Source organism: Roseivivax marinus (assembly GCF_900109705.1).
GTDB lineage: Bacteria > Pseudomonadota > Alphaproteobacteria > Rhodobacterales > Rhodobacteraceae > Roseivivax > Roseivivax marinus.
In genome coordinates this window covers 1-226,518 of record NZ_FOAI01000005.1, presented here as the reverse complement: position 1 = coordinate 226,518, position 226,518 = coordinate 1, and the positions used below count along the sequence as shown (strand labels likewise).

At 68.4% G+C, this 226,518-nt stretch carries 209 protein-coding genes and 2 pseudogenes (1 of these 211 only partly in view); 109 read left to right on the top strand and 102 right to left on the bottom strand.

Annotated features, from left to right (window positions below; all coding sequences use genetic code 11):
* The 4 genes from BMX29_RS08565 to BMX29_RS08550 all read left to right on the top strand — a co-directional run.
* A protein-coding gene (locus tag BMX29_RS08565; RefSeq protein WP_092812003.1) for an MmcQ/YjbR family DNA-binding protein crosses the window boundary here: on the top strand, positions 1–164 show its final stretch. Its footprint begins 202 nt before the window's first position; 164 of the gene's 366 nt are visible here — the last part of the coding sequence; its start codon lies off the left edge, out of view; the stop codon is at positions 162–164.
* Between the two features lie 53 nt (positions 165–217).
* Positions 218–1,402, top strand: a complete 1,185-nt coding sequence (locus BMX29_RS08560; protein WP_092811919.1) for a pyridoxal phosphate-dependent aminotransferase — start codon at positions 218–220, stop codon at positions 1,400–1,402.
* A gap of 261 nt (positions 1,403–1,663) precedes the next feature.
* Positions 1,664–1,837: a YqaE/Pmp3 family membrane protein gene (locus BMX29_RS08555; protein WP_043841533.1), complete on the top strand. Its 174-nt coding sequence runs from the start codon at positions 1,664–1,666 to the stop codon at positions 1,835–1,837.
* Positions 1,837–2,241, top strand: a complete 405-nt coding sequence (locus BMX29_RS08550) for a DUF4112 domain-containing protein (RefSeq protein WP_043841534.1) — start codon at positions 1,837–1,839, stop codon at positions 2,239–2,241. Before BMX29_RS08555 ends, BMX29_RS08550 begins: the two co-directional genes overlap by 1 nt.
* A 78-nt stretch (positions 2,242–2,319) precedes the next feature.
* On the opposite strand, the gene ndk is transcribed toward BMX29_RS08550, so the two are convergent.
* Entirely contained in the window at positions 2,320–2,742 is a 423-nt protein-coding gene (gene ndk, locus BMX29_RS08545; RefSeq protein WP_092811917.1) for a nucleoside-diphosphate kinase, read from the bottom strand.
* Between the two features lie 173 nt (positions 2,743–2,915).
* Here ndk and BMX29_RS08540 point away from each other — a divergent pair, with 173 nt between their 5' ends.
* From BMX29_RS08540 to BMX29_RS08530, 3 genes are all read left to right on the top strand, one after another.
* Positions 2,916–4,361 carry an alanine/glycine:cation symporter family protein gene (locus tag BMX29_RS08540; protein WP_092811915.1) on the top strand — a complete coding sequence of 482 codons (1,446 nt, stop codon included), beginning with the start codon at positions 2,916–2,918 and terminating at the stop codon, positions 4,359–4,361.
* A gap of 74 nt (positions 4,362–4,435) precedes the next feature.
* Entirely contained in the window at positions 4,436–5,083 is a 648-nt protein-coding gene (locus BMX29_RS08535) for a YceI family protein (protein WP_175471161.1), read from the top strand.
* Positions 5,084–5,158: 75 nt separating this feature from the next.
* A complete protein-coding gene (locus tag BMX29_RS08530; protein ID WP_092811911.1) occupies positions 5,159–7,039 on the top strand; it encodes an ABC-F family ATP-binding cassette domain-containing protein in 1,881 nt (626 codons plus the stop codon).
* Between the two features lie 90 nt (positions 7,040–7,129).
* On the opposite strand, the gene BMX29_RS08525 is transcribed toward BMX29_RS08530, so the two are convergent.
* The 5 genes from BMX29_RS08525 to purC form a co-directional block, all read right to left on the bottom strand.
* A complete protein-coding gene (locus BMX29_RS08525) occupies positions 7,130–8,464 on the bottom strand; it encodes a sigma-54-dependent transcriptional regulator (protein WP_092812001.1) in 1,335 nt (444 codons plus the stop codon).
* A gap of 8 nt (positions 8,465–8,472) precedes the next feature.
* Positions 8,473–10,236 carry a sensor histidine kinase gene (locus BMX29_RS08520; RefSeq protein WP_092811909.1) on the bottom strand — a complete coding sequence of 588 codons (1,764 nt, stop codon included), beginning with the start codon at positions 10,234–10,236 and terminating at the stop codon, positions 8,473–8,475.
* A 36-nt stretch (positions 10,237–10,272) separates the two neighbouring features.
* Positions 10,273–10,941: a phosphoribosylformylglycinamidine synthase subunit PurQ gene (purQ, locus tag BMX29_RS08515; protein ID WP_092811907.1), complete on the bottom strand. Its 669-nt coding sequence runs from the start codon at positions 10,939–10,941 to the stop codon at positions 10,273–10,275.
* Between the two features lie 94 nt (positions 10,942–11,035).
* Positions 11,036–11,266, bottom strand: coding sequence for a phosphoribosylformylglycinamidine synthase subunit PurS (purS, locus tag BMX29_RS08510; RefSeq protein WP_043841542.1), 231 nt, complete (start codon positions 11,264–11,266; stop codon positions 11,036–11,038).
* A 121-nt stretch (positions 11,267–11,387) separates the two neighbouring features.
* Positions 11,388–12,149: a phosphoribosylaminoimidazolesuccinocarboxamide synthase gene (purC, locus tag BMX29_RS08505; protein ID WP_043841543.1), complete on the bottom strand. Its 762-nt coding sequence runs from the start codon at positions 12,147–12,149 to the stop codon at positions 11,388–11,390.
* Between the two features lie 161 nt (positions 12,150–12,310).
* Here purC and BMX29_RS08500 point away from each other — a divergent pair, with 161 nt between their 5' ends.
* Positions 12,311–12,625: a DUF1476 domain-containing protein gene (locus BMX29_RS08500; RefSeq protein WP_043841544.1), complete on the top strand. Its 315-nt coding sequence runs from the start codon at positions 12,311–12,313 to the stop codon at positions 12,623–12,625.
* A gap of 139 nt (positions 12,626–12,764) precedes the next feature.
* On the opposite strand, the gene BMX29_RS08495 is transcribed toward BMX29_RS08500, so the two are convergent.
* Entirely contained in the window at positions 12,765–15,200 is a 2,436-nt protein-coding gene (locus BMX29_RS08495; RefSeq protein ID WP_092811905.1) for a calcium-binding protein, read from the bottom strand.
* 159 nt (positions 15,201–15,359) lie between these two features.
* Positions 15,360–16,445 carry a PA0069 family radical SAM protein gene (locus BMX29_RS08490; protein WP_092811903.1) on the bottom strand — a complete coding sequence of 362 codons (1,086 nt, stop codon included), beginning with the start codon at positions 16,443–16,445 and terminating at the stop codon, positions 15,360–15,362.
* Between the two features lie 194 nt (positions 16,446–16,639).
* On the opposite strand from BMX29_RS08490, the gene BMX29_RS19200 reads away from it, so the two are divergent.
* Positions 16,640–16,813: a hypothetical protein gene (locus tag BMX29_RS19200; protein WP_164490712.1), complete on the top strand. Its 174-nt coding sequence runs from the start codon at positions 16,640–16,642 to the stop codon at positions 16,811–16,813.
* Between the two features lie 54 nt (positions 16,814–16,867).
* On the opposite strand, the gene BMX29_RS08485 is transcribed toward BMX29_RS19200, so the two are convergent.
* Positions 16,868–18,955, bottom strand: a complete 2,088-nt coding sequence (locus BMX29_RS08485) for a divergent polysaccharide deacetylase family protein (protein WP_092811901.1) — start codon at positions 18,953–18,955, stop codon at positions 16,868–16,870.
* Positions 18,956–19,137: 182 nt separating this feature from the next.
* Here BMX29_RS08485 and BMX29_RS08480 point away from each other — a divergent pair, with 182 nt between their 5' ends.
* Genes BMX29_RS08480 through BMX29_RS08455 form a run of 6 tightly spaced genes read left to right on the top strand, consistent with a single transcriptional unit; the run spans position 19,138 to position 23,820 of the window.
* Entirely contained in the window at positions 19,138–19,719 is a 582-nt protein-coding gene (locus BMX29_RS08480) for an anthranilate synthase component II (RefSeq protein WP_092811899.1), read from the top strand.
* The gene (gene trpD / locus BMX29_RS08475) at positions 19,716–20,729 is read left to right on the top strand and encodes an anthranilate phosphoribosyltransferase (protein WP_092811897.1); all 1,014 of its coding nucleotides are present in this window, start codon (positions 19,716–19,718) and stop codon (positions 20,727–20,729) included. The genes BMX29_RS08480 and trpD overlap by 4 nt, the downstream gene beginning before the upstream one ends.
* Positions 20,726–21,376, top strand: a complete 651-nt coding sequence (locus tag BMX29_RS08470; RefSeq protein WP_092811895.1) for a uracil-DNA glycosylase — start codon at positions 20,726–20,728, stop codon at positions 21,374–21,376. The genes trpD and BMX29_RS08470 overlap by 4 nt, the downstream gene beginning before the upstream one ends.
* Positions 21,373–22,176: an indole-3-glycerol phosphate synthase TrpC gene (trpC, locus tag BMX29_RS08465; RefSeq protein WP_043841555.1), complete on the top strand. Its 804-nt coding sequence runs from the start codon at positions 21,373–21,375 to the stop codon at positions 22,174–22,176. The genes BMX29_RS08470 and trpC overlap by 4 nt, the downstream gene beginning before the upstream one ends.
* Positions 22,177–22,180: 4 nt before the next feature.
* Complete coding sequence (gene moaC, locus BMX29_RS08460) at positions 22,181–22,657, top strand: cyclic pyranopterin monophosphate synthase MoaC (protein WP_092811893.1); 477 nt, start codon at positions 22,181–22,183, stop codon at positions 22,655–22,657.
* The gene (locus BMX29_RS08455) at positions 22,654–23,820 is read left to right on the top strand and encodes a molybdopterin molybdotransferase MoeA (RefSeq protein ID WP_092811891.1); all 1,167 of its coding nucleotides are present in this window, start codon (positions 22,654–22,656) and stop codon (positions 23,818–23,820) included. Before moaC ends, BMX29_RS08455 begins: the two co-directional genes overlap by 4 nt.
* A gap of 26 nt (positions 23,821–23,846) precedes the next feature.
* Here the strand turns inward: BMX29_RS08455 and BMX29_RS08450 are convergent, their stop codons facing one another.
* The 3 genes from BMX29_RS08450 to guaB form a co-directional block, all read right to left on the bottom strand.
* Positions 23,847–26,159: a hybrid sensor histidine kinase/response regulator gene (locus BMX29_RS08450; RefSeq protein WP_244889192.1), complete on the bottom strand. Its 2,313-nt coding sequence runs from the start codon at positions 26,157–26,159 to the stop codon at positions 23,847–23,849.
* An 84-nt stretch (positions 26,160–26,243) separates the two neighbouring features.
* Positions 26,244–27,413: an RsmB/NOP family class I SAM-dependent RNA methyltransferase gene (locus BMX29_RS08445; protein WP_092811889.1), complete on the bottom strand. Its 1,170-nt coding sequence runs from the start codon at positions 27,411–27,413 to the stop codon at positions 26,244–26,246.
* A 12-nt stretch (positions 27,414–27,425) separates the two neighbouring features.
* Positions 27,426–28,874, bottom strand: a complete 1,449-nt coding sequence (gene guaB, locus BMX29_RS08440) for an IMP dehydrogenase (protein ID WP_043841561.1) — start codon at positions 28,872–28,874, stop codon at positions 27,426–27,428.
* A gap of 163 nt (positions 28,875–29,037) precedes the next feature.
* Here guaB and BMX29_RS08435 point away from each other — a divergent pair, with 163 nt between their 5' ends.
* On the top strand, positions 29,038–30,828 hold the full coding sequence (locus BMX29_RS08435) for a hypothetical protein (RefSeq protein ID WP_092811887.1): 1,791 nt from the start codon (positions 29,038–29,040) through the stop codon (positions 30,826–30,828).
* A gap of 453 nt (positions 30,829–31,281) precedes the next feature.
* Entirely contained in the window at positions 31,282–32,442 is a 1,161-nt protein-coding gene (locus BMX29_RS08430) for a CaiB/BaiF CoA transferase family protein (protein WP_092811885.1), read from the top strand.
* Positions 32,443–32,530: 88 nt separating this feature from the next.
* Here BMX29_RS08430 and BMX29_RS08425 read toward each other — a convergent pair whose 3' ends face one another.
* Positions 32,531–33,511: a serine hydrolase domain-containing protein gene (locus tag BMX29_RS08425; protein WP_092811883.1), complete on the bottom strand. Its 981-nt coding sequence runs from the start codon at positions 33,509–33,511 to the stop codon at positions 32,531–32,533.
* A 410-nt stretch (positions 33,512–33,921) separates the two neighbouring features.
* Here BMX29_RS08425 and BMX29_RS08420 point away from each other — a divergent pair, with 410 nt between their 5' ends.
* The 3 genes from BMX29_RS08420 to BMX29_RS08410 all read left to right on the top strand — a co-directional run bounded on the left by BMX29_RS08420 (position 33,922) and on the right by BMX29_RS08410 (position 37,471).
* Positions 33,922–35,676 (top strand): acetolactate synthase 3 large subunit, encoded by a 1,755-nt coding sequence (locus BMX29_RS08420; RefSeq protein WP_043841568.1) that lies wholly within the window; start codon positions 33,922–33,924, stop codon positions 35,674–35,676.
* A gap of 141 nt (positions 35,677–35,817) precedes the next feature.
* On the top strand, positions 35,818–36,378 hold the full coding sequence (gene ilvN / locus BMX29_RS08415; protein ID WP_043841570.1) for an acetolactate synthase small subunit: 561 nt from the start codon (positions 35,818–35,820) through the stop codon (positions 36,376–36,378).
* A 307-nt stretch (positions 36,379–36,685) separates the two neighbouring features.
* Positions 36,686–37,471: a helix-turn-helix domain-containing protein gene (locus BMX29_RS08410; RefSeq protein ID WP_043841572.1), complete on the top strand. Its 786-nt coding sequence runs from the start codon at positions 36,686–36,688 to the stop codon at positions 37,469–37,471.
* Positions 37,472–37,542: 71 nt separating this feature from the next.
* Here the strand turns inward: BMX29_RS08410 and prfB are convergent, their stop codons facing one another.
* The 5 genes from prfB to BMX29_RS08390 all read right to left on the bottom strand — a co-directional run bounded on the left by prfB (position 37,543) and on the right by BMX29_RS08390 (position 44,194).
* Complete coding sequence (gene prfB, locus BMX29_RS08405; RefSeq protein WP_043841573.1) at positions 37,543–38,667, bottom strand: peptide chain release factor 2; 1,125 nt, start codon at positions 38,665–38,667, stop codon at positions 37,543–37,545.
* 169 nt (positions 38,668–38,836) lie between these two features.
* Positions 38,837–41,389 (bottom strand): penicillin-binding protein 1A, encoded by a 2,553-nt coding sequence (locus BMX29_RS08400; RefSeq protein ID WP_092811881.1) that lies wholly within the window; start codon positions 41,387–41,389, stop codon positions 38,837–38,839.
* 129 nt (positions 41,390–41,518) lie between these two features.
* Positions 41,519–42,739, bottom strand: a complete 1,221-nt coding sequence (locus BMX29_RS08395; protein WP_092811879.1) for an N-acetylmuramoyl-L-alanine amidase — start codon at positions 42,737–42,739, stop codon at positions 41,519–41,521.
* Positions 42,740–42,798: 59 nt separating this feature from the next.
* A complete protein-coding gene (locus BMX29_RS19195; RefSeq protein ID WP_175471160.1) occupies positions 42,799–42,942 on the bottom strand; it encodes a hypothetical protein in 144 nt (47 codons plus the stop codon).
* Positions 42,943–43,048: 106 nt separating this feature from the next.
* The gene (locus tag BMX29_RS08390; RefSeq protein WP_092811877.1) at positions 43,049–44,194 is read right to left on the bottom strand and encodes an aminotransferase class I/II-fold pyridoxal phosphate-dependent enzyme; all 1,146 of its coding nucleotides are present in this window, start codon (positions 44,192–44,194) and stop codon (positions 43,049–43,051) included.
* A gap of 150 nt (positions 44,195–44,344) precedes the next feature.
* On the opposite strand from BMX29_RS08390, the gene BMX29_RS08385 reads away from it, so the two are divergent.
* Both BMX29_RS08385 and BMX29_RS08380 read left to right on the top strand, forming a co-directional pair.
* Positions 44,345–45,106 (top strand): DsbA family protein, encoded by a 762-nt coding sequence (locus BMX29_RS08385; protein ID WP_092811875.1) that lies wholly within the window; start codon positions 44,345–44,347, stop codon positions 45,104–45,106.
* Positions 45,103–45,648: a hypothetical protein gene (locus BMX29_RS08380; RefSeq protein ID WP_051487319.1), complete on the top strand. Its 546-nt coding sequence runs from the start codon at positions 45,103–45,105 to the stop codon at positions 45,646–45,648. The genes BMX29_RS08385 and BMX29_RS08380 overlap by 4 nt, the downstream gene beginning before the upstream one ends.
* Before the next feature lie 160 nt (positions 45,649–45,808).
* Here BMX29_RS08380 and ispG read toward each other — a convergent pair whose 3' ends face one another.
* From ispG to hemA, 3 genes are all read right to left on the bottom strand, one after another.
* Positions 45,809–46,942 carry a flavodoxin-dependent (E)-4-hydroxy-3-methylbut-2-enyl-diphosphate synthase gene (gene ispG / locus BMX29_RS08375; RefSeq protein ID WP_092811873.1) on the bottom strand — a complete coding sequence of 378 codons (1,134 nt, stop codon included), beginning with the start codon at positions 46,940–46,942 and terminating at the stop codon, positions 45,809–45,811.
* 104 nt (positions 46,943–47,046) lie between these two features.
* Entirely contained in the window at positions 47,047–48,747 is a 1,701-nt protein-coding gene (locus BMX29_RS08370) for a helix-turn-helix domain-containing protein (protein WP_092811871.1), read from the bottom strand.
* Between the two features lie 139 nt (positions 48,748–48,886).
* Positions 48,887–50,110 carry a 5-aminolevulinate synthase gene (gene hemA / locus BMX29_RS08365; RefSeq protein ID WP_092811869.1) on the bottom strand — a complete coding sequence of 408 codons (1,224 nt, stop codon included), beginning with the start codon at positions 50,108–50,110 and terminating at the stop codon, positions 48,887–48,889.
* A gap of 392 nt (positions 50,111–50,502) precedes the next feature.
* On the opposite strand from hemA, the gene BMX29_RS08360 reads away from it, so the two are divergent.
* The 3 genes from BMX29_RS08360 (at position 50,503) to BMX29_RS08350 (ending at position 52,984) form a co-directional block, all read left to right on the top strand.
* The gene (locus tag BMX29_RS08360) at positions 50,503–50,832 is read left to right on the top strand and encodes a hypothetical protein (protein ID WP_092811867.1); all 330 of its coding nucleotides are present in this window, start codon (positions 50,503–50,505) and stop codon (positions 50,830–50,832) included.
* An 81-nt stretch (positions 50,833–50,913) separates the two neighbouring features.
* Positions 50,914–52,290 carry a M20/M25/M40 family metallo-hydrolase gene (locus tag BMX29_RS08355; RefSeq protein ID WP_092811997.1) on the top strand — a complete coding sequence of 459 codons (1,377 nt, stop codon included), beginning with the start codon at positions 50,914–50,916 and terminating at the stop codon, positions 52,288–52,290.
* 175 nt (positions 52,291–52,465) lie between these two features.
* A complete protein-coding gene (locus BMX29_RS08350) occupies positions 52,466–52,984 on the top strand; it encodes a hypothetical protein (RefSeq protein WP_092811865.1) in 519 nt (172 codons plus the stop codon).
* 12 nt (positions 52,985–52,996) lie between these two features.
* Here BMX29_RS08350 and BMX29_RS08345 read toward each other — a convergent pair whose 3' ends face one another.
* The 3 genes from BMX29_RS08345 to choW form a co-directional block, all read right to left on the bottom strand.
* Complete coding sequence (locus tag BMX29_RS08345) at positions 52,997–53,869, bottom strand: glycosyltransferase family 2 protein (RefSeq protein ID WP_092811863.1); 873 nt, start codon at positions 53,867–53,869, stop codon at positions 52,997–52,999.
* Between the two features lie 69 nt (positions 53,870–53,938).
* Entirely contained in the window at positions 53,939–54,979 is a 1,041-nt protein-coding gene (gene choV / locus BMX29_RS08340) for a choline ABC transporter ATP-binding protein (protein ID WP_092811861.1), read from the bottom strand.
* Positions 54,976–55,812: a choline ABC transporter permease subunit gene (choW, locus tag BMX29_RS08335; protein ID WP_043841913.1), complete on the bottom strand. Its 837-nt coding sequence runs from the start codon at positions 55,810–55,812 to the stop codon at positions 54,976–54,978. Before choW ends, choV begins: the two co-directional genes overlap by 4 nt.
* A 154-nt stretch (positions 55,813–55,966) precedes the next feature.
* On the opposite strand from choW, the gene betI reads away from it, so the two are divergent.
* Positions 55,967–56,554, top strand: a complete 588-nt coding sequence (gene betI, locus BMX29_RS08330; RefSeq protein WP_092811859.1) for a choline-binding transcriptional repressor BetI — start codon at positions 55,967–55,969, stop codon at positions 56,552–56,554.
* On the opposite strand, the gene BMX29_RS19585 is transcribed toward betI, so the two are convergent.
* From BMX29_RS19585 to BMX29_RS08315, 3 genes are all read right to left on the bottom strand, one after another.
* Entirely contained in the window at positions 56,542–57,195 is a 654-nt protein-coding gene (locus tag BMX29_RS19585; protein ID WP_244889191.1) for a hypothetical protein, read from the bottom strand. The genes betI and BMX29_RS19585 overlap by 13 nt on opposite strands.
* Entirely contained in the window at positions 57,192–57,944 is a 753-nt protein-coding gene (locus BMX29_RS08320) for an RlmE family RNA methyltransferase (RefSeq protein WP_092811857.1), read from the bottom strand. Before BMX29_RS08320 ends, BMX29_RS19585 begins: the two co-directional genes overlap by 4 nt.
* A gap of 73 nt (positions 57,945–58,017) precedes the next feature.
* A complete protein-coding gene (locus tag BMX29_RS08315) occupies positions 58,018–58,797 on the bottom strand; it encodes a 3-hydroxybutyrate dehydrogenase (RefSeq protein ID WP_092811855.1) in 780 nt (259 codons plus the stop codon).
* A 488-nt stretch (positions 58,798–59,285) separates the two neighbouring features.
* On the opposite strand from BMX29_RS08315, the gene BMX29_RS08310 reads away from it, so the two are divergent.
* Complete coding sequence (locus tag BMX29_RS08310) at positions 59,286–61,010, top strand: extracellular solute-binding protein (protein ID WP_092811993.1); 1,725 nt, start codon at positions 59,286–59,288, stop codon at positions 61,008–61,010.
* Positions 61,011–61,271: 261 nt separating this feature from the next.
* Here the strand turns inward: BMX29_RS08310 and BMX29_RS08305 are convergent, their stop codons facing one another.
* A complete protein-coding gene (locus BMX29_RS08305) occupies positions 61,272–61,895 on the bottom strand; it encodes a helix-turn-helix domain-containing protein (protein WP_043841598.1) in 624 nt (207 codons plus the stop codon).
* Between the two features lie 65 nt (positions 61,896–61,960).
* Between BMX29_RS08305 and BMX29_RS08300 the strand changes: the two genes are divergently transcribed.
* The 11 genes from BMX29_RS08300 to BMX29_RS18790 all read left to right on the top strand — a co-directional run bounded on the left by BMX29_RS08300 (position 61,961) and on the right by BMX29_RS18790 (position 73,215).
* Positions 61,961–63,511, top strand: coding sequence for a class I adenylate-forming enzyme family protein (locus BMX29_RS08300; protein WP_092811853.1), 1,551 nt, complete (start codon positions 61,961–61,963; stop codon positions 63,509–63,511).
* Positions 63,512–63,539: 28 nt separating this feature from the next.
* Positions 63,540–64,187, top strand: coding sequence for a DsbA family oxidoreductase (locus BMX29_RS08295; protein ID WP_043841601.1), 648 nt, complete (start codon positions 63,540–63,542; stop codon positions 64,185–64,187).
* A 144-nt stretch (positions 64,188–64,331) separates the two neighbouring features.
* Positions 64,332–65,549: a multidrug effflux MFS transporter gene (locus tag BMX29_RS08290; protein ID WP_092811851.1), complete on the top strand. Its 1,218-nt coding sequence runs from the start codon at positions 64,332–64,334 to the stop codon at positions 65,547–65,549.
* 172 nt (positions 65,550–65,721) lie between these two features.
* Positions 65,722–66,936, top strand: a complete 1,215-nt coding sequence (locus BMX29_RS08285; RefSeq protein WP_043841605.1) for an NADP-dependent isocitrate dehydrogenase — start codon at positions 65,722–65,724, stop codon at positions 66,934–66,936.
* A 208-nt stretch (positions 66,937–67,144) separates the two neighbouring features.
* A complete protein-coding gene (locus tag BMX29_RS08280; RefSeq protein ID WP_043841607.1) occupies positions 67,145–67,765 on the top strand; it encodes a YitT family protein in 621 nt (206 codons plus the stop codon).
* Positions 67,766–67,851: 86 nt separating this feature from the next.
* Positions 67,852–69,198: an NADP-specific glutamate dehydrogenase gene (gene gdhA / locus BMX29_RS08275; protein ID WP_092811849.1), complete on the top strand. Its 1,347-nt coding sequence runs from the start codon at positions 67,852–67,854 to the stop codon at positions 69,196–69,198.
* A 98-nt stretch (positions 69,199–69,296) separates the two neighbouring features.
* Positions 69,297–70,196 (top strand): 2-dehydro-3-deoxygalactonokinase, encoded by a 900-nt coding sequence (locus BMX29_RS08270; RefSeq protein WP_043841611.1) that lies wholly within the window; start codon positions 69,297–69,299, stop codon positions 70,194–70,196.
* Between the two features lie 19 nt (positions 70,197–70,215).
* Entirely contained in the window at positions 70,216–71,196 is a 981-nt protein-coding gene (locus tag BMX29_RS08265; RefSeq protein ID WP_092811847.1) for an aldose epimerase family protein, read from the top strand.
* 86 nt (positions 71,197–71,282) lie between these two features.
* Positions 71,283–71,426, top strand: coding sequence for a hypothetical protein (locus BMX29_RS19190; RefSeq protein ID WP_175471159.1), 144 nt, complete (start codon positions 71,283–71,285; stop codon positions 71,424–71,426).
* A 110-nt stretch (positions 71,427–71,536) separates the two neighbouring features.
* Positions 71,537–72,538, top strand: coding sequence for a type I glyceraldehyde-3-phosphate dehydrogenase (gene gap, locus BMX29_RS08260; RefSeq protein WP_043841616.1), 1,002 nt, complete (start codon positions 71,537–71,539; stop codon positions 72,536–72,538).
* A 524-nt stretch (positions 72,539–73,062) separates the two neighbouring features.
* Complete coding sequence (locus BMX29_RS18790) at positions 73,063–73,215, top strand: glyceraldehyde-3-phosphate dehydrogenase (RefSeq protein ID WP_112324728.1); 153 nt, start codon at positions 73,063–73,065, stop codon at positions 73,213–73,215.
* Here BMX29_RS18790 and coaD read toward each other — a convergent pair.
* The 3 genes from coaD to BMX29_RS08245 form a co-directional block, all read right to left on the bottom strand.
* Positions 73,200–73,703: a pantetheine-phosphate adenylyltransferase gene (gene coaD / locus BMX29_RS08255; RefSeq protein ID WP_092811845.1), complete on the bottom strand. Its 504-nt coding sequence runs from the start codon at positions 73,701–73,703 to the stop codon at positions 73,200–73,202. The genes BMX29_RS18790 and coaD overlap by 16 nt on opposite strands.
* A 92-nt stretch (positions 73,704–73,795) precedes the next feature.
* A complete protein-coding gene (locus tag BMX29_RS08250) occupies positions 73,796–74,233 on the bottom strand; it encodes a CBS domain-containing protein (protein ID WP_043841621.1) in 438 nt (145 codons plus the stop codon).
* 63 nt (positions 74,234–74,296) lie between these two features.
* Complete coding sequence (locus BMX29_RS08245) at positions 74,297–75,187, bottom strand: LysR family transcriptional regulator (RefSeq protein WP_240093739.1); 891 nt, start codon at positions 75,185–75,187, stop codon at positions 74,297–74,299.
* A gap of 102 nt (positions 75,188–75,289) precedes the next feature.
* On the opposite strand from BMX29_RS08245, the gene BMX29_RS08240 reads away from it, so the two are divergent.
* Positions 75,290–76,789, top strand: a complete 1,500-nt coding sequence (locus BMX29_RS08240; protein WP_092811843.1) for a CoA-acylating methylmalonate-semialdehyde dehydrogenase — start codon at positions 75,290–75,292, stop codon at positions 76,787–76,789.
* Positions 76,790–76,879: 90 nt separating this feature from the next.
* On the opposite strand, the gene BMX29_RS08235 is transcribed toward BMX29_RS08240, so the two are convergent.
* Positions 76,880–77,380 carry a hypothetical protein gene (locus BMX29_RS08235; protein ID WP_092811841.1) on the bottom strand — a complete coding sequence of 167 codons (501 nt, stop codon included), beginning with the start codon at positions 77,378–77,380 and terminating at the stop codon, positions 76,880–76,882.
* 149 nt (positions 77,381–77,529) lie between these two features.
* Positions 77,530–78,231: an HdeA/HdeB family chaperone gene (locus BMX29_RS08230; RefSeq protein WP_092811839.1), complete on the bottom strand. Its 702-nt coding sequence runs from the start codon at positions 78,229–78,231 to the stop codon at positions 77,530–77,532.
* A 213-nt stretch (positions 78,232–78,444) separates the two neighbouring features.
* Here BMX29_RS08230 and BMX29_RS08225 point away from each other — a divergent pair, with 213 nt between their 5' ends.
* From BMX29_RS08225 to BMX29_RS08205, 5 genes are all read left to right on the top strand, one after another.
* Positions 78,445–79,590, top strand: coding sequence for an acyl-CoA dehydrogenase family protein (locus tag BMX29_RS08225; protein ID WP_092811991.1), 1,146 nt, complete (start codon positions 78,445–78,447; stop codon positions 79,588–79,590).
* Positions 79,587–80,642: an enoyl-CoA hydratase/isomerase family protein gene (locus BMX29_RS08220; RefSeq protein WP_092811837.1), complete on the top strand. Its 1,056-nt coding sequence runs from the start codon at positions 79,587–79,589 to the stop codon at positions 80,640–80,642. Before BMX29_RS08225 ends, BMX29_RS08220 begins: the two co-directional genes overlap by 4 nt.
* Entirely contained in the window at positions 80,639–81,511 is an 873-nt protein-coding gene (mmsB, locus tag BMX29_RS08215; protein WP_043841629.1) for a 3-hydroxyisobutyrate dehydrogenase, read from the top strand. The genes BMX29_RS08220 and mmsB overlap by 4 nt, the downstream gene beginning before the upstream one ends.
* Positions 81,512–81,744: 233 nt before the next feature.
* Positions 81,745–82,203 (top strand): c-type cytochrome, encoded by a 459-nt coding sequence (locus tag BMX29_RS08210; protein WP_043841630.1) that lies wholly within the window; start codon positions 81,745–81,747, stop codon positions 82,201–82,203.
* Entirely contained in the window at positions 82,200–83,090 is an 891-nt protein-coding gene (locus tag BMX29_RS08205) for a c-type cytochrome (RefSeq protein WP_092811835.1), read from the top strand. The genes BMX29_RS08210 and BMX29_RS08205 overlap by 4 nt, the downstream gene beginning before the upstream one ends.
* Before the next feature lie 20 nt (positions 83,091–83,110).
* Here the strand turns inward: BMX29_RS08205 and lipA are convergent, their stop codons facing one another.
* The 4 genes from lipA to BMX29_RS19795 all read right to left on the bottom strand — a co-directional run bounded on the left by lipA (position 83,111) and on the right by BMX29_RS19795 (position 86,378).
* Positions 83,111–84,073 carry a lipoyl synthase gene (gene lipA, locus BMX29_RS08200; RefSeq protein ID WP_092811833.1) on the bottom strand — a complete coding sequence of 321 codons (963 nt, stop codon included), beginning with the start codon at positions 84,071–84,073 and terminating at the stop codon, positions 83,111–83,113.
* A 182-nt stretch (positions 84,074–84,255) separates the two neighbouring features.
* Complete coding sequence (locus tag BMX29_RS08195) at positions 84,256–85,188, bottom strand: hydrogen peroxide-inducible genes activator (RefSeq protein WP_092811831.1); 933 nt, start codon at positions 85,186–85,188, stop codon at positions 84,256–84,258.
* A 66-nt stretch (positions 85,189–85,254) separates the two neighbouring features.
* Positions 85,255–85,923 (bottom strand): DUF6456 domain-containing protein, encoded by a 669-nt coding sequence (locus BMX29_RS19800; protein ID WP_342342382.1) that lies wholly within the window; start codon positions 85,921–85,923, stop codon positions 85,255–85,257.
* The gene (locus tag BMX29_RS19795; protein WP_342342381.1) at positions 85,920–86,378 is read right to left on the bottom strand and encodes a helix-turn-helix domain-containing protein; all 459 of its coding nucleotides are present in this window, start codon (positions 86,376–86,378) and stop codon (positions 85,920–85,922) included. The genes BMX29_RS19800 and BMX29_RS19795 overlap by 4 nt, the downstream gene beginning before the upstream one ends.
* Before the next feature lie 223 nt (positions 86,379–86,601).
* Between BMX29_RS19795 and BMX29_RS08185 the strand changes: the two genes are divergently transcribed.
* From BMX29_RS08185 to BMX29_RS08160, 6 genes are all read left to right on the top strand, one after another.
* Positions 86,602–86,904, top strand: coding sequence for a DUF6477 family protein (locus tag BMX29_RS08185; protein ID WP_092811829.1), 303 nt, complete (start codon positions 86,602–86,604; stop codon positions 86,902–86,904).
* A 90-nt stretch (positions 86,905–86,994) separates the two neighbouring features.
* Positions 86,995–88,563 (top strand): glutamine-hydrolyzing GMP synthase, encoded by a 1,569-nt coding sequence (gene guaA / locus BMX29_RS08180; protein WP_092811827.1) that lies wholly within the window; start codon positions 86,995–86,997, stop codon positions 88,561–88,563.
* 238 nt (positions 88,564–88,801) lie between these two features.
* A complete protein-coding gene (locus tag BMX29_RS08175) occupies positions 88,802–89,686 on the top strand; it encodes a DMT family transporter (RefSeq protein WP_092811989.1) in 885 nt (294 codons plus the stop codon).
* Positions 89,687–89,807: 121 nt separating this feature from the next.
* Complete coding sequence (locus tag BMX29_RS08170) at positions 89,808–91,109, top strand: outer membrane protein transport protein (protein ID WP_175471158.1); 1,302 nt, start codon at positions 89,808–89,810, stop codon at positions 91,107–91,109.
* Positions 91,110–91,219: 110 nt separating this feature from the next.
* Positions 91,220–92,137 (top strand): DMT family transporter, encoded by a 918-nt coding sequence (locus tag BMX29_RS08165; RefSeq protein ID WP_092811823.1) that lies wholly within the window; start codon positions 91,220–91,222, stop codon positions 92,135–92,137.
* Between the two features lie 53 nt (positions 92,138–92,190).
* Positions 92,191–93,051, top strand: a complete 861-nt coding sequence (locus tag BMX29_RS08160; protein WP_092811821.1) for an ATPase — start codon at positions 92,191–92,193, stop codon at positions 93,049–93,051.
* On the opposite strand, the gene BMX29_RS08155 is transcribed toward BMX29_RS08160, so the two are convergent.
* Entirely contained in the window at positions 93,048–93,629 is a 582-nt protein-coding gene (locus tag BMX29_RS08155; protein ID WP_092811819.1) for a hypothetical protein, read from the bottom strand. The two genes, BMX29_RS08160 and BMX29_RS08155, sit on opposite strands and share 4 nt — an antisense overlap.
* A 172-nt stretch (positions 93,630–93,801) precedes the next feature.
* Here BMX29_RS08155 and BMX29_RS08150 point away from each other — a divergent pair, with 172 nt between their 5' ends.
* From BMX29_RS08150 to BMX29_RS08135, 4 genes are all read left to right on the top strand, one after another.
* Complete coding sequence (locus tag BMX29_RS08150) at positions 93,802–94,728, top strand: homoserine O-succinyltransferase (RefSeq protein ID WP_092811817.1); 927 nt, start codon at positions 93,802–93,804, stop codon at positions 94,726–94,728.
* A gap of 14 nt (positions 94,729–94,742) precedes the next feature.
* Positions 94,743–95,717, top strand: a complete 975-nt coding sequence (locus BMX29_RS08145; RefSeq protein ID WP_043841649.1) for an alpha/beta fold hydrolase — start codon at positions 94,743–94,745, stop codon at positions 95,715–95,717.
* 106 nt (positions 95,718–95,823) lie between these two features.
* Positions 95,824–96,441 (top strand): TetR/AcrR family transcriptional regulator, encoded by a 618-nt coding sequence (locus BMX29_RS08140; protein ID WP_043841651.1) that lies wholly within the window; start codon positions 95,824–95,826, stop codon positions 96,439–96,441.
* Positions 96,442–96,444: 3 nt separating this feature from the next.
* Positions 96,445–97,572 carry a glycosyltransferase family 4 protein gene (locus BMX29_RS08135; protein WP_092811815.1) on the top strand — a complete coding sequence of 376 codons (1,128 nt, stop codon included), beginning with the start codon at positions 96,445–96,447 and terminating at the stop codon, positions 97,570–97,572.
* Positions 97,573–97,774: 202 nt separating this feature from the next.
* Here the strand turns inward: BMX29_RS08135 and rpsI are convergent, their stop codons facing one another.
* The 3 genes from rpsI to BMX29_RS08120 all read right to left on the bottom strand — a co-directional run bounded on the left by rpsI (position 97,775) and on the right by BMX29_RS08120 (position 100,319).
* The gene (rpsI, locus tag BMX29_RS08130) at positions 97,775–98,266 is read right to left on the bottom strand and encodes a 30S ribosomal protein S9 (RefSeq protein WP_043841655.1); all 492 of its coding nucleotides are present in this window, start codon (positions 98,264–98,266) and stop codon (positions 97,775–97,777) included.
* Positions 98,267–98,269: 3 nt separating this feature from the next.
* A complete protein-coding gene (gene rplM, locus BMX29_RS08125; protein WP_043841657.1) occupies positions 98,270–98,734 on the bottom strand; it encodes a 50S ribosomal protein L13 in 465 nt (154 codons plus the stop codon).
* Between the two features lie 184 nt (positions 98,735–98,918).
* Complete coding sequence (locus BMX29_RS08120; protein WP_092811813.1) at positions 98,919–100,319, bottom strand: aminotransferase-like domain-containing protein; 1,401 nt, start codon at positions 100,317–100,319, stop codon at positions 98,919–98,921.
* Positions 100,320–100,415: 96 nt separating this feature from the next.
* Between BMX29_RS08120 and BMX29_RS08115 the strand changes: the two genes are divergently transcribed.
* Entirely contained in the window at positions 100,416–100,643 is a 228-nt protein-coding gene (locus tag BMX29_RS08115) for a DUF1127 domain-containing protein (RefSeq protein ID WP_043841661.1), read from the top strand.
* 517 nt (positions 100,644–101,160) lie between these two features.
* On the top strand, positions 101,161–103,320 hold the full coding sequence (gene purL, locus BMX29_RS08110) for a phosphoribosylformylglycinamidine synthase subunit PurL (protein WP_092811811.1): 2,160 nt from the start codon (positions 101,161–101,163) through the stop codon (positions 103,318–103,320).
* 182 nt (positions 103,321–103,502) lie between these two features.
* On the opposite strand, the gene BMX29_RS08105 is transcribed toward purL, so the two are convergent.
* The 6 genes from BMX29_RS08105 to BMX29_RS08080 all read right to left on the bottom strand — a co-directional run bounded on the left by BMX29_RS08105 (position 103,503) and on the right by BMX29_RS08080 (position 109,930).
* Entirely contained in the window at positions 103,503–104,030 is a 528-nt protein-coding gene (locus BMX29_RS08105; protein ID WP_092811809.1) for a helix-turn-helix transcriptional regulator, read from the bottom strand.
* Between the two features lies 1 nt (position 104,031).
* Complete coding sequence (locus BMX29_RS08100) at positions 104,032–104,676, bottom strand: cytochrome b/b6 domain-containing protein (RefSeq protein WP_092811807.1); 645 nt, start codon at positions 104,674–104,676, stop codon at positions 104,032–104,034.
* 3 nt (positions 104,677–104,679) lie between these two features.
* On the bottom strand, positions 104,680–104,940 hold the full coding sequence (locus BMX29_RS08095; RefSeq protein WP_092811805.1) for a PepSY domain-containing protein: 261 nt from the start codon (positions 104,938–104,940) through the stop codon (positions 104,680–104,682).
* Between the two features lie 382 nt (positions 104,941–105,322).
* Positions 105,323–107,446: an OmpA family protein gene (locus tag BMX29_RS08090; RefSeq protein ID WP_092811803.1), complete on the bottom strand. Its 2,124-nt coding sequence runs from the start codon at positions 107,444–107,446 to the stop codon at positions 105,323–105,325.
* A 111-nt stretch (positions 107,447–107,557) separates the two neighbouring features.
* A complete protein-coding gene (locus BMX29_RS08085) occupies positions 107,558–108,814 on the bottom strand; it encodes a vWA domain-containing protein (protein ID WP_092811801.1) in 1,257 nt (418 codons plus the stop codon).
* Between the two features lie 213 nt (positions 108,815–109,027).
* Positions 109,028–109,930, bottom strand: a complete 903-nt coding sequence (locus BMX29_RS08080; protein WP_425314274.1) for an AAA family ATPase — start codon at positions 109,928–109,930, stop codon at positions 109,028–109,030.
* A 232-nt stretch (positions 109,931–110,162) separates the two neighbouring features.
* Between BMX29_RS08080 and BMX29_RS08075 the strand changes: the two genes are divergently transcribed.
* The 15 genes from BMX29_RS08075 to BMX29_RS08005 all read left to right on the top strand — a co-directional run bounded on the left by BMX29_RS08075 (position 110,163) and on the right by BMX29_RS08005 (position 125,909).
* A complete protein-coding gene (locus tag BMX29_RS08075) occupies positions 110,163–111,182 on the top strand; it encodes a glycosyltransferase family 2 protein (RefSeq protein ID WP_092811800.1) in 1,020 nt (339 codons plus the stop codon).
* Positions 111,179–111,790, top strand: a complete 612-nt coding sequence (locus tag BMX29_RS08070) for a sulfotransferase (protein WP_092811798.1) — start codon at positions 111,179–111,181, stop codon at positions 111,788–111,790. The genes BMX29_RS08075 and BMX29_RS08070 overlap by 4 nt, the downstream gene beginning before the upstream one ends.
* Positions 111,790–114,108 (top strand): glycosyltransferase family 2 protein, encoded by a 2,319-nt coding sequence (locus tag BMX29_RS08065; RefSeq protein ID WP_092811985.1) that lies wholly within the window; start codon positions 111,790–111,792, stop codon positions 114,106–114,108. The genes BMX29_RS08070 and BMX29_RS08065 overlap by 1 nt, the downstream gene beginning before the upstream one ends.
* Position 114,109: 1 nt before the next feature.
* A complete protein-coding gene (locus tag BMX29_RS08060; protein WP_092811796.1) occupies positions 114,110–114,835 on the top strand; it encodes an FkbM family methyltransferase in 726 nt (241 codons plus the stop codon).
* Positions 114,836–114,839: 4 nt separating this feature from the next.
* Entirely contained in the window at positions 114,840–115,901 is a 1,062-nt protein-coding gene (locus BMX29_RS08055; protein ID WP_092811794.1) for a glycosyltransferase family 2 protein, read from the top strand.
* Between the two features lie 96 nt (positions 115,902–115,997).
* A complete protein-coding gene (locus BMX29_RS08050) occupies positions 115,998–116,966 on the top strand; it encodes a phosphoadenosine phosphosulfate reductase (RefSeq protein ID WP_092811792.1) in 969 nt (322 codons plus the stop codon).
* A gap of 63 nt (positions 116,967–117,029) precedes the next feature.
* Positions 117,030–118,070: a dihydroorotase gene (gene pyrC, locus BMX29_RS08045; RefSeq protein ID WP_092811790.1), complete on the top strand. Its 1,041-nt coding sequence runs from the start codon at positions 117,030–117,032 to the stop codon at positions 118,068–118,070.
* Between the two features lie 31 nt (positions 118,071–118,101).
* Positions 118,102–118,785, top strand: a complete 684-nt coding sequence (locus tag BMX29_RS08040; protein WP_092811788.1) for an orotate phosphoribosyltransferase — start codon at positions 118,102–118,104, stop codon at positions 118,783–118,785.
* 201 nt (positions 118,786–118,986) lie between these two features.
* A complete protein-coding gene (locus BMX29_RS08035; RefSeq protein ID WP_043841680.1) occupies positions 118,987–120,510 on the top strand; it encodes a replicative DNA helicase in 1,524 nt (507 codons plus the stop codon).
* Between the two features lie 472 nt (positions 120,511–120,982).
* Complete coding sequence (alr, locus tag BMX29_RS08030; RefSeq protein ID WP_043841681.1) at positions 120,983–122,020, top strand: alanine racemase; 1,038 nt, start codon at positions 120,983–120,985, stop codon at positions 122,018–122,020.
* Positions 122,021–122,030: 10 nt separating this feature from the next.
* The gene (locus tag BMX29_RS08025; protein WP_092811786.1) at positions 122,031–122,423 is read left to right on the top strand and encodes a hypothetical protein; all 393 of its coding nucleotides are present in this window, start codon (positions 122,031–122,033) and stop codon (positions 122,421–122,423) included.
* Positions 122,420–122,869 carry a paraquat-inducible protein A gene (locus BMX29_RS08020; protein ID WP_092811784.1) on the top strand — a complete coding sequence of 150 codons (450 nt, stop codon included), beginning with the start codon at positions 122,420–122,422 and terminating at the stop codon, positions 122,867–122,869. Before BMX29_RS08025 ends, BMX29_RS08020 begins: the two co-directional genes overlap by 4 nt.
* A 170-nt stretch (positions 122,870–123,039) precedes the next feature.
* On the top strand, positions 123,040–123,897 hold the full coding sequence (locus BMX29_RS08015) for a Dor-1 like family protein (protein WP_092811782.1): 858 nt from the start codon (positions 123,040–123,042) through the stop codon (positions 123,895–123,897).
* A gap of 40 nt (positions 123,898–123,937) precedes the next feature.
* A complete protein-coding gene (radA, locus tag BMX29_RS08010) occupies positions 123,938–125,302 on the top strand; it encodes a DNA repair protein RadA (RefSeq protein ID WP_092811780.1) in 1,365 nt (454 codons plus the stop codon).
* A gap of 34 nt (positions 125,303–125,336) precedes the next feature.
* A complete protein-coding gene (locus BMX29_RS08005; RefSeq protein WP_043841686.1) occupies positions 125,337–125,909 on the top strand; it encodes a CvpA family protein in 573 nt (190 codons plus the stop codon).
* A gap of 212 nt (positions 125,910–126,121) precedes the next feature.
* Here BMX29_RS08005 and BMX29_RS08000 read toward each other — a convergent pair whose 3' ends face one another.
* From BMX29_RS08000 to BMX29_RS07990, 3 genes are read right to left on the bottom strand one after another with little or no spacing between them, the layout of a single operon-like run.
* Positions 126,122–126,217, bottom strand: coding sequence for a DUF2474 family protein (locus tag BMX29_RS08000; protein ID WP_081749603.1), 96 nt, complete (start codon positions 126,215–126,217; stop codon positions 126,122–126,124).
* A complete protein-coding gene (gene cydB / locus BMX29_RS07995) occupies positions 126,217–127,245 on the bottom strand; it encodes a cytochrome d ubiquinol oxidase subunit II (RefSeq protein WP_043841687.1) in 1,029 nt (342 codons plus the stop codon). The genes BMX29_RS08000 and cydB overlap by 1 nt, the downstream gene beginning before the upstream one ends.
* A 13-nt stretch (positions 127,246–127,258) precedes the next feature.
* Entirely contained in the window at positions 127,259–128,683 is a 1,425-nt protein-coding gene (locus BMX29_RS07990; protein WP_043841688.1) for a cytochrome ubiquinol oxidase subunit I, read from the bottom strand.
* A gap of 214 nt (positions 128,684–128,897) precedes the next feature.
* Here BMX29_RS07990 and purF point away from each other — a divergent pair, with 214 nt between their 5' ends.
* From purF to BMX29_RS07955, 7 genes are all read left to right on the top strand, one after another.
* Positions 128,898–130,385 carry an amidophosphoribosyltransferase gene (purF, locus tag BMX29_RS07985; protein WP_092811983.1) on the top strand — a complete coding sequence of 496 codons (1,488 nt, stop codon included), beginning with the start codon at positions 128,898–128,900 and terminating at the stop codon, positions 130,383–130,385.
* Positions 130,382–130,930, top strand: a complete 549-nt coding sequence (locus tag BMX29_RS07980; RefSeq protein ID WP_175471157.1) for a DUF2199 domain-containing protein — start codon at positions 130,382–130,384, stop codon at positions 130,928–130,930. Before purF ends, BMX29_RS07980 begins: the two co-directional genes overlap by 4 nt.
* 116 nt (positions 130,931–131,046) lie before the next feature.
* On the top strand, positions 131,047–131,319 hold the full coding sequence (locus tag BMX29_RS07975) for a pilus assembly protein PilP (RefSeq protein WP_092811776.1): 273 nt from the start codon (positions 131,047–131,049) through the stop codon (positions 131,317–131,319).
* 43 nt (positions 131,320–131,362) lie between these two features.
* The gene (locus tag BMX29_RS07970) at positions 131,363–132,007 is read left to right on the top strand and encodes an SDR family NAD(P)-dependent oxidoreductase (protein WP_092811774.1); all 645 of its coding nucleotides are present in this window, start codon (positions 131,363–131,365) and stop codon (positions 132,005–132,007) included.
* Positions 132,008–132,190: 183 nt separating this feature from the next.
* The gene (surE, locus tag BMX29_RS07965; RefSeq protein WP_092811772.1) at positions 132,191–132,985 is read left to right on the top strand and encodes a 5'/3'-nucleotidase SurE; all 795 of its coding nucleotides are present in this window, start codon (positions 132,191–132,193) and stop codon (positions 132,983–132,985) included.
* Positions 132,982–133,626: a protein-L-isoaspartate(D-aspartate) O-methyltransferase gene (locus BMX29_RS07960; RefSeq protein ID WP_043841693.1), complete on the top strand. Its 645-nt coding sequence runs from the start codon at positions 132,982–132,984 to the stop codon at positions 133,624–133,626. Before surE ends, BMX29_RS07960 begins: the two co-directional genes overlap by 4 nt.
* A gap of 166 nt (positions 133,627–133,792) precedes the next feature.
* Positions 133,793–135,040 carry a LysM peptidoglycan-binding domain-containing M23 family metallopeptidase gene (locus BMX29_RS07955; RefSeq protein ID WP_043841929.1) on the top strand — a complete coding sequence of 416 codons (1,248 nt, stop codon included), beginning with the start codon at positions 133,793–133,795 and terminating at the stop codon, positions 135,038–135,040.
* A 193-nt stretch (positions 135,041–135,233) separates the two neighbouring features.
* On the opposite strand, the gene BMX29_RS07950 is transcribed toward BMX29_RS07955, so the two are convergent.
* From BMX29_RS07950 to BMX29_RS07935, 4 genes are read right to left on the bottom strand one after another with little or no spacing between them, the layout of a single operon-like run.
* A complete protein-coding gene (locus BMX29_RS07950) occupies positions 135,234–136,073 on the bottom strand; it encodes an ATP-binding protein (RefSeq protein ID WP_043841694.1) in 840 nt (279 codons plus the stop codon).
* The gene (tatC, locus tag BMX29_RS07945) at positions 136,070–136,951 is read right to left on the bottom strand and encodes a twin-arginine translocase subunit TatC (protein WP_043841695.1); all 882 of its coding nucleotides are present in this window, start codon (positions 136,949–136,951) and stop codon (positions 136,070–136,072) included. Before tatC ends, BMX29_RS07950 begins: the two co-directional genes overlap by 4 nt.
* Positions 136,948–137,445, bottom strand: a complete 498-nt coding sequence (tatB, locus tag BMX29_RS07940; RefSeq protein ID WP_043841697.1) for a Sec-independent protein translocase protein TatB — start codon at positions 137,443–137,445, stop codon at positions 136,948–136,950. The genes tatC and tatB overlap by 4 nt, the downstream gene beginning before the upstream one ends.
* On the bottom strand, positions 137,446–137,664 hold the full coding sequence (locus BMX29_RS07935; protein WP_043841699.1) for a twin-arginine translocase TatA/TatE family subunit: 219 nt from the start codon (positions 137,662–137,664) through the stop codon (positions 137,446–137,448).
* Between the two features lie 222 nt (positions 137,665–137,886).
* On the opposite strand from BMX29_RS07935, the gene BMX29_RS07930 reads away from it, so the two are divergent.
* Entirely contained in the window at positions 137,887–138,555 is a 669-nt protein-coding gene (locus BMX29_RS07930) for a helix-turn-helix transcriptional regulator (protein ID WP_092811770.1), read from the top strand.
* A 203-nt stretch (positions 138,556–138,758) separates the two neighbouring features.
* Here BMX29_RS07930 and BMX29_RS07925 read toward each other — a convergent pair whose 3' ends face one another.
* The 5 genes from BMX29_RS07925 to BMX29_RS07905 all read right to left on the bottom strand — a co-directional run bounded on the left by BMX29_RS07925 (position 138,759) and on the right by BMX29_RS07905 (position 143,817).
* A complete protein-coding gene (locus BMX29_RS07925; RefSeq protein ID WP_043841702.1) occupies positions 138,759–139,856 on the bottom strand; it encodes an ABC transporter ATP-binding protein in 1,098 nt (365 codons plus the stop codon).
* A gap of 78 nt (positions 139,857–139,934) precedes the next feature.
* Positions 139,935–140,807, bottom strand: a complete 873-nt coding sequence (locus tag BMX29_RS07920; RefSeq protein ID WP_092811768.1) for a DMT family transporter — start codon at positions 140,805–140,807, stop codon at positions 139,935–139,937.
* Positions 140,808–140,890: 83 nt separating this feature from the next.
* Complete coding sequence (locus tag BMX29_RS07915; RefSeq protein ID WP_043841704.1) at positions 140,891–141,451, bottom strand: RSP_2648 family PIN domain-containing protein; 561 nt, start codon at positions 141,449–141,451, stop codon at positions 140,891–140,893.
* Positions 141,448–142,707: an RSP_2647 family RNA methyltransferase gene (locus BMX29_RS07910; RefSeq protein ID WP_244889189.1), complete on the bottom strand. Its 1,260-nt coding sequence runs from the start codon at positions 142,705–142,707 to the stop codon at positions 141,448–141,450. The genes BMX29_RS07915 and BMX29_RS07910 overlap by 4 nt, the downstream gene beginning before the upstream one ends.
* 477 nt (positions 142,708–143,184) lie before the next feature.
* On the bottom strand, positions 143,185–143,817 hold the full coding sequence (locus BMX29_RS07905; RefSeq protein ID WP_092811766.1) for a DUF6778 family protein: 633 nt from the start codon (positions 143,815–143,817) through the stop codon (positions 143,185–143,187).
* 509 nt (positions 143,818–144,326) lie between these two features.
* Between BMX29_RS07905 and edd the strand changes: the two genes are divergently transcribed.
* Both edd and eda read left to right on the top strand, forming a co-directional pair.
* A complete protein-coding gene (gene edd / locus BMX29_RS07900; protein WP_092811764.1) occupies positions 144,327–146,132 on the top strand; it encodes a phosphogluconate dehydratase in 1,806 nt (601 codons plus the stop codon).
* A 50-nt stretch (positions 146,133–146,182) separates the two neighbouring features.
* Positions 146,183–146,830, top strand: coding sequence for a bifunctional 4-hydroxy-2-oxoglutarate aldolase/2-dehydro-3-deoxy-phosphogluconate aldolase (eda, locus tag BMX29_RS07895; RefSeq protein WP_092811762.1), 648 nt, complete (start codon positions 146,183–146,185; stop codon positions 146,828–146,830).
* Positions 146,831–146,896: 66 nt separating this feature from the next.
* Here eda and BMX29_RS07890 read toward each other — a convergent pair whose 3' ends face one another.
* Positions 146,897–149,695, bottom strand: a complete 2,799-nt coding sequence (locus BMX29_RS07890) for a bifunctional [glutamate--ammonia ligase]-adenylyl-L-tyrosine phosphorylase/[glutamate--ammonia-ligase] adenylyltransferase (protein WP_092811760.1) — start codon at positions 149,693–149,695, stop codon at positions 146,897–146,899.
* A gap of 239 nt (positions 149,696–149,934) precedes the next feature.
* Here BMX29_RS07890 and BMX29_RS07885 point away from each other — a divergent pair, with 239 nt between their 5' ends.
* Positions 149,935–151,254: an MFS transporter gene (locus BMX29_RS07885; RefSeq protein ID WP_092811758.1), complete on the top strand. Its 1,320-nt coding sequence runs from the start codon at positions 149,935–149,937 to the stop codon at positions 151,252–151,254.
* Positions 151,255–151,288: 34 nt separating this feature from the next.
* Here BMX29_RS07885 and BMX29_RS07880 read toward each other — a convergent pair whose 3' ends face one another.
* The 6 genes from BMX29_RS07880 to BMX29_RS07855 form a co-directional block, all read right to left on the bottom strand.
* Positions 151,289–152,842: a BCCT family transporter gene (locus BMX29_RS07880; protein WP_092811979.1), complete on the bottom strand. Its 1,554-nt coding sequence runs from the start codon at positions 152,840–152,842 to the stop codon at positions 151,289–151,291.
* Between the two features lie 533 nt (positions 152,843–153,375).
* Positions 153,376–154,422 (bottom strand): glycosyltransferase family 4 protein, encoded by a 1,047-nt coding sequence (locus BMX29_RS07875; protein WP_092811756.1) that lies wholly within the window; start codon positions 154,420–154,422, stop codon positions 153,376–153,378.
* Positions 154,419–155,999 (bottom strand): ABC transporter permease, encoded by a 1,581-nt coding sequence (locus BMX29_RS07870; protein ID WP_092811754.1) that lies wholly within the window; start codon positions 155,997–155,999, stop codon positions 154,419–154,421. The genes BMX29_RS07875 and BMX29_RS07870 overlap by 4 nt, the downstream gene beginning before the upstream one ends.
* Before the next feature lie 82 nt (positions 156,000–156,081).
* Entirely contained in the window at positions 156,082–156,885 is an 804-nt protein-coding gene (locus tag BMX29_RS07865) for an ABC transporter ATP-binding protein (RefSeq protein WP_092811752.1), read from the bottom strand.
* Complete coding sequence (locus tag BMX29_RS07860; protein WP_092811750.1) at positions 156,875–157,867, bottom strand: ABC transporter substrate-binding protein; 993 nt, start codon at positions 157,865–157,867, stop codon at positions 156,875–156,877. The genes BMX29_RS07865 and BMX29_RS07860 overlap by 11 nt, the downstream gene beginning before the upstream one ends.
* 86 nt (positions 157,868–157,953) lie before the next feature.
* Positions 157,954–158,508: a cytochrome b gene (locus tag BMX29_RS07855; RefSeq protein WP_240093691.1), complete on the bottom strand. Its 555-nt coding sequence runs from the start codon at positions 158,506–158,508 to the stop codon at positions 157,954–157,956.
* Between the two features lie 114 nt (positions 158,509–158,622).
* Here BMX29_RS07855 and BMX29_RS07850 point away from each other — a divergent pair, with 114 nt between their 5' ends.
* Positions 158,623–159,384: a CDP-alcohol phosphatidyltransferase family protein gene (locus tag BMX29_RS07850; RefSeq protein WP_092811746.1), complete on the top strand. Its 762-nt coding sequence runs from the start codon at positions 158,623–158,625 to the stop codon at positions 159,382–159,384.
* Positions 159,360–161,018 (top strand): alkaline phosphatase family protein, encoded by a 1,659-nt coding sequence (locus tag BMX29_RS07845; RefSeq protein WP_244889188.1) that lies wholly within the window; start codon positions 159,360–159,362, stop codon positions 161,016–161,018. The genes BMX29_RS07850 and BMX29_RS07845 overlap by 25 nt, the downstream gene beginning before the upstream one ends.
* A 125-nt stretch (positions 161,019–161,143) precedes the next feature.
* Here the strand turns inward: BMX29_RS07845 and BMX29_RS07840 are convergent, their stop codons facing one another.
* The 5 genes from BMX29_RS07840 to BMX29_RS07820 all read right to left on the bottom strand — a co-directional run bounded on the left by BMX29_RS07840 (position 161,144) and on the right by BMX29_RS07820 (position 167,768).
* On the bottom strand, positions 161,144–161,875 hold the full coding sequence (locus tag BMX29_RS07840) for an endonuclease/exonuclease/phosphatase family protein (protein ID WP_092811742.1): 732 nt from the start codon (positions 161,873–161,875) through the stop codon (positions 161,144–161,146).
* A gap of 328 nt (positions 161,876–162,203) precedes the next feature.
* Complete coding sequence (locus BMX29_RS07835) at positions 162,204–163,208, bottom strand: alginate lyase family protein (RefSeq protein WP_092811740.1); 1,005 nt, start codon at positions 163,206–163,208, stop codon at positions 162,204–162,206.
* A complete protein-coding gene (locus BMX29_RS07830; protein WP_139196960.1) occupies positions 163,205–165,934 on the bottom strand; it encodes an SEL1-like repeat protein in 2,730 nt (909 codons plus the stop codon). The genes BMX29_RS07835 and BMX29_RS07830 overlap by 4 nt, the downstream gene beginning before the upstream one ends.
* 38 nt (positions 165,935–165,972) lie before the next feature.
* A complete protein-coding gene (locus tag BMX29_RS07825) occupies positions 165,973–166,593 on the bottom strand; it encodes an alginate O-acetyltransferase AlgF (protein ID WP_175471156.1) in 621 nt (206 codons plus the stop codon).
* A 527-nt stretch (positions 166,594–167,120) separates the two neighbouring features.
* The gene (locus BMX29_RS07820; RefSeq protein ID WP_092811734.1) at positions 167,121–167,768 is read right to left on the bottom strand and encodes a TetR/AcrR family transcriptional regulator; all 648 of its coding nucleotides are present in this window, start codon (positions 167,766–167,768) and stop codon (positions 167,121–167,123) included.
* Positions 167,769–167,886: 118 nt separating this feature from the next.
* On the opposite strand from BMX29_RS07820, the gene BMX29_RS07815 reads away from it, so the two are divergent.
* The 10 genes and pseudogenes from BMX29_RS07815 (at position 167,887) to BMX29_RS07765 (ending at position 177,836) form a co-directional block, all read left to right on the top strand.
* The gene (locus BMX29_RS07815) at positions 167,887–168,765 is read left to right on the top strand and encodes a shikimate dehydrogenase (RefSeq protein ID WP_244889187.1); all 879 of its coding nucleotides are present in this window, start codon (positions 167,887–167,889) and stop codon (positions 168,763–168,765) included.
* Between the two features lie 23 nt (positions 168,766–168,788).
* Entirely contained in the window at positions 168,789–169,799 is a 1,011-nt protein-coding gene (locus BMX29_RS07810) for a DctP family TRAP transporter solute-binding subunit (protein WP_092811730.1), read from the top strand.
* Positions 169,800–169,923: 124 nt separating this feature from the next.
* Positions 169,924–170,448: a TRAP transporter small permease gene (locus tag BMX29_RS07800; protein ID WP_043841738.1), complete on the top strand. Its 525-nt coding sequence runs from the start codon at positions 169,924–169,926 to the stop codon at positions 170,446–170,448.
* Entirely contained in the window at positions 170,445–171,719 is a 1,275-nt protein-coding gene (locus tag BMX29_RS07795; protein ID WP_043841740.1) for a TRAP transporter large permease, read from the top strand. The genes BMX29_RS07800 and BMX29_RS07795 overlap by 4 nt, the downstream gene beginning before the upstream one ends.
* A gap of 1 nt (position 171,720) precedes the next feature.
* Positions 171,721–173,598, top strand: coding sequence for a bifunctional sugar phosphate isomerase/epimerase/4-hydroxyphenylpyruvate dioxygenase family protein (locus BMX29_RS07790; RefSeq protein WP_092811728.1), 1,878 nt, complete (start codon positions 171,721–171,723; stop codon positions 173,596–173,598).
* 247 nt (positions 173,599–173,845) lie between these two features.
* Positions 173,846–174,094 (top strand): annotated as a pseudogene (locus BMX29_RS19875) (glycosyltransferase); the annotation flags it as partial.
* Positions 174,095–174,266: 172 nt separating this feature from the next.
* Positions 174,267–174,608 carry a hypothetical protein gene (locus BMX29_RS07780; protein ID WP_092811726.1) on the top strand — a complete coding sequence of 114 codons (342 nt, stop codon included), beginning with the start codon at positions 174,267–174,269 and terminating at the stop codon, positions 174,606–174,608.
* The gene (locus BMX29_RS07775; RefSeq protein ID WP_092811723.1) at positions 174,598–175,329 is read left to right on the top strand and encodes a class I SAM-dependent methyltransferase; all 732 of its coding nucleotides are present in this window, start codon (positions 174,598–174,600) and stop codon (positions 175,327–175,329) included. The genes BMX29_RS07780 and BMX29_RS07775 overlap by 11 nt, the downstream gene beginning before the upstream one ends.
* Positions 175,326–176,246 (top strand): hypothetical protein, encoded by a 921-nt coding sequence (locus BMX29_RS07770; RefSeq protein WP_092811721.1) that lies wholly within the window; start codon positions 175,326–175,328, stop codon positions 176,244–176,246. The genes BMX29_RS07775 and BMX29_RS07770 overlap by 4 nt, the downstream gene beginning before the upstream one ends.
* A 3-nt stretch (positions 176,247–176,249) precedes the next feature.
* Entirely contained in the window at positions 176,250–177,836 is a 1,587-nt protein-coding gene (locus BMX29_RS07765) for a glycosyltransferase family protein (protein ID WP_092811719.1), read from the top strand.
* Between the two features lie 48 nt (positions 177,837–177,884).
* Here the strand turns inward: BMX29_RS07765 and BMX29_RS07760 are convergent, their stop codons facing one another.
* Entirely contained in the window at positions 177,885–178,631 is a 747-nt protein-coding gene (locus tag BMX29_RS07760) for a phytanoyl-CoA dioxygenase family protein (protein WP_092811717.1), read from the bottom strand.
* A gap of 41 nt (positions 178,632–178,672) precedes the next feature.
* Between BMX29_RS07760 and BMX29_RS07755 the strand changes: the two genes are divergently transcribed.
* A complete protein-coding gene (locus BMX29_RS07755) occupies positions 178,673–179,443 on the top strand; it encodes a protein kinase family protein (RefSeq protein WP_092811715.1) in 771 nt (256 codons plus the stop codon).
* Here BMX29_RS07755 and BMX29_RS07750 read toward each other — a convergent pair.
* The 8 genes from BMX29_RS07750 to dctP form a co-directional block, all read right to left on the bottom strand.
* Complete coding sequence (locus BMX29_RS07750) at positions 179,437–179,718, bottom strand: hypothetical protein (protein WP_092811713.1); 282 nt, start codon at positions 179,716–179,718, stop codon at positions 179,437–179,439. The genes BMX29_RS07755 and BMX29_RS07750 overlap by 7 nt on opposite strands.
* Positions 179,715–180,662 (bottom strand): prenyltransferase/squalene oxidase repeat-containing protein, encoded by a 948-nt coding sequence (locus BMX29_RS07745; protein WP_092811711.1) that lies wholly within the window; start codon positions 180,660–180,662, stop codon positions 179,715–179,717. Before BMX29_RS07745 ends, BMX29_RS07750 begins: the two co-directional genes overlap by 4 nt.
* Positions 180,659–181,678: a hypothetical protein gene (locus BMX29_RS07740; protein ID WP_092811709.1), complete on the bottom strand. Its 1,020-nt coding sequence runs from the start codon at positions 181,676–181,678 to the stop codon at positions 180,659–180,661. The genes BMX29_RS07745 and BMX29_RS07740 overlap by 4 nt, the downstream gene beginning before the upstream one ends.
* Before the next feature lie 54 nt (positions 181,679–181,732).
* A complete protein-coding gene (locus BMX29_RS19185) occupies positions 181,733–182,395 on the bottom strand; it encodes a hypothetical protein (protein ID WP_175471155.1) in 663 nt (220 codons plus the stop codon).
* A 51-nt stretch (positions 182,396–182,446) separates the two neighbouring features.
* Positions 182,447–183,262, bottom strand: a complete 816-nt coding sequence (locus BMX29_RS07730) for a hypothetical protein (RefSeq protein ID WP_092811707.1) — start codon at positions 183,260–183,262, stop codon at positions 182,447–182,449.
* Positions 183,263–183,464: 202 nt separating this feature from the next.
* Positions 183,465–184,820 carry a TRAP transporter large permease gene (locus tag BMX29_RS07725; protein ID WP_043841755.1) on the bottom strand — a complete coding sequence of 452 codons (1,356 nt, stop codon included), beginning with the start codon at positions 184,818–184,820 and terminating at the stop codon, positions 183,465–183,467.
* Complete coding sequence (locus BMX29_RS07720) at positions 184,820–186,187, bottom strand: TRAP transporter small permease subunit (RefSeq protein WP_092811705.1); 1,368 nt, start codon at positions 186,185–186,187, stop codon at positions 184,820–184,822. Before BMX29_RS07720 ends, BMX29_RS07725 begins: the two co-directional genes overlap by 1 nt.
* Positions 186,188–186,270: 83 nt before the next feature.
* Entirely contained in the window at positions 186,271–187,257 is a 987-nt protein-coding gene (gene dctP / locus BMX29_RS07715; RefSeq protein ID WP_244889184.1) for a TRAP transporter substrate-binding protein DctP, read from the bottom strand.
* An 81-nt stretch (positions 187,258–187,338) separates the two neighbouring features.
* Between dctP and BMX29_RS07710 the strand changes: the two genes are divergently transcribed.
* Both BMX29_RS07710 and BMX29_RS07705 read left to right on the top strand, forming a co-directional pair.
* Positions 187,339–190,680, top strand: a complete 3,342-nt coding sequence (locus BMX29_RS07710) for a M10 family metallopeptidase C-terminal domain-containing protein (protein WP_092811703.1) — start codon at positions 187,339–187,341, stop codon at positions 190,678–190,680.
* An 86-nt stretch (positions 190,681–190,766) separates the two neighbouring features.
* Positions 190,767–191,132, top strand: a complete 366-nt coding sequence (locus tag BMX29_RS07705) for a hypothetical protein (protein WP_092811701.1) — start codon at positions 190,767–190,769, stop codon at positions 191,130–191,132.
* Between the two features lie 157 nt (positions 191,133–191,289).
* Here the strand turns inward: BMX29_RS07705 and BMX29_RS07700 are convergent, their stop codons facing one another.
* Both BMX29_RS07700 and BMX29_RS07695 read right to left on the bottom strand, forming a co-directional pair.
* Positions 191,290–191,757 carry a hypothetical protein gene (locus BMX29_RS07700; RefSeq protein ID WP_092811699.1) on the bottom strand — a complete coding sequence of 156 codons (468 nt, stop codon included), beginning with the start codon at positions 191,755–191,757 and terminating at the stop codon, positions 191,290–191,292.
* A 432-nt stretch (positions 191,758–192,189) separates the two neighbouring features.
* Entirely contained in the window at positions 192,190–192,447 is a 258-nt protein-coding gene (locus BMX29_RS07695; protein ID WP_244889183.1) for a hypothetical protein, read from the bottom strand.
* 767 nt (positions 192,448–193,214) lie between these two features.
* On the opposite strand from BMX29_RS07695, the gene BMX29_RS07690 reads away from it, so the two are divergent.
* Positions 193,215–194,822: an AfsR/SARP family transcriptional regulator gene (locus BMX29_RS07690; RefSeq protein WP_092811695.1), complete on the top strand. Its 1,608-nt coding sequence runs from the start codon at positions 193,215–193,217 to the stop codon at positions 194,820–194,822.
* Positions 194,823–194,884: 62 nt separating this feature from the next.
* On the opposite strand, the gene BMX29_RS07685 is transcribed toward BMX29_RS07690, so the two are convergent.
* Positions 194,885–195,796: a LysR substrate-binding domain-containing protein gene (locus BMX29_RS07685; RefSeq protein ID WP_092811693.1), complete on the bottom strand. Its 912-nt coding sequence runs from the start codon at positions 195,794–195,796 to the stop codon at positions 194,885–194,887.
* A gap of 112 nt (positions 195,797–195,908) precedes the next feature.
* Between BMX29_RS07685 and BMX29_RS07680 the strand changes: the two genes are divergently transcribed.
* Positions 195,909–196,445 (top strand): DUF6647 family protein, encoded by a 537-nt coding sequence (locus BMX29_RS07680; protein ID WP_092811691.1) that lies wholly within the window; start codon positions 195,909–195,911, stop codon positions 196,443–196,445.
* A gap of 37 nt (positions 196,446–196,482) precedes the next feature.
* Here the strand turns inward: BMX29_RS07680 and BMX29_RS07675 are convergent, their stop codons facing one another.
* The 7 genes from BMX29_RS07675 to BMX29_RS07645 form a co-directional block, all read right to left on the bottom strand.
* A complete protein-coding gene (locus BMX29_RS07675) occupies positions 196,483–198,528 on the bottom strand; it encodes an ATP-dependent helicase (protein ID WP_092811689.1) in 2,046 nt (681 codons plus the stop codon).
* A gap of 242 nt (positions 198,529–198,770) precedes the next feature.
* The gene (locus BMX29_RS07670; RefSeq protein WP_092811687.1) at positions 198,771–199,826 is read right to left on the bottom strand and encodes a Hint domain-containing protein; all 1,056 of its coding nucleotides are present in this window, start codon (positions 199,824–199,826) and stop codon (positions 198,771–198,773) included.
* Between the two features lie 329 nt (positions 199,827–200,155).
* On the bottom strand, positions 200,156–200,551 hold the full coding sequence (locus tag BMX29_RS07665) for a (R)-mandelonitrile lyase (protein ID WP_092811685.1): 396 nt from the start codon (positions 200,549–200,551) through the stop codon (positions 200,156–200,158).
* A gap of 28 nt (positions 200,552–200,579) precedes the next feature.
* Positions 200,580–201,215, bottom strand: a complete 636-nt coding sequence (locus tag BMX29_RS07660) for an NADPH-dependent F420 reductase (protein ID WP_092811683.1) — start codon at positions 201,213–201,215, stop codon at positions 200,580–200,582.
* A gap of 56 nt (positions 201,216–201,271) precedes the next feature.
* Entirely contained in the window at positions 201,272–202,039 is a 768-nt protein-coding gene (locus BMX29_RS07655) for a carboxymuconolactone decarboxylase family protein (RefSeq protein WP_092811681.1), read from the bottom strand.
* Positions 202,040–202,149: 110 nt separating this feature from the next.
* Positions 202,150–203,109, bottom strand: a complete 960-nt coding sequence (locus BMX29_RS07650; RefSeq protein ID WP_244889182.1) for a LysR family transcriptional regulator — start codon at positions 203,107–203,109, stop codon at positions 202,150–202,152.
* A gap of 26 nt (positions 203,110–203,135) precedes the next feature.
* On the bottom strand, positions 203,136–203,594 hold the full coding sequence (locus BMX29_RS07645) for a (R)-mandelonitrile lyase (protein WP_043841780.1): 459 nt from the start codon (positions 203,592–203,594) through the stop codon (positions 203,136–203,138).
* A gap of 353 nt (positions 203,595–203,947) precedes the next feature.
* On the opposite strand from BMX29_RS07645, the gene BMX29_RS07640 reads away from it, so the two are divergent.
* A complete protein-coding gene (locus tag BMX29_RS07640) occupies positions 203,948–204,301 on the top strand; it encodes a cyclophilin-like fold protein (RefSeq protein WP_092811679.1) in 354 nt (117 codons plus the stop codon).
* A gap of 396 nt (positions 204,302–204,697) precedes the next feature.
* Here BMX29_RS07640 and murB read toward each other — a convergent pair whose 3' ends face one another.
* Genes murB through BMX29_RS07625 form a run of 3 tightly spaced genes read right to left on the bottom strand, consistent with a single transcriptional unit; the run spans position 204,698 to position 206,819 of the window.
* A complete protein-coding gene (murB, locus tag BMX29_RS07635) occupies positions 204,698–205,675 on the bottom strand; it encodes a UDP-N-acetylmuramate dehydrogenase (protein WP_175471154.1) in 978 nt (325 codons plus the stop codon).
* 20 nt (positions 205,676–205,695) lie between these two features.
* The gene (locus BMX29_RS07630; RefSeq protein WP_092811675.1) at positions 205,696–206,157 is read right to left on the bottom strand and encodes a group III truncated hemoglobin; all 462 of its coding nucleotides are present in this window, start codon (positions 206,155–206,157) and stop codon (positions 205,696–205,698) included.
* The gene (locus BMX29_RS07625) at positions 206,157–206,819 is read right to left on the bottom strand and encodes a helix-turn-helix transcriptional regulator (protein WP_092811673.1); all 663 of its coding nucleotides are present in this window, start codon (positions 206,817–206,819) and stop codon (positions 206,157–206,159) included. The genes BMX29_RS07630 and BMX29_RS07625 overlap by 1 nt, the downstream gene beginning before the upstream one ends.
* 89 nt (positions 206,820–206,908) lie before the next feature.
* Between BMX29_RS07625 and BMX29_RS07620 the strand changes: the two genes are divergently transcribed.
* From BMX29_RS07620 to BMX29_RS07600, 5 genes are all read left to right on the top strand, one after another.
* Positions 206,909–207,511, top strand: a complete 603-nt coding sequence (locus BMX29_RS07620) for a superoxide dismutase (RefSeq protein ID WP_092811671.1) — start codon at positions 206,909–206,911, stop codon at positions 207,509–207,511.
* A 62-nt stretch (positions 207,512–207,573) separates the two neighbouring features.
* Complete coding sequence (gene fdxA / locus BMX29_RS07615) at positions 207,574–207,918, top strand: ferredoxin FdxA (RefSeq protein ID WP_092811669.1); 345 nt, start codon at positions 207,574–207,576, stop codon at positions 207,916–207,918.
* On the top strand, positions 207,915–208,421 hold the full coding sequence (locus tag BMX29_RS07610; RefSeq protein WP_092811667.1) for a flavin reductase family protein: 507 nt from the start codon (positions 207,915–207,917) through the stop codon (positions 208,419–208,421). The genes fdxA and BMX29_RS07610 overlap by 4 nt, the downstream gene beginning before the upstream one ends.
* Positions 208,422–208,461: 40 nt before the next feature.
* Positions 208,462–208,821, top strand: coding sequence for a DoxX family protein (locus BMX29_RS07605; RefSeq protein WP_092811665.1), 360 nt, complete (start codon positions 208,462–208,464; stop codon positions 208,819–208,821).
* 449 nt (positions 208,822–209,270) lie between these two features.
* The gene (locus tag BMX29_RS07600; protein ID WP_092811663.1) at positions 209,271–210,083 is read left to right on the top strand and encodes a GH25 family lysozyme; all 813 of its coding nucleotides are present in this window, start codon (positions 209,271–209,273) and stop codon (positions 210,081–210,083) included.
* A gap of 94 nt (positions 210,084–210,177) precedes the next feature.
* Here BMX29_RS07600 and BMX29_RS07595 read toward each other — a convergent pair whose 3' ends face one another.
* From BMX29_RS07595 to BMX29_RS07580, 4 genes are read right to left on the bottom strand one after another with little or no spacing between them, the layout of a single operon-like run.
* On the bottom strand, positions 210,178–210,960 hold the full coding sequence (locus BMX29_RS07595) for a heme ABC transporter ATP-binding protein (protein WP_092811661.1): 783 nt from the start codon (positions 210,958–210,960) through the stop codon (positions 210,178–210,180).
* A complete protein-coding gene (locus BMX29_RS07590; protein ID WP_092811659.1) occupies positions 210,960–212,027 on the bottom strand; it encodes a FecCD family ABC transporter permease in 1,068 nt (355 codons plus the stop codon). Before BMX29_RS07590 ends, BMX29_RS07595 begins: the two co-directional genes overlap by 1 nt.
* Positions 212,028–212,029: 2 nt before the next feature.
* The gene (locus tag BMX29_RS07585) at positions 212,030–212,917 is read right to left on the bottom strand and encodes a heme/hemin ABC transporter substrate-binding protein (protein WP_244889180.1); all 888 of its coding nucleotides are present in this window, start codon (positions 212,915–212,917) and stop codon (positions 212,030–212,032) included.
* 35 nt (positions 212,918–212,952) lie between these two features.
* Positions 212,953–214,005 (bottom strand): hemin-degrading factor, encoded by a 1,053-nt coding sequence (locus BMX29_RS07580; protein WP_092811657.1) that lies wholly within the window; start codon positions 214,003–214,005, stop codon positions 212,953–212,955.
* A 186-nt stretch (positions 214,006–214,191) separates the two neighbouring features.
* Between BMX29_RS07580 and BMX29_RS07575 the strand changes: the two genes are divergently transcribed.
* The 3 genes from BMX29_RS07575 to BMX29_RS07565 all read left to right on the top strand — a co-directional run bounded on the left by BMX29_RS07575 (position 214,192) and on the right by BMX29_RS07565 (position 219,426).
* Positions 214,192–216,237 (top strand): TonB-dependent receptor domain-containing protein, encoded by a 2,046-nt coding sequence (locus BMX29_RS07575; protein ID WP_092811655.1) that lies wholly within the window; start codon positions 214,192–214,194, stop codon positions 216,235–216,237.
* Between the two features lie 429 nt (positions 216,238–216,666).
* Positions 216,667–217,119 carry a (2Fe-2S)-binding protein gene (locus BMX29_RS07570; protein ID WP_092811653.1) on the top strand — a complete coding sequence of 151 codons (453 nt, stop codon included), beginning with the start codon at positions 216,667–216,669 and terminating at the stop codon, positions 217,117–217,119.
* 3 nt (positions 217,120–217,122) lie between these two features.
* Positions 217,123–219,426, top strand: coding sequence for a xanthine dehydrogenase family protein molybdopterin-binding subunit (locus BMX29_RS07565; RefSeq protein WP_092811651.1), 2,304 nt, complete (start codon positions 217,123–217,125; stop codon positions 219,424–219,426).
* Positions 219,427–219,793: 367 nt separating this feature from the next.
* Here BMX29_RS07565 and BMX29_RS07560 read toward each other — a convergent pair whose 3' ends face one another.
* From BMX29_RS07560 to BMX29_RS07550, 3 genes are read right to left on the bottom strand one after another with little or no spacing between them, the layout of a single operon-like run.
* Positions 219,794–220,411, bottom strand: coding sequence for a class I SAM-dependent methyltransferase (locus BMX29_RS07560; RefSeq protein ID WP_092811649.1), 618 nt, complete (start codon positions 220,409–220,411; stop codon positions 219,794–219,796).
* A gap of 1 nt (position 220,412) precedes the next feature.
* Positions 220,413–221,171, bottom strand: coding sequence for a CDP-diacylglycerol--serine O-phosphatidyltransferase (gene pssA, locus BMX29_RS07555; protein WP_043841806.1), 759 nt, complete (start codon positions 221,169–221,171; stop codon positions 220,413–220,415).
* Positions 221,168–221,854 carry a phosphatidylserine decarboxylase gene (locus BMX29_RS07550; protein WP_092811647.1) on the bottom strand — a complete coding sequence of 229 codons (687 nt, stop codon included), beginning with the start codon at positions 221,852–221,854 and terminating at the stop codon, positions 221,168–221,170. The genes pssA and BMX29_RS07550 overlap by 4 nt, the downstream gene beginning before the upstream one ends.
* Positions 221,855–222,184: 330 nt before the next feature.
* On the opposite strand from BMX29_RS07550, the gene BMX29_RS07545 reads away from it, so the two are divergent.
* Positions 222,185–223,381 (top strand): IS256 family transposase, encoded by a 1,197-nt coding sequence (locus tag BMX29_RS07545; protein WP_092811645.1) that lies wholly within the window; start codon positions 222,185–222,187, stop codon positions 223,379–223,381.
* Positions 223,382–223,444: 63 nt separating this feature from the next.
* Here BMX29_RS07545 and BMX29_RS07540 read toward each other — a convergent pair.
* Both BMX29_RS07540 and BMX29_RS07535 read right to left on the bottom strand, forming a co-directional pair.
* A pseudogene (locus BMX29_RS07540) lies at positions 223,445–223,687 on the bottom strand (transposase); the annotation flags it as partial.
* 125 nt (positions 223,688–223,812) lie between these two features.
* A complete protein-coding gene (locus BMX29_RS07535; protein WP_175471153.1) occupies positions 223,813–226,185 on the bottom strand; it encodes a calcium-binding protein in 2,373 nt (790 codons plus the stop codon).
* Positions 226,186–226,518: the final 333 nt, after the last annotated feature.

Genomic DNA, 226,518 nt, shown 5'->3' with positions numbered 1-226,518 from the left:
CGCCCTACTTCCACCGCTCCTGGGTACGGGTGCCGTGGGGCGTGGCGGACCGCGCGGAACTCGAGGACCGGATCTTCACATCCTACGGGCTCGTGCGCGGCGGATTGACCCGACGTGTGCAGGCGGGGCTGCCGCCGCTGCCCAACCCGTCCGCCGGGGCTTGAACCCCGACCCCGCTCCGGGTCACATCGCGCCCGACGCCACGCCGCGAGGTCCCATGCCCCACCTTTCCACCCGTATCACCGGCCTCAACGACGGCGGCTCGGACGGTTGGGACGTGTTCTACCGCGCCCGCGCTCTGGTGGCGGCGGGACACGATATCACCGAACTCACCATAGGCGAGCATGACCGCCGCACGGATCCGGCGATCCTCCACGACATGCACGCCTCGGCCCTTGGCGGACACACCGGCTATGCCGCGGTCCCGGGCACCGAGGGCCTGCGCGACGCGGTTGCCGCGCGTGTGGCCGAGCGCACGGGTGTCGCGACGACGCGGGACAACGTGCTCATCACGCCGGGCGGACAGGCCGCCTTGTTCGCCGCGCACATGGCGGCGCTCGATGGCGGCCAGACGGGCCTCTACATCGATCCGTGTTACGCCACCTACCCTGGCACGATCCGGGCGGCGGGCGGCCGCGCGGTCGCCGTGGCAACGACGCCCGACACGGGGTTCCTGCCGCATCCGCGCGCGCTTGCCGGACCGGCGCGTGGTGCGCGGTCGCTTCTTGTGAACACCCCCAACAATCCCGCGGGCCGCGTCTATCCGCGCCACACACTCGACGGCATCGCGGCCGTGGCCGAGGCGCACGACCTGTGGGTGATCTCGGACGAAGTCTACGACACGCAGGTCTGGGACGGCGCGCATCTGAGTCCGCGCGCCCTGCCCCGGATGGCTGCGCGCACTCTGGTCGCCGGGTCCCTGTCCAAGAGCCACGCCATGACCGGCAGCCGCATCGGCTGGCTCGTCGGCCCCGAGGACGCCATCGCCCGCGCCGCCGAACTGGCGACGGTGACCACCTACGGTGTGCCCGGCTTCATCCAGGATGCGGCGCAAGCGGCAATCGCGCGGGGAACGGAGCCCGAGGTCGACGTCGCCGCGCCGTTCCGCCGCCGCCGCGATCTGCTGATGCGGGTGGTCGCGGCCGAGGGCGAAGAGGCGGTGCGCGCCTTGCCCGCCGAGGGAACCATGTACGTGCTGCTCGACATCCGTGCGACGGGCATGACGGGGGCGGCCTTCGCAGACGCGCTCCTCGACGCGGAAGGCATCGCGGTCATGCCGGGCGAAAGCTTCGGCCAGGCGGCAGCGGGCCATGTCCGCGTGGCGCTGACAGTGGACGACGCGCGGCTCGAGCGGGCGCTGAGAACCCTGGCACGGTTCGCCCGGGCGCGCGTCCCGGCCTGAGGCACGCAACGGCGCGGCGCCCTGGCACGGGGCGTGTGCCGCTTGCGACCGCTCGGCCGAGAGGGACCACCGGTATTGCCCGACGACCCTCGTACGCGGTGACCGGGCATTCCCCGGAGCCTCCACCGCCACGAAGCCGGGCCCGTCCATGACACTCACACACCCCGTGTCGGGAGGCCGCGAGTCTGCGGAACCCGCTGCGCGAGCGCGGCGTTCGCTTATGAACCCGCACACCTTCTCTCCGACCGGAGGAATCGCCTCATGGACCTTATCCGCATCATCATCGCCATCCTGCTGCCGCCGCTCGGCGTGTTCCTGCAGGTCGGCCTCGGCAAGCACTTCTGGATCAATATCCTGCTGACAATCCTTGGCTACATCCCGGGCATCGTGCACGCGATCTGGGTCATCGCCCGCACCGGTCCGCGCACCGCGTGATGCCCCGCGACACCCAATCCTTCGCGATCGAGGACATGGCCGAAGTCGAGCGCGTCGAGCGTCTGGCCGCGAGCCTGGACAGCGCCTTCACGATCCCGGGCACCAGCATCCGCTTTGGCTGGGACGGCATTCTGAGCATCGTGCCCGGTGTCGGCGACACGCTGGCTCTGTTGCCCGCCGCCTACATCTTCCGCTCGGCCTGGAAGATGGGCGCGCCGAAGCATGTCATCGGGCAGATGGCGGTGAACTCGGGCATCGACTACGTGATTGGCTCGATCCCCGTGATCGGCACGGTGTTCGACGTGGGCTACAAGTCCAACCGCAAGAACGCGGCGCTGATCCGGCAATTCGTCGAGAAGAAGCACGGCGGCGCACTGGCGCCCGAACGCGCGGCGCACGTCTGATCCGGCGCGCATCGCCGGAAACGAAAAACGGGAGCCCGCCGGGCTCCCGTTTCGCATATCAGGGGTCAGGAGGTCGGCTCAGCCGACGATCTCGAGGCCCGAGAAGTAGAACGCGATCTCTTCGGCCGCGGTCTCGGGGGCATCCGAGCCGTGGACCGAGTTCTCGCCGACGGATTCGGCGAACTCGGCGCGGATGGTGCCTTCGGCGGCGTCCGCGGGGTTCGTCGCGCCCATCACTTCGCGGTTCTTCGCGATCGCGTCCTCGCCCTCGAGAACCTGCACCACGACCGGTGCCGATGCCATGAACTCGCACAGTTCGTCGTAGAAGGGACGCTCGGCGTGGACCTTGTAGAACTCGCCCGCTTGCGCCTTGGTCAGCTGGATGCGCTTCTGCGCGACGATGCGAAGGCCCGCTTCCTCGAACTTGGCGTTGATCTTGCCGGTGAGGTTGCGCTTGGTCGCGTCGGGCTTGATGATCGAAAGGGTGCGTTCGGTTGCCATTTCAGATGCCTCTTGATGGCCGGACCTTGGCCCGGCGGAATTGATCCGCGCCCGCCTAGCACGCGCCCCCGTCCTTGAAAACCTGATTTGCGCGTCGCCTGCGGCTGGACGTCGCAGCACACGCGCTACGTGTCCGAGACATTGGTTAATTTCAAGAAGAAGGAGGGACGGGGATGAATGCGGTTGTCGACTTTCTGAATACCGTTCTGTGGGGCTACGTCCTCGTCTGGGGCCTTCTGGCCACGGGCATCTACCTCACCGTCAGGCTGGGCGGGCTTCAGTTCCGCCACTTCACCGAGTTCTTCCGGGTCATCGCGTCCTCGCGCGCGACGTCCGGTGACGGCATCACGCCCCTTCAGGCGCTGACGATCAGCCTTGCGAGCCGCGTGGGCACCGGCAACCTCGCCGGCGTCGCGGTGGCGATCTACCTCGGCGGCCCGGGCGCGATCTTCTGGATGTGGATGGTGGCGCTCGTGGGCATGGTCACGGCTTACGCGGAGTCGACGCTGGCGCAGCTCTACAAGGTGCGCAACCACGACGGCCGCTATCGCGGCGGGCCGGCCTACTACATGTGGCACGGGCTCAAGGCCAAATGGCTGGGTTACGTTTTCTGTTTCTTCTTCCTGTGCTCGTTCGGCCTGATCTTCGTCGCGGTGCAGTCGAATTCCATCGCCGACGCGGTCGAGGGCGCGATGGGCATCCCCAAGCTCGGCACTGGCCTCGTCATCGCGGCGCTGGTGGCGCTGGTGATCTTCGGGGGCATCCCGTCGATCGCACGGGTGGCCGAGAAGGTCGTGCCGTTCATGGCGGGCATCTACCTGCTGGTGGCACTGGTGATCATCGCAATCAACATCACCGAGGTTCCCGGCGCGCTGGCGATGATCGTCAAGGCGGCGTTCGGCTTCGACCAGGCGGTGGGCGGCTTCACCGGCGGCCTGACGGCGGCGCTGTTGAACGGGGTCAAGCGGGGCCTCTTCTCGAACGAGGCCGGCATGGGTTCGGCGCCGCACATCGCGGCCGTGGCCGTGCCCGAGCCGCACCACCCGTCCTCGCAGGGTCTGGTGCAGGGTCTGGGCGTGTTCATCGACACGATCCTGATCTGCACCGCGACGGCGCTGATGATCCTTCTGTCGGGCGTGGTCGATTATGGCCCCGACGGCGTGACCGGCATGGAGCTGACGCAGAACGCGCTGGCCGAGCATATTGGCGTGGCCGGACCTCTCTTCATCGCGGTGGCGATCCTGTTCTTCGCCTACACCTCGATCATCGGCAACTACGCCTATTCCGAGAACGTGCTCGAGTTCCTCGGCCTCGCCGGAAAAACGCCCCTGACCATCTTCAAGTGCATGCAGCTGGCGATGGTGATCTGGGGCGCGGTGCAGCCGGTGACGCGGGTGTTCAACTTCGCGGACGCCAGCATGGCGACGATGGCGACGATCAACCTCGTGGCGCTGCTGCTGCTCTCGGGCACCGTCATGCGGCTGACCAAGGACTACTTCGCGCAGCGCAAGGCAGGCCAGGAGCCGCTGTTCCGCATCTCGCAGCACGAAGGGCTGGACCGGGGCATCGACGCCTCGATCTGGAATCGCGACGTCGAGGCGGAACACCGCCAGACCTGATCGCGAAAGATTGCCAAGAACCGGGGGGCGGATACGCTTCGCCCCTCGGTTTTCCTTTGTCCGGAGACAGGATGATGCGTGATTTCGGTTGGGGCGCGGGCGCGGCCCTCGTGGTTGCCATGTTCGCAGGGGGCGCAGAAGCGCAAGACGCCTCGGTTCCTCCCGGGCAGCTCCCCAGCACGACCTACCGGATCGATCCGGCGCACACTTCGGTTTTGTTTCGCGTAGATCACATGGGATTCTCGGCCTACACAGCCGGTTTCGACCAGGTCACGGGCACCTTGAAGCTGGACCCGTCCGATCCCGCCTCCGCCGATCTGGAGGTGAGCATCGCCACCGCCTCTCTCGACCTGCCGAGCCCGCCTGAAGGGTTCCGCGAGGAGATACTCGGGCCCGACTGGCTCGACGCCGCGTCCCACCCCGAGATCGTCTTCACCTCCGAAAGCGTCACCCAGACCGGAGAGCGCACTGCCGAGATCGCCGGCACGCTCACCCTGCGCGGCGTGGCCGCGCCGGTCACCCTGGAAGCCACGTTCAACGGAGGCTGGGCGGACGTCGAGTGGGAACCGGGCGCCCGCATCGGGTTCTCGGCCACGGGGCAGCTGGACCGGTCCGATTTCGGCATCTCGACGGGCATTCCCGCGCCTGGTTCGACGCTGGGTGTGGGCGACACCGTGAGCGTCGTGATCGAAACGGAGCTTACCTCGGCGGGACCGGAATAGGCGCTCACGCAGGCGGCACCCACGGGCCGCGCGGGGGCCCTTCCCGCCCCCGCGACCCTCTGCTAGAGCGCGCCCATGCTTCAGATCGCCGACATCTCCTATTCCGTCGAAGGCCGCCCGTTGTTCGAGGGCGCGACCGCCACGATTCCCGACGGCCACAAGGTCGGCCTCGTCGGCGCGAACGGCACGGGCAAGACCACGCTCTTCCGCCTGATCCGGGGCGAGCTGACCCTCGACGGCGGCGAAATCGCCCTGCCCTCGCGCGCCCGCGTCGGCGGCGTCGCGCAGGAGGTGCCGTCGTCCGAGACCAGCCTGATCGACACCGTGCTCGCCGCCGATACCGAACGCGCGTCGCTGATGGCCGAGGCCGAGACCGCGACCGACGCCACCCGCATCGCGGACGTGCAGACCCGGCTCGCCGACATCGACGCCTGGTCGGCCGAGGGCCGCGCCGCGTCGATCCTCAAGGGCCTGGGCTTTGACGACGCCCAGCAGAAGATGCCCTGCTCGGCCTTCTCGGGTGGCTGGCGGATGCGCGTGGCGCTCGCGGGCGTGCTGTTCGCCCAACCCGACCTGCTGCTTCTCGACGAGCCGACCAACTACCTCGACCTCGAGGGCGCGCTCTGGCTGGAAAGCTACCTCGCGCGGTATCCGCACACGGTCATCGTCATCTCGCACGATCGCGGGCTGCTCAATCGTGCAGTTGGCGGCATCCTGCACCTCTCCGAGAAAAAGCTGACCTACTGGCAGGGGTCCTACGACCAGTTCGCCCGCCAGCGCGCCGAGCAGCGCGCGCTTCTGAGCTCGATGGCCAAGAAGCAGGAGGCCCGCAAGGCCCACCTGCAAAGCTTCGTCGATCGCTTCAAGGCCAAGGCGTCGAAGGCCAAACAGGCCCAGTCGCGGGTCAAGATGATCGAGAAGATGGAAACGATCACCCTGCCCGAGGACGCCGAGAAGCGCGTCTTCACCTTCCCCCAGCCCGACGAACTGTCGCCGCCCATTGTCAACATCGAGGGCGGCAGCACTGGCTACGGTGACACGACCGTTCTGTCGCGGCTGAACCTGCGGATCGACCAGGACGACCGGATTGCGCTTCTGGGCAAGAACGGCCAGGGCAAGTCGACGCTGGCCAAGCTTCTGTCCGAACGGCTGCCTCTGTTCGACGGTCGCTCGACACGGGCCTCGAAGCTGCGGGTCGGCTACTTCGCCCAGCACCAGGTGGACGAGCTTCGGGTCGAGGAGACGCCGCTTCAGCACATCCAGCGCGAACGGCCCGGCGTGGCGCCGCCCCAGCTGCGCGCCAAGCTGGCTGGCTTCGGTCTTGGTGCCGCGCAGGCCGAAACCGAGGTCGGGCGCCTGTCGGGCGGACAGAAGGCACGCCTCTCGCTGCTGCTCGCAACGCTCGACGCGCCGCACATGCTCATTCTCGACGAGCCGACCAACCACCTCGACATCGAGAGCCGCGAGGCCCTGATGGAGGCGCTCAACGCCTACGAGGGTGCGGTCATCCTCGTGAGCCACGACATGCACCTGCTGTCGATGGTGGCCGACCGGCTGTGGCTGGTGAAGGACGGCACCGTGCGCCCCTACGAGGAGGACCTCGACGCCTACCGCAAGATGCTGCTGACCGTCGAAAAGCCCGCGCCCGAGAAGGCCCGCGCCGAGAAGGCGAAGGCGGAAGCCGCGACCGCCGCCAAGGCCAAGCGCCCGTCGCGCGACGCGATCCTCGCCCTGCGCTCGGACGTCCGGAAGTGCGAGGCCCGCGTCGACAAGCTCAACGACATGCGCGACAAGCTCGCCGCCAAGCTCGCCGATCCCGCGCTCTACGACGACGGTCGCGTGGGCGAACTCGAGACGTGGAATAAGAAATACGCCGAAGTCATGGACGGTCTGAGCCGGGCCGAGGCGCTCTGGATGGCCGCACTCGAGAAGCTGGAGGCGGCCGAGACGGCGTGACGCCCCCGCCGGCATGACAATGAAAAACCCCCGGTCGCGCGCGGCGACCGGGGGTTTTTCGTCTCGTGGGTCCGAAGGCCGCGCCGCGCCTCAGAGGTAGTCCGCGCGCTGAAGCCCATACTTCGCCATCTTCTCGTTCAGCGTCCGGCGCGGCAGGCAAAGCTCATCCATCACCGCGGCGATCGATCCCTTGTGGCGGCGCATGGTGTTGTCGATCAGCATCCGTTCGAACGCTTCGACATATTCCTTGAGCGGCTTGCCTTCGGTGGTCATCACCGGCTGCATCTCTTCGTGATCGTTCATCAGAAGCGATGCGATGGTGCCGGTGCCGCGGCGGGATTGGAGCGTCGCGCGCTCGGCGAGGTTGATGAGCTGGCGGACGTTGCCGGGCCACGGCGCCTGCAACAGCTGCGCGGCCTCCTGCGCCGAGACCTCGGGCGCCTCGCAGCCGTATTCGTCGGCGTAGCCTTCCGAGAAGCGGGTGAAGAGCGTCAGGATATCCTCGCCCCGCTGGCGAAGGGGCGGCACGGTGATCCGCAGCGCCGCGAGGCGATAGAACAGGTCCGAGCGCAACGCCGTTTCACAGGTGCGGCCCTCGTCCTGAAGATTGCAGATGGCGACGATGCGCGTTTCGGGCGGATTGCCTTGATCGTTGATGATCGACAGCAGCCGCGCCTGCGCCTGGTCCGACAGCGACTCGATATCCTCGAGCACCAGCGTGCCGCCGCGCGCCTCCTCCATCGCCGGAAGCTGCGCGTCGCCCTCGTCCATCGGACCGAAGAGACGCTTCTGTAGCGTGGTCTCGTCCAGGGCGGCACAGGGCAGAAGCAGGAACTTCTTGCCCGCCCGGCTGCCGACGGCGTGAAGCGCGTGCGCAACCAGGGTCTTGCCGGTGCCTGTCTCGCCCTCGATCAGAACGTGGCCGTCGGCCTGCCCGAGATCGAGAATGTCCTCGCGCAGGCGCTCCATCGCGGGCGACGAGCCGATCAGCTTTTCCATAAGCTGGGTGCCGTCCGACAGTTCGCGCCGCAGCTGGCGGTTGTCGAGCGTCAGGCGCCGCGCGGCGGTGGCGCGCTTGGCAAGCTCGGACATGCGATCCGGGTTGAACGGCTTCTCCAGGAAGTCGAACGCGCCGATACGCATGGCTTCGACCGCCATCGGCACGTCGCCGTGGCCGGTGATCATGATGACCGGCAGCGCGCTGTCCACGCCCATGAGTTTCTTAAGGAAGGCGATTCCGTCCATCCCCGGCATCTTGATGTCGGAGATCACGATCCCCGGGTAATCTGGGCCGACCGTCGCCAGCGCCTCTTCGGCACTACCGAAGCTTTCGGTGTCGTAGCCCGACAGGGCCAGCCACTGGCTGATCGACTGGCGCATGTCTTTTTCGTCGTCGACGATCGCAATCTTCATTGCCTTGGCCATCTCGCGTTTCACTCCGCGGCTTGTTGGTCTTCCTTGAGGATCGGCAGCTGCATCTCGAAAACCGCCCCACCCCCTTCGGCGTTCCGTGCGGTGAGACGTCCGCCCAGATCCGCGACGATCCCGGACGAGATCGCGAGGCCGAGGCCGGTGCCGTCACCGGGTTGCTTGGTCGTGTAGAACGGCTCGAACAGGGCGTCGAGGTCCTCGATCCCGTGGCCGTTGTCGCGCACGCTGAGGGTCGCGGTCTCGCCGCTGGCGAGCAGAACCTCGATTTCTGGGTTCCGGACCCCCTTGGTGGCGTCGAGCGCGTTGCGCAGAAGGTTCACCAGCACCTGCTCGATCCGCACGCGGTCGCCCAGGACGCGCACCGGATGGTCGGGCAGGATGCGGCTGATGCGGACCTTCCGGCTTTTCAGCTGGGGCTCCATCATCGACAGCGCCGAGGCCAGCGCCTCTCCCATGTCCACCGGCACCAGCGTGTCATCGCCCTTGCGGGCATAGGACTTCAGCTGCTTGGTGATAGCGCCCATCCGCTCGATCAGGTCGTCGATGCGGTGGAAGGCGGTCTGCGCTTCCTCGGGGCGGTTCCGGCGCAGCAGGAGGCGCGCGCCGGCGAGGTAGGTCTTCATCGCGGCCAGCGGCTGGTTCAGCTCGTGGCTGACCGCCGCGGACATCTCGCCCAGTGCGGCGAGCTTGGAGGACTGCTCGAGCGTCTGCTCCGCCACCGCGAGGTTTTCCTGCACCCGCTCCCGCTCGGCGATCTCGCGCTGAAGGCGATTGTTCAGACGGCGCAGCTCGGCGCTCTCGCGCTGGAAAAGCGCCATGCGGATCGCTGTCTTGCGGCTCATGGCGTAGAACGCGAGCGCGGCCAGCAGCGCGAAGACCATGATCTCGAGCGCCAGCACCGCGTTCACCCGCTCGCGCACGCTGGCATAGGTGGTGAACGACGAGATCGACCAGCCGCGGAACGGGATCCGTCCGTCGATCCGCATCACCGCCTCGCCACGCACGTAGGCGTCGGCCGAAACCGAGGTCCAGTCGGCCGTGGCCTGGATCGCGCGCTCGATGGCGCTGTTGGGCGGCTCGCGGGTCAGCGCCTCCTGCACCGGCAGGCCGCGCCAGCGCGGTTCGGTAGCGAGGATGATCTGCCCCTCGCTGTCGGTGACCAGCACCGCGTCCGAGATGCCGGCCCACGCCCGCTCGAACTTGCCGAGGTCGAGCTCGACCACGATCACGCCCAGCGTGGTGCCGCCGGTCTCGACCTTGCGGGAATAGTAGAAGCTGAAGTCACCGGTCTCGTTGCGCACGGCGGTGAACACCGTCGCGTTCGAGCGCATGGCGTCGACGAAATAGGATTCCTGCCGGTGCGCCTCGCCCAGCCGGGCGCGGTCCGTGGCCGCCACGGTGCGGCCGTCTCGGTCCAGAAGCCGCAGCGAGGCCCCGCCGATCTGGTCGGCGTAAAAGATCAGGCGCTGCGAGGACTGCACGTATTCCTCGGCGCTGAGCGCCGAGATCAGCGTCTGGTCTAGCGCCATGAGCTGCGGCACCAGCTGGTAGCGCCGGATCTCGGACAACAGGTTGCCGGAGTAGAGCACCAGCCGCAGTTCGGCGCGGTTGCGCGTGGTCTCGGTAAACCGCGCGGTCAGCAGCTGGTTGGTCACCCAGATCGTTGCCACGGCGGCCACGAACAGGGCCAGCAACGCCGTGCGCACCCGCCAGCTCAGCGGCCCCGGACGATCGGCGTCGTCTGGCGGTGTGGGCGTTTCGGACATTGCGGGACTCTATGGCGTGGCGGCAGGCCGCTCAAGTCACGCGGATTCCAGCGCGTCCGCGAGGTGGGCGAAAAGCCGCCGCCCGTCTGTCCCGCCATGCGCGGCGTCGGCCGCCCGTTCGGGGTGCGGCATCATGCCGAGCACCCGGCGGTTCTCGGACAGGACACCGGCGATGTCGTGCACCGAGCCGTTCGGGTTGTCGGCATAGGTGAAGGCGATGCGGTCCTCGTCGGCGAGCCGCGACAGCGTATCGGGATCGGCGATGTAGTTGCCGTCGTGGTGCGCGATCGGAATGTTGATCGTGTCGCCCGCGGCGTAGCCGGTGGTGTAGACGCTCTCGGCGGTGGCGACCCGAAGCGGCACCGTGCGGCAGATGTACTTGAGCCCCGCGTTGCGCAGCAGCGCGCCGGGCAGCATCCCGGTCTCTGTAAGGATCTGGAAGCCGTTGCAGATGCCGATGACGTAGCCGCCGCGTTGCGCGTGGTCATGCACCGCGCGGATCACCGGCGAGGTCGCGGCGATGGCGCCGCAACGCAGGTAGTCGCCGTAGGAGAAACCGCCCGGCACGCCCACGAGGTCGGTGCCCTCGGGCAGGCTCGTGTCCTTGTGCCAGACCATCTCGGTCTCGATGCCGGCCGCGCGGAGCGCCACGGCGAGGTCGCGGTCGCAGTTCGACCCCGGAAAGACGATGACGGCAGCCTTCATGACGGTCTCCTGTCGCGGTTCCGCCGGGACGCGACCCGGCCTCGGGATGGCGCGCCGACCGCAGGTCCCGGGCGGGACGCGCGGACGGCGTGCGTCACACGATCTCGATGCGGTAGCTCTCGATCACGGTATTGGCGAGCAGGCGTTCGCACATCTCGCCGATGCGGTCCTCGGTCGTGCCGTCGGCCAGCTCGAGCTCGATTACCTTTCCCTGGCGAACCCCCTCGACACCGTCGAACCCCATCGCGCCAAGGGCGTGGCGGACCGCCTCGCCCTGCGGATCGAGCACGCCGTCCTTCAGCATCACGTGCACCCGTGCCTTCATCGGCCCCGTCTCCTGTCCGTCTCGGTCGCGGGCGTGCGGCCCCGGCTCACTGCCGCTTCGGGCCGCGCACCCTGTCTCTGTATGTGCACAGGTCCCGGACGTTGCCGTCCGTCTTGCGCTTTCAATTGATGAGCGTCGGCTTCGTCACCGGCTGCGAGTTCTTGGGCATGACACCCAGGCGACGCGCAACCTCGGTATAGGCGTCGGCAAGATTGCCCAGATCGCGGCGGAAGACGTCCTTGTCGAGCTTTTGCCCGGTCTCGGCATCCCACAGGCGGCAGCTGTCGGGCGAGATCTCGTCCGCCACGATCAGGCGCTGGTAGTCGCCGTCATAGACGCGGCCGACCTCGATCTTGAAATCCACGAGCTTGATACCGACCGCGATCATCACGCCGGACAGGAAGTCGTTGACCCGCAGCGCGAGGCTGAGGATGTCGTCCATGTCCTGCTGGCTGGCCCAGCCGAAGGCGGCAATATGCTCTTCGGTGACCATGGGGTCGTTCAGCTTGTCGTCCTTGTAGTAGTACTCGACGATCGGGCGCGGCAGCGCGGCGCCTTCCTCGAGGCCAAGCCGCTGCGCGAGCGAGCCGGCGGCGACGTTGCGCACCACGATCTCGAGCGGGATGATCTCGCACGAGCGGACGAGCTGCTCGCGCATGTTCAGCCGGCGGATGAAGTGCGTGGGCACCCCGATGTTGTTCAGGCCGGTCATGAAGAACTCGGACAGGCGGTTGTTCAGCACCCCCTTGCCGTCCACAACGTCCTTCTTCTGGGCGTTGAAGGCGGTGGCATCGTCCTTGAAGTACTGCACCAGCGTGCCGGGTTCCGGTCCTTCGTACAGGATCTTCGCCTTGCCTTCGTAGATCTTCTTGCGACGCGCCATGGCGGCCCTTTCGGATTGAGGTGGATGGAAGCGGCCCTCCGCCCGCGTGTCGTTTAGTCCAACCACGGTTCCCCCGCAAGCGCGGGTGCCGCGCAGGTTGCGCGGTGCCGTTCCGCGCGGCATAGCTTGGCACGTGGATCACCAGTGCCGGGAGCAGGACCATGAGCACCTTTGACGATCGCGAAAGCGCCTTCGAGAACAAGTTCGCCCATGACGAGGAAATGAAATTCCGCGCCGAGGCGCGCCGCAACAAGCTGCTGGGCCTCTGGGCGGCCGGGAAGATGGGCCTGTCGGGCGACGAGGCCGAAGCCTACGCCAAGGAGGTCGTGAAGGCGGATTTCGAGGAGGCCGGCCACGAGGACGTGGTGCGCAAGGTCGCGGGCGATCTCGGGGACAAGTCGAGCCCCGACGAAATCCGCGCGCAAATGGCCGAGTGCCTGCTCGATGCCAAGAAGCAGCTCGCCGAAGAGCACTGAGCGGACGCTCCCGGCAGACCGGGCGCAACAGAGCGAGACAAGAAAAAAGGCCCGGCGCGCGATGCGAGCCGGGCCTTTCCTGTTCTGGTGCAGCCGGGTTCGGGGCACCCGCGAGGGGCGCCCCGAACCGCGCAAGACCTCAGAGGAACGCGAAGTCGTCTTGGTCGATGGTCGTCGCGTCCACGCCCTCGAGCACGATGGTGTGGTCCATCACCTCGACGGTCGCCTGCATCATGTCGTCCGACGAGGTGTCGGTGACCGTGACGTCCGAGAACTGCGCGCCGACCATGAAGAGGGTGTCGCCATCCTCGAAGTCCATGATCGTGTCGGTCTCGCCTGCGGTGAGGTCGTTGAAGACGAAGGTGTCGTCACCATCGTTGCCCCACAGCTTGTCGTCGCCGCCACCGCCGTTGATGCGGTCGTCGCCGGCCTGACCATGGATTTCGTCCATGCCCGCGCCGCCTGCGGCGAAGTCGTCACCCTGGCCGGCAAAGATGGTGTCCATGCCGCCACCGCCGCCGATGGAGTCGTCGCCGAAACCACCCACGATGGAGTCGTCACCGGCACCGCCGCCGAGCGAATCGTCACCCTGAGCGCCGATCACGGTGTCGTCGCCGTCGGCGCCGCCCATGGTGTCCGCACCGTCCATCTCGACGGAGTCGTCGTCACCATCGTCGTCGTCATCGCCTTCCGCGGGCGCGGCAGTGCCAACCAGGCGGTCGTTGCCGTCGCCGCCCGACACGACGTCGGCGCCGAGACCGCCATAGACGACATCGTCGTCCATGCCGCCGCCGATCGAGTCGTCGCCTTCACCACCGTAGATGGTGTCCATGCCCTGGCCACCGCCAAGCATGTCGTCACCGCCGAGGCCCGCGACCTCGTCGTTGCCGCTGCCACCCGCGATGTTGTCGGAGCCACTTCCGCCGGTCAGCATGTCGTCGCCGGCGTTGCCGAGGATCGAGTCGGTGCCGCCACCGCCGACGATGTCGTCGTTACCTTCGCCGCCGGACAGGAAGTCGTTGCCCGAATCGCCGCGCAGGATGTCGTCGCCGGCTTCACCGTAGACGATGTCGGTTGCGGACCCGGTGTGGGTGTTCTCGAACCCTTCGTCGCCGTCGGCCCAGGACCCGGTATGGATCTCGTCATTGCCGGCACCGCCGTAGATGGTGTCGCCACCGTCGGCGTTGGCATCGAAGGCGCTGCCGTTGGCCGCCGACACGCGGCTGTCGTCGTCGCCGGTGATGATGTCGTCACCTGCGCTGCCGGTGATCATGTCGTCACCAGCACCGCCGGCATAGGCGTTGTCGTACTGGTCGATCGGCAGGGCACCCGAGGCACCGGCATCCGCGCCGTTGAAGGCGTTGTCGGTGTCGCTGGCATCGCTGATCGTGTCATTGCCCGAGTCGCCGTCGAGGACGTCGCTGCCCATGTCGCCGATCAGGATGTCGTTGCCCTCGTTGCCCGACGCGGTGTCGGCCGAGTTACCGGTGTGGGTGTTGTCGAAGCCGTCGTCGCCGTCGGCCCACGACCCCACGTGGATCTCGTCGTTGCCTGCACCGCCACGGATCATGTCGGAGCCATCGGCGTCGGCATCGAACCCGATGTCGGCAGCGGCCGAAACGCGGCTGTCGTCGTCGCCGGTGATGATGTCGTCACCCACGCCGCCGTTGATCTCGTCGTCACCCGACCCGCCTGCATAGGCGTTATCGTAGTCACCGATCTCGAGGCTGCCGGCCGCGACGTCGTCGGCATCGTTCTCGGCGTTGGCATCATCCCCACCGGAGATGGTGTCGTTGCCCTCTTGGCCGGCAAGCGTGTCGGAGCCTTCCGCGCCGGTCAGCATGTCGTCCGCGCCGAAGCCCACAAGGACATCGCCGTCCGCGTCCGCGGTGGCATCGATGCCGGCCACGTCACGCTGCTGTCCCAGGATCTCGGCGGCACGCATGCTGTCGGTCTGGGTCAGTTCGCCGGCCGCGACGGGCAAGATGGCCGTGAAGCCGTTCTCGCCGCCATCGACTTCGCCGTCGGTGCCTTCACCCGCGAGGTCGGGCACGTTCTGGCCATGCAGGACGATCTCGCGCAGGTCGAGCGGCGTGATGTCGTCGCCCTCGTAGTCGGTGTCCGTGACCGGGCTGAAGAAGTTCGAGTCGTCGTTGAGATCGAACGAGTAGGTGTAGACGAACGAGCCGTCGGCGCGGGCGGTCGGCGCCTCGCCTTCGGCGTCGGTCAGCGGAAGAAGCACGTCGCCGTAGCTCGACACGCCTTCAAGGACCTCGACGTAGCCGTCGTTGTCACTGTCGTTGCTGATGTCGGGCGTGGTCGAGTCGACGGGGTTGCCGTCGTCGTCAAACAGACCGTGAATGTGCTGAGGAACCGGCTGGTTGGGCTCCATGCCCTCGACGGCGATGGAGACGGTCACCTGCTGGCTGCCGTCGTCGCCTTCCGGGCTGAGCGTGACCAGCGCAGTGCCGGTGACGCCCGAGTTGTTGAGCGATGCGAAGTCGACGGAATAGATCGCTTCGGCGCTGTCGATGCTTGTCGCGACGTCGCCGTAGGATTGTGCGGTTGCAGCCATGAAACCTCCAAGGGTTCTTGTGAATGGTACCGCACCCACGCCCGGGACCGCGTTTGGGTTTCGCAAAAAGTCAAAAGATTGTTGCAACGCCGCCGACGCTTTCGGGTCGATTGTTTCAATATTGTTTGCGTGCCAATCTCGTTGATTCGCATTCCGCCTTTAAAACAGGCTCATCTGGTCACCACTGCGCAGTGGCGGTGCAAACAGGTCCATCCGAAGCTGCGGGGTCTTGCGATCGAGGCCGAGGCGACGCGCAGCCACCGCGAATCGACGCCCGATGATCTCGGCATAGGGTCCCTCGCCGCGCATCCGTCGATGCCACGCGCTGTCGTATTCCTTGCCCCCGTGCATTTCTCTCAGGCGGTTCATCACCCGTTCCGCACGGTCGGGGTAATGCGCCTCGAGCCAATCCTGCCACAGCGGAGAGACCTCGCGCGGCAATCGCAGCATGATCCAGCTCGCCGCATCCGCGCCGGCTTCGGCGCCCGCCTCCAGGATCGCTTCCATCTCGGGGTCGGTGAGCGCGGGCACCACCGGAGACACCATCAGCCGCACCGGAATGCCGGCATCGGTCAGTCGCCGGATCGCCGCAAGGCGCCGGGCGGGCGCCGGGGCACGCGGCTCCATCCGCCGCGCCAGAACCGGGTCGAGCGTGGTGATCGAAATCCCGACCCGCGCAAGACCCTCGGCCGCCATCGACGAGAGGATGTCCTCATCACGCTCGACCATCGCGCCCTTCGTCACGATGCCGACGGGGTGGCGGAAGTCGCGCAGCACACCGAGGATCGCACGCATGATGCCACGTTCGCGCTCCACGGGCTGGTAAGGATCGGTGTTGGTGCCGATGGCTACCGGTGCCGGACGGTAGCCCTTGGCGCGCAGCTCCCGATCCAGAACCGCAGGCGCCTCCGGCCGCGCGATCAGTTTGGTCTCGAAGTCGAGCCCGGGCGACAGGTTGAGGTAGGCATGGCTGGGCCGGGCGAAGCAGTAGATGCAGCCATGCTCGCACCCCCGGTAGGGATTGATCGTGCGGTCGAACGGAATGTCCGGAGAGCGCACGTAGTTCAGAACGCTGCGCGGCCGTTCCTCGCTGACCTGCGTGCGCAGGACCCTCACCTCCTCGGGGATGTCCCAGCCGTCATGGTCGGCGGCACGGGAATGCCGCTCGAACCTGCCGGTGTCACACGATCCCGCACCGCGCCCGCGGGCGGTATCTGAGGCGATCGGGTTGAGGTGGCGCGACATGGCCAAATAATGGAACGTTTGAAGAACATTCGCAACGGCCCGGCGCGGCAATCATTGAGTCATTGATCTCGTCGCTCGCACGGTTGCGTGATCCGGGCCGCGGAGTGCCGCGACACGAGGACCTATCTCGCCACTCGGGGCTTTCCCTACGGGTTGGAGACGCCCATATTGCTTCGTGGGGAAAGGAGACGTTGATGCCCGTGACATTTTTCGCCCTGCTCGTCCTCTTCGTGATCGCCGCAGCCGCGGTGACCGTCTGGGCGTTCAGCGCACTCGGCGCAGCCACGATGCTGCCGGTCCTGATCGTAGCGGCCCTCGCGCTGCGTTGGGGCCTCGGCCACGTCGCCTACGACGACACGCACATCTGAGACCGGCACTGACCGGTATCGCGGTCCCTGACCAGGGACCGCATTCGCACACAGCTAGTCCGTCGCAGCAGCATCCGGGTCATCGAGATCGCCTCGAAGCACCTGCGATGCCGGCACCAGGGCCACCTGCCCCGCGCGGTCCTGAAGGCTCCACAGCAGCAGCGCCGATACCGTATCCGCCCTGAGGCGGCCAAGCATGATCACGGCCCCCTCCTGCCGGGCGCGGAACGCCGCCTGATCGAGGAAGCGGCGCTGCACCCGGGGATCCTGCCCGTCGCCGTCGAAGTCCCGGAACACGGTGGCCGACGGCACCCCCGCCCGCTCCGCCAGCTGCTGCCCGGTGTTCAGCCCGTTGGACTGGACCAGAAGACCGTGGCCGGTATCGCCCAGCACCGAGGCGAGCTGATCCGACACCGCGCGCGAGCCCTGCAAACCGCCCCCCGGCGCCTCGAGCACGCCAACCGCCTCCGGCACCCCGGTGAGCGCGGCTTCCAGCGCCACCTCCACGTCCTGCGGCCCCGCACCCTGGGGCACCGCCGCAAGCGTCATGACCTCGAAGCCTTGGTCGCGGTAGCCACGCATCCGCGCCTCGGCGTCCGGAAGCCCCGGATCGACCGCGAAGGTCACCGGGAACGGGAAGGCGTCGAGCGCGTCCGGCCCGAGCGGGCCGGTGCCGTCGTCGATCAGGACGATGGACATGGCCGGCTGCCCCTCGGTCGGCACGCGCGGCGCGGCGTAGCGCTGGACCGGGGCGGTGTCCTCGGCGGCCTCGTCTGCCTCGTCGGCTTCGGGAGCGGCATCGTCGCCGGGACGATTGACAGGCACCGCGTTGTTGCGATCGATGATCGAGCCCGCCATCTCGCCGATCGCGGGGCCATCGCCGGAAGGAGCGTCCTCGCCCTCGGCCGGCATGTCACCTGCCTGTGCCACGTTGCTGTTGGGTCCGGTCGTCTCGCCGGGCAAGCGCTCCTCGGTCGGGTCGATCCCGGGCTCCTCGGACGGTTCGTCGCGCGCCACGTCGGCGTCGGCATCCGTCACATCGGACCCGTCGCTCCCGGTCGTGGCCTCGGCCATCTCGGCGGGCTCGGGCGCGGTTTCCGGGTCGGCCATGTCGATGTCCGCGGCGGAGTCCGCTTCTTCGTCGTTCACGCCTTCGGCCTCGGAAGGCATGTCGACGTCAGCCTCTTCCACAGCCTGTGCGTTGCCGGTTTCCCCGGTTTCCGGGTCGTCGGCATCTTGTTCGTCGGACACGGGCGACCTCTCGGCCACGGCGGCCGCCGTCGTGCCGTCCGCAGGGTCTTCGCCTGCCCCTGCATCCGACACCAGCCCGCTCTCGTCTTCGGGGAAGGTGGGCGCGGGAGGCTGGCCGGGGTCGGTTTGCACGTCCGGCCCGCTCTCGGGTGCAGGCATGGAGGGGCCGTCCGCCACGGGGGCGGTCATCACCGGCGCGTCGGTGGACACGGCGACACGGGCGCCGCTGCCGCTTTCGCGCGGCGCATCGAGTGCGGAATCCGGCGCCCCGGCTTGGGGCCGGTCGAGCGGTGCGGTATCGCCTCCGGCCACGTCGTCGGCACGCGCATCGTCCGGCGCATCGAGGCTCGGCCCGTCGGTCCGCGCGACCTCGGTCTCTTCGCCCGGACGGCGCGCGGGTCCGACCTCGCGCTCTTCGACGGTGGGGATCGTATCATCCGCGGCGGTGTCGGACGCAACATCCGCCGTCTCGGCCTCTGCCAGATCGTCGCTTGCAGGCTCGGCCTCCGCCTCGGCCTCCTCGGTCACCACGACAGGCTCGGAGGTCGGTGCGGTCGCGGCATCGGGCGCCGCGCGATCCTCGGGCATGGTCACCGCACCATCCCCGGAAGCCCCCTCGATCTCGGGGGCCTCGCCACCGCCTTCCAGAGCGGCGACGTCATCCTCCGACTCCGTGTCAGGTTTCTCGGTATCGGGAGCCATCGGCGCCGCCTCGCCCGGGCTTTCGACGACCTCGGCCTCATCCAGGGCGGCGGCATCCACGGCGGCCCCGTCCTCGAGCCCCGGCGCGTCCGTCCCTTCGGGAAACCCGATCGCCAGCGAGAGCCCACCGGCGGCCACCGTCGACACGACAAGGCCCAAAGCGGCCCCCGACACAAACCCCCGCGCCATGCTGCGTTCCTTTCCCTGCTCCGCCCGCGTCGCGGCGCACCCTCCGGACCTCGTGACCTTGGGCCGGATCGGCGCGCGGGGGCCGGCCCTTGACGTGCCTCGACCCCTCGCCGCATGTATAGCGCGACCCGCGCGGCGCCGACCAGCCCCCGCCGCAACGCAGACCCGGACACCGAGGGCCCATGCTGCTTCTCATCGATAATTACGACAGTTTCACCTACAACCTCGTCCACTACCTGGGCGAGCTCGGCGCCGATGTGCGCGTGGTGCGCAACGACGCCGTGGGCGTGGACGAAGCTATGGCGATGGCCCCCGCAGGCATCGTGCTTTCGCCCGGCCCCTGCGATCCCGACCGCGCCGGCATCTGCCTCGACCTGACGCGCGCCGCCGCCGAGGCCGGCACGCCGCTTCTGGGCGTATGCCTCGGGCACCAGACGATCGGGCAGGCCTTCGGCGGCCGGGTGGTGCGCCATTCCGAGATCGTGCACGGCAAGATGGGCCACGTCCTCCACAAGGGCGGCGGTGTCTTCGCCGGTCTGCCCTCGCCGCTGTCGGCCACCCGCTACCACAGCCTCGTGGTGGAACGAGCCAGCCTGCCCGACGCGCTCGAGGTCACGGCCGAGCTGGAAGACGGCACGATCATGGGCCTCTCGCACCGGAGCCTTCCGATCCACGGGGTGCAGTTCCACCCCGAGTCCATCGCGTCCGAGCACGGCCATGCCATGCTGCGCACGTTCCTCGACCAGGTTCCGGTGCCGGCATGAGCGACGCGCTGAAACCGCTGATCGACGCCGCCGCCGACCGCCCGCTGACCCGCGACGAGGCCACCCGCGCCTTCTCCCTGCTGTTCGATGGGGAGGCCACGCCGAGCCAGATCGGCGGACTGCTGATGGCGTTGCGCACCCGCGGCGAGACGGTTGAGGAATACGCCGCCGCTGCGGCCGTCATGCGCGCCAAGTGCCACAAGGTGACCGCCCCCGAGGGGGCGATGGACATCGTCGGCACCGGCGGCGACGGCAAGGGCACGCTCAATATCTCGACGGCGACCGCCTTCGTGGTCGCGGGTGCGGGCGTTCCGGTAGCCAAGCACGGCAACCGCAACCTGTCGTCCAAGTCCGGCAGTGCGGACGCGCTGGGACAGATGGGCGTGAACGTGATGCTGCCCGCCAACCGCGTGGCATCCGTGCTCGAGGAGGCCGGCATCTGCTTCATGATGGCGCCGATGCACCACCCTGCCATGGCTCATGTCGGCCCGACCCGGATGGAGCTTGGCACCCGGACGATCTTCAACATCCTCGGGCCGCTCACCAATCCCGCCGGCGTCAAGCGCCAGCTGACGGGCGCCTTCTCGCAGAAGCTCATCCGCCCCATGGCCGAAACCCTGCGCACGCTCGGGTCCGAACGCGCATGGCTCGTGCACGGCGGCGACGGCACCGACGAGCTGTCGATCTGCGGCATCAGCTGGGTCGCGGCGCTCGATGCCGGTGAGGTCACCGAGTTCGAGCTGCACCCCGAAGAGGCCGGCCTGCCCGAGCATCCCTTCGAGTCGATCATCGGCGGCACGCCCCAGGAGAATGGCCGCGCCTTCCGCGCGCTGCTCGACGGCGCGCCCTCGGCCTACCGTGACGCGGTTCTGTTGAACTCCGCCGCGGCGCTCCGGGTCGCCGGACGCGCGGACGACCTGCGCACCGGTGCCGCGATGGCCGCCGAGAGCATCGACTCCGGCGCCGCCAAGGCCCGCGTGGAGGCGTTGGCGCGGCTGTCCTCCTCGTGAGCCTCGCCGTTCCGCCCGCCTGGTCCCACCTGCCGTTCTTCACCGACCATCTGCCCCGGATCGAGACCGCGCTGGCCGCCGAGACGCGCCCCGTTCTGCCGCCGCCCGAAGTGACCTTCGCGGCGCTCGACGCGGTGCCGCCCGCGGATGTGCGTGTGGTGATCCTGGGCCAGGATCCCTATCCGACCGCCGGCCATGCCAACGGCCTGGCCTTCTCGGTCGCGCCGGACGTGCGCCCCCTCCCCCGATCCTTGTCAAACATTTACAAGGAGTTGGATGCCGATCTTGGAGTTCGACCCGAGAATGGCGACCTTTCGGGCTGGGCCGCGCAGGGCGTGCTGCTTCTGAACACCGCCCTGACCGTGCCCCAAGGCGCCGCCGGCGGTCATGCCAGGCTCGGCTGGCGCCACCTGGCCGAAGACGTGCTTCGGGAATTATCCCAGTCCCCCCGGGCGTTTGTCCTGTGGGGCGGCCATGCGCAGGGCTTCCGCCCCTTCATATCCGGGGACGCCCACCTTATCCTCTCATCACCACACCCTTCGCCGCTCTCCGCGCGGCGGGGCTTTTTCGGCTCCCGCCCCTTTTCGCGCGTGAACGACTGGCTTACAGCCGGCGGCGGACGCGAAATCAATTGGATGAGGACATGACAGAGACCATTTTGGACAAGATCAAGGCCTACAAACTCACCGAGATCGCCTCCGACAAGGCGACCATGCCCGTGAACCTGATCGAGCCGGCAGCCAAGAACGCCGACCCGGTCCGCCCCTTCACCGAAAGCCTCCGCCGCGCGCAGGCCAACGGCTACGGGCTGATCGCGGAGATCAAGAAGGCCTCTCCGTCCAAGGGTCTCATCCGCGAGCACTTCGACCCCGCGGGGCTCGCCAAGGATTACGAGCGCGGCGGCGCCACCTGCCTGTCCGTGCTGACCGACATGCCCTCGTTCAAGGGCGCCAAGCCCTATCTGAACCAGGCACGCAACGCGACGATGCTTCCGGCGCTGCGCAAGGACTTCATCTTCGATCCCTACCAGATCGTCGAGGCACGCTCGCTGCATGCCGACGCAATCCTGCTGATCATGGCGGTGCTCGACGACGGCCAGGCGGCCGAGCTCGAGGCCTGCGCGATGGACTGGGGAATGGACGTGCTGGTCGAGGTTCACAACCGCGAGGAACTGGACCGCGCGCTCAAGCTGCAGTCCAAACTCATCGGCATCAACAACCGCGACCTGCACACCTTCGAGACCTCTCTGGACACCACGCGCGAGCTGGCTCCGCACGTGCCCGAGGGGCACCTCATCGTGTCCGAGTCCGGCCTGCACGCTCCCGAGGACCTCAAGGCGATGGCCGAGGCCGGCGCGCGCAGCTTCCTCATCGGTGAGGCGCTCATGCGCGAAGAGAATGTGGAGGCCGCAACGGCCCGCATCCTCGCCGACCCGGTTCCGGCCTGATCCGATGGCGGGCCTGACCCATTTCGACGATGAGGGCCGCGCCCACATGGTCGATGTCTCCGAGAAGGCGTCGACCGCCCGCGTGGCCGTGGCGGCGGGCTGGGTCCGCATGGCGCCCGAGACACTGGCGACCATCCTCGAGGGCCGCGCGAAGAAGGGCGACGTCATCGGTGTCGCCCGGCTCGCGGGGATCATGGGGGCCAAGCGCACCTCGGACCTGATCCCGCTCTGCCATCCTCTTCCGGTGACGAAGGTCGCCGTGGATCTCGTGCCCGACGACACGCTTCCCGGCCTGCGGATCGAGGCCACCGTCAAGACCGCCGGCCAGACCGGCGTCGAGATGGAAGCCCTGACCGCGGTGTCGACCGCCGCCCTCACGGTTTACGACATGGCCAAGGCCATCGACCGCGCGATGGAAATCGGCGGCATCCACCTGCGTCTGAAAGATGGCGGAAAATCAGGGCGGTACGAGGCGGAATGATCCCGGTTTCAGAGGCGCTCGACGCGCTGTTCGCGCTGGCTCGCGATCCCGGCACCGAAGATGTGCCGCTGGTCCGGGCCGCCGGGCGCGTGTTGCGCGCCGACGCAGTCTCGGCCCGGGCCCAACCGCCCTTTGCGGCCTCCGCGATGGACGGCTACGCGGTCATCGACGCGCGGCCCGGAGACCGCATGAAGGTCGTGGGAGAAAGCGCTGCCGGACATGGATTTTCCGGCACGATCGCGCCCGGCGAGGCCGTCCGCATCTTCACCGGCGCACCGCTGCCGGACGGTGCCACCCGCGTCGTGATCCAGGAGGACGTCGACCGCGACGGTGACTCGATCGTCATTCGCGAAGTCGAAGGCGCGGCAAACGTCCGGCCCGCGGGCGCCGATTTCCCCGCCGGTCATACCCTTTGCGCACCGCGCCTGCTCAATCCACGCGACGTGGCCCTTCTGGCCGCGATGAACATCGGCTCCGTGCGCGTCACCCGCCGACCGGAGATCGCCCTGATCGCCACCGGGGACGAACTCGTGGCACCGGGCGGCGATCCCGGCCCGGACCAGATCGTCGCGTCGAACACGTACGCCCTGCACGCCATGCTCGAGGCCGCCGGCGCGCGGCCGCGAATGCTGCCTATCGCGCGGGACACGATGGGGTCGCTCGAGACCGCCTTCGCCCTGGCCACCGATTGCGATCTCGTCATCACCGTCGGCGGCGCGTCGGTGGGCGATCATGACCTGGTCGCCCGGGCAGCCCAGGCCCTTGGCCTGGAGCGCGCCTTCTACAAGGTCGCCATGCGGCCGGGCAAACCGCTGATGGCAGGCCGGCTCGGCGAGGCGGCCCTGGTGGGCCTTCCGGGCAATCCCGTTTCCGCCATCGTCTGCGGCCACGTGTTCGTCCTGCCGCTGGTGGGGGCAATGCTCGGCCTTCCGGCACGCCCAGCGGACCGGATTGGCGCCCGTCTGGCCGCGCCGCTGCCCGAGAACGGCCCGCGCGAGCACTACATGCGCGGACACCGCGACGAGAGCGGCGGCGTGACCGTCTACGACCGACAGGACAGTTCGCTTCTGAGCGTGCTGAACTCCGCCGATTGCCTGGTGGTCCGCTCGCCCCGCGATCCGGCCCGTGCCGCCGGCGAAACCGTCGAGATCATACCAATCTGACAAGCGCCGAAGCGACGGTCGCCGTATCAACCCGCCTCGGTAACTTGTGGCGGCATCGTCTCGTCGAGGCGGGTCTGCACGGTCTCGGCCAGCACGGCGAGAGAGAACGGCTTTTGCAGAAAGACCGCATTTTCCATCTCTTCGACGCTCGCCTCCAGCGCGTCCGCGGCATAGCCCGACACGAACACAACGCCCACGTCGCGCCCTGCCTCCCGCGCCCGGCGCACCCACGCCGGACCGTCGAGACCGGGCATGATCATATCCGAAACGATCAGGTCCACCGAAAGCGCCGGATCCTCGAGGAGCGACAGCGCCTCTTCCCCGTTCTCGGCCTCGATCACGGTGAACCCCTTGTGACGCAAGCCGCGCGAGGCGAAGGCACGAACCGGGGCCTCGTCCTCCACCAGCAGGATGACCGCGTCGGTATGCGCACGCGGCACGCTCGGTCGTGAAGCGGCCGGAGGCTGGACCGGGGTCGCAGCGGGGCGCGCGTGGGCCGGGAAGATCAGTTTGAATTCCGTGCCGACGCCCGGGTCGCTGTCGAGGAAGATGAAGCCGCCGGACTGCTTGATAATGCCGTAGACCGTCGAAAGGCCGAGGCCCGTTCCCTCGCCGTTGCGCTTGGTGGTGTAGAACGGCTCGAACACGCTTCGGACCTTGTCCTGCGGGATGCCACAGCCGGTGTCCGAGACCTTGACCACCACATACTCGCCGGGTTCGACCACGGCGCGGTCGCGTTTCATGGGCGCGCGCAACGTGAGACGCTCTGTTTCGATCAGGATGCGGCCACCCTCGGTCATGGCGTCGCGCGCGTTCACCACGAGGTTCATCATCACCTGTTCGAGTTGGCGGCGGTCCCCGCGGATCGCCGGCAGGGACGGCTCGTGCCGCAGCTCGAGCGATACACGCTCGCCCACCAGACGGTTCAGCAGATGCGTCAGATCGGCAAGTGTCTCGCGCAGGTCCAGAAGCTCCGCCTTCATCGTCTGCTTGCGCGAGAAGGCCAGCAACTGTCCGACCAGCGACGCCGCACGGTTGGCGTTCTGGTTGATCTGAACGAGGTCGTCGTAATCCTGGTCGTCCTTGTCGTGCCGCAGCAAGATCAGGTCACAATGACCTGAAATTGCAGTCAAAAGGTTATTGAAGTCGTGGGCGATCCCGCCCGCGAGCTGACCGATGGCCTGCATCTTCTGGCTCTGGACGAATTGCGCTTCGAGGGTCTTGAGCTCGGTCGCGTCGGTCATCACGGCGATGAGGTCCGCGCCGCCCACGCGGGTCAGCGCGACCTGCACGAAGGTTTCTTCCGGCGCACGACTGAGGCGTAGAAACTCCGGCCGGTTGAGGCCCCGCCCCTTGGAGGCGTCCGCCAGCCAGTCCGAAATCGGCCGTCCCAAGCCCTCGAGATACTGGCCGAGCCGCGCGCCCGGTCCATCTTCGAGGCCGAGAAGCTCGCGGGCCTCGGCATTGGCCGCGGTCACCACGCCGTTCGGCTCCACCTTGGCGAGCGCGATCGGCAGACTTTCGAGCAGCCGATCGGCGAGCGCCCCCAACTCCGTCGCGGGCAGGAGAGCCACTTCGCTGCGTCCCGGCCCGGCCGGGTAGCGGCGGATCTCGAACCGGCGGCGGCCGTCGCAGGCGGTGAGTTCGTAAACACCACCATTGCGCGGATCGGGGCCGCCGGTGAGCTCGGTCAGGTCACGCACTCGCCGCCCGAGCAGACGACGCGCCGCGCCGTTCATGGCCAGAACCGCCCCGTTGCGCCCGACGCTGAGGGTCGGAACGCCGGTTTCATCCTCGGGCGCGGCGGTGAAGTCGTCCACGCGCCAGTAGATGAGGTCACGAGCGACCAACCGTCCCGACACCCGCACGGCCCCATCGCCCACGACCACGTCCTCGCTCGCCGCGCCTTCGAGGTCGATATGCCGGGCCAGTCGTTCGAGCAGTCCCGCAGGATGGGCAAGGCGGTCGCGCAAAACGTCCGGAAGGGCCATTCCCGGCACGACATCGAGCCTCTCGACCGCCGCGCGGTTCGCGAAACGAAGCGTCAGGTCCGACGCGGTCAACACGCACGGGGTCGCGTCGTCGCCGATCACCCGCTCGATCGTCGCGATCGAGGGCGCCGACGCCCGTCGTCGCGCCAGCGCGAAGGCCGCGAGACCGAGCGCCACGCTGGCCAGCGCCGCGCCCGCCGCCACCAGGATGGCGCTGAACGCGGTATGCTCCAGCGAGCGGGCGAACACGAGGAGCCCGCCGCCGAGGATCAGTGCGACACCATACGGCGTAAGCCCGCGCGGCGCGGCGCGGTCCGTTCGACTATCGATGGTGCCGAGTTCGCCCACCCGTTTCGCCCCGCCGCCCGTGGTCTCGCCACGATTGCGCGCACCACCCTAAGAAATCGTTAAAATCTAACGCCTTCAGGTTGTTTAGGTCGTGGCTTTTCGCCGGGTCAAGTGCGCGGTGAAGAAACCGTCGCCGTCGACATCGGGATCGAAGGCGCGACGCAGGACCGTGTGCCAGCCGGTATGTCGCGCGAGAAAGGCGTCGATGCGGGCGTCGTTCTCCTCGGCGAGGATCGAGCAGGTGGCATAGACCAGCGTGCCCGCGGGTGCGGTCAGCTCTGCCGCCCGGTCGAGAATGTCGTCCTGTATCGAATTGAGTTCGCTCAGCCTTTCCGGGGTCAGCCACCACTTTGCCTCGGGCGACCGGCGCCAGGCCCCGCTGCCCGAGCACGGCGCATCGGTCAACACCGCGTCGTAGAGGCTGTCAGGGTGGTCCACGCGCTCGACCCGCGCGCCGGCGCGCGTGGCACGGTCCGGTAGGTCGCGCATCCGGCGCGGGTCGGCGTCATGTGCCACGACCGGGCCGCCGCCCATCCGCGCTGCCAGTGCCAACGTCTTGCCACCGCCGCCGGCACAGTAATCGAGAACCCGCGCCTCGGGCGTCAGCGGCACCAGAGCGGCAACCGCTTGGCTTGCGGCGTCCTGCAATTCCACGAGACCGTCGCGATAGGCCGCTCCCTGCGCAATCCGGCGGGCGCCCTCGGTCACGGTCAGCGCGGTATTGCAGAGCGGGTTCGGGCGCGCACAGATCCCGTCCGCTTCCAGCGTGCGGAGGGCCGACGGGACATCGGACTTGAGCGTGTTCACCCGCAGCGTGACGGGCGCGCGCTCGCGCAGCGCCATTGCGAGGCGCGCCGCCGCCTCCACCCCGTGCGCCCTCTCGAGCCGATCGGCGATCCAGTCGGGCACATCCCAAGCGGTGCCGCCTTCGGGCGGGCTGCCCCCGGCGCGTTCGGCCTCGGTCAGGGACGCCGGCGCGTGCCCCGTTCCGGTGAAGATCTCCTCGGGATCGGCCCCGTCGAGGCGCAGCAGCCCCAGCATCACCCGGCGCCCATCGGTCCCGCCACCCGCGCACGCGGCGGACCTCCAACGGCGCAGCGCGTCGAAGACGTGGTCGCGTACCGCGGCGCGGTCCTTGGACCCCGCGAACCGCGCGCCGCGGGCCCATCGGGTCAAGGCCTGTTCGGCGGCCATGCCATCGGAGACGGCGTCGAGGAGCTCGGCCGCGGTGGCGATGCGGGCGGCGGGGGTCATGCGTTCCCCCGCTCAGCCGATCCGGTAATTCGGCGACTCCCGCGTGATCGCGACGTCGTGGACGTGGCTTTCACGCAGGCCGGCATTTGTGATCCGCACGAAGGTGCACCCCTTGCGCATGTCAGCCACCGTGGCGTTCCCGGTATAGCCCATCGCCGCGCGCAGGCCGCCCACCAGCTGATGGATCACCGCGCCCGCGGAGCCCTTGTAGGGCACCTGCCCCTCGATTCCCTCGGGGACGAGCTTGTCGGTGGCGGCGTCCTTCTGGAAGTAGCGGTCGGCCGAGCCGCGCGCCATGGCGCCCATGCTGCCCATGCCGCGGTAGGCCTTGAACGACCGGCCCTGGTAGAGGATCACCTCGCCCGGGCTCTCGTCGGTGCCGGCGATCATCGAGCCCACCATGGCGCAGGACGCGCCCGCGGCGATCGCCTTGGCGAAATCGCCCGAGAACTTGATGCCGCCGTCCGCGATGATCGGCACGTCGCCCGCGGCGGCCGAGCATTCGATGATCGCGGTCAGCTGCGGCATACCCACGCCCGCGACCATGCGGGTGGTGCAGATCGAGCCCGGCCCGATGCCCACCTTCACCGCGTCGGCGCCCGAGTCGATGAGCGCGCGGGTTGCGTCGGCGGTGGCGACGTTGCCGGCGATCACCTGGACCTCGTTCGACAGCTCCTTGGCGCGGCGCACGGCCTCGAGCACCCCGGCGGAGTGGCCGTGCGCGGTGTCCACCACCACGATGTCGACGCCCGCGTCGATCAGCGCCTCGGTCCGCTCGAAACCAGCGTCCCCCACGCCGGTCGCGGCGGCGACGCGCAGGCGGCCGAGGTCGTCCTTGCAGGCGGTCGGATTCACGACCGACTTCTCGGTATCCTTCAGGGTCAGCAGACCCGTGAGCTTGCCGCCCGCGTCGGTCACCAGCAGCTTCTCGATCCGGCGGGCCTTCATCATGTCGATGGCCTCTTCGCGGTCGGCAGGCTCCTGCAGGATGGCCAGCCGCTCGGAGGTCATCATCACCTTGACCGGCGTGTCGTCGCGCTCGGCGAAGCGCATGTCGCGGTTGGTGACGATCCCGACCACCCGGCGATCGGCGTCGACGACGGGGAAGCCGGTGAAGCCGTAGCGCTCGGTCAGGGCCTTGGCGTCGGCGAGGGTCTGATCCGGGGTCAGCGTGACCGGATTGTAGACGATGCCGCTCTCGAACCGCTTGACCCTGCGCACCTCGCGCGCCTGCTGCTCGACATCCAAGTTCTTGTGGATGACGCCTATACCGCCGGCCTGCGCCATGGTGATGGCCATCCGGCTTTCGGTGACGGTATCCATCGCGGACGACAACAGCGGGATGTTCATCGCGATGGACCGGGTGACCTGCGTGCGGGTGTCCGCCGTCGAGGGCAGCACGCTGGACGCGGCGGGAACGAGCAGGACGTCGTCGAAGGTCAGTGCCTCGCGAATCTCCATGGGACGGGCCTTTCGGATGGGTTCGGTTGGCACGTCCCTATTGCATGGCCCAACGTCAACGAAAACCCCCGAAATGCAGGCGCGGCGGACGTTCCGCGCGGCGCGGTCATAGGCTATGCTGCATGGCAAAAGAGCAGCCGCGGCCCGCAGGAGGTCCGCCCCCATGTCGACGACCCGTGCCTTCGCGCGCCTCGCCGCGCTGCTGGCGGTGCTCTGCGCCGTCCTCTTCGCGCTGCGCATATGGCCGGCGTGGACCGTGGTGCCGGCGGTGCTGGTCGCCGCGGCCCTCCCCGCGCTCCCGCTCTCGGTCTTCGGCAACCTCGCACAGACCCGGCGACTGGAGATATACGAGGACGGCAGCCCGCTGAAGGCGTGGCTCGCGGGGCCGCTGGTGCGCGCCTGTGTCGCGGCGGCGGCCGCACTCACGATGACCGTCCTGGCGGTGCCGCAGCTTCTGGCGGGAACGCCCGAGGCATGGATCGTGCTGGTCGCGTCCGCCGCGACGGTTCCTTTTCTGGCGCCGGCCATCCGGCGCGGCGTGGCCGGTCACGTGACCGAGGCGTTCCGCGCCGCGCAACCGGTGCGGCTCGCCTGGCGCGCGGTGGTGCCGCTCCTCGGGCTGGCGGCGGTCGCGCTGGCATTGCTGGTCCCCGCGGGCGAGGTCGCGGTGCCCGCCCCCGCCCGCAGCGCGCTGGTTACCGAGTGGATCCACGCCGCTGCCTTCCTCGATCGCCTGCAAGCCGAGGCGCTCGGCGCCCTCAACGGCCATGCGGCGTGGCAGGCGGTCGTGGCGCTGGTGCTCGGACCCGGCGCGGTGGCGGTCTACGGGGCGAGCCTCGGCGCGCTGGCGGCTTTGACGGGGTCCGAGCGTGCCCGTGCGCTCGGACCCGCGAGCCTCGTGTCGCCGCCGCCCCGCCCCTCGACACTGGTGATCGGATGGACGGCGGCGATCGTCACCGCTGGCGCGGTCTTCGGCGCCTTGCCATGGGTCGCGACCACCGAGGCGCGTATCGCGGCAACCCCGCCCTCGATGCGGCTGTCGGCGCGCATCGCGGCGCTGGAGGTCGTGGTCGCAGAACGCATCGGCCCTGCCCTCTATGCGCCCGGCACGGTGGAGCTGTTGCGCGCGGAGGCGCGCGCCGCCGCGGCCGAACTGACCGAGATGCGCCGGGCCGGGCTGATCGACGCCGTGGACCGCGCGGCGGAGGGCATGACCGGCAACGTGGACGCCTTCCTCGACGACTATTACTCCCTGCCCGGAGAGTACCGGCGCCTGTTCCTGATGCTTTCGGGCGACATGACCGAGACGCTGGCGGCCGATCTCGCCTCCACGCTGGTCGAGGGCAACCCGGCCGAAGATCTGCGCACCCGCCTCGCCGCCGTCACGCAGGCGGGACCGGAGGACCTGCGCGCGGCCTTGGGCCAACGGATGGATGACACGCTCGCGACCCGGCGCGTCACGCCGCCCGAGGGCGCCACGCTGGAGGTCGCGGCCACCTGCCCCGCCGCTCCCTGCCTCGACCTCGCCCGGCTCGCGGCGTCCGAGCGCAGCGCGTTGACGGGCCGCCTGACCGCCGCGGGCGGGGCCGGCGCGGTGGGCATGGCCGGCGGCGCGGTGGCCGCGCTGGTGGTCAAGAAGGTCGCAGCGAAGGGCACGCTCAAGCTCGCGACCAAGGCGATGACCAAGGCCGTCGGCTCGAAGATGGCGGCGAGCGGTGTCGGCGTCGCGGTGGGCGGGACGCTCGGCAGCGTGGTGCCTGTGCTCGGCACGGCGATCGGGGCGACGGTTGGTGGCGCGCTCGGCGGCTTGGCGGTCGGGGTCGGTGTCGATGCGGTCCTGATCGAGCTGGAAGAGGCGCTGTCGCGCGACACCTTCCATGCCGAGATCGTTGGCGGGATCGAGGACTGGCGCCGCGAGACGCGCGCGCTGCTGGAGCCCGCGCCGGTCGAGTGATCGCGGCGGAGGTTGGTCACGGTTGGCACCCGACGCCGGCGGCCCGCTTAAGGAAAGACGCTATCGCAGAGACGCAGGCGCTTGACCGGGCGGGCGCGGGGTTCCACGCGCCACCGATCCGCCAAGGGTGTAACTTGATCGCTTATGCCGCACGCCACCGACGACCCCGAACCGCCGGACTACCACCAGACAGCACGGGGCAACCTTTCGCCTTTCCAATGAGACCCGGCGCGCCTGTCCATCCACGCGCATCGAACCTCCCGAGCACGTGGCGCACGGTCAACGAACCGCAAGCGCGTGGCGCCCCCTGCTCTCCGTAAACGCGCCCTGCCCGACAGTGCGTCCGGGCCACGGTCCGCGGCTGCGCGCCGCGACGCGGCGATTGCAACTTGCACCGGCCCGGCAACCTTTGCTCATCATCGGGCCGACTGCAGTACAACCGGAAGACTTCCCATGCCGATGCCCCTTGCCGATCTCGTGGTGCTGGATCTGACCCACGTCCTCGCCGGCCCCTTCGCCTCGATGACGTTCTCGGACATGGGCGCGAAGGTCATAAAGGTCGAGCGCCCCGGCAGCGGCGACGACACCCGCGCCTTTCCGCCCTTCAAGGATGGCAAAAGCGCCTACTTCGCCGCGATCAACCACGGCAAGTCCTCCATCGCGCTGGACCTCAAGGCCGATGGCGACCGCGCGGTGTTCGAGCGGCTGCTGTCGCGCGCGGACGTGCTGCTCGAGAATTACCGCCCCGGCGTCATGGATCGTCTGGGCTACGGCTGGGACTCGCTGCACGCCGAACATCCGCACCTGATCTACGGCTCGGTCTCGGGCTTCGGGCACACCGGACCGGACGCGAAGCGCCCCGCCTACGACATGGTCGTGCAGGCGCGCGGCGGCGTGATGTCGATCACCGGCGAGGACGGGCGCGAGCCGGTGCGCGTCGGCGCGTCCATCGGTGACATCGTGGCGGGCATGTACCTCGCCCAGGGCGTTCTTGCCGCGCTCTTCGATCGGACGCGGACCGAGCGCGGGCGGCGTATCGACGTCTCGATGCTCGACAGCCAGCTCGCCATCCTCGAACACGCCGTGGCGATCACCTCGGTCACCGGAAAGGCGCCCGGCCCCACCGGTGCGCGTCACCCGTCCATCGCGCCGTTCGAGACGTTCCACGCCTCTGACGGTCTTTTCGTGATCGCTGCCGGGAACGACGCGCTGTTCGAGAAGCTCTGCGTGGCACTGAACCTGCCGCTGGCGGACGATCCGCGCTTTGCCACGAATCCCGCCCGCTGCGAGAACGTGCGCCTGCTCAAGCGGCTGATCGAGGCGGTGACGCTCGACCACACCCGCGCCCACTGGATCGCGCGGCTGACCGCGGCCGGCATTCCCACGGGACCGATCCAGTCCGTCGACGAGGTGATGAAGGACCCGCAGATCCTGTCACGGAACATGGTGGTGGACGTGCTCGACCGGAACGGGCGGCAGGCCTACAAGGCGGCCGGCAACCCGATCAAGATGTCGGATGCCGAGGATCGCACCTCGCGCGCGCCGGCGCCGGATCTCGATGGCAACCGCGGCGAGATCCTGCGCTGGCTCGACGGCGCCTGCGGCGGGCGGTGAGAACTCCGGCCGCCAGAACTCTGGATGCACGTTGGCGGTAGGCGCCATGCGCCGTTGCCTCGAACGTCCGCGAAAAACCGCGCGCCCGTTACACCGAGCGCAACACCGTGCCCATCAGGTCTTTCAGGTCGCCGAAGTAGCCGCCCGAGCGCGCCGGCAGCGTCGGGTCCGAGGTGATCGCGATCACGGTCCCGGCTTCGGGCGCCACGGCAAGGATTTGCCCGCCATAGCCGCGTCCGTAGCGCACCGGCGTTCCGGCGATCGAAGTAATGAACCAGCCGTAACCGTAGCCATCGCCCGAGAACGGCGAGCGGGCGCGAGGCTCCCAGGACCGGGCGAGCCAGTCCTCGGGAATGACCTGCGTGCCCTCCCACGACCCGCCGTCGAGAACGCACTGGCCGATCCGTGACAGCCCGCGCGGGCTGACGCCCATGTCGTTGCCGCCGAGGTAATTGCCCTGCGGATCCGCGACCCACGGGGCGAAATCCACGCCAAGCGGTGCGCCCAGCCAGCCGCGGGCCAGCGCCAGAAGGCTGCGGTCCGCGGCGTTCGACAGCGCCACGCCCAGAAGGTGCCAGCCCCCGGTGGAATAGATGAACCGGCCCCCGGGCTCGGACGTGCGCTCCTGCTCCAAGACGTAACCGACCCAATCGCCGCTCGAGACCCAGGCGCCGTAATTGCCGCCCGAAACGCTCGCGAGGCCCGCCCGCATGGACAGCAGGTCGCCCACGGTGATGTCGTCGCGGGTGTCGCCGAAGGGTCCACGTCCGAGAAGCGGCACCACCGGCTGGTCCACGCCGTCCAGCACGCCGCGTTCGATGGCGATTCCGGTCAGCAATGCGACAAGCGTTTTCGACACCGACTTCACGTTGGCAATCCCGTCGAGGCCAGCGCCGCCATAGCGCTCGGCCACCACCTCTTCGCCGCCCTGGCGGACCACGAGGGCGTGCAGTTGGTCGAGCTCCGACGCGGCGTCTGGCGCATCCTGAGCGTGCAGGACCGGGGGCGTGGCGAGGACGGCGAGGCTTCCCGCCCCGGCCGCGGACAGAAGGTGGCGTCGAGTGATCATGGCGCTCTCCGTGGTGTCTGGGCCGACCTGAGGTGGGGCCCGTCGCCCCAGGGACGAGGCCGGACGCCTTCATTTTCCCGCGAGCACGCGTGCCCTGACGCCATAGCAGCAGCTCAAATTACCGAAAATGTCTGGAACACGTCCCCGACGGCAACAAACGGAAAGAAAATACGCCCCCGGCGGCAGATTTTGCGGCGATGCGCGGTTGACGCGGCCGTCGCTGCGCCGTAGACGTCCCGAGCGTACCGAAAGGACCCGGCGACATGACGATCCTGATCGTAGACCTCGTAGGAACAAGGCGCATGGGCCGGTAACCCCGGACACCCTGACAGGACCCCATGCGCCCCCGATGAACCCTCGGGGGCTTTTTTGTGCGCGAACGCTGGACGCCTGAATGTGGAGCGGAAGAGATGACCAAGGCGATGACCGGAGCGAAGATGGTGGTGCAGGCCCTGAAGGATCAGGGCGTGGAGGTGGTCTTCGGCTACCCCGGCGGTGCCGTTCTTCCGATCTATGACGAACTGTTCCAGCAGAACGACATCCGCCATGTCCTCGTCCGGCACGAGCAGGCCGCGACCCACGCGGCTGAAGGCTATGCCCGCTCGACCGGCAAGCCCGGCGTCGTGCTGGTGACCTCCGGGCCCGGTGCCACGAACGCCGTCACCGGCATCACCGACGCGCTGATGGATTCGATCCCGATGGTCGTCCTCTCGGGCCAGGTGCCGACCTTCCTGATCGGCTCGGACGGCTTCCAGGAGGCGGACACCGTCGGCATCACGCGCCCCTGTACCAAGCACAACTGGCTGGTGAAGGACACCGACCGCCTGTCGGCCACGATCCACGAGGCGTTCCACGTGGCGACCTCGGGCCGTCCGGGTCCGGTTCTGGTCGATATTCCCAAGGACGTGCAGTTCGCCAGCGCCGAGTATCAGCCCAAGTCGAAGGCCAAGACCGACCGTTACCAGCCCAGGATCAAGGGCGACATGGAGATGATCACCCGCCTTGTCGAGGCGCTGGAGACCGCCGAGCGGCCGATCCTCTACACCGGCGGCGGCGTCATCAATTCGGGCCCTGCGGCCAGCCAGCTCCTGCGCGAGCTGGTGGACGCGACGGGCGTGCCGATCACCTCCACGCTGATGGGCCTCGGCGCGTATCCTGCCTCGGGGCGCAACTGGCTCGGAATGCTGGGGATGCACGGTCTCTACGAGGCCAACCTGGCGATGCACGGCTGCGACCTGATGATCAACGTGGGTGCGCGCTTCGACGACCGGATCACCGGCCGCATCGATGCGTTCAGCCCCCGGTCGCGCAAGGCGCATATCGACATCGACCCCTCGTCGATCAACAAGGTGATCGCGACCGACTTCCCGATCCTCGGCGACGTGGGCCACGTGCTCGAGGACGTGTTGCGGCTTTGGAAGGCGCGCGGGCGCAAGGTGAACCGCGAGGCGATCCAGCGCTGGTGGGCGCAGATCGAGGACTGGAAGAAGACCGACTGCCTGCGCTTCGAGCCGGCCAAGGAGGTCATCCGTCCGCAGCACGCCGTCGCGCGTCTCGAGGCGCTGACAAAGGGGCGCGATCGCTACATCACCACCGAAGTCGGCCAGCACCAGATGTGGGCGGCGCAGTATCTCGGCTTCGAGGATCCCAACCGCTGGATGACCAGCGGCGGCCTCGGCACGATGGGCTACGGCTTCCCGGCCTCCATCGGCGTGCAGGTCGCCCATCCGGACGCGCTGGTCATCAACGTCGCGGGCGAAGCGTCGTGGCTGATGAACATGCAGGAGATGGGCACCGCGATCCAGTATCGCCTGCCGGTCAAGCAGTTCATCCTGAACAACGAACGTCTTGGCATGGTCCGCCAGTGGCAGGAGCTGCTGCACGGCGAGCGCTATTCCCAGAGCTGGTCCGAAGCCCTGCCCGACTTCGTGAAGCTTGCGGAGGCGTTCGGCGCCAAGGGCATCCAGTGCTCCGACCCCGCCGACCTCGACGATGCCATCCAGGAGATGCTCGATTACGACGGCCCGGTGATCTTCGACTGCCTTGTCGAGAAGCACGAGAACTGCTTCCCGATGATCCCGTCGGGCGAGCCGCACAACAAGATGCTGCTTGGACAGGCCTCCACCAAGGACGCCATCAAGTCCGGCGGCGCGGTGCTGGTTTAAGGCGCACGGCACGGACGCAGGCACCGGCGCCTCCGCCTCGAGCAAGAGTGCGGAGGACCGGGCGCCCGGCCCGCGCCGACGACACTTTCGGATGGGCGGGGCGCCGACCCGCCTCCCCCTCAAAGATCCACAGGACGGACCATGAGCGCACTCAACATCAAGAAAGGCTCGACCAAGCACTCGGCCTACAACCTCCGCTCGACCTTCTCGGAGCATATCGAGACCCACACCCTCGCGGTGCTGGTGGACAACGAGGCGGGCGTGCTGGCACGCGTGATCGGTCTGTTCTCGGGGCGTGGTTACAACATCGAGAGCCTGACCGTGGCCGAGGTCGATCATCAGGGTCACAAGAGCCGCATCACCATCGTGACCACCGGCACGCCGCAGGTGATCGAGCAGATCAAGGCACAGCTCGGCCGCATGGTGCCGGTGCACGACGTCCACGACCTGACCGTCGAAGGCAGCTCGGTCGAACGTGAGCTGGCTCTCCTGCGGGTCGAGGGCACCGGCGACAAGCGCGTCGAGGCGCTGCGGCTGGCCGACATCTTCCGCGCGCAGGCGGTGGACTCGACGCTCGAAAGCTTCGTTTTCCAGATCACCGGCACTCCGGAAAAGATCGACGCCTTCGCCGATCTCATGCGGCCGCTTGGCCTTGCGGAGGTTGCACGCACGGGCGTGGCGGCGCTCGCCCGCGGGGCCTGATCGACACTCCGCGTGAATTTACCGTGATTCGTATCACGTGAAGAAATCGGGGCCGGCACGTCGCTTAGACCTTGGCCGGCCCGGTCTTTCCGTCCCCGCCACGCTGCGGCGCGGCAAACTTTCCTATAATTATCATTATGATACGGCCCACCTATCCGTTCGCGCCACGGGCTCGGCTTGCCTTCCACGGGGGCGAACGCATTAAGATCGCTCATGTATGCCGTTGCACTTGCCGGAACGCGAACGCGCTCTCGACAGGCATCGGCGGAGGCAGGCAACAAGATTCAACCTGAGAGCGAGGCCCCTCATGATCGCCACGGACGTGGAGCCCACCCCGGCAGAATTGCGAAAGCGGCTGGGACATAACCTTCAGGCCCTGTCACGCTCGGCTCCCTCGATCTCGGCTCTGTGCCGCGAGCTCGGAATAAACCGCACCCAGTTCAACCGCTACCGGGCCGGCGAAAGCTTTCCCCGCCCGGACGTGCTCTGGCGCATCTGCCGCTACTTCAACGTCGACGCGCGCATCCTCCTCGAGCCGGTGGAGCGGATCTCGCGCGGGGTCGGCCCGCTGTCGCATCCCGACCTGGCGGAGTATCTGCCGGATACGCGCGGGCGGATGGCTTCGCTGGACCTGCCCGAAGGCATCTGGCGGTTCGTGCGGCCGAGCCTCGCGACGCCGGGCCGCTATCTTGTCGGGCTGTTCCGGGTCTATGTCTCGGACGATTGCCACCTGCTGACCGGATACGAGACGCGCGCGGCGATGCGGGTGATGAACCAGGCGCCCACTGGCCAGGCCCGTCGCTTCCGCGGCACCTTCGTGCCGCTGATCAACGGCTTCGCCACCATCACCGCGCGGCATGGGGGTGCTGCACTTTGTTACAGCGCGATGACCGAGGCGCGCGCCGACCGTAGCCTTTGGATCGGCGAAGCGCGCTGGCCCGACATCCCCGCCGAAAGCGGGCTGCGCGCGGTGCCGCAGGTCTACGAAGTGCTGCCGTCCGACACCGGTGCGATCCTTGACGCGGCGCGGGCATGCGGCCTGCGCTCGGCCGAAAGCCTGCCCGACCACCTGCGCGACGCCCTCCGCGTCTGATCCATACCGCCGGACCAAAAAGCGGGCCGCGATCGCGGCCCGCTTTTTGGTCCGACCGGCCGGCGTGGGGTTCAGTCCTCGCCCTGCGCGTCGGCGCGGCTCTTGCCCGAAACCTTAAGCGCCAGCGTCGCGGCCATGAAGCCGTCGAGGTCGCCGTCGAGCACGCCGGATGTGTCCGCGGTCTCGTGCTGGGTCCGAAGATCCTTCACCATCTGGTAGGGCTGCAGGACATAGGACCGGATCTGGTTGCCCCAGCCCGCGTCGCCCTTGGCCTCGTGCAGCGCGTTCACCTCGGCGTTCCGGCGGTCCAGCTCCATCTGGTAAAGCCGCGACTTCAGCGCTTTCATGGCGATGTCGCGGTTCTGGTGCTGCGATTTCTCGGACGACGTCACGACGATGCCCGTGGGCGCGTGGGTGATCCGCACCGCCGAGTCGGTGGTGTTCACGTGCTGACCGCCCGCACCCGACGACCGGAACGTGTCCACGCGGATGTCGGCAGGGTTCACCTCGATCTCGATGTTGTCGTCGATTACCGGATAGGCGCCGACCGCGGCGAAGGACGTCTCGCGCGTGCCCTTGCCGAAGGGCGAGATACGCACCAGACGGTGGGTTCCGCTCTCGGACTTGAGCCAGCCATAGGCGTTGGTGCCCTTGATCTGATAGGTTGCGGACTTGATGCCCGCTTCGGCGCCCGGCTGCTCTTCCTGCAACTCGACCTCGAAACCGCGCTTCTCGGCCCAGCGGACATACATCCGGGCGAGCATCTGCGCCCAGTCGCAGGCCTCGGTGCCACCGGCGCCGGCCTTGATCTCGAGAAAGCTGTCGTTGCCGTCGGTCTCACCGTCGAGAAGCGCCTCGAGCTCCTTCTTCTCGGCGGTTTCGGCCAGGCGCTTGAGCGCGGTTTCGGCGTCCGAGACGACCTCGGTGTCGTCCTCCATCTCGCCCAGCTCGATCAGCTCGACCTGATCCGACAATTCCTGCTTGATCGATCGATAGGTCTCCATCTGGTCGACCAGCGCCTGGCGCTCGCGCATGAGCTTCTGCGCGGCGGCGGGGTCGTTCCAGAGGTTCGGGTCCTCGGTGCGCGCGTTGAACTCTTCCAGCCGGTGCTCGGCGGTTTCCCAGTTCAGACGCTGGCCCAGAAGCTCCAGCGACTTCTCGATCCGCGCAACGTTGTGTTCGGCCTCGGCCCGCATTCTGTCTTCCCGTTCCGTCGATGGACTGGCGCGCGTGATAGCCCAGCCGGGCCGACGCGGCAAGCCGGGCGCCACAGGCCGCGCGGGTGAGCCGGCGGCGCGATGTCGCGCCCCGCCCGTCCGTGCGTCGCGGCCCGACCGGGATCGCCCCGGCGCGGGCCGCGCGATGTCAGTAGAGACCGCCCGAGGACATGGTTCCGAAGCTGGCCTTCGGTCCGACCACCGCCTTGCGACCCGTCGAGGTCGTGACCTGCTTGGCGCGGCCGTCCGGCTGGATCACGTCGAAGCCCGAGCCCATGGCCCAGCCACCGTCCATCTGGATGCCGAAGATCGGCTCCTCGCCGGCGCGGAAGCACTCCGACACCACGTTCCCGCCCGAGGCGCCCGAACCGAGGCGCGACCCCGAGAAGCGGTCGATGTTAATGAACTGGCACTCTTCCGGAACCTTGAACTCGCCGCCGCCGTACTTGGCCACCGCCTTGGTCATGAACGACTGGAACACCGGGCCGCACATGGACGAGCCGTAGGCGCCCCGGCCCAGCGTGCGCGGCTGGTCGTAGCCTATGTAGCAGCCCGCCACGATGTTCGAGGTGAAGCCGATGAACCACACGTCCTTGGCGTCGTTGGTGGTGCCGGTCTTGCCCGCGGTCGGCACGCCGAGGTTCACGGCGCCCGCGGCGGTGCCGCGCTCGACCACGCCACGCATCATCGAGGTCAGCTGGTAGGCGGTTACGGGGTCCATGATACGCTCGCGGTTGGACACGATGCGGGGCCCGAGACCGGTGACGAGGTTCGGGTCGTCGCAGTTCACGCAGTCGCGCTTGTCGTGGCGATAGACCGTGTTGCCGTAGCGGTCCTGAATGCGGTCCACGAGCGTCGGCTCCACCCGTTCGCCGCCGTTGGCGAACATCGCGTAGGCGGCCACCATCTTGTAGAGCGTCGTCTCCTCCGACCCCAACGCGTTGGCGAGGTGCAGGCCCATGTCGTCGTAGACGCCGAACCGCTCGGCGTAACGCGCGACGGTGGACATGCCGATCTCCTGCGCGAGGCGGATCGTCATCAGGTTGCGCGATTGCTCGATGCCCGTGCGCAGCGGCGTGGGACCGTAATACTTGTTCGACGAGTTCTTCGGCCGCCACACGCCCTGCGGCGTGTTGATCTCGATCGGAGCGTCCACCACGATCGTCGCCGGAGAGTATCCGGAGTCGAGCGCGGAGGCGTAGACGAACGGCTTGAACGACGAGCCCGGCTGGCGCTGCGCCTGCGTCGCCCGGTTGAAGACCGAATGCTGGTAGGAAAAGCCGCCCTGCATCGCGATCACGCGGCCGGTGTTCACGTCCATCGCCATGAATGCGCCCTCGACCACCGGCACCTGCCGCAGGGTCCAGCGGATGAAGCTGCCGTCGCTGTCCGACGTCATCTTGCGCACGAGCACAACGTCGCCCACGTCGAGCAGGTCGCCCGCAACCGACGCGCGGCTTTCGAGCCGTTCGGTCTCGCGGTTCCACTTGCGGGCCCACTGCACGTCGGCGGCGGGGATCCAGTGGCCGTCCTCGTCCTCCTCGACGCCTTCGATGCCGATGCGCGCGTCGCTCGAGCCGACCTCGAGCACCACGGCGGGGTGCCAGGGGTTCTCGAGGTCCACGTCGCGGGCCACCTGCACGTCGCGTAGCGCAGCGCGCCACTCGGCCTCGGTGCCCAGATTCTCCTCGGGGATGCGTTCGCCGGTGCCGCGCCAGACACCGCGCGAGCGGTCGTAATCCTCGAGCGCACGGCGCAGGGCATTGGCGCCCTCGACCTGCATTTCGGGATCGAGCGTCGCGCGCACCGAGAAACCGCCCGAGAAGAATTCACCCTCGCCGAAATCCTCGGAGAGCTGGCGCCGGATCTCGTCGGTGAAGTAATCGCGCGGCGGCAGGCTGGCCTGGAACGGCTCGATGTCGCCGTTCTGCACGGTCACGAGGTCCGCGTTCAGCGCCTCCTGCATCGCTTCCTGCGTGATGTAGCCGTTCTCGAACATCTCGCGCAGCACGTAGTTGCGGCGCGCCATCACCCGGTCGCGGTTGCGCACAGGGTGGTAGTCGGACGGCGCCTTGGGCAGCGAGGCGAGGAAGGCGGCCTCCTGGACCTCGAGCTCGGACAGCGACTTGTTGAAGTAGGTCTGCGCCGCGGCGGTGACGCCGTACGAATTCTGCCCGAGGAAAATCTCGTTCAGATAGAGTTCGAGGATCTTGTCCTTCGACAGCGTCTCTTCGAGGCGGGTGGCGAGGATGATCTCCTTCACCTTGCGCTCGGCCCGGCGGTCACCGCTCAGCAGGAAGTTCTTCATCACCTGCTGGGTGATCGTCGAGGCGCCGCGCACGTCTTGCCCGCGCGAGCGTACCGCGTCGACCGCCGCGGCGGCGATGCCGCGCGCGTCGTAGCCCTGGTGCTGGTAGAAGTTCTTGTCCTCGGCCGAGATGAACGCCTGCTTCACCATGTCGGGGATCTCGTTCGCGGGCGTATACAGACGCCGCTCCTGCGCGAACTCGTCGATGATCTTGCCCTCGACCGAGTAGATCCGCGAGATCGTCGGCGGCGTGTACTGCGCGAGGCTCTCGTGGCTCGGCAGGTCCTGGCCGTAGACCCAGAAGATCGCGCCGATGGACAGGGCCGTCATGCCCACGCCGAGCGTGATCATCGAAAAGATGCCGCCGAAGAAGGACATGATGAAACGCAGCATGGCGTCTGTCTCCCATGGATGAAGTCAAGGCGCGATAAACGTCTCACCGCGTCGCGTCAAAACACGTCTTCGTCCGCATCGGGCCCCGGCGGGGCCCGCGCAGTGCGTCGGCAGCTTCTTGCCGGCGCCTCAGCGCCGGCGAAGTTCGGCCAGCGCGGCGTCGTCTGCGGCCCAGGCCCGCAAACCGTCACGGATGCCTGCGGCCATCCCGGCCCGCCATTCGGGGTCGAGCATGTTGGCCAGTTCCGCATCGGTGGACAGGAACCCGACCTCGATCAACGCCGAGGGAATGTCCGCCGCCTTGAGCACCGAGAACCCCGCCTGCCGGATCGGGTGCTTGTGCACGTTCACCGATGCGCCCTTGATACCGCTCACAAGCGCCTCGGCCAAGGCCCGGCTGCGCGGCTGGGTGTCGAGCCGCGCAAGGTCCATGAGCACGTCCGCCACGTGATCGTCGGCCTCGGACAGATCCACGCCTGTCAGGATCTCGCCCCTCTCGTGGCGTTCGACCAGCGCGCGCGTGGCCGCGTCCTGCGCGTCGCGGGCCAGCATGTAGACGGTTGCGCCGCGGGCGACGCCCTCCTCGATCGCATCCGCGTGGAGCGACAGGAACACGTCCGCCCCGGCGCGGTGGGCCGCCGCCACCCGTGCCTCGAGCGAGACGAAGGCGTCCGCCTCGCGGGTCATCACGACGTCGAAGCCGCCCGAGCGCAACAGCATCTCCTTCAGCTCGCGCGCGAAGGTCAGCATGAGCTGCGCCTCGGTGGCGCCGCCATGTTCGGCACCCGGATCGACGCCGCCGTGACCGGGATCGAGCACCACCTTCAGGATACCGTCCGGGCCGGGCGCGGGCGCCGTCCGCGCGGGGGCCGGCAGGTCCCAGCGCGCGTCTCGTGGCGGGCCGGAGAGGTCCGCGAAAGTCTCGTCGTCGGTGGGTTCCAGCGCCACGGTCAGCGTGCCCGCGCTTGCCGCGTCGAGCCGCAAATCCGCGCGAGTCACCTCCATCGGCCCCGACAGGTCCGCCGTCAGCCGCGACCAGCCCGGCCTGTAGGGGCCGACACGGATCGCTTGCACCCGCTCGCCGCGCAGCAAGGTCGAAGGATCGACACCGGCCCAGTCCACCTCGCGGAAGTCGAGCACCAGCCGCGCCGGGTCGTCGAGCGTGAAAACACGCCACGGCACACCCTGGCTCAGCGCCAGCCGCAGTTCGGTGCCGCCGCCGGGGCGCAGGTCGCGGGCATAGCTCCGGCTCGCGTCGAGACGTGCCAGGCCGCCAAGCTCCTGCGCCGCGACCGGCGCAGCCGTCAGCGTCGCGGCGAGGATCGCCGCCAGTCGTAGAATGTGCCGCATGGCCTGCCCTGCCCGAGCCTCTGGTCTTTTCGCCAGCCTACACGAGACGCGGGACGGGATCACCCTCCGGAAGGGCCGGACTTTCCCAGAATCGCCGCGCCGCGCACCGGCGGGAGGTCCTCGGGGGCTGCGGCAGGGGATGCCGCCCACATGGTCGTGGCCAACGCGGCGACAAGCGCCACGGTAATGATGATGTTGGACATGATGCTCTGCCTCGGGGTCTTCTTTTGATTGCCCCAAAGGTACACCGAGTCGGCCTTCCTCGCAGCGATCACGATTTCGCGTCGGCGAAACCCCGCGCGCCTCCGATCAGCCGCGGTCCGCCATGAAGCGGGCGAGCCGCTCCAGCCCCTCCTCGATGTCGGCGGTCGCGCGGGCGTAGGAAAAACGCAGCGTGCCGCCGCCCCGCTCGGGGTCGAAGTCGAGCCCCGGCGTCACCGCGACACCGGCTCGATCGAGAATCTCGGCCGCGAAGGCGCGGCTGTCATCGGTCAGGTGCGACACATCCGCATAGACGTAGAATGCCCCGTCCGGCGGCGCGAGCCGGTCGAAGCCGGCCTTCGGCAACCCGTCGAGCATCAGTTGGCGATTGCGGGCATATACCGCGCGGTTGGCCTCCAGTTCGTCGGTGGCGTCTAAAGCCGCGAGCGCGGCCACCTGTGCCGCGTGCGGCGCGCAGATGAAGAGGTTCTGCGCCAGTCGCTCCACCTGCCGAAGGTTCGCCTCGGGCACCACCATCCAGCCCACGCGCCAGCCGGTCATCGAGAAATACTTGGAGAACGAGTTGATGACGCAGACGTCGTCCGACACTTCCAGGGCCGAGACGGCGCGGTTGGCATAGTGCAGTCCGTGATAGATCTCGTCGGACACGAAGGTCGCGCCCCGGCCCTGCGCCGCGCCGATCAGGTCCGAGAGCGCCGGTTTGCCAAGCATGGTCCCGGTGGGGTTCGCGGGCGACGCGATCATCAGGCCGTCGTAATCCACGCCCTCGAGGTCGCCGGGCACCAACTGGTAACGGTTCGCCTCCGATGCCTCGATCTCCACCGCCTTGAGGTCCAGCGCGCGCAGGATCTGGCGATAGGACGGGTAGCCCGGCCGCCCGAGCGCGACCGTGTCGCCCCCGTCGAAGAAGGCCGAGAAGGCCAGGATGAAAGCCCCCGACGAGCCCGGCGTCACCACCACGCGCGCCGGGTCGAGGTCGACGCCGTACCACTCGCCATACAGCCGGGCGATCCGCTTGCGCAGCGCCGGCAGACCGAGCGCCACGGTGTATCCCAGCGCGTCGTCCTCCAGCGCGGCGGCCAGCGCGTCGCGCGCGGCAGCGGGCGCGGGCGTACCGGGCTGACCCACCTCCATGTGGACGATCGACCGCCCCGCCGCTTCCGCGGCGGAGGCCGCCTGCATCACATCCATCACAATGAAGGGATCGACATCACCCCGGCTTGAGTTCCGCATCTTCGCCTCTCTATGCTCGCGGCGGCGAAGGTGATCTCCGCGGCGGGCAAGGTCAATGACCACCGTCCCGAGGCCCCGGCGAGGGCCCCCGTGGGCCGATCTGTCCTTGCGCCCGCACCATGCGGACCAGACCGACCCAAGGAGTTTTCCATGATCCGACGCACCTCCGCCCTGGCCGGCGCGGCCCTCGGGCTCTCGCTCGTGGCCCAGCAGGCCCTCGCCTTCGACATCACCGACATGAGCGATGCCGAGCGCGAGGCCTTCCGCTCGGAGGTGCGCGCCTACCTGATGGAGAACCCCGAGGTCATCCTCGAGGCCGTCGATGCGCTCGAGCAGCGCCAGATGGCGCAGCAGGCCGAGGCCGACAACGATCTCGTGGCGAACAACGCCGAAGCGATCTTCGAGGACGGCTATTCCTGGGTCGGCGGCAACCCCGACGGCGACATCACCGTGGTCGAGTTCATGGACTACCGCTGCGGCTATTGCCGCCGGGCCAAGGAAGAGGTCGAGGAGCTGGTCGAGAGCGACGGCAACATCCGGTTCGTCCTGAAGGAGTTCCCGATCCTCGGCGAGGCCTCGACGCTGGCCTCGCGCTTCGCCATCGCCACGCGCCGCGTCGCGGGTGACGAAGCCTACAAGTCGGTGCACGACGCGCTCATGACCCTGAGCGGCGATCCGACCGAGCCGGTGCTGACGCGCATGGCGAACACCCTCGGGCTCAACGCGGACGCGATCATGACCGAGATGAACAGCCCCGACATCGACGAGGAGATCGCCGAGGTCCGTGCGCTGGCGCAGACGCTGCAGATCAATGGCACGCCCACCTTCGTCATGGGCGACGAACTGGTGCGCGGCTACGTGACCCTCGACCAGATGCGCCAGATCGTCGCCGACGAACGCGAGGCCGGATGATCCGCGCCGCACTGGCGGCGAGCATCCTCGGACTGACCCCTGCCGCAGCCGCCGCGGCAGATGGTCCCGTGCCCGACACGCTCGAGGCGCGGGCCGCCATGGGCGAGGAACTGCGCGAGCTGTTCCGCATCGAGCCGGACCTCGTGGCGCCGGCGGTCGGTCCCGCCCCGGCCCTGCTGAACGAGATCGCCCAGGGGCTTTACGCCGAGGAGGCCGCGAACGACCTGGACCGCATCGCCGCCGAGTCGGAATCGCTGTTCTCGACCGACTGGCCCGCGCTGGGACGGGAGGACGCAGTACCCGAGATCGTGCTGTTCGTCGAAGCGGACTGCGACACCTGCGCCGCCGCGCGCGCTGATTTGGACGCGCTGGCCGGGAAGATGGGCGTGCGCGCCAACCTGATCGACGTGTCAGACGACGCCGAAGCCCGCGCCATGCTGGAACGGCTGACCTTCGACATGATGCCGGCCTATGTCACCCGCTCCAAGCTGATCCGGGGACATATGCCGTCGATGGTGTTGGAAAGCTACTTGAACGAGTGAGTGAAGGCCGCCCGTCCAGGCGGCCTTTCACCTTCCGGGCAATGCCTCTGCGAAAAATGCGTCTGCCTCGGCAAACGGCCGGGGACTTGGGTTTACGGACGTTCGATGGCGAAGAGAGGCGCGCCCCCTGCATCGGCCTCCGGCCACCCAGCCCGACGGATCACTCCGCAGCTTCGCCCGCCACCTTTTCCTCGGCCTCGATCTGCTCGGCCCGCTTTTCGACCTGCTCGACGATGTGGTCAATCATCTCGTCGTTCGACATCGAATGCGACTTCTTGCCCGCAAGGTAGACCATGCCGCGACCCGCGCCTCCGCCGGTGAAGCCCACGTCGGTCATCAGCGCCTCGCCCGGTCCGTTCACCACGCAACCGATGATCGACAGCGACATCGGCGTCTTGATGTGCTCCAGCCGCTCTTCCAGCTTTTCGACCGTCCCAATCACGTCGAAACCCTGCCGCGCGCAGGACGGGCACGAGATGATGTTCACGCCGCGGTGGCGCAGGCCGAGCGACTTGAGGATCTCGTAACCGACCTTCACTTCCTCGACCGGATCCGCCGAGAGCGAGACGCGCAGCGTGTCCCCGATGCCCATCCACAAGAGGTTGCCGAGACCGATGGCCGATTTGATCGTCCCGGAGGTTAGGCCGCCCGCCTCGGTGATGCCGAGGTGGATCGGCGCGTCGGTGGCGTCCGCGATCCCCTGGTAGGCCGCAGCCGACAGGAACACGTCGGACGCCTTCACCGAGATCTTGAACTCGTGGAAATCGTTGTCCTGAAGAATGCGGATGTGCTCGAGCCCCGACTCGACCATCGCCTCGGGGCACGGCTCGCCGTACTTCTCCAGCAAATGCCGCTCGAGCGAGCCGGCGTTGACCCCGATCCGCATGGAGCAGCCGTGGTCGCGCGCCGCCGCGATGACCTCGCGCACGCGGTCCTCGGACCCGATGTTGCCCGGGTTGATCCGAAGGCAGGCGGCACCGGCCTCGGCCGCCTCGATCCCGCGCCGGTAATGGAAGTGGATGTCCGCGACGATCGGGACCGGGCTCTCGCGCACGATCTCCTTCAACGCCTTCGAAGATGCCTCGTCGGGGACCGACACGCGCACGATGTCCGCGCCGGCCTCGGCCGCGCGCTGAACCTGGTCGACGGTGGCGGCGACGTCGGTGGTGGCGGTGTTCGTCATGGTCTGCACCGAAATCGGCGCATCGCCCCCCACGGGCACGTTGCCGACCATGATCTGGCGCGACGTGCGGCGATAGATGTTCTTCCAGGGGCGGACGTGGTTGAGGCTCATAGGGCCCTCCGTCGAGCGGTGGGCCGGCACGCGCAGGCGCGCCCGGCCGGTTCCTTGAGGCTCTAGCTAGACGAGGGGGCGCGCCGCTTCAACCGCGGCGGCGCTCACTCCTGCGCGGGCTGGTCGCTGCCGCCGGGCGTTTCCGACTGAAGGTTCAGCTCGGCCACGACACGGGCCAGCGCGTCGTTCGACCCGGGATCCGCAGGGGACATCTCGCCCGTCACGCGCTGCGCCGAGAGGGCGAGGTTGTCGGCGATGGAGCCGGTACCGCCATAGGGGCCGTAAGTGCGCCCGCCGACCGCGAAGAACACCGCGCCGGCGTTGCCGGTCCGGATCGTCGGCGGCTCGGCCGTGGGCGGGACGGTGTAGCTGTCGCCGGCCTGCATCACCTGCTCGTAGAGACGGCCGCCATTGGCGTTGCGGACCAGCACCCAGGTCTCGGCGGTGGCGAGGATGGTCACGCCGGGCGCACTGTCCTCGAGCACCTGCACGGCGGGGCCCCGCGGCTGATCGGGATCGTCGGCATCGACCACCTGCTGCGGCTGCGGCTGCCGCGCGCGATCGAGGTTCAGGTCGGCCATGACCCGGGCGAGGTCGGAGTCCGCGCCGGGCGTCGCCGGCTCGAACCGCTCGGTCACCGCGTCGGGCGTCAGCGCCACGTCAGAGGTCACGGCACCGCGCGGGCCGACGGGTCCGTAGGTCGCTCCGGCGGCGGCAAGATAGACCGCGCTCGATTCGCCCACGCGGAGCGTCGGGTTCTCGATCTCTGCGGGCGGCGCGTAGGTGTCGCCCGCGTTGAGGATACGCTCGAACACGGTCGCGCCCGAACCGTCGGTCACGCGCACCCAGGCCGGGCGCACGGCGATCATGGTCACGCCGTCGCGCGGGCCGGTGACGGGGCCGCGGGGATCCTCGCCGGTGCCCAGCACCTCGGACAGCGTCTGTTCGATCGCCGAGGCCGCGGCGTTGGCGGTCTGCACGTTCGGCAGGCGCGCCGCGCCCCGTCCGGCGAAGGCGCCGACCCGGCTGGGATCGAGCGTCGAGATCGGGGCGTCACGCGCCACGAGAACCGGCACGTCCAGCGCCTGCGGCCGATAGAGCCGGTCCAGCGCCTCGTTCGACGGCGGGCTGAAGACGCCGGCCGAGGCCACGTCCTCGTCCGAGCCGGGCTCGGACGTCGTGGGGCGCGCGGCGGCGACGGGATCGAGATCGGACAGAACCACGGGCGTCTGGTCCACGGGCGTGACCTGCACGCGCTGCACCTCCTGCAGAACGGTCCAGCCGCCGAAGCCGATGCCGCCGATCAGCGCGATCAGCACGAACATGGAGCCCACGGCGCCGGGTTCGATCCGGCCGAGGATGCTGTCATTTGCGGGCGCAAAAGGAAGCGTCGGCTGCTTGAACGGATCGCGCGCGCCACCGTTCGGGGCGGTCGCCGCCTTCGGTTCGCGCGGACGGCGGACCACGGACGCTTCCTCGGACATGCCGTGCGCGACAGAAAAGCCGCTCTCGGTGCAAAATGCCTGGAAGGTCTGGTCGGGGTCCATGCCCAGATAGCGGGCATAGGATCGTACGTACCCGGCGATGAATCCGGGCGTGTCGAATGCCGACGGATCGCAATTCTCGATTGCGGCGATGTAGTTCGCCTTGATCCTCAATTCGCGCTGCACGTCGAGAAGCGACTTCCCCATCGTCGCGCGTTCGCCGCGCATCACGTCGCCAAGACGCAATGCGAAGTCGTCGAAACCCCGCGGGGTCTCGCCGACCTCGTCCTGATGCTGCGGCCGAGTGTTCCGCACTCTCATAGCGGCTGCCCCGATCTCACCGTGCTGTGTCCCGTGCCTGTCCCAGGCGCGACTTCGAACTCCATTCCCCGAGTCGAGTCACGCTCTTATTGACATCACGTTAGCACAGGAAAATCCGTGTGGGCACCACTTTGCGCGATCAAGCGCTGAGTTCGGCACGATTCAGCGCACAATGGGACCACAGTTCATCCATCCCATGAACCAGCCGATCCATCTCGTCGGGCCCGTGGACCGGCGACGGCGTGAAGCGCAGGCGCTCGGTGCCGCGTGGCACCGTGGGGAAGTTGATCGGCTGCACGTAGATGCCATAGCCGTCCAGAAGCATGTCCGACAACGCCTTGGTATGAACCGGATCGCCGACGATCACCGGCACGATGTGGCTGCCGTGATCGATGAGCGGCAGGCCCATTCCCTTGAGACGGGTCTTCAGAATCTTTGCCCGCTCCTGATGCTTGTCGCGCAGTTCCTGATCTCGCTTGAGGTGCGCGACCGAGGCCGCGGCGCCGGCCGCCACGGCCGGCGGCAGCGACGTGGTGAAGATGAACCCCGGCGCGTAGGAGCGTACTGCGTCACACATTTTCTCGGACGCGGCGATGTAGCCGCCCATCACTCCGTAGGCCTTGGCGAGCGTCCCGTTGATGATGTCGAGCCGGTGCATCAGGCGGTCGCGCTCGGCCACGCCCGCGCCGCGGGGGCCGTACATGCCGACGGCGTGCACCTCGTCGATGTAGGTCAGCGCACCGAACTCGTCGGCGAGGTCGCAGATCGCCTCGATCGGGCCGAAATCGCCGTCCATCGAGTAGATCGATTCAAACGCGATCAGCTTCGGCGCGTCGGGATCGTCGGCCTCGAGCAGCTCGCGCAGGTGGGCCACGTCGTTGTGCCGGAAGATCCGCTTGGCACCTCCGTTTCGGCGCACGCCCTCGATCATCGATGCGTGGTTCAGCGCGTCGGAATAGATGATGAGCCCGGGAAAGAGCTTGGGGAGCGTCGACAGCGTGGCGTCGTTGGCGATGTAGGCCGAGGTGAAGACCAGCGCCGCTTCCTTACGGTGCAGATCGGCCAGCTCGGCCTCGAGCCGCTTGTGGTAAACCGTGGTGCCGGAGATGTTGCGCGTCCCCCCCGAGCCTGCGCCGGTGGCGTCCACCGCCTCGTGCATGGCGGCGAGGACGGCCGGGTGCTGGCCCATGCCGAGGTAATCGTTGCCGCACCACACGGTGATCGGCATCTCGGTTCCGTCAGGTTTGGTCCAGGTGGCGTGGGGGAACTGACCGCGGCGCCGCTCGATGTCGATGAAGGTTCGATAGCGGCCTTCTTCGTGAAGTCGGTCGATCGCCTGATCCAGTTGCGCGCTGTAGTCCACGCCACTTCTCCTTCTTGTCGTCACGCGGCCGCGTGGCCCGCGCAAGCCCCGAGGGGCCATTTTCCGCGTCCTGACTGCATATAGAGCACGGCCTATCCAAACAACCGCCTACCCCATGACCATTAGTCGCAACTTTGACCTAGGTCATGCTTGGCGTGACGCCGATCGGAAACTCGGACGCCTCAAAACATGTGAATATAACCATGCTTTGCGCCGGAACGCCAACCCCGCGTTTCGCCGGCACCGCTGACATATTCCGGGAAGGCGGGTTTTCCGGACTTTGCCGGAGTCGCGATCCGCGGAATGATCCTGGAAGACCATTACTTTACGCATTTCCAAGATCCCTGCCCTTTTCCCTCGCCGTCCCGGCGACCTTCGAGACATCCCGTGCCATGCAGATTGCGCTCTCCCCCGCCCAGGCCGTCCTGCTGACGCTGACCGTGGCTGTGGGCTACGCGGTCGCCACCATCGGAATGAAGCTGGTTTCCGACCATGTTGCGGGTCCCGGCGCCGCGGTCCTGGCGGTGGGTCTCGTCGCGGTCGTCGTGGGCGAAATTGTCCTGATGCGGACGACTCCCCTATCGGTGCTTTACGTAACCATCATCGGGGTCGAGACCGTCCTGGTTCTGGCCTACGCGATCTGGATCGGCGAAGGCTTCTCGATGCGGCAGGCAATGGGCGGGCTCATGGTTCTCGCCGGGCTGGCGATCGTCAGCCACTGAGCGGGGCTCGGGCTGGACACCGGGGGCCGCGCTGATACCGTCGCGCCCGACTTCCCCCTTTGCCCCGAAAAGGAGATGCCCTTGTCGATCGATGCCGTCCTCGCCCGCCTCGACGCCGATCTGCCCGCCGCGACCGAGCGGTTGTTCGAGCTGCTGCGCATCCCGTCGATCTCCACCGATCCGGCCTATGCCCCGGATTGCCGCAAGGCCGCCGAGTGGCTCGTCGCCGACCTGAAGAGCATGGGCGTCGACGCCGGCCTGCGCGAGACGCCGGGCCACCCGATGGTGGTGGGTCACGTCGACGGCGACGGCCCGCATGTCTTGTTCTACGGACACTACGACGTGCAGCCGGTCGACCCGCTGGAGCTCTGGGACCGCGGGCCGTTCGACCCCGAGCTGCAGGACACCGAAAAAGGCAAGGTGATCCGCGCACGCGGCGCCTCGGATGACAAGGGCCAGCTGATGACCTTCGTGGAGGCCTGCCGCGCCTACCATGCCGAGACCGGGCGAATGCCCTGCCGCATCACCTTCTTCTTCGAGGGCGAGGAGGAATCCGGCTCGCCTTCGCTGGTGCCCTTCCTTGAGGAGAAGGCCGAGGAACTGCGCGCCGACGTGGCCCTGATCTGCGACACGGGCCTGTTCGACAGTCGCGCGCCCGCGATCGTCACCATGCTGCGGGGCCTTCTGGGCGAACAGATCACCGTAAAGGGCCCGTCGAAGGACCTGCATTCGGGGATGTACGGCGGCCCGTCGCGCAACCCGATCCGGGTGCTGACGAAAATTCTGGGCAACCTGCATGACGATCAGGGCCGCGTCACGGTGCCCGGCTTCTACGACGGCGTGCCCGAGCTCGACCCCGAGATGAAGGCGCAATGGGACGCGCTCGGCTTCGATCACTCGGCTTTCCTGGGAGATGTCGGCCTGTCCGAGCCCGCGGGCGAGCGCGACCGCACCGCTCTCGAGATGATCTGGTCGCGGCCCACGGGCGAAATCAACGGCATCTGGGGCGGCTATACCGGTGCGGGCTTCAAGACCGTGTTGCCGGCCGAGGCCCACGCCAAGGTCAGCTTCCGCCTTGTCGGCGACCAGGATCCGCACGCCATCCGCGAAAGCTTCCGCGCCTGGGTGCAGGAACAGCTGCCGCCCGACTGCACCGCAGAGTTCCACGGCCACGGCAATTCGCAAGCCTCGGTCATGGCGACCTCGCATCCCGCGTTCGAGCAGGCGCGCACGGCCCTGTCCGAGGAGTGGCCGGAGCCTGCCGCCTACGTGGGCTCGGGCGGATCGATCCCGGTCGCGGGACACTTCAAGAAGATCCTCGGGACCGACGCCATGCTGATCGGCTTCGCCAAGGACGACGATGCGCTGCATTCGCCGAACGAGAAATACGACCTCGAGAGCTTTCACCGCGGGGCGCGCAGCTGGGCGCGCATCCTCGACGCCTTCGACTGGTCCTGACGGCTCCGGCAGTGACGCCCCGCGCCGGCATGGCACGCGGGGCGTCACGCCCCGGTCGCGCGACGAGCCGCGCGACATGCCGATGGATCGCAGGCGATACACTTTTCAGGAGACGCCCGAGACCGGCCCGCATGTCTCCCAGATTGTGCCACAATCGCTAAGGAATACTTAACGAATGCGGTACACGATCCGAAAACAGACTCAGACAGACTTCGAGGACCGGGTCCGCCGGCTCGATCCCGATTTCGCGCGCCACGGACACCGTCCGGCTGGCGCCGGAACGAAAGCCAGGCCCAGCCCGGTCGTCGGAAGCCTTCTCGGCTTCGGCTGGGTCTACGTCGCCGCCTCCGTGGCGCGAAACCGCGAGTACCTGCAGGACAGCCTCGGACAAGGCAGCCTGTCGGCGCAAAGCCAGACGCTGGTGATGGCCGGCCTCGCGGCGATGCTGGTGCTGTCGGCGCTGGCGATTCTCGTGCATCTCGGCCGCGTCCTTCTGCGCGGTCGCGGCCGGCGCGGCAATTCCGGCGCAATTCTCACCGGCGCCGCGGCGGCTCTGACGCTGGCCTACACGCCGCCCTCGGTCATGGAAGTCGGACTCGGCCTGCTCGATCCCCACGCCTCCGCGCTGTTGCAGACCGCCAGCGCGACCGTGGGCGTCGACTTCGATAACGTCGCCTTCGTCTCGTCGCGCTGACGGCTCCGGACGTCAGACCAGCCCCACGAACCGCTCCGGCAACACATATTGCAGCGCGTAGTCGGGCCGCGCGAACTGCCAAAGGCCATGCTCACGCGGCACCCACGTCTCGTGCATCTTGCGCCGCACCCAGTTGAGGCGGAAGCCCTCGCGCATCTCCATGTCTTTGAAGGCCTCGAAGACCGCGCGGTCCTCGCCACGGGCCTCTGCGAACCAGTGCCGCCCGATCTGCACGTCCTGCACCGCGGCCCCCGTCGCCTCGGAGGTGGCATTCCGACGGTCCATCGTCGCGGCGTAGTTGGCGAAGTCGCAGAACTTCAGGTGAAGAAGGTAGAGCGCATCGGGCGTGTTCAGTTGCGGATGCGTGGTGAAGTGCCCGCCCCGCGCGATCTTGGCCCCGAGCCCCAGAACGCAGGGTTTCGAGTAGTGCGGCGCAAGGCGCACGTGCCGACGCGGGCCGAGGATCGTGTTGTCGATCGGTTCGGGCTCGCGGTCGGTCCGGTGCACCACTTCGAGGCCGAGCGGCGTGTAGACCGTCCGCCGCTTCAGCCCGGCGAGGTAGTCCAGAAGGCCGAGCCCGGTCTCGGGATCGACGACCACCAACTCGTCAACATCGCCCACTACAACGAAGTCGTAGTAGCCCGAAAGCCCGTCCACGAGGCCGTTCAGCAGCCGCCAGCGCTTGCCGTCGAAGTTGCGGTGCGCGTCGCCCGGGATGCCGACGACGTTCGCCCCTTCGGCCATGCGGGCGACGTCGTCGCCCCGCCCGTGATTGATGACGTAGCAGTTCTCAAGTCCGAAGGCCGCGCCGTAATGGCGCAGCCACGCTGCCAGGAAGAAGGGATCGTCGCGCACCATGGTGACGGCGGCGGCCACGGTCTGCATCGTGTTTCAGGTCCCTGCCCGTTTAGGTTTCGCAGGGACCCTAACCCGATGGGCGCGCGACGAGAATCCCTATTCGCGCGCCGCCTGCGGATCGGCGAGCCGACGTACCAGCCCCCCCGCGGTGATGCGCCCGATCAGGGTGCCACCGCGGTCCTCGACGCCAAGGTCCGACGCCCCGCCACCAAGGCGCGACATCACCTCCGAGACCGGCATGTCGGCGGGCACCCGGCCCTCGGGCGCCGGACCCTCCGCCGCGCCCATCACGTCGCGCGCGGTCAGCACGCCGAGCGGGTTCATGTGCGCTACGAACTCTGCCACGTAATCGTCTGATGGAGATGAATAAATCTCGGATGGACGTCCGCACTGGACAATTCGGCCGCCCTCCATGATGGCGATGCGGTTGCCGATCTTGAACGCCTCGTCGAGGTCATGGCTCACGAAGATGATGGTCTTCTTCATCTCGCGCTGGAGTTCGAGAAGCTCGTCCTGAAGTTTGGTGCGGATCAACGGATCCAGCGCCGAGAACGGCTCGTCCATGAGCAGGATGGGCGCATCGGTGGCGAACGCGCGCGCGAGACCCACGCGCTGCTGCATCCCGCCCGAAAGCTCTCCGACCTTGCGGTCGCCCCAGCCGTCGAGCCCCACGAGACCCAGCTGGCGGTCCACGCGCTCGGTGCGCTCGGCCTTGGCCATGCCGCCGAGTTCGAGCCCCAGCCCGACATTCTCGCGCACGGTGCGCCACGGCAGCAGACCGAACTGCTGGAATACCATGGCCACGCGATTCAGGCGCACCCAGCGCAGGTCTTCGTCCGAGGCGTGGGTGACATCCATCATCTCGGAGCCGGTGTTCACCTCGACCTTGCCGCGCACCACCGGGTTCAGCCCGTTGACCGCGCGCAGAAGCGTCGACTTGCCCGACCCCGAGAGGCCCATGAGAACGAGGATCTCGCCCTCTTCCACGTCGATCGAGCAATTGTGGACGCCCAGGACCTGGCCGGTCTTCTCCTGCACGGCGGGCCGGTCCTCGCCGCGATCCATGAGCGGCAGCGCGGATTTCGGTTCATCTCCGAAGACGATGGAAACGTTGTCGATCTTGACGGCGGTGCTCATTTCTTGGCTCCCACGTTCAGGATGCGATCCAGCATGATGGCGACGACCACGATGACGATCCCGCTCTCGAAGCCGAGCGCGGTGTTCACCTGGTTCAGAGCACGAACGACCGGCACGCCGAGGCCATCGGCACCGACGAGCGCCGCGATCACCACCATCGACAGCGACAGCATGATGGTCTGGTTGAGCCCGGCCATGATCTGGGGGAACGCGCTCGGGAGTTCGACCTTCCACAACACCTGCCGGCCGGTTGCGCCAAAGGCGCGCGCGGCCTCGAGCAGCGGCTGCGGGGTGGAGGACACGCCGAGATAGGTCAGGCGGATTGGCGCGGGCACGACGAAGATCACCGTGGCGATCAGACCCGGCACCATGCCGATGCCGAAGAACACGATCGCCGGGATCAGGTAGACGAAGGTCGGCAGCGTCTGCATCAGGTCGAGGACCGGCCGGATCGCGGTGTAGAGCTTGGGCCGGTGCGCCGCGGCGATGCCGATCGGCACGCCGATGCCCATGCACACGACGCAGGCCGACAGGACGAGCGTCAGGCTCTCCAGCGTCTCTTCCCAGTAGTCCTGGTTGATGATGAACAGGAAGCCGAGCGCGGTGAACAGCGCGACCTTCCAGCTGCGCTGCAGCGCGTAGGCGATGGCCACGAAGACGGCGATGACGATGAACGGGTGCGGCGTCTCCATCAGCCACAGCACGCTGTCGATCAGCCACTCCATCGCGGCGGCGAGCAGGTCGAGCGCCCAGCCGCCATAGGTGCGGATGCCGTCGAAGATGGTTTCGGCCACCTCGCCCACGGGAATCTTGTACTCTGTCAGCACGTCCAGCACGGGATGCGTCCCCCTTTCCGATGCTATATCACGCCGGAAGGCCGCACCCCGGCGGGGGCGACCCAGATCCGGTCATTATTGATTGACCAGTCAATTAAACATCGAATAGGCTGCGACAAGCAACCCGGAAGTTACCAAGGTTCGCAAGGACATGGGAAAAGAAGTGCAGCGCCGGCGCGACCTGATCGCCGCCACCATCCGCGAGATCGGAGAGACCGGCACCCTGAGCGTGACGGTGGGCAAGATCGCCAAGCGGGCGGGCGTGTCGCCGGGCCTCGCCTTCCACTACTTCGGCGACAAGGAGGCGCTGTTCCTCGCCGCCATGCGCGCGATCCTGCGCGACTACGGCGACGAGGTGCGCGCGGCGTTGGCTGGCGCCGACACCCCGGCCGAACGACTCGAGGCGATCATCGGCGCGAGCTTTGCCGAAAGCCACTTCCGCGACGGCGCGGTGGCAGCGTGGCTGAACTTTTACGTGCTGGCCCAGACCTCGGACGAGGCGGCACGGCTGCTGGCGCTCTATCACCGGCGCTTGCACTCGAACCTCGTGCACGATCTGCGGCCGCTTCTGGGGAACGAGGCGCCGTGCGCGGCGCGGCGGATGGCGGCGCTGATCGATGGGATCTACCTGCGCTTCGCCCTGACCCGCGATGCAGTGGACGCGGCCCCTGCCGCGGAAGAGGTGCGCGCCGCGCTGGCGACCGAGCGCGCGGCCGCCGAGGCCGCTCAGAGCGCGTAACCGTACCAGTCGAGGATCGAGAGCGCGGCGTCGAGACGCTCGCCCGGTGCGCCGGTGCGGTCGATCACGAAGACCCACGCGCCGTCCGGATCGCCCATTGCCGCCGTGCGCGCATCGGCGTCGAGCCAGTGCACCCAGAGCGCCCGCCCACCGGCGCGGAATCGGCCCGGCGCCTCTTCGGTCAGCGGATAGGACTGCCCTGCCACGGTCAGGCTGTCGGGCGAGAAGCTCACGCGCGCGCCCGGCGGCACACCCCGTCCCTGCACCACCTGCCACTCTCCGGCGAGGCGCGCGGCGGTGACGTCAACCTGCGCGCCGACGGGTGCCGATGCGTCGCGCAGATCGGTCGCAGCGGCCGGTGCTTCCTCCCTGGCGCCACAAGCGGCCAGGGACGCGCACAGGATTGCCGCAAGCGCGCCGCGGGACCGAACCGAGATGGCCGGAATGCACTGCCAGCCTGCGCGGGTTCCACCAGCCACCGAAGGCCCCGACATGGACACGTCCGACCAGACCGCCCTGCGCCGCGCGAAGCTCTTCGCGCTTGCCACGCAGGCCATGCGGCAGCCCGAAAGGCCACGCGCCAAGCCGCTCACGCCCGCCGTCGCGCAGGCCTTCGTGGCGCGCGGCTTGGCGTCGTTCACGCCTCCTCCTCCGCGTCCGGATCGTTCGCGGCGCGCCCCCTGAAGCCGGTCGCCACCACGAACTTCTCCGACGAATCGGCGCGCGAGGCCGGCGGCTTCACGTTGGCGACCGTGTCGAAGCGCTGCTTGAGCAGGGTCTGGAGCGACCCCTCGGCCCCGCCGGCCAGAACCTTGGCGACGAAGGTGCCGCCGTCCTCCAGCACGTCGAAGGCGAACTCCGCCGCCGCTTCGCACAGCGCGACGATCCGAAGGTGGTCGGTCTGCTTGTGCCCCGAGGACGAGGCCGCCATGTCCGACATCACCACGTCGGCCTTGCCGCCCAGCCATTCCTTGACCTGCGCGTCGGCCTCGTCGGCGAGGAAGTCGAGCTGGTGGATCTCGGCGCCGGCGATCGGCTCCACCTCCTGCAGGTCGACGCCGAGGACGCGGCCCTCGAGCTTGCCCGACTTCTCGCCGAGCGCGTTGGTCCGCTTGACGGCGACCTGGCACCATCCGCCCGGGGCACAGCCGAGGTCCACCACCCGTGCACCGGGCACGAGGAAGCGGTACTTGTCGTCGAGTTCGAGGATCTTGAACGCCGCACGCCCGCGGTACCCCTCCGTCTGCGCGCGCTTGACGTAGGGGTCGTTGAGCTGGCGCTGCAACCAGCGTGTCGAGGACAGCCGCCGCCCCCGCGCCGTCTTGACCTTGACCTTGAGGTCGCGCTGTCCGCGCCCCGAGGTTTTGCCCCCGCCCGGCTTCTTCGCCATCGCGGCACCTCCATCGCCCGTTTGCAGAGGGGCGGACGACCGCCCGCCCCTTTGTTTCGGGCATAGGCCGCGCTCAGAGCGCCGTCCACCCGCCGTCGACGCTGATCGTCGTGCCGGTGATCTGCGCCGCGGCGTCCGAGCACAGGAACACCGCCGTGCCGCCGAGTTGCTCGACGGTGGCGAACTCCTTCGAGGGTTGGCGGTCGAGGATGACCTTCTCGATCGCCTCCTCCTCGGTCATGTTGTATTCCTTCGCGGTGTCGGGAATCTGCGACTCGACCAGTGGCGTCTTCACGTAGCCCGGACAGATCGCGTTCGCGGTGATCGGCTCCTTCGCGGTTTCCAGCGCCACCGTCTTGGTCATGCCGACGAGCCCGTGCTTGGCCGAAATGTAGGCCACCTTGTAGGGCGATGCGGTCAGGCCGTGCGCCGAAGCGATGTTGACCACCCGGCCCCAGCCCGCCTTGCGCATGAGCGGCAGCGCCTCGGCGGTGGTGTGGAACGCGGCCGACAGCATGATCGCGATGATCGCGTCCCACTTCTCGGTCGGGAACTCCTGGATCGGTGCGACGTGCTGGATGCCGGCGTTGTTCACGAGAATGTCGCAGACGCCCACCGAGGTCACCAGGTTGCGCGCCTCGTCGGGCTTGGAGAGATCGGCCTTCACGTACCGCGCGGTCACGCCGTGCTCCTTGCCGAGGTCCGCGGCCAGCTTGTGGTCCTCTTCGCGGTCGGTGAACGAGTTCAGCACCACGTCCGCGCCCGCGCGCGCCAGCTCATGCGCCACGCCGAGGCCGATTCCCGAATTCGAACCGGTGACGATAGCGGTCTTGCCCTTGAGCGATTGGGTCATCCCGAAGATCTCCTGAAAATGTGATCGCGGCCGACCATGCGGTCGCTGCACCTGCAAAACAAGCGGCGACAGGGGATTGGTTCCGTCGCGGCTCCGAGCCGACGCGCACACGCCCCGTGCAACCGCGCCTACCCGATTCCCCCCGGTTGCGACCGGGCGCGGTCTGCGCCATGACACGGGCACCGTCGCTTCGAGACAAAAAAAACGCCGGCACAAGGCCGGCGTTCAGTTATTGAGGCAGGTTTCATACAGGCAAGAAACCTATCGAGCAGTGCTTCTTACATAGACCCTCTACCTCAGGAAGCCAAGCTAAAAGTTTGATTGCCAAGAAAAGGCGGCGTAGAAAATCCGACACAAATCAGGGCCAGAGGGGGATTGTCGCCGTGACGCGCACCCAGATTTTCCGCACGATCGCGATCCTCGGAGCGGCCCTCGGGCTGGGCTTCGGACCCCATGAGGCGCGGGCCGAGCCCCGGCACGGCATTGCCATGTATGGCGAACCGGCCCTGCCCCCCGACTTCGAGGCCCTGCCCTACGCCAATCCTGAGGCCCCCAAGGGCGGACGCATCGTCGTGGGCGAGGTCGGCAGTTTCGACAGCCTGAACCCGCACGTGCTGAAAGGGTCGGTACCCTGGCAGCTGCGCTTTCTCACCTATGAAAGCCTGATGGGCCGCTCGTACGACGAGCCCTTCACCCTTTACGGCCTTCTCGCCGAATCGATCGAGGTGGCCGACGACCGCTCGTGGACCGAATTCACACTGCGCGAGGAGGCCGCGTTTTCCGACGGCACGCCGGTGACGATCGAGGACGTGATGTGGTCCTACGAGACGCTCGGCACGCAGGGACACCCGCGCTACCTCGGCACCTGGAGCCAGGTAGAGAGCATGGAGCAGACCGGCCCGCGCTCGGTGCGCTTCACCTTCAACACCGAGAACCGCGAGCTGGCACTGCTGATCGGGCTGCGGCCGATCCTGAAAAAGGCCCAATGGGACGACAAGGACATCACCCAGTCGGGCCTCGACACGATCCCCATCGCCACCGCGCCCTACACCGTGACCGATTTCGAGGCGGGCCGATTCGTCGAGCTCACCCGCAACCCCGATTACTGGGGCCGCGACCTGCCGTTCATGCAGGGCCAGGCCAATCTCGACACCATCCGGATGGAGTTCTACGCCGACGCACAGGTGCTCTTCGAGGCGTTCAAGGCCGGGCAGATCAACTCGATCCGCGAGACCAACGCCGAAACCTGGGAGACGCAGTACGACTTCCCCGCCGTGCGCTCGGGCGAGGTGGTGAAGTCCGAGATCCCCCACAAGCGCCCCACCGGAATCACCGGCTTCGTGATGAACACGCGCAATCCGCTGTTCTCGGACTGGCGCGTGCGCGAGGCGATGATCCAGGCCTTCAACTTCGAGTTCATCAACGAGACCATGACCGGCGGCCGCCAGCCGCGGATCACCTCCTACTTCTCGAACTCGCAGCTCGGCATGACGCATGACCCCGCCGAGGGCCGGGTCGCGCAACTGCTGCAGCCCTATGCCGACAACCTGCCGCCGGGCACGCTCGAGGGTTATACGCTGCCCGAGGGCGACGGCTCGGCCCGGAACCGCCAGGGCCTGCGCGCGGCCATGCGCCTGATGGAAGAGGCCGGCTACACGATCGAGCAGGGCCGCATGCTCGACCCGCAGGGCCACCCGGTATCGTTCGAGATCCTGCTGCCCACCTCCACCCCCGAGGCCGACGTCGGCACCATCGTCGACCTCTACCTGCCCGCGCTCGAGCGCATGGGAATCGAAGTCGACGTCAGCCGCGTCGACCGCGCGCAGTTCAACCGCCGCACCGAGGCGTTCGACTTCGACATGACCTTCTACACCCGCGGCCTGTCGCTCAGCCCCGGAAACGAGCAGAAGCTCTACTGGGGCGCGGCCGCCGCGGACACGCCCGGCTCGATGAATTGGATGGGCGTGCAAAGCCCGGCGGTGGATGCGATGATCGACACGATCCTCACCTCCGAGAGCCGCGAGGATTTCACCGCAGCGACCCGCGCTCTCGACCGCGTGCTGACCGCGGGGCGCTACGTGATCCCGATCTACCAATGGCGCGAAAGCCGCATCGCCCATGTGAAGGAGCTGCACTTCCCCGACCGCATCCCGATCTACGGCGACTTCATCAACTTCCACCCCGACGTCTGGTGGTGGGAGGACGACGGCTGAACTGGCCCCGGGGCCGGCTCCAGTCGTGGCGATGCTCGCCACCGACGCCCCAGGCAGCCCGGCTCGGCCCCTTCCCGGGCACGATTGCCGCGGGGCGAATTGCGTCGCAGGCGCAGGAGGGCCAGCGCCCCTTGCGGCGACATGCCCCGCCCGCCAGCACGTGGCCCCGTCATTCTTCTCGTCGAAAGTACTCCGGGGTGAATTGGCCGCGGCACCCGCGGCCAAGAGGGGCAGAGCACCGTTTCCCGGTCACGGCCCGGTTCAGACCAGCGAGGTCACCCAAAGGATCGTTGCGTCATCCTCGCTGACCGACACCACGTTGTGTCCCATCGTCGCGTCGTAATAGGCGCTGTCGCCGCGGCGCATCTCGATCGGCTCGTAGAACTCGGTGTAAAGCCGCACCGCGCCGGTCAAGACGTACAGGAACTCCTCGCCGTCGTGGCGCACCCAGCCGTCGAACTCGTCCATCGACCGGGCCCGGACACGGGCGCGGTAGGGCAGCATCTGCTTCTTGGTGAGCGTCTCGGCCAGCAGCGTGTGCTCGTAGGTGGCGGTGGCCTGCGCCACGCCCGCGCCCTCCTTGGTCACCGACAGCCGGCCGTTCACCTTGTCCCGCGTCGGCGGGGTAAAGAGCTGCGGCACCGAGATCTCCAACCCCGTGGCAAGCTTGCGGAGCGCGTCGTAGGTCGGCGACATCTGCCCGTTCTCGATCTTCGACAGGGTCGAGCGCGCAAGCCCCGCCTGCCGCGCGGCCTGCTCCAGCGTCCAGTCGCGCGCCTTGCGGAGCTCGCGCACGCGGGCGCCGAGATCGAGGGGCGCGCCGTCCTCTTCGAGGCCGCCTTCGCGGGCGATGCGGATCAGGCTTCTGGGGTCGCGGTCGGGCATGGATCGCTCTTAGGCGGCGCTTGTGGCGCTTGCAAGACGCGGCGCAGCGCGGCTAGGTCGGGGCCATGCAAGCGATCTTCGATGGCGGACCGCCGCCGCCCGTGCCCACGCCCTTCAACCTCACCGCCCACGTGCTGGAGGCCGGCACCGCCGACCCCGACAAGGTCGCGCTGGCGATCGTGGCCCCGACCGGCGCCGAGCGCTGGAGCTACGGGCGCCTGCGCGCCGCGGTGCTCGGTATCGCGCACGGTCTTCGCGCGCAGGGCCTCGGCCCCGGCGAGCGCGTGCTCATGCGCCTCGGCAACGACGTGGCGTTCCCGCTCGCCTATCTCGGCGCGATCGCCGCCGACCTCGTGCCTGTCCCGACCTCGGCGCAGCTGACCGAGCGTGAGGTTGCCAAGATCGCCGATCACCTCGCCCCGTCGGCGGTCCTGCGCGACCCCAGGGTCGCCTGCCCCGACCTGGCCTGCCCGGTCTACGACACTTCGGACATGGTCGCGTGGCGCGACGGGCCGCAGGGCGGCATCGTGATGGGCGATCCGAACCGGCTTGCCTACATCGTGATGACCTCCGGCACCTCCGGTTCTCCGCGCGCGGTCGCCCATGCCCACCGCGCGGTCTGGGCGCGGCGGATGATGGTCGAGGGCTGGTACGGCCTGCGACCGAGCGACCGGCTGGCCCACGCGGGCGCGTTCAACTGGACGTTCACGCTTGGCACCGGCCTGCTGGATCCGTGGGCCGCGGGCGCCACCGCGATCATTCCCGCCGATGGCGTTGCTCCGGCCCAGCTGCCGCTTCTTCTCAAGCGCCATGAGGCGACGCTTTTTGCTGCTGCTCCGGGCGTTTACCGGCAGATGCTCAAGCACGCGCCGTTCGATCTTCCGAAGCTGCGGCATGGGCTCTCGGCGGGCGAAAAAATGCCCGAAGCGCTGCGCGATGCGTGGCGCGCGGCCACCGGCACCGAGGTCTACGAGGCCTACGGGATGTCGGAATGCTCGACCTTCATCTCTGCCGCGCCCGACCGCCCCGCCGCGCCGGGCACGCTCGGGCGACCGCAGGACGGGCGGCGCGTCGCGATCCTCGGCCCCGAGGGACCGGAGCCCCTCGATACGCCCGGAGAGATCGCCGTGGACCGCACCGACCCGGGCCTGATGCTGGGTTATGTCGATGCGCCCGAAGCCACCGCCGAGAAGATGAACGGCTCGTGGTTCCTGACCGGCGACCGGGGCCAGATGGCCGCCGACGGCACGATCACCTACCTCGGGCGCATGGACGACCTGATGAACGCGGGCGGCCTGAGGGTGTCGCCGCTCGAGATCGAGGAGGCGTTGCTGGCCCATCCCGGCATCGACGAGGTCGGCGCGGCGGAGGTCGAGGTGAAGGACGGCGTGCGCGTCATCGGTGCGTTCTGGACCGGCCCCGAGCCGCTGGACGACGCCGCGCTCCACGCCTTCGCATCCGAACGCCTCGCGCGCTACAAGTGCCCGCGAGTCTGGGTGCGCTGCGATGCCCTGCCCAAAAGCACGAACGGCAAGCTTCAGCGCCGGGCTCTCCCTGCGCTCCGCGACCCGATACATTCCACGGGCGAGAGGGGTGCACCCGCGCGCCCGGTCTGATAGAGCCGGGCAAACCGGAAACCAGAAAGTGCCCGACCTCGTGAAGCTCGACATCCTCTCCGACCCGATCTGCCCGTGGTGCTACATCGGCAAGGCCCATCTCGACCGCGCGCTGGAACAAGCGCCGGACCACCCGTTCGAGATCTCCTGGCATCCGTTCATGCTCAACCCGGACATGCCACCCGAGGGCATGGATCGCCGCGCGTATCTCGAGGCCAAGTTCGGCGGCAAGGAGGCCGCGCTCGCCGCCTATCGCGAGGTGGTGGAGCAGGCCGAGGCCGCGGGGCTGTCGCTGGAACTGGACAAGATCGAGCGCACACCCTCCACCCTCGACGCGCATCGGCTGATCCACTGGGCCGGCATCGAAGGGCGTCAGGCGGCGGCGGTCTCGTCGATCTTCCGCGCCTATTTCCGCGAAGGCCGCGACATCGGCGACCGGGAGGTTCTGGCGGACATCTCCGACGGCATCGGGCTGGACGCCTCTCTCGTGCTGCGGCTCTTCGAGGCGGATGCCGACATCGAGGAGATCCGGAACCGCGATGCCGCCGCGCGCGAGATGGGCGTGACAGGCGCGCCGACCTTCATCGTCGGCGGAAAGCACGCGGTGCCGGGCGCGCAGCCGCCCGAGCTCTGGGCCAAGGTGATCGCCGAGATCAGGGACGGCGCGATCGAGTGAGCCCGCGCTGCGCGTCTTCCCCGGCGCGCATGTTCCGAGCGGATCGGCCCGCGCTCCTGTGCGCCAGCGCACTGGATACCGACTGGTTTCCTTAAGGGCGCGGTGCTACCTGAACCGGGCATTCGTCCGTCCGAGAGAAGTCTCATGTCCGCCCTCCCCATCCGCCGCGCCGAGTTCATCGCCCTGATCGCGATGATGTTCGCGACCATCGCGTTCTCGATCGACTCGATGCTGCCCGCCCTGCCCGAGATCGCCGACGCGCTGACCCCCGACAACGTCAACGCGGCGCAGCTGATCCTGACCGTCTTCGTTCTGGGGATGGGCATCGGCACCTTCTTCACCGGCCCACTGTCGGACAGCTTCGGACGCAAGCGCATCGTGATCGCGGGCGCGGTGCTTTACTGCGTCGCGTCGCTCATCGCCGCGCGGGCGCAGACGCTCGAGGTCTTGCTGGCCGCGCGACTGGTGCAGGGCCTCGGCGCGGCCGGTCCACGCGTGGTGGCGCTGGCGATCATCCGCGACCTCGTGGCGGGACGCGAGATGGCGCGGATCATGTCCTTCGTCATGATCGTCTTCACGCTGGTGCCGGCGCTGGCGCCGAGCCTCGGCGCGGTCATCATCTCGTTCGCCGGCTGGCGCGGCGTCTTCGGCAGCTTCGTCGTGTTCTCGATAATCTCTGCGGTGTGGCTGATGATCCGCCTGCCCGAAACTCATCCCCCCGAGCAGCGGCGCCCGTTCCGGGCGGCCGCGCTGGTCTCGGCCACGCAAGAGATGTTCTCGCACCCGGTGGTGCGGATCTCGATCGTGGTGCAGGTCCTGACCTTTGGGATGATGTTCTCGATGCTGTCGTCGGTGCAGCAGGTCTACGACGTGACCTTCGGACGCGGCGACCAGTTCCCGCTCTGGTTTGGCGGCGTGGCGCTGGCGGCGGGCACGGCGAGCCTGCTCAACGCGTCCATCGTGGTGCGCGTGGGGATGCGGCGGATCGTGACCTCGATCCTCGTGGTGCAGGCGGCGACGTCGACCACGCTGGTGATCCTGAGCCTCGCGTCGATCCCGGATCAGGCCTACTTTGCGGCCTTCGTGTTCTGGCAGGCGACGGTGTTCTTCATGGCCGGCCTCTGCATCGGCAACCTCAACGCCATCGCGATGGAGCCGCTCGGCCACATCGCGGGTCTCGCGGCCAGCCTGATCGGCGCCTGCGCGACCGTGGGCGCGGTGATCCTTGCGATCCCTGTGGGCCTCATGTTCGACGGCACCCCGCTGCCGCTGTCGGTGGCCATGGCGATCGAGGCGACGCTCGCCGTCACGCTGATGCTGCACCTGCGCCGGGTCGAGGCCGCGCTCCCCGCCGCGGCCTGAGCGGTTCGCGCGCGCACCCTGCCCACGCCTTGGGCAGGCCGGCGCACGCGGCCGACGCGGAGGGCAGATTGACGCGGAAAATCGGTATACTGTCGCATACACATATTTCTTTAACGTCCCCCATGCGATAGAGCGGCGGCGAGCTCACCCGGTCCGCGAAGGAGCCCCGCGCATGTCCAAGATCAAGGTCGAGAACCCCATCGTCGAGATGGACGGCGACGAGATGACCCGCATCATGTGGGATTTCATCAAGACCAAGCTGATCCTGCCCTATCTCGACATCGACCTGCTCTACTACGATCTCGGGATCGAGGAGCGGGACCGCACCGAAGACCAGGTCACCGTCGAGGCGGCGGAAAAGACGCGCGACGTCGGATGCGCGGTCAAATGCGCGACCATCACGCCCGACGAGGCGCGGGTCGAGGAATTCGGCCTCAAGAAGATGTGGCGCTCGCCCAACGGCACGATCCGCAACATCCTTGGCGGCGTGGTTTTCCGCCAGCCGATCATCTGCCGCAACGTGCCGCGGCTCGTGCCCGGATGGACGCGCCCCATCGTCATCGGGCGCCACGCCTTCGGTGACCAGTATCGCGCGACGGACTTCCGCTTTCCCGGCAAGGGCAAGCTGACCATGAAGTTCGTGGGCGACGACGGCGAGGTCATCGAACGCGAGGTCTATGACGCTCCGTCCGCCGGCGTGTTCATGGGGATGTACAACCTCGACGACTCGATCCGCGACTTCGCGCGCGCCTCGTTCAACTACGGGCTGGATCTCGGGTGGCCGGTCTACCTGTCGACCAAGAACACCATCCTCAAGGCCTATGACGGCCGCTTCATGGACATCTTCCAGGAGGTCTACGACGCCGAGTTCCGACAGCGGTTCGAGGCAAAGGGCATCGGCTACCAGCACCGCCTGATCGACGACATGGTGGCCTGCGCGATGAAGTGGAACGGGGGCTTCGTCTGGGCGACGAAGAACTACGATGGCGACGTGCAGTCCGACACCGTGGCGCAGGGCTTCGGCTCGCTCGGGCTCATGGCCTCGCAGCTTATGACCCCGGACGGCCGCATCGTGGAGGCCGAGGCCGCCCACGGCACCGTCACCCGCCACTACCGCCAGCACCAGCGCGGAGAGGCCACGTCGACCAACTCGGTCGCCTCGATCTTCGCCTGGGCCGGTGGGCTGAAGCATCGTGCCAAGCTCGACGACAACGCCGCGCTGCGCGGTTTCGCCGAGACGCTGGAGAAGGTCGTGGTCGATACCGTCGAGGCAGGTCACATGACCAAGGACCTCGCGCTGCTCGTCGGCCCCGAACAGGGCTGGCTGACCACCACAGGTTTCCTCGACAAGGTGGACGAGAACCTCGACCGCGCGCTCGGCGCCTGAGGCGGCGATCGCGGTTCCGATGTATCGGGGACCGGGCCACGGATTGCGCCGAAGCTGGCACCCCGGGGACGGCCATGACCAGGGCGGCGCTCGCGTTCCGCCGCCCTCCGCCCAGCAAAGCGGCAGCCCGGCGTGCCGTCGCGCCCGTGGCGCAAGGTCACCGACCGCGATGCCTTGAACCCCGGCGCGCCCGCGTCATTCTTGCCGCATGATCCTGCTCGACACGCCGCCGCCCGACCGTCACACCCTGTCCGAGGACATCCAGGGCATGATGATCGGCTGCACGCTCGTCGCGCTCTCGATCCAGTTCCTACGCGCCTCCGACCTCATCACGGGGCAGATCGCGGGTCTCGCGCTGGTGGTCTCCTATCCCACGAACATCACGTTCGGCGTCGCGTTCTTCGTTCTCAACCTGCCATTCTACTGGCTGGCGATCCGGCAGATGGGCTGGCGCTTCACGGTCAAGAACTTCGTCGCTGTCACGTCGATGTCGGCCATGGCGGACCTCATGCCACTGGTGCTGAGGGTCGAGCCTCTGCACCCGGCCGTGGGGGCCGCGCTGTTCGGGCTTTGCGCCGGGATGGGGCTTCTGGGTCTCTTCCGCCACGGCGCGACGCTGGGCGGCGTGGGGATCGTGGCACTCTGGCTTCAGGACACGCGCGGGATCAGGGCGGGCAACACGCAGCTCGCCTTCGACCTCTGCGTCTTCGCCATCGCGCTCTTCCTCTTCCCTTGGGAGATCGTGGCCTGGTCGCTGTTCGGCGCGGTCATCCTGAACATCATCATCACGATAAACCACCGCAACGACCGATACATCGCCCGATCGTGACCGGACCCGGGCCCCGCCTCGCGCGTTGGCCCGTCGACGGCCGCGCCCCTCCCCGCGCGGCCATCCGGACACGAAAGGAAACGATGATGGACCGACGCGACGCCCTCGTCGAAAAGTTCATGCAGAACGTACGCGACCGCAATGCCGGGCAGGACGAGTTCCTGCAGGCCGTCGAGGAGGTCGCTGCCGACGTCCTCACGGTCGAGAAGGCCCATTCCGGCTATGCCGATGCCCGCGTGCTCGAACGTCTGACCGAGCCCGACCGCCTGATCCAGTTCCGCGTCGTATGGGAGGACGATGACGGGGCCGTGCAGATCAACCGCGGCTGGCGCGTACAGATGTCGAACGCGATCGGTCCCTACAAGGGCGGCCTGCGCTTTCACCCCACGGTCACGCCGTCGGTGCTCAAGTTCCTGGCCTTCGAGCAGATCTTCAAGAACGCCCTGACCGGCCTTCCGCTGGGCGGCGCCAAGGGCGGCTCGGACTTCGATCCCTCGGGTCGATCGGAGGCCGAGGTCATGCGGTTCTGCCAGGCCTTCATGGCCGAGCTCGCCCCGCATATCGGCCCCGACGTGGACGTGCCCGCGGGCGACATCAACGTCGGCACGCGCGAGATCGGCTGGCTCTTCGGGGCCTACAAGCGGCAGAAGGGCCTGTTTCACGGCGCGCTGACCGGCAAGGGCCCGGCCTTCGGCGGCTCGATCCTGCGGACCGAGGCCACGGGCTACGGCCTCGTCTACTTCGTCGACTGCATGTTGAACGCCGCCGGCGAGAGCATCGAGGGCAAGCGCATCGTGATCTCGGGCAAGGGCAACGTGTCGACCCATGCCGCCGAAAAGGCCATAGACCAGGGCGGTATCGTGGTCACGCTGTCGGACACGTCCGGAACGCTGTATGCCCCGGACGGCTTCAGCCGCGCCGCCGTGGCGTGGGTCGAAGAGCGCAAGGCCGTGGGCGAGGACATCGCCAGCCCGCCCTCGGAGTTCGGCCTCGAGTGGAAGGACGGGGCGCTGCCCTGGGGCACCGAGGCCGACATCGCCCTGCCCTGCGCCACCCAGAACGAAATGGACGCCGACGCCGCCAAGGCCGTAGCCGACAGCGGCGTGACGCTTCTGGCCGAGGGCGCGAACATGCCGCTGACCTCGGATGCCATCGCCGAGCTCGACCGCGCGGGCGTCGTTCAGGCCCCGGGCAAGGCCGCCAACGCCGGCGGCGTCGCGGTCTCGGGTCTCGAAATGAGCCAGAACGCGCAGGGGCGTTTCATGACCGCCGAGCAGGTGGACGAGGCGCTGCGCAACATCATGCGCGACATCCACGACACCGTGGCCGAAGAGGCCGACACCGATGGCACGTCGCCGGACTATCGGCGGGGCGCGAACGTCGCGGGCTATCGCCACGTTGCAAGGGCGGTCTGCTCCTACGGTATCGTCTGATTGCTTTCATCCCGGCGGCGGGCGCGATAGGCCTGACGAAGCCGGCACGCGCGACTCGACCAAGCGCGGCCGCCGCCACATCGGAAGAAGGGGCCGACATGGACTGGATTGCAGCGGATTGGGGAACCACGCATCTGCAACTCTGGGAAATGGAGGCTGACGGCACCGTTCTGAACACCATGCTCAGCGATCAGGGCATGGGCGTGCTGCTTCCCGAGGATTACGAGCCGACCCTGCTTGGCCTTCTGCGCAACCGCCTCCCCACGGACCGCACGACGCCGGTGATCGCCTGCGGCATGGTGGGCGCCCGGCAGGGCTGGATCGAGGCGCCCTACGCCCCCGTTCCCGCCGCTCCGCCCTCTGCTGCCATCGCCGTGCGCCCCAAGCTGCGCGATCCGCGCCTCGCCGTCCACGTCCTTCCAGGCATGAGTCAGGCCTCGCCCGCCGACGTCATGCGTGGCGAAGAGGTCCGGATCTCGGGCGTGCTGGCCGAAGAGCCGGATTTCGACGGAATCGTCTGCCTGCCCGGGCTGCACACGATCTGGGCCCAGATCAGCGCGGGCGAAGTTGTGAGCTTCCGAACCTTCATGACGGCCGAGCTGGTCAAGCTGTTGTCCACCCAATCCGTCCTGCGTCTGAGCGTCGGGCAAGAGGGCTGGGACGAGGCGGAGTTCCAGGCCGGGCTGGACCGCGGGCTGTCGACGCCGGCGGCGCTGGCATCCGATGCGTTCCGCCTGCGTGCCGAGGCGCTGCTGGACGACCTGCCGTCGGAAGCCGCGCGCGCACGGCTCTGGGGCCTGCTCATCGGCGTCGAACTGGCCGCCGCCAAGCCCTACTGGCTGGGTCAGGCCGTGCGCATCGTCGGCGTCGAGGACCCGGTGAAGCTCTACTCGGCGGCGCTGGCGAAACAGGGCGTGCAGGCCACGTCGCGCGACTGGGAGGCGATGACGCTGGCCGGTCTCGGTGCGGCGCGGCGCACGCTGTTGGAACGGGCCTGACCGGCCCCGGAGAAGAGTCATGATCGACGCGGGCGAGACCCCGGACGGACGGATCATCAAGGCGGTCACGCTGGACAACGGCACCCTCCGCGCGAGCGTGGTGACCTTCGGCGCCTCGGTTCGCGACCTCCGCCTCGCCGGGGTCGACCGGCCGCTGATCCTCGGCCTCGACGACCCGCAGGCCTACCCCGAGGGCTTTCCCTATCTCGGCGCCATCGTCGGCCGCGTGGCCAACCGCATTGCCCACGGGCAGGCGGAGATCGCCGGAGAGATGCACCGATTCGACCGGAACGAGGGCGGCAAGCGCACTCTGCACGGCGGAGCCGACGGGTCAGGCCGTCGGCTGTGGACCCTGGTCGAGGCGGGCCCCGCCCATGTCATCCTCGCCGACCGCCTGGCCGACGGGCACATGGGCTTTCCCGGCGCGCTCGACGTGCAGGTCCGCTACGCGCTGGTGGACGCCGCACTGGAGGTGGAGATCACCGCCACCACCGACGCGCCAACGCTCTGCAGCTTCGCACCGCACATGTTCTTCAACCTCTCCGGCGCGGCGACGACGGACGATCACCTGCTCTTCGTGGATGCCGACCGCTACCAGGCGGTGGACGAAGGCCAGATCCCGGACCGCCCGCCGCAGGACGTGTCCGGCACCCCCTTCGACCTGCGCGGCGGGGCGATGCCGCCCGAAGGGATCGACCACAATTTCTGCCTCTCCGAAGAGCGACGCGGTGCCCCCCACCCCGCCGCGATCCTGCGCGCGGGCGACGTCGAGATGCGTCTCGAGACCACAGAGCCGGGCCTTCAGGTCTATGACGGCGGCGGATTGCGCGTGTCCGCGGGCACCGGCCTCGACGGCCGCGGCTACGGGCCGCGGGCAGGCGTCGCGCTTGAGCCGCAGGCCTGGGTGGACGCCGCGAACCAAGGAATGCGCGCGCAGGTCGACCTTTTTCCCGGCGAGACCTATCGCCAGTTCAGCCGCTTCGCCTTCGCGCAGGTCTGACCGCCAGCCCTTGCCCGCGTGGACAGAACGCGCACGCTCTGGCATGACCGGATGACCCCGCAACAGCATCCGGCCCGTGCCTTCCCGTGACCAATGCAATCGCCATCGCTCTCGGCCTCGCCATCGTAGCCGCCGCGGCCATCGACCTCTCGGTCTGGGACGGCGATCACCTGCTGTTCCTCGCCCGGCGCGCGGTCGTCTTTCTCGACTGGGTCGCTTTCTGGCGCTGAGCTTGACACCGCCGCTGGCACCGTCACCTTGACCTCGGAGGAGCGATCCGCTTGTTAGCGGTAACGACCTGACGCATATTCTGACCGGACTTCATCCGAGGAGAGATCGCATGACCACCAAAGTCGCCATCAACGGCTTCGGCCGTATCGGCCGCAACGTGCTGCGCAGCATCGTGGAATCCGGCCGCACCGACATCGAGGTGGTGGCCATCAACGACCTCGGCCCGGTCGAGACCAACGCCCACCTGCTGCAATACGACAGCGTCCACGGCCGCTTCCCCCACCCGGTGAGCGTCGAGGGCGACGCCATCGACGTCGGCCGCGGCCCGATCAAGGTGACGGCGATCCGCGACCCCAAGGAACTGCCCTGGTCCGACGTGGATATCGCCCTCGAGTGCACCGGCATCTTCACCTCTCGCGAGAAGGCCGCGATGCACCTCGAGAACGGCTCCAAGCGGGTGCTCGTGTCCGCGCCGTGCTCGGAGGCGCACAAGACCATCGTCTACGGCGTGAACCACGACAGCCTGACCGCGGACGACACCGTGATCTCGAACGCATCTTGCACCACCAACTGTCTCGCGCCGGTGGCCAAGGTGCTGAACGACACGATCGGCATCACCCGCGGCTTCATGACGACGATCCACTCCTACACCGGCGACCAGCCGACGCTGGACACCATGCACAAGGACCTCTACCGCGCGCGGGCCGCGGCGCTGTCGATGATCCCGACCTCGACCGGCGCGGCGAAGGCGGTGGGCCTCGTTCTCCCCGAACTCAACGGCAAGCTCGACGGCGTGGCGATCCGGGTTCCGACGCCGAACGTGTCGGTGGTCGACTTCACCTTCGAGGCCTCGCGCGACACCACCGCCGAGGAGATCAACGAGGCGATCAAGGCCGCCGCGGGCAACGGGCCGCTCAAGGGTATTCTCGGTGTGACCGACCACAAGCTGGTCAGCCAGGACTTCAACCACGACTCGCATTCGTCGATCTTCGCCACGGACCAGACCAAGGTCATGGACGGCAATTTCGTGCGCGTGCTGAGCTGGTACGACAACGAGTGGGGCTTCTCGAGCCGGATGTCCGACACCGCGGTGGCGATGGGCAAGCTCTGAACCGCGCACCGGGCGCGATATACAGGATTTCGGAAGGGGGCGTGCCAATGGCGCGCCCCTTTCCTTCTTCCACGGATCGGGACGACGGCCCTACCGTTCGCCGGGCATGGCCTCGCGCGCGGCGGCGTAGCCCTGCCCCGCGGGTGGCAGCGTTTGCTGACTGACCGGCGGTGGCGCGCGAAAGGGCGCCTCGAGCGCGAGGCCCTGCACGGAGCCGCGGGCAAGGGCCCGGGCGAAGTCGGCCCGGCCCGGCTGCGTGGCCGCCTCCGGGCCGTGATCGGATGCATGTCGGTGCGTCGCCGCGAGCGAAGCTCGTCGTGGCGATGGGCGTCGTGCCGTCCATCAGGATTCTCCTGCCAAAAGGGTCCTGCGGTCACATTAGCGCCCGACCTCCTAACGCTCCGTTAGCGCCGCCATGCACTGCGAACATGCCCGGTGGAACATCGAGGGGCGTTGTGGGACGCGCGTATCCATCGCATCTGGTGCGGCGAGGGAGGTTCGACACAAACGCGACGGAGGCCCCCATGCGCACCGTGTTCACCAACCTGAAGTCCTATGCCAGCTATCGCCGGACCCTGCGCGAGCTGCGGTCCCTGCCCCTGGACGTGGCGCTGGATCTCGACATCGCCGGCGCAGAGCGCGCCGTGGCGCGTCGCGCGGTCTACGGCGCGGTCTGAGAGAACTTCTCGACCAGCGCCTCGCGCACGGCGGGCGTGACGAAGTTCGCCACGTCCCCGCGCAGCCGCGCGATCTCCTTCACGAGCTTGGAGGCGATGGCCTGGTGGCGCGCCTCGGCCATGAGGAAGACGGTCTCGATCGAGTGATCCAGTGCGCGGTTCATGCCGACCATCTGGAACTCGTATTCGAAATCCGCGACGGCGCGCAGGCCCCGCACGATGACCTGGGCGCCCACGTCGCGGGCGCAGTCGATGAGCAGGTTCTCGAACGGGTGGACGACGATCTCGGTCCCGGTCTCGTCGGCCAAGGCGGCACATTCGCGCTCGATCATTGCGACCCGCTCATCAAGATCGAAGAGCGGGCCCTTGTCCCGGTTGATCGCGACGCCGATGACCAGCTTGTCCACGAGGATCGTGGCCCGCCGGATGATGTCGATATGCCCGAGCGTGATCGGATCGAACGTCCCGGGATAGAGTCCGGTGGTCATCGCGCCCTCCCTGCCCTGCGCATACTTCGCCGCACGCAACAATATTGCGTCGGTGAATGCAAGCGGTTCGGGCCCGGGCCGGCGCCGACGCCTTACCAGGTGTTGGAGATCATCCCCTCGAGCGCGTCCTTCTCCATCGCCAGTTCGGTCAGCCGTGCCTTGACGGTGTCGCCGATCGTGATCAGCCCCACGAGCTTGCCGTCCTCGACCACGGGCATGTGGCGGAAGCGTCCCTCGGTCATCCGGCCCAGCACGTCGACGGCGTCATCGTTGCGCGCGCAGGTCTTGAGATCGCGGGTCATGTGATCCTCGACCGGCGCATCGAGGCATGACGCCCCCTTGGCCGACAGGCAGCGCACGATGTCGCGCTCCGACAGGATGCCCTGCGGGGTGATGCCGTCCTCGGACACGATCACCGTGCCGATCCGCCGCTCGGCCAAAATCTTGGCGGCGGCGTGCAGGCTTGTGCCCGGCGTCACCGTCACCACGCCGTCATCCGCCTTGTTCTTCAGAATGTGCTGCACCTGCATGAAGGGCCTCCTCGTCCGTCGCGCATAGGATGTGTCCAGCGTCGGCAAGCAGGGGCCCTTCTGTCAATTCCGACCTTCGAGTCGGGCAACTTCCCGGCGGATTTCATCCGCAAGTGCCTGTGCCAGTCGCGTCATGCGTGTCAGGCGCCGATCGTCCGCGTGCCGAACGAGGTAGAACGCGCGCGTCAGCGACACCGCCTCCGGCAGCACGCGCACGAGATCGGGCGCCGAGGAAAGGGCGAAGTCGTGCACGATGCCGAGCCCCGCCCCCTGCCGCAGCCACTGGAACTGGACCGCCACCGAGTTCGAGGCGAGATGCACCCGCTCGATCCCGAGATCGGCGAGATAGTCGAGCTCGCGGTCGAAGACCATGTCGGGAATGTAGCCGGTGATGCGGTGATCGCGCAGGTCGGAGAGACTGGTCACCGGCGGTCGCGCGGCGAGGTAGTCGCGCGTGGCCGCGAGGTGCAGGTGGTAGTCGGTGATCTTCTGGACCGCGAGCCGCCCCGCCGTCGGCGCCGAGACCGCCACCGCCATGTCCGCCTCGCGCTTGGAAAGGTTCACCACCCGCGGAAGCGCCACCACCTGAAGATCAAGGTCGGGGTTCTCCTCGGACAGGCGCGCGCACACCTGCGGCAGCACGAAGTTCGCGCAGCCGTCCGGCGCCCCGATCCTGACCTGCCCCGACAGCCCCTCCTCGCCGCCCGAGACGGCCTCGGCGGCCGCCTGCATCGCCTGCTCGGCCGCCTCGGCGTGGCGCATCAGCCGCTCGCCCGCGCCGGTCAGCGCGTAGCCCTGCGGCGACTTTGCGAAAAGCGGCGCGCCCATGCCCGCCTCCAGCCGGGCCACGCGTCGCCCCACCGTCGCGGGATCGAGCCTGAGGGTCCGTCCGGCGGCCGACAGGCTTTCGCCGCGCGCGGTGGCAAGGAAAATCCGCATGTCATCCCAGTCCAAGAGCCCCTCCATACCAATAAATTCGCAAAGCCTCTTTGAGGAATTGCCCCTTCCCCGCGCAAAATTGCAAGCCTATCCTCCGCGCAACCGAAGGAGGACCCCATGCAGGAACTGACTCACTGGATTGACGGCCAGCACGTGAAGGGCTCGTCGGGCCGTATGGCCGACATCTACAACCCCGCCACCGGCGAAGTGCAGGCAAAGGTCCCGCTGGCGACCGCCGACGAACTGCGCGCCGCCGTGGCCAAGGCCGCCGAGGCCCAGAAAGCCTGGGGCGCCACCAACCCGCAGCGCCGCGCGCGGGTGATGATGAAGTTCGGCCAGCTCATCAACGAGCACATGGACGAACTGGCCGAGCTGGTCAGCCGCGAGCACGGCAAGACCCTGCCCGACGGGCGCGGTGACGTTCAGCGCGGTCTCGAGGTCGTCGAGGTCTGCATGGGCGGACCGTCTCTGCTGAAGGGCGAGTTCACCGACAACGGCGGCCCCGGCATCGACCTCTACTCGATGCGCCAGCCGCTGGGCGTCGTGGCCGGCATCACGCCGTTCAACTTCCCCGCAATGATCCCGCTTTGGAAAATGGCACCGGCGCTGACCTGCGGCAACGCCATGATCCTCAAGCCGTCCGAGCGCTGCCCTTCGACCTCGCTGCGCCTGGCCGAACTACTGAAGGAAGCCGGGCTTCCCGACGGCGTGCTGCAGGTGGTCAACGGCGACAAGGAGGTCGTGGACGCGATCCTCGACGACGAGACCGTGCAGGCGGTGGGCTTCGTCGGCTCGACCCCGATCGCGCAATACATCTACGGCCGCGCCGCGAACAACGGCAAGCGCGCCCAGTGCTTCGGCGGCGCGAAGAACCACATGATCATCATGCCCGACGCGGACATGGACAAGGCCGCGGATGCGCTTGTTGGCGCGGGCTTCGGCGCCGCGGGCGAACGCTGCATGGCGATCTCGGTGGCCGTGCCGGTGGGTGAGGAAACCGCCAACGCCCTGCGCGAGCGGCTGATCCCCCGCGTCGAGAACCTCAAGGTCGGCCCCTACACCGCGGGCGACGACGTGGACTACGGCCCCGTCATCACCTCTGCCGCCAAGGAGCGGATCGAGGGCCTCGTCAACAAGGGTGTCGAGGAAGGTGCGGACCTCGCAGTCGACGGCCGGAACTTCAAGCTCCAGGGCTACGAGAACGGCTTTTTCGTCGGGCCGTCCTACTTCGACCACGTGTCGCCGGACATGACGATCTACAAGGAAGAGATCTTCGGCCCGGTGCTCTGCCAGGTGCGTGCGGCGTCCTATGACGAGGCGCTCAAGATCACCATGGACAATGAGTACGGCAACGGCACCGCGATCTTCACCGCCGACGGCGACACCGCGCGCGACTTCGCGCACCGGGTCAACGTGGGCATGGTGGGCATCAACTTCCCGATCCCCGTGCCGCTGAGCTACTACACCTTCGGCGGCTGGAAGAAGTCGGCCTTCGGCGACCTGAACCAGTACGGCCCGGACGCCTTCCGGTTCTACACCAAGACCAAGACCGTCACCGCGCGCTGGTTCTCGGGGATCAAGGACGGCGGCGAGTTCAACTTCAAGGCCATGGACTGACGCTTCTGCTGCCACCGTGCATCGGCCTGGGAAACGAATACGGGCGGGGAGAAATCCCCGCCCGTTTTTTCTGCTGGCGTCGTGGCCGGATCAATCGCCGGTGTCGGCGCCTTCGAGCTCACTCTCGGGGCTTGCGACATTGTCCGAGCCGACCGAACCGGGTGAGACCGGCTGACTGGTCGTCCCGGTTGCGGTGCCAGTCGTCGCAGTGCCGGTGCCCTGATCGCTGCTGACCGGGTCGCTCGCCACGGTGCCCGCGCCGATATCGCCATCGGTGTAAGTCTCACGCTCCTCGAGGGCGGTCTCGTCGTCGGTGTCGGTGGTGGTTTCCATCGCCCCGCCGATCTCGGTGCCGCTTTCCATCCCGTCGGCCATGGCGTCGGCCACCATGCCCTCGGTGTTGGCATCGCAGTACTGGTTCACCGCCGCGATATTCGGCGCCCCACCCAGAACCTCACCCTGTTGCTGGGTCGAGAGGCCCCGGAACTGGGCGCAGGTTAGATCTTCATAACCGCTGGTCTGTGCCGAAGCGGCGGTCGCGCCGAGGCCCAGAAGGCCCGCGGCGGCAAAGGCGAATGTGCGATTGGTCATGTGGTTCTCCTCGTGCGGGACACCGTGTCCCGATTGACGAAAGAACCGTCAGCCACGGCGCCGCGTTTCGTCACGGCGCCGTGACGGCGGGGGTTCGCCCTACCGGTCATGGCCGATCGGCGTGCCCCCGCCAGTTCCCGGTGGCGGCGTCAGCTGTCGTCGCCGCCATCACCACCGTCGGACCCGCCGTCCGAGCCGCCGTCGGAACCACCGGCATCGCCGCCGGCGTCGCCGCCAGCATCACCACCGGCATCCGCACCGCCCGCGTCGGCGCCTGCATCCGCACCGGCGTCGGCGTCGGACGCGTCGCCCGAAGCCGCCCCGTCGACGCCCACGTCGCCGGCGGTCGCATCGACATCCGCGTCCACTTCGGTGTCCGCGCCGGCAGTATCGCTGTCCGACATGCCATCATCGGTCATGCTGTCGTCGCCGGGCGCATCGTCCGATCCATCATCATCGGCATTGATGTCGTTGCTCGTGTCGGTCTCCGACCCGTTCGGGTCGAGCACGTTGACACCGTCCTCGTCTTCGGTGCCGAACACCATGGCCGCGATCTCGGCGGTGGTCATCTCGGGGTTCTCGCGGCAGGCGGTCAGAAGACCTTCGACCGTGCCCACGGCGGCCGGACCGTCGATGTCCGACGTGGTGGCGACGCCGTCAGGGGTCTCCACCAGTTGCAGCGCGATCCGGCCCTGGGTCTGCTCGTCCATCAGCAGGTAGTCCGAGCAGATCACCTCGCCGGGCGCCACATCCGCGGTGGTCTGCGCCGAGGCGGCCGAGACGAGGCCCATGCCCGCGAGGGCACCGGCGATGGCGAAAACGGACGTGCTGCGTTTGGTCGTGCGTGTCATGGTCTTTCCTCCAATATGCGCGGCCCCTTGCGTGGCCGGGATGCCGATGAACCGCCGACTGCACCGGTCCGTTCCGCGTTGCGCCGAAATAGGCGGAGGCTCGCCACATGCGCCTCACGCCATGTTTCAACGCAGCCGCCCGGCGGCCCCCGTGTCCGCTTGCGTCCCGCGCCGGGGGCTGAAACAAACGTGATCGAGGACGGGAGGATGGACATGGATTTCGCGGCGACCGAGGAACAGGACGCGATCTTCGACATGGCGCGCGATTTCGGCGCCGCAGAGATCGCCCCCCATGCGCGGGACTGGGAACGCGAGGGCACGATCCCCCGCGATCTCTGGCCGAAACTGGCCGAACTGGGCTTCGGCGGCATCTTCGTTTCGGAAGAGGCGGGCGGCACCGGTCTCGGGCGGCTCGAGGGGACGCTGATCTTCGAGGCGTTGTCCATGGCCTGCCCCTCGGTCGCCGCTTTCCTGTCGATCCACAACATGTGCGCGGCGATGATCGACCGCCACGGCAGCGCCGAGATGAAGGACCGTCTCCTGCCGGACGCGGTGGCGATGCAGACGGTGCTGTCCTACTGCCTGACCGAGCCGGGCTCCGGATCGGACGCGGCAGCCCTCAAGACCCGCGCAGACCGCACCAACGACGGCTGGCAGCTGTCGGGGACCAAGGCGTTCATCTCGGGCGGCGGGTATTCCGACGCCTACATCGTCATGGCCCGCACCGGCGGCGACGGTCCCGACGGCATCTCGGCGATGCTGGTCGAGGACGGCGCCGAGGGCCTGAGCTTCGGCGGGCTCGAGGACAAGATGGGCTGGCGTTCGCAGCCCACGCGCGCCGTGCAGCTCGACGGCGCGGTTGTGCCGGCGGCGAACCTGCTGGGCGAAGAGGGACTGGGCTTTCGCTATGCCATGGCCGGGCTGGACGGCGGCCGGCTGAACATCGCAGCCTGCTCGCTCGGCGCCGCGCAAGCGGCGCTCGACGCGACCCTCGTCTACATGCGCGAACGCCAGGCCTTCGGCCGCCCCCTCGACCAGTTCCAGGCTCTCCAGTTCAAGCTTGCCGACATGGAGATCCAGCTGTCCGCCGCGCGGGTCTTCCTGCGTCAGGCGGCCTGGGCCTGCGATGCGAAACGTCACGACGCCGGCAAGCACTGCGCGATGGCCAAGGCCTTCGTCACCGAGGTCGGCAGCCGCGTCGCCAACACCTGCCTTCAGCTTCATGGCGGTTACGGCTACCTCGCCGATTACGGGGTGGAAAAGACCGTCCGCGATCTGCGTGTGCACGAGATCCTCGAAGGCACCAACGAAATCATGCGCCTGATCGTGGCGCGCAAGCTGCTGGAGGCCGCCGCATGAGCGACCACGTGTCCGTCCGCACCGAAGGCCGCGCGGGCCGCATCACGCTGACCCGCCCCTCGGCGCTGAATGCCCTCGACCACGACATGTGCCTCGCGATCGAACAGGCGCTGCTGGACTGGGCCGAGGATCCGAACGTGGCGCTGGTGATCCTCGACGCCGAGGGGGACAAGGCCTTCTGCGCGGGCGGCGACATCGCCGGGGTCTACCGCGAGGCGCAGGAAGGGCGCGGCCAGTCGGCCGTGGACTTCTGGCGCGACGAGTATCGCATGAACGCGGTTATCGCCGAGTATCCCAAGGCCGTGGTGTCCTTCATGCAGGGCTACGTCATGGGCGGCGGCGTTGGCGTGGGCTGTCACGGCTCGCACCGCGTGGTTTGCGACAGCACGCGGATCGCCATGCCGGAATGCGGCATCGGACTGGTGCCCGACGTGGGCGGCTCGCTTCTTCTGGCACGGGTGCCCGGCCGGCTGGGCGAGTGGCTGGGGCTGACCGGCGCGCGCATGGACGCGGGCGACGCGATCTGGGCCGGATTCGCCGACCTGTACGTGCCGCGCGACGCATGGGCCGAGGCGATCGCGAAGCTCAGCGAGAGCGGCCAGCCTTCCGCCATCACCGAATTCGCCGCGCCTGCCCCCAAGGCCACCCTGCCCGACAAGCTCAACGACGCCGAGGCGACGTGCGGCGGCGAGACGTTGCGCGACGTGGTGAACGCGCTGCGCACCGACGACAGCGCGTTTGCCGCCGAGACGCTGGCCAAGGTCGAGGCCTCCGCGCCGCTGTCCATGGGCGCGACGCTCGAGTTGCTGCACCGGCTGAAATCGGGCAGCGCGGACATCCGCCGCGCGCTGGACCTCGAATTCCGTTTCACCTCGCGCGCGCTCGAGCATGCGGATTTCCTCGAAGGCGTGCGCGCGCTTCTGATCGACAAGGACAAGAGCCCGCGCTGGCGGCACGAGGTGGACGGCCTGCCGCTGACGGACGTGGCGCGGATGTTCCGCCCGCTCGAGGTGGACGAGATCAACTTTCACGACCTGGGAGAGACGGCATGAAGATCGGGTTCATCGGTCTGGGCAACATGGGCGGGCCGATGGCCGCCAACCTCGCGCGCGCGGGCCACGAGGTGATCGGCTTCGACACCGCGAGCGTGGTCATCGACGGAGTGACGCCCGCGAACAGCCCCACCGAGGCGGTTGAGGGGGCCGAGGTGGTCATCACCATGCTGCCCAACGGCAAGATCCTTCGCACGGTCGCCGACGAGATCGTGCCGGCGATGAAGCAAGGTGCGGTGTTCCTCGACTGCTCGACCGTGGACGTGGACAGCGCCCGTGCGGTGGCCGAGCAGGCGTTGGCGGCGGGTCTCTCGGCGCTCGACGCGCCGGTCTCGGGCGGTGTGGGCGGCGCCACGGACGGCACGCTGACCTTCATGGTCGGCGGTGACGAGGCAGGCTTCGAGACCGCCAAGCCGCTCTTCGACATCATGGGCCGCAAGGCGGTGCATTGCGGCCCCTCGGGGAACGGTCAGGCCGCGAAGATCTGCAACAACATGATCCTCGGGATCACGATGATCGGCACCTGCGAGGCCTTCGCGCTGGCCGACAAGCTCGGACTCGACCGGCAGGCCATGTTCGACGTCGTGTCGACCTCATCGGGCTCGTCGTGGTCGATGAACACCTACTGTCCGGCGCCGGGCGTCGGTCCGACCTCGCCCGCAGACAACGACTACAAGCCGGGCTTCGCCGCCGACCTGATGCTGAAAGACCTGCGGCTCGCCATGCAGGCCGCCGAGGGCGCCGACGCGGACACGCCGCTCGGGGCCGCCGCGGCCGATCTCTACCGCCGCTTCGTCGAGGAAGAGGATGGCGCGGGCCGCGACTTCTCGGCCATGCTGCCGCGCTTCGCCGGCCGCGGGCGCGCCTGATCGGGACTGCGCCGGGGATCACGTTCGAGTGACGGACGCCCCGGCGTAACCTCCAGAGAGCTCATCCGATGCGTGAAGTCCCGGATTTAAGTATCTGCCGATAATGAATTTCTGATTATCACCCTTAACCTGACCCCGCTTCGATGTCGCTTCAGCGCGTCACGCGGTCATTGCCTCGTAACCCGGCTCGGGTAGGCTTCCCCTAGGGAAATCAATCGACAGGGAGTCGCCTCATGTTCCGCCTCGCAGCCATCGCCGCCACGGCCGTCGCCATCGCCTCGCCCACCCTCGCCCAGGACGACGATTTCGAGGACGTGTTGACGGCGCGCCAAGGCATGTTCCGCATCCTCGCGATCAACCTCGGGATCATCGGCGACATGGCCAAGGGCGACACCGAATACGACGCCGAGCAGGCCACAATGGCGGCGGACAACTTGCACGCGGTGAGCATGATCAACCCTTTGATCCTGTTCCCCGAGGGTTCTGACGCCGAGGCGATCGATGGCACCCGTGCCCTGCCCGCAATCTGGGAGAATACCGACGACGTGGGCTCGAAGTGGGCCGATCTCGGCGAGGCGGTTTCGGGCCTGCAGGAGGTCGCCGGCGACGGCCGCGAGGCGCTCGGGCCCGCGCTCGGCCCCGTGGGCAACGCCTGCAAGGCCTGCCACGACGAGTATCGCGCGTCTGAATGATCCGGACAGGTCTTTTCGGGCTCGTGGCGCTGGCGGTGATCGCCGGCGCAGCGGGTCTATGGATCACCCGCACGACGCCCGCCGAGCCGGGCCGGTTCGAGGCGCTGAGCGGCGACCCCGAGCGGGGAGAGACGGTGTTCGTCGCCGCCGGTTGTGCCTCGTGCCACCATGCGCCGGACGCCGAAGGCGAGTCGAAGCGCGTTCTCGCGGGCGGCCAGCGCTTCCCGTCCGATTTCGGCACCTTCGTCGCGCCCAACATCTCCACCGATCCCGAGCACGGCATCGGCGCGTGGGAGATCGGCGACTTCGCCGGCGCGGTGACGCAGGGCGTCTCGCCCGACGGGGCGCATTACTACCCGGCCTTCCCTTATGCCGCATACACGCGGATGGCGGATCAGGACGTCGCCGACCTCTGGGCATTCTGGCAGACCCTGCCGGCCGATCCGACGCCGAGTGCCGCCCACGAGATCGCCTTCCCGTTCTCGATCCGACGCTCGATTGGCGTCTGGAAGGCGCTTTACCTCGACGACGACTGGATCACGCCGGCCGAAGAGCCGCAGTTGGAGCGCGGACGAACCCTTGTCGAAGCTCTCGCCCATTGCGGTGAGTGCCACACGCCCCGCACCACGCTCGGCGGTCTCGACATCGACCGCTGGCTCGGCGGCGCGCCCAACCCCAGCGGCGAAGGCACCATACCGTCCTTGCGGCCAGAGGACCTCGACTGGTCAGCCTCCGACATCGCCTACTATCTGGAATCGGGGTTCACCCCCGATTACGACAGCGTCGGCGGGCACATGGTCGCGGTCGTGGAAAACTTCGCCCAACTTGAGGCCGCCGACCGTGAGGCGGTGGCGGCCTATCTGAAGGCACTGCCGGGCGGGGAGTGACGCCCCGCCCGTGTGCGAACTCAGGCCGATGTCGCCGCCGCGGCGAGCCGACGCTCGCGCGCGTCGCGCAGCCGGGCGAAGTCGTCGCCGGCATGGTAAGACGACCGCGTCAGCGGCGTCGCCGAGACCATCAGGAAGCCCTTGCCGAATGCGGCCTTCTCGTAGCTCGCGAATTCCTCGGGTGTCACGAAGGTGTCGATGCGGTGATGCTTGGAGGACGGTTGAAGGTACTGGCCGATCGTCATGAAATCCACGTCTGCCGAGCGCAGGTCGTCCATGACCTGCAGGACCTGCGGACGCTGCTCTCCGAGGCCGACCATGATGCCGGACTTGGTGAAGATCGACGGGTCGATTTCCTTCACCCGTTGCAGCAGCCGCAGCGAGTGGAAGTAGCGCGCGCCGGGGCGCACCTCCGGATAGAGACCGGGAACGGTTTCCAAGTTGTGGTTGAAGACGTCCGGCTTGGCCGCGACCACCGTCTCGAGCACCGAGGGCGCGCATTTCAGGAAGTCCGGCGTCAGGATCTCGATCGTGGTGCCCGGCGACCGGTGGCGCACCGCGCGGATGGTCTGGGCAAAGTGCTCGGCGCCGCCATCCTCGAGATCGTCACGGTCCACCGAGGTGATGACTACATGGTTCAGGCCGAGCTTCTGCACCGCATCGGCCACGCGCCCCGGCTCGAACACGTCGAGCGCATCGGGCCGGCCGGTGGCCACGTTGCAGAAGGTGCAGCCCCGGGTGCAGATCTCGCCCATGATCATCATGGTGGCGTGACCCTGGCTCCAGCACTCGCCGACGTTCGGACACCCTGCTTCCTCGCAGACCGTGGTCAGGTTGTGCTCGCGCATTGTCTTGCGTGTTTCGGCATAACCCTGCCCGCCCGGTGCCTTAACACGGATCCAGGACGGTTTCTTCGGCTGAGCGTTGTCCGGACGGTGCGCCTTTTCGGGGTGACGCTGGTCGGGGATCTTCAGATCGCGCATGGGAACGAGCCCTAAATCTTAAGCATTTCACATAATGATAAGGCGTTACGGAGGGTTCTGCCAGCCCTGCGCGCCGTTGCATGTCGGGGTTGCATCTCACGGCGCCGCCGATACGGAACGCCGTCCGCGCCCCGCAAGCCGTCGCAGACGGTCGATCGATCGAAGGATGCAGCGGTTGGAGGCTATGCGCCCGGCGGGCAGATTTGACGCGCCTGGGACAAAACGTCCTCCGCCGCCTCCTCGATCAGCCCGGTCAGGTCCCCGACCCATCCGTCATCGCGTGATGTATCGCGGCGCACCAGCGCCAGCCGCCGCGCGGGCTCGGTGCCTGCAAAGCGCAGAAGGCCGAGATCGGGGGCGGCCGCGCGCTCTACCGGCAGTGCGAGTTCCGGCAGCAGGGTCAGGCCGAACCCGGCCGCGACAAGGCCGCAGAGCGTCGCCAGCGACGAGGCGCCCAGATCCACCTGCCCGCGCCCCGGCAGGCCGCACACCTCGAGCGCCTGATCGGCGAGGCAATGCCCCTCGTCGAGCAGCAGCAACTCCCCGGCGCGCAGCGAGGCCGGATCGGGCAGCGCGTCGGCATAGGCCGCGAGCCGTCGTTCGGACCCCGCGAGGACGAAGCGATCTTCCACCAGCGGATGCGCCACCAGCCCGTCGTCGGGCACCGGCAGCGCGACGAGGGCGGCGTCGAGCCGTCCGCTGCGCACGCCCTCGACCAACTGCGCGGTCTGCGCCTCGCGCACGCGAAGCTCGAGCGACAGGTCGCGGGCCCGGATGCGGCTGAGCGCGGCAGGCAGAAGGTATGGCGCAACCGTCGGAATCACACCGAGGTTAAGTTGCCCCGAGAGGCCGTCACGCCAACGGATCGCCTGGGTGAGATCGTCGACCTCGGCAAGGACGCGACGCGCGCGGGTCAGAACCTCCTGCCCCGCGCGTGTCAGACGCACACCGCGCGGCAGCCGATCGACAAGATCGACGCCAAGCTGCGCCTCCAGTTCCTTGATCTGAAGCGACAGCGCAGGCTGCGAGACATTGGCGCGCGCGGCGGCGCGCCCGAAGTGGGCGGCATCCGCAAGGGCGACGAAATAGTGCAGCTGGCGCAGGGTAACTTTCATGAGGGCTGTTAATCGCGCGAGGGCAAGAACCGCAAGAGGAGGCTATCGCGATTGAACGCCGCCCGCTCAGCCAATCAGGCCGCGCCCGTCGATGCCCTGCTCCTCGTAGTGACGCGCCAGGCGCTGAAGCACGATGCGCAGGACGATCTTGCCCGACCGCGCTGACCATCCCATCCGCTGCTCGGCGGCCTCGAGCCCCTCGAGACGGCAGCAGCAGCGCAGCGCCATGTCCCCGAGTCCGGGCCCTAGGTCGACCAGCGCCGCGGCGAGCCGCGCCAGCGCCGCCTGCGGGCCGGTGCGGTCCTCGGCCCCGGCCGACGCCTTGCGGAGTGACGCATCGGCGGCCTCCTGCACCAGCGCGTCGACCTCGGCATCGCCCACTTGGCCGAGGCGCGCGATCTCGTAATCCTCGCGCAACCGCTCGGCCGCCCGCACCAGCGCCCGGTCGAGAAATGCGCGTCCGGACTTGTCCCGGCGCCGGGCGAGTGCAGCGACGGGCGTCTCGATGGCCGAAACCCGCGCCGGACGCAGCGCCACAGGCGCGCCGTGAGGGGCGGCGTCGAACGGCGTCTGCGCGTCTGCGAAGCCGCGCTGCCGGCTCTCGGTCTCGGCCATCAGCCGGCCAAGTGTCGCCCGCCCCGACGCGGTGATGTGGTACCGGCTTACCCGGCCGGGCGCGTTGCAGGCGATCCAGCCCCGCAGCGCCATTGCCTGTGCTGTCGCCGCCTCGATCACCCCCGCCGGTCCGTGGCGCCGTCTGCGCCTTCGTCGGTGACGACCACCGCCTTATCCATGTCGCGCGCCACCGCCAGAACCGTGCCCGGCGCGGCAAGGGCGCGCAGCGCCTCGTGGATGTCGCGTTCGAGCGCCGCGGGATCGGTGTCGGTCGCCGGGGCGTCCTGTATGTGCTGTGCCACGTCGTTCTCCTGATCTGCCCTTCTCATCGGTGCACCATCCCCGGCCCCGACCCGCGCTCCGAGACCCCGGAGCGCCGCATCGACCAGCGGGTCCTCGCGCCGCACCTCGATCCGCCGCACCTGCCGCATGACCGTGGAGGCATGACAGCCGGTTTCGCGCGCCAGGGCCCGCAGCGACCAGCCGCCCTCGACATGCGCGAGGTAGTTTCGGGCATCGTCCGGAACCCAGTCCGGCAGGTCCGCCCCGTCCTGCGGCTTGTGCCTGGATGCCATGTTCGTGTCCCCCGACCCTATGCAGTCATCCACAGGATTATCCACAATGCGATGCAACCATTGGTTGCCATTATTACCAGAGCGTTAACGGCTGAGGTTAAAGGTGATCTTTGCCTCTAATTTACAAACAATCGGAAATGCACCGAACGCTTGCTCGACTACGTCCGCAACACACGCTGACGGTGTGGGAAGCTCAGGTCCGACCATTCGAGGAGTGCCTTCCATGATCGACCACCTGTTGTCCGCGACCACCCTCCGCCGCCCGCGCCTGCTGATCCGCGCGGCCCGGATCGGCTCCGAGAGCTACGCCCGTGACCGCCACCTGCATCGTCTGCTCGGCGAACGCGAAGTCGCAAGCCGAGCGGCGCCGCTGGGCGAATTGCTGGAACGAGAGGCGCCGATGGACGCCGCGCGCCGCACGGGTGCCGCGGCCTATTCGGCGGCGCGGCACGTCGCGCTTCTGTCGGCGATCATCGCCGAGACCCGCATTGCCCGACAGGCCCGCGAGGATGCTCGCGCTCGCTGATACGCAGCCCCCACGTACCGCGCGCGCATCTACCGCGCGCGCATCGCGTGCCCTTGCGCGCGCGGCGGCTTGGCTCTACTGGCACGGGCCATGGACCAGACCGCCCACGACCGCCTTCTCATCGTCGACTTCGGCTCCCAGGTGACGCAGCTGATCGCGCGTCGGCTGCGCGAACTGAACGTCTACTGCGAAATCCATCCATTCCAGCAGGTCGACGACGCGCTTCTCGACGAAATGGCGCCGAAAGCGGTGATCCTGTCGGGCGGCCCGGCCTCGGTGATCGACGCCGACAGCCCGCGCCCCCCGCAGAAGGTGTTCGAACTGGGCGTGCCGGTACTCGGCATCTGCTACGGCCAGCAGGTGATGACGCAGATGCTCGGCGGACAGGTGGAGCGCGGCGACGGCACCGCCGAGTTCGGCCGCGCCTGGGTCGTGCCGACCGAGGAGCGCATCGACCTTCTCGCCGGCTGGTTCATGGACGGCAGCGGGCGCGAGCAGGTCTGGATGAGCCACGGCGACCACGTCGCCAAGCTTGCGCCGGGCTTTGCGGTCTACGGGACCTCTCCCGGCGCGCCCTACGCGGTGACGGCGGACCTCGAGCGGCGCTTCTACGCGGTGCAGTTCCACCCCGAGGTGCACCACACCCCGAACGGCCGGACGCTCTACGAGAACTTCGTCAAGGACGCCGGCTTTACCGGCGACTGGACCATGGGCGCCTACCGCGAGGAGGCGATCCAGAAGATCCGCGACCAGGTTGGCGACGCCAAGGTGATCTGCGGGCTTTCGGGCGGAGTCGACAGCTCGGTCGCGGCGGTGCTGATCCACGAGGCGATCGGCGACAATCTGACCTGCGTCTTCGTGGACCACGGCCTCCTGCGCCAGGGCGAGGCGGACGAGGTCATCACCATGTTCCGCGACCACTACAACATCCCGCTGATCCACGCTGACGAGCGCGACCTGTTCCTTGGCGAGCTGACCGGCGTCTCGGACCCCGAGGTCAAGCGCAAGACTATCGGACGGCTCTTCATCGACGTGTTCCAGAAGCACGCCAACGAGATCGAGGGCGCGGCCTTCCTCGCGCAGGGCACCCTGTATCCGGACGTGATCGAGAGCGTCAGCTTCTCGGGCGGCCCGTCGGTCACGATCAAGTCGCACCACAATGTCGGCGGTCTGCCCGAGAAGATGGGCCTCAAGCTGGTGGAGCCGCTGCGCGAGCTCTTCAAGGACGAGGTCCGCGCGCTCGGTCGCGAACTCGGCCTGCCGCAGAGCTTCATCGGCCGCCACCCGTTCCCGGGACCCGGCCTCGCGATCCGCTGCCCGGGCGAGATCACGCCGGAGAAGCTCGACATCCTGCGCAAGGCGGATGCGGTCTTCATCGACCAGATCCGCAAGCACGGCCTCTACGACGAGATCTGGCAGGCCTTCGTGGCGCTGCTGCCCGTCCGCACCGTGGGCGTCATGGGCGACGGTCGCACTTACGACTATGCCTGCGCCATGCGGGCGGTGACCTCGGTCGATGGCATGACCGCGGACTACTATCCGTTCAGCCACGACTTCCTGGGCGAGACCGCGACCCGCATCATCAACGAAGTGCGCGGCATCAACCGGGTGACCTACGACGTGACCTCGAAGCCCCCGGGAACCATCGAGTGGGAGTGATCCGGCTGGAGTGACCCGACCGGCATCAGCGCCCCCGCGCCGAACAGGCGCAGGGGCGTTCTGTGGTTTGGCCTCCGAACCCGGCACGTAATTCGGCGGCCGCAGAGACACCGGAAGCGGCGCAGCCTCTGTTATTGTGGGAGTCGCGGCTTATCGCGTCGCAAAACGCGCTTCGCTGCAACGTCGCGGGTCAAGCAGCTGCTTGCCAATCCACGGCGGTGCGCGTCACATGCCGCGCATGACTACCACCTCCCTGCCTACCCCGCGGTCGGACACCGTGACAGCCGCGCTCTGGATGACCGGCGCAATCGCGTCCTTTTCGGCCATGGCGATCGCCGGGCGCGAGGTCAGCCTCGATCTCGATACGTTCGAGATCATGCTCTACCGATCGCTGATCGGCATCGCGCTGGTGCTCACGGTCAGCAGCCTGACTGGTGCGCGCCGCCAGATCCGGGCGCAGCGCATGGGTCTGCACGCGGTGCGCAACCTCAGTCATTTCGCGGGCCAGAACCTGTGGTTCTACGCGGTGGCGACGGTACCGCTGGCGCAAGTGTTCGCCGTGGAGTTCTCTTCGCCGCTGTGGGTGATGCTCCTGTCGCCGCTGGTGCTGGGAGAGCGGCTGACGCGTGCGCGGGTGCTTGCGGGGCTCGCTGGTTTCGTGGGCATCCTGATCGTGGCCCGCCCGTCGCCCGCGACCTTCGATCCGAACCTGCTGGCCGCGGCCGGCGCGGCTGTGGGATTCGCTGGCTCGGCGGTCTTTACCCGCAAGCTCACCCGGACCGAAGGGATCACCTCGATCCTGTTCTGGCTGACGACGATGCAGGCGGCATTCGGCCTTGTCTGCGCCGGTATCGACGGCGACATCGCCGTGCCCGACGCGGGGGCCTGGCCGCTGGTTTGCGTGATCGGCGCGGCTGGGCTGATGGCCCATTACTGTCTGACCACGGCGCTGCGGCTCGCACCCGCCACGGTTGTAATGCCCATCGACTTCGCGCGGCTTCCCGTGATCGCGCTGCTGGGCATGGCGCTTTACTCGGAGCCGCTGGAGCCGGCGGTTTTCCTTGGCGCGGCGATCATTTTCTCGGCCAACTATCTGAACATCCGGCGAGAGCGGCAGTTGTGATTTAATAGTGACGCAGCGGCGGGTCACGTCGCTGTGACGCCGGGTCAAAATTGACCCGGCGACAATCCGCCCGCTAGCTTTCCCCTAAGAGGAGACATCTGTCGGGATGAGGGGAACACCAATGAAACGACTGAGCTATGGCGCATCGGCGCTTGCGCTGACGCTAGCCGCAGCAGGCGGCGCGCAGGCCGCGGGCCTCGACCGCTCGGGCCAGAGCGTCCTGCCGATCTTTGCCGAGGACAACACGGCCGGGATCAGCTTCGGCTACGTGAAGCCGAGCGTCAGCGGCACCGACGACCTCGACGCCGACTATGAGCCCGCCGAAAGCTACACGACCACGACGCTCAGCTACACCAACGCGGTGAACGAAAAGTTCAACTACGCGCTGATCTTCGACGAGCCCTACGGCGTGAACGTCGATTACGACAACAACCCGCTGACGACCAACCTCGGCGGCACCTTCGCTGATCTGGAAAGCGAGGCGCTGACGTTCGTCGGGCGCTACCGCGTGACCGACCGCTTCAGCGTCTTCGCCGGTATCAAGGCCGAGCGCGTGCGCGCAGACGTCGATCTGAACGGTGTCGCCTATAACCAGGCGATCTCGACCGCCGCGACCACCCGCGGCTTCAACCAGCAAACGCAGGCCAACGCGCCCGGCGCGCCGCTTCTCGACAGCTCGACGCTCGGCGCGGCCCTCGCCGGCAGCCCCACCGCCGCCGGTCAGATCGACGGCACTTACGGCGCCGGCACCACGCAGGCGCTTGGCGCGGCGTTCCAGGACACCTCGCAGGGCTTCGCCGCCACCGACGGGTACCAGTTCGAGATGGAGCAGGACACCCAGCCCGGCTACATCATCGGCGCCGCCTACGAGATTCCGGACATCGCCCTGCGGTTCGCCGCGACCTACAGCTTCGAGATCGAGCACGAGGCCGACACGACCGAGCGTCTTCTCGGCCGCGTCATCGAGTCGGAGGTCGACTACGTGACGCCCGCGTCGCTGAACCTCGACTTCCAGACCGGCATCGCGCCGGGCACGCTGCTGCTGGCCAGCTATCGCTGGACGGACTTCTCGGCCGTCAACGTGGTGCCGACCGCGCTCGGGTCGGACCTCGTGAACCTCGAGGACGGACATCGCTACTCGGTCGGCGTCGGCCGGGCGTTCACCAAGGCCTTCGCCGGCTCGATGAACGTGATCTACGAACCCGAGAGCGACAGCGGCCTCGTCTCGCCGCTCGGGCCGACGGACGGGCTCTGGGGCCTGACCCTCGGAGGACGCTACAACAACGGCGGCCTCACCGTGTCCGGCGGCGTGAACTACTCCTGGCTCGGCGATGCCGAAGCCGAAGTCGCCGGCCGCCCGGTCGCGACGTTCGACGACAACCACGCGGTCGGCATCGGCCTGCGCGCGGAATATACCTTCTGATCGGCGCACGACGCCGCGAGACGGACAAAGCGGGGCGCCTTCGGGCGCCCCGTTTTCTTTTGCGCAGGTTCCGGGTCGCGCGAACGCGCGTCCAGGGGCATACCGGTGCCATGACCACCGCTCCGTCCGACATCCCCGCCCGCGCCTGGGCCATGCTGATCCTGCTCGCGCTCGTGTGGGGCACGTCATTCCTTGCCATTCGCACGGCGCTGGACGAGATCGCGCCGCTGACGTCGGTTCTCTACCGTGTCGCCCCCGCCGCGCTGGCGCTCTGGCTCTACGTCGCCGGGCGCCGCCTGCCGGTGCCCCGGAGCCCCCGCGTCTGGGGCGCTTTCCTGGTGATGGGAGTCCTGAACAACGCGGTTCCGTTCTCGCTGATGGCGTGGGGCCAGTTGCACATCACCACCGGACTGACCTCGATCCTCAACGCGACGACCGCGATCTGGGGCGTGCTTGTGGCGGCGCTGGTATTTTCGGACGAGCGGCTGAGCACCCGCAAGGCACTCGGCGTCGCCACGGGCTTTGCCGGCGTGGCCACCGCGATCGGCTGGCAGGCTCTGGCCGATCTCGACGCCCAGAGCCTCGCGCAGGCTGCGGTGATCGTCGGCACCCTGTCCTACGCTGTTGCCGGGGCCGCGGGCCGTGCATGGCTTTCGGACCTGCGCCCCGAGGTGGCCGCGGCGGGGATGCTGACAGGCGCCACCATCGTCATGGCGCCGCTCGCCATCCTGATCGAGGGCGCGCCTCCGATATCGCTCGCCCCCGACACGTGGCTGGCGGTGGGCTATTACGCGCTGATCGCCACGGCCTGCGCCTATCTGCTCTACTGGCGCATCCTCGCCCTTGCTGGCGCGGGGACGCTGCTTCTGGTGACGCTGCTGATCCCGCCGGTGGCGATCACGCTGGGCGCCACCGTCCGCGGCGAGACGCTCGACCCCAACGCCTGGAGCGGTTTCGGGCTTCTGGCACTGGGGCTTGCGATCCTAGACGGCCGACTGTTCCGCCGGAGGCCCGCGCGCGCCGTTTGACGCCGCCCGCGCCGCTGGCTACCCAGTGCCGGACCATCCCGACGGAGCGCGCCATGATCTACCCCACCGCCCGCGCCTGGCGCGACGCCCCGAAGAAGCGCGTGCTGCTCTTCGCCATGTCGGGGCTCGGAAAGACCCACGTCTCCAACATCCTGCGCGAGAGCGGCAGCTGGTTTCACTACTCGATCGATTACCGCATCGGCACCCGCTACATGGGCGAGTACATCACCGACAACGCCAAGGCCGAAGCCATGCGGGTGCCGTTCCTGCGCGACCTTCTGATGTCGGACTCGATCTACATCGGCTCGAACATCACGTTCCACAATCTCGGTGCGGTGTCGTCCTACCTGGGCAAGCCCGGCGACCCCGCGCGCGGCGGCCTCGACATCGACACCTATCGCCGGCGGCAGGACCGCTTTGCCCGCGCCGAGGAACGCGCACTGCTCGACACGGGCTACTTCATCGACCGGGCCGAGGCGCTCTACGGCTATCCGCATTTCGTCTGCGATACCGGGGGCTCGATCTGCGAATGGGTCGATCCCGAAGACCCCGAGGACCCGATCCTGTCGGACCTCTCGCAGCGCTGCCTGATGGTCTGGATCCGCGGCTCGGACGCCCATACCGCGGAACTCGTCCGCCGCTTCGACCGCGCGCCCAAGCCGATGGCCTATAGCCCCGACTTCCTCGACCGGGCATGGCGCGACTACGTCGCCGCCGAGGGCGTGGCCGAGGACGCCGTGGACCCCGACGCGTTCATCCGCTGGACCTACGCGCAGGCACTGGCCCACCGTCAGCCGCTCTACGAGGCGATGGCCCGGAACTGGGGCATCACGGTCGAGGCCGAGGACATGGCCCGGGTCCGGGACGCCGCCGATTTCGACGAGGTGATCGCCGCCGCCCTTCCGGCGGACTAGCAGCCCGAGATCACCTGCCCGAGCGCGCGGGACGATCCCGAAAGCGTGGCGTCGACCACCGCGCCCAGCTCGTCGCTCAGGACCTTGACCCGGCTGCCCGACTGCAGCGCCTGCAAGAGCGGGTCCGAAGGGGCCATGCGCGCCTCGGGAAAGTCGCCCTGCGCGCTGCGCTCGAACCCGGTGTCGAACTGCCGGCCGTCCACGTCGACGATCAACCGCCGCTCGCCGCCGTCGATGCCCACGACCCGCAGCGTTCCCGCGCCGTCGCCGCAGAAGTAATAAAGCCCGCTCTGACCTCGCACGCCGTCGACGCCGGCATAGGCCCGTCCGTCCGGCGCCCGCCCGACCTGCCACGCCCTGGTGGGATCACCGCTGCTTGAAGCGTTGCCGCCGCCCGTGCCCGGCTCGTCGCCGCAGACCCGCGCGACGCACTGGTGATAGGCCGGGTTGTCGGCAGGCCCCTCCGCCGCGAGGCAGCGCCAGATGCAGCGTTGGAAGGCCATAGGATCGTCGTCCTGTGCGGCGGCGGGAATGGCCATGGAGGCAAGCAGGAAGAAAGACAGGAAATGTCCGTGCATGGTGTCCGTCCTGAAATGTGTCGTTAGAAATGCGATGCCGCGGAGCAGAGCACAGCGCCGCGCTTCGGTCAAAGCCCGCGGCACGGCTGCAGGCCGTGCGCGCGCCCTGCTTGAGGCCCGGGACCGATCGTCCTATCTCTGCGGCTCGCGCCCTCCACCCGCAGGACACCCAATGCCGATCAAGCTCCCCGCCGACCTGCCCGCCTTCGACGTCCTCAACCGCGAGGGCGTCATGGTCATGTCCGAGGAGCTGGCCGCCAAGCAGGACATCCGCCCCCTGCGGATCGGGCTCCTCAACCTGATGCCCAAGAAGATCGCGACCGAGAACCAGTTCGCCCGCCTGATCGGCGCGACGCCGCTTCAGATCGAGCTGTCGCTGATCCGGATGACCAGCCACGAGACGCGCAACACCGCCGCGACCCACATGGAGAGCTTCTATCGCCCGTTCGCGGACGTCGCGGCCACGGGCGAGAAGTTCGACGGCCTCATCATCACCGGCGCGCCGATCGAGCATCTCGACTATTCCGATGTCACCTACTGGGACGAGCTGGCGCAGGTCTTCGACTGGACCCAGACCCACGTGCAGTCGACCATGGGCGTGTGCTGGGGCGGGATGGCGATGATCCACCACTTCCACGGCGTGCCCAAGCACCTGCTCGAGCGCAAGGCCTTCGGCTGCGTGCGCCACCGCGTGCTCGAACCGGCCTCGCCCTACCTCCGGGGCTTTGCCGACGACATGGTGATGCCGGTCTCGCGCTGGACCGAGCTGCGGCGCGAGGAAATCGAGGCCGCGGGCTTGCCCATCCTGATCGACGCCGACGAGACCGGCCCGGCGTTGGTCGAGGACCCGGACCACCGCGCGCTCTACATCTTCAACCATCTGGAATACGATTCCGGCACGTTGAAAGAGGAATACGACCGCGACGTGGCGGCCGGCACGCCGGTGGAGGTGCCCGCCAACTACTATCCCGACGATGATCCCTCGCGCCCGCCGCAGAACCGGTGGCGGAGCCACGCGCACCTGCTCTATGGCAACTGGATCGGAGAGGTCTACCTCAAGACGCCGTACGACATCAGCCGGATCGGCACCGATATCTGATTTTCGAGGCGTCCATGACCTTCAAGCTCGTCCTCGGCCTCGTGGCCCTGACGCTCACCGCCTGCGCCACCGCCACCGACCGGGGCGCCACGGCGCGAACCGGCAGCGCCGAGGCGCGCTGGCCGCCGATCGGTCAGTTCGTGGAGGTCGACGGACAGCGCGTCCACGCCTGGATCGAGGGCTCGGGTCCCGACCTCGTGCTGATCCACGGTGCCAGCGGCAACCTGCGCGACTTCACCTTCCGTCTGGCCGACCGGCTGACCGACCGCTACCGGGTGATCGCCTTCGACCGTCCCGGCCTCGGCTACACCGAGCGCGCAAGCGAGAATTACGGCGGCGCCTTCGACACCGACGCCGAAAGCCCGGCCGTCCAGGCCGACATGCTTGCCCGCGCGGCGGCGCAACTGGGCGTGGAAAACCCCATCGTGCTGGGCCATTCCTACGGCGGCGCGGTCGCCATGGCCTGGGGCCTCGAACAGGACGCCTCGGCGCTGGTCGTGGTCTCCGGCGCGACGATGCCGTGGCCGGGCGACCTCGGTGCGCAGTACGCGGTGCTGGGCTCGTCGGTCGGTGGCGCGCTTCTGGCCCCGATCCTGTCTGCCACCGCGGGCGAGAAGCGCATCAACGAGGCCGTTTCGTCGATCTTTGCCCCGCAGGCGGCGCCCGCGGGTTATCTCGACTACGTGGGCGCGGGCCTGACGCTCCGCCCCGCCTCGCTGCGCGCCAACGCGCGGCAGGTGAATACGCTTCGGCCGCATGTCGTATCGATGTCCGAGCGCTACCCGCGCCTCGACCTCCCGGTCGAGCTGGTGCATGGCGACGAGGACGAAATCGTGCCGCTCGACGTGCATTCACGCCGTCTGGTCGAGCGACTGCCGAACGCGCGCCTGACCGTGCTCGACGGGATCGGCCACATGCCGCACCAGGTCGCACCGGATGCCATCGTCGCCGCCATCGACCGGGCGGCCTCTCGGGCCGGACTGCGCTGAGACGGGCCGTTGAGCGCGGCCGCGCCGTTGCGTGAAAACGATTTACATTCTACATCGGTCGGCACGCCCTTCGCTTCCCTCCTCCGACCCGGACCTCGCTCAGATCATGCCCAAACGCGGCTACCATCACGGCAATCTCCGGCAGGCGCTGGTCGACGCGGCACTGGTCCTGATCGAAGAGAAGGGCCCCGCAGGCTTCACCCTGTCCGAGGCCGCCAAGCGCGCGGGCGTCACCCCCGCCGCGGTCTATCGTCATTTCGACGGGCGCGAGGACCTGATCGCGGAAGCCGCGCGACAGGGCTACGAGATGTTCTGCGAGGTCATGGAGCGCGCATACCAGAGCGGCCAGCCCTCGGCGCTCGCGGCGTTCGAGGCCACGGGACGGGCCTACCTCGCGTTCGCGCGCGAGCATCCCGGCCACTACATCTCGATGTTCGAAAGCGGCGTGGCGGTGAACCGGTCGCCCGAGCTTGCACAGGTCGCGCATCGGGCTTGGTCGGTTCTTGAACGTGCGGCCGACGACCTCGCGCAGCACATCCCCGCCGACCGCCGCCCGCCTGGTTCGATGTTCTCGGCGCACATCTGGGCGATGAGCCACGGGGTGGTCGAGCTGTTCGCGCGCAACTCGCCCGGCAACCGCTCGCCCTACCCGCCCGAAGACCTGCTCGAGACCGGGATCGGCGTCTATCTGCGAGGCCTCGGCCTCCTGCCCCCGGACACCTGAGCCTTGGGCCGCCCGCTGCGCATCCTCTTCCCCTATGTGGGCGACACGGTCGGCGGCTCGCACGTCTCGTCGCTGACGTTGGCCAAAGCTCTCGATCCCATGCGCCACGAGGTCGTGGTCGGCGTGCACGAACATGGTCTGCTCACCGACTATCTCGCGCGCGAGGGGATCGAGCCGCAGCCCCTGCCGCGCGTCCACCCGCCGAAGTTACGCCCGCGCTGGCGGCAACCGCTGCGCATCCGAGCCGCGGCGGCCGCGCTCGTGCCGACGTTGCGGGCGCTGAAGATCGACGTGGTGCACACCCATGACCAGCGAATGCACCTCGCCTGGGGCGTGGCCGCGCGCGCGGCGCGTGTACCGCACGTCTGGCACCAGCGGACACCCAGCCCCGGCCGCGACCTGCCCGTTTTCACCCGTGATGCCGCGCACCTGATCGCGGTGTCCCGCTTCGTGCGCGAGAGCTTCGCCCCCGCCGCGCGGGCCGAGGCCGAGGTGGTCTACAACCCCTTCACCGCCCCGCCCGAGCACGACGCCGCCGCCTCGCGGTCGCTGATCCGGACCGAGATGGGCACCACCGGGGACGGTCCCGTCGTGGGCTTCGTGTCGAACCTGACCGACCGGAAGCGTCCGCTCCTGTTCGTCGAGATCGCCGAACGCATGGCCGGGGCCGGCCTGCCCGCCGACGCCGTCTTTCCGATGTTCGGAGAGGCCCGCCCGCCGCTCGCCGACGCGGTCGCGGCGCGCATCGCCGCCGGGCCGCTCGGTGACCGCGTGCAGATCATGGGCCCGCGCTTTCCGTTCGCGCCCTATCTCGCCGGGCTCGACCTTCTGATCGCGCCGGCGCGGCACGAGGCGCTTGGCCGTACGCTGATCGAGGCCGCCTTCGCGGGCGTTCCGGTGGTGGCCACGGACGAGGGCGGCACACCGGAGATCTTCGATCACGGCCGCTCGGCGCTCCTCGCCCCGCCGGACGACGCGGGCGCCTTTGCGGAGGCAGGCGTTCGCCTCCTGTCCGAACCGGACCGCACCGCCGCGATGACCGTAGCAGCCCGGGCCGATGCCGAGAGCCGCTTCTCGCTGGCCACGCATCTCGCGCGGATGGAGGAGATCTACGACGGTCTGCGCCGGTAGGATTCGCCGCTATTGCGATATCCCCGGATACGCACAAGACCGTCACCACGCCGCGCGTCCCTGCCCTTGAGCGCGCCGTTTCTCCGCTGCGCGGGAAACGCGCCTCGGCATCGCGTAAACCGCTTCGAAAAAAGAAAACCGCCGCCCCGATGGGGGCGGCGGTGCATTTGTTCCACTGGCGGGGCCGAGGGCCCGGCCTGTATCAGCGCTTCGAGAACTGGAAGCTGCGGCGTGCCTTGGCGCGGCCGTACTTCTTGCGCTCGACAGTCCGGCTGTCGCGGGTCAGGAAGCCTGCCGCCTTCAGCGCGGGGCGCAGCGAGGGATCGTAAAGCTGCAGCGCGCGGCTGATGCCGTGCTTGACCGCGCCGGCCTGGCCCGAGAGGCCGCCGCCCTTCACGGTCGCCATCACGTCGAACTGGTCGACGGTGCCCGACACGGTGAACGCCTGGTTCAGGATCATCTGCAGCACGGGGCGTGCAAAGTACTCGTTCAGCGGCTTGCCGTTGACGGTGACCTTGCCGGAGCCCGGCTTGATCCAGACGCGCGCGGTGGCGTCCTTGCGGCGACCGGTCGCGTAGGAGCGGCCGAACTCGTCGCGCTGCGGTTCGCGGGTGATCTGGGCCTCGGCCTCGGGCGTGGCTTCGACGCCCGCCGCTTCACCCAGCTCTTCGAGGGAGTTGATCTGGTCTGCCATGGTTTATTTCGCCATCCGGGTGTTCTTGGAGTTCATGCCCTTGACGTCGAGCGTCTCCGGCGACTGCGCCTCGTGCGGATGCTCCGCGCCGGCGTAGATGCGCAGGTTGGTCAGCTGCTGCTTGGCCAGGCGGTTGCCCGGCAGCATGCGCTTGACAGCCTGGAACACGACGCGCTCGGGGTGCGCCCCCTCGAGGATCTGCTCCTTGGTGCGCGCCTTGATGCCGCCCGGGTGGCCGGTGTGCCAGTAGAAGTTTTCCTGGCGCTTCTTGCCGGTCAGCTGCACCTTGTCGGCGTTGATGACGATGACGTTGTCGCCCATGTCCATGTGCGGCGTGAACGACGGCTTGTGCTTGCCACGCAGACGCGACGCGACGATCGACGCGAGACGGCCGAGGACGACGCCCTCGGCGTCGACGACGACCCACTTCTTGTCGATGTCTGCAGGCGTTGCAGAGAAGGTTTTCATGACGGGGTATCCCCTGGTGTTTCGTGTGTGCGTCTCGCGGGGGCCGTCGCGCACGGCGGCGGCGTCCCCGGCAAATCCGATGGGCGGGTTATAAACATCGCGCGCACACGGTCAAGCACGGGTTCCTGCAATTTTCCATTACACATCAATGTCTTGCAAAATAGGTATCAATATACCCCATGCCTCATACGGCGATGCGCTCCGGCGGATTGTCGAGAAGGCCGCGGAGCCGCAGCATGCCGGCCTCGAAGCTCGCCAGCGAGACCTGCGCGTTGACGGCGATCCGCACCGCGTGGGGTGCGAAGCCGTCGCGAAGGGCGAAGTCCTCTGCGGTACGCAGCTGGAGCCCCTCCGCCTCGGCGGCCTGGACGAACGCCGCAGCGCGCCAGCCCTCGGGCAGCCGCAGCCACAGGAACGGCACCTCCTCGTGCCAGGTCAGGTCGAACCCCCCGAGCGCGTTGACCGCCGCACGCACATAGCGGCCGAATTCCTCGCGGATCGCGGTCAGCATCGCCGCGGTATCGGCGCGCGGAAGCATGTCCTCCACGAGGTCCGCCAGCGGGCGGGCCAGTCCGAAGAACCCGTGCTCGGCGGAACGCCTCAACGCACCTGCCTCCGCGCGCGGCGCCACCGCAAAGCCGATGCGAAGCGCCGGGGTCAGCCCCTTCGACAATGAGGCCACGTACCAGCCGAGATCGGGCAAGAGCGCGCGGTAGGTCGCGCCGCGCCGCCCTCCGAGGCGGTAGCAATCGTCCTCGAGCACGTGCAGTCCGCGTCGCCGGGCGACCCGGGCGATGGCCTCGCGCCGGTTCGCTGGTGTGCAAATGCCCGTCGGATTGTGCACCTCCGGGCTGGTACAAAGCACCTGGGCGCCGGTTTCGGCGACGATCCGGTCCAGCGCCTCCGGGATCAATCCCTCGCCGTCCATCGGGACCGAGACGACCTCGGCGCGCATCAGCTCCGCGGCTCGCCGGAATCCCGGGTAGGACAGCTCCTCGACCAGCACCACGGGCCGCGCGCCCCGCAGCACCGTCTGTAAAACCAGCGACACGCCCGACTGACCTCCATGACACATGACGAGGTCCTCGTGGTGCAGCGGGCCAAGTTCTGCCGCGCCCAGCCAGCGCACCGCCGCCTCACGGGCCGCGGCGTAGCCTGCGCGCGAAGGGTAGTTCAGCAGGTTCGCCGCGGGGCGATCGGCCAGGCGGGCGAAGGCGGCGTTGATCAGGCCCACCTGTCCCATATCCGGCACGCTGGGCCCGAAAAGCGCGATTCGGGTGGCGTCCGGCGCGCCGTTGCGTGGCGGGTATTCGGGTTCTGCCCCCTGCTCGGCGGCGCCCGGTGCGGCGACGAAGGTGCCCCGCCCCACCTGGCCATCGGCCCACCCCTCGTCGGTGAGGATGGCGTAGGCGCGCGCAACCGTGCCCGGCGTGACCCCCAGAGCGTAGGCAAGGTCGCGCACCGGCGGAAGGCGATCGCCGGCGGTCAAACCGCCATCCGAAATCATCCCGCACAAGGCGTGAGCCAGTCGCCGGTACTTCGCCGCTGGAGGCGCCGAGTCATAGGCCGCCTTTATTGTATCCATGACAATATTTCTCTCGACCGGATTAAACCTCGATTGTATCTTTCCAGTATGGCGATCAGCCATATTGTGTCAATACAATTTTCGAAGGAACATCCGATGACGACCGCCCCGCACTTCCAGCAGACGGCCTTTCTCGGCCGACAGACCCGGCTCGCACCCTCAGCCGCTCTGGCGCTGAAGGTGGCGGTCACGCTCACCAAGTGGTCCGAACGCCGCCGAACACGCATCGCGCTGGCCGATCTCGACGACCACATGCTGCGCGACATCGGCCTCGATCGGCGGACTGCCTTGACGGAAGCCCGCCGTAAGTTCTGGCAGGCCTGATCCCTGTCCTGCCGGAACCTCTTCCCCTGAGCCGCCTGCGGGCGGCTCTTTTTTTCATGTGATGCGGACCTTTCAGTGCGGATCGACTGTGCCCATGCGCCGCCCCCTCGCCTCGGCAGCGAGAGGGCACAGTGACGCAAGCCGCGCTCGACATTGGAAGGGCGCAGGCGATTGCCCGGTGGTCTGCGAGAAATTGCAAAGCGCCGAAAGACAACCGAGCGCTGGGAGACTTCGCCAAGGTGCCCTCTCAGGAAGATGCGCGCGGCACAACGTAGGCTTCCCGCGCAAAAGGTCTGGCGAATAGGCCGGTGCGCGTGGAGGCTTCGCTCGCAGCCGGGATCATTGGCGCTCCCCCCTCCCGAACCAGCGATGAATTCCCGCATCTCCGCGACCGCATTCGACCTCGTCGCGGCGCAGCCTGTCCCGCCCGCCGCATTTCACGCGCGCGCGCCCTCTGCCCTTCCCCCCGCGCGCCCTCTGCCCTAAAGAGCGCGCGAGACCACGACAGGGGTGCGCAATGCAGGAACCGGCCATCACCACGGAATTGATCGAGGCCCACGGCCTCCGGACCGAGGAATACGACCGCATTCTCGAGATCTGCGGCCGCGAGCCGACCTTCACGGAACTCGGCATCTTCTCGGCCATGTGGAACGAGCACTGCTCCTACAAGTCGTCCAAGAAGTGGCTCCGCACCCTGCCGACCTCCGGGCCCCAGGTCATCTGCGGCCCCGGCGAGAACGCGGGCGTCGTCGACATCGGTGACGGCCAGGCGGTGGTCTTCAAGATGGAGAGCCACAACCACCCCTCCTATATCGAGCCCTACCAGGGCGCGGCGACGGGTGTGGGTGGCATCCTTCGCGATGTCTTCACCATGGGCGCGCGACCCATCGCGGCGATGAATGCGCTCAGCTTCGGACGCCCCGATCACCACAAGACGCGCCAGCTCGTCCACGGTGTGGTCGAGGGCGTCGGCGGCTACGGAAACGCTTTCGGCGTGCCGACCGTGGGCGGCGAGGTGCGCTTCGACGCGGCCTATGACGGCAACTGCCTCGTGAACGCCTTCGCCGCGGGCCTCGCGGACGCGGACAAGATCTTTTACTCAGCAGCTTCGGGCGTCGGGCGCCCCGTGGTCTATCTCGGCGCCAAGACCGGCCGCGATGGCGTCGGCGGCGCGACCATGGCTTCGGCCGAGTTCGACGAGACTATCGAGGAAAAGCGGCCCACCGTTCAGGTCGGCGACCCCTTCACCGAGAAGCGGCTGATGGAAGCCTGCCTCGAGCTGATGGAGACCGGCGCCGTCGTGTCGATCCAGGACATGGGCGCGGCAGGCCTGACCTGCTCGGCCGTGGAGATGGGCGACAAGGGTGGCCTCGGAATCCGGCTCGACCTTGACCGGGTGCCTTGCCGCGAGCGGAACATGACCGCCTACGAGATGATGCTGTCGGAGAGCCAGGAGCGGATGCTCATGGTGCTCGACCCCGCGAAAGAGGCCGAGGCCCGCGCGGTGTTCGACAAGTGGGACCTGGACTTCGCCATCGTCGGCGAGACCATCCCCGAGGACCGCTTCGTCATCGTCCACGGCGGCGAGGAAAAGGCCAATCTGCCGCTTTCCGCCCTGTCGGGCAACGCGCCGGAATACGACCGCCCCTACGAGGAAAGCGAGACGCCCGAAGGCCTGTGGGAGGTGCCACAGATCGACGGGATCGACGGGCTGCGCCATTTGCTCGCCAGCCCCAACTACTGCTCGCGCGCCTGGGTCTACGAGCAATACGACAGCATGGTCATGGCAGACACCGTCGAGGGACCGGGCTGGGGCGCCGGCGTGATCCGGGTGCACGGCACCGACAAGCGGCTGGCCTTCACCGCCGACGTGACCCCGCGCTACGTCAAGGCGAACCCGGAAGAAGGCGGCAAGCAGGCCGTGGCCGAAGCGTTCCGCAATCTCTGCGCCGTGGGCGCGCGGCCGCTGGCCGCGACCGACAATCTGAACTTCGGCAACCCCGAAAAGCCGCAGATCATGGGCCAGTTCGTCGGCGCCATCCGTGGTATCGGCGCGGCCTGCGAGGCGCTGGACATGCCGATCGTTTCCGGCAACGTGTCGCTTTACAACGAGACCGACGGCACCGCGATCCTGCCCACGCCGACCATCGGCGCCGTGGGTCTGATCGAGGCCGACGAGGAGCCGATCCTCGGCCGCGCGCGCGAAGGTCACGTGGCCATCGTGCTCGGCGGGCCGGGCACGCATCTCGGCCGCTCGGCGCTTCTGTCCGAGGTCTTCCTGCGCGACGAGGGCGATGCGCCCCCCGTCGACCTCGAGACCGAGCGGCGCAACGGCGAGTTCATCCGCGCCAACCGCGACCTGATCCGCGCCTGCACCGACCTGTCCGACGGTGGCCTCGCGCTGGCGGCCTTCGAGATGGCCTCGGCTTCGGGCGTGGGCGTGAGCCTCGACAGCGACTCCACCGAGGCGCTGTTCGGCGAGGACCAGGGTCGTTACCTGATCGCCTGCAATTTCGATATGGCCGAGGAACTGATGACCCGCGCCCACCAGGCCGGCGTCAAGCTGGAGAGCGTCGGCCGCTTCACTGGCGACACGGTCAGTTTCGGCGGCTCGAGCGCACCGCTGGAGGAGCTCGTCGGGGTCCACAAGGGCCGCTTCGCCGAGTTGTTCGGCTGATACCGGTGCGGCGGGTCAAAACACCCGCCGCAACGCCGTCTTGGCGCCGGCGATCGGGCAGGCCCGGAAGCGAAGCGTTGTCACCAGCCGGACCACTGGGGCAATAATCGAAAACCGTGCCGGCGAAGCTGTCTTCCCCGTTCACCCGGCACAGCTTCCCTCAGCGCATGACGTCCACGCGCTCACCCCGTCGTTCGTTCCGGCCCCGCGACGCCGCCGTCGAGAAGATCCTCCACGAACCACGCCGCGAACTGGGCCCGGCCCGAGACCCCCGCCTTGGCGTAGATGCGGGCAAGCTGGGCCCGCACTGTGCCTTGTGCTGCGCTGCGGAGCCCCGCGATCTCGGCGGCGTCGAGCCCCTTGAGCGCGAGAAGTCCGACGTCGCGCTCGGCCGGCGTCAGGCCCCACTCGGCGAATTGCTCATCGATGACGCGGGCCAGCTCTCCCCGTGCGGTCTCGAGCGCGCGGTCCTGGGCCCGGACGTGCTCGAGAGTGAGGCGAAGCTCGCGTGCGCTGAGGACGATGCCGGCGACCAGTGCCACCGCGACCAGCGTTTCCACGACCGAATGCCCGGCGGCGGGGGCGGTGATGAGGTCGAACCCGGCATCGCCCACGAAGAACACCGCCGCCACGCTTTGCAGAACCATGACGGCGGCAAGTCCCAGCTGCCGGGTCCGGCCGCTGCCGGGAAACAAATCGGACACGCCCACGTCACCTCCGTTGGCCGGTCACCATGCCACGGGCCAGGTTCCGGCCCAGCGCCCGGCTTTCCGCCACGACGCCCGCCACGTGCAGAAGCGCGAGCAGAAGCATCAGGTTCGCCACCACCTCATGCACCTCTTCGACGGTGTCGCCAAGTCCGCCGTCCTCGTGATCGCTGCCCGCGTCACCTTCTTCGACGAGCTTGGACCAATCTCCCTGCGCGACCGCGGCCTTCTCCTCGGTGATGGTGACCGGGCTCTTGCCCCCGGTCATCACGAGGCCCGTGGCGATCATCACCACGAGGCACGCCCAGAGCGCGTAGGCCATCATCGCGCCCGCGGGGTTGTGCGAACTGTGTTCGCGCGGCCGTCCCCGGACGAGGTCGAAAAGATGCGACAGGGCCGCGCGGGGATCGGGCGGGAATGCAGAGAAGCGCGCCTCGCGCGGTCCGATCAGCCCCCAGAGCAACCGGGTCGCGAGCACCGCCATGGCGGCCCAGCCGATCCAGACGTGAAGCGCGCCGCCGGGCTTTGTGATGAGCCCGTTCGCGATCACCGCCGCGGCGATGGACCAGTGGGTGATGCGCACCACCGGATCCCAGGGCCGGACGGTGTCGGGCGCCGCGCGGGCGCCCGTCATGTTCTGGTCGGTCATAGCTCAGTCCCCGGTCTTGATCTTGGTGACCGCACCGGACTTGGGATCGATGTAGACCTCGTGACGCACCTTCTCGGCGTCGATGCACTTGGCCTCGATCTGGCCATCCTCGGCCTCGAACTCGTTCACCGTGCACCCGGCCTCGGCAAGCGCGGCGGTGGCGTCCTCGGGGTTGGTGCCGACTACATCGCCGACCGACGGCATGGCGAAGGCCAGACCAGGTGCGAGGGCGAGCGGCAGGGCAATGAGAATACGACGGGTCATGGGATGTCCTTTCTGTAAGCGGCCGACCTTGGCCGTGCACAGGACATGCCCGCAGGACCCGCGGCTTTTCGATTGGGAGAACGCTTATTCGCCTCAGCGTAAGCGGGCGCTTACGGGGATGCGCCGGGACCAGGGCTCGAAGTTCCATCGAGAGGCTGCCCCGCACCGCTCCACGGCGCATGGCCGTTCTCGGACCGAGCGCTCGAAGCGACCGACGATGCGCTGAGCACATATGCCAGCAAGGAACGAAGCCGGCATTGGTCTCACGCCACATGCCGCGCAGGGGTTCACCGGTCGACCGGTCCGGCCAGCGTCCTTGCGCATGAAAAGGGGCGGACCCGAAGGCCCGCCCTTATCGATGCTCACCTTGAAAAAGGGTGGCTTAGTTCTGCGCGGTCAGAAGCGGCGTGATCCGGCGGACCGCGGCGCGACGGTTGGCGCGCTCGTCGCTTTCGCTCTGCACCAGAAGGTCGCTCTCGCCGTAGCCCTGCACGATCATGTTCTCCGGCGGCACGTCGAAGTACTCGGTCAGGGCCAAGGCCACCGATTCCGCGCGGCGGTCCGAGAGGGCGAGGTTCATCGGCGCCGATCCCACGGCATCGGTGTGACCCTCGATGAGGAACACTTCGCCCGGACGCTGGTCGATGATGTCGCGCATGGCGTTGCCCAGCGCCGACAGCTCCTCGGCCTCGTCGGGTCGGATGACCGCCGAGCCGGTCTCGAAGTTGATCGAGGCGACGTTGATCTCGGGCACCAGGGTGCGGACTTCGGCGATGTTACGCACCTGATTGAGCGAGAAGTTCCGGTTGATCCGGTCGGGTGCCTGCTGGGCGAGCGCAGCCGCAAGTGCCTGCTCGTCAGTGTTCTGCACGTCGACCACGCGGCGCTCGGTTGCGTTCACCTGCGGAAGATCGTTCAGCACGACCTCCTGCATCTCCTGCGTGTCGTCGAACAGCACCACGGTGTCACCCGAGGGCAGCGTGCGCGTACGGCGCAGAACGCGACCATCTGCGGCGCGGATGGTCTCGATCTCGGTGCCGTCCTCGCGGATCACCACCGACCGGGTCGAGCCGTCGTTGAAGCGGTAGCTCGTGACGTCGGCGCCCGGCTGACGCAGCAGCGCATCGTCGTTTCGCAGCACGCGGTACTGGCCGTCGTTCTCGATCACGACGCGGTCGCCGGTGTCGCTGACAACCTGCTCGTTGGGACGCAGCACCCGGTCGAGCGCCACGGCGCCGAGACCGAGCAGCGCGGCACCGCCCAGCGCGTTGCGCAGGGTGTTGTCGCGATCGTCGTCATCGTCGTCGTCCGCTTCGGCCTGCTCGCGACGCTCGTTGATTGCCTCGATGCCGGTACCGAACTCCTCGGAGGACGAACGCGAGTTCTCCTCGGTCACGGTCTCTTCGACCACCTCGGCACCCTCGGAATCGCCGGCAAGCGCGGCGGCCGACTGCGCGGCGCGGTCTTCCTCGGCCAGCGCTTCGACCGATTGCTGCTGCGTCGCGGCCGGGGCCGGTGCGTCCTCGGCCGGGGCGGCCTCGGCGTTCTCGGTGGTCTCGCCCTCGGGAGCCGCCTCACCGTTCTCGGCTTCCTGAAGGCGCTGACGAAGTTCGTCCTCACCGGCGCCGATCACGCTGCCTTCCTCTCCGGCCTCGTCGGCGGGCGCGGCATCGGCATCGCCGGACTCGGCAGTCTGCGGGTCCTGTGCGGCGGCTGCGGCCGGGTCGGCCTGCTCTGCGCTCTCGGCTGCCGGAGCCTCGGCGCCCGCGGCCTCTGCCGCCGTGTCGGCGGGATCGGCCGACGGCTGCTCGGTCTCGGCGGCCTCACTTTCAGGTACAGGTTCGGCCGGCGCCTCTTCCGCCGTCGCGGCCTCTGCGGGAGCATCCTGTTCCTCGGCCTCGGGTTCCTCACCCTGGGCCTCCTGAAGACGCTGCCGCAACTCATCTTCGCCGGCACCGAGCACGGTGCCGTCCTCGGCAGGAGCTTCCTGCGCCTGTTCTGTCTGGGCGGGCTGCTCGGAAGCCGGTTCGGCCGGAGCCTCGGCCGCTTCGGGTGCGGGTTCCTCTACCGGCTCTTCGCGTGCCGGGGCCTCGGCGGCCTGCGGCGCTGCCTCGGGTGCCGGGTCCGCGGCCTGCGCGTTCGCGTTGGCATTCGCGTTGGCGTTGGCGTTGCCCTGACTGTTGGCGTTGCCCTGTCCCTGTTGCGCGGCGGCGTCGCCCTCGCGCAGCTGTTCGGCACCGTTCGGCTGCTCCGGCTCGGGAGCCTCCGCCGTCTCGGGGTCGGCTTCGGGCTCCGGCTCGGCCGGCGCTTCGCCGTTGGCTGCGGCTTCGGGGTCGGCGGGCTGGTTGCCCTCGACCGTCGGATCCTGGCCCTGGCGCAGGCGCTGCAGGGCTTCTTCCCCGGCTCCCTGCACGGTGGTGTTGTCCTGGGCCGCGATGGGGCCCGGCGCGCTCATCGCGAACACGAGCGCGATGGCGGTCGTGGTCTTGAGAATGCCCGTCTGCATGTTTTCTCCTCTCGTTGCCGCGTCGCGCGGCATTGCGTGAAGAACGCCCGAAGCCATGTTGGCGGTTCCCCCGCCCCCCTCGCTTCACAGGCGAATTCGCGCCGAAGGCGATCACATCATGTCAAGGAGCCGGGCTTTCTCGCCCGTATCGTCGGGCCGCGAGATCGCGTCCGCGAGATCGGCGAGCGACTGGATCGAGTGGCCCGCACGGAAGCTGTCGACATGCGGCAGCATGGCCCGAATGCCGGTGGCCTTGGGCGCAAAGCCGTCCCACCGCAAAAGCGGGTTGATCCACATGAGCCGCCGCGAGGAGAGCGCGAGACGCTCGACCTCGTGACCGAGCGCGCCCGCATCGTCGCGGTCCAGCCCGTCGGTGATGAGAAGCACCACCGCCCCCTGCCCCATGACCCGCCGCGACCAGTCGCGGTTGAAGGCATGCAGGCAGGCGCCGATCCGGGTGCCGCCCTCCCAGTCCTGCGCTTCGGCGCCGGCCGCGGCGAGCGCGCGGTCGACGTCGCGGGTGGCGAGATGCCGGGTGATGTTGGTGAGCCGGGTGCCGAAGGTGAACGCGTGGACCTTTGCCCAGCCGGCGCCCTTGCGGTTGGCCACCGCGTGCAGGAAGTGCAGCACCATCCGGCTGTACTGCGACATCGACCCCGAGATGTCGCACAGGACTACTAGGTTCGGCCAGCGCGGCCGCGGCGCCTGTCGGGCAAGCGTCTGCACCTCTCCGCCCTGCCGCATGGCCGCGCGCATGGTGCCCCGCCAATCCGGCCGGGGCCCGTGCGGCGTTGGTCGGCCGCGGCGCGAGGGCAGCGGCTTCACCGGCAGCGTCATCCGGGCAAGCATGCGCTTGGCCTCGGCGACCTCGGCGGTGGACATCTGCTCGAAGTCGAGCGAGCGCAGCCGTTCCTCGTGCGACATGGTCTGGCTTGCGTCCACCTCGATCGGCAGTTCCTCTTCCTCGCCCTCGGGCGGGGGATCGGGCAGGTCGGGGGCGTGTCCATCGAGCAGCGCCTCGGCCGCGCGTTTTTCGGCGGCGTCGGCGGCGCGGTCCTCCTGCACCCCGCGCACCGCGGGCAGCATCATCGACATCATGTGCTCGAGAAAGCGCGGATCGCGCCAGTAGAGCCGGAACACCTGGTGGAACACCACGCGATGCTCGGGCCGCGACACGAAGCAGGCGTGCAGCGTCCAGTAGAAGTCCGTGCGGGAGGTAAAGCCCGCCGCCTCGACGGCGCGCACCGCGTCGATCACCCGGCCGGGCCCGACCGGCAGACCCGCCTTGCGCAGCGCCCGCGCGAAATGGGTGATGTTCTGCGCAAGCCGCGGCGTTTCGGGAATCTCGAGGGGAAGGTATTCCGCCATGTCAGCGCCTGCGGGGGCGCTGCCCCCGCACCCCCGGAGTATTGCCGACGAGAAGAAGATTGCTGACGGGAAGACGCCTGGGGATGGAGACATTGCCGGCAGCGGGATCCCCCGGGGTGGCGGCGTGCCGGCGAGATATTCGCATCCGAGCCCGCGGGATGTCGGCACCGGGCCGACGGAGCGGCGAAAGCCCCGGACAAGGCGTGGCGCGCATCATGCCGAGAGGCAGTCGCGGGCGGACTCGAGCAGGCGCGCGGCCTCGGAGCCCTGCAGCTTCTGGATGTCGTCCTGGTATTTCAGGATGGCACCCAGAGTGTCTGAGATGACCTCGGGCGAAAGTTCGACCACGTCGAGCGCCAGCAGGCACTTGGCCCAGTCGATGGTCTCTGCGACGCCGGGCTTCTTGAAAATGTCCTCGGTGCGTAGTTCCTGCACGAAGGCCACGACCTCGCGCGAGAGGGTCTCGGAGGCCTCGGGGGCGCGGGCCGCGAGGATCTCGATCTCGCGCTCGAAGGTCGGATAGTCGACCCAGTGATAGAGGCAGCGCCGCTTGAGCGCGTCGTGTACCTCGCGGGTGCGGTTGGAGGTCAGGACCACGACCGGCGGCTCGGGCGCGGCGACGGTTCCGAGTTCGGGGATCGTCACCTGGAAGTCCGACAGCGCCTCCATCAGGAAGGCTTCGAACGGTTCGTCGGTCCGGTCGAGCTCGTCGATCAGCAGGACCGGCGGGCCGCCCTCCTGCGGGCGCATGGCCTCGAGCAGCGGCCGGGCGATCAGGAACTCGTCCGAGAAGAGCTCGGTCTGAAGCGCCGCACGGTCGGCGCCGCCGGCGGCCTCGGCGGTGCGGATCGCCACCATCTGCGCGGCGAAGTTCCACTCGTAGACCGCGGAGCTTGCGTCGAGGCCCTCGTAGCATTGCAGGCGGATGAGGCGCCGGCCGAGCGTCGCGGCGAGCGCCTTGGCGATCTCGGTCTTTCCGACGCCGGCCTCGCCCTCGAGGAAGAGCGGCCGGCCGAGGCGCAGCGACAGGAACACCACCGTGGCCAGCGACCGTCCGCAGACATAGCCCACATCCGCCAGCCGCGCCTGCACCGCGTCGATCGAGGTCATCTCCATGCGCCGGCCCTCCCTTTGCCGTCCGCCGTTGCTCGCGCGGGCGGTGGGGCGGGGTCAAGTGGGCTAAGGTCGCAGTCGGGCCACGGCAGGGCGCGGGCGGCCCCGCGGAATTGACGGGCGCGGGCGGGCCCCTGTATCGTGGCGCGCAACGAACGGGCCGGGCAACGGCCCGCGGCGCGAAGGGCGAGGCGGCGGCGGACATGGGCGAGCGAGGGCGCACGGGAGAGCACCGGTGAAGGTGGTCGCCGTGACATGCGTGAAGAACGAGGGGCCGTTCCTGCTGGAATGGATCGCGTTCAACCGCCTGATCGGCGTGACCGACTTCCTGTTCTACTCCAACGACTGCACCGACGGGACCGACGCGCTGCTCGACGCGCTGGCGGCCGAGGGCGTCGTCGAGCATCGCGCCAACCCCGCGCAGGGGCGCAACTACCAGATGGAGGCGCTGAAGGACGCCAAGCGCCGGAGGCCGGTCAAGGCCGCCGACTGGGTCTGGATCGCCGACGTGGACGAGTTCCTGAACATCCACGTGCCCGGCCACACGATCCCGGACCTCGTGGCGGCCTGCGGCGACCCGCAGGCGATCTCGGTGACGTTCCGGTTTTTCGCCAACTACGGGGTCGAGACTTATCAGGACCGGCCGGTGATCGCGCAGTTCGATCGCAGCCACGACCCCGACATCTGGGCCGCGGAGATGGCGATCGAGGTCAAGACGCTGGTGCGGGCCGACTTCCCGCTGCAATATTTCGGCGCCCACCGGCCGTTCCACGATCCCGACCGCCACAGCCCGCACTGGACCGACGGATCGGGACGCCCTGTGCCGGAGCGGTTCCTGCGCCGCGCGACCAGGCGGCGGATCCGGGCTTTCCCGGCCAGGGGCGTGCGGCAGTTGGCGAGTCTCAATCACTACGCTCTGCGCTCGCTGGAAAGCTACCTGGTAAAGAACGACCGTGGCGACGTGAACCGCGAGAACCGGGCCTTCGACACCTCCTACTGGCGCGACCGGAACGATCCGGCCGTGTCGGACCGCTCCATCCAGCGGCATCTGCCGGCGCTGGATGCCGAGATCGCGCGACTGAAGGGACTGGGCCGCGTCGGCGCGTTGCACGAGGCCGCGGTCGCGGCCCACCGACGGCGCATCCGAGAGCTTCTGGCCCGGGAGGACTACCGCGTCATGGCCGACGCCCTGCGCGCAGCGCCACGGGTGCCCGTGGCGGAGGCCGAGCTTTGCGCCTTGCTGGGGCTCTCATGATCTTCAATCTCGGCCTTCCCAAGACCGGCACGACCACGCTCGCCCGCGCGCTGCGCCGGGCCGGCCTGCGCGTGGCCGACTGGAAGATCCGCGCGCGCCAGACCGACGATCCGGACCTCGCCGAGGCCTTCGTGGGCCGCGTCCTCTACGAGGACCGCTTCGCCTCGGGCGATCCGCTCGCCCGCCTCGGCGGTTTCGACGCGATCACCGAGGCGAGCGCGTTGGCGGCGGGCGAGAGTCTCTGGCCGCAGACCGACTGGGCGCTTCTCGACGCCATTCGCACGCGGCATCCCGACACGCGCTTTCTGCTTTCGGCACGCGATCCCGAGAAGACCGCGCGCAGCATGATGCGGTGGCACGATCTCGGGACCTCCCGGCTGCCACGCAACACCGTGCCGGGCCTGCCGCGCGGCTTCGGCGGGACGGAGGCCGAACTCGCCGCCTGGGTGGACGGACACCAGCGCTTCGCGGCCGAGATGTTCGGGCGCGGGCGCTTCCTCGCCTTCGACATCGAGGACCCCGGCGCCCGGGACGAGATCGCCGCCTTCCTGCGGATCGACCTGCCGTGGTGGGGCCGCGCCAACGCGAACCGGACGGGGGCGGCCTGATGCGGATCGTTCTCTTCGCCGCGCCGGACGAGCGGATCGCCGGGCGCCTCCGGGCCATCCTCAAGGAGAAGAGCGGCGCGCTCGGGCCGCAGGGCGTGGCGGTGCCGGGCTGGAATCCCGTGCGGCTGTTCCTCGCCGCAGCCGATCCCGCGCGGCCCTCGGGGCTGCACCTGGCACGCGGCGTGCGCACCGCGCGCGCGCAGGAGCGGCTGGCAGAGGTCGTCGGGCTGGAGCTGGAAAAGGCGGCGGGCTCGGGGGTCGGGACGCTCGCGCTGGTCTGCGGGCAGCTCGGGCGGTCGCTGATCGACGCGGGTGAACTGGAGCGGTTGCGGGCGATCCTGTCGCGCGGCGGCGGCGAGGTGGAGGTCGTGCTGCATCTCGACGAACAGGCGCGGACGCTGGCATGGCTCTATGCCGACCGGGTGGGTCGTGGCCGCGTGGCGCCCCTGTCGCGCGAACTGGAGGCCGCAGCGGAAGGCGGGAGATGGTGGGACCGCGCCGTGGCGACGCTGCCCCCCGCGGACCTCTGGACGGGCGTGCACCCGGTGCTGGAGGCGATGCCGGCCTTCCTAGACTACACCGCGCTGCTGGCTTTCTGGGAAAGTGCCTTTGGGGCGGGGCGTGTCCAGTTGCGCGGCGCTCCGCTCGCGCAGCTATACGGACCAAGTGGGGCGGCGGAGGTGCACGCGGCGCTCGGGCTTTCCGACAGTCTTGGAAACGTCGATCCGGCGACGCCCCCTGCCGCACCGGGAGACGTGACGGCGGCGCGCATGCGTTCAATGAACCCGCTGCTGCGGCGGTATTCCGAGGTGACGGGCCGGGTGCTCGCCCGCGACATCCGCGGCCGCATCGCGCAGACGGTCGCGGTGCCCGACGCGCCGATCCCGCCCGGCGCGCTGGCCGCGCTTTCGAAGAGGTTCGCCACCGACAACGCCAGCCTTGCCGAGCGATTTCCGGGCCTCAGCGATGCCCTCCGCCCCGACCCGAAGCAGGCGCCGTGGCAGGAACCCGACCCGCAGAACGGCTACCGCGCGACGCAATACCTTGCCGCGCTTCAGCCGATGCTCGCGCGCCAGTGCCGCACCGCCGACGAGATCCGCGCCGAGGATGCGGCCGGGACCGGCCCCACACCCACGCAGACGACCGCCCCCGACCACCTGCCGCCGCTGGCGCGGATGAACTTCGACAAGCTGCGGGGCGGGCCGTTCGCGCCGCACAATCGGCTGGGTGGTGTGGACGAGGCCGCGATCCTCCCGCCCTATCCAGAGATGGCGCCGCGCGCTTTGCCCGCCGGCTCCACCGGCGACGTGATCGTTGGCTGCATGAAGAACGAGGCCCCCTACATCCTCGAATGGGTGGCCTACCACCGGGCCATCGGCGTGGACGATTTCCTGATCTACACCAATGCCTGCGACGACGGCACCGATGCGATCCTCGACCGGCTTCAGGCCATGGGCGTCCTGCAGCACCGCGACAACGATGGCTGGAAGGGCAAGTCGCCGCAGCAGCACGCGCTGAACTCGGCCCTGAAGGAGCCGGTGATCCGCGACGCCGAATGGGTCATCCACATCGACGTGGACGAGTTCATCAACGTCCGCTGCGGCAACGGCACCCTGCCCGACCTCTTCGCCCGCGCGCCCGACGCGACCAACTGGGCGCTGACATGGAGGCTCTTCGGGCACAACGGGGTGGACCGGCTCGACGACCGCTTCGTAATCGAACAGTTCGACACCTGCGCCCCGGCCTTCTGCCCCAAGCCGCACACGGTCTGGGGGTTCAAGTCCATGGTCCGCAACGTCGGCGCCTACGCCAAGCTGTCGTGCCACCGGCCGAACAAGCTGCGCGAGGGGGCCGAGGACCGGGTGAAGTGGGTCAACGGCTCGGGTCAGGACATCACCCGCGAGACGGCGCAGAAGGGCTGGCGCAGTTCCAAGAGCACGATCGGCTACGACCTCGTGCAGCTGAACCACTACGCGCTGCGCTCGGCCGAGAGCTTTCTCATCAAGCGCCAGCGCGGCCGGGCGCTGCACGTGGACCGGTCCATCGGGCTGAACTACTGGATCCGCATGGACTGGTCGGACGTGCCGGACGTGACCATCAAGCGCAACGTGCCCCGCGTCCGCGCCGAGTACGACCGCCTGCTCGCCGATCCGGAACTGGCCGCGCTGCACCGCAAGGGCCTGGAGTGGCACCGCGCCAAGGCCGACGAACTGCACGCGATGCCGGAGTTCGAGGACCTCTACCGGCAGGCGCTGGCGCTGAAACTGACCGATACCGAACGTGTGGCCTACGCGCTGGCCCTCGACATGGAGAGCTGAGATGGACGCCACCGACCCAGAGGCCCCCGATGCGACCGCGCGCAAGGCGCCCTCGCCCTATCTCAAGTCGCGCGGGCTGCTGATCCCGAAGGACGGCAACATCGTCACCGGACGCATCCGCGGCGCGCTCCGCAAGGAGGGCTACGAAGGCAAGGAGGCCAACGCCGTCCTCAAGCTGGTGACCGAGGGCGACGTGGTGCTCGAGCTCGGCGCGGGCATCGGCTACATGTCCACGCTGATCGCCAAGAAGACCCGCGCCGCGCGGGTGGTCAGCTACGAGGCCAACCCCGCGCTTCTGCCCTTCATCCGCGACCTGCACGCCGCGAACGAGGTCACCAACGCCGAGGTCCGCAACGCCCTTCTGGCGGACGGACCGGGCGAGCCGGTGCCCTTCTACGTGCGCCACAACATCCTCGCCTCCTCGATGGAGCGCGACGCCAACGACATGCCCGTCGAGCGCGTCGAGCAGGTCGAGCGCCACGACGCCCACGCCGTGCTGGCCGAGCTGAAACCCACGGTCCTCGTCTGCGACATCGAGGGCGCCGAGGCGCATCTGCTGCCTCCGCTCGACCTGTCGTGCCTGCGCGCGGCGGTGATCGAGCTGCACCCCCAGTGGATCGGCCAGGCCGGCGTCCAGGGGGTCTTCGACGCCTTCCACCGGGCCGGGCTGACCTACTTTCCCAAGCTGTCGGACGCCAAGGTCGTGACGTTCAAGAAGGGCTGGTAAGTATTTGCGAATCCTCGCGATCCTTTGCGTCCGAAACGAAGGCGCCTTCCTGCTCGACTGGCTGGCGCACCACCGCGCCGCCGGGGTGGATCACGTGCTCGCCTACTCCAACGATTGCGACGACGGCACCGACGCGATCCTCGACCGGCTGGCCGCGCTGGGGCACGTCACGCATCACCGAAATGCCGGACCGTTCGACGATCGCGGGGTGCAGTTCACCGCGCTGAACCACGCTGCGGGCACGCCCGAGGTGGCGGGTGCCGACTGGATCCTGCCGCTGGACGTGGACGAGTTCGTCAACGTGCACGTGGGCGGGCGCACCCTGCCCGACCTCATTGCCGCCCTGCCCGAGGCCGACGCGATCACTCTGACATGGCGGCTGTTCGGGAACGCGGGACAGGCGCGCTATGCCGACGTGCCGGTGCCGCGCCGGTTCACGCGCGCCGCTCCCGCGGTGCTGGACTGGCCGTGGCGCGCGGCGATGTTCAAGACACTCTACCGGGCCGACGGGACCTACCGCAAACCCGGCGTGCACCGGCCCCGCGCGCCGGTCGCCGGGCGCGCGGACGCCGCCCGATGGTTCGACGGCGCCGGGCGCGAACTGCCCGAAGCGTTCCGCACGGGGCGCATCTTCTCGCCCTTCGGCCGAGACAACTACGCACTGGCACAGCTCAACCATTATCCGCTGGGGGACTGCGAAAGCTACGTGCTCAAGGCCGACCGCGGGCGCGCGGTCCATGCCTCGGACCGGCTGGGCCTCGACTACTGGGTCGAGCGCAACTTCAACACCGATACCGACGAGAGTATCCTTGCGTTCGCCCCGCAGGTGGATGCCCTCCGGGCCGAACTGGCCGCCGACCCGGACCTCGCGCGGCTCCATACCGCCGCCGTCGCGTGGCGCAAGACCCGGTTCGAGGCGCTCCTGATGGCCGAACCCTTCCGCGCGCTTTACGGACGGCTGCTGATGACGCCCCCCTCGCGGCCCTTGCCGCGCGCCGTGGCACAGCAGCTTCTGACGCTCGGGCAACGTGCCCGTGACGCGGCGGATCGCCCGACTTTCTCCTAATTTCCAAACCTGCGGCGCATTTCCGCCCGAAAGCGGCGGCACCTTCACCTTCGATTCAACGTTCGGCCCGACCGGACGACGAGAGGACGAGTGGCAATGCCGAACGACGACGACCGCGCCGAGGACCTTCTGGACCTCGCCTATCCCGATTGGGTCGCGGAGATGAAGCGGCGCGGCGAGGCGCACGGGTTCTACGAGCCGCTCGGCCAACGGCACCACGCGCATTTCCTCGAAGCCGAGGGCGACACGCTTCTGGTGACGTTCGAAACCTTCCCCGGCATCCGGGCGCTGTCGGACACCGGCCTGCCGCTCGGTCAGGCACTGGCCGAGACCGAAGGATGGTCGCACCTGGCGCTCGTGTCCTCGCAGGACACCTGGTTCCGCGAGTCGCGCGTCTACGGATTCTTCGACCAACTGAACGACGACGGCTTTTTCGACGAGTTCGACCGCATCCTGTTCTACGGTGCGGGATCGTGCGGCTACGCAGCCTGTGCGTTCTCGGTGGCCGCGCCGGGTGCGCGCGTGCTGGCCCTGCACCCGCAGGCGACGCTCGATCCGCGCATGACCGAGTGGGACGATCGCTTTACGCTCAAGCGGCGGACCTCGTTCACCAACCGGTACGGCTACGCCCCCGACATGCTGGACGCCGCCACACGCGCGACCATCCTCTACGATCCGCGCGAGCCGCTCGACGCCATGCACTCGGCCCTTTTTGCCCGGCGCAACGTGCAGCGGTTCCGGATGCCGTCCATGGGCGGCGCGCTGCAAGGCGACATCGTCGCGATGGGTTTCCACGGGGACCTGGTCCGGGCGGCCATGCAGGACACGCTCGATACGCCGAGCTTCGCCAGGATGCTTCGGGCCCGTCGCGGCTACGGCGGCTACCTGCGCCGCCTCCTCGCCCGCCTGGAGCAGGACGAGCGGACCTTCCTCGTGAAGCTTCTGTGCCGGAACGTTTCGGGCCGGATGCGCGCCCCGCGCTTCCGTCGCCGCCTGCAAGCGATCGAGGCGGCCGAGTCAGACCGGTCGTCGCGCCCGACCCCGGCCGCGTCCGCCGAGGACTGAGCCCCGCACCTCCGGCCGCCAAGGCTCTGGCGCGGCGCGCGGGCCTCTGCTAACCGCCTCGGCATGACCGAGACCCTGACGATCCGCCGTCCCGACGACTGGCACCTGCACCTGCGCGACGGCGATGTTCTGCGCGCGGTCCTTCCCGAAAGCGCGCGCGACTTCGGCCGCGCCATCGTGATGCCCAACCTCGTGCCGCCGGTGGTGACCGGCGACGACCTGCGCGCCTATCGCGACCGCATCCTGCAGGCCCTGCCCGAGGGCGCGGAGTTCGAGCCGCTGATGACCCTTTACCTGACCGAGGACACCGATCCCGAGGACGTGGCGAAAGCCCATGCCGACGGGCTCGTGACCGCGGTCAAGCTGTATCCGGCAGGGGCCACGACGAATTCGGCCTCCGGCGTGCGGGATATCGACCGCGTGCGTCCGGTCCTCGAGAAGATGGCCGAGATCGGCCTGCCGCTCTGCGTCCACGGCGAGGTCACGGACAGCACGGTGGATATCTTCGACCGCGAATCCGTGTTCATCGATCGTGTGCTGGAGCCGCTGCGCCGCGACGTGCCCGGCCTGCGCGTCATCATGGAGCACGTGACCACGCGCGAGGGCGTCGAGTACGTGAAGGCCGGGGGCGACGACCTCGGCGCGACTATCACCGCGCATCACCTCGTGCTGAACCGCAATCAGCTGCTGGTTGGCGGGATCCGGCCGCACTACTACTGCCTGCCCGTCGCAAAGCGCGAGATCCACCGCCTCGCGCTGCGGGCCGCGGCGACCTCGGGCGAAGGCCGGTTCTTCCTCGGCACCGACAGCGCGCCGCATCCCGATCACGCGAAGGAAGCCGCCTGCGGATGTGCCGGCTGCTTCACAGCCACCAACGCGATGGCGCTGCTGGCCACGGTCTTCGACGCCGACGGGGCCCTCGACACCCTGGAGTCGTTCACCTCGCTCAACGGCCCCGCCTTCTACGGTCTGTCGCCGAACGAGGCCGAGATGACCCTGGAAAAGGCCGCGCCTGAAGGAATGCCCGAGAAGATCGACGCCGGCGAGGATCGTATCACCGTTTTCAACCCCGGCTTCCCGCTGACCTGGCGCGTGGCGCGCTGACCGCGCACGACCCCCTTCCGGAGACCTGCCCATGACAATCCCCGCCGCCTACCCTCCGCGCGAGGAGATCGCCCGCCTGACCGCCCGCGCGCTGCTGGACGTGGGCGCGGTGCACTTCAACGCGGACGAGCCGTTCACGCTCGCCTCGGGGCTGCCGTCGCCGACATACGTGGACTGCCGCAAGCTGATCTCGTTTCCGCGGGTGCGCTCGACGCTGATGGATTTCCTGACGCTCACGGTGATGCGCGACGCGGGACTGGAAGCGTTCGACAACATCGCAGGCGGCGAGACCGCAGGCATCCCCTTTGCCGCACTCGTGGCCGAGCGCATGGCGCTGCCGATGACCTATGTGCGCAAGAAGCCGAAGGGCTACGGCCGCAACGCCCGCATCGAGGGCGCGATGACCGAGGGCCAGCGCGTGCTTCTGGTCGAGGACCTCGCGACCGACGGCGGCTCGAAGCTGTCCTTCGTGGACGCGATCCGCGAGACGGGCGCCGAGTGCGGCCACACGGCGGTGATCTTCTACTACGGCATCTACCCCGAGACGCTCGACAATCTCGGCGCGCACGGCGTGGCGCTGCACCACCTCTGCACCTGGTGGGACGTGCTGGCCGAAGCCCGCGCGCGCGACTCGTTCGACGCCGGCACCCTCAGCGAAGTCGAGGCGTTCCTGAACGATCCGCGTAAATGGCAGGCAGAACGCAAAGGCGGGTAAGCGCTGACGCTAGGTAAAGTCAGCTGGATCGAGCTCACCGCATCTGGTATGACCCTCGCGGGCGGCCGCAACATCGACCGCCTGCGGGGGCATCCGGGGCCATTCGCGAGTAATCCACAGGGTTATACATTTTGCCCCCGGTAGCGGTTTCTTAGTATCCGGGCCTCCTCAGACAGAACGATGGATTCGAGGAGCGCAGGGATGACGCAGGTCACCGCATTCGACCCCACGGGCGCCAAGCCGATCGGCGAGGGCACCGACAGCCCGGAGACCGCGACAGCCGACACCCTGCCCCACTCCGTCGAGGCCGAGCAGCAGCTTCTCGGCGCGATCCTGACCAACAACGACGTCTACGACCGCGTCGCGTCTGTGATCTCGGCCAAGCACTTCTACGATCCGGTCCACGCCAAGATCTACGAGGTCGCGGCCGCCCGCATCGCACGCAACCAGCTGGCCTCTCCGGTGACGCTCAAGGCCTTTATGGAAGAGGACGAGGGCCTCAAGGAGCTGGGCGGCGGCGCCTATCTCGTGCGGCTCGCCGGTGCCGCGGTGTCGTCCTTCGCGGTACGCGACTACGCTCAGATGATCTACGATCTCGCCGTGCGCCGGGACCTGATCGCGCTCGGGCGCGACATCTCGGCCAAGGCCGCCAAGATCGACGTCTCGTCCGAGCCCAAGGAGCAGATCGTCGAGGCCGAGCAGGAGCTTTACCGCATGGCCGAGCAGGGCCAGGGCGAGAAGGGCTTCGTGTCGTTCCTGCGCGCGGTGACCGACGCGGTGAACGTGGCCAATGCCGCCTACCAGCGCGAAGGCCAGCTTTCGGGTATCTCCACGGGCCTCGTGGACCTCGACCGCAAACTCGGCGGGCTGCACCCCTCAGACCTGCTGATCCTCGCCGGGCGTCCGTCGATGGGCAAGACGTCGCTGGCAACCAACATCGCGTTCAACGTCGCCAAGGCCTACCGCAAGGGCACGAAGCCAGACGGCACCGAGGGTGCGGTCGAAGGCGGCGTCGTCGGCTTCTACTCGCTCGAGATGTCGGCCGAGCAGCTGGCCGCGCGGATCCTGTCCGAGGCCGCCGAGGTGCCGAGCGAGCAGATCCGCCGCGGCGACATGCACGAGGACGAGTTCCGCCGCTTCGTCGAGGCCGCCAAGGCGCTAGAAGCCTGCCCACTCTTCATCGACGACACGCCGGCCCTGCCCATCGCGCAGCTCGCGGCCCGCGCGCGGCGGCTCAAGCGGACGCACGGGCTCGACGTGCTGATGGTCGACTACCTTCAGCTCGTGCGCGGCACCGGCAAGGGCGACAACCGCGTGCAGGAGATCGCCGAGATCTCCATGGGTCTCAAGGCCATCGCGAAAGAGCTGAACATTCCCGTCGTGGCGCTCTCGCAGCTCAGCCGGACGGTGGAAAGCCGCGACGACAAGCGGCCGCAGCTGTCGGACCTGCGCGAATCGGGCTCGATCGAGCAGGACGCCGACGTGGTGATGTTCGTGTTCCGCGAGGAGTACTACAAGGAGCGCGAGAAGCCCGGCGATCACGACCTCGAACGGATGGCCGCGTGGCAGGAAGAAATGGAGCGCCTGCACGGTCGCGCCGAGGTCATCATCGGCAAGCAGCGTCACGGTCCCATCGGCACTGTGGAGCTGAGCTTCGAAGGCCAGTTCACCCGCTTCGGCAACCTCGTGAAGCCCTGGCAGCAGAACCAGGTCGAGAGCTTCTGAGAGACCCGCACTTGTCCCCGGCCGGAAATTCGTCCCCGCACTTATCCACAAGCTGTGGGCGGGGGTGTATTTCCCGTGCGCGGATGGACCGCGCGGCTTCACAGCCCTGTGATGTGTATATATTTCAGTCGTTTACGGGCGACTTTTCGCGTGCCGCCTGAAGCGCGTTGCGCCCTGTAAGGCTGTACCTATCCGTTGAACCCCGGTGGAAAACGCGTCCGCTCTCGCGGGCCCCGAAAATTATGCACAGGCCCGGGAGCGCAACGATCTTGCGCGCACGCGCCGTGCCGTTTCCGGATCAACACCAATGCCTTTGCCGGCCGTCGCGCCTCGCATAAGCCCCTTCGGACCGGCGCGCCGGCCTGCTGCTGTTTGCCCGGCCGCCAAGCATCCGCGCGGCATCCGGCCAGCCGCGCCGCCCGTGGGCACGAAACGGCTTGACGCTCCCGGTGCACCTGCCAGACATCCCGGCATGGCCGCACCGCTTCTTACCATCGACCTCGACGCGCTGGCGTCGAACTGGCGCACCCTCGCCCGGCAAATGGCCGGCGAGACGGGCGCCGTCGTCAAGGCCGACGCCTACGGGCTGGGCGCCGCGCAGGTCGCGCCGCGCCTCGCCCGCGAAGGCGCCCGGACCTTTTTCGTCGCGCTGGCCGAAGAAGGTGCCGCGCTGCGGCGCATTCTCGGCGAGGGCCCGAACATCTGCGTGTTCAACGGCCACATGGAGGGCGATGCGCCCTTGATCCGCGACGCGCGGCTCGTGCCGATGCTGAACTCCATCGATCAGATGGTCATGCACGTCGAGGCGCTGCCGGGCCATCCTTTCGGCATCCAGCTCGACTCGGGCATGAACCGGCTGGGCATGGAGCCTGCCGAATGGGCGGCCCTGCGCGATATCGCCACGCAGCAGGCGCCCGAGCTCATCATGAGCCACCTCGCCTGTGCGGACGACCCGTCCCACGCCATGAACGCGCACCAGCTGCGTGTCTTCCGCGAGATGACGGACGACATCGACGCGCCGCGTTCGCTGTCGGCCACGGGCGGCATCCTGCTGGGCCCGGACTACCAGTTCGACGTGGCACGTCCGGGGATCGGTCTTTACGGTGGCCTGCCCTTCGTGGATGCGGTGCCTGTGGCACATCTGGACGTGCCGGTGATCCAGGTGCGGGATGTCGCGCCCGGCGAGAGCGTCGGCTACGGGAATACCTGGATCGCCGAACGGCCGAGCCGCATCGCCACGATCGCGGCGGGTTACGCCGACGGCCTGCACCGCATCATGGGCCCCGAGGCCTGGGTCTATGCCGGCGAGTCGCGCTGCAAGGTGGTCGGCCGCGTGTCGATGGATCTGATCGGCGTAGATGTCACCGATGCCGGGACCGTGCCGGACACGGTCGAGGTGCTCGGGCGGCACCAGTCAATCGACACGGTCGCCGATGCCGCCGGCACCATCGGCTACGAGATCCTGACCGCCCTCGGTCCGCGCTACCGCCGCCGCTACGTCGGCAGCTGAGGCCGGACGGGTGGAGACCTTCCTCCAGCCGCCCTGGCCCGTGGTGGCGCTGTTCTTCGTCCAGCGCGTCGCGGTCTTCCCCCTGCTGTTCCTCACCGGACTCGCCCGGGCCGCGGTGTGCCGCGGTCCCGCGCGGGGTCTGGCGGTGGTCGCGACGCTGCTGGCAGCTCTTGGCGTCGCCGTGATGCTCGCGCCAGCGATCAGCCAGCAGGACGCGGCGTGGTTCCGAGAGGCCGCGCGGGCGGCGCGCTGGGGTGGCGGCTGGGCGTGGCCGGCGATCGTGGCGCTCGTCATCGCCATCGCGGGCCGACTTCCCGGCGGACGCGGTCGCTGGATCGACGCGCTGCTCGCCGCCGGTGCGCTGGCGCTTGCCCTCCTCTTCGCGCTGGCGCGTCTGGCATGACCACCGGACGGCGCCTGCGCCTCATGGCGATCGGCGTGCTGGCCCTTCTCTACCCGGTAGCGTGGACCGCGCCGCTCTTGCGGGCGGGCGTTCTGCCGTTCTTCGGGATGAGCGAGATCAGCGTCCTCAGCGGCCTGTCCGTCCTGTGGCAAAGCGACCGCGCGCTGGCGCTTCTGGTCGCGCTCTTCGCGGTAATCGCGCCCTACGCCAAGCTTGCCGGGATGGCATGGCTCACCCTGCGCCCGGCGCCTGCCGTCGTCGGACGCGCCGTGCACGTGGTCGGACGGCTGGCGATGGCCGACGTGTTCCTCGTGGCGCTGTACGTGGTGATCGCGAAGGGCGTGGGCGTTGGCCGAGTCGAGACCGCGTGGGGCCTTTATCTCTTCTCGTTCTGCGTCCTTGCAGCCCTTGCGCTGTCGCCCTTGCAGAAACAGTCGCCGGATTAATCAAAAACTGGTATGGTGAGTCGCATTAGCCATATCGCTTGAACGCACGAAATTTCGAAAATTTAAGAATTCAATACCCCCGACAGGGAAACTTTCACAAACTGAGCGCGTTCGGCATTAAATCGCCACCACTCCGGTGGTCGACGGTACGAACTTGGGGACGTCACATTATGACTACGGCTCGCTCGGTGTTTTTTCTCGTGCAATTCCTGATGCAACGGCTGGCTGTGCTCATGTTGGCAGCACTCGCCCTTGGCTTGGGCGGATATACGCTGGCCTGCATAATCGGCGAGGCAAACTGGCTGTCCCTGCCGCTCGCCTTCGGTGATGCCACCTTCCCGGAAGCCGGACCCTTCGTTCAGAGCGGCTTTGCTGTTCTCGCCCTCGGCCTGTGCTTCTTCCTGCCGACCAACGCCCGCGTCATGGCGCTGGAACAATCGCACCGCCGCTTTCACATCGGGATGCAGGACGTCGCCACGGCCTACCAGGTCGCCCACCGCGCCGACCGCGAAGGCGTCTTCCAGCTCAAGGGCGAGTTCGACGCGATCCGCGAGCGCATGGCATTCCTGCGCGAGCATCCCGACCTGTCGGATCTCGAGCCTTCCGTGCTCGAGATCGCATCGCAGATGAGCCACCTCTCGAGCGAGCTGGCAAATGTCTATTCCGACCGCAACGTGGCCCGCGCGCGGGATTTCCTGATCCAGCGCCAGCAGGAGGTCGAGGACTTCAACCAGCGCCTCGACCACGCCAAGGTCGTGGCAACGGACATCCGCACATGGCTCGACCGGGTCGAGATGGACGAGGCCATCGCCGAATCCGAGCTGACGCGCCTCTGCGACGAGCTGACCGTGCTCCTGCCCGAGCTTCACGAGGTCGAGACCGCACCGACCCATGCAGCCGAGGTCGACACGCCCGCGAACGGTGACGACACGCCGGGGGCCGCGCAGGTCGCCGCATGGCGCGAGGCAGCCCCGCATCAGGACGACGCGCGTATCGTGTCGATCCTCAACCAGCGCGCGGCAGAGTGACCGCTTGAGCCCGGCCTGCCTTCGGGCGTAAAGGCCGGGCATGGCCCGTGCATCCACCGTCTTCGTCTGTTCCGCCTGCGGCGCGACCTCGTCCAAGTGGTCGGGCCGCTGCGAAGCCTGCGGGGCGTGGAACACCATCCACGAGGAACGCGCGACCTCCGGCCCACCTGCCAAGGCGCTGGATCGCAACAAGGGCCGCACGGTTCCGCTGACCGACCTGTCGCACGCCGAGGCCCCGCCCCCGCGCACCGCCAGCCGCCTGGACGAGCTCGATCGCGTGCTGGGCGGCGGCCTGGTCCCCGGCAGCGCCATCCTGGTCGGCGGGGATCCGGGTATCGGCAAGTCCACGCTGCTTTTGCAGGGCGCGGCGGCCTTCGCCGGGTCCGGTCTGCGCACCGTCTACATCTCCGGCGAGGAAGCCTCGGCGCAGGTGCGGATGCGGGCCGAACGGCTGGGCCTGAGGGACGCAGCCGTGCGCCTCGGGGCCGAAACCAACCTGCGCGATATCCTCGCGACGCTCGAGGCCGAGCGTCCGGATCTCGTCATCATCGACTCGATCCAGACCATGTGGGCCGACACTGTCGACAGCGCGCCGGGCAGCGTAAGCCAGGTGCGCGCCGCCGCCCACGAACTCACGAGCTTTGCCAAGAAGCGCGGCGCGGCGGTGGTCATGGTCGGCCACGTCACCAAGGACGGCCAGATCGCCGGGCCGCGCGTGGTCGAGCACATGGTCGATACCGTGCTCTACTTCGAGGGCGAGCGCGGCCACCAGTTCCGGATCCTGCGCAGCGTCAAGAACCGCTTCGGCCCCGCGGACGAGATCGGCGTGTTCGAGATGACCGGCGGCGGGCTGTCCGAGGTGCCGAACCCCTCGGCACTGTTCCTGTCCGAACGCGGCCAGCCCGCGCCCGGCTCGGTGGTGTTCGCCGGGATCGAGGGCACGCGTCCGGTCCTCTGCGAGTTGCAGGCTCTTGTCGCCCCCACCCCCCAATCGCAGCCCCGCCGGTCGGTTGTGGGCTGGGACGGGGGACGCCTGGCCATGATCCTCGCGGTGCTGGAATCGCGCTGCGGGATCCCGTTCGCGGGGCTCGACGTCTACCTCAACGTCGCCGGCGGCATGAAGATCGGCGAACCGGCGGCCGATCTCGCCGTCGCCGCGGCGCTCCTGTCGGCGCGCGAGGACGTCGCCGTGCCCGCCGAGACCGTGGTTTTCGGCGAGATCTCACTCTCGGGGGCCTTACGCCCGGTGGCACAGACCGAAAACAGGTTGAAAGAGGCGCGGAAACTTGGTTTCACCGCTGCGATCGCGCCACGGGGCGGCAAGGCGGGCGACGCGTCCGGCCTGTCTCTGACCCAGATGGGAGATCTGACGTCCTTCGTCGGCGAGATCTTCGGCGCAGGCTAGCGTCACATTCTGTAGAAGGCTGAAGGCAGGGTTCATGGAAGGCTTTACCGTCATCGACGCCGTGGTGGCGGTTGTCATCGTCTTGTCCGCCCTGCTGGCCTACTCGCGCGGCCTCGTGCGCGAGGTGCTGGCCATCGTGGGATGGGTCGCCGCCGCGATCCTGGCGTTCATGTTCGCCCCGCAAGCACAGCCATTGATGTCCGAAATCCCCGTGGTGGGTGAATTCCTCTCCGACAGCTGCGAGTTGTCGATCATCGCGGCCTTCGCGGCGGTGTTCGCGCTGGCGCTGATCGTGGTGTCGCTGTTCACGCCGCTGTTCTCGTCCATCGTCCAGCGCTCGGCGCTCGGCGGGCTGGATCAGGGCCTCGGCTTCCTGTTCGGCGTGGCGCGCGGCATCCTCCTCGTGGCGATCGGCTTCTTCCTCTACGAGACCATCGTCACCACCGAGACGGTCGAGATGGTCGAGAACAGCCGCTCGGCGGCAGTGTTCTCGCAATTCACCGACCGGATCGAAGCGCAGAACCCCGACCAGGCGCTCGGCTGGGTGACCACGCAATACGAGCAGCTCGTCGGCATCTGCGTCGCCCCCGACGCCAACGACGCCTGAGACCTGCCCGGCGGGACACCGCCGCGAGATACGACAAGGAGCGCGCCGGGACGGATCGTCCGCGGCGCGTTTTCTTCTGCGGGGAAGGTCACTGTAGGATTGGCCGGCAGTGCGCGCCTTCACGGCTGCGCCCCCTGCTCCGCGTGTCGGGCGCGGGTCCGACCCGCGATGTGAAACGGCCCGCGCCGCGTGGGGCGCGGGCCGTTTCGTCGTCAGAGGATCATCAGGCGGATGCCGTAGGCCACGATGCCGAGCGCGCCCACGGACAGCGCCCAGATCAGGACGAACCATCCCATGCGTCTCATCATCAGTGGTAGCCCTCCCCTGGCTTCAGCTTGCCGCGGAAGACCCAGTAGGCGTAGCCCGAATAGGCCAGGATGATCGGAACCAGCACGATCGCCCCCACGAACATGAAGAGCTGCGACTTGGCGGGGCTCGCGGCGTCGTAGATCGTCACGGCCGGCGGGATCACGTGCGGCCACATCGAAATGCCGAGTCCCACGAAGCACAGCAGGAACAGCGCCATGGTCAGCACGAAGGGCACCCAGTCGTTGCCCGGGTTGTCGATCCGCACCCAGAGCTGCCAGGCGATCAATGCCACCAGCAGCGGCACCGGCGCCACGACCAGCGCCTCGGGGAAGCCGAACCAGCGGGCGAAGTATTCCTGCTCCAGGAACGGGGTCCAGAGGCTGACCAGCACGATGCAGGCCACGGTCGCGATCCCGAAAACGCGCGCCATCCGGCGCACCTTATGCTGGATGTCACCAAGAAGCTTCATGTTGAGCCACGTCGCGCCCATGAAGGCGTAGCCCAGCACCACGGACACGCCGCACAGCAGCGAGAAGGGCGTCAGCCAGTCCCACCAGCCACCGCCATAGGACCGGCCGTCCACGTCGATGCCCTGCAGCAGCGCCCCCAGCGTGATGCCCTGCGCCAGCGCCGCCACGGTCGAACCGCCGATGAAGGCGCCGTCCCAGAACCATTCCTGGAACGGGGACGCGGCCTTCCACCGGAACTCGAACGCGACGCCGCGGAAGATCAGCGCCAGCAGCATCGCGATGATCGGCGGGTAAAGCGCAGGCAGGATGATCGCGTATGCCAGCGGGAACGCGGCGAACAGGCCGCCGCCCCCCAGAACCAGCCATGTCTCGTTGCCGTCCCAGACCGGCGCGACCGAGTTCATCATCAGGTCGCGGTCCTCCTTCGAACGGAAGAAGGGGTAGAGGATGCCGATCCCGAGGTCGAAGCCGTCGAGCACGACGTAGACATAGACCGCGAAGGCCAGAAGCAGCGCCCAGGCCACGGTGAGGTCGAAGGATACTCCGAGTCCGTCCATCGTTCGTCTTTCCTTATTCTGCCGGTTGCGCGCGGCCCGAGGGCGGCATCTGCGTGCCGGGCACGATGCCCGCGGCGCGCAGCGGTCCGGGCTCGTCGTCGGGCTCCACCCGTTCGGGTTCGCGGCTCATCAGCTTGATGAGGTAGCCGACGCCCGCCCCGAACACCGCGAAGTAGATCACGATGAAAGCGATCAGCGAGGCGCCCACGGCGCTCGCCCCCAGCGGAGACGCCGCCTCGGAGGTCAGCATCTCGCCGTAGACCACGTAGGGCTGCCGCCCGACCTCGGTGGTGATCCAGCCGGCAATGACGGCGACGAGGCCCGACGGTCCCATCACCAGCGCCGCGCGTTGCAGCCAGCGGTCGTCATAGAGACGGCCGCGGAACCGCGACAACAGCGACCAGAAGCCAAGGCCCATCATCAGGAAGCCGATGCCCACCATGATCCGGAACGACCAGAAGACGATGCCGACCGGAGGTTGTTCGGCCTCGGGCACGGTGTCGAGGCCCTCCATTGAGGCGTTCCAGCCCTTGCCGAGAATCGGCCCGCCGATCTTGGGGATGGCCAGCTCGAACTTCATCTCGCCGGCCTCCTGATCGGGGATGCCGAACAGGATCAGCGGGATGCCGTCATCGTAGGATTCGAAATGCCCCTCCATCGCCAGCACCTTGGTGGGCTGGTACTCGTAGGTGTTGAGGCCCTGCTCGTGACCGAAGACGATCTGCAACGGCGCCACGATCGCGGCCATCCACATCGCCATCGAGAACATCTTGCGGACGCTCTTGTTCTCGCGCCGGCCTCGCAGAAGGTTCCACGCCCCCACGCCGCCGACGATGAACGCGGTGGTCAGGTAGGCCGCGGTCAGGGTGTGCACGAGGCGGTAGGGGAAGGACGGGTTGAAGATGACCTGCCACCAGTCCTCGGGGACGAACTGCCCGGCTTCGTTGACACCGAAGCCCGCGGGAGTGTGCATCCACGAGTTCACCGACAGGATCCACGTGGCCGATATGGCGGTGCCCACGGCGACCATGACGGTCGCGACCATGTGCAACCCATTGCCCACCTTGTCCCGGCCGAACAGCATGATCCCGAGGAAGCCCGCCTCCAGGAAGAACGCCGTCAGCACCTCGTAGGCCATCAGCGGCCCGAGAACCGGCCCGGTGCGATCCGAGAACACCGACCAGTTGGTGCCGAACTGGTAGGACATGACGATGCCCGACACGACGCCCATCGCGAAGGTGATGGCGAAGATTTTCACCCAGTAATTGAAGAGGTTCAGGTAGGCCTGATCCTTGGACCACAGGTACCACCCGTTCAGGACCATCAGGAAACTGGCGAGCCCGATGGTGAAGGCCGGGAAGATGAAGTGGAAGGCCACCGTGAAGCCGAACTGGATCCGTGCCAGGACGACCGCATCGAGTCCCATGAATGTGTCCATGTCGCACCCTTGTGGTTGTTCTGCGTGTGGGGCTTACGCCGTCTTGCCCGTCAGTTAGGTGACTTCGTCACCATTTCCGCCCGGTTGCGCCAACTGGCCGCAGGTTTTTTCGGCTCTCGTTTACGCTTTGGTGACATGGGCGTGACAAGCGCGGCTCGGTCGCATAGACAGCCGCCGTAACGAGACCCAGCGGAGCCTGCCCGTGTCCTCGACCCTGCCCCCTTCTCATCCTTTCGATTTCGGAGCCGTGGATCCGGACGGCGACGGCGATACGCTGCACGAGGAATGCGGCGTCTTCGGCGTGGTCGGCGTGGCCGACGCGGCGAACTTCGTGGCGCTCGGACTGCATGCGTTGCAGCACCGCGGCCAGGAAGCCGGCGGCATCGTCACCTACGATCCCGAGCACGGTTTCAACTCGGCGCGCAAGTTCGGTTACGTCCGCGACAACTTCACGTCGCAATCGCTAATGGAAACCCTGCCCGGCGCGCTCGGCATCGGACACGTGAGATATTCGACGTCCGGCTCCAAGGGGCCGACCCAGCTGCGCGACGTCCAGCCCTTCTTCGGCGAGTTCTCGATGGGCGGCGCGGCCATCGCGCACAATGGGAACATCACCAATGCCAACGCCCTGCGCCGCGAGCTGATCGACCGCGGGTCGATCTTCCAGTCGTCGTCGGACAGCGAGTGCATCATCCACCTCATGGCCCGCTCGCTGCAGCGCGACATTCCCAGCCGGATGGAAGACGCGCTCCGCCGGGTCGAGGGCGCGTTCTCGGTCGTGGCGATGACGCGCACCAAGCTGATCGGCGTACGCGACCCGCTGGGCGTGCGCCCGCTGGTGTTGGGACGCGTGGGCGACGGCTGGGTCCTGTCCTCCGAGACCTGCGCGCTCGACATCATCGGCGCCGAGTTCGTCCGCGAGATCGAGCCCGGCGAGATGGTCGTGATCACGCCTGAGGGCGGCGTCGAAAGCATCCGGCCCTTCCGCCCGCGCCGCGCGCGGTTCTGCATCTTCGAGCACGTCTACTTCTCGCGCCCCGATTCGATCATCGGCGGGCGCTCGGTCTACGAGACGCGCCGGCAGATCGGGGTGGAACTGGCGCGCGAGGCGCCGGTCGAGGCCGATATCGTCTGTCCCGTGCCCGATTCGGGGACGCCCGCGGCCATCGGGTTCAGCCAGGAATCCGGCATCCCCTATGCAATGGGGATCATCCGCAACCAGTACATGGGCCGGACCTTCATCGAGCCGACCGAGCAGATCCGCAACATGGGCGTGCGTCTCAAGCTGAATGTGAACCGCGCGCTGATCCGCGGCAAGCGCGTGATCCTCGTGGACGACTCGGTGGTGCGCGGCACCACCTCGCGCAAGATCAAGGAGATGATCCTCGACGCCGGCGCGGCCGAGGTCCACTTCCGCATCGCCTCGCCGCCGACGGCGTGGCCGTGCTTCTACGGTGTCGACACGCCCCAGCGCGAAAAGCTCCTGGCCGCCTCGATGTCCGAGGACGAGATGCGCGACCACCTCGCCGTGGATTCGCTGAAATTCATCTCGCTCGACGGCCTCTACCGCGCGGTGGGCGAGGCCAAGGGTCGCGATCCCGAACGGCCGCAATACTGCGACGCCTGCTTCTCCGGCGAATACCCGGTGGAGCCGTCCGACCAGATCGAGCAGGGCTTCCGGCTCAAGACGGCGGCCGAGTGAACCTTCTCGACCTCGACGCGCGCTGGCGGCGGCTGAACGATCCCGACTATGTGTGCCCCTGCTGCGGTCGCAGCTTCGGCGGCCTCGTGGACCTCGTGTTCGAGCATCCTGACGCGTGGCCGCATGGCCCGCGCGGCGATGCAGAGGTGCTGGAGGCGGGAGAGGACAAGCTGTCGTCCGAACTCTGCCGGGCTGGCGAGGCGCGCTACCTGCGCGCCGTGGTCACCCTGCCCGTGCGCGGCGCCGACGACGCCGCGCTGCTCGCGATCTGGGTCGAGGTTGCGCCCGAGGATTTCTACGCCACGCTCGATGCGCTGGCCGAGGGCAGGACGCCCGCTCCCTGCCCCGCGCAATCGGCCAACGATCTCGGCCCGCTCGGTCGCGCCGCCGGCACGCTGGAGGCCGCGTCCGCCGCCGAGCGGCCGGTATTCCGCGCAGCGGACGGCGCCCTCGCCGAGGCCCAGGCCCAGGGGCTGACCTTCGACGCGCTGCTCGACCTCTACGCCGCGGCCGGAGAGGACCTTCGGCCGCACCTCAAGGGCTGATCGGCCAACTCGCGCGCAGCCGTCGGCGCCGCGCCGCCGAGGCCCGGCACCCCCGCTTTCCCTCGCGTCCATCGGGCCTTATGCGCCCGTTCGACCCTGCGAACGGAGGCTGTGTCATGGCAGAGACGAACGACGCGGCGACGCCCGAAAACGTGGCGAAGACCGCGACCACCCACGCCGATTTCGACCGTCACGACACGATGGTCCTCGGTGTGTACGGCGACGAGAACGCCCCCGAGGCGCTGTTGCGCACGCCCGACGGCAAGGTTGCCCGCGTCCGGAAGGGCGAACGGCTTGGCCGTCACACCATCGTCGCCATCGACGAGACCCGCGTGGCGCTGCTGACCCGGGGCGGGCGCGCGCGCTGGATCGAGATGCCGGGCGGCTGAGGGCCGCTTGACAAGCCGCGCGGCGCGCGTCACGAGCCGGGCCATGTCCAGACCCGTTGCCCTCGTCACCGGCGCATCGCGCGGCCTCGGCGCCGCCCTCGCCGAAGTCCTTGCCGCCACGCACCACGTCGTCGCCGTCGCCCGCACCGTGGGCGCGCTCGAAGAGCTCGACGACCGCATCCAGGCGGCCGGCGGCGCGGCGACGCTCGCGCCGATGGACATCACCAACCGCGACGCGATGGCGCAGCTCTGCCGGTCGATCCACGATCGCTGGGGCGGGCTGGCGCTCTGGGCGCATACCGCCGTCGAGGCCGGGCCGCTCACGCCCGTCGACCACCTCGCGGCCAAGGATTGGGCCCGCGCGGTCGAGGTGAACGTCTCGGCAATGGGGCACCTCGTGCCCTTCATCGCGCCGCTTCTCGGCACCGAGGGCACCGCGCTGTTCTTCGAGGACAGCCACGCGCCGGGAACCAAGTTCTTCGGCCACTACGGGTCCACCAAGGCCGCGCAGATCGCGCTGGCCCGGTCGTGGGCCGCCGAGCGCGCCGAACTCGGGCCGCGGATCCACGTGGTGCAGCCGCAGCCGATGCCGACCGCCACACGCGCGCGGTTCTACCCCGGCGAGGACCGCGACGGGCTCGCGCAGCCGTCCGACGAGGCCAGGCGGCTCCTGTCCGGCATCGTCTGAACGAGGGTCCGCGCCGGGTCCGGGCGCCTGCGGCGCCGTCCCGGAGGCGGCCCCGCGGACACGGGATGCCGACCGCGACGGACCGCGACCGGAAGGCCACCTTGAACCGTCCGCGACCGCCGGTCCGCTTGCCCCGCGGCCCGGCATTTCCTACAGAGTGGCAACGATCGGGGGCACCACTCAATGCGCATTCTCATCACCAACGACGACGGGATCAACGCCCGCGGTCTCGAGGTCCTGCACGGTATCGCGTCCGAGCTGGCCGGCGACGGCGGCGAGGTCTGGACCGTGGCCCCGGCCTTCGAGCAGTCGGGCGTGGGGCACTGCATCTCGTATTCCCGTCCGATGATGGTCAGCGAACTGGCGCCGCGCCGCTACGCTGCCGAGGGCAGCCCCGCGGACTGCGTGCTGGCGGGCCTGACCGACATCCTCAAGAACACGCCGCCGGACCTCGTGCTGTCGGGCGTGAACCGCGGCAACAACGCCGCCGAGAACGTGCTTTATTCAGGCACGATCGGCGGGGCGATGGAAGGCGCGCTTCAGGGCCTCCCGGCCATTGCGCTGTCGCAGTTCATCGGTCCGGCGAACCGCGACGCCGAAATCATGTTCACCTCCGCCCGCGCCCATGGCGCCGCGGTGGTGCGCGCGATCCTGGACCACGTGCCGCAGGACGCCACCGACGCGGCCGGCTACCGGCTGTTCTACAACGTGAATTTCCCGCCGGTTCCGGCCGGGGACGTGGCGGGCATCCGCGTCGTGCGCCAGGGCCGCCGCGACGGCACCGGCTTCTCGGTCGAACCGCAGTTGTCGCCGGCCGGACGCCGCTTCCTGTGGATTCGCGGTGGCGACCAGCAGAAGCCCACCGATGCCGGCACCGATGCCGAGGCGAACCTCGCCGGCTACATCTCGGTCACGCCGATGCGCGCGGACCTGACCGCGCACGACGCGCTCGACGGGCTGGAGCGGACGTTCTCATGACGGCCGAGGCCGAGCGCAAGATGCAGTTCCTCTACGCCCTGCGCTCGCGCGGGGTGACGGACGCGGCCGTGCTCAACGCCATGGAGCGCATCGACCGCGCCGCCTTCATCCGCCACTACTTCACGGATCGCGCCTACGACGACATGCCGCTGCCCATCGCCTGCGGGCAGACCATCTCGCAGCCGTCGGTGGTGGGGCTGATGACGCAGGCGCTTCAGCTGTCGAGCCGCGACAAGGTGCTCGAGATCGGCACCGGCTCGGGCTACCAGGCGGCGATCCTGTCGGCGCTGGCGCGACGGGTCTACACCATCGACCGCCATCGGCGCCTGGTGCGCGAGGCGCGGGAAGTGTTCGAGACGCTGGGGCTCGCCAACATCACAGCCTTCGTGGCCGACGGCAGCCACGGTCTTGCCGAGCAGGCGCCGTTCGACCGTATCCTGGTAACCGCCGCGGCCGAGGACCCGCCCGGGCCGCTCTTGGCCCAATTGAAGATCGGCGGTATCATGGTCCTGCCGGTCGGCCAGTCCGACACGGTGCAAAGCCTGATCCGCGTCACGCGCACCGAGACGGGCTTCGACTACGACGAACTCAGATCGGTCCGCTTCGTCCCGCTGGTCGAGGGGTTGGGCCGCGAGACATGAGCCGCCCGACGGGACATGCGCCCGCGACCGGCGGCGCAGCGACCGAAGGAACGTGCCCCGCGGCGACGCGCGGGCAGATGGGCAGAACGGGACGCGACCGCAGGCAAGACGCGTCCGAAATCCACATGACGCTCCGGGCACAAGGGGCGCATCCGAGGTGACCGAGATGATCCAGACCATTCACGTTCCCGGCCGGACCCGCCTGCGCGCGGGCGCGGCCTTCGGCCTTGTCCTCGCGCTCGGGGCCTGCGGCGACGGGCCGCTCGATCTCGACATGCGGGGGCGGATGGGCGGACCGCTCGACACGTCCTCGGCCGCGGTTGCGGCCACCGCCGACCGGCCGGAGCCGGACGCGCGCGGCGTGATCTCCTACCCCAACTACCAGGTCGCCGTGGCACGGCGCGGCGACACCGTGCAATCGTTGGCCTCGCGCGTGGGCCTGCCCGCCGAGGAGCTTGCCCGCTACAACGGCGTGCAAAGCGGCGACACCCTGCGCGCGGGCGAGATCATGGCCCTTCCCCGCCGGGTGGCCGAACCCTCGCCCGCAACCGGCGCGGCACCCGCCACCGGCGCGCTGCAGCCCGCGGGCCAGGTCGACATCGCGACGCTCGCCGGCAACGCCATCGACAACGCCCCGGCCAGCCGCGCGCAGCCGCGCGCCTCGACGCCGTCGCAGCCGCTGCCCGGCGGCGTGGAGCCCGTCCGACACCAGGTGGAGCGCGGCGAGACCGCTTTCACCATCGCGCGGCTCTACAACGTCACGCCACGCGCACTGGCCGAATGGAACGGCCTCGACGAAAGCTTCTCGGTGCGCGAGGGGCAGTATCTGATGATCCCCGTGGCGCTCGAGCAGCCCTCGGACGAAAGCCGCAGCGCCCGGACCACCCAGCCGGGCCAGGGCTCGCCCACGCCGACGCCGCCGTCATCCTCGACGCCCCTGCCCGAAGAGTCGCCCGAGCCGTCGCCGCAGCGCACCGCCGAGGCCGGAGCCTCTGCAACGCCTGCGCCGCCTGCCGATGCGCCCGCCCCAGACGTCGGCGAAACGACCGAGAGCAGCTCGTCGAGCGCCGAGTTCGCGATGCCGGTCTCGGGAAGCATCGTGCGCGAGTACAGCAAGGGCCGGAACGACGGCATCGACATCGCGGCCGCCGCCGGCACGCCGGTCAAGGCCGCGGCCTCGGGCACCGTGGCCGCGATCACGACCAACACCGACGACATCCCGATCCTCGTGGTGAAGCACCCCGGCGACCTGCTGACGGTCTACACGCATATCGAGGGGATCACGGTGTCCAAGGGCGACAGTGTCAGCCGCGGTCAGACCATCGGCAAGGTCAAGGCGGGCGATCCCGCGCGGATGCACTTCGAGGTGCGCGACGGCTTCGAGTCCGTCGATCCTATGATCTACCTGCAATAAGGCCGGCGTCAGGCGGGGCCGGCGCGACCGGCCTCGCTCGCGCTGGCGCCGCAGGAGGGTCGGCCCACGGACATCCGGATCCGGAACGGGACCGGATGCGCAGCTTCGCCCTGCCCTGGCAGGGTCGCAGCGCGCGCGGAGGCGGCTTCAGAGACCAAATCGCATTTTGTAGAAGCGCTGTCGCGCCCGGAGCTCAGACCGCGACGCCGTGCCGTCCGGCAAGGTCGGTGAAGAACTGCCACGCCACCCGGCCCGAGCGTGCCCCCCGCGTGGCCTGCCATTCAATCGCCTCGGCATGGAGCGTATCGGGATCGACCTCGATCCCGTGCGCCGCACAGTAGCCGCGGATCATCTCGAGGTACTCGTCCTGCGAACACGGATGGAAGCCCAGCCAAAGGCCGAAACGGTCCGAGAGCGACACTTTCTCCTCGACCGCCTCGCTCGGGTTGATGGCGCTCGAGCGTTCGTTCTCGATCATGTCGCGCGGCATCAGGTGGCGGCGGTTCGAGGTGGCATAGAACAGCACGTTTGACGGACGCCCCTCGACGCCGCCGTCCAGCACCGCCTTGAGGCTCTTGTAGTGCGCGTCGTCCTGCCCGAACGACAGGTCGTCGCAGAACAGCACGAAGCGTTTGTCCGACCCGCGCAGGTGGCCCAGCAGACGGCCCACGGACGGCAGGTCCTCGCGCAGCAGCTCGACCAGCTTCAGGTCTTCGCCCTCTGCCCGAACTTGCGCGTGCACCGCTTTGACAATGCTTGATTTTCCCATGCCGCGCGCGCCCCAGAGCAGCGCGTTGTTGGCGGCATGTCCGGCAGCGAAACGGCGGGTGTTCTCAAGCAGCGTGGCCTTCGACCGTTCGATCCCGTGCAGCAGATCGAGCGGCACCCGGTTCACCCGCGCGACAGGGTCCAGGCGGTCCGGCGCAGTGCGCCAGACGAATGCCTCGGCCATGTCGAAATCGGGCGTGCCGAGCGGCGCGGGGGCGAGGCGCTCGAGCGCCTCGGCGATGCGACCGAGAGCGTCGTCGTTCATCGCGCGGCCCCGTCGTCCTCGTCCGCCTCGGTCTCGTCGTCCTCGAACCACAGACCCTGTTCCTTGAGCTCGGCAATGCGCTTGCGCTCGGTCCTGCGGACCAGGAAGATCGAGATCTCGTAAAGGCCGTAGACCACCACGAACAGGATCACCTGCGTGATGACGTCCGGCGGCGTGACCAGCGCGGCCAGCACGAGGATCGCCACCACCGCGTATTTCCGGACGTCCGCGAGGCCCTTGGCCGTCACGAGGCCCGCCTTGCCCATCAGCGTCAGCAGAACCGGAAGCTGGAAGCACAGGCCGAAGGCCACGATGAACTTGATGGTGAGGTTGAGATATTCCTGCGCGGAGCCCTGGAAGACCACCGACAGACCCTGGCGGACGCCTTCTCCGACCACTGCCTCGCCACCGGTGCCGAATTGCTGGAAGCCGAGGAAGAAGTCATAGGCCAGCGGCGTGACCACGTAGAACGCGAAGGCCGCGCCGAGGATGAACATGAAGGGCGACGCCACGAGGAAGGGCAGGAACGCACCCTTCTCGGAGCGGTAGAGCCCCGGCGCCACGAAGCGCCACATCTGGTTGGCGATGTAGGGGAAGGCCAGCATGAAGCCGCCCAGGAGCGACACCTTCACCGCGACGAAGAAGCCTTCCTGCGGCGAGATGAAGATCAGGTCGCAGTCCTGTCCGCGATCCGCCAGCACCTGACACAGCGGCGCCGTCAGGAAGTTGAAGATCGGCGTCGCCACCGTGAAGCAGATCACCATGCCGACGATGAACGCCACCACCGAGTGGATCAGCCGATGCCGCAGCTCCGCCAGGTGCTCGATCAGCGGGGCGGAGCTGTCTTCGATCTCGTCGTGTTCGTCGCGGACGCTCATGCGTCATCCTTCCCGGACGTGCCGGCCTTGGTGTCCGCCCCTGATGCGCCGGTCTCGGGCGTCGACGACAGGGATTGCTCCATCTCGTCGGCCTTGCGCGCGGCCTCGTCGGCCTCGCGGCGCTTGCGCTCGGCCGCGGCGCGGGCACTCGCGGCCTCGATCTTGCGGCGCTTGGCCTCGGCCTCGGGGTCGGCCTTCTTCTTCGACGCGGGGTCGTCGCGCTCGATGTCCGAGAGTCCCTTGGCCGCGTCCTTTACGTTGTTCATCGCCGAGGCCATCGGGTTCGCCGCCGAGCGGAACGTGTCCGCGGCCTCGCGCATGCCGGACTGGTCGGCGGCGTCGTTCATGGCGCGGGAGAACTCGCGCGCCATGCCCTTCGCCTTGCCCACGAAGCGGCCCACGTTGCGGAACAACACGGGCAGGTCCTTGGGGCCGACGACGATGAGCGCGACGATCCCGATCACCAGAAGCTCGGTCCAGCCCAGGTCCAGCATTTAGGCGTTGTCTTTCTTTTCCTCGGGTGTGACGTCGCGGGCGCTCTCGGCCTTCTCGTCGTCGTCGAGTTCCTTCTGGCCGTCCGAAACGCCCTTCTTGAAGGCGGTGATGCCCTTGCCGACTTCGCCCATGAGGCCCGAGATCTTGCCGCGTCCGAAGAGGACGAGCACCACCACGGCGATGAGCAGAAGGCCGGGCAGGCCGATGTTGTTGAGCATGGTCGTTCCTTTCCGAAAGCGGTGGAGCGGACGCGCGGTCCGGCGCCGAATTCCATTGACGGGTTCTAGCGGTTCACGCCGCTTCGGGAAAGGAGTCCGGCGCGGTCCGAGGCGTGGATTCACGACGAATTTGATCGCTGTCGTGCCACTATCTTGTCAGTTGTCAGCTTTTTGTCAGTATGGGGTCCTTCGCCCTGCCCCGCCTGACCCGAATCACCTGCCGTGAAACGCGCCGATCGCCTCTACCGCCTGATGACCCGCCTCAAGGACGGCCACGTCCACCGCGCCGAGGATCTCGCGCGCGAGACCGGCGTGTCGTTGCGGACGATCTATCGCGACATGGAGGTGCTCGCGGCCTCCGGCGTGCCGGTCGAGGGCGCAAGGGGCGAGGGCTACAGCGCCCGCGCGGCGATCACCCTGCCCCCGCTGAACCTGACCGAAGGCGAACTGGAGGCGCTGCACCTCGGTCTTGCAGCCGTCGGCGCGAGCGGGATGGAGGACATGGCCGCAGCGGCGCGCGCGCTCTCGGCCAAGATCGAGGCGGTGCTTCCCGAAGACAGCGGCATGGCCGCCGAACGGTTCGGCTTCGCCACCTACCCGTTCGCTGAGGCCGCCGAGGGCTTCCGTCATATGCCGGCGATCCGCCGCGCCATCCGCGCGCGGCAGAAGCTGCGGCTGACCCTCTCGGGGGAGGAGGCGGAGCGCACGGTGCGCCCGCTGCACGTGGATTACTGGGGCCGGGTCTGGACCTGCATCGGCTGGGACGAGACCGCCGGCGACTTCGCGAGCTTCCGCATTGACCGGGTCGCGGCGCTCAGACCCCTGCCGGGCCTCTTCGTCGACGAGCCGGGAAAACGGCTGTCGGATTACCGGGCACGCAGCGGCGACTGAGGGTGGCGCGTCCTGCGCGCGGCCGCCGCTGCGGCCCGGGGCTCCGCCGTCCATGCCGCGCGCGCGACCAGGATCAGGGACGACAGGCCCACGGACAAGATGAACAAAGACATGCGGCACCTCCGCGAGTGATATCGAACACACGCAGCGCAGGAGCGAACGGTTTCACTCCGCCGCACGTTTTCCGCGAGACGGGCGCGAGCTCAGGTGCCCGTGGGGAAAACAAAGCAGCGGTTGCGCCGCACCGACAGCCACATCGGCGTGCCGACCGCGGGCATGAACACGTTCGGCACCGTCGCGCGCAGCACCTCGCCGTCATGGTCCATGCGGAACTCCACGAGGCTCTCGGACCCCATGAAGCGCGCGCGCTCGACCACGCCGCGCGCGGGGGTGCCGTTCTGCGCCGTGGGGCTCGGACCCCGCCCGCCCCGGTCGAAGTCGATCGAGACGTGCTGCGGGCGGAACACGATGTCGACCCGGGCGCCGTCCGGATGGCCGGGCGTCAGGAACTGGCCGAACGGCGTGTCGGTGAGCGCCCCGCGAACGACGCCGTGGATCACGTTGATATCGCTGAAGAACGCCACCGCCGCCTTGTCCACCGGCGCGTTGTAGACGTTGTAGGGCGCACCCTGCTGGACGATCCGGCCGTCCCGCATGAGCGCGATCTCGTCGGCCATGCGCATGGCCTCTTCGGGTTCGTGGGTGACCAGAAGGACGCTCGTCCCCTCTTCCTTCAGAAGCTCCAGCGTCTCGTCCCGGATGCCGTCCCGCAGGCGGTTGTCGAGGCCGGAGAACGGTTCGTCCATCAGCATGATCCGCGGTTGCGGCGCCAACGCGCGGGCCAGCGCGACACGCTGCTGCTCGCCGCCCGACAGCTCGTGCGGAAAGGCGTCGAGATAGCCCTCGAGCCCCACGCGCGCGAGCAGGCCACGCACCCGGTCCTCTTGCGCCCGCTTCGGACCCGACAGGCCGAACGCCACGTTGGCTGCCACCGACAGGTGCGGGAACAGCGCGAAATCCTGGAACATCAAACCGATGGAGCGGCGCTCGGGCGGGATGCGGAACTGCGTGTCGCAGACAAGCGCGCCGTCCACGTGGATCGTGCCCTCGTCCTGCATGTCGACGCCGGCGATCATCCGCAGCGTCGTCGACTTGCCGCAGCCCGAGGGACCGAGCAGGCAGGTCACCTGCCCCGCGGGGATCGCGAGAGAGACGTCGTCCACGACCACGCGGCCCTCGTACCGGCGGGTGAGGTTGCGGATCTCCAGTCTCGGGGGGTCGACGCGCGCGGCGTGCTGCATCGCTAAGTCCGATGATTAGGGTCGGGTTTGGGGCCTACCAGCGGCGCGCGCCGGGCGCAAGTTGCAGGCACCGCTCGCTCAGCCGCGCGGGGCGCGCACCGGCCAGAGCTCGAGGATCGCCGCGGACAGCACCAGCGCGCCGCCGGCGAACTCGGTCGGGCTCAGACGCTCGCCCGCGACCCAGGCGGCGGTCAGCGCGCCCACCAGCACCTCGGACATGAGCAGGAGGCCGACGCGCGCCGGGTCCAGCCGCGAGGTCGCCCACATGAGGCTTGCCATCGACAGCCCCCACCAGAGCGCGCCGGCGCCCAGTGCCATCGCGACGGTGCCCACCCCGAGGTCGGCAGCCCGCGGCGGCGCGGCAAGAACCGGCGCCAGCAGCACCGCGCCCAGCGTCGCGCCGCAGGCAAAGACGAAGGCCGCCTCGGGCGCCGGCAGCGTCGGGCGCAGGCGGATGCCGGTGGTGGCGACCGACCACATCAGCCCCGAGGCAAGCGCCAGCCATTCGCCCGTGCCGCGCGGCAACGGCACCTGCCCCTCCCCGCCGAGCATGATCGCGAGGCCGGCGAGTCCCACGGCGATGGCGGCAAGGCGCAGTGCCGGTGTCGGCCACCCCAGCGCCCGGCCAATCAGCACGCTCCACACCGGGGTGAGGAAGAACAGCAGGATGATGACCGCCACGCGCCCGTGCACGAGCCCCACGGAGTAGAGTACGAAGGCCGCGCCACCCAGGGCCGTGGCCGCGACGCCGCCCGTGTCGAGGCCGCTCAGGCGGCGGCGCGCGAGGACCAGCGGCGCGAGGCAGAGCGCCGCAGCAGCGACGATGGCGAGCGTGCCCCACGCCCCGCCGAGGCCCGCGCCGGACAGCGCACGGACCGGCATCCAGTAGAGGCCCCACAGGATGCCGGTGGTGACCACGATCAGGCTGGCGCGGCGTGTCTCGTCAGACATTTCGCTGGTCTCTCGGTGAGGGCCGCACAATCTTATCTAAGATTGTGCGGCGGTGGACGGCCCGGCACGCGGCACGATCTTAATTAAGATCGTGCCGCCCCCGGCGGATCGAGCGCCTTGGCGAGGCGCGGGAGGCGCGCTTTCTTCAGGAGCGCACGCAGCGTCCAGTCGTCGTGCGACAGCGCGCGAGCCTCGGTCAGGACCGACTGCGCCACCGCGGCGACCGTCTCGGGCGCATCCTCGCGGCAGCGCATGAGGAACGCGTCGGGGTCGGACCGGTCCAGACCCTCCTCGCGCAGCGTGCCGCGCGGGAAGTCCTGTGCGTTCAGCGTCAGGATCAGGTCCGCCGAGCCGGCGATCGCGGCGGCAAGGACATGCACGTCGTTGCCGTCGGGCAGCCAGAGCCGCGCCTCGAGCGACGGCGGCCAGTCCACCTCGGCGTCCGGCCAGCGCTGGCGCAGCGCCGCGATCTCGGTCCGCGCCTGGTCCTCGCCGCCGGGCCCCAGCTTGCGCGCGGCCCGGGCCCATTCCTCGAGGATGCGCGCCGACCAGAGCGGGGTGAACGCCCCCGTGGCGGCGACGCCCAGTACCACCTCGCGCATGACGGTGGGATAGAGAACGTTGGTGTCGATCAGGACCTTCACAGGCGGAACACGAGCGCCTTCAGGTATCCCGTTTCGGCCAGCTGCGGCAGCAGCGGATGATCCGGCCCCGCCTGCCCGGTATAGAGCAGCTGCGCGCGGCGCCCGGCCCGGCCGATGCCGCGCAGGCTCGCGCCCTGGAACGCAGCCAAGTCGGCGGCGTGCGAGCACGAGCACAGCACCAGCGTGCCGCCCGGCGCCACCAGCGGGGCCGCAAGCCGCGCCACACGCTCGTAGGCGCGCAGGCCCGCCTCGAGCGCGGGCTTGGCCGGCGCAAAGGCCGGCGGATCGCAGATCACCAGGCCGAAGCGCCGTCCCTCGCCGCCGAGGGCGGCCAACACGTCGAAGGCGTCGCCCTGGCGCGTCTCGAAGCGGTCCGCGGTGCCCGAGGCACGCGCCCCGGCCTCGGCCAGTTCCAGCGCCGGGGCGGAGCCGTCCACGGACAGCGCACTCCGTGCCCCGTGCGCCAAGGCCGCGAGCGCGAACCCGCCCACGTGGCTGAACACGTCGAGCACGTCATGCCCGCGCGCGAACCGCGCCGCGAAGGCCTGGTTCTCGCGCTGGTCGTAGAACAGCCCCGTCTTTTGCCCGCCGGTCAGGTCGGCCATGTAGGTGGCGCCATTCATCTCGACCGGGACCGGCGCGTCGGGCGCTGCGCCCGCCAGCACGGCGTCCGCGTCATCGAGCCCTTCCAGCGTCCGGCCGCGACCGCCCGCGTTCTTGAGGATCGTGGTCACCCCTGTCACCTCGGCCAGCGCCTCCGCGAGCGGGTCCAGCAGGAGCTCGGCCCAGGCCGCGTTCGGCTGGATCACCGCGATGTCGCCGAAGCGGTCGATGATGACCCCGGGCAAGCCGTCGGCCTCGGCGTGGACGAGGCGGTAGAACGGCCGGTCGTAGAGCGCCTCGCGCAGAGCCAGGGCCCGGCGCAGACGGGCGACGAACCAGTCGTGATCGGGGATGCCACGCCCCTCGCGGTCGATCACCCGCGCGATGATCTTTGAATTCGGGTTGACCGCCACCCGCGCGAGCGGCTTGCGCTCGGCGTCCTCGAGCCAGGCGATGGTGCCCGGTGCGAGCGCACGGGTGCGCCGGTCGGTCACCAGCTCGTCGGCGAAGATCCAGGGAAAGCCCCGGCGCACGGCACGCGCGTTGGCCTTGGGCTTGAGGCGCACCACGGGAAGCGGGGCCGGACCGTCGGTTCCGGTCTCGGGCGCTGCGGCGGCTGGCGTGTCGGGGTCGGTGTCATGGGGCGGCATCATGCCGCCCCCTCTACCGCGCGCCGCGATCCGAGAAAAGCGCGATCGAAGACACGACACCGATCCGGGTGATCCGGTGCCATGACCGCGTGGTGGGGCCCCTTCTTCGGTGCCCCAAGGCAGCGCGCTGTAAGCAACTACCCCTGCCTCGCGTCGCGCGTTGGCGCTGCGGAACGCACCTTCAGACGCCCCGGCAAAGGTTCGCTTCACGTCCCTGAGCGCCCCGGCCGGCCGCCGAGGCCAGGTCACGGGCGGCGCTGCGACCGACGCTGAGCGCCTTCAGCTGACCGGGCGCATCCGCCCCCGCGACGCGGATGGCCGGTGTCGGCAGCAGTCCCTTAGGGCGCCGACCCGCGCCCTCGCCATGACCGGACCAGGCGGCCTGAACCGGTCCGATCTCCCGGCCACCGCTTCAGGCGCCAGAAAGCATCAGGCATACGCCCACAATTCACCCCGGGCCTCGGCTTGGGCACAGATCCGTCAGAGTCCCCGGTTCAGCGCCTGGATCAGCCCGAGCCGTGCGTTGCGGTGGCCACCGGGCAGAGTCAGTTCCTCGGTGACGACGCGGGCGATATGTGCGGTCAGGCGCGCCTTCTGCGTCTCGCCACGCGCCTCGGCCTCGATGGCCTTCCGTCCGCCATAGGCGACGATGTCGGTTGTCACCGTCTTGACCGGGCGAACGAGCGCCCCGGTCTCGGCGTCGCGCACCGCAAGGTCGAAGACCATGTGGTGGACGCCCCCGGTGGTGTAGCGGGCCTTCTCGGTGATGGCGTGGAAGCGGCGCACCTCGATCCCGATTGTCACCGGACGACCGGAGGCGAGACCCGCCTGAGCGCGCGCCGCACCGGCGCGGAAAAGCGCCGCGACCTGCGCGTGCCGGTCGCCTGCCGGATCGCCGCGCCAGACGATCTCGCCGCGCGGGAGGTAGGCGTTGGCCTCCGACACCGTCAGGTGCGCGGGCACCGTGACGTCGAACCCTGCGAGGGCGACAGGCTCCGTCACCGGGGCCACGAGGCCGTAGTCCGGTCCCGCAGCGCCGCGGCTCGCCGTGTCCGGGCTGGTGCAGGCGCCAAGGCCAATGGCCAGAAGTCCGAGAATACCCACCGTTCGCATCGTGCAACTCCGTGTTCGTGAATTTGTCGACCCAGCGTTGCCGCTGATTTTGGGCGGCTTTTCGGCGGAAACAGTGTTTTTCGAGGAACGCCGTAGTGGCGTTGCAGGTGCGTGGCGCGAGGTCGTCCAAGGTCGTTGGCCGTTGACCGACCGTCGAGGCGCCTCTGTCTGCGGTCTCTCGTTCAGATAGTGACGGCGACCGCGGACCCGTTCGGACACGAAATTCGCAAACGTGGCTCACGCCTCGCGCGGAGAGAAGAAGTCCCGGCACAGACGCCGCGCTTCAACGCTGCGGTCCGGATGCGCCTCGCCCCCACCCGGCAACCTGTCGCCGCTGCAAAGGCCCCCACACGGCCGTGATTCCGGGCAACACCGCCGGCCCGTCGCCGCGCTTCGAACCCACGGCCCACCCGGTCCTTTACTGTTACCGCTAACGCGCTTATGTCAGCGGTGACCGCCTCGGGCCTCGCCCCGGCCCGGGGAAGCGACGACGGGACAAGGAGCCGCCCATGACCCTCGATGCCACCATCGCCCGCGTGACCGACCGCATCCGCGAACGGTCCGAAACACGCCGCGCCACCTACCTCGACCGTATGCGCCGGGCCGCCGACGAGGGACCACGCCGTGCACACCTGACTTGCGGCAACCAGGCCCACGCCTATGCCGCGATGGGCGATGACAAGGACGCACTGGCCAAGAGCCGGGCGCCCAACGTGGGCATCGTCACCGCCTACAACGACATGCTCTCGGCCCACCAGCCGTTCGAGCGCTTCCCCGACATTATCCGCGAGGCCGCGCGCGCGCAGGGTGCCACCGCGCAGGTCGCGGGCGGAGTGCCGGCCATGTGCGACGGGGTGACCCAGGGCCAGGTCGGCATGGAGATGTCCCTCTTTTCGCGCGACGTGATCGCGCTCGCCGCGGGCGTGGCGCTGTCGCACAACACGTTCGACTCCGCTCTCTACCTCGGCGTCTGCGACAAGATCGTGCCGGGTCTCGTGATCGCCGCGGCCACCTTCGGCTACATCCCCGGCATCTTCCTGCCCGCGGGTCCGATGACGAGCGGCCTGCCCAACGACGAGAAGGCCAAGGTCCGCCAGCAGTTCGCCGCGGGCGAAGTTGGCCGGGACAAGCTGATGGAAGCCGAGATGGCGTCGTATCACGGACCCGGCACATGTACCTTCTACGGGACCGCGAATTCGAACCAGATGTTGATGGAGTTCATGGGCCTGCACCTGCCCGGCGCCTCCTTCATCAACCCGAACACGCCGCTGCGCGACGCCTTGACCGTGGCCGGGACCGAACGCGCGACCGAGATCACCGCGCTCGGCAACGACTATCGCCCGGTCTGCGACATCCTCGACGAGAAGGCATTCGTGAACGGCATCGTCGGTCTGATGGCCACGGGCGGGTCCACGAACCTCGTGCTGCACCTGCCGGCCATGGCACGCGCGGCCGGGGTGGAGCTTGCGCTCGAGGATTTCGACGAGATCTCGAACGCGGTGCCGCTGATGGCCAAGGTCTATCCCAACGGCCTTGCCGACGTGAACCACTTTCACGCCGCGGGCGGGCTGTCCTACATGATCGGAGAATTGCTCGACGCCGGGCTGCTGCATGAGGACGTCCAGACCATCGCGGGTGATGGCCTCTCGCGCTACCGCGAGGAGCCGGTGCTGACCGACGGTGGCGTCCGCTGGCAGACGGGCGCGGGCGAGACCCAGAACGACCGCATCCTGCGGCCCGCCTCGGATCCGTTCCAGAAGACCGGCGGGTTGCAACAGCTGTCGGGCAATCTCGGGACCGGCATGATGAAGACCTCGGCCGTCGACCCCTCGCGCCATGCGATCGAGGCGAAGGCGCGCATCTTCACCGATCAGCAACAGGTGAAGGACGCCTTCAAGGCTGGCGAGTTCACCGAGGACACCATCGTCGTGGTCCGTTTCCAGGGGCCGTCCGCCAACGGGATGCCCGAGTTGCACTCGCTGACGCCGACGCTGGCCGTGCTGCAGGACCGCGGGCTGAAGATCGCGCTGGTGACCGACGGGCGCATGTCCGGCGCCTCGGGCAAGGTGCCGTCGGCGATCCACGTCTCGCCCGAGGCAGCCAAGGGCGGCCCGATCGCGTGCCTCCAGGATGGCGACATGGTCCGGGTTGACGCGGTGAGCGGCGAGATCGCCTGCCTCGAGCCCGGCTTTGAAGACCGCGCGCCGGTCGAGGCCGATCTCAGCGACAACGGGCACGGCGTCGGCCGCGAACTGTTCGAGGCCTTCCGCCAGAACGTGGGCCTTGCCACAAACGGCGCGGCGGTGGTCGTCTGACCCGCCACGCCGACCCTGACCACCGAAATCCGACCGGAGACACCGACCGCATGATTACCCCCTCCGACGCCAGCGACCGCACCGAGGCGCTCTGCCGTCTCGCGCCCGTCATTCCCGTGCTCGTGATCGAGGACGTGGCCCACGCCCGCCCCCTCGCCGAGGCCCTCGTGGCCGGCGGTCTGCCTGTGCTGGAAGTGACGCTGCGCACACCCGCCGCGCTGGACGCGATCCGCGAGATGGCGAAGGTCGAGGGCGGTCATGTCGGCGCGGGCACGCTGCTCACCCCCGATGACGTGGCGCGCGCCGTGGACGCCGGCGCGACGTTCGGCGTGTCGCCCGGCGCGACCGACCGGCTGCTCGATGCGGCGGAGGCCGCCGGCCTGCCGATGCTACCCGGAGCGGCCACCTCCACCGAGGTCATGGGACTTCTCGAGCGGGGCTATACCGTGCAAAAGTTCTTCCCTGCCGAGGCCAATGGCGGCGCCCCCGCGCTCAAGTCGATCGGGGGGCCGCTGCCGCAGGTGCGCTTCTGCCCGACCGGGGGCGTGTCGCTGAAGAATGCGCACGACTACCTGTCGCTCTCCAACACGCTCTGCGTCGGTGGAAGCTGGGTGGCGCCGAAGGACAAGATGGCGGCGGGCGACTGGGACGGCATCACCTCTCTCGCGCGCGAGGCGGCCGCCCTCGCCGCGACGTGACCGGGTGGCGCGCAGAATTTTAGGTAAAATTCTGCGCGCGGTCGGCGGTATGCCGAAGAATTTTAACTAAAATTCTTCGGCCTCTGTCGCCTGTGCGCCCAGCGCCGCGTCGATATGGGCCGCCGCCTGGGCGGTGCTGGCCTCCAAGCGGTCCGATAGCGCGTCGAGGCTTTCGGTGCCGCTCAGGCGCCGAAGCATGGAGGCTCCCGCCTCTCCCAGCCGGTCGGGGTCGATCACCCCGTCGCCGAAAAGCCGCGCCGCGATCTGAACCGCCCAGAGCAGAGCGTGCGTGTCGGCGAGATCCGTTGCAGCCTCCTTCGTCAGCCAGCCGGTCCGGGCGCCCGCGTCGAGGCCCGAGCGCACGTCGCGCGCGCCGCATCCGTCGAGGATCGCGCCCGCCTGGGCGATCAGCTCGATCTCCTGCATGTGCCCCGGGCCGATCTTGGGATCCCACGTCTCTCCACGATCCTTTGCCGCCGCGATCCGCGCCCGCATCTCGGCCACGTCGCCCACGACCTTCTTCCGATCCCGCGTCATGGCGAGAACATCTCCGCGCACCGCCTCGGCTGCAGCGCCGATCTCCTCCGTTCCGGCCACGGCCCGTGCGCGGGTCAGGGCAAGATGCTCCCACGTCCAGGCCGACTGCGCCTGGTAATCCCGGAAAGCGGACAGCGAGGTTGCCACCGGCCCCTGGTTTCCCGACGGCCGCAGGCGCATGTCCACGTCGTAAAGACGGCCCTCGGCCATGGGTGCGGTCACCGCCGTCACCAGTGCCTGCGTGAGGCGCGCGTAATACGCGCGCGAGGACAGGGGCTTGCGCCCCTCGGAGGCTTCGACGCCGTCGGCGTCGTAGATCACGATCAGGTCGAGGTCCGAGCGGGCGTGCAGCCGCCTCGCGCCGAGGCTGCCCATGCCCAGAACCGCCGCCCCCTTTCCCGGCGGGCGCCCGTGCTTGCGGGCGAACTCGTCGACCACCACGGGCCAGAGAGCCGCAAGCGTGACCTCGGCGATGTCGGCATAGTGCGTCGCGGCCTCCTGCGGGTCGGTCAGGCCACGCAGGAGATGCACGCCCGCGCGGAAGTGCCATTCCTTGCCCCAGCGCCGGGCCGCATCGAGACGGGCCTCGTAGTCCTCCTCGCGCGCCAGCACCCGGTCGAGCCCCTCGCGCAGCACGTCCCGTCCCGGCCAGTCGGCGAAGAAGTCGCCGCCGATCACGGCGTCGAGCACCGCGGCGTTGCGCGACAGGTAGCGTCCGAGATCCGGCGAAACGGTTACGATGTCGATCAGCAGGTCGATGAGCTGGGGGTTGGCCTCGAAAAGCGAAAACACCTGCACTCCCGCCGGCAGTCCCGCGAGGAAGCCGTCGAAGGCGAGCAGCGCCTCGTCGGGCGCCGCGGCCGCCTGCAGGCGGCGCAGGATGTCCGGGCGCAGCCGGTCGAAGATTTCCACCGCCCGGGCCGAGCGCAGCGCCGGGTAGCCGGGCCAGCGCGCGGTGATCTCCTCGCCGAAAGGTTCCTCGGGCTCGTCGGCAGGGGCGCCACCTGTCTCGCGCGCGAAGAACGTCTCGATCAGGTCGTGCACGGTCTCGAGCCGCTCGCGCACCTCGCGTTCCAGCTCGTCCCGACCCTGCCCCATGAGGCACGCCAGGCGCTCCATCTCGTCGTCCGAGCCCGGCAGAGCGTGGGTCTGGGCGTCGCGCATCATCTGGACGCGGTGCTCCACCTCGCGGTGGGCACGGTACGCGTCGGTGAGCGTGGTGGCGGCGTCCTCGGGGACCCACCCCTTGCGCGCCAGCACGGCCAGCCCCTCAACCGTTCCGCGCACGCGCAGCTCCGGATCGCGCCCGCCCGCGATGAGCTGCCGGGTCTGGGTGAAGAACTCGATCTCGCGGATGCCGCCACGGCCGAGCTTCATGTCGTGGCCGGGCAGTGTGATCGGCCCGCCCAGTCCCTTGTGCTGGCGGATCCTGAGTCGCATGTCGTGGGCGTCCTTGATGGCGGCGAAATCGAGGTGCCGCCGCCAGACGAACGGACGCAGCGTATCGAGGAAGCGCGCGCCCGCCTCCACGTCGCCGGCCGCGGGGCGGGCCTTGATGTAGGCGGCGCGCTCCCACGTCCGGCCGAGGCTCTCGTAATAGGTCTCGGCCGCGTCCATCGCCATGCAGACCGGCGTCACCGACGGGTCGGGGCGCAGGCGCAGGTCGGTGCGGAAGACGTAGCCGTCGCCGGTCAAGTCGCTCAGCGTCGTGCACATCCGGCGCGTCGCGCGCACCAGGGACGCGCGCGCCTCGTGGTAGTCGTCGGGGTCGAAGCGGGTCTCGTCGAACAGGCAGATGAGGTCGATGTCCGATGAATAGTTCAGCTCGCCCGCCCCCATCTTGCCCATGGCAAGCGCCACCATGCCCCCGGCGGTGACGACATCGTCCTCGGTCGCGCCGGGCAGCTTGCCGCGCTTGATCTCTCGGGCGACGGCCTCGCGCATGGCGTGGCCCGTGGCGACGTCGGCAAACTCGGTCAGCAGCCCCGTCACCGTCTCCAGGGGCCAGACCCCGCCCACGTCGCAGAGCGCGGCGAGAAGCGCCACGCGCCGCTTGGCCTGCCGCAGCGTGCGCGGCAGGTCATCGGGCGCCGTGGCCTCGAGCTCGGCACAGAGCCCGGGGAACGCGCCCTCGGGATCGTCGAGCGCCCCTTCGAGCCAGTCGCCCTCCTTCGAGATCAGCGTCTGCAGGTAGGGACTGGTGCCACCGGCCCCCCGAACCAGGTCGGCCACACCGCCCTCGGCCCAGGGTGCGGCGCGGGCGGCATCCTCGGCCTGTTCGGAATCGTAGGGGCGCGGAAGGCGGGTCAGTCGGTCAGCGAAGCTCATGGCCGCAGGTGGCCACGCTTCGGCCGCGGGTGCAATGCCGTGTCGTTGCGGCGTTGCGGCGCGAGCGTGCCGTGGAAAGCGTCGTTCCGGCGCTGCCTTCACGGGCACCGGCGCGCCCTCTCCAGCTCCGGAGGTACATCTGAGCCAGCGATCATCCGTCCGGCGATTGACAAGCGAGCCCACCTCCGGGCCCTCTGCGCGGAACGCGAAGGCACAATCGCACCGCAGGGGGACGCACCATGTTCAAGACGTTGTCCGGAGTCTGGGCCCTGCTTCTGGGCATCGTCCTGATCATGCTGGGCAACGGCATGCACTTCACCCTGATCGGCCTGCGCGGCGGGATCGAAGGGTTCACGGCCACCGAGCTCGCGGTTGTCACTTCGGGATACTTTGCGGGCTTCCTCTCGGGCGCGCGGCTCAGCCCGGTGATGATCCGCCGCGTCGGCCACGTTCGGGTCTTCGCGGCCCTCGGCAGCTTCATGTCGGCGGGCCTCATCACCTTCCCGCTGGTGACCGAGCCATGGGCGTGGACCCTTCTGCGTCTGCTCGTGGGGTTCTGCATGTCGGGGATCTACGTGACCGCCGAGAGCTGGCTCAATGACGCCTCCACCAACGAGACGCGCGGCAAGGTTCTGGCGGCCTACATGATCGCGCAGACGCTCGGCATCATCGGCGCGCAGGGCCTGCTGACCTTGGGCGATGCGGCGAACTCGGCGCTGTTCATCGGGGCGTCGATCCTGGTGTCTGTCTCCTTCGCGCCGATCCTGCTGACCGCCTCGCAGGTGCCGGCGGCGCAGGTCGCCCGGCCGATGGCCCTCGGGGCGTTGTTCCGAAGCTCGCCGCTCGGGACGGTGGGGATCTTCCTGCTGGGCGCGGTCTACGCGACGCAGTCGGGCATGGCCGCCGTGTTCGGCACCCAGATCGACATGACGGCCGAGCAGATTTCGCTTTTCGTGGCGATGCTGTTCGGGGGCGCGCTGGTGCTGCAATACCCGATCGGCTGGCTGTCGGACCGCACGGACCGGCGTATTCTCATCTTCGCCTCCGCCGCGCTTGGCGCGGTGTGCTGCGGGCTCGCCTGGGTGGCGGGCGGCACGCTCTGGGCGCTGATGGCGGCGGCGTTCTTCGCGGGCGGCGTGACCACGCCGCTCTACGCGCTCTTTCTCGCCTACACCAACGACACCCTCGCGCCCGAGGACATGGCGGCGGCGTCGGGCGGGCTGGTGCTGACCTTCGGGCTTGGCGCGATCCTCGGCCCCATGGGAACCGGCGCGGCGATGCAGTACGGCGGGCCGTTCGCCTTCTGGCTGGCGCTGGGGGCGGTCTTCGCGGCGATCGCGCTCTACGCGCTCTACCGGATGACGCAGCGGGCGAACGTGCCGGTCGAGGACACCGACACCTACCTCTACGTGGTGCCGACGGCCTCGCCGGTCGCGGTGGAAGCCGCGGGTGCGTGGGCGGTGGAGAAGGCCGAGGCCGAAGACGAGGCGGCCGAACAGGCGGCTGCCGAAGAGGCCGCCGCGACGGAGGAAGACGTCACGCCCTCCCCCCGCGACTGACCGGGGCCGCACGCGGCGGCACCGGCCCGGTGCATCAGTCTGCCTTGCGGCCGAGCCGAAATACGATGCGGGGTGCGTCCCACAGGGTCGGCAACAGGATCAGCGACACCGGCACGGCGGTGACGACGATGAAGCTTTGCAGCTTGGACACGCTGCCCTCACCCAGCGAAATCAGGATCAGCGCCATCACGCCCATGACCAGGCCCCAGAAGGCCCGCAGCAGGGTCGAGGGGTTGGTGTCCGACATCGCCGACGAGATCACGTAGCTCATCGAGTCGCTCGTGGTCGCGACGAAGGCCATGGTCAGCACGAGGAACGCCACCGACACGACGAACCCGCCCGGGAAGGCCTGCGTGATCGCGAGAAGCCCCGCCTCTAGGTTCAGGCCGTCGAACGGCTCCGAGATCACGCCGGGGTTCATCTGCTCGAACGCGATGCCCGAGCCGCCGATGATGGTGAACCAGAAGTTCGTGACGATGGGCGCCACGATCGACAGCATCAGCACGATGGAGCGGATCGACCGGCCCCGGCTGATCCGCGCGATGAACACCGCCATCAGGGGACCGTAGCCGATGAACCAGCCCCAGAAGAACACCGTCCACCAGCCGAGCCACGCGCTGTCGCCGAAGGCCCCTGCCTCTCCGCGGAAGAGCGCCATCGGCAGGAAGTTGGCGATGTAGGTGCCGAAGCCGCCGACGAAGCTGTCGAGGATGTCCGCGGTCGGACCGGCGAGCAGCATGTAGACCAGCAGCACGAAGACCAGGATGACGTTGAACTGCGACAGGATCTTGATGCCTTTCGACAGCCCCGTGACCGCCGAGATCGAGTAGATGCCCACGAGCGCGAGGATCACCACCGCCTGCGTCGTGAAGGTGTCCGGCACACCGAACAGGGCGCTGAGGCCGTAGGCCATCTGAAGCCCGAGAAAGCCGATCGGTCCGACCGTGCCGGCCATCACCGAGATGATGCAGCACGCGTCCGCGATCAGGCCGATGGGCCCTCTCAGGGCGCGCTCTCCGAACACGGGATAGAGCAACGTGCGGGGCGCCAGCGGCAGGCCGCGGTCATAATGGTAGTGCATCAGCATGATCGTCGCGAGCGCGCCGAGGATCGCCCAGGCGAGGAAGCCCCAGTGCAGGAAGCCCTGCGCCAGCGCCGCGTCCGCGCGTGCCTCGGGTTGCCCCGAAAGGTCGCCGAACAGAGGCGGCGTGCTGAGATAGTGGGCGATGGGTTCTCCCGCCGCCCAGAATACGCCGCCGCCGGCAAGCAGCGTGCACATGATCATCGACCCCCACTGGAAGGTCGAGAACTCGGGCCGCGACAGCCGGCCGAGCCGCGTCGCCGCGCCGGGCAGGACGCACAGCGCCAGCCCGATCAGGAATGTCGCCAGCAGCAGGATCTGCCAGTAGAGGCCGAAGAAGCGCGCGGAGAACGCGAAGGCGGCGTCCACCATCGCGCCGAGCGTCGGCATGTCGATCAGGGCCATCGCGCAGAACAGCGCGACGAAGCCCCCGGTGATGATGAGCAGGGACCAGTCGAGCGGGCGGGATCGCCCCTCGGGGGCGTCCACGTGAGTCGTGTCGGTCATGATGTCCTTTCGGAGGAATTTCTGGCCGCGGATCGCCATGTGGGGCGCCGGCCGTCGTCAGAACGGTGCGCGTCGTCTCTCGCGCTTGGAATGGGTCATCGGCGGACAGGCCGCCGGCTCGCGGTGCGGTCGGGCGCCCTACGCGGCACGCAGGGACGGGTCAACCGGGGGATCGCGGGAAAGCTAGGCCATGCGTCGGCCATGGCCAGTGGCGAAGTCCGCATCGCGTCGCGCCCGCTCCAGGCCGTAGCTGTCCGTCCCGGGCATCGCCTTCGGTTGATTGGCCCCGCGCCACCGTGCGACCGCTACCGTGGCGGACGGCGCGGCTTTCCGTCGGTCCAGCGTCAGCGCGAAGCCAGCCCGGGCATTGGCACAGTCGGATCTGTCGGAGCGCGCCGGTTTGGGTCCCGCTCGGCCGAGGCATCCGGCATCTGCATTCGGTCGCGGTGAGGCAGCGGTCAGGTGGCGCCGACCCGGGCACGATACTGCGACACTTACCCGGTCGAGACTGTCACCCCGGTGCGTCGGGCGCGCTACGTCGTCACTCGGTCGACTGCCCGGCCGATCGCCGCTGCGGTGTCCGGCCAGTCGGGAAGGCGCGCGCCGGCCCGTCTGGCCTCCTCGGCGGCGGCGGCGCGTGCCGGCCCCTCGCCCAGCATCTCGCGCAGGGCGGCGGCGAAACCCGCCACGTCGCCCGGCGTCACCAGCCGGCCGGCGCCCTCGGGGACGACCTCCGGCACTGCGCCGCCGTTCCCGGCGACGATGGGCAGACCGGCCGCCAGCGCCTCGGCAAAGACCATGCCGTAGCCCTCGTAGCGTGTCGCCAGCGCGAAAACCGATGCCTTGCGCCAGAGCGCGTCGAGCGCGTCGAACGGCAGCGCCCCGGCGAGGCTCACGCGGTCCGCGAGGTCAGGCTGGGCGATGCGGGCGGCGAGGTCGTCGGCGAAGTCGGGGCTGAGGGCCGGTCCCGCGATCACCGCGCGCCAGTCGAGATCGGTGACCCGCGCCAGCGCCTCGATCAGCGTGTCGTGGCCCTTGCGCGGGTGCAGCGTGCCGACGCTCAGGACCAGCGGTGGCCCCGCGTCGGGCATGGGTGGTCCGGACGGGCGGCGCACGCCCGGCGGGCAGACGGTGATCTTGCGCCCGGGCACGTCGTAGCGCGTGACCAGAACCTCGCGCGTGTGGGCGGAGGGCACGATCACGTGCGCCATGCGACCAAGGTTCGCGCGCTCGGTCTCGAAGAGATGCCGGGCCCGCTCGGGCGAGAGGCCCGTCTCGAGGGCCAGCGGGTGATGGACGATCCCCACCATCGGCACGCGCACCCGCGCGAGGCCCGCCGGGTCCGTCGCCCCGACAAGAAATCCGTCGAGCAGAAGAGGCGCGTCGGCGGCAACCAGCGCCTCGACGGCCTCGGACATCTCTGCGGGCGACGGATCGGGAAAGCCACCGCCGAGCGCGAGGTGATCGACCGCGCGGCCCTCGGCCCGCAAGCCTTCCAGCACGGCTTTTTCGTAGATGTAGCCCCCCGTCAGCGTGTCGATGTCGCCGGGAATGGCGAAGACGATGCGGGGCGCGGTCATCGGCCCTGCTCCGCGGCGTAGATCGCCAGCACGCGCGCCTCGACCGCCGCCACCACGGCGTAAAGCGCGCAGGACAGCACCGCGACCACGACCACCGCAGACCACAGCATCCCGTAGTCCGACAGCGACGCCGACAGCGCCATGAGCGCGCCGACCCCGCGGCCCGTGGCCAGCCACTCGACCACCGTGACCGCCAGGACCGCGGCCGGCACCGCGATACGCACGGTGGCGAAGAAGGCCGGCCACATGGCGGGCACCTGTGCGTGGACCAGACGCCGCCAGCGTCCGCTCGCATAGGCGTCGAACACGTCGAGCACCTGCCCCGGTGCCTGCCGCAGCCCGTGCAGGCAGGCGATCAGCGTCGGAAAGAAGACCATGACCGCCACCAGCGCGACAGTGCCCGTGGCACCGCGCCCGAGCACCAGAACGATCAGCGGCGCCGTGGTCACGATGGGCACCGAGCGTAGCGCGATCGCCACCGGCATGGCCGCCCCGGCCAGTGCCGGCAACAGAGTCAGCAGAACGGCAAGCCCCGCACCCAGCGCCAGCCCGGCGAGGTAGCCCGGCAGCACGTAGACCGCCGTCTCGGCCAGAGCACCGAAGAGTGTGGCACGGTTCTCGCCCGCGTCTGGCGCGGTGATGAGGAACGCCCAGACATCGTCCGGGCGCTTGGCAAAGAAGGCGTTGACGCCGAACGCCTCGAGCAGGCCCCACCAGAGGGCCAGCGCCAGCACCGTCACGACCGCGATACGCGCGAGGCCCTCCCCCCGACGCGGTGTCGCCGCACCTCCCGGAGCGGCGAGGATGACCGGCGGCGCCTCCGTCAGCACTCGCCGCGCGAGCCAGCCGAACGCACCGTAGGCGGCCATCGACACCAGCGCCGCAACGGCGGCCAGCGCCCATGTGGCTTCCACGTCCAGTGCGCGCATGGCGCGGATGGTCAGCACGCCCATGCCGCGCTCGGCGCCGGTAAACTCGCCCACCATCGCGCCGAGGAAGGCCGCCGGGGCGGCGATCTGGAGACCGGCGAAGAGGTAGGGCAACGCGGCCATTGCGCGGATGTGCCACAACTCGGCCAGACGCCCGCGCCCGTAGCTGTGCACGAGGTCGAACCAGGTGGATGGTGCTGCGCGCAGCCCGACGAGCAGCGGCACCAGCGTCGTGTAGTAGACGGCGAGCGCGGCGAGCGTGATCTGCGGTCCCGGCCCCGGCCCGAAGAGCACCCGCAGGATCGGCCCCGTGGCCACCAGCGGAAGACAGAAGACAAGAAGCGCCAGCGCCGCGATACCCCGCTCCGCGCGCGGCCACAGCAACGCGAGCGCCGCCAGCAGGATCGCCGCCGCGTTGCCGATGACGAAGCCCGCGGCCGCCTCGGCCAGCGTCGCGCGCAGGGCCCGGCCCATCAGCCCGGCGTTCTGCCACAGGTAGGCTGTCACATCGCTGGGCCCGGCCAGCAGGTAGGCACCGGCCAGCGCGCGGGCCGACAGTTCCCAGACCGCGAGGATCGCTAGCACGCCAAGCACCGCGGCTGGTGGACGCCACGAACGGCGCGGCGCCTCGGAGGCGATCGCGCTCATCGACAGACCGTCCGGGCCGTGGCGGGACGGCCGAAGCACGCTCCGGCCGGCAGACCTTCGGTCGTGCGGAAACGCTCGTCGCTCATTGCGCCGCCAGCGACCGCTCGCGCGCGGCGCGGCCCTCGGCCAGCGCCGAAGACACCCGCTCGGCCAGCGCGATGGCCTCGGGCCGTGTCGCGAGCCCGGGCGCGCGCGGGCGCTCGAACGGCACGTCGATGTCCGCCACCACGGTGGCGGGACGCGGCGAGAAGACGAGGATGCGGTCGGCAAGCGTCACGGCCTCGCTCACCGAATGCGTGACAAGCAGCGTCGTGGTGCCGCGCGCCTCCCAGATGCGCGGTAGGTCCTGCGCGAGCTGGCGGCGGGTCAGCTCGTCCACCGCGCCGAACGGCTCGTCGAGCAGCAAGAGCCGCGGTTCGGTCACGAGGCAGCGCGCGATGGCCGCGCGCTGGCGCATCCCGCCGGACAGCGCGCCGGGCCGCGTGTCGCCGAAGCCACCGAGGCCCACGAGGTCGATCAGCCTGTCGATGGCGCGCGGGTCCGTCGGGCGCCGCGCAAGGGTCATCGCCAAGGCGACGTTGCCGCGCACGCTGCGCCAGGGCAGCAGCGAGGGATCCTGGAAGGCGACGGCCAGCTCACCCCGGCGCCGGATCGCAAGCGGCGGCTCGCCGGCGATGTCCACGCCGCCCGCGCTCGGGGTTTCGAGCCCCGCGATCAGCCGCAGGATCGTGGACTTGCCGCAGCCGGACGGGCCGACCAGCGCCGTGGTACGCCCGGCCTCCAGCGTGAGGGTCGTGGGCGCCACCGCCTCCACCCCACCGGGGAACGTCTTGGCGAGGCCGTCGAGGGCGATGGCGGGCGGCGGCGGGGGGACGCTACTGGCCATGAACCTCTTCGAGGATCGAGCGGTCCCAGAGGTCGGGCGATACATCGCGCCCGAGAAGTGCCAGCGTCTCGATGTTGGCCTGAACCGTCTCGTCGGTCCACCAGCCGAAGCCGTTCTCGTCGGTCAGGTCCGAGAACATCAGCGGCACCTGCCGCTCGGCCTGCAGCGTCTGCGTCTCGATGTCGAGGCCGGCATCGGGGAACCTGTCGACCGTCAATTGCGCCGCCGCTTCGGTGTCCTCGCGATAGCGGGTCCAACCCTGCACTTCGCCCGCCAACAGCGCGACAAGCTGGTCGCGGCGGTTGGCGATGGAGTCCTCGGTCGCGATGTAGGTCTGCGAATGAACGGAATAGCCGTGGTCCGCCATCAGCATTGTCACGCTCTCCTGCCCCTGGACGGCCATGGCGACCGGCAGGTCGGTTTCCCAGCACAGCAGGCAATCCACCTCGCCCGACAGGAGCGGCGCGGCGGAATACTGCGTCGGCACGATCTCGATCTCGTCGATATCCACGTCGTTGATGCGGCAGAGCGCCTCGAGCACCGGCGTATTCGCGAGCGCCATGCCGATCGACTTGCCGACGAGGTCGGCGGGCTCGTTCACCGGGTTGTCCGGCAGAGAGGCCACCACGAACGGGTTTTTCTGCATCGCCACCATGAGGATCTTGAACGGCGCGCCCTCGGCCACCGCCGCGGCGGTGTAGTCCGCCGCCGAGATCCCGACGAGCGCGTTACCGGACACGACAGGCGGCTCGACCGGGGCATTCGGCCCCCCGGGCGCCAGCGACACGTCGAGTCCGCGCTCGGCCCACCATCCGTTCTCCTGCGCGATGTAGCTGCCGGCGAACTGAACCGAGTGCAGCCACGACAGCTGGAGCGAGACCGGCGTCGGCTGCGCCAGCAGGCGACGCGGTGCCAGCCCAGCAAGGCCGGCCGCGCCGAGACCGCCCAGCACGTGCCGGCGGGTGGGGTGTGCCATGCGCATGGATGAGTTCTCCCTCTCGCTCTGCGGATGCGTCCCCGGCACAGTAAGCCGTTGCGACGATGCGGCAAGCGCCGCGACGCGCTGTTTCAGCGCCGGGGGGCGAGCGCCGGCCACATCCGCGTGAGGACGCCATCGCGCCGCACGATCCCGTGGTAGAGCGCGGCCGCGATGTGGAGCGCCGCGATGAGACTGATGGCCCAGGCGCCGTAGAAATGCGCGGTCTTCGCGGCTTCGGCCAGCTGCTCGGACTTGGGCAGGAAGACCGGCACGCCCAGCGCGTCGAGCCATTCGATCGGGAAACCGCCGGCACGCACCCGGACGTAGCCCGCGATCGGCATCAGGATCAGCAGGGCATACAGCGCACCGTGCACCACGCGGCTGATGGCGCGCTGCACGGCCGGAACGCTGTCGGGCAACGGCGGCGGAGGCGAGGAGGCGCGGTAGGCCAGCCGGAGCAGCACCACCACCCAGAGAATTGTGCCGACATTCTTGTGAAAGACGAAGAGCGTGTTCTGGACCGGGCGCGGCAGGCCCTCGCGGATCATCACCGCCCCGGCGGCGATCATGGCCAAGACGACGATGGCCGTGAGCCAGTGAAAGGCACGTGCCGTCGAAGTGTAGACCGGGTCCCGCGCGTCCAAGGGCGCCTCCGTCGATGATTGCGGCAAAGGTAGCGCCGCGCCGCTCGCGTTCAACGACCCGCGAGGAACCCTCCGCCCGCTTGACGCCCCGTTCAGCGGAAGCATTTCGCGAATATGTCATTCGATCCCCAGGAAATGCGCGCGGCCCGGCCGCTGCGGCACACGGCAGGACGCCTTGCCGCCCTGCCCCGTGGACTCGCCGAGATCGCATGCCTCGGGGCGCTGTTCCTTCTGGTGTTGCCGGTCGCGCAGGCCGGGCTTTTTCCCGAGAGCCTCGTCGCCGCGCGGGCCGGCGCTCTCTGCGGCCTCGCCGCGCTGCTCGGCATCGTCGCCGCGCTCTTCGCCCGCCACGCCCCCCATGCCGGTTTCGGACCCGCAAACGCTGTGACGCTCGCCCGCGCGGCGCTGGTCGCGCTGATGGCCACCGCGCTGTTCGGGCCGCCGCCACCGCCGGGCTGGACGCTGGTCGCTGTGGCGGTCGGCTGCCTGTCGCTCGACGGGATCGACGGCTGGCTGGCGCGGCGTACGGCGATGGCCTCGGCGTTCGGTGCCCGCTTCGACATGGAGACCGACGCCGCGCTGGCGCTGGTCCTCGCGGCGCTTGCAGCCGACCGGTTGGGCGGCTGGGTGCTGGCACTCGGGCTCGCGCGCTACACATTCGTGGCTGCGACATGGGCCTGGCCCTGGCTCGCGCGTCCGCTGCCCGACCGGCTGTCGCGCAAGGCGGTCTGCGTGCTTCAGATCGGCGCTCTTATTGCGCTTCAAGCGCCCTCCGTCCCGACCGGTGCCGCTGTGGCGCTGGCGGCCCTGACCGCGACCGCGCTGGCGTGGTCGTTCGGACGTGACGTGCTTTGGCTGCGCGCGGCGCGCGATTGATGCAGGCCGTGCGGCGCGGCGCGGCGCTGGTGCTTGCGGCGCTGCTGCTGCACCTCGTGCTGATCCTGCCGAACCATCCCGGCGCGATGACGCCCGGCGCGTTGCGGCTGGTCCCGCTCGAGCTGCCGGCCCTGCTGCTCGGCCTGTTGGCAATGCCGCCCCGCGCGCGCGCCACACGCGCAGTCCGAGCGGGGATCGTCGTGACCCTAGTCACGTTGTCGGTCCTCAAGATCGCCGACCTGTCGATGCAGACCGCCTTCAGCCGCGCGTTCAACCCGGTGGGCGACGCCCGGCTGGCCGTCGCGGGTCTGCGCCTTCTGGACGGGAGCCTCGGCGCGGCGGCCACCGCCCTCGTCGTGGTCGGGGCCTGCGTCGCGCTGGCGCTTGCCGCCACGCTGCTATGGTGGGCCACCGGCCGTTGGAGCCAGGTCAAACTCCGCCCTGCCCCGCGCCGCCTGGCCGGAGGTGCGGCCGTCATCGCTGCAAGCGTCGCCGTGGCCGAGATCGGCGCCGCGACAGGGCGCTGGTCCCTGCCGGTCGATCCGCCCGGCGCGGCCTTCACCGCCCGCACCGGCGTCGAGAAGGCGCGGATGGTCGCGCGGACCTGGGCAGACCTGAGGGAATTCGACCGGCTCGCGGAGGCCGACCGCTTCGCGGGCCGCGACGACCTGTTCGACCGGATAGACCGGGACGTGGTGGTGATCTTCGTGGAAAGCTACGGCCGGTCCAGCATCGACGTTCCGCTCTATGCGCCCACCCACCGCGCGACGCTCGCCGCCGCAGAGGGGCGACTGCGCGAGCGCGGGCTTGCCATGCGGTCGGCCTACCTTCGGGCGCCGACCCGCGGCGGGCAGAGCTGGCTGAGCCATGCCACGGTGATGAACGGCCTTACGGTGAACACCGCCGCGCGCTACTCGGCCGCCCTGCGGTCGGACAGGCAAACGATCTACCATCTCGCCGCAGCGTCGGGCTTCCGCACCGCTGCGGTGATGCCTGCAATCACGCTCGCATGGCCCGAGGCGGACACGATGGGGTTCGACACGGTCCTGCCCGCGGCCGATCTCGGCTATCGCGGCCTGCCTTTCGACTGGGTGACCATGCCGGACCAGTTCACGCTCGGCGCACTCGACCGGCTGCTGCGGTCCGACGATGGACGCCCGCGCCTCTTCGCGCAGGTGGCGTTGGCCAGCAGCCATGCGCCGTGGACCCCCGTGGCCGAGATGGTGCCGTGGGACCGGCTGGGCGACGGGACGATTTTCGACGCGCAGGCACAATCGGGCGATCCGCCCTCGGTGGTCTGGCGCGACCGCGACCGGGTCCGAGACCAGTACCGCCTTGCGATAGACCATTCCCTGCGCGCGACCTTCGACTGGATCGCCGAGACAGACGGCGCGCCGCTCGTGGTGGTGATCGGCGACCACCCCCCTGCAGGCTTCGTGGCCCAGACATCCTCGCCCGACACGCCGGTCCACCTCGTCGGCCCGCCCGATCTGGTGGCGCGGATTGCGGACTGGGGATGGAGCGACGGCCTGATCCCGGAGGAGACCGCGCCCGGCTGGCCGATGGCCGCCCTGCGCGACCGTTTCGTGAGGGCCTTCACCACGACAGAGTCCAACGACGGGGCCACAAACTGAACGCTGTCAGCCCGCATGGCGAATGGGTCGAAGAGGGACCCGAACGACGCGCGATGTCTGCCTCGGCCTGCAAATACCAGGGTGTCCACGGTCGGCCCCGCAGCGACGCATCAAGCGCATCCCGCTCAGCGCAGGCGCACCGTCGCCCGCACGGCAAGGTGGTCGGAAGCCGCCCGGATGGCCGGCGTATCGACAGCCTCCATGGTCTCGACACTCAAGGGTGGCTCCGCCAGCACCCGGTCGAGGGGAAGCACCGGCAACCGGGCGGGAAACGTCCGCCGCGAGGGGCCACGCACGTGCCGCCCCACGACCCGCCCCGACAGCGCCCATCCGCTCCAGGGGCGCCATTCGTTCAGATCGCCCGCGAGCACCAGCGGGCGTGGTGGCATCCGTTCGAGCGCTTGTCCCAGCGTGCGCATCTGCATCACCCGCAGGCCCTGCACCAGTGACAGGTGCGTGGCAGCGCAGCGGAGGGCATGTCCGCGAAGTCTGAGGTCGAGCACCACGGCCCCGCGCGGACAGACTCCGCCGAGGTCCACCAGCCGGCCGTCCTGCACGACCACATCGGACCCTCCAAGCACGACGACCCCGTGCAGGCCGTGGCTCTCCGGCCCCCACAGCAGGTTCGGTCCGAGATGCAGCGAGGTCAGGCCAGTCTCGGTGGCGATCCGCTCAAGGTCGAGACAGCCGCGATGGGGACGCACCTCGGCATCGGCCTCGACCAGCACGAGCAGGTCCGGCGGAGGCGTGCAGAGATCCCGGATCAGCGCCCGGATCACACGCTCCGCGTCGCAGCGCCCATCGGCGCCGCGCGTGCGATGAATGTTCCACACCGCGATCGAGACCCGGTCCGTCATGGGCGCCCCCCTTCGCAGCCCCCCGGGGGGCGTTCGAAACCGAACACGAGGAGGAGACTCGCCGTTCCCGCGCGGCGTCGGCGCCGGGTCCGAAGGTCCGCAATGATCCGATCGGGGGCAGAGATCGCCGAAACGCCGACACCGGCAGAGCGAGACGGCGCGTGGGGGAAGAGTTCCGGCAGCGGGCGATCGCGGCGCGCAGTGCGACGCAAGAAACCCGCGCCGTCACCGAAAACCCGTCGTGCGTCGCGGGCTGGCGAACCCGATGCGAGCGTCGCGGGAATCGTGATCCGCCCCGCAGAAAGCGGCGGGGCGGATCGGTTGCAGCTTACCAGATGGCGCTCTGGCTACCACCGAGCTTGGAGTTGCCGAGCGGGCGGTATTCCTCGACGAAGGCCTCGAGATCGGGCGCCTCGAAAAGCGACAGGTAGGCATCGGCCCAGGCCAGCTCGTCGTCGCCGGCGAAATAGGTCTGATCCTCGCCCGCCTTCTCGGTCACCAGCTCGGGGTTCTCGAAGGCGCGGGGGATGAACTCGACCACGCGGTGGATGCCGCCGTCGCAATTGTCGAAGAGGCTGTAGCCGTCATCGTCCAGAAGAGCGGCGCTGACCACCAGCGGCGCGACCGCGTGAAGCTGGTAGTGCAGCGCCCGCGGCCCGCGGGCCATCTCGAGCGGCAGCGCGCCGTCCTCGTCCGCCTGGCAGGCGATCACCGCCGTGGTGTGGGCAGCCCAGGACTTGAGGTAGTCGTCGTCCGCGGCCTCACCGACCGAAGCCGCAGCGAGGCCGGCCCAGGCGCGCAGGTTGTTGCGGCTCGATCCCGGAGGGGCATCGCGGTCGAAGTAGTCCGCCGCGGCGCGGGCCCGGGCGACGAGCCAGCTGTCGATCGTCTCGGCCGCGTCGGGGTCGAGGTCCGCAGCCTGTTTCACCTGCAGGTAGGCCATGGCGATGCCGGCGATCCGCGCGGGGCTGGAGATCCGGGCGTTCATGGTCTCGAGCTCGCTCAGGGCGTCGGCTTCGGCCCATTGCAGGATCGCGTCGGTCACGCAGTCGGCGGCGGCCTGATCGCCGCGCACCGCCTCGTTCGCCTTCGACGCAAGCTCCTGGATGAAGTCGTCGATCGGGCCGAGCGCCTCGTTCACCGCGGCGTTGGAATCCTCGTCGAAGTCGGACCGGTCCTCGCTCTCGTCGGTGTAGCGGCTGCCGTAGGACAGCGACACCACGGGATCGGGGACAGCGATGCAGGTCTCGGCACCGTCGTCCTGTGCGGCGGCGAGCGTGGGCGTCAGCGCCGCCATGGCGAGGGCGAGCGGGAGAGAGGGAAAGAGTTTCACTGCGTCGGCTCCTTTGCCGTTTCGAGCATTCTGGTGGTGCGGACGGCCTCTTCGTTTCCGGCCTCCGCTGCGCGGGCGAGCCACAGGTCTGCGCGCTCGAGCGAGCGCTCCACCCCGAGACCGTACGTGTAGGCCTGCGAGAGGCGCAACATCGCCGCGTCGTTGCCCTGCCCCGCCGAGGCGGCGAGGAGGTCGGCGTAGCGGTTCAGGTCGGCCGCCGTTTCGGCCTCGTCCTGCACCAGCATCGCCAGTTCGAGTTGCGCCTCGGCGTTGCCGCCCTCCGCGGAGGCCCGGAGCAGCGCGCGACGGTCGATATTCGCCTCGACCTTTTCACGCACCTCGTCGGGCGCGAAGCTGACCATGGTCAGCACCGAGGGGATGTTCTCGGGCGGCGAGGCCGAGATCATGCGGGAGTAGAGTTGGACCGTTTCGGCTTCTGCCAGTTCGATCCGGCCCTCCTTGCCGAGATTCAGCATCCGGCGCATGGCCAGCGCATAGCCCCGGTCGATGCCCTCGCGGTAGAGCGTTGCCGCACGGGCATAGGCGGCCTCGGACTGGTCGAGCTCGAGCAGCGTGTCCGCGGTCGAGACGTATTCCCAGCCCGTGCGCGCCGAGGCCTCGGCCACGTCGATCCAGTGCGGGACGTCCTCGCTGCGGTCGAGCGTATCCATGGCCCGTGCGAGCGTCAGGGCGTTGCCGCTGTAGCAGGGCATGATCGCCTGGATGCGGCCGAGATAGTCGTCGACCTGCGCGGGGTCCTCCAGCCGTGTCAATGCGAAGGCTAGGGCCGTGAAATCACCGTTGCGGTCGATGGCGTCGCGGTACGTCTCCCACGCATCGTCGGCGCTGACCGAGTCGTCGAGCTCCACGATCGTCTCGATCGCGCTGCCGCGGCCTCTCTCGGCCAGCGGGCGGACGAGATCGAGGATCTCCTCGCGCTCTTCCTCGGAGGCAATCCCGTCCTCCTCCAGAACCACCGCGAGGTCGAGCCGCGCGCCGGTCTCGCCCGCCTCGACGGCGGAGCGCAGAAGCTCGATCGCACGCTCGCGTTCGCCGAGCTTCAGAGCAGCATCGCCGCGGGCATTGCGCGGCCGGCCGCCTTCGTCCGACACCAGGTCCACAAGGGGGTCCAGAGTGCCGTCGGAGCCTTCGATCCGCAGGAGGTTCGCCAGCGATGCCGCCCGCCCGTTCAGGGCCTGCGTCTGAAGCTGCGCGACCACGAGCGGGTCAGGATCGGCCCTCTGGGCGCGGGTTTCCATGGCCGTGAGGTCCACGGTCTTGTCGCCGGAGAATTCCTCCATCTCGACCCAGTAGGCGTAATCGTCCAGCCGCGGCGCAAAAGGCGCGCGGCAGAGGTAGATCGACTGAAGATCCTGCATCGGATCGGCGCGGCCGTTGGCCGACACCACCCGGCGCAGGCGCGAAGTGACGTTCGCGATTTCCTGCTCGGTGCGGGCCTCGCGCATCTCGATCTGCGCCAACCGGCTGCGGGCGGGAACCTGGTAGGGGTCGAGTTCGAGCGCGGTGGTGAACATCTTTTCGGCGCGCGCCTCCCCGGCCCAGCGGCCCTCGTGCTCGAGCAACATGTTGCCCAGCCGCGAGAACGCCCAGGCCGGCGGCTCGTCGAGCGCGATCATCCGCTCGAGAAGCGCGACGATCTCGCCGGTGGCCTCGTAGGAGCCATCGGAATTTTCGCGCTTGAGGTTCACGAGGCGCGTCAGCCCGGTCGTGTCGCCGAGGTCCGCGGCCTCCCGGTAGAAGGCTTCCGCGCGCTGGAGATCCTGTTCGACGAGACCGCCATTGGCATACATCCGGCCCAGTTCGAGCATGGCATAGGTCAGACCCGCATCGGCGGCCTGTTCGAGCAGCGCCATCATCACCTCGGGATCACGCTCGATCCGGTTGGCGGCGATGTGCATCTGCGCCGCCGACCATGCGCCGTTGCTGCCGCCGAGGCTGGCGGAGAGGCGGTACCATTCTTCCGCGAGCTCGGGATCGGCGGCGACGATATCGCCGGTCTCGTAGTGATCGGCGATCTGGTTGATGCGGTCGCAGACGCGGGTATCGACGCGGCCCAGCATCCCCCCGAAGGCCAGCGGCACGGCAACCTCGGGCGCGATGCCGAGACCCGGCACCGGCTCGCCCGCGGGCGTCTCGGCCACCAGCTGAAGAATGGCGTCGGGATGACCTGCGAAGGCCGCGTCGCGCAGGAATTCCTCGGCGCGGTCGGCGTCCGCTTCCACGCCGACACCGTCGCGCAGCATCTCGGCCGCCATCAGCTTGGCCTTGGTCGAGCCCTGTGGCGCCACCTCGAGCAGCGTCTCGACGAGGCCCTCCTCGCGCAGCGTGGCGATGTCGTCCTGCGCGATCAGAAGATCGATGCGGTCGAGCATCCGGTCGGTCTCGTCGTAGCTTTCGACATCACGCAAAAGCAGGTCGTTTGCGGTGCGGATCGTCTCGGCCCAACGCTCCACGTCCATCTGCGCCAGAAGGCGCAGGTCGCGGCGGATCAGCGGGATCAGCATGTCGGGCAGCGCGGTGCCCGACCAGTCCCCCCAACGCGTGGCGAGGACATGCTTGGGCGCGCGGGCCACGCAGACATCGCCGGCCTCGATCTCGGGCGGAGCGAAGCGCACGGCGACCGGCTCGGCCTGTGCGGGGGGACCGGACAGGGCGAACGCGGCCGAGGCGAGGGCGGCAAGGCCGCAGGCTCGGGTCGGGTGCATTGGAAACCTCCTCTTGGAGTTGCGGGGCCGGCGACAGATCATTCGGCGTAGGTGCTGGTCATGGCGCCCGCGGTCACCGCATCGCCGCTGCCGCTGACCACCACCGTGGTGCCGGTGCCGCGGCGCAGATCGACAGGCTCGAGCGCGGCAAGCGTCGTGTCGCCGTCGCGTACTTCGAAGGTCAGTGTCAGCGGCGCCTTGAGGCCCACGCCCGAATGCGCGCCCTGCCCGACGCCCGAGAGGGCCAGCGTGTCTGCTTCGACCGCGTAAAGGTCGACCGACGCGTGGTCGCTCAGGTTGTAGAGCAGCAGATCCGCCTGCGCGGGGCTGTCCTTGACCGCGTCCTCGATCAGGGTGCCCCCGGCGAAGGTGTAGTGGGTGTTGGCGCCGACCTCGACCTCGCTGTCGCCGTCGGGGCCCGCGATGACGAGCGATCCGGGCGAGACCTCGACATAGGGCGACACGCCCACTTCGGTGAAATCGACGTCCTGGCCGTCGATGGTGGCGCCATTGGCGTCGGGCGCGATGACCCGCACGAACGACGCGTCGGGCGCACCCGGATCGGGGTAGAGACCGCCGTCCTGGGCCAGAGCGGCCGGCGCGGCGACCCCGGCGAGAAGGGCGAAGGCGGTGGCGGCTGCGGCGTTGCGTGCGATCATGATTGGGTCTCCTTGGTGGTGCAGAGTTCGAGCCGGGCGCCGTCGCGCGCCGGCCGGTCGAGGTCCACGCGCACGCTGGCGAGCTCTTCGCTCCAGAGCGGCGCGGCATACTGGTAGAACCACCGCGTCGCGTCCCAGCGCGACGGGCGGCATGGTCTTGACGTGGCGCGTCGGGGACTTATTGCCGACCGGTCGGCAGCGAATTGCTCAATTCCGCCACGATTAACTCAACCTAAGCGAAAGCTGGTTGCAGCCAGATAAATTATATATTTTTTTTCCAGAGATTTGTCGGAACACATCCACGGAATAGCAAGTGTCAACCCCGCCTTCCACTTCGGCAACACGGGCGCCAGACGCCAATCGGCGTCATCCGCCCTAATTCCGCCTATATCGCTGTCAATTCGAATATGTTTCGCACATCAATTCGGCAAACGGAGGCATTTGCCCGAATTGAGTGCAGATGCTCGAATTCCAAGCGGCATGCGCCGGCCGAACGCCGAGAAACCCGGAACACGGGAAAGAGAGGGTCAGGTCGCCCGCACCGAACCGAGGATCATCTCGGCCAGCTCGTCGCGGAGCGTATCCTGGGCCGCATCCTCGAACAGCGCGTTGCCGAAGTTCGTGCCGAAGGTGGCCCGGTTCGAGATGTTGAAGAAGCACAGCGCACTGATCTGCCAGTGCAGTCGCAACGCCGAGACGTCGGACCGGAAGAGACCCGAGGCAATTCCGGCAGCGCAGATCCGCTCGAGCTTGTCGATCACCGCCCGGTTGGTCTGGGCCAGCGACGGAATCTCCAGGAGGTGACGTGCCCGGTGGACGTTTTCGATCGCCACGAGGCGGATGAAGTCGGGATTGGCGCGGTGGTGGTCGAAGGTGAACCGCACCAACCGGCGCAGCGCGGCGTCGGGGGCCAGCCCTTCCAGATCGAGCTCTTCTTCCTGCGCGCGCACGCGGGCATAGGCCTCTTCCAGAACGGCGCGGTAGAGCCCTTCCTTGTCCCCGAAATAGTAGAAGACCATGCGCTTCGACGTGGCGGTGTTGCGCACGATGCGGTCGACCCGCGCCCCCGAGAGACCATGCTCGGCGAACTCGGCGCGGGCGGCGGCGAGGATGTCGGCGCGCACCGCCTCCGGATCCTGCTTCCAGGACCGTCCACGCTTCTCCGTCTCGGCCATCGTCGCCCTCCCCTCCGTCGTCCCGCAAGGAAGCACATTTAACCCGTCGGTTCAATTCTCTTGACAGATTTAACCGGGTGGTCCATTGATGGGTGGAAGCGCAACGGAGGAGGAGCCCGTGCGAGTCGCCGATACAGACATCCAGGCACGCCGCCTTTTGGCCGGCCTCGTCGGCCGGGGAATCACCCTGTCGCGGACACCGGCGATGCATGTCGCCGAGGCCGAGCGTCAGGGCCTCTCGGGCGACTACCGGCTTCTGGACATGGACGCGCCCGAGAATTCAGGCCTGACGCTCGCGGCGGTTCTTGACCTGGCAGAGGCCGACGGCTTCGACGGGCTGAACGTCACCTACCCCTTCAAGATCGAGGTGATCGACCATCTCGACGCCCTTTCCGACAACGCGCGCGCGGTGGGCGCCGTGAACACCGTAGTGTTCGCCGAGGGCCGCCGCACCGGCCACAACACCGACCTCTGGGGCTTCGCCGAGAGCTTCCGCCGCGGCCTGCCCGACGCGGAAACCTCGCACGTCCTGCTGCTGGGCGCCGGCGGCGCGGGCGTGGCGGTGGCACATGCGCTGGCGCAAAGCGGGGTCTCCCGCTTGTCGATCCTCGACAGCGACACCGGCCGTGCCGACGCGCTGGCCGGCGCGCTGACGGCGACCCATCCGACCTTCCGCGCCGCCGCGGTGGGCGACGCGGCCCGGCTCTTCGACACCGACCGCCCCGACGGGGTTGTGAACGCCACGCCCATGGGCATGGCCAAACTGCCCGGCACCGCGATCGACACCGGGCTTCTCGGCCCGGATCAGTGGGTGGCCGACATCGTCTATTTCCCGCTCGAGACCCGGCTTCTGGCCGAGGCGCGCGACCGCGGCTGCCGGGTGCTTCCGGGTTCCGGCATGGCCGTTTTCCAGGCCGTGCGCGCCTTCGAGCTGTTCACCGGCAGGCCCGCCTGCCCCGACGAGATGAAGGCGACGTTCGACGCCTTCGCGACCTGACACGCACCAAAGGGAGGAACCTCATGCGTCTCACCGTCAAGACCCTCGCGGCGACCACCGCGATCACCCTCGGCCTCGCCGCCTCGGCGCAGGCCCAGACCATCCGCCTCGCCCACGTCGATCCCGACGAGTGGACCGGCTCCAAGAAAGGCGCGGCCGCGCAGATCTTCAAGAACATCGTCGAGGGCGAGACCGACATGACGGTCGAGCTGTTCCCGGCGGGCGCACTCGGCAACGAGGACGAACTCGTCGGCCAGGCGCAGGACGGCACGCTGCAGATGGCGCTGGTCTCGGGCGCGATGTCCAAGGCGTGCCCCGCGGCGGGCGTGCTCGACATCCCCTACACCTTCTCGTCGGCGCCCGTGGCGTGGGAGGTCCTCGACGGCGAATTCGGCGACGCGCTGGCCGAGCACTGCCTCGAAGAGACCGGCCTTCGCACGCTGGCCTACGGCGAGACCGGCTTCCGCAACTTCACCAACTCCGAGCGCGAGATCACCTCGCCCGCGGACATGGAGGGCCTGAAGTTCCGCGTCCAGCCGATCCCGCTCTACATTGAGATGGTCGAGGCCCTGGGTGGCGAGCCGACCCCGATCGCCTGGACCGAGCTTCCGAACGCGCTGTCGACCGGCGTGGTGGACGGCCAGGAGAACCCGGTCGGCGTCATCTACAACAACGGCCTGCACCAGCTGCAGCAGTACATGACCCTCGACGGCCACGTCTACGCGGCGGACTTCTTCGTCATGTCCGACGAATTCTTCCAGTCGCTCGAACCCGCTCAGCAGGAAGTGGTCCAGAAGGCCGCCGACGTGGCCTCGACCATGGGCCGCGCGATCCAGCAGTGGAACACGGCAGAGGGCGTGAAGCTCGTGCAGGAAGAGGGCATGCAGGTCTACTCGCCCACCGCCGGCGAGATCCAGGCTTTCGCCGATGCGGCACAGCCCGCTGTGATCGAGTACCTGCGCGGCGAGCTCGGTGAGCAGGCCGAGTGGATCGACCGTCTGCAGGAGGCCGTCTCGGCCGCGTCCGAGGGCTGATCCCGCAAGACGCGGGACCGGCTCCTCCTCCGCCGGTCCCGCGTCCCCGTCGGCGCGCCGCCTTCAAATCCCCGAAGGGGATGCGCGCGCCGGCACCTGTCTCCCAGCACCCCCGGAGGGTCTCATGTCATCGTTCTCGGCCGTCCTGCGGCGGATCTGCGCATTCGGCGCCGGTCTCTCGATGGCGCTGGTCTTCGGCGTCATCCTGTTCAACTCGCTGCGTCGCTACCTTGTCGGCCGCTCGGTCCCGTGGGGCGAGGAGCTGCCGATCTACCTGACGATCTACGGAGTCATGTTCGGCCTCGCGCTGGCCTACCTGACCGACAGCCACATCCGCTTTGCGGTCGTCGTCGACCTGCTGAGCGAGAAGGTCCGCGCGGGTCTCGCGCTGGTGTCGGACGGGGTGACGATCGTGACCGGGATCGCGCTGACCTGGGCGGGGGTCGTGTTCGGCCTGCGCCGGGCCGACCGCGACGCCAGCGGACTGACGCAGGCGGCCGACGCGCTGGCAGATGCCACCGGGATCACCGCGCTGGAATGGCTAGGCCGCATGGGGCCTTGGCAGTTCGCCATCGCCTTCGGCGGCGCGCTCCTGACGCTTGCCGCCATTGCCCGGCTGATCGACCGCCTGTCGGAGGGACGCACATGACCTGGATCATCCTGCTGGCCGGCCTCGTCGCCGGTGTGCCCATCGCCATCGCGATCATCGCCGCCCTGGCCTTCTTCATGGCCACGGGCGAGGCGCCCTACGCGCTGCGACTCGTCGCGAACGAGATGTTCAAGGGACTGAACTCGTTCCCGCTGCTGGCCATCCCGCTCTTCATCCTCGCGGGTGAGGTGATGAACGAGAGCGGCATCACTGGCCGGATCATCGCCTTCTGCAACGTTCTGGTGGGCAAGCTTCGCGCCGGCCTCGCGCTCGTGAACATCTGGGCCAGCGTGATCTTCGCGGGCCTGTCTGGGTCCGCAGTGGCCGACACCTCGGCAATCGGCCGGGTGTTCATCCCCGAGATGGAGCGCCACGGCTACGACCGCAGCTTCGCCGCCGCGCTGACCGCCGCCTCGTCGGTGATCGGCCCGATCATTCCGCCGTCGATCCCCGTCATCATCTACGCGCTGATCGTCTCGGGCGTTTCGGTCCCGGCCCTGTTCCTGGCGGGCATCATCCCCGGCGTCCTGCTGGCGGTGTTCCTGTCCGCCTACGTCATGGCAACCGTCAAGGTCGACGACCCGCACCCCGAGACCATCAGCGAGGCGCGCCCTGCGCGCGAAGCGCTGTTCGGTGGCATCCTGCCCCTCTTCATGCCGGTCTTCGTGGTGGGCTCGATCCTGCTGGGCATCGTCACCCCGACCGAGGCGGCGGCATTCGCCGTTGCCTACGCGCTGATCCTCGGCGTGCTGGTCTACCGTGCGATCCCGCTCGGCCGGCTGCCGTCGATCTTCACCAGCTCCATGCGCGACAGCGCGGTGATCCTCATCATCATCGCGGCGGTCACCGCGGCCAACTGGGTCCTGACCTACAATCGCGTGCCCAACATGCTGACGGACTGGGTGCTGTCGAACGTGGACAGCAAGTTCACCTTCCTGATCGCCACGATACTTCTGTTCCTTGCCGTGGGCCTCGTCCTCGAGGGGATCGCCGCGATGCTGGTCCTCGTGCCGATCATGCACCCGATCGCGGTGTCGATGGGCGTCGACCCGGTGCATTTCGGGATCATCGTCATCTTCAACCTGATGATCGGTCTCATAACGCCGCCGCTCGGGCTGTGCCTCTTCGTGGCCGAGGGCGTGGCGCAGGTCGGCATGGCGCGGCTGGTGCGGTCGATCATGCCGTTCTTCGCGGTCGAGGTGCTGGTCCTGCTGATCCTGACCTTCGTGCCGGGCCTCGTGACCTTCCTACCGACCGTGCTGGGATTCTGAGATGAAAACCTCCATCGCCACCGTCTCCATCGCCGGAACCCTGACCGAGAAGCTCGACGCGATCGCCGCAGCGGGCTTCGACGGAATCGAGATCTTCGAGCAGGACTTCGTCACCCATGACGGCGGCCCGCGCGAGGTCGGCCGGATGATCCGCGACCACGGGCTGGAGATCACGCTGTTCCAGCCGTTCCGAGACTTCGAATGCCTGCCCGAGCCCTACCGGACCAAGGCCTTCGACCGCGCGAAGCACAAGTTCGACACCATGGCCGAGCTCGGCACCGACATGATGCTGATCTGCTCCTCGGTGCATCCCCGCTCGCTCGGCGGCATCGACCGGGCGGCCGACGACCTCTCCGAGCTGGGCGAGATCGCGCGGGAGCGCGGCCTCAAGGTCGGGTACGAGGCGCTGGCCTGGGGCCGGCACGTGGACGACCACCGCGACGCGTGGGAGATCGTGCGCCGCGCCGACCATCCCAATATCGGGCTGATCCTCGACAGCTTCCACACGCTGGGCCGCGGCATCGACCCCGAGACGATCCGCTCCATTCCCGGCGACAAGGTGTTCTTCGTGCAGCTTGCCGACGCGCCGAAGATCGACATGGACCTGCTCTACTGGTCGCGCCACTTCCGCAACATGCCGGGCGAGGGCGACCTCGAGGTGAAGCGCTTCATGCAGGCGGTCCGCGCGACGGGCTATGCCGGGCCGATCAGTCTCGAGATCTTCAACGACCAGTTCCGCGGAGGCGACCCCGCGCGGATCGCGGCGGACGGCTATCGCAGCCTCGTGGTCCTGCTCGACGACGTGCGCCGCGCCGAGCCCGACACCGGCGCCCCCCGCCTGCCCGCCCGCGTCGAGACCGGCGGCATCGCCTTCGCCGAGTTCGCGAGCCGGGGCGAGGAAGCCGACACCCTTGCCGGCGCCTTCGCATCGCTGGGCTTCACGCGCAGCGCGCGGCACCGCAACAAGGCCGTGGACCTCTGGACCCAGGGCGACATCCGCCTGATCGTGAACCGCGAGGAAGAGGGCCACGCCGCCACCAGCTGGAACGCCCGCGGCACATGCGTGTGCGACATCGGCCTGTCGGTGGGCTCCGCCGCCGACGCGGTGACACGCGCCGAGGGCTTGCGGCTCGAGCCGTTCTCGCAGCCGCTCGGACCCGGAGAGATGGCGATCCCCGCGATCCGCGGCCTGTCGGGTTCGGTGATGCACCTGCTCGACGAGGGCCTCTCGACCGTCTGGGAGCGCGAGTTCGTCCCCGAGGACAGCGGCGACCGCGGTGCCGGCATGACGCACGTGGACCATATCGCGCAGACCATGTCCTACGACGAGATGCTCGGCTGGACACTGTTCTACCTGTCGCTCTTTGACATGACCAAATCGCCCATGGTGGACGTGATCGACCCCGACGGCGTGGTGCGCAGCCAGGCGGTCGAGAGCCGCACCGGCACCGGCCTGCGGGTCACCCTGAACGGGGCCGAGACCCACCGCACCCTCGCGGGAAGGTTCCTCGCCGACACCTTCGGCGCCTCGGTGCAGCACGTGGCGCTGGCCACCGACGACATCTTCGCCACCGCCGAGGCCTGCGCCGCGCGGGGCTTCGAACCGCTGCCGATCCCGGGCAATTACTATGCCGACCTCGCGGCGCGCGTGGACCTGCCCGACGCGGTGATCGAGCGGATGCGCGCGGCGAACATCCTTTACGACCACGACGGCGCGGCGGGGTTCTTCCAGTTCTACTCGCGCGCCCTGCCCGGCGGTATCTTCATCGAGGTGGTCCAGCGCGAGCCCGGCTATCGCGGCTACGGCGCCCCGAACGCGCCGTTCCGCATTGCCGCGCAGAAGCGTCTGGCGCGCACCAAGGGGATGCCCGCGCGCTAAGGAACCGGCCGCGGTCTGCGGGAACGTCCGGCGCGAACGCCACGCCCGCGGCGGGTCGGCTGCGGCTCCGAAAATCGGCGCAGAGTGGTCGCACAAGCACCGAACACGGGACACAAAGCGGCCCTCATTCCTGAATACGAAAGAAATCGGAAACGACGACCAAGTCGTACGTGGATTTCGACAGTAGACGGGGACAGCTGATGATCGACCGCGCCAATGTCTTCCCGCCCCTCGCGGGGGCAGACCGATGAACGCCGGGTTCGCACCGCGCCTCTTGCGCGGAGAGGCCACGCCGCGGCTCGTGAGCGTCGTGGTCCCCTTCCTGAACGAACGCGACACGCTGCCGACGCTGGTCGACCGCGTCTCGACCGTGCTGCACGACGCCGGCGAAAGCTTCGAGATCGTCCTGGTGGACGACGGCAGCACCGATGGCAGCGGAGAGGTCGCCGCCGAGCTGGCGCGGCGTTGCCCGCCGGTGCGGCTCATCACCTTCCGGCGCAACTTCGGCAAGGCCGCGGCACTGTCCGCGGGCCTCGGCGAGGCGCGCGGCGACCTGCACCGCTTCACGCCCGCACTGCTGCACAGCGCCGGGTTCCGGATCACCGAACTGCCGATCAAAGCACGAGCCGCGGCGCTTCGGCCATTCCAAGTTCGGCTCGGGCCGACTGATGCGCGGTCTGCTCGACCTGCTGACGGTGCTGCTTCTGACGCGCTATCGCTCGCGTCCGCTGCACTTCCTCGGCGGCATCGGCCTCGCCATCGGCGCGCTCGGCGCGCTGGGGCTGATCTACATGACGGCACTGTGGTTCCTCGGCATGGGTCCGATCGGAGACCGGCCGCTCCTTCTCTTCAGCATCATGGCCTCGCTCGCGGGACTCCAGTTCATCGGTGTCGGTTTGGTGGGCGAGTTGATCGTGGTCTCCAAGGGCGGCCAGGGCGGGCATTACGTGCTCGACGACCGCCGCGCCGTGATCGACGGCCCAGAGGAGGCCACCGCCCATGCTCGCTAACGCCTACACCTCCACGGTCCACTTCGCCCGCCCGCTCGCCGACACGCTCGGTGCGCTCGACTGGCTCGAGGCGCGCGGCCGGACCCACCGCACCCCGCTCTGGCTGCGGACCTTGTTCGAGATCTACCGGGTCGACGGCCTCGTCGCGCTCGACCTCTGCTGGTGGAGCTTCGCCGCGCAGGATGCGGTCGCTGCGCATCTCGCCGACCGCCCCGACGCACGTGTCTTCGAATACGGCAGCGGCGCCAGCACGCTGTGGCTGGCGCGACGCGCGGCCGAGGTCCACTCGGTCGAGCATGACCTGGGCTGGGCCGAGGTCATGCGGGGCCAGCTTGCCCACGTGTCGAACGCGACACTGCACGCGGTCGCCCCCACCACGCGCGGCGCCGGTCCCTGCACCGCGCCGTCGGGCCGACGCGGCTATGCCGACAAGGACTTCTCGGACTACGTGCGGGCCATCGACGCGGTCCCCGGTCAGTTCGACGTGATCGTGGTCGACGGTCGGGCCCGCGCCGCGTGCCTCGAGCACGCCCGGTCCCGTCTCGCGCCCGGCGGCATCGTCGTGTTCGACGATCCGCACCGCGCGCGCTATCGCCCCGCCATCGCGGCCTCGGGCCTCGAGGTCACCGAGCTGCGCGGCCTCAAACCCTGCCTGCCCTACCGCGACGGCACCGCGCTGCTGCGCCGGACCGCCTGCGCGCAGGCCCTGTCCGACGGATGATCGCCCGGCGTTGGCTCCGCCGCGCCGGCGCCGCCCTGGTGGTGCTGTCGCTGGCGCTGCTGGCGCGGGAGCTCTGGCGCTTTGGCCCCGAGGCGCTGCGCCTCGCGGCGACCCCGGGCCTGCTGGCCGGCGCAGTCGCGGCCTCCATCGTCTATGCCGCCCTCCTGACCCTGCCCGCCGCGGCCTGGAGCTGCGCCCTTCGCGAGCGCGCGGACGCCCCGCTGGTCTCCGGCGCTGCGGTGCTGGTCTACGCCCGCTGCAATATCCTCAAGCACCTGCCCGGAAACGTCTTTCACTTCGGCGGACGCCAGGTGATGGCGCGCGAGGCCGGCTGGAGCCACCGAGCCACCTTCCTCGCCTCCGCGCTCGAAGTGGCCGCGATGCCGCTGATGGCCGCCTGTGCCGCGCTATCGGCCCTGATGCTGTCCGGCTATGCCTCCCCGCTCGCGGCTGCGGTCCGCCTGTCCCACTCGATGCCTCCGCGGCTTCTAGCGTTCGGCCTTCTCGCGCTTGTCATCGCAGCGCTGGTGGCAGCCGGTCTCGCACGCCACCGTGGCCTCGCGCTCAGGGCGCTCGCCGCGATGGCGGCGCTGGACCTTGCCTTCTTCGTCGGCAGCGCAGCGCTGATCGCCGCGCTCGCCCCCGCGCTGACCGCCGCCGGACCGGCGGAGCTGTCCGCCATTGCCGCCGCCTACCTCGCCAGCTGGATCCTCGGCTTCGTGGTGCCCGGAGCGCCCGGCGGCCTTGGCGTCCGGGAAGCCGCCTTCGTGCACTTGGCCGCCGCCGTGATCCCGGTTCCGGCGGCGGTGGCGCTGGCGCTACTGGCCCGTCTCGTCACCACGCTGGGCGATCTGTGGTTCGCGCTCGCGGCCAGCGTCGCGACCCTGCCGGGCGCCACCGTCCGGAACGGAGGATAACGCATGAGTTCTCTCGACACGTCCTGCCGCACCGCGCGCGGCCCCCTGCCGGCGGCCCCGGCGCTGACCCGAGCGCGACCGCTCGTGATCGGGCTCGTTCTGGCTGTCGCGCTCCTGCCCATGCTCCTCTACCCGCTGGGCATCTCGGGCGACTATCCCAACCACCTCGCCCGGGTCTGGATCGAGCACCGGCTCGCCGCGTCGGATGCGCTTCGGGAGAATTTCGTGGTGGACTGGGGCATCTACCCCGATCTCGCGATGGACCTGTTCATGCGCCCGCTCATGGCGCTGACCGATCCCTACACCGCGGGGGCCCTGTTCAACGTCCTCGCCGTGGCGATGCTGCCGCTGGGCGTGGCGCTGCTGTCGCGGGTCACCACGGGCCGCGTGGGCCTGCCGGTGGCGGCCTCGGCGCTGCTGCTCTACGGCAAGCCGCTGGCCTGGGGCTTCATCAATTTCGTGTTCACCGTGGGCCTCGCTCTGTGTCTTTTCGCACTCTGGGTGCGGATGCGTCCGGGCTGGCCACGCACGGCGCTCTTCGTCCTGCTGATGCCGGTCCTCTTCTTCAGCCACGTGCTGGGCTTCCTGCTCTTCGGCTACCTCATGCTGGCCTACGAGATCGGCCGCTTCGCCGCCGGAGAACGGGGCCGCCTCACGGCCTTCCTGCGCGGACTGGTTTTGCGCGACGGCCTGACCACGATCCTGCCGCTGGCCCTCTTCGCGGCCAGCCTGCGCGACCGCCTGTCGGGGCTGGAGACCGAGATCTCGGGGTTCGGTGGCCTCGCAAGCCGCGGCCAGGCGTTGGTCGCACCGTTCGACTTCGACAACGGCATTGCCGCGGTCTTGGTTCTCGCGGGGTGCTACCTGACACTGCTTGTGGCGTTCCGCCGCGGCTGGCTCACTCTGACCCCGGCGCTGCGCCCGGTCTTCTGGGCCAGCGTGGCGCTTGTCCTCGTGGTACCGGCGGCATTCTCGGGGATCTCGTTCCTGCACATCCGCTTCGGCGCGATCCCGGCGGCGATCCTGCTGGCGGGGGCGACGCTGACTCCGGCGGGGCGCGCACGGGCGCTGCCGCTCGGCGCCGTTCTGATCGGGCTTCTGGCGGTGCAGCAGGTCGTGGTGCACGAGCGTATGTCCTTCCTCGACCGCGCGCAGTCCGAGGTCCGCGCCGCGGTCTCGGTCCTGCCCGAGGGTGCCCGTGTGCTGGTCGGCGCCGACGAGGTGACGCCCTTCGTCTACAGGATGAACCACGCGCCGGCCTTCGCGGTGATCGAGGCCGACGGCTACCTGGCCAACCTCTTTACCAACACATCGCCCGTTGGCGTGACCGAGCGCGCGCAGCCGCTGCACCGCCCTCAGGCCTGGCCGCTTTCGGCCGAAGAACTGGCCGAGGGGGCCCGCCGCGCCCCGTCGACATCGGAGGCGCCGAACGGCATCCACGACGATTACTTCCACGGCTGGCCCCGGACCTTCGACGCGCTCGTGTGGTTCATCACGCCGGGCGGCACTCTCCCCGACGAGACACACCTGCGCGAGATCGAGCGGCACGAAACCTTTCGCCTCTACGCCGTCGCGCGCGGGACGGAGTAAAAGCACCGCGGGTCTTTCGAGCGCAGGCTTGCCCGACCGGCCATGACATCACCGCCCTCTTGCGATCGCGGCGAGATCCGCCTCCAGCAGGAAGGCGTCGGGCCTGTCTGCAAAGACCACGTCCTGCCCCCGCCCGACCCCGAGGTGCAGCGGCTCGTCTCGCGGCAGCAGAACGGCGCCCACCGCCATCCGGATATCGGGGCTCGCATTCGCGTGCGAGCCGTGGATCAGCCGGTGGTCGAAGACCAGAGCGTCGCCGGCCGCGAGCGGCACGTCGACAAGGTGATCGCGGCGCAGCACGTCCTCGATCCCGGCATAACGAAACCCGCTCCCGATGGCCCGGAGCGGCTGGTCGTGCAGGTGGCTGCGCGGCACGACCTGCATGCATCCGTTGCCGGACGATACGTCCTGCAGGGGCACCCAGACGCTGATGCTGCGGGCCCGCGCCTCGTCCACGAAGGACCAGTCCTGGTGCAGCGGCAGATCGTGCCGGTCGCTTCCGGGGCTCCGGGCCACGACGCTCGCCAGCACGATCCGCGCCTCGCCGAACAGCGGGGCCAGCGCCGGTGCGAGAACGGCGCGGATCGCCTCGTGCGCGCGGCGGCGGAGGTCGGGCGGCTGCAGAACACTGGTGAAAAAGCCCGACGCCGCGCCCGTCATCGCAGCACCGCAGCAGGCACGGAGCGTCGTCGCCTCCCCGGGCCCGAGAAGCGGCGTGGTCGCGAAGCCCTCTCTGGCGAGAGCGGCGGTAAGCTCTTGGGCCGTGGGGCGGGATGGGCGTATCGTGTCTAGCATCGGAATGCCTCCTGGCGTCGGGGCAGGATCAGGGGACCGCCATGCAGGTGACGGACCGGTTCGAGGGCAATCCCGTCCGGGTCGGCGACCGGATCGGCCGTGGGCGGCTGGGCGAGGTCTTCGTAGTCTCGGCCGGCGCGCGGGACCTTGCCCTGAAGGTCTATCGCGGGTTCCGGGCCCATCCGCGCGACGTGGCCGATGCCATGCGCCGCGCCGCCCGATCGGGCCTTCTCTTTTCCGACGCGCGCGCCGGTCGGCTGCGGCTGGCCCCGGCCATTGGCGCCGTGACGATCGAGGACGCGGGCGATACGGTGCCCGGGCTGTTGATGCCACGCGCCCACGGTCGGCCCCTCGGTGAATGGGTCGAGACCGGGCCGGACCGCGCGGTGCGGCTGGAGGTTCTCGGCAGGCTTCTTGCCGGGCTGGCGGCTCTGCACGAGAAGGCGCTCGCACATAACGACCTGTCCTTCGGCAACGTGCTGGTGGGCGCGGATGTCTGGCTGATCGATTTCGATCGTGCGGGGGACGCGCCGCCACCGCTGGCGCGCGCGGGGCTGTTCTACGACCGCGTGGCGACCGGCCCCGCCGAGGACGTGCGGGCCTTCGTGTGCCTTGCCGCGATGGTCCTGTCGGGGCGGCATCCGTTCATCGCCGATCCCGCGCAGTTCGTGCGGGAGGCCGATGTCGGGGCCGCTCCTTTCTCGCGTACGCCGGAGCCGCCCTCCGATGCCGACCTCACCGAATTCTACCGCCTCGCACTTGCCGGCGCGGTGGGGGCGCGTGACCTCCTGCCGCTCTGGCCGGGTCACTGAAAGATCCCCAGGACCAGAAGGAGACCGGCGAGAAAAATCCAGCGCGGCGCCGCGTGGCAGAGGCCCGTCACCGCCGCGCGGACGCCCGTGCGCAGATCGTCTCCGTACCGCAGGATCAGCTTCGAGCGCATCCGCTCGGCCAAGGCGTCGGCGCTCGTCCGATCGAGCGGGCCGAGGCGCAGCCCGCCGAGGGTGAGCACCCGGATCGCCGTGGCCGCCACCCGGCAGCGCGGGCAGGTGGCACGAAAGATCAGCGTGGGGCGGTCGAGGATCATGGCCAGGCTCCCTGCCCCGAGACCACAGCCAGCGCCGCCGCCGCGAACACCGTGGACACGGTGCGCCGGTCGTCGGCGAAGACGGCGCCGGGGACGTGGCCGCCCTGCGCCACGCCAGAGGCGCCCAGCCAGTGCGGTGTGACCCGCAGGCAGCGCGACGCGGGCCATCCGCCGTCTGGGCGTTGCAGCCCGGCGAGCGTCGCGGCCAGCCGCCGCGTCGCGGTGCACTCGGGCGCGTCGAGGGCGGCGAGAAGCGTCGCGCAGGCGAGGTCGAAGGCGCTGCCGATCCGCGACAGCGCGGGCGAACGGAACGGATCGCCGCCCGCGACCGGACCCAGGACGGTCCGGGCCATCAGCGTGGGATAGAAGGCAGACGTCCACCAGTGGCCGCGGACCGCACCATCGGCGTCGCGGCAGGCCGCGAGCCACGACCGCGCGCCCGGATCCAAGCCGAGACGCGTCTCCGTGGCCATCAGGGCCACTGGCGTGACGCAGGCATGGGCCTCGCCCCAACCATCGGCGGCCCTGTAGGTGGCGAAGCCGCCCTCCGGAATGCGGTGAGACGCAACGAAGCACAGGTCGGCGATTGTCGTGTTCTGGTCCAGCCTGACACGGTCGAGCAGCAGCGCCGCCCATGCGGTGCTGTCGGCGTCAGGTGGCACCTCGGCGTTGTATCCCCACCGGCCCGCCGGGGCGGTGCGGGTCAACCAGGTCGCCGCGCGGTGCGCGAGGGGGTCCGCGTCGGGCTGGCCGGTTCCCGAAAGCACGCGCCCCACCAGCGCCGTGGTCCACGCCTCCGCACGTCCCACCGGCAGGCGAAAGTCCCGCCACGCGCCGTCCGCGTCCTGCGCGCCGGCGAGGAAGTTCACGGCACCGGCCACCGCGGCGTCGAAACCGCCCCAGGCCTCGGACCAGTTCGGCGAAGGCGCAACCCGGCCCATCATGTCGCGGGTTCCACGTAGATGTTCAGCCGCTGTCCCTTGCCGCCCATGCCTGTGCCCAGAAGCGCGAGGCGGCCGGCATCAAGGACCGGCGCGGCGCCCGGGATTTGGGCGCGCAGACGCTCGTCCAACCCCGGAGACACGCCCGCGACGCGGCGGCAGTCCGGGCAGAGGCAAACGTCGAGCTTGAGCCCGTCCGGTTCGCCCGATCCGGACGCGAAGGACAGACCCAGCGTCAGTCCCGACGCCGGCCAGGCCGCCCGCGCTTGCAGGATCGCCAGGGCCGGTTCGGCCTGCCCCGGCGCCAAGAGGTCGGCAAGCCGGGTGGCGGTGTCGGCCGGCGCACGGAGATAGAGCTTGACCCGCGGGGGATGCGGCGCGGGCGCGACCTCGAGCGCCAGCGATACGCAGCGCGCCAGCCCCGTGAGACGCCGCAGGAGCGCCGCGCGATCCGCGCTCGGCGGCAGCAGGCAGTCCAGCGCCCCGATCATCTCGGGCCAGACCGGAGCGCCGGTTTCGGCCATTGCCTCGGCGTTGAGGTAGAGCGCCACGCCGTCCGCGAAGGGCGCTGTCCCGCGCGACAGCCGCCCACCGATCCAGAGCGCGCCGACCAGCGGCTGCGGCACGAGGGGCGCACACCAGCCGACCGCGTCCCGCCAGCCGAGCCCGCGCACCAGCGCATCGGCCAGCGCGAGACTGCGGCGGTGGCGCTCTTCCGGCGCGTGGTCGAAGAACGGATCGAGCAGAATGCGCACCTCCGGCGCGTCCGCCCCCGTGCGGCGGGAGAGACAGACCTGCACGGGGGCGCCGGAGCGGTTGAGTCTGCTCCGCTCCGGATCGGGTGGGCGCATGGTGCCGTGCGCGGGGTCCACCAGGCCTGCCCCGGCGCAGATGTCCGTGAGTGTATCCGGGGGCAGGCCCGCCACCGCCAGAGCGGCCCGGACGAGGGTATCGCTCGGGCCGCAGTGGCGGAGGGTCTTGGTGTGGGACGGCGCATGCGGCGGTCGTTGAATTCCCATGCCGGTCTCCGTGATGGCTGGGTGTCTGGGGCAGGTTCGGGCGGGCGGTTCGGCCTACGGCGAGGGATCGACCTGGATCAGCACCTCACCGGGCGAGCCCTCGGCGCCGGGCAGACCGGGTGCGCCCGGAGAGCCGGGATTGCCCTGCGCGGCGCGGTTGCCGTCTCCGCCTCGGCGTCCGCCGAGACCGCCTGCACCGGCCGCGCCGCCGGCGCCGCCCGCCCCGGGCGCGCCGACCTCGGAGGACCCCGAGAAGTCGCCGTCCACGAGGTTCTGGTAGAGCACGATGATGTCGCCGCCATCGGCGCCGTCGCCGCCGTCTCCGCCCCGGCCACCGTTGCCGCCGTCTCCTCCGCGCCCGCCGTTGGCCGAAGGTTCGCAGCCGTCCCCGTTGCCGCCATCGCCGCCCGCGCCACCATTGCCGCCGGGCCCGCCATTGCCGCCGTTGCCGCCCCTGCCGCCGAAGTTCGTGGCCTCGATGTTGCCGATGAGGTCGCGCACCTCGATCACCAGATCGAGCGGTGACGGAGCGTTGCCGCCCTTGCCGCCGGCCGAGCCGTTGGTCCCGTCGTGGCCGGGGCCGCCCGCGGTGGGCGCGGTGTCGCCGTACCAGTGGCAGCGGGCCTTGTCGCCTTCGGCCCCGGCGCCGCCGGTGCCCCCTGCCGTTCCGTTGAACCCGTTGGGTCCGTTGGCTGAAACTACTTCGAACTCGGACATGATCCTGTTCCTCGAATGAACTTGGTCGTCATGGGAAATTTTCGGCCCCGGTCAGGGAAAGAGCGGGTCGCGGTTCAGCGGGTTGACCGTCAGCACGTGGTTCGGCAGCGACAGGCCCGGGTTGATCAGCGCGGGCCGGCGCACCTTGGTGGCCGAGACCGTGAGGTGGCCGTGGCTGCGGATGCGGCCGCCGGACTCGATGATGATCTCGTAGGCGGTCAGGTTGTGCACGCCGGTGCCAAGCGCCAGCGTCGAGTTTCGCTTCACCACGATCTTGGTCTTGAGCCAGACCGCGACCTGGAAAGTCTCGAAAAAACTTTCGATGGCGGGCTTGAACTCGGCCACGCTGGCCACGTCACCGTGGATGTAGGTCCGGGCGGCGGCGCGCAGGGTATCGACCTCGATGGCGCTGAGGCGCGCCTGCTGCGGCTCGGCCTTCACTCGGTCGACCGACGCCTTGAGCGCGCCCGCGTCCACCTTGGTGATCTCCGACAGCCGCGCGCCGGACGTGGCCGAGGCGCTGCGTGCCGTTCGCGCGCGGCGCCGGGTCGCGGTCCGTGCGGCGGCGGCCCCCGCAAGACCGCCGATGTCGATGTTCGCGGCCCGGATGATGCCCTCGAACGGCTGGACCCGGCGCGACTGCACGGCCTTGTCCGGCGAGCCTATCCAGCGGCGCAGGGTGTCGAGGTCGCGGGTTTCGAAGATCATCGGGCTGACCGGGCTTTCGCCCACCATCTCGAGCCGGAGGCTCTTGCCGGCCTCGACCTCGATCGTCTCATCGTCGAGCGCGTCCGGGTTGACGCCGAGCCGCGCGAGACGCGCACGGAAATCATCGCGGTCCTCTTCGGGAATGGCACTCAAGTCCATGGCATGTCTCCAATAAACTGCGGTCTAGATCATTCTGAAATTGCCAATCATCATCCGCGATTCGCTAACAGGTTGTCAATTTATCCGAATAAGTATCATTTAAGTTGACTAGGCTCCGCGCACGAAAACGCCCCAGCCACGAGGGCCGGGGCGTCCGGGTGCATTGCCTGTCGTCGGCCCCACGCGCGGGCCGGCTGGCGACCTATCCGTAGATCAGCCTTGGCAGCCAGATGATGATCTGCGGGAACACCATGCAGAGCGTCAGGCCCACCACCTGAAGGAACAGGAACGGCAGCGCCGCCTTGAAGATATCGACCATGGGGATCTCCGGCGGCGCGACGCCCCGCAGGTAGAACAGCGCGTAGCCGAACGGCGGCGACAGGAAGCTCATCTGCATGTTCACGAGGTAGAGCACGCCGAACCAGAGCACGAGGTCCTCGGGCGCATCGAGTCCGAACGCCTGGGCGCCCAGCGCCTTGATGATCGGCACGAAGATCGGAACGCAGAGCAGCAGGATGCCCACCCAGTCGAGGAACATGCCGAGGATCACGAGGAGCGCCTGCATAAGCAGGAGGATGCCCCACGGCCCAAGGCCCGTCGCGGCAAGGCTGTCCTGCACGAACTGCTGGCCGCCCTCGAGCACGTAGAGACCGACGAAGATCGTCGCGCCGAACATGATCCAGATCACCATCGCGCTGGCCTTGAGCGTCGTGAGGCAGGCTTCGCGCACCGTGGGCCAGTCGAGCTTGCGGTGGATGGCCGCCACGATGAATGCACCGAAGGTGCCGATGCCCGCGGCCTCCACGGGCGTTGCCACGCCAGAGAAGATGACCCCGAGAACCACCACGATCAGCGCGATCGGCGCCGCCATGTTGCCCAGCAGGCGCAGCTTGTCGCGCGAGCTTACGCGCTCCTCGACCGGGATCGGCGGACCGAGGGTCGGGTCGATGTAGCTGCGGATCACGGCATAGGCGATGTACATGCCCGACAGAAGGAGGCCCGGGATCACCGCACCGATGAACAGCTCGCCCACCGACTGCTCGGCCACCACCGCGTAGATGATCGCGAGGATGGACGGCGGGATCAGGATGCCGAGCGTGCCGCCGGCCATGATCGAGCCCATGGCGATCTTGGGGTCGTATCCGCGTGAGAGCATCGCCGGAAGCGCGATGATCCCCATGGTGACGACCGCCGCGCCGATCACGCCGACCATCGCGGCCAGGATCGTGGAGGCGAGGATCGTCGCCGCGGCCAGGCCGCCCTTCACGCCGCCGAGGATCTTGTAGATCACGTCGAACATCTCGTTGATGAGACCCGCCCTCTCGAGCATCGCCGCCATGAAGATGAACAACGGGATGGCCGACAGCTGGTAGTTCGTCATCAGCGGGAAGATCCGCGACGGCACGATGTTGAGCGCGCGCGCGTCCCCCAGAACGAAGAGGAACACGCAGGCCAGACCGCCGGTGACGAAGGCCAGCGGAAGGCCGGCCATCAACAGCGTCAGGAGCGACCCGAACATGATGACGGTCAGCCACTCAATTCCGATTTCGAGTCCCATCAGACGGCCTCCCTTTCGTGCATTGCCGCGCCGGTGGGCCGGTCCGGGGGCAGGTCGTCATTGCCGCGCAGCGCACGGATGTCCTTGCCGAGCTTGGAGATGCCCTGAAGGAGCAGCAGCAGGCCGCCCATGACCATCACCCACTTCATCGGCCAGAGCGGGACCTCCCACTCGTTGAAGCTGATCTCGCCCCAACGGATGTTCGGATCGGTCCACTGGTTCAGGCCCCAGCCCGAGACGGCCTCGCCGAAGCCAATCTGCCCGCGGGCCCACTGGCTCACGAGGCTGTTGCCCGTCGGCACGGCCAGCGCGTCGAAGGCGAAGATCCACGAGGTGACAAGGAGAGTGCCGGCGAAGATGAAGAAGAAGATCGAGGTCAGAAGATCGACCCATGCCTTCCGCTTGCGTGGCAGGGGGGCGTAGAAGATATCGACCCGCACATGGGTCTCGGTCAGCATCGCGTAGGCGCCCGCGATCAGGTATTGCATACCGAACATCAGGTACATCGCCTCGTGGGCCCAGTTGGTCGGGCTGCCGAAGACGTATCGCGCGATGACCTCGTAGTAGTATACGAAGACCGCGATCACCGCCCAGTAGGCGGCGAACTCGCCCGCGAACAGCGACAGCCGGTCGATCCAATTGGTCGCGTAGTCGGAATCGGCCTTCGGTGTCTCGGCCGCGGCGTCGTCGGCCGGGGCCGAGATCAGCGTCTTCTCTTCCGGCGCATCGGCGAGACGCGCGTTGGCGCGGCGCACGAGGAACGGGATCAGCACGGCGTCGATGACGAGAAGCGCGAGAATGGCATAGAACGCCCATTTCGCCGCGTTGTTGTAGAATGCCCGGTCGCTGCGCGCGGAGGCCAGCGCCTCGCTGCTGCCCTCCAGCGTCTCGTTCGCCTCGGCCACCCTCTCGGCGCCCTCGGTGATCTGGTCCTCGGCACGCGACAGGCGGCGCTCGGCAAGGCGGCGCTGGACGCTGCCCTCCTCGGTGTCCGCGACGGCGGCGCGCAACTCTTCGACCTGGGCCTCGGCTTCTGCGACGCGCGGCTCCTCGCGCTCGATCGCGCGTTCGGCGACACGCACCTGGTTGGCCAGCTCGGAGACAACGGTCCGCGCCTCCTGGCCGCCGGCATTGGCCCACAGGATCACGAAGAAGATGGGGATGTAGACGAGGCCAAGAAGGTTCCTGAGATAGAACCGGTGCATCCCGAGGATGCCTCCGGTGACCCAGATCAGGTAGGCTAGGACAACAGAATACCGGTTTTCGGCCGGTTGTGGGCGGCGGGCCAACGCCATGGCCACGAGGGGAAAGACGATCAAACCGACCCAGTAGAGCCAGTGGGGCAGCGTGAAGCTGAGGCCGGGCATGTGCGGCACCTTTTTCGGACGTGCAGGGACAGACCGCCGCCCGGACGATGCCGGGCGGCAGCACTCCTAGGATGGGAGGGGGATCAGAGCTTGAGCTCGAGCCCTTCCGTCAGGGACGGATCGACGTAGCCGAGCGAGCCCGACTGCATGTAGTCGAGCTGGATCTTGAAGACCCGCGCCGCGTCGGTGTCGCGGTTGGCGTAGTCGAACCAGATCGGCACGGCGATCTCTGTCATCAGGTCCACGTCATCCTGCGTGAGGCGCGTGACCTCGGTGCCGTCGGCCTCGAACTTCGACCACGCCTCCTGGTCGGCCTTCTGGATCGCGGCGTAGTGCATGTCCGAATAGACGTGCGTCTCCATTTCGACGAACTGCTTCATCTGGTCCGACAGCGCGTCCCAGGCCGCCTGGCCGACGGTGATGTCCATGATGTCGACCGGCTGGTAGAGCGACATGAAGCCCGGCGGGCCCATGACGATGTAGTCGGTGACCTGGCTGAAGCCGAGCGCGTAGTTCACCGCCGGTCCCACGTAGTCGGCCACGTCGATGGTGCCCTTCTCGAGCGCGGGGAAGATCTCGGACCCCGGAAGGACCGTGGTCTCGGCCCCGAGCTCGGTAAAGACCTCGGCCACCATGCCGCCCGGCAGGCGCATCTTGCGGCCGGCGAAATCGTCGATGGACCGGATCGGCACCTTGGAGTGGATGATGTTGGCGTCGTGGTGGACCGGGCCGACGAAGTGCATCCCCTGCGCCGCGTAGAGTTCACGCGCGATGTCGATGCCGCCCAGACCGTAGTAGAACGTGTCGAATTCCGCCGGCTGGCGCAGGCCCAGCGGGATCGACGTCAGGAACGTCGCCGCGGGGATGATGCCCTGCGCGTAGATCGTGAACGGGTTCACTGCCTCCAGCACGCCGTTCTTGACCGCGTCGTAAAGCTGGAAGTCGCCGACCACGTCGTTCGCGCCGAACGGTTGGAACGTCAGTTCGCCGCCGGTCTTTTCCTGGATGCTCGCGCACCAGTCCCTGAAAATCTGCAGGCCCGCCATGCACCTCCGGGGAACTGCCGCCACGCGCAATCTCCGGTGCCGTCGTTCGGCACCGGCTCCCCGGGATTTTGACCATCTGTGGTTGTTTTATCAGGGAGGCATATCATGCCAGACACAAACCGGACCGGCAGCGAATGGTGGGTCAACGACCAGACGCCGGATAACCCCTACGACAAGAGCGAAGACTACGACGCCTTCCTCGACTATCTCGGCGCCCTGCCCCGCAGCCTGACGCCCGAACGCGCCTCCGAGCCGCTCGAAATCAACGTCTCCGACCTCAACGATCACCCGGACTACAAGGACGCGGCCATCGGCGCGCTCCAGATGTGGTCCTCGGTCACACCGCTGCAGTTCGAGATTATCGATGATCAGCCGTTCGACCGTGCGACGCAGTGGATGCAGGTCGTCAGCCCCGAGCTCGGCGAGCCGAGCGACGGCAGCGCGTTCTCGGCAAACCGCTATGTCAGCATCGGCCAGCGCTTCCACGACACCGAGCCGAACCTCACCGACATCGGCGGTTACGTCTTCGACAGCTTCGTGCACGAGTTCGGCCACGAGTTCGGTCTGAACCACCCCGGTCTCTACAATTACAGCGGCCCCGGCGGCGTCCAGATCAACTACCTCAACAACGCGACCTGGACCTATGACCGCCAGCAATACAGCGTCATGTCCTACTTCGACGGCATCGACGTCGGCGAGGACTCGCGCTGGTCGGCCGCGACCCCGCTCATGGCCGACATCGAGGCGGTCATCCGGCGCTTCTTCTCGACCGTGGACGAAGAGACCGGTGAGCGGACCTACGAGACGATCGAGCTGATGACCGGGGACAACGTCTACGGCTTCGGCAGCACCGAATACGGCTACGAGCTGACCTCCACGGGCATGCAGCGCGACATCGGCTTCGTCATCCACGACACCGGCGGCGACGACACGATCGACTTCTCGGGTTCGACCGCGGGCACGATCCTCGACCTGCGCGCCGGGCAGTTCTCGAGCGTCAACGGCCACAGCAATAACGTGTCCATCTTCGACGGCCACAACGCCGATCAGACCGAATACTACATCGAGACCGGCATCGGCAGCGATCACGACGACGTCCTGATCGGCAACGACGGCGACAACGTGCTCGACGGGCGCGGCGGGGCCGACAGCATGGCCGGCAACGGCGGCGACGACACCTACTTCGTCGACAGCGCCGACGACGTGGTCCGCGAAGAGGCCGACCGCGGCAACGACACCGTCATCGTGCTGAACGAGGACCTCGACCTTGGCGAGTTCGAGAACGTCGAGAACATCGTCTATACCGGCGCGACCGCTCCGGAGGAGGACGACGGCGCCTCGCCCACCGAGGAGGACACCGGCCCGGCCATCGCGGCGTCCGAGATCGTCTTCGGCGACGAGACCAGCGAGACGATCGACGGCGGCGCCGGTGGTCAGCGCATCTTCGGCCTCGGCGGCGACGACTACATCATCGGTGGACGCGACACGTTCGAGAGCCGCGACATCAACAACACCATCGCGGTGGAGGATCTCGAGGACCAGACCCAGACTGACGACACGGCCGACGCGCTTTATGGCGGTGCCGGCAACGACACCATCGACGGCGGCGCCGGAGACGATCTGCTCGACGGCGGGAGCGGCGACGACGTGCTCCGCGGCCAGGACGGCGAGGATACGTTCTACGGCGGCGCGGGCAGCGACACGGTGGACTACAGCCAGGAGAGCCCGTTCCAGCTTCTGGTGAACCTCGAGACCAACACCGCCTCGGGCGGCACGGGGTCAGGTGACCGTTTCTACTCGATCGAGAACCTGATCGGGTCGGACGACAGGATCGACCGGTTCATCGGCACCGAGGCGGACAACCACTTCATCGGTCGCGGCGGCGGCGACGTCTTCAATGGCCGCGACGGGGACGACACGCTCGACGGCGGGCGCGACGGCGACCTGCTCTACGGCGAAGGTGGCGACGATTACATCATCGGCGGCGCCGGGCAGGACTATATCAACGGCGGCACGGGCAACGACACGATCGACTACTCCGGCAGCGACGAAGGCGTGACCGTCGACCTCGCCGGGGGCACGGCCCGCGGAGGAGATGCCGACGGCCCGGTGCAGATCGTCGGACGCGGCACCACCATCCGCCACGACATAATCGAGAACGTCGAGAACGTGGACGGCTCCTACTACGGCGATCACCTGATCGGCACCGACGGCGAGAACGTCCTGTCTGGCGTCCAGGGCGACGACACCCTGACCGGCGGTCTCGGGGCCGACACGCTCGACGGCGGCACGGGCAGCGACACCGCGGACTACTCGACGAGCGAAACCGGGGTGAACCTGAACCTCCAGTCCGGCGCCACCGAGGGCGACACCTACGCCTCGATCGAGAACCTCTCGGGCTCGGGCGAGGACGACAGGATCCGCGGCGACCGCGGCGCCAATGTCCTGACCGGTCAGGGCGGCGACGACGTGCTGCGCGGCGCGGCCGGCGACGACACGCTGCTGGGTGACTTCGCCAACCAGGACGCGGCGATCCCGCGCCCCGGCATGGGAAGCGGCTACGCGACACTCGGCGCGGATGCCGACAACAACTCGCTCGAGACCGCGTTCGATATCTCGGACAACTTCTCGCTCGAGGAGGATCCGAACATCTTCGACTCGACCGAGGTGTTGCACACGACGGTGGAATCCACGGGTAACGGCCAAGGCGATTACTACCGGGTCGACCTCGCGGCAGGCACGGTCATCACGCTCGACATTGACGGGATCGCCGATCCGAACGTGCACGACAGCTGGATCCGCCTGCTGGACGAGAACGGCGAGATCGTCGCACAGAACGACGATGCCGGCGGCGATCCGGGTTCGGCCACCAACCGCGACTCCAGCCTCGTCTACAGCGTGGAAGAGAGCGGCACCTACTACATCCTCGAAGGCCAATGGTCCCCGGCCACGGGCGACTTCGAGGCGTCGGTGCCGGAAGGCTCGACCTACGCACTCAACGTGTCGGTCGAGTTCCCGCCCGAACCCGTGGAGCCCGGAACGGCGGGCAACGACCGCCTCGCCGGCGGTCGCGGAAACGATCTGCTCGATGGCGGGCTAGGCAACGACATCCTTTTCGGCGGCCAGGATGCGGACAGCTTCCGCTTCTCGACCGCGCTCAGCGAGGACAATGTCGACCGCATCCGGGACTTCGACAGCGGCGAGGACCTGATCCTGCTCGACAGCGAGATCTTCGCGGGTCTGGGTGCCGAAGGTCCGCTGTCGTTCGGAGTGTTCCACGCCAGTGCGACAGGGCTGGCGCAGGATGCCGACGACCGGCTGATCTACAACACAGCGAGCGGAGATCTGTCGTGGGACGAGGACGGCTCGGGCGATGCGGACGCGATTACCTTCGCGCGCCTGCAATCGGCGCCGGAGTTGACGGAGTCGGACTTCATCATCGTGTAATGTGGTCCATGGACGGGCGCTTCCGGGCGCCCGTCCCTTTTACCAAGGCCCGGAGATGGACCGGCGACAGGCAAAAAGGCCCCCGGATGCAGACTTACCTGACCCGCCGTCGTCTTCTCGGGTGGCTGACCGCGCTTCCGCTCGCCGGAGCCAGCAGCGCCTGCGCGTCCGGGCTGAGCGGAGAAATCACCTTTGCCGGTGGCACCGAGATCCCGGAAGGCACGATCCGCGTGTTCGTCGAACCCGTGGGCGATGCGGACGTCGATCCCGCCGAGACGACCCTACCGAGCGACGGCAAGTCCACCGCGCTCGCCTTTTCCCTTCCCGAGGCGGGTCCGAACCCGCGCCAGATCATAGCGGAATTGACGCGCGCCGACGGCCGGCTGATCGCCCGCGGCGCGGCAATACCGGAAGAGCCATTGTCCGTCGAACTCTTCGCGGTGATCTACTGAGACAAGGCTACCGGACAGGGCCGTCTTCGGCGGCTGCCTGTGGCGACCGACCGGACATCTCTTCAGCCAAATTGAGGTCCTGACCGACGCCGCACCCTCGCCCGCGCCGGTTCATGCCACGGAAACATCGGCTTGCGGTCGTTGGAGCAACGAAGCTTTAGGCCAGTCGGGCAGCAAGCCTCGCGTCCTCGACGTTGGCGTCGAGAAGCGGTTGCTGATCGGCGACCGGCAGGCCCTCCTCAAGGATATCGCAAAGAACCTCGAACACGGCTGCGGCGGTTCCGTCGCCGCCGGCCCGGATCCACTCCGATCCATCGCAGGCCATGTCCACGAGATCCCCGCGGGCCGCCTCGACCCGATCATCGTCAACCTCGAGGCTGAGATGAATGTCGCCCTCATCCTGTGTCGGCAGGTCGTCACTCGGAGGGTCGAAGACGAAATTCTCGAAGAAATCCTGCTGGGCCCGAGGGTGCAGACCATGGGTGACGATCGTGAGCAGGGAGCGCAGGATCGACTGTGCGCGGTGACCGCCACCAGCGTGGTCAAGAGCGTCGAGCGTGGTCCGGCACCCACGCATGGAAGCTGGAATGTTCAGGTCGAGTTTCACTTCGGCGTCCCCGCTCATGGTCTCGGTTCGGTTTCGTCGGCCCCCGGCTCACGGGACCCGCCACAGGTCCTGCGGACTGCGCGTCGCAGGAACCTTCACCTAAGGCCATCGGGAGACTTGGCTACATTTCGTGGAAGTCGGGTGCGGACCTCGCCTCCGTCAGCGGACCGCCGTGCGCTGCACGCGCGCCCGGATCAGCCGGCACTGCGGCTTTGAGGAGCGGAATGAACGGATTGCCTCCGACGCGCCGACAGACACGGCACGTTGCCCGAGCGGTACAGCAACGATGCCTTGTCCCGACCACCGGATGGCGTCCGGTGTCCTGCGGAAGCGGAGTGATCCCGCTTCACTCTGCTGAACGATTGAGAGCTACGCAGCGAAGCGGCGGGAGCGTGATACTATACCACGACCCCGCCGCTGCGTTTGCACCGACGTGCTAGGGGCCGAACTTCAGGCCTTGGCCGTCTTTTTCTTCGCGGGCGTGCGAGTCTTGGCAGGCACGTCCTGCGACTGCGCACGCTCCGCAGCGTCGCGCGCCAGACGTGCTGCGCGGAGCCGTGCGGTCTTTTCGTCACGTGCACGGGTTTCCTGCGCGATGATCTCCCTGGCAATGGTGTTGGTCTGCTCGTGGCGCAATTCGGATTTGGACGGGCCGGGCACGGACTTTTTCGAGCTCATTGCAGTTCCTCTTGTTGTTCGTTCGATCATGTCCACGCTCCGACCGCTTCCGCACCTCGCGCACAGGCGTGCCGCAGCCGAGCCGAAACCGGTCCCGATCATTCTCCGTGGCGTGCCGAGAGCAGTGGGAGGCTTCCGGTAGGCCCCGACCGCGTGATGCAACAGAAGAGGTCGTGACGTTCGCGGTCGTGCAGAACCCGTTTCGGGCGGAAGCTGGTGAACACGTGTACTCACATACATAGCCCCCGTCCGCGCGTATTCAATTCCACACGCGATATGCTTCCGCGGAAACGCCTGCCGACCACGTTGAGGAGCCGTAAGGGCCGCCGCTCGCAGGATGGCGTCGGAGGACCCATGTGCGATGCAACCTCGGGACTACCGAGGCTCACCGGGGGCGCCGTGCCCCCGGACCCAACCGTCACCAGCGCTGCGCGCGAGGGACCGGTGCGCTTTCGCCGCTGTGCCGGCGGTTCGCTTCGCTGCGCGGCGCAATTCCGATATCCTCGAGCCGTTCACGCGGAAGCGCGTCGAGGATCCGGGCATCGCGGCGTGCGCGGTGATGTCTCTGCAGGCGATGCAGAAGCGCTGAAAGCGGATTGACGAAAGTCGGGACGAAAAGTGCGGAAACTCGAGCCATCGTGGTGCCTCCCCTGAAAGCGTTTCGATGGCTCCACCTTCCGCAGGCGCCGCAAGAACAGCGCAATTTCCGGGCCACACGACTGCTGTGGCGTGCAATACTTCCGTAAAATCGTTCTCTCGCTGCGCAAGAATGCGCCCCAACACCGTTCGGGTCCGGAATGCGCCACATCGTCTTGCACCTGTCAGGCCCTTTCCGCGCCGAGCGCGACGACGTGGTCATGGACGGGCTCAGCCGACGGGCGCAGGGGCTTCTGGCCTATCTTGCGTGCCAATCGGGAATGCGGGCCGAGCGGACCGCGATCGCCGATCTGCTGTGGTCGGACCGCAGCGAGGCACAGGCACGCGCTTCGCTTCGTCAGGAACTGTCCGTGCTCCGAAAGACGCTGGGCGCGGCGATGGGCGCCAACCGGCAGATGGTCTGGCTCGATCCCGATGCCGTCGAGGTGCGCATGGGCCCCGCGCCGTTTCTGAGCGGCTTCGACCTTGCCTCCGAAGGCTTCGAGGAGTGGCTTCGGGACCAACGGCAGGCGCGCGGGTCCCTCCCCACGCCGGCGGCGCCCGCCGCGCCGACCGAGCGTCCCGTCCTTGCGGTTCTTCCGTTCGAAGAGATCGGAGCGAGCACGAGCGACATGTTCGCCGACGGCATCGTGGAAGAAATCACGGGGGCGCTGAGCCGAAGCCGGGACTTCGATGTCATCGCGCGCCAGTCGACATTCATGCTGCGGGGCACGGCGACCTCGCTGCCGGAAATGGCCGCATGCCTCGGGGCGACCTACCTGCTCGAGGGCTCCGTGCAGCGCGCCGGAGACCGGGTGCGCATTTCCCTGCAACTGGTCGATGGCGACGACGGACGTACCCGCTGGGCCGACCGGTTCGACGACCGCCTCGACGACCTTTTCGATCTTCAGGATCGCGTCGCCACCCACGTGGCGGGGCAACTCTCGCCCAACCTGCGCGCGGCCGAGATCCTGCGCGCCCGGCGGCATGCTCCCGAGGTCCGCAGTGCCTACGAGTTGCTCCTGACAGCCCTGCCCCACTTCTGGGTCCACGATCCGAACGAGAACAGGCGCGCTCTCTACCTGCTCGACCGGGCGGTCGTGCGCGATCCGGACTCGGCACATGCGCTCGCCATGAAGGCGTGGTGCCATGCACAGGAGTGCTGCTATCTCTGGACCCTATCCCCGGAGGAGGCGCGCGCGTCGAGCCGCGCCGCCTACGAGAAGGCCCTGCCGCGCGCACAGGAGCATTCCTCGACGCTCACGGCGCTCAGCGCCGCGGCCGCGCTGGCCCTGCGGGATTTCGCCTCGTCCGAAGACCTGGCGCGGCGCGCGCTCGACCTCGATCCGAACAACGCGTGGGGCTGGTTGCGGCTCGGCTGGGCGGCCGTGTACCGGGGCCGCCACGAAGAGGCGCTTGCGGCGTTCGACCGGGCCGAAGACCTGAGCCCTCTCGACCCGTTCATGTTCAATATCGACTTCGGGAGGTCCGCCGCGATGCGCGCCCTGCGCCGCTTCGACGACGCCGTGGTGCTGATCGAGAAAGGCATGCGCGCCGCCCCGAAGGCGCATTGGGCCTACCGCATGCTGTTCGGAACGCTCTGGCTGATGGGCGAACGCGAACGCGCGGTGGAAGCCGGGCGGAAATGGCTCGCGGCCCATCCGGGACTTACGACCGACGTGCTTCTCGACGGGTTGCCGTCCTGGGATCACGACCCGGAGTATCTTCGCATCCTCACCGAGTTCGAGGCTATCCTTGCCGAGCGGTAACGCGTCCGGTGTCGGCCGGGACGCCATGCCGGTTCGGCCGGAATGACCGCCCGCTGACGGACCTATTCCGCCGCGTGCGGCAGCCGCTCAGGCACCACGCCTTCCGCCTCGGCTTCGGCCCGCAGCCACTCGCGGAAGGCGACGACCAGCGCGTCATCCGCATGGGCTTCGGGGGTGGCTATCGCGTAGATCGACATGGGCATCGTGGTCACGTCGAAGAGGCGCTCCAGCCGGCCCGAGGCGATGGTGCCGCGCACCACAGCGTCGTAGGCCAGCGAGACGCCCTGATGCTGCTCGACCATCGTCGTGGCCAGCTCGCAGTTCGGGAAGGTCGGCCCCCGCGGCAAGTCGACCCCGGCCAGGCCCGCCTCGGCGAACCATTCGGCCCAGGCATCGTCCGTCTCGTCATAGAACAGCGTGAGCCTCAGGAGGTCCTCCGGCGTACGCACGTTCTCGCGTTCGCGCAGGGCTGGAGAGATGACCGGATACCGCCCCGACGCCATCAGCGGCTCGACGCGCAGACCGGGCGTCGGGCGGTCCGACCACTGGATCACCACGTCCGCGTCATTCGTGGCGAAGTCGAGAGACGGCGCTCCGTTCGAGACCCGGAGCCGGATGTCGCGGCCGAAGTCGAGCCCGGGCAGCCGGGGCACCAGCCAGCGCGCCGCGAAGCCCGGCGTGGAGAGGACGCGCAGGGTGCGTGGCGCATCACGCACGGCGTCCGTCTCCTCGAGGAATGCGTCCAGCAGATGGGTCAGCTTCCCGGCATAGGCCTCGCCCGTGAGGGTCAGCGCGATCCGGTTGCCAGAGCGTTCGAACAATTGCGTGTCGAGAAAGCCTTCCAGCGCCTTGATCTGGTGGCTGACCGCCGATGGCGTCAGGCAGAGCTCGTCCGCCGCGGATTTGACGGACATGTGCCGTGCGGTGGCCTCGAAGGCGCGGACGGCTGCGAAAGGCGGAAGCTTGCGTCCCATCTGTCTGCCTGAACTGGGCTCACGCGAGCCTGAAAAGCGATCGTTCGGTGCCGTGGTTGCCCCAGCGTAACATCGAGGGACCATTTCTCAAAATCACGCACCGGAGGGACCGATGCACCGCTCCCGTTTCGCCGTGGCCCTCGCCGCGGCCCTCTCTCTCGCGTGCCCGACGCTGCCGCGCGCGGAGTCCGCAACACTGCAGCCAACCACCGACTGGCAACAGGCCGACAGCATGTCCGCACTGGTCGGCGCGCTCGAGCGCTGGCTCGATTCACGAGCGGACCTGCCGCGACGCGCGACGCCCCCGCGCGTTCGTCTCCTGAGCGAATGGCAAGCGGCGGCGCGGCAAGGTGTGACCGCGAGCTTCCAGCGCGGACGCCTTCGCGGGCTCTACGACCCGGAGCGCTCCGAGATCCTTCTGGTGCGCCCTTGGGACCCGCGCGAGGCCGGCGATGTCGCCGTGCTGCTGCACGAGCTCGTTCATCACCGCCAGGCGCCGCATCATTGGTACTGTCCGGCCGCGCAAGAGCTGCCGGCCTACCGGCTGCAAGAGGCATGGCTGGCGGAACAGGGGCGCCCGGTAGATGTGAACTGGATCGCCGTGGTGCTCGACGCCGGATGCACGCCGCGGGACATCCATCCGGAGTGACCCTCCGGTTGTCGGGGTATCACCTAAGCGCCCTGCCCTAGTCCGCCCACATGTTCCGCATCTGCGCCGCGACGTCGATCGGCGCCGGGGCCGGACGCGGTTGTTGACCGGCTTGCAGCGGCGACCAGTGGGTCGCTTCGAAGTGGCCCAGGATCGACGTCGGGATGAAGCGGGTCCGAAGCGCATAGACGTGTCGGTCCCCGTTGCGCGCCTGGTTGGTGACGTAGAAGCGCAGCGGCACTCCCAGCGTCAGCCGATCCTTCGCGCGCGTCATCGCGACGTAGAGCAGGCGTCGCTCTTCCTCGACGTCCTCGGTCGTGCCGGTGCCGAGGTCCGAGGGGATGCAGCCGTCCACGCAGTTCAGCACATGGACCGAGCGCCACTCCTGCCCCTTCGCCGAATGTATCGTCGACAGGATCAGGTAGTCCTCGTCCTTCAGGGGCACGCCGGCCTGGTCGCTGGTGGCGTCCGGCGGATCGAGAGTGAGCTCGGTCAGGAAAGCCTTGGCCGAGGGATAGCCGATGGCGATCTGCTCGAGCTGGGCGAGATCCCCGCGCCGGGCCTCCGCATCCTCGTGCACACGATCGAGGTGCGGGTCGTACCACGCCCTGGCAAGCCCGAGCGCGGCAGGCCACGGCGCGTCGGTCGTCATCGCCTCGACGAAGGCGGGCCAGTCTGCGCCGGCGCGCGGCGGCGGCGCGACCTCGGCCAGCGCCGCGCGCGGGTCGGCGGCCAGATCGAGCGCGTCCAGAACATTCGCGGCGGCTTTCGGTCCCACCCCGGGAATGAGCTGCAGCACCCGGAAGCCCGCCACGCGGTCGCGCGGGTTCTGAACAAGGCGCAGAACCGCCAGCACGTCCTTCACATGCGCGCTGTCGAGAAACTTCAGCCCGCCGAATTTCACGTAGGGCACGTTGCGGCGCGTCAGCTCGGCCTCCAACTGCGCCGAGTGGCTCGACGTGCGGAACAGCACCGCCTGCTCCTTGAGCGGCGTCCCGGTCTCGCGGTCCGCAAGCACGCTGTCGACGATGTGGCGGGCCTGGTCCCCCTCCGTCGCGTAGGTGACGAGACGCGGCTTCTCGGCCGAGGCCCGTTCCGTCCAGAGGTCCTTGGTAAACCGTTCGCGCGCCTCCCCGATGACGGCGTTGGCCGCGGCGAGGATCGGCTGGGTCGAACGGTAATTGCGGTCGAGCGTGATGACATCCGCGGGCGGCGAGAAGCTGGCCGGGAAGTCGAGGATGTTGCGGACTGTCGCGGCGCGAAAAGCGTATATCGACTGGGCGTCATCGCCGACCACGGTCAGCCCCCGCCCGCCGGGCTTCAGCGCCATGAGGATGCGGGCCTGCAGCCTGTTGGTGTCCTGATACTCGTCGATCAACACGTGATCCCAAGCGGCGCCGACATGCGATGCGAAGTCGGGATCGGCCATGACCTGCGCCCACGCCAGCAGAAGGTCGTCGTAGTCGAGCACGTTCTGCTCCTGCTTCGCCGTGACGTAAGCGCCGAAGAGACGCTTCAGCTCTGCCTCCCACGCCGCGGCCCACGGGAAGTGATCGCGCAGGACGTCGCCCAGCGGCGCCTCGGAATTGACGGTGCGCGAGTAGATCGCGAGGCATGTGGCCTTCGTCGGAAAGCGGCTCGCGGTGTTCGACAGTCCTTGCCCGTGCCGGCAGAGGTTCATGAGGTCGGCACTGTCCTCCCGGTCATGGATCGAGAAGTCGGGATTGAGACCGATGGCGGGCGCGTTCTCGCGCAGGATGCGCGCACCGATCCCGTGGAACGTGCCGGCCCAGAGCAGAGCCTCGGCCGCGATCCCGGTGCCGAGCGCCCGGGCGGTGATCCGCTCCACCCGCCGGGTCAGCTCGGTCGCCGCGCGGCGCGAGAAGGTCATCAGCAAGATGCGCCGGGGGTCCGCCCCGGTGACGATCAGGTGCGCGACCCGATGCGCGAGCGTGCTCGTCTTTCCGGACCCGGCCCCCGCGATCACGAGGAGCGGCGGCGGCGGAACGGCCCCGTCGGCGCCATACACGGCCGCGGCGCGCTGGTTCTCGTTGAGCGTGTCCAGGTAGTCCGCCGTCGTCATGGCCCGTCCCTCTGCACTGACTGAGCGCACGTTAACCAATCTGGAACATATTGGGAACACCGCGCCAGCCGGTTGCCGAGAATTCCGTGGCTTCCACGGGACCGACGACCCGCAACTGAGGCCAACAGGGTCAGCGCCGTCAAACGGCGCACGACGCGAAGGAAAGAGGTGCGGAGCTGGCCGCGTTGAGGTTCGCGATAGACGAGGACCGCATTCCGGCCATTGGCCGGGTCACGGCAGTCTCAGGGCGCCTCGATCAGGGGCTTGAGATTCCGACGATGACGCGCCGCCAATTTCCTTGCTCGTTTTCCGCAGGCGAAGGGCCGCAGGGTCCCCGGCATCGTCAGCGCATCTGGCTCGCCGTCCAAGATCTTCTCGATCTCGTCCATCTGCGCCGAGCCCAGCGTGACCGTGCTTTGCGAACCCAGAAACAGGCTCTCGCACGGGGTCCCGTCAGCGAATATGACCTCGTGATTGTCGAACAGCAGGTGGACATAGGTGACGGACCAGGCGGAATTGTCGACCTCGATACCGTTGACGCCGACCAGGTGGCGCGCCGCGACGAGGACCTCGTCGGCGCCGAACATCCGACGCGCGATGCGCGAGCGCACCAGGATACGGTGTTGCGGAGAAACGCAAAGATCGCGCGAGGGCACCCCGGCCGACAGCGCACCTGCCGGTATTCGCACCGGACGCAGGCGCGGATGACAGAGCATCGTCGGCACGTTCAGCGTCCGCCGCCCGATCCACCGGATCGGCTGCATTCCGTGGTCGAGTGTTTCGACAAGCTGGCCGATCGAAAGCTCCTGGATCGGCGTCTCGACGCCCTCCCCGCGGGAGATCATGGTCCCGCCGGTGAAGCACACGACGTTGATATTGTTGTCCTGCGTGGAGACGAGCGCGGCATCGTTGCCCGCGACGTCGGTCAATTCCCCGGTTCGTATTTCCTGGAAGTTCAGATCGCCGTAGCTGTCGCTGGGAATGATGAAGTGACGCGTTTCCGTCCCATTGGACACCGTCAGAAAAATGACGTCGAGATTGTCCTCGCTCTGCGGGTTGAAACTCCGATCGGTGCCATCGCCAAGCGTGAAGCGGCCGCTGCTGGACGGTTCCTGGATCAAGTCGATCCTGTAGGTTTCCCCGCCAAGCGTGAAGACGTCGCCCTCGTCGAATTCGCCATCATCGAATTCACTCGATACCGCACCGTCGACCACGCCGATCAGGTTGCCATTGGCTTCCGAATACGTCGTGTGCTGTGAGATATCGGTAACTTCGATAAGATCGAAAATCGTAGCCAAGTCACGTCACGGAGTCGGTGTCACACGCTCTCCGGTCCCCTTCTGCCCATTCCAGGACGATGTTCGTCGCCGAGAAGCTTGGCGAAAGTTTGGCGCCCGACGTACGGAGATTACCCCAAGGTTCTTACCGAAGCCTCTCTGGCGGCGCGACGATCGGCAGGCAGTTCCATTCCCTTCCGTGGCCTGATTGCCGCATGAACCCGGACCCGACGCATCGCGCGTCGAACTCTCCGGTGCTGCGAAAGGCCAAACAAGAACGCCCCGCCCGGGTGGCCGGGCGGGGCGTTCTGTCGTCGGAGCGGGCTGAATTCAGGCCGTGGTGCGGTCGCTCAGCCCTGGTAGTCCTCGTCCGAGACCTTCTCCATCCACGTCACCGGCGAGCCATCGATGCTCTCCTGGATGGCGATATGGCTCATGGCGGTGTCCGGCGCGGCTCCGTGCCAATGCTTTTCGCCGGCCGGGAACCAGACGATGTCGCCCTGGCTGATCTCCTCGATCTCGCCGCCTTCGCGGGCCACGCGACCGCGGCCGAAGGTGACGATAAGCGTCTGACCGGCGGGGTGGGTGTGCCACGCGGTGCGCGCGCCCGGCTCGAAGGTGACGTGGGCGCCCGCGACACGGCCCGGGTCTTCGGCCTGGAACATCGGGTCGAGACGGACGGTGCCGGTGAAATAGTCCTCCGGCCCGGGGGCGGAGGCGGTCTGACCTGCGCGTGTGATCTTCATGGGTGGGTCTCCTTCTGTACGGCCGCGCTCAGCGCAGCTTGTCGAAACGGTAGGTCAGCGCGGGTCCGCCCGGCTGTCCGTAGGCAAGGACCGCGGTGACCATGGCGAAGGGTTCGGCGTAGCGCCCGGTGCTCAGGCCGCCGGCTTCCAGCGGCTCGAACCCGATGTCCGAGATCAACGCGCGGGCCACGTCCTTGGCTCCGTCGTCGTCGCCGTAAAGCATCAGGTGCGGGCGGGGCGTGGTGTCCTTGCGGGCGAAGACCGGCTCGAACGCCTCCGACGGGCTGGTGTTGAAGCACGACACCCACCGCGCGTCGGGCCGCATCCGCGCCAGTTCCTCTGCCCCCGACGTGTCGGGGCCGACAACCAGCGCACTGTCGTCGTCGTTGAGCGGCACGCAGCAGTTCAACACGACCTGCCCCGCTAGATCACCGGCCTGTTCCAGCACGTCCCCGGTCCGCGACCAGTGAACGGCGAGCAGCACGGCGTCTGCGCCATCGACCGCCTGGGCGACGGAGCCCGCGGTGCCGCCGGTCTCTTCTGCAAGGTGGTCCAGCTTGGCGCGGTCTCGCGAATAGGCAAAGGTCACGTCATGGCCGCAGGCGGCCCAGAGGCGCCCGAGCTTGGCGCCCATCAGGCCCGATCCGAGGATGGCGATCTTCATGTCGGTCTCCTGTCACGTCGCGTAGCCGGCGGGGTCTGGCCCCGCCGGCACCGGGATCACTCCGAGCGGCTCTCGAAGACGTCGGCCGCCACCGGCATCGCCGAGAACACGCGCGGCCAGCCAGCGTAGAACGCGAGATGCGACAGCATCGCGCCAGCCTCTTCCTGGGTCAGACCGTTGTCCATCGCGCGGTTGAGGTGGAACGTCATCTGCTCGGGCTGGCCTGCGGCGATGAGCCCGGCCACGGTCACGAGGCTGCGATCGCGCGGCTCCAGCGCCGGGCGCAGCCATAGGTCGAGGAAGAGCAACTGCTCGGTGTTGTCCACCACGCCCTGGCTCACGTCGCCATAGGTGGACTGGACGTTCTCCTGCCGGGCATCCTCGGACTCCTGGTCGAGCGGCAGAAGCTCGGGATCGAGCGCGGGCAAGTCGTCCTCTGTCACGCCCCGCTCTTCATAGACGGGGGCGGCAGCCTCGGCAGCGGCCACGGCGTTGCCCCAACCGGTGTAGAAGGCGAGATGCGTGATGGTCTCGGAAATCTCCGCGGGCGTAACGCCGGCGTCGAGGGCAAGCGCGATGTGCTCGGACAGGCTGCCGGTCTCGTGACGGGTGATCTTGGCCGCGACGGTCACGAGCGCGCGGTCCCGCATGGACAGCGCCTCGTGGGTCCAGACGCTGCCGAAGAGATCGTCCTGTGCGTAGGCTTCGAGCTTGGGCGCGACCTGGCCCACGGCATCTGGAAGGGTGGTGCCGAGGTCCTGCGCGGAACCGGCGGTTGCGGCGAAGCCGAGGGCGAGGGCGGATGCGGCAAGGCGCGTCTTCATGGAGCGTCTCCTGTAAGGCGTGTTGCTGTCACCCGCCTGACATGGGCCGCACCGGCCGATCCTTCATGGGCTGCCCCGTCAAGCCGTCCATGAGCGCCGCTCATCAATCCTCAGGAACGTTCCCGAAGCGCCTCCAGCACGACCTGAAAGGCTGAGGACGGGCGCAAGCGGCTCGGGTAGAACAGGTGGAACCCCGGAAACGACGGGCAATACGCTTCGAGGCAGGTTCTCAGGCGTCCGTCGGCCAGCGCCCGCGTCGCAAGACGTTCGGGCACGAGGGCCAGTCCGATCCCGTCGATCGCCGCCTGCATCACCGGGCCGATCGCGTTGAAGCAGGCCTGTCCCTGAACCTTCACGTTGATCTCGGTCCCGTCCGGGTCCTCGAACTCCCAGGCGTAGAGCCCGCCGTGGTTCGACAGCCGCAGGTTCACGCATGCGTGGGCGCTTAGGTCCTGCGGGATCTCGGGCTCGCCCCGGTCCTCGAAGTAGGTCGGCGCGCCGACGCAGATCATGCGCTCGTCTGGACCGATCCGCGCGGCGATCATGCCTTCGCTCACCTGATCTCCGTAGCGCACGCCGGCGTCGCATTGCGAGGCGGCGAGGTCGGTGTAGCCATAATCGTTGACCAGCTCGATCCGCACCGCCGGGTGTTCCCGCAGCACAGGCGCGAGCTTGGGCCAGAGCAGGGTCTCGATAGCGTAGTCCGTGGCGGAGATGCGGACGGTCCCGGTCGGCTGGTCCCGCGACTCGTTCAGCGCCAGCAAGCGCGCTTCGATCTTCTCGAAGCACGGATTGAGCGTCGACAGAAGGTCCTCGCCCTCGAGCGTGGGGGCGACCGAGCGGGTCGTCCGGGTCAGAAGCCGGAGGCCGAGACGGGCCTCCAGCGCCTTGATCGTATGGCTCAGTGCCGATTGCGACACGTTGAGACGCGCCGCGGCACGGGTGAAGCTGCGCTCTTCCGCCACCGCGGCGAGCGCGATCAGGTCGGTGATGTTTTCTCGAAGCATGAGGGCGGCGCGGACCTGCGGTTCGGGTACGATGTCCCGCTTCGATATATGCGCCGCGCTCATGTCGTCCACCGACTATCCCGCAGCGGTCAGCCGCCGTATTCCTCGTCGGTGACGTGCTCTCCCCACTCGACGGCCGAGCCGTCCACGACCTCCTGGATCGCGTAGTGGGTGACCGAGGTGGTGGCGGTCGCGCCGTGCCAGTGCTCGACATCCGGCGGGCACCAGATCACGTCACCGGCCTGCATGGTGATCTTTTCGCCGCCGCGTTCCTGCGTCCAGCCGGTGCCGTGGGTGATCACCAGCTTCTGGCCGCCGGGATGGGTATGCCAGGCCGAGCGGGCGCCGGGCATGAAGGTCACTTCGCCCGCGCTGACGGAGGCCATGTCGGGATCGAAGACCGGCGCCACGTAGACGGTGCCGGTGAACACGTCCTCGCTGCCGATCTGGCCAGCGCGGTCTTCGGCGTGGGTGATCTCCATGGACTGCGCGAACGCCGCGGGGGCAGCCAGCGCGAGGGCGAGCGTGGGGGCGAGAAGTCGGGTCATTCTGGTCGTCTCCTTGGTCTCAGAGGCGGCCGTGAGGCCGGAAGGCGGGGCGCGTTACCGCGCTCCCGTGTCATGAGATGAGGTCGGCGGAGGCTCGGATCATGGCTTCGGGTCAGGATGCGCTCATGAACCGGTCTCATGAGCGAGCGTCGGCGAGCACGCGCGTCGCGTTCATGAGCGGCGCTCATCGGCGCATGCCGGCTGCAGCCGATTATATCGAGAGCGGGATGGCGTTAGGGTCCTGCCATCCGAAAGGTAGCGGAGGCACCATGCTCCATCGACGCATAGTGGCCCTTGGCCTCTGCGCCACACTCGTCACGGGGGCCGAGGCCCACACACAGGAGAAAGCCGGAATGATCCCGATCACCGTCATCGTGGGCGAGGCAACGCTCGCCGCCACTCTGGACGATACGACCGCGGGCCGCGACTTCGCCGCGATGCTGCCGCTCGACCTTACGCTGTCGGACTTCCACGGCATCGAGAAGGTCTCGGACCTGCCGCGCGCGATCGACACCAGCGACGCCCCGGCCAGCTACGAGCCCGCGACAGGCGACATCACGATCTACGCCCCGTGGGGCAATCTCGCGATCTTCTACAAGCCGTTCGAGGCGTCTCGCGGGCTTGTCCGCCTCGGGGCCTTCGACGGGCCGGTGCACGCGCTGGAGCAGGACGCCCCGTTCGACGTGCGGATCGAGCGGGCGGACTGAGAGGCCGGTCCGGCAGGGCTTCCTTTGCTTACTGGTGGGTTCGCCGGGGCTCCGTCGCAGGTCGCTGTCGCCCCGGGAGAACGCAGAGCACGTTCCCCGGCGCGCGCGCGACGACGCGAGCGGCTAACGTCGCACGGGCGTCGCATGCATTCTCTGATACTTGTCCAGGCGGGCCGCCTGCCCTGCCCCTGCGACCGACGAATGCCGCTCACCGCGCTTTTATCGGTGCGCCTCCGCGCCGAGTGCTCCGACGAGCCGGCGCGAGCCCTGTCCGGATTCGGTTGAAGACCGAAGCCGCGCTCCGCATGTGCTCTCGCCGGAGAGCCTGAACCTGAAAGCTTACCGGGACTGACGAGGGCACCGCACCCGCTCGCGACTGAGACCCCGCGCCGGACCTCAGTTGCCAATGCGCGACGGCTCCTGGACAAGGTCGACGCCGAACCGGGATCGAACGGCGTCACGAGCGCTTGTGGCGAGTGCGTCCACGTCCTCGAAGGTCGCTCCACCGGCATTGACGAGGATCAGGGCGTTTGTCCCGGAGAATGCGGCCCCGCCCCGCCGTTGGCCACGAAATCCGCAGAGGTCGAGCAGCTTTCCGGCAGGCAGCTTGAGGCCGCCCGGTGCCGCATGACGCGGAATCTTCGGAATGCGGGCCGCGACGGCCGCGGACACCACCGGATTATGGAAGAACGAACCGGCATTTCCGGTCACCCGCCAATCGGGCAAGCGCGCCCGCCGACTCGCGAGGACGGTGCTCATGATCCGGGCGGGGCTGCTCGGATAGGCGCAACCGCGCAGACCATCGTGCGACAGAACCGGGCTCCACCCGGCAGGCAGATAGAGCGTGATCCCGGTCACGAAAAAGCGGCCGGGCTCGTCCTTGAAACGGCTGTGACGGTAGCCGAACCCGCAGTCCGGCGCCGTAAGCCGACGCGGAGACCAATTCGCCGTGTCGATGACATCGACACTCTCGACCATGTCGCTCAATTCCACGCCGAAGGCGCCGATGTTCTGGACCGGCGCGGCCCCGGCCGTGCCCGGGATACCGGCGAGGTTCTCGAGCCCGCCGATGCCCAGCCCGACAGTCCAGCGGACAAGCTCATCCCATGGCTCGCCTGCGCCCGCAGTTATGCGAACGCCTCCATCGGTGCGCTCCAGCCGGCGGCCACGCAGGTCGGCGATCCCGACCACCGCGTCGATCTCGTCGGCCAGCACGCAGTTGCTGCCGCCCCCGAGCAGGTGGAACGGCAGGCCTGCGCGCTCCGCGAATTGCGCCGCCGCGACGATTTGGCCTTCGTCCTTCAGAACGCCGCCAAACCGGGCGTGAGAGCGTAAACCGAGCGTATTCCGCCCTCCGAGGTCGAACTTCGGCACCAGCGGCGCTGGCGGTGATCTCATGGGTAGGGCTCGCGCGTGAGCTTGGGCCGGAACATGAGGTCCTCGCCGCGGGCCATGCCGATATTGATGCGGAACGCCTCGGCGATGCGCTCGGACCGCTCGACGAAAAGCTGAGCGGTCTTCGGCGGGCAAAGCTGCGTAACCGTATGCCGAAAGAGCGCGAGCCAGCGCCGGAAGTGATCGTCGTTCAGTTCCGATATCGCGAGGTGCTTGGGCATGGGGCGGCCATCGTAGCGGCGCGTGCCCAGAAGGCTGGAGCACCAGAAATCCTCGATCTTGTCGAGATGCGCCTGCCATCGATCGTCCAGCACTCGGGCGCGGAAGATGGGGCCGATCACCGGGTCCTCGCGCGCGGCGGCGTAGAAATGGTGCACGACCTCGCGGATCATCGCCTCGTCGAGGCCCTCCGCCACCGCTTCGGGAGAGCGCGGCACGGGCTGGGGATCGCGCGCGGCCATCAGGTGGCCTCGCGGATGACGTAGGTGCAGCGGCGGCCCCCGCCGACGATGTGCTCCACCCGCTCGACCGAGACGCCGTCGCCCAGCACGTTCTCGAAGACCGCCTTCTCGGCCCGGCAGAAGCCCTGACAGAACGTCGCCGCGGCGCAGATCGGGCAGTGATTTTCCACCAGCCGAAGCTCCCCATCCTCGCCCTTTTCGGCAGCCGCCATGTAGCCTTCCGCGTTGCGCAGTTCGGCGAGTTTTCCGACGCGGTCGCCGAGGGTCACACAGTCCGCCATCGCCTCTTCGTAGAGAGCCTGCGTTGTCGCCTCGCGCGCGTGGATGATACGGTCCAGCGCGTCCTCGCCCAGAACGCCCGAGATGCTGCGCAGGATGTCCACGGTCAGCGCGGCGTGGGTGTCGGGAAACCGCGCCTGCCCTTTCTCGGTCAGGTGCCAGTGGACCGCCGGCCGGCCCCGCCCGGCGGGTTTGCGTTCGTCCGCCACGAGACCGTCCTCGGCCAGTTTCACGAGTTGCTGGCGTGCCGCCTCCCCGGTGGTGCCAAGGCGCGCGCCCAGCTCGGCCGAGGTCAGCGCGCCGTGCATCTTGAGCGCCATGAGAATGCGCTCGGCGGCAGAGCGCGGCGACCAATCCTGTTTTTCCAACTCATCGCTTGACATATTTGCCTCAAGAGTTTTCAAAGCGCTTACTTGGATTAATAGCCCGCCACGCCGCGGGACGCAACCGAACCCACGAGAAGGAGCCCCACATGGCCTTCGAACTGCCCGCCCTGAACTTCGCGCATTCCGCCCTCGAGGATCGCGGAATGAGCACCGAGACCCTCGAGTTGCACCACGACAAGCACCACCAGGCCTATGTCACCGCGCTCAACAATTTCGTCGAGAAGAACGCCGACCTGCAGGGCAAGACGCTGGAAGAGATCGTCACCGCGACCTACGGCGATGCCGACCGCGAGGGGATCTTCAACCAGGCCGGCCAGCACTGGAACCACATCCATTTTTGGAATGCGCTGTCGCCCGAGGGCGGCCGCATCCCCGGTGCGCTCGAGACGAAGCTGAACGCCGATTTCGGGTCGGTGGACGCGTTCAAGCAGGCGTTCAAGACCGCCGCCACCGGCCAGTTCGGCTCGGGCTGGGCGTGGCTGATCCAGAAGCCGGACGGCAGCCTCGGCGTGACCAAGACGCCCAACGGGGTGAACCCGCTCGCCACCGGCGAGGGCACCGCGCTTCTCGGTCTCGATGTGTGGGAGCACAGCTACTACGTCGACTTCCGCAACCGCCGGCCGGACTACGTGGACAACTTCCTCGACCGGCTCGCGAACTACGAGTTCGCCGAGGCCAACCTGTCCTGATCCGTCGATCCCCATGCGCGCATTCGGCGCGCATGGGTCTTGTCCGAACCCGCGAGCCCGCTATGACTTACGTCGTCACTGAGAACTGCATCGCCTGCAAATACATGGATTGCGTGGAGGTCTGCCCCGTCGACTGCTTCTACGAGGGAGAGAACACGCTGGTGATCCACCCCGACGAGTGCATCGATTGCGGCGTGTGCGAACCGGAGTGCCCCGCCGACGCGATCCGGCCCGATACCGAGCCGGACAGCGAGCGCTGGGTCGAATTCAATCGCAAATACGCCGAGATGTGGCCCGTCATCACCGCAGCCGGCGATCCGCCCGCGAATGCCGAGGCGATGGACGGCGTTCCGAACAAGCTGCAGACGCATTTCTCGCCCGAGCCGGGGCAGAAGGAGTCGTCATGACCTCGCCGGAAATCGCGACGGACGACACGCAGCGCGCGTTCCGCGAGGCCATGGCGTCGCTTGCCGCGACGGCCTGCGTCGTCACGGCCGCCGAGGGCGATGAACGCGTCGGGCGCACGGTGACGGCGGCCCTGTCGCTGGCGGTCGACCCGCCCTCGTTGCTGGTCTCGATCGACGCCGGCGCACGACTGGCTTCACTGATCCGCGCCCGTGGCGGCTTCTCGTTCGCCATGCTTCAGGCCGACCAGCAGGCGGTAGCCGAGGCCTTCGCTGGAAAGATTTCCCGCGAACGGCGTTTCGAGCATGGCACCTGGGAGACGTGGCCGTCAGGTCATCCCCGCCTTCGCGGGGCGATAGTTTCGATGGACTGCACGATGGTCGGAGATATCGAGACCGAGGATCACGTCCTCTTTGTCGGACGGCCGCACGCCATCGACCTCGCCGCCACCCGCACTCCGCTGATCTGGCACGACCGTCGTTTCCAGACAATCCGTCCGCTCTGAGTGAGCCGCCCTCCCCCGAATACCAAGCTGATAACCGACCATGTCCATGATCCCCTGGCGCCACATCTTCGCTGGCGCGCTCGCCGCCTTCTTCCTGTTGGGTGGCACCCTGAACATCTTCGCCAGCCCCGAGATCCGCGCCGATTATAATCGGTGGGGCTATCCCGGCTGGTTTCCTTACCTGACCGGCCTGCTGGAATGGACCGCGGCCGCGCTGATCGCCGTGCCTCGGACACGCCTGATTGGGAGTATCCTTGCAGCCTGCGTCATGGGCGCCGCGGCCGCGACCGTTCTCCTGCACGGAGAATTCGGTCATGCCGTGCCGCCGCTGGTCGTACTTGTTCTGGTCGCGGCGAATGGGTGGCTGACGGGAAAACGACAAACCGCGACCGCTTCGTAAAATCTGACGCGGAGGCGGTCCGGCGTCCTCTGCCACCGACCGATGCCTGGCGTCCGTCCAAAAACGGGGCGCAGGCATTGACGTTCAGACCTCGCGACCGGCGGACGTTGCACGTGTCCGCCGAACGCTCGATCACCCGAAGTGAGACCGATTGCAGGGTCTCTGCGACCGCCCCGACCGGCGGACTGCGACTTGCTCCCAGCACATGCCGAGCCCGCCAAAAACCACGGATGTTCTCGCGGAGGCTCGCCGTTCGAAAGCAGCCGACCTCCCGCCTGTTCCGTGTCGCTCAGGATCACGGCGGCGCGGCTTCCTTTCGCATTTGTGAACACCATCCCGCAGCGGACTCTTCATGGTGCTTGAAACTGTCAAAGCTGCCGTCATGATCGCAGGTGTCCGATCGCTTTCCGACCCCGATCCATCCCAAGACCCCGTTCTAGCGAGGCTCGATGAACCTGACCCGCCGCGCCGCCTGTCTGGGTGTGACGTCGCTTGCCGCCTGTGGGCCCCGCACGGCCGACGTCCCGGTCGACCTGCCGAACCGCGTGCCCCTGCCCGGCGCGGCACGCGCGCCCCGCTTCGGCGACCGTGACCCGGTCTCGAACTGGAGCGGCGGCCCCGCCCCGTCGGCATACCCCATTCACGGCATCGATGCCTCGAAGTTCCAGGGCTCCATCGACTGGCGCGAGGCGGCGGCCGGAGGGGCGAACTTCGCCTTTCTCAAGGCGACCGAAGGCGGCGACCGCGCGGATGAGCACTTCGCCGAGCATTTCGCGGCCGCGGCCGCGGCGCAGGTGCCGGTGGGGGGCTATCACTTCTACTATTTCTGCAGCAGCCCCGAGGATCAGGCGCGCTGGTTCATCCGGAACGTGCCCCGAGTCCCCGGCGCCCTGCCCCCGGTTCTCGATCTTGAATGGAACCCGCACTCGCCCACCTGCGTCACGCGCCCACCACAGGCGGAGGTGCGGCGCGTGGTGGAAACCTGGTTGTCGATCGTCTCGCAGCACTACCAGCAACGTCCTATCGTTTACGTGCCGATCGAGTTCTGGCGCGACCGCGACGTCACGCGCCTTCCGGCCGACTACTGGCTGCGGAGCGTCGCCCGACACCCTGACGAAGCCTTCCCCGGCAGCTCTTGGCAGTTCTGGCAGTACTCGGCGACCGGTCAGGTTCAGGGTGTCTCGGGGGACTGCGACCTCAACGTCTTCGGGGGCAGTGAAAGCCTCTGGCGCCGCTGGCTGTCGGCAAGGCGCTACCGCTGAGACGCATCCATCGGCGCAGGCCGCGTGCGCGTGGACCCGGGAGGGCCGGCATCTACGTTCGCCCGAGGCTAGGCAGACGGCCCGTCGCTGTGGCTCAGATCGGCTGCACCGCGTGCGGCAAAATGAACGCGGCCTGATCGCCCGGAACGGCGTTGACCCGGACCCGGCAGCCATAGGCGCGTGACAGGGTGGCATCGGTCATCACGGCCTCGGGCGACCCCGCGGCGATGATCCGTCCCTCCGAAAGGCACAGCATCTGATGGCCGAACATCGCCGAGAGGTTCAGATCGTGCATGACTGCGACGACGCCGCCTCCCGCCTCGGCGAAGTCGCGTGCGATCCGCATCACGTCGAGCTGGTGCCCGAGATCGAGGCTCGATACCGGCTCGTCGAGGAACATCCAGCGCGCCCCATTCCGCGACACCGGGTGCCAGACCTGTGCCAGCACGCGCGCCAGCTGGACGCGCTGCTGCTCGCCGCCGGACAGGACCTGGTAGTCGCGATCGCCGTATCCGGCGAGGCCCACCCGCCCGAGTGCCGCGGCGGCGATCTCCGCGTGATCGCCCTCCGTGCCGGCCCGGAGCCCGATCCGAACGACTTCCTCGACCGTGAACGGAAAGGACAGCGTCGCCGCCTGCGGCAGCACCGCGCGGAGCGCGGCCAGCTCCCACGCGCGCAGCCTTGAGGTGTCCCGGGCATTGATCGTGACACTGCCCGTGAACGTAACGTCTCCGGTCAGGGCGCGAAGGAGCGTGGTCTTGCCAGACCCGTTCGGTCCGACGATGCAGGTCACCGTGCCGGGCGCGGCGCGCAGGTCCACCCCATGCAGAACTTCGCGCCGCCCGAACGCGACGCGGATGTCCGAGGCCTCCAGCATCAGATGCCCTCCAGGCCGCGGCGGCGCAGCAGGATCCACAGGAAGACCGGGGCGCCGAAGATGGCCGTCAGGATGCCGATGGGCAGTTCAGCCGGCGCGGCGACGATCCGCGCCAGGGTGTCCGCCACGATCAGCAGCACCGCGCCGCAGAGCGCGGAATTGAAGAGAAGCGCGCGATGATCCGGCCCCGTGGCGAGGCGCAGAAGATGCGGTACGACGATGCCGATGAAGCCGATGCCACCCGAGACTGCCACCGCAGCGCCGGTGCCGAGCGCCACCGACAGGATGGCAAGGGACTTCACACGCTCGACCTCGAAGCCCACATGCGCCGCAGTCGCCTCACCGAGGGCCAGCGCGTTGAGCGCGGGGCCCAGCGTGCACGCCATGACGATGGCCAGCAGGATCGGTGGCCCGGACGCGGCGAGCTTCGTCCAGCTCGAACCGGCGAGGGAGCCGAGATTCCAGAACGTCAGATCGCGCAACTGCTGGTCGTCGGCCATGTAGATGAACACCCCTGCGAGGGCGCCCGACAGAGCCGCGACGGCGATCCCGGCCAGGAGCATCGTGGCGACCGAGGTGCGTCCGCCCCGGGTCGAGATGCAGTAGAGGCCGAAGGTCACCGCCCACGCGCCGAGAAACGCCGCCACCGGAACCGCGTAGGCGCCCGACGGGACAAAAGCCACCGAGCCGCCCAGCACGATCACGGTGATCGCGCCGAGACCCGCGCCGGAGCTGACGCCGATGATGCCGGGATCCGCGAGCGGATTGCGAAAGAGGCCCTGCAGTACCGCGCCGGAGCTTGCCAACGCCGCCCCCACGGCAGCCCCGGTCAGAAGGCGGGGCAGACGGATGTCGAAGAGAACCACCCGGTCGACCTCTCCGAGCGCCTCCGCACCGGTCAGGGCGTGCAGGATGGTCCCGAGCGAGAGACCGGTCGCGCCAGTGCCGAGGCTGACCAGCGAGACGGCGACCAGCACCAACGCGAAAGCCACGTGCAGCCTTCGCGCGCGCGCGAGCCGGCCCGTCCCGCGAAGGCCGGGAGCGGTGTAGGAAGTCACGGCCACCACGCTCACTCTCCGTGCAGGGCGGCGGAGAGGTCCGTCACCGCCTCCACGGTGCGCGGACCGAAGCCGAGGAGTTTGAGCCCGTCCATCCGGATGACCTTGCCGGCGCGTGCCGCGGGGGTCGTGCGCAACGCGGGCGAGGCGAAGAGGTCCTCGTCCGAGATCGCGTGCTCGCCGCCGCGGTCCATCATCAGGACCGCATCGGGCGCGGCTGCCGCGACGGCCTCGTCCGACACCTGCTTGTAGCCGCGAAAGCCGGTCATCGCATTCCGCGCCCCCGCCATCCGCAGGATGCCGTCCGCGGCGGTCTCCGTGCCGGCGGCCATCATGCGTCCGCCCGCGGCACTCATGACGAAAAGCACGCGCGGCGCGTCCTCGTCCGGTGGTGCGGCGACCCCGGAGAGATCGGCTTGGATGCGCGCGGCGAGTTCTTCGGCCCGGGGGGAAACCCCGAGAGCGGCACCGACCGCTTCGATCTTGCGGGCCACCGCCGCGCCATCGAAGCCGCCCGGGACCGCGACGAAATCGATATTCGCGGCCCGCAGAACCTCGACGGCCTCGGGAGGTCCGGCGCCGTCCTCGGCGAGGATCAGGTCAGGCTCGACCGACAGCACGCCTTCGGGCGAGAGCGCCCGCACGTAACCGACATCGGGAAGGTCGGTCGCCTCGGACGGCCAGGTCGAGGTGGTGTCGCGTCCGACCAGCCGGTCGCCTTGTCCGAGCGCGTAGACGATCTCGGTTACCGCGCCGCCCAGCGACAGCACGCGGCGGTCGCCCTCGGCAGCCTCGGCCGTCGGCTGTGTCATCGCGACCCAGACGAAGGCAGCGCCGATGGTGGCCGTCATCAGGGACGTGAGCGCAACGAGGCCTCCGCCCGCCCTGGTCCGGTTCATGGCGGGGGTCTTTTCAGAACGATGCTTGCCGACGATCATTGTGCAGCCTCCAGGTTCGCGCGGCCGCGGAGGCCTTCGACGATGCGGCCCCAGGCAGGACGACTGTCCCGCCCCTCTTTTCCTACACCGAAGACCTGGAAAATCAGCGCGCCGTCCTGGTCGAACGCCTCGACCGAGACGGCCGGTCCGCGCTGGGTCGGCTTCTCAACGGCCCAGACCTCGGCCAAATGATAGGCGCGCAGGTGCAGGTTAAAGCCGGGATCGAGGATGTTCTGCCAGGGCCCCATGGGCTTGAGCGTCTCGACAGGTCCCGAATGGATCTGGATGCAGCCGCGATTGCCCACGAAGAGCATGATCTCGATCCCGGCGTCGCGCACCGCTTCGAGCATCTGGCTGACCGACCCCGGATCGAGCGCGCGCACGAACGGCGCGCCGGCAATGCGGTAGGCGCCGAGACGGTTCATCTTGAGCTTCGAGCAGAGGCGCAGGAACTGGTGCGTGTCGGTCAGGCGCCGCCATTCTTTCAGCAGTGTCTCGCGCCTTGACGGATCGGCCTTCGGCGCCTCGGCTGGCACGCGGTCCACCACGTCGAGGGTCTGGGCGGTTTCGCCGGTCGCGAGCGCGCCGACCAGCCTATCCCACGCGGCCAGATCGCTGCCGGAGCGCAGGAACACCTTGTGCACCGCATCGCCCGCGGCGTCGAAAACCTGCACACTGCGGCGCAGTCCGGCATCCGTCTCTTTCTCGACGGCGAAGGCATGCACCCAGTGCTTAGGGAAGATCCGCAGATCGATGTCCTCGGCCATGACCATCGCGGCATGGTCGCCCGCGTGGAAGTTGTCGTAGCGCCCGACCTTCTCGTGCACGGCCGAGGGGTTCCGCGTCAGCGCCATGACCTCGCCGAGCGTCTCGATGGCGGGCATGATGCGGTCCGGGCTGGCGGCCAGCCGAGTGGCTCCGTAGCCGGTAAAGGCCGCGATCAGCTCCGCCTCGCTGATGCCGAGTTTGCCGGCAAGATCGCGTTCGCGCGTTCCGGACGCGTTGCGCACTTCGGCTCGAATATCGGGTGGGATGAGGGACTTGGACATGCCGCTCCTTCGGGTTGGTTGACGTCGCTGACGCACCGAAGCGCTGGCTGAGATTAATCTTGACCAAAGTACTCGGAATCAATACGCGTATCAAGGCAGGACGCGATCAAATCTTCCGGTTGCGCCTTCCGCCACGCCAGCCCCGACGCAAGCACGGCACGACACCAGCTTGCCAGGGACTGCTTCATGTCACTCAGACTTCTGCGCGCGAGTACCGCGCTCACACTCGTTCTCATTGCCCTGCCCGCAACGGGCCAACCGTTCGACACCGAAGGGGACATCGCGCTCGAGCCCATCTCCGTCGCCGCGTCCAAGCGGAAGGTCGCGACAGATACCGCCGCGCCGGTCACAACCATCGACGAAACCGAGATCAAGGATCGTCAGGCCGGCACCATCGCCGAGCTGATCGACAGCGTGCCGGGCGTGGCCCTGGTCAACGGCTCGACGCCCACCGGTTCGGGCATCTCGATCCGCGGCTACGGCGCCACCTCGACCTACGGCACCGACCAGAAGGTGCAGGTCATCGTGGACGAGGCGATCACGGGCTCGGAAGAGATCTACCGGATCGGCACGCAGCTCTTCACCGATCCCGCGCTCTACAGCTCGGTGGACGTGCTGCGCGGCACAATCGGCAGCTTCGAATACGGCTCCGGCATCGTTGGCGGCGTGGTCCGGGCCGAGACCAAGAATGCTTCGGACTTCACAGGTGGCGTGCCCGGCTTCCGCCTGCGCGAGACGCTCGAGTATTCCTCGAATGGCGACGGCTTCGCGACCTCGACCATCCTGGCCTGGCAGCCGACCGACAGGGCTGAGTTCCTCGCCAACTATACGCTGCGCCGCCAGGACGCGCAGGTGGACGGCTCGGGGACGGCCATCGGCAACAGCCAGTTCGAAACACCGTCGTGGTTGCTGAAGGGGCGCGTCTACCTCGACGCCGCGAAGGAACATTCGCTGACCCTGTCCTACACCGATACCAGCACAGCCGAGCGCGACGTGCCCTACGACTCCTTCGACACCAGCGACGCCATCTTCGGCAACGTGGACCGCGACATCGACAGCCGCACCGCAACGCTTGTCTACAACTTCGCGCCGGCCTCGAACCCGTTGATCGATTTCGACGCGATCCTGTCCTATGCCGACCAGGAAATCGACCAGAGCTACGTGCCGGGGTCCTCTTCCATGGCGCCTCCGGGCGGTTTTCCGACCGTCAACGCCGATCACCGCTACGAGACCACCCGGCTTGCGTTCAAGAACACGGCGCGGTTTGCGACCGGCGCGGTGGACCACGAGCTTCGCACGGGCCTGGAGTTCATCCGCAAGGAGCGCGAGAGCGCGGACAGCGCCCCCGGCGGCACCGACAGGCGCGTGGCCGTCTACGCCATTGACGAAATGCGCCTCGGCAACTGGACCGTCACGCCCGCCCTGCGCTTCGAGACCCAGGAGATCGAAGACGGGACCGGTTTCGGCGGACCGGACACCTACGACAACGACGCGCTGATGGGTGGTGTCTCCGCGCGTTACGAGTTCGCAAACGGCATCGGGCTCTTTGCCAGCGCGGCCTATACCGAAAGCCTGCCGATCCTCGACGACCTCTACGGGACAGCTCGCGGCATGTCCGACCCGGTCCCCCAGCCCGAGCTGATGTCCCAGAGCGAGAAATCCCACACCTTCGAACTCGGCGGCTCCTACGACGCGGCCAGCGTCTTTGGCGCGGGCGACGACCTCGCTCTCAAGGCCACGGCCTATGCCACGACACTGTGGGATGTGACGTCCTACACCGTCCCGGGCGCAACCGGCAGCTATGTCGATGCGGTCGAGACACACGGGCTGGAGCTCGAGGCCAGCTACAGCATGGCGTCAGGGTTCTATTCGGACCTCAACCTCGCGCTCGCGCGGGGGAAGGAGAACTATCCCGACGGGCTGGGGGATGCGGACTGGCGGGCGCTGCCCGGCGACAGCGCCCGGCTCACCCTCGGCAAGCGCTTTGGCGACGTGCTCGACATGAGCTGGGAGGTGGTCGCATTCAACGACATCGAGGTCGAGGACGACGAGACCCCGGGCTTCTCGGTCCATAATCTGCGCGCCACCTATACGCCGCGGAAGGGCGTTCTCGCGGGGACGGAAATGCGCTTCGGCATCGAAAACGCCTTCGACCGGGACTACCAGCCGCGCCGATCGACGCGCCCTGCCCCGGGTCGCAATTTCAAGGTTTCCCTCGCCCGGACGTTCTGACGCAAGGACACGATCCGGGTCGCCTTGGCGTCGCGGGCAACCGCGGCGCCCTTTTACATCTGCGTGTCCGAAAGCCGTGCCGGTTCGTAGCGCGCGGCCTTTCGGTCATCCATGGCCTCGCAGATCGGGAACGCCAACGGCTCTTTTCGCTACGCCCGCCGCGCTGCCGCCGACCGATATATCCATGCGTCGCGCAGCAAGCTGCTACCACCAGAAAACTAAATGCAATCAATATCTTAGGAAGCTTTCGAACGTCACAATAAAACGTCGTGTTGCCGAGCTTGACGCATCAGGATCGACAGGTTGCGAAGCACGGAACTGCACGAATTTACATGCAAGATTATCTACCTGGGCGTGTTAATATTCAACACGCTCTCGCATTAAGTGTTCGCAACAGATTGTACGTAAAAGACTTTTGGGGAGGACAGCATGGCGAAATTGATCTTGAACGGAGCCGAGCAGGATGTCGCGGTCGATCCCGGTATGCCGCTCCTCTGGGCGATCCGGGACATTTCCGGGCTCTCGGGTACCAAGTACGGGTGCGGCGTCGGGCTCTGCGGCGCGTGCACCGTCCATGTGGACGGCAGCGCTGAGCGATCCTGCCAGATCACGGTGGGCGATGTCGAAGGCAAGCATGTCACCACGATCGAGGGGCTCGACCCCGCCGGAGACCACCGCGTGCAGGTCGCCTGGCGCGAGCTGAGCGTGCCGCAATGCGGCTTCTGCCAGTCCGGTCAGATCATGCAGGCCGCCGCGTTGCTGGAGGAAAAGCCCGAGCCCTCGGACGAGGAGATCCTCGCGGCGATGGCCGGCAATGTCTGCCGCTGCGGCTGCTACCAGCGCATCGTCGAGGCCGTGCGCCTCGCAAGCACGGGGATCTGAGCCATGCTGAAATATCTTGATCCCGCACTTACGGCCGCCCCGCTGCCCGCCACGCTTCTCAAGGTGTCGCGCCGCGGCTTTCTGGGTATCACCGGCGCCTTCGCGCTGGGGGCGTTCGCATCGCGTGCAGATGCATTCGAGCCCTACCCGACCGGCGGCGAAGCCATGGAAAACGGCCTCGTCGACGACCCGCACGTCTTCATCTCGATCGACGCGGACGGCACCGTGACGCTGGTCGCGCACCGCTCCGAGATGGGCACCGGAAGCCGAACCTCGATCCCGATGGTCATGGCCGACGAGATGGAAGCCGACTGGTCGCGCGTGAAGATTGTGCAGGCGCCGGGTGACGAGCCGAAATACGGCAACCAGAACACCGACGGCTCGCGCTCCATGCGGCATCATATACAGACCGCGCGGCGGATGGGCGGCGCGGTGCGCACGATGCTCGCGCGCGCAGCGGCCGAGGAATGGGGCGTCGATGTCTCCGAAGTGACCGTCGAGAACCACCAGGTGACGGGACCCGCGGGTGCGACGCTCGGCTTCGGCGACCTGGCCGAGGCGGCGATGGCGCAGCCCGTGCCCACGCACGAGGAGATCGTCTTCAAGACCGAGGACCAGTTCCGCTACATGGGCAAGGGCGAGGTGCAGATCACGGACCTGCACGACATCACCACCGGCAAGGCGGTCTACGGCGCCGACGTGACGCTGCCCGGCATGAAGGTCGCGGTGATCGCCCGTCCGCCGGTCGTCGGCGGCAAGGCGACCTCTTATGACGACAGCGCCGCTCTCGCGATCGACGGCGTGGAGTCGACACACGAACTGCCCTACGTGACCGCCCCGGTCGGTTTCGCCCCGCTCGGCGGGATCGCCGTGATCGCCGCGAACACGTGGGCAGCGGAGCGTGGGCGCAACGCGCTACGGATCGAGTGGCAGGCCGGCGATAACGGCAGCTACACCTCCGAAAGCTACATGCAGGAGATGCTGGAAACGTCCGAGCAGCCGGGCACCGTGGTGCGTGACCAGGGCGACTGGGACGCGGCGGTCAGCGAGGCCGCACGCACCGTCACCCGGACTTATACGCAGAACCACATGGCGCACATCCCGATGGAGCCGCCCGCGGCGCTGGCGAATTACGCCGACGGCAAGCTCGAGATCTGGGCCCCGGTCCAGAGCCCCTACCAGACGCGACTCGACGCCGCGAAGGCAGTCGGGCTCGAGCCCGAGAACGTGACGGTCAACGTAACGCTTCTGGGGGGCGGCTTCGGGCGCAAGTCAAAGGCCGACTTCGTCACGGAGGCCGCGCTGCTCAGCCAGGCGGTCGGTGCGCCCGTGCGGGTGCAGTGGACGCGCGAGGACGACGTTCGGCATTCCTTCATGCACACGACCTCGGCCGAGCGGATCGAGGTCGCGCTCGATGCCGACGACAAGGTCACCGGCTGGAACCACCGCTCGGTCGCGCCGACGATCCTGTCCACCTTCGCCCCCGATCCCGGGCTTGCCATGCCACTGGAACAGGGGATGGGTCTGACCGACGTGCCGTTCGATGTCCCGAACCTGCGCTGCGAGACCGGCAAGGCGATGGCCCATGCGCGCATAGGATGGTTCCGGGCGGTGTCGAACATCCCGCACGCCTGGGCCATCGGCTCCTTCGTGGGCGAACTCGCGCAGGAGCTCGGCAAGGACCAGAAGACCATGTGGCTGGAGCTGATCGGCGCGCCGCGCACGATGGATCCGGTCGCCGCCGGCCTCGGCGAGACCTTCTGGAACTACGGCGAACCGATGAAGGAGTTCCCGATCGAGACCGGACGGCTCGCCCATGTGCTCGAGGTCGCGGCTGACGGGATCGGGTACGGGGGCGACCTGTCCGAGGGCGAGGGCATCGGCCTCGCCGCGCACCGCAGCTTCGTATCCTACGTGGCCTGCGCCGCACGGGTGAAGGTGGTCGACGGCAGGATCACCGTGCCCGAGATGCACATGGCGATCGATTGCGGCTACGCCGCCAACCCCGAGCGGATCGAGAGCCAGATGCAGGGGGCGGCGGTCATGGGCATGACGGCGGCTCTGCACTCCTCGATCACCTTCGAGAACGGCGCGGTCGTGCAGTCGAACTTCTACGACTACGACGTGGTGCGGTCCGACAACTACCCGCTCAACGTCGTAACACACATCGTGCCGCACCCGTTCTCGGTCCACGCGACCGGAGTGGGCGAACCGGGCGTCCCGCCGGTGCTGCCCGCCATCGCCAACGGCCTCGCCGCGGCAACCGGCGAGCGTCGCCGCAACCTGCCGATCGGCACGACGGCCTAACCCAAGCGACGATGCAGGTCGCGACCGTGGCCTGCATCGTCTCCTCCTCGGGTGGACCGATTGATCGCTTGCCTAGGTTTTTTTCAGAACGGATGCAACGAAACGCGAGGCACTGCTTGTCAGGCTGGCGTTGTCGGTTGCCCCGGATCAGGCGATGGAAGCACGCAACGTTGGGACAAGAGCCGCCGGTCTGCCGCGACCGATAGCCCGTCGCTCGTCGGTTTCACGGGAATGGCCGGGCTTCCGGCAAGCTGCCCCACGGGCTTTCGGATTTTCTGTAGCGCCGCAGCCTGAACTCGACTGAGAATAAAACGCTCGTCGTTTAGGCCCTCATTATACTTTGCGTCGTACGATCATGGGCAATGGGTCACGCTGCCTTTCGAAGCGTCATGAAGGTCATCATGCCGAACGGTGGCAGGGACTTGCGCTCGACCGGTGACAAGCTGCTTTCTCCGAGAATGGTCTCGTCCGAAAAATCCGAATGCCAGCCGAGGGTATTCGCGAACGGCGCGAAGCCGCGTTCCAGCATCGCCAGTACGCCCGTCGTCCGCTTGAAGTGGTTGACCACGACAACCTCGCCGCCAGGTTTGCAGACGCGCGCGATCTCGGACATCACCGTTTCGGGCTCGGGCACGACCGACAGGACGTGCATGGCGACAACGGTGTCGAAATGCGCATCGGGATAGTCGATCTCCCGCGCGTCCATCTGGCGGAGTTCGCGAACGTGCGTCAGGCGCATCCTATCGACCTTGTCGCGCGCCTTGCCCAGCATCTCCTCGCTGTAGTCGACGCCGGTAACCTCCAGGTCGTTCCGGTAATGCGGCAGCGCAAGCCCGGTGCCGACCCCGACCTCCAGAACCGCCCCGTCCCTTTGATTGACATACTCTACGGCCCTGCGCCGCCCGACATCGGTTATGGCCCCGAACGTCCGGTCATAGATGGGCGCCCAGCGGGCATAGGAAGTCTCGACAGCGTTGGTATCCATGTCAGGTGTCCTTCGACTGCGCCGCGCGCGGCTTGGTGACAAGTGCCCAGATGACGACGGCGACGTAGCCGATGCAAAGCGCAACGAGCGTGACCCAGGCGAATGTCAGAACGCTCGCTCCGACGACCGCGACCGCCACCAGGAAAGCCTTCACGTTACGACGAGATATGGTGGTGGTCTTGAACGACCAGGTCGGGACCCGGCTGATCATCAGCAGGCCGATGACGGACAGATAGAGCGATATCCCGACCGGGTGCAGTATCGGAGCGCCGGTGAAGGCGAAGGAGAGGAACATCGGCAGCATGGCCAGCATCGCGCTGGCGGGGGCCGGAACGCCGACGAAATAGGCGGCGTCCTTGCCTTTCGTCTCCGACTTGGTGCCGACATTGAACCGGGCGAGCCGCAGAACGCAGCAGATCGCGAAGATGAGAACGGAGATCCAGCCGATGCTGGACTGGCTCTGCAGCCCCCAGAAGTAGATCACCAGCGGAGGCGCCACCCCGAAGTTCAGAAAATCCGCGAGCGAGTCGAGTTCGGCACCGATGGCGCTGTCGGCGTCCATCGCGCGCGCCAGACGCCCGTCGAGCCCGTCGAGCACGCAGGCCGCCAGGATCAGCTTCACGGCGAGGGTGAAATCGCCCTGTATTCCGAAACGGATCGCGCTGAGCCCGGCGCAGATGGCCGCGATCGTCAGCATGTTCGGCACGAGCTGGATGAGCGGGATCTCCGACCTCGGTCTGCGCGGTGGTTTGTCGGTCATGGCGTCTGGCCGGGTCCGGCCGTTCCTGCGAGTTCGGCAATCACGGTCTCGCCCGCGACCATCGTTTGCCCGATGCGCACCTTCGGGCTCACCCCGGGGGGCAAATAGACGTCGAGCCGCGAGCCGAAGCGGATCAGACCGAAACGTTCCCCCGCCGCGAGCGCATCACCTTCCGAGGTCCAGCAGACGATGCGGCGCGCCACCAGCCCCGCGATCTGGACGACGGCCAGATCGTCGCCGGCCGGGGTACGAATGCACAGACTGTTCCGCTCGTTGTCGGCGCTGGCCTTGTCGAGAGACGCGTTGAAGAACTTGCCGGGCCTGTAGGCGATACTTGTGACATGTCCCGCCACTGGAGCGCGGTTCACATGGCAATTGAAGACGTTCATGAACACGCTGACACGCGTGAGGGGCGTGGCCGCCATCCCGAGCTCGGCAGGCGGAACAGCCGGTTCGATCAGCGACACGATGCCATCGGCCGGGCTGACCACGAGGTCGTCCCTCTCGGGCGGCACGCGTTCCGGATCCCGGAAGAAATAGTAGCACCAGACAGTGAGGCCGACGCCCAGCCAACCAGCCACCGGGGTCAGGAAAAACAATCCTGCGGTTACCGCCGCGAAGATTGCGACAAACCTAATGCCCTCGCGGTGCATCGGTTTCACGAAGGTCGAGACCATGTTCACGGGAAGCGATACCTCAATGCTATGCTGCCATCTGCGCGCAATCGACGCGTCGAACGGAATTGCCCCCGTGTCCCGGCTTCGATCGAAAACGCACGGCCCCGGACCTGCGGTTATTTTCGGCCGTACTGCGAGGTCATCTCACTGTCCGCGTACTTCACAACCGTCGGCTGAGCAACCTGAGCCCGGATAGTGTCCCGGGGCGTGGTGTAGGAGGCCGCGCGCGGAGCCCCCGGCGTAGCGCAGCGCGTGGCCGGGTGTGACGCTGGCGGCCATCGTCGATCTTCGTGAAGGTTCGGGTTGCGAGACCTTGAACCAAGAACGGAGATGACGATGACCGACGACAGAATAACGCTGATCGAGCTGGTTGAGAAGCAGGCTGACGGCGATCTCGTCCGCGAGATGCTGGCCTTCGCGGCCGAGCGGATCATGGAAGCAGAGGTGGAAGAGCGAACCGGCGCCGCGAAGGGCGCACGTTCGCCCCTGCGGGAAGTCCAGCGCAACGGCTACCGTGACCGCGATTGGGACACCCGTGCCGGGCGGATCGCGCTGGAGATCCCGAAGTTGAGGAAGGGAAGCTACCTTCCCAGCTTCCTGGAGCCGCGCCGCACGGCCGAGAAGGCGCTCGTGGCGGTGATCCAGGAGGCCTACGTCCAAGGTGTTTCCACGCGCTCCGTGGACGATCTGGTGAAGGCCATGGGCGCGGGCGGCATGTCGAAGAGCCAGGTCAGTCGCCTCTGCGTCGAAATCGACGAGCGGGTGAACGCCTTCCTCTCTCGCCCGCTCGAGGGGGCCTGGCCCTATCTCTGGCTCGACGCGACCTACGTGAAGGTGCGTGAGGGCGGACGGATCGTCAGCCGCGCTGTGATAATCGCCGTCGCGGTCAACGAGGACGGCAAGCGTGAGGTTCTCGGCGTTGCCACCTGTCCGTCCGAGGCGGAGACGTTCTGGACGGACTTCCTGCGGTCTCTCGCCGACCGTGGCCTGCGCGGTGTGAAGCTGGTCGTGGCCGACGACCACAAGGGGCTGCGGGCTGCTGCCTGGCGAGTGTTCGATGCGACGCACCAGCGGTGTCGCGTTCACTGGATGCGCAACGCGCTCGCGCATGCCCCGGCGAAGCAGCGCACAGCGGTGGCCGCGATGCTGAAGACGATCTTCGCCCAAGAGAACAAGGCGGATGCCGAAGCCCAGTGGGATGCCGTCACGGAGGCGCTCGGGGAGAAGCAGCCCAAGCTCGGCACGCTCTTGGAGAGCTCCCGGGATGATGTCCTCGCCTACATGGACTTCCCTCGTGAGCACTGGGCCCAGATCGCGTCCACGAACCCGCTTGAGCGGGTGAACCGGGAGATCAAGCGCCGATCCGACGTCATCGGCATCTTCCCCAACGACGCGGCCGTAGTCCGGCTCGTCGGCGCGCTGATGCTCGAGACCAACGACGAATGGACCGTTGCGAGGAGATACATGAGCCTTGAAACGCTCGCGCGCGTCACCGACAATCCCGACATCAGGTTGCCCGCCATGGCCACCTGATCAGGCTCGGACCTCTCCGAAGGTCGGCGCTCCTACACCACGCCCCGGGACACTATCCAATCGGCCTGCTCGGCAGCGAGCCCCCTCCATGATCCGCGCGAACACGCCTATGCGGCTCCAACTGAGTCAAAGATTGTAGAGCGTCTTGTTCGGACGGTATTTTCGGGGCGCGCCCCGCCAGCGTAGCCCCTTGCGATTGATGAATTTAATGCCGCTGAGAACACGTTTGTCACCCACGCGGGGGCGCCCATGGGACATAGGAAAGTAGGGGCGCGGCCGGGTATTGACCCAGCAGAACCTGCTCATGTTATGCCGCTAATTCGAACGTCGCGGCGGGTGTCTTCATTCCGAGCGCCTGATGCAGCCGGCGGGTGTTGTCAAATGCGATCCAGTCGCCCGTCCGTCCTTGACGGTTCGTCTCAAGGGGAATCCTAAACCAAGATCTCGTCAAGTGTGGCCGGGCCCAAGTCGACGAGTGTCACGGACCCGGATCCCGTTTCGATCAGGAGATCACGCCCGGAATGAGAGATATCAAGAGAATATCGTTGGATTCCCGCAAACCGGATCAGATCCACGCCCATCTCGAAGTCCTCGATTCGATCATGCCCTATACCGGGGCCCTCGTTAAACAGAAAAACATCCGCTCCACCGCCCCCTATCAGAGTGTCGTCGCCGTTACCGCCGTTCAGCGTATCGTCCTCATTGCCGCCCCATAGCTCATCGCGTCCGCTGCCTCCGGCCAGAAAGTCGTTCCCGGAGCCTCCAAATATGAGATCGGCGCCAGTACCGCCCCCGATACGGTCATGACCGCTGCTCCCATAGAGCGTATCGTTGCCGTATCCACCACCTAGATTGTCGTGACCTGCATCTCCGGAGACCCAGTCATCGCCAGCACCACCGCCGATTTCGTCACTGTGGTCGTCGCCATGAAGCGAGTCGTTACCAGCCCCCCCGGCCACGACATCGTTTCCGCTGCCGCCGAGCACGGTATCGTTGTCCTGGCCACCACCGACAGTATCGCTTCCATAGCCTGCGGTAATACTGTCATGTCCCGCCCCCCCTCCGAGGCTGTCGTTGCCCTCTCCTCCCCGCAGTACGTCGGCGCCATGCGAGCCGGCAATTGTATCGGCGCCCGGACCACCATCAAGGGTATCGTTTCCGGCCTGCCCGTAGATGCGGTCATCACCTTCATGGCCGTGCACGAGATCTGAGTTCTCACCTCCCACTAAATGCTGACCATCCGAACTTTCGGACCAAGGATCGGGCGAGACGGGTACGTTGATGATCTGCGATGCGATGGCAGGTGTGAACACCGCGCCCTCAAAGCTGAGGAACACGGCCTCTCCGTTCATGAGCATATGGGAGACAGAAAGATCACCGGGGTCGGACCAGCCGCTTTCGGAGGATCGTCCAAACGAAGCGCTGCTGTCTCCGATGGCCTCTCCCGGGAGGTAAGCCAGCGAGGTGGCACGCGAGGCGTCATAATTCGACAGAATAGCGGAAAGGTCGAGTTCGACGTTGCGGCTGCCTTCTCCCGAAGAGAAGAGTACGAGTTCGAGAGCATTTTCGCTGACATAGGCATGAAGATTGTAGCCGTCAGTCTGCATCTCTACCTCGTCCGCCTCACCGTCTCCGGGCGTCAGATCGAGTGCCTGAAACCCTTCCAGTCGGCCCGATAATTCCGCATAGACCGCGCCGGGAAACGAAAGCCCGTCATAAACCCGGCCGTAGCTCAGTGCGTTCGCCGTATTCTGGAGAAGAGGCCATACATTCGCGGAGACCACATCTCGAGATGCCATCTCCTCGAGGATCTGGATCATTTCGCTTGCCTGGAATAGTCCGTAGTCCTGTCCACGTTCACGGAAGCCGGTCACTCCTGAGACGTTCCATTCAGAAACGTAGATAGCAAGTTCGGCGAACACCGGCTTCCAAAATGTGTCAATGAGCCAGAAATTGTACTCTCGTTGGTTAGGGAGATCCGGCTCTTTGGAATAGAGATGGAACACGACGCCCGAGACCGCCGCTTCTGCCCCGGCATGCTGCAACTCCGACAGCAGGATGAGATTGTTGAGAATTCCCCAATTGAAACTGCCATCGTTGTTTGCCGCGGTATGGGCATTCTCTACACCGTAGTCGTTCGTGAGGATTTGCAGGACCTGCTCAGTCGGCATGTTCCTGAACACCTCCCGAAGGTCGGAGTGGCTGTGGTTTGCACCGACCTGGATCACCACGTCCGGTTCCATGCCCCAACCGTGGATGGAATTGATCTGTGCGATCTCGTCGTTGATGATCACAGCCATCTCACCAGCCAAGCGCCCGTATTCGCGCGCCGACATCTGCCCGCTGCCCCAGTATTCGTTGCCAATCTCGAATGCGTCGACTAAAAGAGGCCCGTATTCACCGGTCAGCGTGTCGCGCACGAACTCGCGGAGTTCGGTCTCGTCGAAGCTCGGCCGTCGGTTGCCAGTCGGGTCCCGCGCTACAGACAGGAACCGTGCCGTCGGGATCACGATGGTCGCACTTGCGCCGATTTCTGACGCCATTTCCGCAAAGCTTGACAGGCTCACGAAATCTACAATTTCACCACTTTCACGATGGGTTGCAGTTGCCGCGTCCGGCTGAGAGATGTCGAAGTAGTATTCGGTCAGAGATCCCCCGGGATACCTTAGGTTCGTAACTCCCAGATCGCCTGCTAATTCTTCTAGACTCCCAAAGTTCAGGCTGTCTCTGTGTGCAATAATGTTGCCACCAAACAGATCCGATTTAAAGCTCCAAGCCGAAACGTTAGTTGCGTGCAAGTCCATAACCATCCCCGGAAACACCAGGGCGGAACATCATCTGAATGTTAGACGGCAGCTGTCCGACATCAGGGCTTATTAATGCACTGTTGGAAAAAACATCGTAACTTTTTCAGCCAAAATTAATTAGAAAATTTTGAATAAAATTTTCGCGTGAATAAAATAAAATACGTAAATATTATCTTCCTTGCCCCCTGCTATAATTCCGACTGCCGCTCAGGAGCTTAGGATCAGGGCTCAGAGCTAGCAACTGTATCTGTCAGGTAGCCGGAGCGGCCCATTTCTGACGGTTCCTGCACAGCGCGTTCGCGATGGTTACGAGCTTTCGGGCAACCGCGG

Coding starts and splice junctions, on each gene's coding strand:
- ispG (WP_092811873.1), bottom strand. CDS start 46,942: ATGAGCCTCAACCACGTCCGCCCCTGGAAGAACATCTATCGCCGCACG.
- BMX29_RS07840 (WP_092811742.1), bottom strand. CDS start 161,875: ATGACGGACCGGGTCTCGATCGCGGTGTGGAACATTCATCGCACGCGC.
- BMX29_RS07850 (WP_092811746.1), top strand. CDS start 158,623: ATGTCATTCGATCCCCAGGAAATGCGCGCGGCCCGGCCGCTGCGGCAC.
- BMX29_RS07595 (WP_092811661.1), bottom strand. CDS start 210,960: ATGCTGGAGGCCTCGGACATCCGCGTCGCGTTCGGGCGGCGCGAAGTT.
- BMX29_RS08305 (WP_043841598.1), bottom strand. CDS start 61,895: ATGCCCGACCGCGACCCCAGAAGCCTGATCCGCATCGCCCGCGAAGGC.
- BMX29_RS08455 (WP_092811891.1), top strand. CDS start 22,654: ATGATCCCGGTTTCAGAGGCGCTCGACGCGCTGTTCGCGCTGGCTCGC.
- gap (WP_043841616.1), top strand. CDS start 71,537: ATGACCACCAAAGTCGCCATCAACGGCTTCGGCCGTATCGGCCGCAAC.
- mmsB (WP_043841629.1), top strand. CDS start 80,639: ATGAAGATCGGGTTCATCGGTCTGGGCAACATGGGCGGGCCGATGGCC.
- BMX29_RS08185 (WP_092811829.1), top strand. CDS start 86,602: ATGATCGACCACCTGTTGTCCGCGACCACCCTCCGCCGCCCGCGCCTG.
- pssA (WP_043841806.1), bottom strand. CDS start 221,171: ATGACCGACAAACCACCGCGCAGACCGAGGTCGGAGATCCCGCTCATC.
- BMX29_RS07605 (WP_092811665.1), top strand. CDS start 208,462: ATGTCCATGATCCCCTGGCGCCACATCTTCGCTGGCGCGCTCGCCGCC.
- BMX29_RS07800 (WP_043841738.1), top strand. CDS start 169,924: ATGTCATCGTTCTCGGCCGTCCTGCGGCGGATCTGCGCATTCGGCGCC.
- BMX29_RS19185 (WP_175471155.1), bottom strand. CDS start 182,395: ATGTCCGAGTTCGAAGTAGTTTCAGCCAACGGACCCAACGGGTTCAAC.
- BMX29_RS07875 (WP_092811756.1), bottom strand. CDS start 154,422: ATGACCGCGCCCCGCATCGTCTTCGCCATTCCCGGCGACATCGACACG.
- BMX29_RS07645 (WP_043841780.1), bottom strand. CDS start 203,594: ATGACCCGACTTCTCGCCCCCACGCTCGCCCTCGCGCTGGCTGCCCCC.
- BMX29_RS07780 (WP_092811726.1), top strand. CDS start 174,267: ATGCGCGGTCTGCTCGACCTGCTGACGGTGCTGCTTCTGACGCGCTAT.
- BMX29_RS07960 (WP_043841693.1), top strand. CDS start 132,982: ATGACGGCCGAGGCCGAGCGCAAGATGCAGTTCCTCTACGCCCTGCGC.
- ilvN (WP_043841570.1), top strand. CDS start 35,818: ATGAGCGCACTCAACATCAAGAAAGGCTCGACCAAGCACTCGGCCTAC.
- BMX29_RS08230 (WP_092811839.1), bottom strand. CDS start 78,231: ATGACACGCACGACCAAACGCAGCACGTCCGTTTTCGCCATCGCCGGT.
- BMX29_RS08380 (WP_051487319.1), top strand. CDS start 45,103: ATGATCCGCGCCGCACTGGCGGCGAGCATCCTCGGACTGACCCCTGCC.
- BMX29_RS08005 (WP_043841686.1), top strand. CDS start 125,337: ATGGAAGGCTTTACCGTCATCGACGCCGTGGTGGCGGTTGTCATCGTC.
- rplM (WP_043841657.1), bottom strand. CDS start 98,734: ATGAAAACCTTCTCTGCAACGCCTGCAGACATCGACAAGAAGTGGGTC.
- BMX29_RS07750 (WP_092811713.1), bottom strand. CDS start 179,718: ATGATCCTCGACCGCCCCACGCTGATCTTTCGTGCCACCTGCCCGCGC.
- BMX29_RS08095 (WP_092811805.1), bottom strand. CDS start 104,940: ATGACCCGTCGTATTCTCATTGCCCTGCCGCTCGCCCTCGCACCTGGT.
- BMX29_RS07830 (WP_139196960.1), bottom strand. CDS start 165,934: ATGCACCCGACCCGAGCCTGCGGCCTTGCCGCCCTCGCCTCGGCCGCG.
- ndk (WP_092811917.1), bottom strand. CDS start 2,742: ATGGCAACCGAACGCACCCTTTCGATCATCAAGCCCGACGCGACCAAG.
- BMX29_RS07975 (WP_092811776.1), top strand. CDS start 131,047: ATGGCAGAGACGAACGACGCGGCGACGCCCGAAAACGTGGCGAAGACC.
- purC (WP_043841543.1), bottom strand. CDS start 12,149: ATGGCGCGTCGCAAGAAGATCTACGAAGGCAAGGCGAAGATCCTGTAC.
- BMX29_RS08150 (WP_092811817.1), top strand. CDS start 93,802: ATGCCGATCAAGCTCCCCGCCGACCTGCCCGCCTTCGACGTCCTCAAC.
- BMX29_RS08155 (WP_092811819.1), bottom strand. CDS start 93,629: ATGCACGGACATTTCCTGTCTTTCTTCCTGCTTGCCTCCATGGCCATT.
- BMX29_RS07535 (WP_175471153.1), bottom strand. CDS start 226,185: ATGGACTTGCACGCAACTAACGTTTCGGCTTGGAGCTTTAAATCGGAT.
- rpsI (WP_043841655.1), bottom strand. CDS start 98,266: ATGGCAGACCAGATCAACTCCCTCGAAGAGCTGGGTGAAGCGGCGGGC.
- BMX29_RS08385 (WP_092811875.1), top strand. CDS start 44,345: ATGATCCGACGCACCTCCGCCCTGGCCGGCGCGGCCCTCGGGCTCTCG.
- BMX29_RS07860 (WP_092811750.1), bottom strand. CDS start 157,867: ATGCGCATGGCACACCCCACCCGCCGGCACGTGCTGGGCGGTCTCGGC.
- BMX29_RS08035 (WP_043841680.1), top strand. CDS start 118,987: ATGACGCAGGTCACCGCATTCGACCCCACGGGCGCCAAGCCGATCGGC.
- BMX29_RS08420 (WP_043841568.1), top strand. CDS start 33,922: ATGACCAAGGCGATGACCGGAGCGAAGATGGTGGTGCAGGCCCTGAAG.
- BMX29_RS07585 (WP_244889180.1), bottom strand. CDS start 212,917: ATGAACCGGACCAGGGCGGGCGGAGGCCTCGTTGCGCTCACGTCCCTG.
- BMX29_RS08210 (WP_043841630.1), top strand. CDS start 81,745: ATGTTCCGCCTCGCAGCCATCGCCGCCACGGCCGTCGCCATCGCCTCG.
- BMX29_RS07660 (WP_092811683.1), bottom strand. CDS start 201,215: ATGAAGATCGCCATCCTCGGATCGGGCCTGATGGGCGCCAAGCTCGGG.
- BMX29_RS08165 (WP_092811823.1), top strand. CDS start 91,220: ATGACCACCGCTCCGTCCGACATCCCCGCCCGCGCCTGGGCCATGCTG.
- BMX29_RS08115 (WP_043841661.1), top strand. CDS start 100,416: ATGACGACCGCCCCGCACTTCCAGCAGACGGCCTTTCTCGGCCGACAG.
- BMX29_RS08160 (WP_092811821.1), top strand. CDS start 92,191: ATGATCTACCCCACCGCCCGCGCCTGGCGCGACGCCCCGAAGAAGCGC.
- BMX29_RS07925 (WP_043841702.1), bottom strand. CDS start 139,856: ATGCAGCACGCCGCGCGCGTCGACCCCCCGAGACTGGAGATCCGCAAC.
- BMX29_RS08390 (WP_092811877.1), bottom strand. CDS start 44,194: ATGCGGAACTCAAGCCGGGGTGATGTCGATCCCTTCATTGTGATGGAT.
- BMX29_RS08535 (WP_175471161.1), top strand. CDS start 4,436: ATGCGTGATTTCGGTTGGGGCGCGGGCGCGGCCCTCGTGGTTGCCATG.
- BMX29_RS07910 (WP_244889189.1), bottom strand. CDS start 142,707: ATGATGCCGCCCCATGACACCGACCCCGACACGCCAGCCGCCGCAGCG.
- BMX29_RS07760 (WP_092811717.1), bottom strand. CDS start 178,631: ATGCTAGACACGATACGCCCATCCCGCCCCACGGCCCAAGAGCTTACC.
- BMX29_RS08065 (WP_092811985.1), top strand. CDS start 111,790: ATGCGGATCGTTCTCTTCGCCGCGCCGGACGAGCGGATCGCCGGGCGC.
- trpC (WP_043841555.1), top strand. CDS start 21,373: ATGACAGAGACCATTTTGGACAAGATCAAGGCCTACAAACTCACCGAG.
- BMX29_RS08100 (WP_092811807.1), bottom strand. CDS start 104,676: ATGACCGACCAGAACATGACGGGCGCCCGCGCGGCGCCCGACACCGTC.
- BMX29_RS08395 (WP_092811879.1), bottom strand. CDS start 42,739: ATGCGGCACATTCTACGACTGGCGGCGATCCTCGCCGCGACGCTGACG.
- BMX29_RS08555 (WP_043841533.1), top strand. CDS start 1,664: ATGGACCTTATCCGCATCATCATCGCCATCCTGCTGCCGCCGCTCGGC.
- BMX29_RS08050 (WP_092811792.1), top strand. CDS start 115,998: ATGCCGAACGACGACGACCGCGCCGAGGACCTTCTGGACCTCGCCTAT.
- BMX29_RS07730 (WP_092811707.1), bottom strand. CDS start 183,262: ATGGACTTGAGTGCCATTCCCGAAGAGGACCGCGATGATTTCCGTGCG.
- BMX29_RS08320 (WP_092811857.1), bottom strand. CDS start 57,944: ATGGCGAAGAAGCCGGGCGGGGGCAAAACCTCGGGGCGCGGACAGCGC.
- BMX29_RS08265 (WP_092811847.1), top strand. CDS start 70,216: ATGATCGACGCGGGCGAGACCCCGGACGGACGGATCATCAAGGCGGTC.
- BMX29_RS08540 (WP_092811915.1), top strand. CDS start 2,916: ATGAATGCGGTTGTCGACTTTCTGAATACCGTTCTGTGGGGCTACGTC.
- BMX29_RS08370 (WP_092811871.1), bottom strand. CDS start 48,747: ATGAGAGTGCGGAACACTCGGCCGCAGCATCAGGACGAGGTCGGCGAG.
- betI (WP_092811859.1), top strand. CDS start 55,967: ATGGGAAAAGAAGTGCAGCGCCGGCGCGACCTGATCGCCGCCACCATC.
- BMX29_RS08530 (WP_092811911.1), top strand. CDS start 5,159: ATGCTTCAGATCGCCGACATCTCCTATTCCGTCGAAGGCCGCCCGTTG.
- BMX29_RS08280 (WP_043841607.1), top strand. CDS start 67,145: ATGATCCTGCTCGACACGCCGCCGCCCGACCGTCACACCCTGTCCGAG.
- choV (WP_092811861.1), bottom strand. CDS start 54,979: ATGAGCACCGCCGTCAAGATCGACAACGTTTCCATCGTCTTCGGAGAT.
- BMX29_RS08090 (WP_092811803.1), bottom strand. CDS start 107,446: ATGCAGACGGGCATTCTCAAGACCACGACCGCCATCGCGCTCGTGTTC.
- BMX29_RS08550 (WP_043841534.1), top strand. CDS start 1,837: ATGCCCCGCGACACCCAATCCTTCGCGATCGAGGACATGGCCGAAGTC.
- purL (WP_092811811.1), top strand. CDS start 101,161: ATGCAGGAACCGGCCATCACCACGGAATTGATCGAGGCCCACGGCCTC.
- BMX29_RS07675 (WP_092811689.1), bottom strand. CDS start 198,528: ATGACGACGGCGGACTACCTGGACACGCTCAACGAGAACCAGCGCGCC.
- BMX29_RS08435 (WP_092811887.1), top strand. CDS start 29,038: ATGTCGACGACCCGTGCCTTCGCGCGCCTCGCCGCGCTGCTGGCGGTG.
- BMX29_RS19200 (WP_164490712.1), top strand. CDS start 16,640: ATGCCCGTGACATTTTTCGCCCTGCTCGTCCTCTTCGTGATCGCCGCA.
- BMX29_RS08270 (WP_043841611.1), top strand. CDS start 69,297: ATGGACTGGATTGCAGCGGATTGGGGAACCACGCATCTGCAACTCTGG.
- BMX29_RS08485 (WP_092811901.1), bottom strand. CDS start 18,955: ATGGCGCGGGGGTTTGTGTCGGGGGCCGCTTTGGGCCTTGTCGTGTCG.
- BMX29_RS08285 (WP_043841605.1), top strand. CDS start 65,722: ATGTCCAAGATCAAGGTCGAGAACCCCATCGTCGAGATGGACGGCGAC.
- BMX29_RS07690 (WP_092811695.1), top strand. CDS start 193,215: ATGCGCCACATCGTCTTGCACCTGTCAGGCCCTTTCCGCGCCGAGCGC.
- BMX29_RS07720 (WP_092811705.1), bottom strand. CDS start 186,187: ATGCCCGGCCTCAGCTTCACGCTGCCCCACTGGCTCTACTGGGTCGGT.
- BMX29_RS07710 (WP_092811703.1), top strand. CDS start 187,339: ATGCCAGACACAAACCGGACCGGCAGCGAATGGTGGGTCAACGACCAG.
- BMX29_RS07610 (WP_092811667.1), top strand. CDS start 207,915: ATGACCTCGCCGGAAATCGCGACGGACGACACGCAGCGCGCGTTCCGC.
- BMX29_RS08195 (WP_092811831.1), bottom strand. CDS start 85,188: ATGAAAGTTACCCTGCGCCAGCTGCACTATTTCGTCGCCCTTGCGGAT.
- BMX29_RS07795 (WP_043841740.1), top strand. CDS start 170,445: ATGACCTGGATCATCCTGCTGGCCGGCCTCGTCGCCGGTGTGCCCATC.
- BMX29_RS07705 (WP_092811701.1), top strand. CDS start 190,767: ATGCAGACTTACCTGACCCGCCGTCGTCTTCTCGGGTGGCTGACCGCG.
- BMX29_RS08080 (WP_425314274.1), bottom strand. CDS start 109,930: ATGGAGATGACCTCGATCGACGCGGTGCAGGCGCGGCTGGCGGATGTG.
- BMX29_RS08300 (WP_092811853.1), top strand. CDS start 61,961: ATGCAAGCGATCTTCGATGGCGGACCGCCGCCGCCCGTGCCCACGCCC.
- BMX29_RS08350 (WP_092811865.1), top strand. CDS start 52,466: ATGCGGTACACGATCCGAAAACAGACTCAGACAGACTTCGAGGACCGG.
- BMX29_RS07745 (WP_092811711.1), bottom strand. CDS start 180,662: ATGATGGGCCGGGTTGCGCCTTCGCCGAACTGGTCCGAGGCCTGGGGC.
- BMX29_RS07695 (WP_244889183.1), bottom strand. CDS start 192,447: ATGATCGAACGAACAACAAGAGGAACTGCAATGAGCTCGAAAAAGTCC.
- BMX29_RS08145 (WP_043841649.1), top strand. CDS start 94,743: ATGACCTTCAAGCTCGTCCTCGGCCTCGTGGCCCTGACGCTCACCGCC.
- BMX29_RS08175 (WP_092811989.1), top strand. CDS start 88,802: ATGACTACCACCTCCCTGCCTACCCCGCGGTCGGACACCGTGACAGCC.
- BMX29_RS07640 (WP_092811679.1), top strand. CDS start 203,948: ATGATCCCGATCACCGTCATCGTGGGCGAGGCAACGCTCGCCGCCACT.
- BMX29_RS08240 (WP_092811843.1), top strand. CDS start 75,290: ATGCAGGAACTGACTCACTGGATTGACGGCCAGCACGTGAAGGGCTCG.
- BMX29_RS07665 (WP_092811685.1), bottom strand. CDS start 200,551: ATGAAGATCACACGCGCAGGTCAGACCGCCTCCGCCCCCGGGCCGGAG.
- BMX29_RS08040 (WP_092811788.1), top strand. CDS start 118,102: ATGACAATCCCCGCCGCCTACCCTCCGCGCGAGGAGATCGCCCGCCTG.
- BMX29_RS07620 (WP_092811671.1), top strand. CDS start 206,909: ATGGCCTTCGAACTGCCCGCCCTGAACTTCGCGCATTCCGCCCTCGAG.
- BMX29_RS08000 (WP_081749603.1), bottom strand. CDS start 126,217: ATGATGAGACGCATGGGATGGTTCGTCCTGATCTGGGCGCTGTCCGTG.
- BMX29_RS08220 (WP_092811837.1), top strand. CDS start 79,587: ATGAGCGACCACGTGTCCGTCCGCACCGAAGGCCGCGCGGGCCGCATC.
- BMX29_RS07950 (WP_043841694.1), bottom strand. CDS start 136,073: ATGAACGACGACGCTCTCGGTCGCATCGCCGAGGCGCTCGAGCGCCTC.
- BMX29_RS08525 (WP_092812001.1), bottom strand. CDS start 8,464: ATGGCCAAGGCAATGAAGATTGCGATCGTCGACGACGAAAAAGACATG.
- guaA (WP_092811827.1), top strand. CDS start 86,995: ATGGACCAGACCGCCCACGACCGCCTTCTCATCGTCGACTTCGGCTCC.
- edd (WP_092811764.1), top strand. CDS start 144,327: ATGACCCTCGATGCCACCATCGCCCGCGTGACCGACCGCATCCGCGAA.
- tatC (WP_043841695.1), bottom strand. CDS start 136,951: ATGAGCGTCCGCGACGAACACGACGAGATCGAAGACAGCTCCGCCCCG.
- BMX29_RS07680 (WP_092811691.1), top strand. CDS start 195,909: ATGCACCGCTCCCGTTTCGCCGTGGCCCTCGCCGCGGCCCTCTCTCTC.
- purS (WP_043841542.1), bottom strand. CDS start 11,266: ATGAAGGCACGGGTGCACGTGATGCTGAAGGACGGCGTGCTCGATCCG.
- BMX29_RS19195 (WP_175471160.1), bottom strand. CDS start 42,942: ATGTCCAACATCATCATTACCGTGGCGCTTGTCGCCGCGTTGGCCACG.
- alr (WP_043841681.1), top strand. CDS start 120,983: ATGGCCGCACCGCTTCTTACCATCGACCTCGACGCGCTGGCGTCGAAC.
- BMX29_RS08360 (WP_092811867.1), top strand. CDS start 50,503: ATGCAGATTGCGCTCTCCCCCGCCCAGGCCGTCCTGCTGACGCTGACC.
- BMX29_RS07970 (WP_092811774.1), top strand. CDS start 131,363: ATGTCCAGACCCGTTGCCCTCGTCACCGGCGCATCGCGCGGCCTCGGC.
- trpD (WP_092811897.1), top strand. CDS start 19,716: ATGAGCGACGCGCTGAAACCGCTGATCGACGCCGCCGCCGACCGCCCG.
- fdxA (WP_092811669.1), top strand. CDS start 207,574: ATGACTTACGTCGTCACTGAGAACTGCATCGCCTGCAAATACATGGAT.
- BMX29_RS08015 (WP_092811782.1), top strand. CDS start 123,040: ATGACTACGGCTCGCTCGGTGTTTTTTCTCGTGCAATTCCTGATGCAA.
- BMX29_RS08520 (WP_092811909.1), bottom strand. CDS start 10,236: ATGTCCGAAACGCCCACACCGCCAGACGACGCCGATCGTCCGGGGCCG.
- BMX29_RS08170 (WP_175471158.1), top strand. CDS start 89,808: ATGAAACGACTGAGCTATGGCGCATCGGCGCTTGCGCTGACGCTAGCC.
- cydB (WP_043841687.1), bottom strand. CDS start 127,245: ATGGACGGACTCGGAGTATCCTTCGACCTCACCGTGGCCTGGGCGCTG.
- BMX29_RS08225 (WP_092811991.1), top strand. CDS start 78,445: ATGGATTTCGCGGCGACCGAGGAACAGGACGCGATCTTCGACATGGCG.
- BMX29_RS08070 (WP_092811798.1), top strand. CDS start 111,179: ATGATCTTCAATCTCGGCCTTCCCAAGACCGGCACGACCACGCTCGCC.
- BMX29_RS07565 (WP_092811651.1), top strand. CDS start 217,123: ATGCTGAAATATCTTGATCCCGCACTTACGGCCGCCCCGCTGCCCGCC.
- BMX29_RS08235 (WP_092811841.1), bottom strand. CDS start 77,380: ATGACCAATCGCACATTCGCCTTTGCCGCCGCGGGCCTTCTGGGCCTC.
- guaB (WP_043841561.1), bottom strand. CDS start 28,874: ATGGAGATTCGCGAGGCACTGACCTTCGACGACGTCCTGCTCGTTCCC.
- BMX29_RS08315 (WP_092811855.1), bottom strand. CDS start 58,797: ATGACCCAATCGCTCAAGGGCAAGACCGCTATCGTCACCGGTTCGAAT.
- BMX29_RS07905 (WP_092811766.1), bottom strand. CDS start 143,817: ATGCGAACGGTGGGTATTCTCGGACTTCTGGCCATTGGCCTTGGCGCC.
- BMX29_RS07820 (WP_092811734.1), bottom strand. CDS start 167,768: ATGGCCGAGACGGAGAAGCGTGGACGGTCCTGGAAGCAGGATCCGGAG.
- BMX29_RS07880 (WP_092811979.1), bottom strand. CDS start 152,842: ATGACCGACACGACTCACGTGGACGCCCCCGAGGGGCGATCCCGCCCG.
- BMX29_RS07755 (WP_092811715.1), top strand. CDS start 178,673: ATGCAGGTGACGGACCGGTTCGAGGGCAATCCCGTCCGGGTCGGCGAC.
- BMX29_RS08425 (WP_092811883.1), bottom strand. CDS start 33,511: ATGATCACTCGACGCCACCTTCTGTCCGCGGCCGGGGCGGGAAGCCTC.
- BMX29_RS08250 (WP_043841621.1), bottom strand. CDS start 74,233: ATGCAGGTGCAGCACATTCTGAAGAACAAGGCGGATGACGGCGTGGTG.
- BMX29_RS08480 (WP_092811899.1), top strand. CDS start 19,138: ATGCTGCTTCTCATCGATAATTACGACAGTTTCACCTACAACCTCGTC.
- BMX29_RS07575 (WP_092811655.1), top strand. CDS start 214,192: ATGTCACTCAGACTTCTGCGCGCGAGTACCGCGCTCACACTCGTTCTC.
- moaC (WP_092811893.1), top strand. CDS start 22,181: ATGGCGGGCCTGACCCATTTCGACGATGAGGGCCGCGCCCACATGGTC.
- BMX29_RS19795 (WP_342342381.1), bottom strand. CDS start 86,378: ATGGCATCCAGGCACAAGCCGCAGGACGGGGCGGACCTGCCGGACTGG.
- eda (WP_092811762.1), top strand. CDS start 146,183: ATGATTACCCCCTCCGACGCCAGCGACCGCACCGAGGCGCTCTGCCGT.
- BMX29_RS08490 (WP_092811903.1), bottom strand. CDS start 16,445: ATGTCGCGCCACCTCAACCCGATCGCCTCAGATACCGCCCGCGGGCGC.
- BMX29_RS07600 (WP_092811663.1), top strand. CDS start 209,271: ATGAACCTGACCCGCCGCGCCGCCTGTCTGGGTGTGACGTCGCTTGCC.
- BMX29_RS08410 (WP_043841572.1), top strand. CDS start 36,686: ATGATCGCCACGGACGTGGAGCCCACCCCGGCAGAATTGCGAAAGCGG.
- BMX29_RS07935 (WP_043841699.1), bottom strand. CDS start 137,664: ATGCTCAACAACATCGGCCTGCCCGGCCTTCTGCTCATCGCCGTGGTG.
- BMX29_RS08560 (WP_092811919.1), top strand. CDS start 218: ATGCCCCACCTTTCCACCCGTATCACCGGCCTCAACGACGGCGGCTCG.
- BMX29_RS08500 (WP_043841544.1), top strand. CDS start 12,311: ATGAGCACCTTTGACGATCGCGAAAGCGCCTTCGAGAACAAGTTCGCC.
- BMX29_RS07890 (WP_092811760.1), bottom strand. CDS start 149,695: ATGAGCTTCGCTGACCGACTGACCCGCCTTCCGCGCCCCTACGATTCC.
- BMX29_RS07825 (WP_175471156.1), bottom strand. CDS start 166,593: ATGATCGCACGCAACGCCGCAGCCGCCACCGCCTTCGCCCTTCTCGCC.
- BMX29_RS08495 (WP_092811905.1), bottom strand. CDS start 15,200: ATGGCTGCAACCGCACAATCCTACGGCGACGTCGCGACAAGCATCGAC.
- BMX29_RS07655 (WP_092811681.1), bottom strand. CDS start 202,039: ATGAAGACGCGCCTTGCCGCATCCGCCCTCGCCCTCGGCTTCGCCGCA.
- BMX29_RS07580 (WP_092811657.1), bottom strand. CDS start 214,005: ATGTCCAAGTCCCTCATCCCACCCGATATTCGAGCCGAAGTGCGCAAC.
- BMX29_RS08020 (WP_092811784.1), top strand. CDS start 122,420: ATGACCACCGGACGGCGCCTGCGCCTCATGGCGATCGGCGTGCTGGCC.
- BMX29_RS07725 (WP_043841755.1), bottom strand. CDS start 184,820: ATGGGACTCGAAATCGGAATTGAGTGGCTGACCGTCATCATGTTCGGG.
- BMX29_RS08290 (WP_092811851.1), top strand. CDS start 64,332: ATGTCCGCCCTCCCCATCCGCCGCGCCGAGTTCATCGCCCTGATCGCG.
- lipA (WP_092811833.1), bottom strand. CDS start 84,073: ATGCGCGATCTGAAGATCCCCGACCAGCGTCACCCCGAAAAGGCGCAC.
- radA (WP_092811780.1), top strand. CDS start 123,938: ATGGCCCGTGCATCCACCGTCTTCGTCTGTTCCGCCTGCGGCGCGACC.
- BMX29_RS07955 (WP_043841929.1), top strand. CDS start 133,793: ATGATCCAGACCATTCACGTTCCCGGCCGGACCCGCCTGCGCGCGGGC.
- BMX29_RS18790 (WP_112324728.1), top strand. CDS start 73,063: ATGCGCACCGTGTTCACCAACCTGAAGTCCTATGCCAGCTATCGCCGG.
- BMX29_RS07770 (WP_092811721.1), top strand. CDS start 175,326: ATGATCGCCCGGCGTTGGCTCCGCCGCGCCGGCGCCGCCCTGGTGGTG.
- gdhA (WP_092811849.1), top strand. CDS start 67,852: ATGGACCGACGCGACGCCCTCGTCGAAAAGTTCATGCAGAACGTACGC.
- BMX29_RS08140 (WP_043841651.1), top strand. CDS start 95,824: ATGCCCAAACGCGGCTACCATCACGGCAATCTCCGGCAGGCGCTGGTC.
- BMX29_RS07625 (WP_092811673.1), bottom strand. CDS start 206,819: ATGTCAAGCGATGAGTTGGAAAAACAGGATTGGTCGCCGCGCTCTGCC.
- BMX29_RS07870 (WP_092811754.1), bottom strand. CDS start 155,999: ATGAGCGCGATCGCCTCCGAGGCGCCGCGCCGTTCGTGGCGTCCACCA.
- BMX29_RS07650 (WP_244889182.1), bottom strand. CDS start 203,109: ATGAGCGCGGCGCATATATCGAAGCGGGACATCGTACCCGAACCGCAG.
- BMX29_RS07765 (WP_092811719.1), top strand. CDS start 176,250: ATGAGTTCTCTCGACACGTCCTGCCGCACCGCGCGCGGCCCCCTGCCG.
- BMX29_RS07740 (WP_092811709.1), bottom strand. CDS start 181,678: ATGGGAATTCAACGACCGCCGCATGCGCCGTCCCACACCAAGACCCTC.
- BMX29_RS07775 (WP_092811723.1), top strand. CDS start 174,598: ATGCTCGCTAACGCCTACACCTCCACGGTCCACTTCGCCCGCCCGCTC.
- BMX29_RS08120 (WP_092811813.1), bottom strand. CDS start 100,319: ATGGATACAATAAAGGCGGCCTATGACTCGGCGCCTCCAGCGGCGAAG.
- BMX29_RS07865 (WP_092811752.1), bottom strand. CDS start 156,885: ATGGCCAGTAGCGTCCCCCCGCCGCCGCCCGCCATCGCCCTCGACGGC.
- BMX29_RS07545 (WP_092811645.1), top strand. CDS start 222,185: ATGACCGACGACAGAATAACGCTGATCGAGCTGGTTGAGAAGCAGGCT.
- BMX29_RS08085 (WP_092811801.1), bottom strand. CDS start 108,814: ATGGCGGAATACCTTCCCCTCGAGATTCCCGAAACGCCGCGGCTTGCG.
- BMX29_RS07630 (WP_092811675.1), bottom strand. CDS start 206,157: ATGGCCGCGCGCGATCCCCAGCCCGTGCCGCGCTCTCCCGAAGCGGTG.
- BMX29_RS08430 (WP_092811885.1), top strand. CDS start 31,282: ATGCCGATGCCCCTTGCCGATCTCGTGGTGCTGGATCTGACCCACGTC.
- tatB (WP_043841697.1), bottom strand. CDS start 137,445: ATGCTGGACCTGGGCTGGACCGAGCTTCTGGTGATCGGGATCGTCGCG.
- BMX29_RS08205 (WP_092811835.1), top strand. CDS start 82,200: ATGATCCGGACAGGTCTTTTCGGGCTCGTGGCGCTGGCGGTGATCGCC.
- BMX29_RS07920 (WP_092811768.1), bottom strand. CDS start 140,807: ATGTCTGACGAGACACGCCGCGCCAGCCTGATCGTGGTCACCACCGGC.
- BMX29_RS07570 (WP_092811653.1), top strand. CDS start 216,667: ATGGCGAAATTGATCTTGAACGGAGCCGAGCAGGATGTCGCGGTCGAT.
- BMX29_RS08345 (WP_092811863.1), bottom strand. CDS start 53,869: ATGCAGACCGTGGCCGCCGCCGTCACCATGGTGCGCGACGATCCCTTC.
- BMX29_RS07700 (WP_092811699.1), bottom strand. CDS start 191,757: ATGAGCGGGGACGCCGAAGTGAAACTCGACCTGAACATTCCAGCTTCC.
- pyrC (WP_092811790.1), top strand. CDS start 117,030: ATGACCGAGACCCTGACGATCCGCCGTCCCGACGACTGGCACCTGCAC.
- BMX29_RS08400 (WP_092811881.1), bottom strand. CDS start 41,389: ATGCTGCGTTTCATCATGTCCTTCTTCGGCGGCATCTTTTCGATGATC.
- BMX29_RS07990 (WP_043841688.1), bottom strand. CDS start 128,683: ATGGACACATTCATGGGACTCGATGCGGTCGTCCTGGCACGGATCCAG.
- BMX29_RS08445 (WP_092811889.1), bottom strand. CDS start 27,413: ATGACCCCCGCCGCCCGCATCGCCACCGCGGCCGAGCTCCTCGACGCC.
- BMX29_RS07790 (WP_092811728.1), top strand. CDS start 171,721: ATGAAAACCTCCATCGCCACCGTCTCCATCGCCGGAACCCTGACCGAG.
- prfB (WP_043841573.1), bottom strand. CDS start 38,667: ATGCGGGCCGAGGCCGAACACAACGTTGCGCGGATCGAGAAGTCGCTG.
- BMX29_RS07560 (WP_092811649.1), bottom strand. CDS start 220,411: ATGGATACCAACGCTGTCGAGACTTCCTATGCCCGCTGGGCGCCCATC.
- coaD (WP_092811845.1), bottom strand. CDS start 73,703: ATGACCACCGGACTCTATCCCGGGACGTTCGATCCGATCACGCTCGGG.
- purQ (WP_092811907.1), bottom strand. CDS start 10,941: ATGAAGGCTGCCGTCATCGTCTTTCCGGGGTCGAACTGCGACCGCGAC.
- BMX29_RS08060 (WP_092811796.1), top strand. CDS start 114,110: ATGGACGCCACCGACCCAGAGGCCCCCGATGCGACCGCGCGCAAGGCG.
- BMX29_RS07685 (WP_092811693.1), bottom strand. CDS start 195,796: ATGGGACGCAAGCTTCCGCCTTTCGCAGCCGTCCGCGCCTTCGAGGCC.
- surE (WP_092811772.1), top strand. CDS start 132,191: ATGCGCATTCTCATCACCAACGACGACGGGATCAACGCCCGCGGTCTC.
- BMX29_RS07810 (WP_092811730.1), top strand. CDS start 168,789: ATGCGTCTCACCGTCAAGACCCTCGCGGCGACCACCGCGATCACCCTC.
- BMX29_RS07885 (WP_092811758.1), top strand. CDS start 149,935: ATGTTCAAGACGTTGTCCGGAGTCTGGGCCCTGCTTCTGGGCATCGTC.
- BMX29_RS08310 (WP_092811993.1), top strand. CDS start 59,286: ATGTATGGCGAACCGGCCCTGCCCCCCGACTTCGAGGCCCTGCCCTAC.